238 protein-coding genes, 3 pseudogenes, 1 riboswitch and 2 other annotated features (1 of these 244 cut by a window edge) are annotated in these 230,686 nt (G+C 36.9%); of the genes and pseudogenes, 83 read left to right on the top strand and 158 right to left on the bottom strand.

What is annotated here, in order from left to right:
• Both FG382_RS13485 and FG382_RS13480 read left to right on the top strand, forming a co-directional pair.
• Window positions 1-695, top strand: the 3' portion of a protein-coding gene (locus FG382_RS13485; RefSeq protein ID WP_142539410.1) for a Zn-dependent hydrolase. Its footprint begins 538 nt before the window's first position; the window shows 695 of its 1,233 coding nt (coding positions 539-1,233); its start codon lies off the left edge, out of view; it ends in the stop codon at window positions 693-695.
• Window positions 695-1,870: a M20 metallopeptidase family protein gene (locus tag FG382_RS13480; protein ID WP_142539409.1), complete on the top strand. Its 1,176-nt coding sequence runs from the start codon at window positions 695-697 to the stop codon at window positions 1,868-1,870. The genes FG382_RS13485 and FG382_RS13480 overlap by 1 nt, the downstream gene beginning before the upstream one ends.
• A 1-nt stretch (window position 1,871) precedes the next feature.
• Here the strand turns inward: FG382_RS13480 and FG382_RS22985 are convergent, their stop codons facing one another.
• Window positions 1,872-2,024 carry a hypothetical protein gene (locus FG382_RS22985; RefSeq protein WP_211356398.1) on the bottom strand — a complete coding sequence of 51 codons (153 nt, stop codon included), beginning with the start codon at window positions 2,022-2,024 and terminating at the stop codon, window positions 1,872-1,874.
• A gap of 84 nt (window positions 2,025-2,108) precedes the next feature.
• Here FG382_RS22985 and FG382_RS13475 point away from each other — a divergent pair, with 84 nt between their 5' ends.
• On the top strand, window positions 2,109-2,405 hold the full coding sequence (locus FG382_RS13475; RefSeq protein WP_142539408.1) for a hypothetical protein: 297 nt from the start codon (window positions 2,109-2,111) through the stop codon (window positions 2,403-2,405).
• 93 nt (window positions 2,406-2,498) lie between these two features.
• On the opposite strand, the gene FG382_RS13470 is transcribed toward FG382_RS13475, so the two are convergent.
• From FG382_RS13470 to FG382_RS13450, 5 genes are all read right to left on the bottom strand, one after another.
• Complete coding sequence (locus FG382_RS13470) at window positions 2,499-2,714, bottom strand: hypothetical protein (RefSeq protein WP_373287629.1); 216 nt, start codon at window positions 2,712-2,714, stop codon at window positions 2,499-2,501.
• 161 nt (window positions 2,715-2,875) lie between these two features.
• Window positions 2,876-4,684 (bottom strand): ABC transporter ATP-binding protein, encoded by a 1,809-nt coding sequence (locus tag FG382_RS13465; protein ID WP_142539407.1) that lies wholly within the window; start codon window positions 4,682-4,684, stop codon window positions 2,876-2,878.
• Window positions 4,677-6,419, bottom strand: coding sequence for an ABC transporter ATP-binding protein (locus tag FG382_RS13460; RefSeq protein ID WP_142539406.1), 1,743 nt, complete (start codon window positions 6,417-6,419; stop codon window positions 4,677-4,679). The genes FG382_RS13465 and FG382_RS13460 overlap by 8 nt, the downstream gene beginning before the upstream one ends.
• A 13-nt stretch (window positions 6,420-6,432) precedes the next feature.
• Window positions 6,433-6,894, bottom strand: a complete 462-nt coding sequence (locus FG382_RS13455; RefSeq protein WP_142539405.1) for a PadR family transcriptional regulator — start codon at window positions 6,892-6,894, stop codon at window positions 6,433-6,435.
• 142 nt (window positions 6,895-7,036) lie between these two features.
• Window positions 7,037-8,569 carry an FAD-dependent oxidoreductase gene (locus FG382_RS13450; protein ID WP_142539404.1) on the bottom strand — a complete coding sequence of 511 codons (1,533 nt, stop codon included), beginning with the start codon at window positions 8,567-8,569 and terminating at the stop codon, window positions 7,037-7,039.
• 103 nt (window positions 8,570-8,672) lie between these two features.
• Between FG382_RS13450 and FG382_RS13445 the strand changes: the two genes are divergently transcribed.
• The gene (locus FG382_RS13445) at window positions 8,673-9,026 is read left to right on the top strand and encodes a DUF2500 domain-containing protein (protein WP_142539403.1); all 354 of its coding nucleotides are present in this window, start codon (window positions 8,673-8,675) and stop codon (window positions 9,024-9,026) included.
• A gap of 42 nt (window positions 9,027-9,068) precedes the next feature.
• Here FG382_RS13445 and FG382_RS13440 read toward each other — a convergent pair whose 3' ends face one another.
• From FG382_RS13440 to FG382_RS13430, 3 genes are all read right to left on the bottom strand, one after another.
• A complete protein-coding gene (locus FG382_RS13440) occupies window positions 9,069-9,722 on the bottom strand; it encodes a DsbA family oxidoreductase (protein ID WP_142539402.1) in 654 nt (217 codons plus the stop codon).
• 635 nt (window positions 9,723-10,357) lie between these two features.
• On the bottom strand, window positions 10,358-11,287 hold the full coding sequence (locus tag FG382_RS13435; protein ID WP_142539401.1) for a manganese-dependent inorganic pyrophosphatase: 930 nt from the start codon (window positions 11,285-11,287) through the stop codon (window positions 10,358-10,360).
• Window positions 11,288-11,333: 46 nt separating this feature from the next.
• Window positions 11,334-11,783 carry an RrF2 family transcriptional regulator gene (locus FG382_RS13430; protein WP_142539400.1) on the bottom strand — a complete coding sequence of 150 codons (450 nt, stop codon included), beginning with the start codon at window positions 11,781-11,783 and terminating at the stop codon, window positions 11,334-11,336.
• A 173-nt stretch (window positions 11,784-11,956) separates the two neighbouring features.
• On the opposite strand from FG382_RS13430, the gene hmpA (FG382_RS13425) reads away from it, so the two are divergent.
• Both hmpA (FG382_RS13425) and FG382_RS13420 read left to right on the top strand, forming a co-directional pair.
• Window positions 11,957-13,144, top strand: coding sequence for an NO-inducible flavohemoprotein (hmpA, locus tag FG382_RS13425; RefSeq protein ID WP_142539399.1), 1,188 nt, complete (start codon window positions 11,957-11,959; stop codon window positions 13,142-13,144).
• A gap of 407 nt (window positions 13,145-13,551) precedes the next feature.
• Window positions 13,552-14,370, top strand: coding sequence for a GNAT family N-acetyltransferase (locus FG382_RS13420; RefSeq protein ID WP_244950535.1), 819 nt, complete (start codon window positions 13,552-13,554; stop codon window positions 14,368-14,370).
• Window positions 14,371-14,419: 49 nt separating this feature from the next.
• On the opposite strand, the gene FG382_RS13415 is transcribed toward FG382_RS13420, so the two are convergent.
• From FG382_RS13415 to FG382_RS13405, 3 genes are all read right to left on the bottom strand, one after another.
• The gene (locus FG382_RS13415) at window positions 14,420-15,004 is read right to left on the bottom strand and encodes a DNA-3-methyladenine glycosylase (RefSeq protein ID WP_142539397.1); all 585 of its coding nucleotides are present in this window, start codon (window positions 15,002-15,004) and stop codon (window positions 14,420-14,422) included.
• A 1-nt stretch (window position 15,005) separates the two neighbouring features.
• Window positions 15,006-16,277: an acetyl-CoA hydrolase/transferase family protein gene (locus tag FG382_RS13410; RefSeq protein ID WP_142539396.1), complete on the bottom strand. Its 1,272-nt coding sequence runs from the start codon at window positions 16,275-16,277 to the stop codon at window positions 15,006-15,008.
• Between the two features lie 111 nt (window positions 16,278-16,388).
• The gene (locus tag FG382_RS13405) at window positions 16,389-17,600 is read right to left on the bottom strand and encodes an MFS transporter (protein ID WP_142539395.1); all 1,212 of its coding nucleotides are present in this window, start codon (window positions 17,598-17,600) and stop codon (window positions 16,389-16,391) included.
• Window positions 17,601-17,928: 328 nt separating this feature from the next.
• Between FG382_RS13405 and thrC the strand changes: the two genes are divergently transcribed.
• Window positions 17,929-18,984: a threonine synthase gene (gene thrC / locus FG382_RS13400; RefSeq protein ID WP_142539394.1), complete on the top strand. Its 1,056-nt coding sequence runs from the start codon at window positions 17,929-17,931 to the stop codon at window positions 18,982-18,984.
• Entirely contained in the window at window positions 18,981-19,904 is a 924-nt protein-coding gene (thrB, locus tag FG382_RS13395; protein ID WP_142539393.1) for a homoserine kinase, read from the top strand. The genes thrC and thrB overlap by 4 nt, the downstream gene beginning before the upstream one ends.
• Window positions 19,905-19,933: 29 nt before the next feature.
• On the opposite strand, the gene zupT is transcribed toward thrB, so the two are convergent.
• From zupT to FG382_RS13350, 9 genes are all read right to left on the bottom strand, one after another.
• Window positions 19,934-20,743, bottom strand: coding sequence for a zinc transporter ZupT (gene zupT, locus FG382_RS13390; RefSeq protein ID WP_142539392.1), 810 nt, complete (start codon window positions 20,741-20,743; stop codon window positions 19,934-19,936).
• Window positions 20,744-20,829: 86 nt separating this feature from the next.
• Entirely contained in the window at window positions 20,830-21,477 is a 648-nt protein-coding gene (locus FG382_RS13385) for a uracil-DNA glycosylase (protein ID WP_142539391.1), read from the bottom strand.
• Window positions 21,478-21,527: 50 nt separating this feature from the next.
• Entirely contained in the window at window positions 21,528-22,139 is a 612-nt protein-coding gene (locus tag FG382_RS13380; protein ID WP_142539390.1) for a phosphatase PAP2 family protein, read from the bottom strand.
• A 626-nt stretch (window positions 22,140-22,765) separates the two neighbouring features.
• Window positions 22,766-23,809 (bottom strand): siderophore ABC transporter substrate-binding protein, encoded by a 1,044-nt coding sequence (locus FG382_RS13375; RefSeq protein ID WP_142539389.1) that lies wholly within the window; start codon window positions 23,807-23,809, stop codon window positions 22,766-22,768.
• 126 nt (window positions 23,810-23,935) lie between these two features.
• Window positions 23,936-24,703, bottom strand: a complete 768-nt coding sequence (locus FG382_RS13370) for an iron ABC transporter ATP-binding protein (protein ID WP_142539388.1) — start codon at window positions 24,701-24,703, stop codon at window positions 23,936-23,938.
• Window positions 24,700-25,656, bottom strand: a complete 957-nt coding sequence (locus FG382_RS13365; protein WP_142539387.1) for an iron chelate uptake ABC transporter family permease subunit — start codon at window positions 25,654-25,656, stop codon at window positions 24,700-24,702. The genes FG382_RS13370 and FG382_RS13365 overlap by 4 nt, the downstream gene beginning before the upstream one ends.
• Window positions 25,643-26,599: an ABC transporter permease gene (locus FG382_RS13360; RefSeq protein WP_142539386.1), complete on the bottom strand. Its 957-nt coding sequence runs from the start codon at window positions 26,597-26,599 to the stop codon at window positions 25,643-25,645. Before FG382_RS13360 ends, FG382_RS13365 begins: the two co-directional genes overlap by 14 nt.
• 1,239 nt (window positions 26,600-27,838) lie before the next feature.
• Window positions 27,839-28,690: a DUF6612 family protein gene (locus FG382_RS13355; protein WP_142539385.1), complete on the bottom strand. Its 852-nt coding sequence runs from the start codon at window positions 28,688-28,690 to the stop codon at window positions 27,839-27,841.
• Between the two features lie 191 nt (window positions 28,691-28,881).
• Window positions 28,882-30,369, bottom strand: coding sequence for a peptide MFS transporter (locus tag FG382_RS13350; RefSeq protein ID WP_142539384.1), 1,488 nt, complete (start codon window positions 30,367-30,369; stop codon window positions 28,882-28,884).
• 136 nt (window positions 30,370-30,505) lie between these two features.
• On the opposite strand from FG382_RS13350, the gene FG382_RS13345 reads away from it, so the two are divergent.
• The gene (locus tag FG382_RS13345) at window positions 30,506-32,224 is read left to right on the top strand and encodes an ABC transporter ATP-binding protein (protein WP_142539383.1); all 1,719 of its coding nucleotides are present in this window, start codon (window positions 30,506-30,508) and stop codon (window positions 32,222-32,224) included.
• 34 nt (window positions 32,225-32,258) lie between these two features.
• On the opposite strand, the gene hflX is transcribed toward FG382_RS13345, so the two are convergent.
• From hflX to FG382_RS13330, 3 genes are all read right to left on the bottom strand, one after another.
• Complete coding sequence (gene hflX / locus FG382_RS13340; RefSeq protein WP_142539382.1) at window positions 32,259-33,533, bottom strand: GTPase HflX; 1,275 nt, start codon at window positions 33,531-33,533, stop codon at window positions 32,259-32,261.
• A 15-nt stretch (window positions 33,534-33,548) separates the two neighbouring features.
• Window positions 33,549-34,292 carry a VOC family protein gene (locus tag FG382_RS13335; RefSeq protein WP_142539381.1) on the bottom strand — a complete coding sequence of 248 codons (744 nt, stop codon included), beginning with the start codon at window positions 34,290-34,292 and terminating at the stop codon, window positions 33,549-33,551.
• Window positions 34,293-34,384: 92 nt separating this feature from the next.
• A complete protein-coding gene (locus FG382_RS13330; protein WP_142539380.1) occupies window positions 34,385-36,016 on the bottom strand; it encodes an AMP-binding protein in 1,632 nt (543 codons plus the stop codon).
• Window positions 36,017-36,200: 184 nt separating this feature from the next.
• Between FG382_RS13330 and nhaC the strand changes: the two genes are divergently transcribed.
• The 3 genes from nhaC (at window position 36,201) to FG382_RS13315 (ending at window position 39,161) form a co-directional block, all read left to right on the top strand.
• A complete protein-coding gene (gene nhaC, locus FG382_RS13325) occupies window positions 36,201-37,580 on the top strand; it encodes a Na+/H+ antiporter NhaC (protein WP_142539379.1) in 1,380 nt (459 codons plus the stop codon).
• Window positions 37,581-37,713: 133 nt separating this feature from the next.
• Entirely contained in the window at window positions 37,714-38,901 is a 1,188-nt protein-coding gene (locus FG382_RS13320; protein ID WP_142539378.1) for a class I SAM-dependent methyltransferase, read from the top strand.
• A complete protein-coding gene (locus FG382_RS13315) occupies window positions 38,898-39,161 on the top strand; it encodes a hypothetical protein (protein ID WP_142539377.1) in 264 nt (87 codons plus the stop codon). Before FG382_RS13320 ends, FG382_RS13315 begins: the two co-directional genes overlap by 4 nt.
• A gap of 119 nt (window positions 39,162-39,280) precedes the next feature.
• Here FG382_RS13315 and FG382_RS13310 read toward each other — a convergent pair whose 3' ends face one another.
• Complete coding sequence (locus FG382_RS13310; protein ID WP_142539376.1) at window positions 39,281-40,576, bottom strand: ABC transporter permease; 1,296 nt, start codon at window positions 40,574-40,576, stop codon at window positions 39,281-39,283.
• A complete protein-coding gene (locus tag FG382_RS13305; protein ID WP_142539375.1) occupies window positions 40,566-41,264 on the bottom strand; it encodes an ABC transporter ATP-binding protein in 699 nt (232 codons plus the stop codon). The genes FG382_RS13310 and FG382_RS13305 overlap by 11 nt, the downstream gene beginning before the upstream one ends.
• Window positions 41,265-41,446: 182 nt before the next feature.
• Between FG382_RS13305 and FG382_RS13300 the strand changes: the two genes are divergently transcribed.
• Both FG382_RS13300 and rsiV read left to right on the top strand, forming a co-directional pair.
• A complete protein-coding gene (locus FG382_RS13300; RefSeq protein ID WP_142539374.1) occupies window positions 41,447-41,944 on the top strand; it encodes an RNA polymerase sigma factor SigV in 498 nt (165 codons plus the stop codon).
• The gene (gene rsiV, locus FG382_RS13295; RefSeq protein ID WP_142539373.1) at window positions 41,941-42,801 is read left to right on the top strand and encodes an anti-sigma-V factor RsiV; all 861 of its coding nucleotides are present in this window, start codon (window positions 41,941-41,943) and stop codon (window positions 42,799-42,801) included. Before FG382_RS13300 ends, rsiV begins: the two co-directional genes overlap by 4 nt.
• 73 nt (window positions 42,802-42,874) lie before the next feature.
• Here the strand turns inward: rsiV and FG382_RS13290 are convergent, their stop codons facing one another.
• The 5 genes from FG382_RS13290 to FG382_RS13270 all read right to left on the bottom strand — a co-directional run bounded on the left by FG382_RS13290 (window position 42,875) and on the right by FG382_RS13270 (window position 47,896).
• Entirely contained in the window at window positions 42,875-43,366 is a 492-nt protein-coding gene (locus FG382_RS13290) for a PCYCGC motif-containing (lipo)protein (RefSeq protein ID WP_142539372.1), read from the bottom strand.
• Window positions 43,367-43,387: 21 nt separating this feature from the next.
• Entirely contained in the window at window positions 43,388-44,764 is a 1,377-nt protein-coding gene (gene fumC / locus FG382_RS13285) for a class II fumarate hydratase (RefSeq protein WP_142539371.1), read from the bottom strand.
• A gap of 15 nt (window positions 44,765-44,779) precedes the next feature.
• A complete protein-coding gene (locus FG382_RS13280) occupies window positions 44,780-45,712 on the bottom strand; it encodes an HD-GYP domain-containing protein (protein WP_142539370.1) in 933 nt (310 codons plus the stop codon).
• Window positions 45,713-45,835: 123 nt separating this feature from the next.
• Window positions 45,836-47,368 (bottom strand): flotillin lipid rafts scaffold protein FloT, encoded by a 1,533-nt coding sequence (locus FG382_RS13275; RefSeq protein ID WP_142539369.1) that lies wholly within the window; start codon window positions 47,366-47,368, stop codon window positions 45,836-45,838.
• Between the two features lie 18 nt (window positions 47,369-47,386).
• Complete coding sequence (locus FG382_RS13270; RefSeq protein WP_142539368.1) at window positions 47,387-47,896, bottom strand: NfeD family membrane protein; 510 nt, start codon at window positions 47,894-47,896, stop codon at window positions 47,387-47,389.
• 262 nt (window positions 47,897-48,158) lie between these two features.
• On the opposite strand from FG382_RS13270, the gene FG382_RS13265 reads away from it, so the two are divergent.
• Window positions 48,159-48,779 carry a DUF47 domain-containing protein gene (locus tag FG382_RS13265; protein ID WP_142539367.1) on the top strand — a complete coding sequence of 207 codons (621 nt, stop codon included), beginning with the start codon at window positions 48,159-48,161 and terminating at the stop codon, window positions 48,777-48,779.
• Window positions 48,780-48,790: 11 nt separating this feature from the next.
• A complete protein-coding gene (locus FG382_RS13260; RefSeq protein ID WP_142539366.1) occupies window positions 48,791-49,789 on the top strand; it encodes an inorganic phosphate transporter in 999 nt (332 codons plus the stop codon).
• 42 nt (window positions 49,790-49,831) lie between these two features.
• Here FG382_RS13260 and FG382_RS13255 read toward each other — a convergent pair whose 3' ends face one another.
• Window positions 49,832-50,464: a pentapeptide repeat-containing protein gene (locus FG382_RS13255; RefSeq protein WP_142539365.1), complete on the bottom strand. Its 633-nt coding sequence runs from the start codon at window positions 50,462-50,464 to the stop codon at window positions 49,832-49,834.
• A 107-nt stretch (window positions 50,465-50,571) separates the two neighbouring features.
• On the opposite strand from FG382_RS13255, the gene FG382_RS13250 reads away from it, so the two are divergent.
• The gene (locus FG382_RS13250) at window positions 50,572-52,704 is read left to right on the top strand and encodes an MMPL family transporter (RefSeq protein ID WP_142539364.1); all 2,133 of its coding nucleotides are present in this window, start codon (window positions 50,572-50,574) and stop codon (window positions 52,702-52,704) included.
• 86 nt (window positions 52,705-52,790) lie between these two features.
• Here FG382_RS13250 and FG382_RS13245 read toward each other — a convergent pair whose 3' ends face one another.
• The 8 genes from FG382_RS13245 to FG382_RS13210 form a co-directional block, all read right to left on the bottom strand.
• Window positions 52,791-53,396, bottom strand: coding sequence for an alpha/beta hydrolase (locus FG382_RS13245; RefSeq protein ID WP_142539363.1), 606 nt, complete (start codon window positions 53,394-53,396; stop codon window positions 52,791-52,793).
• Window positions 53,397-53,487: 91 nt separating this feature from the next.
• A complete protein-coding gene (locus tag FG382_RS13240; protein ID WP_142539362.1) occupies window positions 53,488-54,501 on the bottom strand; it encodes a beta-carotene 15,15'-monooxygenase in 1,014 nt (337 codons plus the stop codon).
• An 841-nt stretch (window positions 54,502-55,342) separates the two neighbouring features.
• A complete protein-coding gene (locus FG382_RS13235; protein WP_142539361.1) occupies window positions 55,343-56,515 on the bottom strand; it encodes an MFS transporter in 1,173 nt (390 codons plus the stop codon).
• Between the two features lie 140 nt (window positions 56,516-56,655).
• Window positions 56,656-57,030, bottom strand: a complete 375-nt coding sequence (locus FG382_RS13230; RefSeq protein ID WP_142539360.1) for a DUF3221 domain-containing protein — start codon at window positions 57,028-57,030, stop codon at window positions 56,656-56,658.
• A gap of 12 nt (window positions 57,031-57,042) precedes the next feature.
• Entirely contained in the window at window positions 57,043-57,516 is a 474-nt protein-coding gene (locus tag FG382_RS13225) for a hypothetical protein (RefSeq protein WP_142539359.1), read from the bottom strand.
• Window positions 57,517-57,662: 146 nt separating this feature from the next.
• A complete protein-coding gene (locus FG382_RS13220) occupies window positions 57,663-58,607 on the bottom strand; it encodes a dipeptidase (RefSeq protein ID WP_142539358.1) in 945 nt (314 codons plus the stop codon).
• Between the two features lie 52 nt (window positions 58,608-58,659).
• Complete coding sequence (locus FG382_RS13215; RefSeq protein ID WP_142539357.1) at window positions 58,660-59,643, bottom strand: diaminopimelate dehydrogenase; 984 nt, start codon at window positions 59,641-59,643, stop codon at window positions 58,660-58,662.
• A 72-nt stretch (window positions 59,644-59,715) separates the two neighbouring features.
• A complete protein-coding gene (locus FG382_RS13210; protein ID WP_142539356.1) occupies window positions 59,716-60,216 on the bottom strand; it encodes a DinB family protein in 501 nt (166 codons plus the stop codon).
• A gap of 131 nt (window positions 60,217-60,347) precedes the next feature.
• On the opposite strand from FG382_RS13210, the gene FG382_RS13205 reads away from it, so the two are divergent.
• A complete protein-coding gene (locus FG382_RS13205; protein WP_142539355.1) occupies window positions 60,348-60,722 on the top strand; it encodes a nucleotide excision repair endonuclease in 375 nt (124 codons plus the stop codon).
• 100 nt (window positions 60,723-60,822) lie between these two features.
• Here FG382_RS13205 and FG382_RS13200 read toward each other — a convergent pair whose 3' ends face one another.
• From FG382_RS13200 to FG382_RS13180, 5 genes are all read right to left on the bottom strand, one after another.
• A complete protein-coding gene (locus FG382_RS13200) occupies window positions 60,823-61,815 on the bottom strand; it encodes an NAD(P)/FAD-dependent oxidoreductase (RefSeq protein ID WP_142539354.1) in 993 nt (330 codons plus the stop codon).
• Window positions 61,816-61,890: 75 nt separating this feature from the next.
• Window positions 61,891-62,280, bottom strand: a complete 390-nt coding sequence (locus tag FG382_RS13195) for a thiol-disulfide oxidoreductase DCC family protein (RefSeq protein ID WP_142539353.1) — start codon at window positions 62,278-62,280, stop codon at window positions 61,891-61,893.
• 76 nt (window positions 62,281-62,356) lie between these two features.
• The gene (locus FG382_RS13190) at window positions 62,357-62,842 is read right to left on the bottom strand and encodes a TraR/DksA C4-type zinc finger protein (protein WP_142539352.1); all 486 of its coding nucleotides are present in this window, start codon (window positions 62,840-62,842) and stop codon (window positions 62,357-62,359) included.
• Window positions 62,843-62,882: 40 nt separating this feature from the next.
• Window positions 62,883-63,329: a DinB family protein gene (locus FG382_RS13185; protein ID WP_211356397.1), complete on the bottom strand. Its 447-nt coding sequence runs from the start codon at window positions 63,327-63,329 to the stop codon at window positions 62,883-62,885.
• A gap of 1 nt (window position 63,330) precedes the next feature.
• Window positions 63,331-63,792 (bottom strand): DUF3052 domain-containing protein, encoded by a 462-nt coding sequence (locus tag FG382_RS13180; RefSeq protein ID WP_142539350.1) that lies wholly within the window; start codon window positions 63,790-63,792, stop codon window positions 63,331-63,333.
• Between the two features lie 91 nt (window positions 63,793-63,883).
• Between FG382_RS13180 and FG382_RS13175 the strand changes: the two genes are divergently transcribed.
• Both FG382_RS13175 and FG382_RS13170 read left to right on the top strand, forming a co-directional pair.
• Window positions 63,884-64,510 (top strand): YfbR-like 5'-deoxynucleotidase, encoded by a 627-nt coding sequence (locus tag FG382_RS13175; protein ID WP_142539349.1) that lies wholly within the window; start codon window positions 63,884-63,886, stop codon window positions 64,508-64,510.
• 88 nt (window positions 64,511-64,598) lie between these two features.
• Window positions 64,599-65,243, top strand: coding sequence for a GntR family transcriptional regulator (locus tag FG382_RS13170; protein ID WP_142539348.1), 645 nt, complete (start codon window positions 64,599-64,601; stop codon window positions 65,241-65,243).
• Between the two features lie 258 nt (window positions 65,244-65,501).
• On the opposite strand, the gene brnQ is transcribed toward FG382_RS13170, so the two are convergent.
• From brnQ to FG382_RS13130, 8 genes are all read right to left on the bottom strand, one after another.
• Window positions 65,502-66,851, bottom strand: a complete 1,350-nt coding sequence (brnQ, locus tag FG382_RS13165) for a branched-chain amino acid transport system II carrier protein (protein ID WP_142539347.1) — start codon at window positions 66,849-66,851, stop codon at window positions 65,502-65,504.
• Window positions 66,852-67,779: 928 nt separating this feature from the next.
• Entirely contained in the window at window positions 67,780-68,139 is a 360-nt protein-coding gene (locus tag FG382_RS13160; RefSeq protein ID WP_142539346.1) for a Na+/H+ antiporter subunit G, read from the bottom strand.
• Window positions 68,117-68,401: a Na(+)/H(+) antiporter subunit F1 gene (locus FG382_RS13155; RefSeq protein WP_142539345.1), complete on the bottom strand. Its 285-nt coding sequence runs from the start codon at window positions 68,399-68,401 to the stop codon at window positions 68,117-68,119. Before FG382_RS13155 ends, FG382_RS13160 begins: the two co-directional genes overlap by 23 nt.
• Window positions 68,401-68,883, bottom strand: coding sequence for a Na+/H+ antiporter subunit E (locus tag FG382_RS13150; RefSeq protein WP_142539344.1), 483 nt, complete (start codon window positions 68,881-68,883; stop codon window positions 68,401-68,403). Before FG382_RS13150 ends, FG382_RS13155 begins: the two co-directional genes overlap by 1 nt.
• Window positions 68,884-68,904: 21 nt before the next feature.
• Entirely contained in the window at window positions 68,905-70,386 is a 1,482-nt protein-coding gene (locus FG382_RS13145) for a Na+/H+ antiporter subunit D (protein WP_142539343.1), read from the bottom strand.
• Window positions 70,379-70,717 (bottom strand): Na(+)/H(+) antiporter subunit C, encoded by a 339-nt coding sequence (locus FG382_RS13140; RefSeq protein WP_142539342.1) that lies wholly within the window; start codon window positions 70,715-70,717, stop codon window positions 70,379-70,381. Before FG382_RS13140 ends, FG382_RS13145 begins: the two co-directional genes overlap by 8 nt.
• A gap of 3 nt (window positions 70,718-70,720) precedes the next feature.
• Window positions 70,721-71,143, bottom strand: a complete 423-nt coding sequence (locus FG382_RS13135) for a Na(+)/H(+) antiporter subunit B (protein ID WP_142539341.1) — start codon at window positions 71,141-71,143, stop codon at window positions 70,721-70,723.
• A complete protein-coding gene (locus FG382_RS13130; RefSeq protein WP_142539340.1) occupies window positions 71,130-73,541 on the bottom strand; it encodes a Na+/H+ antiporter subunit A in 2,412 nt (803 codons plus the stop codon). The genes FG382_RS13135 and FG382_RS13130 overlap by 14 nt, the downstream gene beginning before the upstream one ends.
• A 357-nt stretch (window positions 73,542-73,898) precedes the next feature.
• Here FG382_RS13130 and FG382_RS13125 point away from each other — a divergent pair, with 357 nt between their 5' ends.
• Window positions 73,899-74,579 (top strand): universal stress protein, encoded by a 681-nt coding sequence (locus FG382_RS13125; RefSeq protein WP_142539339.1) that lies wholly within the window; start codon window positions 73,899-73,901, stop codon window positions 74,577-74,579.
• A 394-nt stretch (window positions 74,580-74,973) separates the two neighbouring features.
• On the opposite strand, the gene FG382_RS13115 is transcribed toward FG382_RS13125, so the two are convergent.
• Complete coding sequence (locus FG382_RS13115; RefSeq protein ID WP_142539474.1) at window positions 74,974-76,191, bottom strand: MFS transporter; 1,218 nt, start codon at window positions 76,189-76,191, stop codon at window positions 74,974-74,976.
• A 157-nt stretch (window positions 76,192-76,348) separates the two neighbouring features.
• On the opposite strand from FG382_RS13115, the gene FG382_RS13110 reads away from it, so the two are divergent.
• Complete coding sequence (locus FG382_RS13110; protein ID WP_142539338.1) at window positions 76,349-77,056, top strand: YetF domain-containing protein; 708 nt, start codon at window positions 76,349-76,351, stop codon at window positions 77,054-77,056.
• 48 nt (window positions 77,057-77,104) lie between these two features.
• Here the strand turns inward: FG382_RS13110 and FG382_RS13105 are convergent, their stop codons facing one another.
• Together FG382_RS13105 and nagZ are read right to left on the bottom strand one after the other, a co-directional pair.
• Window positions 77,105-77,878, bottom strand: coding sequence for an alpha/beta fold hydrolase (locus FG382_RS13105; protein WP_308421266.1), 774 nt, complete (start codon window positions 77,876-77,878; stop codon window positions 77,105-77,107).
• A gap of 13 nt (window positions 77,879-77,891) precedes the next feature.
• Window positions 77,892-79,538: a beta-N-acetylhexosaminidase gene (nagZ, locus tag FG382_RS13100; RefSeq protein WP_142539336.1), complete on the bottom strand. Its 1,647-nt coding sequence runs from the start codon at window positions 79,536-79,538 to the stop codon at window positions 77,892-77,894.
• 145 nt (window positions 79,539-79,683) lie between these two features.
• Between nagZ and FG382_RS13095 the strand changes: the two genes are divergently transcribed.
• Both FG382_RS13095 and FG382_RS13090 read left to right on the top strand, forming a co-directional pair.
• The gene (locus tag FG382_RS13095) at window positions 79,684-80,010 is read left to right on the top strand and encodes a winged helix-turn-helix transcriptional regulator (protein ID WP_142539335.1); all 327 of its coding nucleotides are present in this window, start codon (window positions 79,684-79,686) and stop codon (window positions 80,008-80,010) included.
• A 1-nt stretch (window position 80,011) separates the two neighbouring features.
• Window positions 80,012-80,941 carry a DsbA family protein gene (locus FG382_RS13090; RefSeq protein WP_229677411.1) on the top strand — a complete coding sequence of 310 codons (930 nt, stop codon included), beginning with the start codon at window positions 80,012-80,014 and terminating at the stop codon, window positions 80,939-80,941.
• A gap of 96 nt (window positions 80,942-81,037) precedes the next feature.
• Here FG382_RS13090 and FG382_RS13085 read toward each other — a convergent pair whose 3' ends face one another.
• Both FG382_RS13085 and FG382_RS13080 read right to left on the bottom strand, forming a co-directional pair.
• Window positions 81,038-81,532, bottom strand: coding sequence for a cupin domain-containing protein (locus FG382_RS13085; protein WP_211356396.1), 495 nt, complete (start codon window positions 81,530-81,532; stop codon window positions 81,038-81,040).
• A complete protein-coding gene (locus FG382_RS13080) occupies window positions 81,532-82,119 on the bottom strand; it encodes a histidine phosphatase family protein (RefSeq protein ID WP_142539333.1) in 588 nt (195 codons plus the stop codon). Before FG382_RS13080 ends, FG382_RS13085 begins: the two co-directional genes overlap by 1 nt.
• Before the next feature lie 166 nt (window positions 82,120-82,285).
• On the opposite strand from FG382_RS13080, the gene FG382_RS13075 reads away from it, so the two are divergent.
• Window positions 82,286-83,044, top strand: a complete 759-nt coding sequence (locus FG382_RS13075; RefSeq protein WP_142539332.1) for a MerR family transcriptional regulator — start codon at window positions 82,286-82,288, stop codon at window positions 83,042-83,044.
• Between the two features lie 17 nt (window positions 83,045-83,061).
• Here the strand turns inward: FG382_RS13075 and FG382_RS13070 are convergent, their stop codons facing one another.
• The 3 genes from FG382_RS13070 to FG382_RS13060 all read right to left on the bottom strand — a co-directional run bounded on the left by FG382_RS13070 (window position 83,062) and on the right by FG382_RS13060 (window position 85,730).
• Window positions 83,062-84,792 carry a MutS-related protein gene (locus tag FG382_RS13070; RefSeq protein WP_142539331.1) on the bottom strand — a complete coding sequence of 577 codons (1,731 nt, stop codon included), beginning with the start codon at window positions 84,790-84,792 and terminating at the stop codon, window positions 83,062-83,064.
• A gap of 39 nt (window positions 84,793-84,831) precedes the next feature.
• Complete coding sequence (locus FG382_RS13065) at window positions 84,832-85,245, bottom strand: NUDIX hydrolase (RefSeq protein ID WP_142539330.1); 414 nt, start codon at window positions 85,243-85,245, stop codon at window positions 84,832-84,834.
• A gap of 155 nt (window positions 85,246-85,400) precedes the next feature.
• Window positions 85,401-85,730, bottom strand: coding sequence for an MGMT family protein (locus FG382_RS13060; protein ID WP_142539329.1), 330 nt, complete (start codon window positions 85,728-85,730; stop codon window positions 85,401-85,403).
• A 768-nt stretch (window positions 85,731-86,498) separates the two neighbouring features.
• Between FG382_RS13060 and FG382_RS13055 the strand changes: the two genes are divergently transcribed.
• Together FG382_RS13055 and FG382_RS13050 are read left to right on the top strand one after the other, a co-directional pair.
• Window positions 86,499-86,822: a PadR family transcriptional regulator gene (locus tag FG382_RS13055; protein ID WP_142539328.1), complete on the top strand. Its 324-nt coding sequence runs from the start codon at window positions 86,499-86,501 to the stop codon at window positions 86,820-86,822.
• Window positions 86,815-87,846, top strand: a complete 1,032-nt coding sequence (locus FG382_RS13050) for a DUF4097 family beta strand repeat-containing protein (protein ID WP_142539327.1) — start codon at window positions 86,815-86,817, stop codon at window positions 87,844-87,846. Before FG382_RS13055 ends, FG382_RS13050 begins: the two co-directional genes overlap by 8 nt.
• 84 nt (window positions 87,847-87,930) lie before the next feature.
• On the opposite strand, the gene FG382_RS13045 is transcribed toward FG382_RS13050, so the two are convergent.
• The 4 genes from FG382_RS13045 to FG382_RS13030 form a co-directional block, all read right to left on the bottom strand.
• Window positions 87,931-89,241 (bottom strand): hypothetical protein, encoded by a 1,311-nt coding sequence (locus FG382_RS13045; RefSeq protein WP_211356395.1) that lies wholly within the window; start codon window positions 89,239-89,241, stop codon window positions 87,931-87,933.
• A 237-nt stretch (window positions 89,242-89,478) separates the two neighbouring features.
• The gene (gene dnaN / locus FG382_RS13040) at window positions 89,479-90,615 is read right to left on the bottom strand and encodes a DNA polymerase III subunit beta (protein WP_142539471.1); all 1,137 of its coding nucleotides are present in this window, start codon (window positions 90,613-90,615) and stop codon (window positions 89,479-89,481) included.
• 70 nt (window positions 90,616-90,685) lie between these two features.
• Window positions 90,686-91,162, bottom strand: coding sequence for a DinB family protein (locus tag FG382_RS13035; RefSeq protein WP_142539326.1), 477 nt, complete (start codon window positions 91,160-91,162; stop codon window positions 90,686-90,688).
• Between the two features lie 27 nt (window positions 91,163-91,189).
• On the bottom strand, window positions 91,190-92,038 hold the full coding sequence (locus tag FG382_RS13030; RefSeq protein WP_229677410.1) for a GNAT family N-acetyltransferase: 849 nt from the start codon (window positions 92,036-92,038) through the stop codon (window positions 91,190-91,192).
• 69 nt (window positions 92,039-92,107) lie between these two features.
• On the opposite strand from FG382_RS13030, the gene aroD reads away from it, so the two are divergent.
• On the top strand, window positions 92,108-92,860 hold the full coding sequence (gene aroD / locus FG382_RS13025; RefSeq protein ID WP_142539324.1) for a type I 3-dehydroquinate dehydratase: 753 nt from the start codon (window positions 92,108-92,110) through the stop codon (window positions 92,858-92,860).
• Between the two features lie 151 nt (window positions 92,861-93,011).
• Here aroD and FG382_RS13020 read toward each other — a convergent pair whose 3' ends face one another.
• Genes FG382_RS13020 through FG382_RS13010 form a run of 3 tightly spaced genes read right to left on the bottom strand, consistent with a single transcriptional unit; the run spans window position 93,012 to window position 94,546 of the window.
• Window positions 93,012-93,458, bottom strand: coding sequence for a GNAT family N-acetyltransferase (locus FG382_RS13020; protein ID WP_142539323.1), 447 nt, complete (start codon window positions 93,456-93,458; stop codon window positions 93,012-93,014).
• A 1-nt stretch (window position 93,459) separates the two neighbouring features.
• A complete protein-coding gene (locus tag FG382_RS13015) occupies window positions 93,460-93,966 on the bottom strand; it encodes a methylated-DNA--[protein]-cysteine S-methyltransferase (protein WP_142539322.1) in 507 nt (168 codons plus the stop codon).
• Window positions 93,959-94,546, bottom strand: a complete 588-nt coding sequence (locus tag FG382_RS13010; protein ID WP_142539321.1) for a bifunctional transcriptional activator/DNA repair enzyme AdaA — start codon at window positions 94,544-94,546, stop codon at window positions 93,959-93,961. The genes FG382_RS13015 and FG382_RS13010 overlap by 8 nt, the downstream gene beginning before the upstream one ends.
• An 88-nt stretch (window positions 94,547-94,634) precedes the next feature.
• Between FG382_RS13010 and FG382_RS13005 the strand changes: the two genes are divergently transcribed.
• Window positions 94,635-95,549: a DNA-3-methyladenine glycosylase 2 gene (locus FG382_RS13005; protein WP_142539320.1), complete on the top strand. Its 915-nt coding sequence runs from the start codon at window positions 94,635-94,637 to the stop codon at window positions 95,547-95,549.
• Between the two features lie 61 nt (window positions 95,550-95,610).
• On the opposite strand, the gene FG382_RS13000 is transcribed toward FG382_RS13005, so the two are convergent.
• On the bottom strand, window positions 95,611-96,519 hold the full coding sequence (locus FG382_RS13000; protein WP_170206514.1) for a stalk domain-containing protein: 909 nt from the start codon (window positions 96,517-96,519) through the stop codon (window positions 95,611-95,613).
• A gap of 131 nt (window positions 96,520-96,650) precedes the next feature.
• Here FG382_RS13000 and FG382_RS12995 point away from each other — a divergent pair, with 131 nt between their 5' ends.
• From FG382_RS12995 to asnB, 3 genes are all read left to right on the top strand, one after another.
• Entirely contained in the window at window positions 96,651-97,550 is a 900-nt protein-coding gene (locus FG382_RS12995; RefSeq protein ID WP_142539318.1) for an ABC transporter ATP-binding protein, read from the top strand.
• The gene (locus tag FG382_RS12990; RefSeq protein ID WP_142539317.1) at window positions 97,543-98,781 is read left to right on the top strand and encodes an ABC transporter permease; all 1,239 of its coding nucleotides are present in this window, start codon (window positions 97,543-97,545) and stop codon (window positions 98,779-98,781) included. Before FG382_RS12995 ends, FG382_RS12990 begins: the two co-directional genes overlap by 8 nt.
• Window positions 98,782-99,081: 300 nt before the next feature.
• On the top strand, window positions 99,082-100,926 hold the full coding sequence (gene asnB / locus FG382_RS12985) for an asparagine synthase (glutamine-hydrolyzing) (RefSeq protein WP_142539316.1): 1,845 nt from the start codon (window positions 99,082-99,084) through the stop codon (window positions 100,924-100,926).
• An 86-nt stretch (window positions 100,927-101,012) separates the two neighbouring features.
• On the opposite strand, the gene FG382_RS12980 is transcribed toward asnB, so the two are convergent.
• Both FG382_RS12980 and dapD read right to left on the bottom strand, forming a co-directional pair.
• Window positions 101,013-102,140 carry an N-acetyldiaminopimelate deacetylase gene (locus FG382_RS12980; RefSeq protein WP_142539315.1) on the bottom strand — a complete coding sequence of 376 codons (1,128 nt, stop codon included), beginning with the start codon at window positions 102,138-102,140 and terminating at the stop codon, window positions 101,013-101,015.
• Window positions 102,141-102,150: 10 nt separating this feature from the next.
• A complete protein-coding gene (gene dapD, locus FG382_RS12975; protein ID WP_142539314.1) occupies window positions 102,151-102,864 on the bottom strand; it encodes a 2,3,4,5-tetrahydropyridine-2,6-dicarboxylate N-acetyltransferase in 714 nt (237 codons plus the stop codon).
• A gap of 164 nt (window positions 102,865-103,028) precedes the next feature.
• Between dapD and FG382_RS12970 the strand changes: the two genes are divergently transcribed.
• The 3 genes from FG382_RS12970 (at window position 103,029) to abc-f (ending at window position 106,499) form a co-directional block, all read left to right on the top strand.
• On the top strand, window positions 103,029-103,874 hold the full coding sequence (locus FG382_RS12970; RefSeq protein ID WP_142539313.1) for an ATP-binding cassette domain-containing protein: 846 nt from the start codon (window positions 103,029-103,031) through the stop codon (window positions 103,872-103,874).
• Between the two features lie 113 nt (window positions 103,875-103,987).
• On the top strand, window positions 103,988-104,578 hold the full coding sequence (locus FG382_RS12965) for a hypothetical protein (protein ID WP_211356394.1): 591 nt from the start codon (window positions 103,988-103,990) through the stop codon (window positions 104,576-104,578).
• A 265-nt stretch (window positions 104,579-104,843) separates the two neighbouring features.
• Window positions 104,844-106,499 carry a ribosomal protection-like ABC-F family protein gene (abc-f, locus tag FG382_RS12960; RefSeq protein WP_142539311.1) on the top strand — a complete coding sequence of 552 codons (1,656 nt, stop codon included), beginning with the start codon at window positions 104,844-104,846 and terminating at the stop codon, window positions 106,497-106,499.
• A 272-nt stretch (window positions 106,500-106,771) separates the two neighbouring features.
• Here the strand turns inward: abc-f and FG382_RS12955 are convergent, their stop codons facing one another.
• Window positions 106,772-107,401, bottom strand: a complete 630-nt coding sequence (locus tag FG382_RS12955) for a nitroreductase family protein (protein ID WP_142539310.1) — start codon at window positions 107,399-107,401, stop codon at window positions 106,772-106,774.
• A 135-nt stretch (window positions 107,402-107,536) separates the two neighbouring features.
• Here FG382_RS12955 and FG382_RS12950 point away from each other — a divergent pair, with 135 nt between their 5' ends.
• Together FG382_RS12950 and FG382_RS12945 are read left to right on the top strand one after the other, a co-directional pair.
• Window positions 107,537-107,881, top strand: coding sequence for a winged helix-turn-helix transcriptional regulator (locus FG382_RS12950; RefSeq protein WP_229677409.1), 345 nt, complete (start codon window positions 107,537-107,539; stop codon window positions 107,879-107,881).
• A gap of 288 nt (window positions 107,882-108,169) precedes the next feature.
• Entirely contained in the window at window positions 108,170-108,592 is a 423-nt protein-coding gene (locus FG382_RS12945) for a DUF4395 domain-containing protein (RefSeq protein ID WP_142539308.1), read from the top strand.
• 42 nt (window positions 108,593-108,634) lie between these two features.
• Here FG382_RS12945 and rpmG read toward each other — a convergent pair whose 3' ends face one another.
• From rpmG to FG382_RS12900, 9 genes are all read right to left on the bottom strand, one after another.
• A complete protein-coding gene (gene rpmG / locus FG382_RS12940; RefSeq protein ID WP_142539307.1) occupies window positions 108,635-108,784 on the bottom strand; it encodes a 50S ribosomal protein L33 in 150 nt (49 codons plus the stop codon).
• Between the two features lie 197 nt (window positions 108,785-108,981).
• The gene (locus tag FG382_RS12935) at window positions 108,982-109,701 is read right to left on the bottom strand and encodes a YebC/PmpR family DNA-binding transcriptional regulator (protein ID WP_142539306.1); all 720 of its coding nucleotides are present in this window, start codon (window positions 109,699-109,701) and stop codon (window positions 108,982-108,984) included.
• An 80-nt stretch (window positions 109,702-109,781) separates the two neighbouring features.
• Window positions 109,782-110,207 (bottom strand): DUF1801 domain-containing protein, encoded by a 426-nt coding sequence (locus tag FG382_RS12930; protein ID WP_142539305.1) that lies wholly within the window; start codon window positions 110,205-110,207, stop codon window positions 109,782-109,784.
• A 118-nt stretch (window positions 110,208-110,325) separates the two neighbouring features.
• The gene (locus tag FG382_RS12925) at window positions 110,326-110,835 is read right to left on the bottom strand and encodes a DUF2179 domain-containing protein (RefSeq protein ID WP_142539304.1); all 510 of its coding nucleotides are present in this window, start codon (window positions 110,833-110,835) and stop codon (window positions 110,326-110,328) included.
• Window positions 110,836-110,987: 152 nt separating this feature from the next.
• The gene (locus FG382_RS12920) at window positions 110,988-111,425 is read right to left on the bottom strand and encodes a GNAT family N-acetyltransferase (protein WP_142539303.1); all 438 of its coding nucleotides are present in this window, start codon (window positions 111,423-111,425) and stop codon (window positions 110,988-110,990) included.
• A 14-nt stretch (window positions 111,426-111,439) separates the two neighbouring features.
• Entirely contained in the window at window positions 111,440-111,907 is a 468-nt protein-coding gene (locus FG382_RS12915; RefSeq protein WP_142539302.1) for an SRPBCC family protein, read from the bottom strand.
• A gap of 14 nt (window positions 111,908-111,921) precedes the next feature.
• Window positions 111,922-112,578 (bottom strand): metallophosphoesterase family protein, encoded by a 657-nt coding sequence (locus FG382_RS12910; protein WP_142539301.1) that lies wholly within the window; start codon window positions 112,576-112,578, stop codon window positions 111,922-111,924.
• A gap of 83 nt (window positions 112,579-112,661) precedes the next feature.
• Complete coding sequence (locus FG382_RS12905; RefSeq protein WP_142539300.1) at window positions 112,662-113,135, bottom strand: low molecular weight protein-tyrosine-phosphatase; 474 nt, start codon at window positions 113,133-113,135, stop codon at window positions 112,662-112,664.
• A gap of 15 nt (window positions 113,136-113,150) precedes the next feature.
• Window positions 113,151-113,606 (bottom strand): GNAT family N-acetyltransferase, encoded by a 456-nt coding sequence (locus tag FG382_RS12900; protein ID WP_142539299.1) that lies wholly within the window; start codon window positions 113,604-113,606, stop codon window positions 113,151-113,153.
• Window positions 113,607-113,697: 91 nt separating this feature from the next.
• Here FG382_RS12900 and FG382_RS12895 point away from each other — a divergent pair, with 91 nt between their 5' ends.
• Both FG382_RS12895 and FG382_RS12890 read left to right on the top strand, forming a co-directional pair.
• The gene (locus tag FG382_RS12895; protein ID WP_142539470.1) at window positions 113,698-114,087 is read left to right on the top strand and encodes an NUDIX hydrolase; all 390 of its coding nucleotides are present in this window, start codon (window positions 113,698-113,700) and stop codon (window positions 114,085-114,087) included.
• A 75-nt stretch (window positions 114,088-114,162) separates the two neighbouring features.
• Window positions 114,163-115,026, top strand: coding sequence for an AraC family transcriptional regulator (locus tag FG382_RS12890; protein WP_142539469.1), 864 nt, complete (start codon window positions 114,163-114,165; stop codon window positions 115,024-115,026).
• 50 nt (window positions 115,027-115,076) lie between these two features.
• On the opposite strand, the gene FG382_RS12885 is transcribed toward FG382_RS12890, so the two are convergent.
• Complete coding sequence (locus FG382_RS12885) at window positions 115,077-115,472, bottom strand: VOC family protein (protein WP_142539298.1); 396 nt, start codon at window positions 115,470-115,472, stop codon at window positions 115,077-115,079.
• Window positions 115,473-115,566: 94 nt separating this feature from the next.
• On the opposite strand from FG382_RS12885, the gene FG382_RS12880 reads away from it, so the two are divergent.
• Window positions 115,567-116,037 (top strand): VanZ family protein, encoded by a 471-nt coding sequence (locus FG382_RS12880; RefSeq protein WP_142539297.1) that lies wholly within the window; start codon window positions 115,567-115,569, stop codon window positions 116,035-116,037.
• A 28-nt stretch (window positions 116,038-116,065) separates the two neighbouring features.
• Here the strand turns inward: FG382_RS12880 and FG382_RS12875 are convergent, their stop codons facing one another.
• The 8 genes from FG382_RS12875 to FG382_RS12840 form a co-directional block, all read right to left on the bottom strand.
• Window positions 116,066-116,446, bottom strand: a complete 381-nt coding sequence (locus FG382_RS12875) for a GerW family sporulation protein (RefSeq protein ID WP_170206513.1) — start codon at window positions 116,444-116,446, stop codon at window positions 116,066-116,068.
• An 81-nt stretch (window positions 116,447-116,527) separates the two neighbouring features.
• Entirely contained in the window at window positions 116,528-117,031 is a 504-nt protein-coding gene (locus FG382_RS12870; protein WP_142539295.1) for a GNAT family N-acetyltransferase, read from the bottom strand.
• Window positions 117,021-117,833, bottom strand: coding sequence for a nucleotidyltransferase domain-containing protein (locus FG382_RS12865; protein ID WP_170206512.1), 813 nt, complete (start codon window positions 117,831-117,833; stop codon window positions 117,021-117,023). The genes FG382_RS12870 and FG382_RS12865 overlap by 11 nt, the downstream gene beginning before the upstream one ends.
• Window positions 117,834-117,835: 2 nt before the next feature.
• On the bottom strand, window positions 117,836-118,399 hold the full coding sequence (locus FG382_RS12860; protein ID WP_142539293.1) for a GNAT family N-acetyltransferase: 564 nt from the start codon (window positions 118,397-118,399) through the stop codon (window positions 117,836-117,838).
• Window positions 118,400-118,474: 75 nt separating this feature from the next.
• On the bottom strand, window positions 118,475-119,668 hold the full coding sequence (gene thrS, locus FG382_RS12855) for a threonine--tRNA ligase (protein WP_142539292.1): 1,194 nt from the start codon (window positions 119,666-119,668) through the stop codon (window positions 118,475-118,477).
• 444 nt (window positions 119,669-120,112) lie between these two features.
• Window positions 120,113-120,339, bottom strand: a binding site (T-box leader).
• A gap of 162 nt (window positions 120,340-120,501) precedes the next feature.
• Complete coding sequence (locus FG382_RS12850) at window positions 120,502-121,158, bottom strand: carboxymuconolactone decarboxylase family protein (RefSeq protein WP_142539291.1); 657 nt, start codon at window positions 121,156-121,158, stop codon at window positions 120,502-120,504.
• A gap of 41 nt (window positions 121,159-121,199) precedes the next feature.
• Window positions 121,200-122,639 carry an APC family permease gene (locus FG382_RS12845; RefSeq protein ID WP_142539290.1) on the bottom strand — a complete coding sequence of 480 codons (1,440 nt, stop codon included), beginning with the start codon at window positions 122,637-122,639 and terminating at the stop codon, window positions 121,200-121,202.
• A 50-nt stretch (window positions 122,640-122,689) separates the two neighbouring features.
• Window positions 122,690-123,910, bottom strand: coding sequence for a MalY/PatB family protein (locus FG382_RS12840; protein ID WP_142539289.1), 1,221 nt, complete (start codon window positions 123,908-123,910; stop codon window positions 122,690-122,692).
• Window positions 123,911-124,115: 205 nt separating this feature from the next.
• Between FG382_RS12840 and FG382_RS12835 the strand changes: the two genes are divergently transcribed.
• Together FG382_RS12835 and FG382_RS12830 are read left to right on the top strand one after the other, a co-directional pair.
• Window positions 124,116-124,562 (top strand): MarR family winged helix-turn-helix transcriptional regulator, encoded by a 447-nt coding sequence (locus tag FG382_RS12835; protein WP_142539288.1) that lies wholly within the window; start codon window positions 124,116-124,118, stop codon window positions 124,560-124,562.
• A gap of 54 nt (window positions 124,563-124,616) precedes the next feature.
• Window positions 124,617-125,156, top strand: a complete 540-nt coding sequence (locus tag FG382_RS12830; protein WP_142539287.1) for a hypothetical protein — start codon at window positions 124,617-124,619, stop codon at window positions 125,154-125,156.
• 53 nt (window positions 125,157-125,209) lie between these two features.
• Here the strand turns inward: FG382_RS12830 and FG382_RS12825 are convergent, their stop codons facing one another.
• Window positions 125,210-127,246 (bottom strand): catalase, encoded by a 2,037-nt coding sequence (locus tag FG382_RS12825; RefSeq protein ID WP_142539286.1) that lies wholly within the window; start codon window positions 127,244-127,246, stop codon window positions 125,210-125,212.
• A gap of 281 nt (window positions 127,247-127,527) precedes the next feature.
• On the opposite strand from FG382_RS12825, the gene FG382_RS12820 reads away from it, so the two are divergent.
• The 9 genes from FG382_RS12820 (at window position 127,528) to FG382_RS12780 (ending at window position 135,937) form a co-directional block, all read left to right on the top strand.
• Entirely contained in the window at window positions 127,528-128,691 is a 1,164-nt protein-coding gene (locus FG382_RS12820; RefSeq protein ID WP_142539285.1) for an acyl-CoA dehydrogenase family protein, read from the top strand.
• Between the two features lie 373 nt (window positions 128,692-129,064).
• Window positions 129,065-130,075: a LacI family DNA-binding transcriptional regulator gene (locus FG382_RS12815; protein ID WP_142539284.1), complete on the top strand. Its 1,011-nt coding sequence runs from the start codon at window positions 129,065-129,067 to the stop codon at window positions 130,073-130,075.
• 4 nt (window positions 130,076-130,079) lie between these two features.
• The gene (locus FG382_RS12810) at window positions 130,080-131,036 is read left to right on the top strand and encodes a nucleoside hydrolase (protein ID WP_142539283.1); all 957 of its coding nucleotides are present in this window, start codon (window positions 130,080-130,082) and stop codon (window positions 131,034-131,036) included.
• 22 nt (window positions 131,037-131,058) lie between these two features.
• Window positions 131,059-131,661 (top strand): ECF transporter S component, encoded by a 603-nt coding sequence (locus FG382_RS12805; RefSeq protein ID WP_142539282.1) that lies wholly within the window; start codon window positions 131,059-131,061, stop codon window positions 131,659-131,661.
• 72 nt (window positions 131,662-131,733) lie between these two features.
• Complete coding sequence (locus FG382_RS12800) at window positions 131,734-132,477, top strand: energy-coupling factor transporter transmembrane component T family protein (protein WP_142539281.1); 744 nt, start codon at window positions 131,734-131,736, stop codon at window positions 132,475-132,477.
• On the top strand, window positions 132,474-133,334 hold the full coding sequence (locus FG382_RS12795; RefSeq protein ID WP_142539280.1) for an energy-coupling factor ABC transporter ATP-binding protein: 861 nt from the start codon (window positions 132,474-132,476) through the stop codon (window positions 133,332-133,334). The genes FG382_RS12800 and FG382_RS12795 overlap by 4 nt, the downstream gene beginning before the upstream one ends.
• The gene (locus FG382_RS12790) at window positions 133,327-134,139 is read left to right on the top strand and encodes an energy-coupling factor ABC transporter ATP-binding protein (RefSeq protein ID WP_142539279.1); all 813 of its coding nucleotides are present in this window, start codon (window positions 133,327-133,329) and stop codon (window positions 134,137-134,139) included. Before FG382_RS12795 ends, FG382_RS12790 begins: the two co-directional genes overlap by 8 nt.
• Window positions 134,140-134,156: 17 nt before the next feature.
• Window positions 134,157-135,050 carry a ribokinase gene (gene rbsK / locus FG382_RS12785; protein ID WP_142539278.1) on the top strand — a complete coding sequence of 298 codons (894 nt, stop codon included), beginning with the start codon at window positions 134,157-134,159 and terminating at the stop codon, window positions 135,048-135,050.
• Window positions 135,050-135,937, top strand: a complete 888-nt coding sequence (locus FG382_RS12780; protein WP_142539277.1) for a DMT family transporter — start codon at window positions 135,050-135,052, stop codon at window positions 135,935-135,937. Before rbsK (FG382_RS12785) ends, FG382_RS12780 begins: the two co-directional genes overlap by 1 nt.
• Window positions 135,938-136,095: 158 nt before the next feature.
• Here the strand turns inward: FG382_RS12780 and fabI are convergent, their stop codons facing one another.
• The 6 genes from fabI to FG382_RS12750 all read right to left on the bottom strand — a co-directional run bounded on the left by fabI (window position 136,096) and on the right by FG382_RS12750 (window position 143,173).
• The gene (gene fabI / locus FG382_RS12775; RefSeq protein WP_142539276.1) at window positions 136,096-136,875 is read right to left on the bottom strand and encodes an enoyl-ACP reductase FabI; all 780 of its coding nucleotides are present in this window, start codon (window positions 136,873-136,875) and stop codon (window positions 136,096-136,098) included.
• Between the two features lie 187 nt (window positions 136,876-137,062).
• On the bottom strand, window positions 137,063-138,454 hold the full coding sequence (locus FG382_RS12770) for a HAMP domain-containing sensor histidine kinase (protein ID WP_308421267.1): 1,392 nt from the start codon (window positions 138,452-138,454) through the stop codon (window positions 137,063-137,065).
• A 4-nt stretch (window positions 138,455-138,458) separates the two neighbouring features.
• Entirely contained in the window at window positions 138,459-139,139 is a 681-nt protein-coding gene (locus FG382_RS12765; RefSeq protein ID WP_142539274.1) for a response regulator transcription factor, read from the bottom strand.
• Between the two features lie 233 nt (window positions 139,140-139,372).
• On the bottom strand, window positions 139,373-141,667 hold the full coding sequence (locus tag FG382_RS12760; protein WP_142539273.1) for a carbohydrate-binding domain-containing protein: 2,295 nt from the start codon (window positions 141,665-141,667) through the stop codon (window positions 139,373-139,375).
• 54 nt (window positions 141,668-141,721) lie between these two features.
• Window positions 141,722-142,408: a DUF4956 domain-containing protein gene (locus tag FG382_RS12755; protein WP_142539272.1), complete on the bottom strand. Its 687-nt coding sequence runs from the start codon at window positions 142,406-142,408 to the stop codon at window positions 141,722-141,724.
• 63 nt (window positions 142,409-142,471) lie between these two features.
• Window positions 142,472-143,173 (bottom strand): polyphosphate polymerase domain-containing protein, encoded by a 702-nt coding sequence (locus FG382_RS12750; protein WP_142539271.1) that lies wholly within the window; start codon window positions 143,171-143,173, stop codon window positions 142,472-142,474.
• Window positions 143,174-143,629: 456 nt separating this feature from the next.
• On the opposite strand from FG382_RS12750, the gene FG382_RS12745 reads away from it, so the two are divergent.
• Both FG382_RS12745 and rbsK (FG382_RS12740) read left to right on the top strand, forming a co-directional pair.
• Entirely contained in the window at window positions 143,630-144,580 is a 951-nt protein-coding gene (locus FG382_RS12745; protein WP_142539270.1) for a nucleoside hydrolase, read from the top strand.
• A gap of 34 nt (window positions 144,581-144,614) precedes the next feature.
• A complete protein-coding gene (gene rbsK / locus FG382_RS12740; RefSeq protein WP_142539269.1) occupies window positions 144,615-145,508 on the top strand; it encodes a ribokinase in 894 nt (297 codons plus the stop codon).
• Between the two features lie 101 nt (window positions 145,509-145,609).
• Here rbsK (FG382_RS12740) and tatA read toward each other — a convergent pair whose 3' ends face one another.
• Window positions 145,610-145,813 (bottom strand): twin-arginine translocase TatA/TatE family subunit, encoded by a 204-nt coding sequence (gene tatA / locus FG382_RS12735; RefSeq protein ID WP_142539268.1) that lies wholly within the window; start codon window positions 145,811-145,813, stop codon window positions 145,610-145,612.
• A gap of 504 nt (window positions 145,814-146,317) precedes the next feature.
• Between tatA and FG382_RS12730 the strand changes: the two genes are divergently transcribed.
• From FG382_RS12730 to FG382_RS12710, 4 genes are all read left to right on the top strand, one after another.
• The gene (locus FG382_RS12730) at window positions 146,318-146,575 is read left to right on the top strand and encodes a hypothetical protein (RefSeq protein ID WP_142539267.1); all 258 of its coding nucleotides are present in this window, start codon (window positions 146,318-146,320) and stop codon (window positions 146,573-146,575) included.
• A gap of 80 nt (window positions 146,576-146,655) precedes the next feature.
• Window positions 146,656-147,432 (top strand): gluconate 2-dehydrogenase subunit 3 family protein, encoded by a 777-nt coding sequence (locus tag FG382_RS12725; RefSeq protein ID WP_142539266.1) that lies wholly within the window; start codon window positions 146,656-146,658, stop codon window positions 147,430-147,432.
• Between the two features lie 21 nt (window positions 147,433-147,453).
• Complete coding sequence (locus tag FG382_RS12720; RefSeq protein WP_142539265.1) at window positions 147,454-149,169, top strand: GMC family oxidoreductase; 1,716 nt, start codon at window positions 147,454-147,456, stop codon at window positions 149,167-149,169.
• A gap of 609 nt (window positions 149,170-149,778) precedes the next feature.
• Window positions 149,779-150,969 carry an aminotransferase class I/II-fold pyridoxal phosphate-dependent enzyme gene (locus FG382_RS12710; RefSeq protein ID WP_142539263.1) on the top strand — a complete coding sequence of 397 codons (1,191 nt, stop codon included), beginning with the start codon at window positions 149,779-149,781 and terminating at the stop codon, window positions 150,967-150,969.
• A 26-nt stretch (window positions 150,970-150,995) separates the two neighbouring features.
• On the opposite strand, the gene FG382_RS12705 is transcribed toward FG382_RS12710, so the two are convergent.
• The 10 genes from FG382_RS12705 to FG382_RS12660 form a co-directional block, all read right to left on the bottom strand.
• Complete coding sequence (locus tag FG382_RS12705; protein ID WP_142539262.1) at window positions 150,996-152,381, bottom strand: MATE family efflux transporter; 1,386 nt, start codon at window positions 152,379-152,381, stop codon at window positions 150,996-150,998.
• A gap of 891 nt (window positions 152,382-153,272) precedes the next feature.
• The gene (locus FG382_RS12700; protein WP_142539261.1) at window positions 153,273-153,647 is read right to left on the bottom strand and encodes a hypothetical protein; all 375 of its coding nucleotides are present in this window, start codon (window positions 153,645-153,647) and stop codon (window positions 153,273-153,275) included.
• Between the two features lie 54 nt (window positions 153,648-153,701).
• The gene (locus FG382_RS12695) at window positions 153,702-154,580 is read right to left on the bottom strand and encodes a DMT family transporter (RefSeq protein ID WP_142539260.1); all 879 of its coding nucleotides are present in this window, start codon (window positions 154,578-154,580) and stop codon (window positions 153,702-153,704) included.
• Window positions 154,581-154,617: 37 nt separating this feature from the next.
• Entirely contained in the window at window positions 154,618-155,268 is a 651-nt protein-coding gene (locus tag FG382_RS12690) for a response regulator transcription factor (protein WP_142539259.1), read from the bottom strand.
• Between the two features lies 1 nt (window position 155,269).
• On the bottom strand, window positions 155,270-157,582 hold the full coding sequence (locus tag FG382_RS12685; protein ID WP_142539258.1) for a sensor histidine kinase: 2,313 nt from the start codon (window positions 157,580-157,582) through the stop codon (window positions 155,270-155,272).
• A gap of 29 nt (window positions 157,583-157,611) precedes the next feature.
• Window positions 157,612-158,133, bottom strand: a complete 522-nt coding sequence (locus tag FG382_RS12680; protein WP_142539257.1) for a tubby C-terminal domain-like protein — start codon at window positions 158,131-158,133, stop codon at window positions 157,612-157,614.
• A gap of 103 nt (window positions 158,134-158,236) precedes the next feature.
• The gene (locus tag FG382_RS12675) at window positions 158,237-158,956 is read right to left on the bottom strand and encodes an IucA/IucC family C-terminal-domain containing protein (RefSeq protein WP_142539256.1); all 720 of its coding nucleotides are present in this window, start codon (window positions 158,954-158,956) and stop codon (window positions 158,237-158,239) included.
• A complete protein-coding gene (locus FG382_RS12670) occupies window positions 158,957-159,769 on the bottom strand; it encodes an ABC transporter ATP-binding protein (protein WP_142539255.1) in 813 nt (270 codons plus the stop codon). It abuts the gene before it with no gap.
• 40 nt (window positions 159,770-159,809) lie between these two features.
• Window positions 159,810-160,865, bottom strand: a complete 1,056-nt coding sequence (locus FG382_RS12665) for a FecCD family ABC transporter permease (protein WP_142539254.1) — start codon at window positions 160,863-160,865, stop codon at window positions 159,810-159,812.
• The gene (locus FG382_RS12660; RefSeq protein WP_142539253.1) at window positions 160,862-161,866 is read right to left on the bottom strand and encodes a FecCD family ABC transporter permease; all 1,005 of its coding nucleotides are present in this window, start codon (window positions 161,864-161,866) and stop codon (window positions 160,862-160,864) included. Before FG382_RS12660 ends, FG382_RS12665 begins: the two co-directional genes overlap by 4 nt.
• 190 nt (window positions 161,867-162,056) lie before the next feature.
• Here FG382_RS12660 and FG382_RS12655 point away from each other — a divergent pair, with 190 nt between their 5' ends.
• The gene (locus FG382_RS12655; RefSeq protein ID WP_142539252.1) at window positions 162,057-163,049 is read left to right on the top strand and encodes an ABC transporter substrate-binding protein; all 993 of its coding nucleotides are present in this window, start codon (window positions 162,057-162,059) and stop codon (window positions 163,047-163,049) included.
• A gap of 284 nt (window positions 163,050-163,333) precedes the next feature.
• Here FG382_RS12655 and FG382_RS12650 read toward each other — a convergent pair whose 3' ends face one another.
• Both FG382_RS12650 and FG382_RS12645 read right to left on the bottom strand, forming a co-directional pair.
• Window positions 163,334-163,738 carry a M67 family metallopeptidase gene (locus tag FG382_RS12650; protein ID WP_211356393.1) on the bottom strand — a complete coding sequence of 135 codons (405 nt, stop codon included), beginning with the start codon at window positions 163,736-163,738 and terminating at the stop codon, window positions 163,334-163,336.
• A gap of 7 nt (window positions 163,739-163,745) precedes the next feature.
• Window positions 163,746-164,837, bottom strand: coding sequence for a hypothetical protein (locus FG382_RS12645; protein WP_142539250.1), 1,092 nt, complete (start codon window positions 164,835-164,837; stop codon window positions 163,746-163,748).
• 306 nt (window positions 164,838-165,143) lie between these two features.
• Here FG382_RS12645 and FG382_RS12640 point away from each other — a divergent pair, with 306 nt between their 5' ends.
• The 4 genes from FG382_RS12640 (at window position 165,144) to FG382_RS12625 (ending at window position 167,740) form a co-directional block, all read left to right on the top strand.
• The gene (locus FG382_RS12640; RefSeq protein ID WP_142539249.1) at window positions 165,144-165,845 is read left to right on the top strand and encodes a BMQ_0737 family morphogenetic spore coat protein; all 702 of its coding nucleotides are present in this window, start codon (window positions 165,144-165,146) and stop codon (window positions 165,843-165,845) included.
• A 92-nt stretch (window positions 165,846-165,937) separates the two neighbouring features.
• The gene (locus FG382_RS12635; RefSeq protein WP_229677407.1) at window positions 165,938-166,513 is read left to right on the top strand and encodes a hypothetical protein; all 576 of its coding nucleotides are present in this window, start codon (window positions 165,938-165,940) and stop codon (window positions 166,511-166,513) included.
• Window positions 166,506-166,820 (top strand): hypothetical protein, encoded by a 315-nt coding sequence (locus FG382_RS12630; protein WP_142539248.1) that lies wholly within the window; start codon window positions 166,506-166,508, stop codon window positions 166,818-166,820. The genes FG382_RS12635 and FG382_RS12630 overlap by 8 nt, the downstream gene beginning before the upstream one ends.
• Window positions 166,821-166,861: 41 nt before the next feature.
• Window positions 166,862-167,740, top strand: coding sequence for a hypothetical protein (locus FG382_RS12625; protein WP_142539247.1), 879 nt, complete (start codon window positions 166,862-166,864; stop codon window positions 167,738-167,740).
• An 89-nt stretch (window positions 167,741-167,829) separates the two neighbouring features.
• On the opposite strand, the gene FG382_RS12620 is transcribed toward FG382_RS12625, so the two are convergent.
• The 16 genes from FG382_RS12620 to FG382_RS12550 all read right to left on the bottom strand — a co-directional run bounded on the left by FG382_RS12620 (window position 167,830) and on the right by FG382_RS12550 (window position 180,552).
• A complete protein-coding gene (locus FG382_RS12620; protein ID WP_142539246.1) occupies window positions 167,830-168,720 on the bottom strand; it encodes a DMT family transporter in 891 nt (296 codons plus the stop codon).
• Between the two features lie 90 nt (window positions 168,721-168,810).
• Entirely contained in the window at window positions 168,811-170,253 is a 1,443-nt protein-coding gene (locus FG382_RS12615) for a magnesium transporter CorA family protein (protein ID WP_142539245.1), read from the bottom strand.
• Between the two features lie 114 nt (window positions 170,254-170,367).
• The gene (locus FG382_RS12610; RefSeq protein ID WP_142539244.1) at window positions 170,368-170,559 is read right to left on the bottom strand and encodes a hypothetical protein; all 192 of its coding nucleotides are present in this window, start codon (window positions 170,557-170,559) and stop codon (window positions 170,368-170,370) included.
• 64 nt (window positions 170,560-170,623) lie between these two features.
• Entirely contained in the window at window positions 170,624-171,130 is a 507-nt protein-coding gene (locus FG382_RS12605) for a YndM family protein (RefSeq protein ID WP_142539243.1), read from the bottom strand.
• 16 nt (window positions 171,131-171,146) lie between these two features.
• On the bottom strand, window positions 171,147-171,320 hold the full coding sequence (locus FG382_RS22665; RefSeq protein ID WP_170206511.1) for a hypothetical protein: 174 nt from the start codon (window positions 171,318-171,320) through the stop codon (window positions 171,147-171,149).
• Between the two features lie 16 nt (window positions 171,321-171,336).
• Complete coding sequence (locus FG382_RS12600; protein ID WP_142539242.1) at window positions 171,337-172,137, bottom strand: cytochrome c oxidase assembly protein; 801 nt, start codon at window positions 172,135-172,137, stop codon at window positions 171,337-171,339.
• An 18-nt stretch (window positions 172,138-172,155) separates the two neighbouring features.
• Entirely contained in the window at window positions 172,156-172,608 is a 453-nt protein-coding gene (locus tag FG382_RS12595) for a DUF2243 domain-containing protein (RefSeq protein ID WP_142539241.1), read from the bottom strand.
• Between the two features lie 111 nt (window positions 172,609-172,719).
• Window positions 172,720-173,757 carry an ATP synthase beta subunit C-terminal domain-containing protein gene (locus FG382_RS12590; RefSeq protein WP_142539240.1) on the bottom strand — a complete coding sequence of 346 codons (1,038 nt, stop codon included), beginning with the start codon at window positions 173,755-173,757 and terminating at the stop codon, window positions 172,720-172,722.
• Between the two features lie 198 nt (window positions 173,758-173,955).
• A complete protein-coding gene (locus FG382_RS12585) occupies window positions 173,956-174,417 on the bottom strand; it encodes a GNAT family N-acetyltransferase (RefSeq protein WP_373287631.1) in 462 nt (153 codons plus the stop codon).
• 160 nt (window positions 174,418-174,577) lie between these two features.
• Window positions 174,578-175,153 (bottom strand): ATP-dependent Clp endopeptidase proteolytic subunit ClpP, encoded by a 576-nt coding sequence (gene clpP, locus FG382_RS12580; RefSeq protein WP_142539238.1) that lies wholly within the window; start codon window positions 175,151-175,153, stop codon window positions 174,578-174,580.
• Window positions 175,154-175,167: 14 nt separating this feature from the next.
• Window positions 175,168-175,986 (bottom strand): RNA polymerase sigma factor, encoded by an 819-nt coding sequence (locus FG382_RS12575; RefSeq protein ID WP_142539237.1) that lies wholly within the window; start codon window positions 175,984-175,986, stop codon window positions 175,168-175,170.
• Between the two features lie 317 nt (window positions 175,987-176,303).
• Window positions 176,304-177,908, bottom strand: coding sequence for a hypothetical protein (locus FG382_RS12570; RefSeq protein WP_142539236.1), 1,605 nt, complete (start codon window positions 177,906-177,908; stop codon window positions 176,304-176,306).
• Window positions 177,898-178,599 carry an ABC transporter ATP-binding protein gene (locus tag FG382_RS12565; protein ID WP_170206510.1) on the bottom strand — a complete coding sequence of 234 codons (702 nt, stop codon included), beginning with the start codon at window positions 178,597-178,599 and terminating at the stop codon, window positions 177,898-177,900. Before FG382_RS12565 ends, FG382_RS12570 begins: the two co-directional genes overlap by 11 nt.
• Before the next feature lie 23 nt (window positions 178,600-178,622).
• Window positions 178,623-179,411 carry an ABC transporter permease gene (locus tag FG382_RS12560; protein ID WP_142539234.1) on the bottom strand — a complete coding sequence of 263 codons (789 nt, stop codon included), beginning with the start codon at window positions 179,409-179,411 and terminating at the stop codon, window positions 178,623-178,625.
• Window positions 179,408-180,316 (bottom strand): ABC transporter ATP-binding protein, encoded by a 909-nt coding sequence (locus FG382_RS12555; RefSeq protein WP_142539233.1) that lies wholly within the window; start codon window positions 180,314-180,316, stop codon window positions 179,408-179,410. The genes FG382_RS12560 and FG382_RS12555 overlap by 4 nt, the downstream gene beginning before the upstream one ends.
• Window positions 180,313-180,552 carry a PLD nuclease N-terminal domain-containing protein gene (locus FG382_RS12550; protein WP_142539232.1) on the bottom strand — a complete coding sequence of 80 codons (240 nt, stop codon included), beginning with the start codon at window positions 180,550-180,552 and terminating at the stop codon, window positions 180,313-180,315. The genes FG382_RS12555 and FG382_RS12550 overlap by 4 nt, the downstream gene beginning before the upstream one ends.
• Before the next feature lie 152 nt (window positions 180,553-180,704).
• Between FG382_RS12550 and FG382_RS12545 the strand changes: the two genes are divergently transcribed.
• A complete protein-coding gene (locus tag FG382_RS12545) occupies window positions 180,705-181,256 on the top strand; it encodes a helix-turn-helix domain-containing protein (RefSeq protein ID WP_142539231.1) in 552 nt (183 codons plus the stop codon).
• A 188-nt stretch (window positions 181,257-181,444) separates the two neighbouring features.
• Here the strand turns inward: FG382_RS12545 and FG382_RS12540 are convergent, their stop codons facing one another.
• The 4 genes from FG382_RS12540 to FG382_RS12525 form a co-directional block, all read right to left on the bottom strand.
• A complete protein-coding gene (locus tag FG382_RS12540; RefSeq protein ID WP_211356392.1) occupies window positions 181,445-182,041 on the bottom strand; it encodes a kinase in 597 nt (198 codons plus the stop codon).
• Between the two features lie 296 nt (window positions 182,042-182,337).
• The gene (locus FG382_RS12535; protein WP_142539229.1) at window positions 182,338-183,126 is read right to left on the bottom strand and encodes a GNAT family N-acetyltransferase; all 789 of its coding nucleotides are present in this window, start codon (window positions 183,124-183,126) and stop codon (window positions 182,338-182,340) included.
• The gene (locus FG382_RS22660; RefSeq protein WP_170206508.1) at window positions 183,127-183,462 is read right to left on the bottom strand and encodes a tetratricopeptide repeat protein; all 336 of its coding nucleotides are present in this window, start codon (window positions 183,460-183,462) and stop codon (window positions 183,127-183,129) included. It lies immediately after the preceding gene.
• 378 nt (window positions 183,463-183,840) lie between these two features.
• The gene (locus FG382_RS12525) at window positions 183,841-185,034 is read right to left on the bottom strand and encodes a NupC/NupG family nucleoside CNT transporter (RefSeq protein WP_142539227.1); all 1,194 of its coding nucleotides are present in this window, start codon (window positions 185,032-185,034) and stop codon (window positions 183,841-183,843) included.
• Between the two features lie 126 nt (window positions 185,035-185,160).
• A riboswitch (purine riboswitch) is annotated at window positions 185,161-185,262 on the bottom strand.
• A 214-nt stretch (window positions 185,263-185,476) separates the two neighbouring features.
• On the opposite strand from FG382_RS12525, the gene FG382_RS12520 reads away from it, so the two are divergent.
• From FG382_RS12520 to hmpA (FG382_RS12500), 6 genes are all read left to right on the top strand, one after another.
• Window positions 185,477-185,959 (top strand): nucleoside 2-deoxyribosyltransferase, encoded by a 483-nt coding sequence (locus FG382_RS12520; protein ID WP_142539226.1) that lies wholly within the window; start codon window positions 185,477-185,479, stop codon window positions 185,957-185,959.
• Between the two features lie 210 nt (window positions 185,960-186,169).
• Window positions 186,170-186,739, top strand: a complete 570-nt coding sequence (locus tag FG382_RS12515) for a GNAT family N-acetyltransferase (protein ID WP_142539225.1) — start codon at window positions 186,170-186,172, stop codon at window positions 186,737-186,739.
• 140 nt (window positions 186,740-186,879) lie between these two features.
• Window positions 186,880-187,248, top strand: coding sequence for a potassium channel family protein (locus FG382_RS12510; RefSeq protein ID WP_142539224.1), 369 nt, complete (start codon window positions 186,880-186,882; stop codon window positions 187,246-187,248).
• A 248-nt stretch (window positions 187,249-187,496) separates the two neighbouring features.
• Window positions 187,497-188,525: a PTS sugar transporter subunit IIC gene (locus tag FG382_RS12505; RefSeq protein WP_142539223.1), complete on the top strand. Its 1,029-nt coding sequence runs from the start codon at window positions 187,497-187,499 to the stop codon at window positions 188,523-188,525.
• Window positions 188,526-188,684: 159 nt separating this feature from the next.
• The gene (locus FG382_RS22655) at window positions 188,685-188,834 is read left to right on the top strand and encodes a hypothetical protein (protein ID WP_170206507.1); all 150 of its coding nucleotides are present in this window, start codon (window positions 188,685-188,687) and stop codon (window positions 188,832-188,834) included.
• A 218-nt stretch (window positions 188,835-189,052) separates the two neighbouring features.
• On the top strand, window positions 189,053-190,276 hold the full coding sequence (hmpA, locus tag FG382_RS12500) for an NO-inducible flavohemoprotein (RefSeq protein WP_142539222.1): 1,224 nt from the start codon (window positions 189,053-189,055) through the stop codon (window positions 190,274-190,276).
• Between the two features lie 197 nt (window positions 190,277-190,473).
• Here the strand turns inward: hmpA (FG382_RS12500) and FG382_RS12495 are convergent, their stop codons facing one another.
• A complete protein-coding gene (locus tag FG382_RS12495; protein ID WP_142539221.1) occupies window positions 190,474-191,118 on the bottom strand; it encodes an FMN-dependent NADH-azoreductase in 645 nt (214 codons plus the stop codon).
• Between the two features lie 139 nt (window positions 191,119-191,257).
• Window positions 191,258-192,055, bottom strand: a complete 798-nt coding sequence (locus FG382_RS12490) for an alpha/beta hydrolase family protein (RefSeq protein ID WP_142539220.1) — start codon at window positions 192,053-192,055, stop codon at window positions 191,258-191,260.
• Between the two features lie 305 nt (window positions 192,056-192,360).
• Here FG382_RS12490 and FG382_RS12485 point away from each other — a divergent pair, with 305 nt between their 5' ends.
• The gene (locus FG382_RS12485; protein WP_142539219.1) at window positions 192,361-193,143 is read left to right on the top strand and encodes an ABC transporter substrate-binding protein; all 783 of its coding nucleotides are present in this window, start codon (window positions 192,361-192,363) and stop codon (window positions 193,141-193,143) included.
• 25 nt (window positions 193,144-193,168) lie between these two features.
• On the opposite strand, the gene FG382_RS12480 is transcribed toward FG382_RS12485, so the two are convergent.
• The 4 genes from FG382_RS12480 to FG382_RS12465 form a co-directional block, all read right to left on the bottom strand.
• Window positions 193,169-193,444, bottom strand: a complete 276-nt coding sequence (locus FG382_RS12480) for a YqhV family protein (protein WP_142539218.1) — start codon at window positions 193,442-193,444, stop codon at window positions 193,169-193,171.
• Between the two features lie 215 nt (window positions 193,445-193,659).
• Entirely contained in the window at window positions 193,660-194,838 is a 1,179-nt protein-coding gene (locus tag FG382_RS12475) for an MFS transporter (RefSeq protein WP_142539217.1), read from the bottom strand.
• 19 nt (window positions 194,839-194,857) lie between these two features.
• On the bottom strand, window positions 194,858-195,271 hold the full coding sequence (locus FG382_RS12470; RefSeq protein ID WP_142539216.1) for a MarR family winged helix-turn-helix transcriptional regulator: 414 nt from the start codon (window positions 195,269-195,271) through the stop codon (window positions 194,858-194,860).
• A gap of 262 nt (window positions 195,272-195,533) precedes the next feature.
• Window positions 195,534-198,623, bottom strand: coding sequence for an efflux RND transporter permease subunit (locus tag FG382_RS12465; protein ID WP_142539215.1), 3,090 nt, complete (start codon window positions 198,621-198,623; stop codon window positions 195,534-195,536).
• 100 nt (window positions 198,624-198,723) lie between these two features.
• Here FG382_RS12465 and FG382_RS12460 point away from each other — a divergent pair, with 100 nt between their 5' ends.
• The gene (locus tag FG382_RS12460) at window positions 198,724-199,557 is read left to right on the top strand and encodes a TetR/AcrR family transcriptional regulator (protein WP_142539214.1); all 834 of its coding nucleotides are present in this window, start codon (window positions 198,724-198,726) and stop codon (window positions 199,555-199,557) included.
• A 47-nt stretch (window positions 199,558-199,604) separates the two neighbouring features.
• Here the strand turns inward: FG382_RS12460 and FG382_RS12455 are convergent, their stop codons facing one another.
• Window positions 199,605-201,215: a thiamine pyrophosphate-binding protein gene (locus FG382_RS12455; protein WP_229677406.1), complete on the bottom strand. Its 1,611-nt coding sequence runs from the start codon at window positions 201,213-201,215 to the stop codon at window positions 199,605-199,607.
• A 649-nt stretch (window positions 201,216-201,864) separates the two neighbouring features.
• On the opposite strand from FG382_RS12455, the pseudogene FG382_RS23235 reads away from it, so the two are divergent.
• Window positions 201,865-201,963, top strand: a pseudogene (locus FG382_RS23235) (DUF4351 domain-containing protein); the annotation flags it as partial.
• A gap of 139 nt (window positions 201,964-202,102) precedes the next feature.
• Here FG382_RS23235 and FG382_RS12440 read toward each other — a convergent pair.
• The 3 genes from FG382_RS12440 to FG382_RS12430 all read right to left on the bottom strand — a co-directional run bounded on the left by FG382_RS12440 (window position 202,103) and on the right by FG382_RS12430 (window position 204,272).
• Entirely contained in the window at window positions 202,103-203,041 is a 939-nt protein-coding gene (locus tag FG382_RS12440; protein ID WP_142539467.1) for a hypothetical protein, read from the bottom strand.
• Window positions 203,042-203,151: 110 nt separating this feature from the next.
• Window positions 203,152-203,529 carry a PH domain-containing protein gene (locus tag FG382_RS12435; RefSeq protein WP_142539212.1) on the bottom strand — a complete coding sequence of 126 codons (378 nt, stop codon included), beginning with the start codon at window positions 203,527-203,529 and terminating at the stop codon, window positions 203,152-203,154.
• Between the two features lie 131 nt (window positions 203,530-203,660).
• Entirely contained in the window at window positions 203,661-204,272 is a 612-nt protein-coding gene (locus FG382_RS12430) for an FMN-binding negative transcriptional regulator (protein WP_142539211.1), read from the bottom strand.
• Window positions 204,273-204,386: 114 nt separating this feature from the next.
• On the opposite strand from FG382_RS12430, the gene pdxR reads away from it, so the two are divergent.
• Window positions 204,387-205,766, top strand: coding sequence for a MocR-like pyridoxine biosynthesis transcription factor PdxR (gene pdxR, locus FG382_RS12425; protein ID WP_142539210.1), 1,380 nt, complete (start codon window positions 204,387-204,389; stop codon window positions 205,764-205,766).
• Between the two features lie 50 nt (window positions 205,767-205,816).
• Here the strand turns inward: pdxR and FG382_RS12420 are convergent, their stop codons facing one another.
• The gene (locus FG382_RS12420; protein ID WP_142539209.1) at window positions 205,817-206,149 is read right to left on the bottom strand and encodes a winged helix-turn-helix transcriptional regulator; all 333 of its coding nucleotides are present in this window, start codon (window positions 206,147-206,149) and stop codon (window positions 205,817-205,819) included.
• A 112-nt stretch (window positions 206,150-206,261) separates the two neighbouring features.
• On the opposite strand from FG382_RS12420, the gene FG382_RS12415 reads away from it, so the two are divergent.
• Window positions 206,262-207,320 carry an LLM class flavin-dependent oxidoreductase gene (locus FG382_RS12415; RefSeq protein ID WP_142539208.1) on the top strand — a complete coding sequence of 353 codons (1,059 nt, stop codon included), beginning with the start codon at window positions 206,262-206,264 and terminating at the stop codon, window positions 207,318-207,320.
• A 59-nt stretch (window positions 207,321-207,379) separates the two neighbouring features.
• Here the strand turns inward: FG382_RS12415 and FG382_RS12410 are convergent, their stop codons facing one another.
• Together FG382_RS12410 and FG382_RS12405 are read right to left on the bottom strand one after the other, a co-directional pair.
• Entirely contained in the window at window positions 207,380-208,618 is a 1,239-nt protein-coding gene (locus FG382_RS12410; protein ID WP_142539207.1) for an MFS transporter, read from the bottom strand.
• A 350-nt stretch (window positions 208,619-208,968) separates the two neighbouring features.
• Window positions 208,969-209,439 carry a DinB family protein gene (locus FG382_RS12405; protein ID WP_142539206.1) on the bottom strand — a complete coding sequence of 157 codons (471 nt, stop codon included), beginning with the start codon at window positions 209,437-209,439 and terminating at the stop codon, window positions 208,969-208,971.
• A gap of 159 nt (window positions 209,440-209,598) precedes the next feature.
• Between FG382_RS12405 and FG382_RS12400 the strand changes: the two genes are divergently transcribed.
• Window positions 209,599-210,840: an aminopeptidase gene (locus FG382_RS12400; RefSeq protein ID WP_142539205.1), complete on the top strand. Its 1,242-nt coding sequence runs from the start codon at window positions 209,599-209,601 to the stop codon at window positions 210,838-210,840.
• A 169-nt stretch (window positions 210,841-211,009) separates the two neighbouring features.
• Window positions 211,010-212,143 carry a cation:proton antiporter gene (locus FG382_RS12395; RefSeq protein ID WP_142539204.1) on the top strand — a complete coding sequence of 378 codons (1,134 nt, stop codon included), beginning with the start codon at window positions 211,010-211,012 and terminating at the stop codon, window positions 212,141-212,143.
• Window positions 212,144-212,184: 41 nt separating this feature from the next.
• Here the strand turns inward: FG382_RS12395 and FG382_RS12390 are convergent, their stop codons facing one another.
• The 4 genes and pseudogenes from FG382_RS12390 to rraA form a co-directional block, all read right to left on the bottom strand.
• The gene (locus FG382_RS12390) at window positions 212,185-212,763 is read right to left on the bottom strand and encodes a DNA-3-methyladenine glycosylase I (protein ID WP_142539203.1); all 579 of its coding nucleotides are present in this window, start codon (window positions 212,761-212,763) and stop codon (window positions 212,185-212,187) included.
• Between the two features lie 221 nt (window positions 212,764-212,984).
• Window positions 212,985-213,178, bottom strand: a pseudogene (locus FG382_RS23230) (zinc ribbon domain-containing protein); the annotation flags it as partial.
• Window positions 213,165-213,266, bottom strand: a pseudogene (locus tag FG382_RS12380) (transposase); the annotation flags it as partial. The pseudogenes FG382_RS23230 and FG382_RS12380, both read right to left, overlap by 14 nt.
• Window positions 213,267-213,364: 98 nt before the next feature.
• A complete protein-coding gene (gene rraA / locus FG382_RS12375) occupies window positions 213,365-213,844 on the bottom strand; it encodes a ribonuclease E activity regulator RraA (RefSeq protein ID WP_142539466.1) in 480 nt (159 codons plus the stop codon).
• Between the two features lie 232 nt (window positions 213,845-214,076).
• Here rraA and FG382_RS12370 point away from each other — a divergent pair, with 232 nt between their 5' ends.
• Window positions 214,077-215,018: a 3-hydroxyacyl-CoA dehydrogenase family protein gene (locus FG382_RS12370; RefSeq protein WP_142539202.1), complete on the top strand. Its 942-nt coding sequence runs from the start codon at window positions 214,077-214,079 to the stop codon at window positions 215,016-215,018.
• Window positions 215,019-215,107: 89 nt separating this feature from the next.
• Here FG382_RS12370 and metG read toward each other — a convergent pair whose 3' ends face one another.
• On the bottom strand, window positions 215,108-216,748 hold the full coding sequence (gene metG, locus FG382_RS12365; protein ID WP_142539201.1) for a methionine--tRNA ligase: 1,641 nt from the start codon (window positions 216,746-216,748) through the stop codon (window positions 215,108-215,110).
• 45 nt (window positions 216,749-216,793) lie between these two features.
• Window positions 216,794-217,033, bottom strand: a binding site (T-box leader).
• 185 nt (window positions 217,034-217,218) lie between these two features.
• Here metG and FG382_RS12360 point away from each other — a divergent pair.
• Window positions 217,219-217,731 carry a GNAT family N-acetyltransferase gene (locus tag FG382_RS12360; protein ID WP_142539200.1) on the top strand — a complete coding sequence of 171 codons (513 nt, stop codon included), beginning with the start codon at window positions 217,219-217,221 and terminating at the stop codon, window positions 217,729-217,731.
• A 178-nt stretch (window positions 217,732-217,909) separates the two neighbouring features.
• Here FG382_RS12360 and FG382_RS12355 read toward each other — a convergent pair whose 3' ends face one another.
• Together FG382_RS12355 and FG382_RS12350 are read right to left on the bottom strand one after the other, a co-directional pair.
• Window positions 217,910-218,122, bottom strand: coding sequence for a helix-turn-helix domain-containing protein (locus FG382_RS12355; RefSeq protein ID WP_142539199.1), 213 nt, complete (start codon window positions 218,120-218,122; stop codon window positions 217,910-217,912).
• 9 nt (window positions 218,123-218,131) lie between these two features.
• Complete coding sequence (locus tag FG382_RS12350; RefSeq protein ID WP_142539198.1) at window positions 218,132-218,614, bottom strand: DUF2975 domain-containing protein; 483 nt, start codon at window positions 218,612-218,614, stop codon at window positions 218,132-218,134.
• Window positions 218,615-218,826: 212 nt separating this feature from the next.
• Here FG382_RS12350 and FG382_RS12345 point away from each other — a divergent pair, with 212 nt between their 5' ends.
• Window positions 218,827-219,855, top strand: coding sequence for an alpha/beta fold hydrolase (locus tag FG382_RS12345; protein WP_142539197.1), 1,029 nt, complete (start codon window positions 218,827-218,829; stop codon window positions 219,853-219,855).
• A gap of 96 nt (window positions 219,856-219,951) precedes the next feature.
• Here FG382_RS12345 and FG382_RS12340 read toward each other — a convergent pair whose 3' ends face one another.
• The 3 genes from FG382_RS12340 to FG382_RS12330 are packed head-to-tail and all read right to left on the bottom strand — an operon-like array spanning window position 219,952 to window position 223,202.
• Entirely contained in the window at window positions 219,952-220,860 is a 909-nt protein-coding gene (locus tag FG382_RS12340; protein WP_142539196.1) for an ABC transporter ATP-binding protein, read from the bottom strand.
• Window positions 220,861-220,882: 22 nt separating this feature from the next.
• Complete coding sequence (locus FG382_RS12335) at window positions 220,883-222,070, bottom strand: ABC transporter permease (protein WP_142539195.1); 1,188 nt, start codon at window positions 222,068-222,070, stop codon at window positions 220,883-220,885.
• Between the two features lie 13 nt (window positions 222,071-222,083).
• Entirely contained in the window at window positions 222,084-223,202 is a 1,119-nt protein-coding gene (locus FG382_RS12330; protein ID WP_142539194.1) for an ABC transporter, read from the bottom strand.
• Between the two features lie 438 nt (window positions 223,203-223,640).
• On the opposite strand from FG382_RS12330, the gene FG382_RS12325 reads away from it, so the two are divergent.
• Genes FG382_RS12325 through FG382_RS12315 form a run of 3 tightly spaced genes read left to right on the top strand, consistent with a single transcriptional unit; the run spans window position 223,641 to window position 224,925 of the window.
• Entirely contained in the window at window positions 223,641-224,132 is a 492-nt protein-coding gene (locus FG382_RS12325; RefSeq protein ID WP_142539193.1) for a DUF2975 domain-containing protein, read from the top strand.
• Between the two features lie 15 nt (window positions 224,133-224,147).
• A complete protein-coding gene (locus tag FG382_RS12320) occupies window positions 224,148-224,366 on the top strand; it encodes a helix-turn-helix domain-containing protein (RefSeq protein ID WP_142539192.1) in 219 nt (72 codons plus the stop codon).
• Window positions 224,356-224,925 (top strand): hypothetical protein, encoded by a 570-nt coding sequence (locus FG382_RS12315; protein WP_142539191.1) that lies wholly within the window; start codon window positions 224,356-224,358, stop codon window positions 224,923-224,925. Before FG382_RS12320 ends, FG382_RS12315 begins: the two co-directional genes overlap by 11 nt.
• A 76-nt stretch (window positions 224,926-225,001) precedes the next feature.
• On the opposite strand, the gene FG382_RS12310 is transcribed toward FG382_RS12315, so the two are convergent.
• The 5 genes from FG382_RS12310 to FG382_RS12290 form a co-directional block, all read right to left on the bottom strand.
• A complete protein-coding gene (locus FG382_RS12310) occupies window positions 225,002-226,237 on the bottom strand; it encodes a transglycosylase SLT domain-containing protein (protein ID WP_142539190.1) in 1,236 nt (411 codons plus the stop codon).
• A 146-nt stretch (window positions 226,238-226,383) separates the two neighbouring features.
• Window positions 226,384-227,292, bottom strand: a complete 909-nt coding sequence (locus tag FG382_RS12305) for a DMT family transporter (protein ID WP_142539189.1) — start codon at window positions 227,290-227,292, stop codon at window positions 226,384-226,386.
• Window positions 227,293-227,444: 152 nt separating this feature from the next.
• Entirely contained in the window at window positions 227,445-227,903 is a 459-nt protein-coding gene (locus FG382_RS12300) for a DUF2262 domain-containing protein (protein ID WP_142539188.1), read from the bottom strand.
• A gap of 55 nt (window positions 227,904-227,958) precedes the next feature.
• Window positions 227,959-228,858, bottom strand: coding sequence for a hypothetical protein (locus FG382_RS12295; RefSeq protein ID WP_142539187.1), 900 nt, complete (start codon window positions 228,856-228,858; stop codon window positions 227,959-227,961).
• 112 nt (window positions 228,859-228,970) lie between these two features.
• Window positions 228,971-229,687 carry an FAD-dependent oxidoreductase gene (locus FG382_RS12290; RefSeq protein ID WP_142539186.1) on the bottom strand — a complete coding sequence of 239 codons (717 nt, stop codon included), beginning with the start codon at window positions 229,685-229,687 and terminating at the stop codon, window positions 228,971-228,973.
• Between the two features lie 285 nt (window positions 229,688-229,972).
• On the opposite strand from FG382_RS12290, the gene FG382_RS12285 reads away from it, so the two are divergent.
• Window positions 229,973-230,338: a DUF2188 domain-containing protein gene (locus FG382_RS12285; RefSeq protein ID WP_142539185.1), complete on the top strand. Its 366-nt coding sequence runs from the start codon at window positions 229,973-229,975 to the stop codon at window positions 230,336-230,338.
• Window positions 230,339-230,686 lie beyond the last annotated feature (348 nt).

The following is a 230,686-nucleotide window of genomic DNA, read 5'->3' as shown; positions in this document are numbered from 1 at the left end:
AAACAATAAAAGCATTTCTCGAGCTCCATATCGAACAAGGACCTATATTAGAAGAAAAAGATATTCCAATTGGCATTGTGGAAGCAATTGTTGGATTAACGCAATTAGAAGTAACAATTCAAGGGAAAGCAGGACATGCTGGTACCACACCGATGAATCGTCGGTCTGATGCTTTGGTTGCAGCCGCTGAGATAATTGCCGCTTTTCCGAAGCTAGCGATAGAGGAAGGAAATGGGACAGTAATCACTACTGGACAGCTCCAGGTATTCCCAAATGGTTCCAATGTAATACCTGATAAAGTGGTATTCTCCGTAGATATACGTTCTGGTAAAGAGCAGCACGTTCAAAATGCAGTGGAAAAAGTGGAAGAACTGATTGCTTCTAAACAGACTACCGACATTCTTACTTCAACGGAACAATTATTATATATTTCGCCGAAAGAGATGGATCAACATATTCAATCTATCTTTAAGGAAACGAGTAATGATTTAGTTATCCCTTACTGCTCGATCAACAGTGGAGCTGGTCACGATGCAATGGTATTTTCCGATTTTACTGCTTGTGGGATGATTTTCATTCCTAGTAAAGATGGGCTTAGTCATTGTCCCGAAGAATGGTCGGATGGAAGTCATCTGGCGAGCGGTGCAAATATTGTATTTCAGACAGCCTTAAAGTTAACGGAGGGAAATAAATAATGATTAACCAAAAAATAAAAGAATCCATTACAAATAATAGTGAAGAATTGACTGTGCTGCGTCGTAAACTACATAGTGAGCCTGAGTTATCATTTGAAGAATTCAAAACAACTGCTTTCGTTTGCGAGTATTTAGACGAGCTTGGCATTCCTTACCGAAAAACGGAGCCAACTGGTGTAATCGCAGAAATCCAGGCAGTTCCTGGTGGGAAAACAGTGGCGCTTAGAGCGGATATGGATGCTCTTCCAGTTCAACAACTGAACACACATGTACCCTATGCTTCTAAAGTGGAAGGAAAAATGCATGCTTGTGGACATGACGCACATACTTCGATGCTTTTAATAGCAGCCAAAGCTTTGAATGATGTAAAAGAACAACTTCCAGGAAATGTTCGTTTCTTATTCCAACCAGCAGAAGAAGCAGCGGCTGGAGCAAAAGCAATCGTTGCTCAAGGTGCAATGGACGGCGTAGACAATGTATTTGGTATTCACATTTGGTCTCAAATGCCAACAAATAAAGTAGCCTGCTCACCAGGCCCTTCATTTGCTGCAGCGGATATCGTTAAAGTGAGATTCAAAGGAAAGGGTGGACATGCTGCGATGCCAGAAGCTTGTATCGATGCAGCAATTGTCGCTTCTTCATTTGTGATGAATGTCCAAACAGTTGTCTCTAGAACGATTGACCCGCAAAGTCCTGCTGTTCTTACTATCGGGAAAATGGTCGTCGGAACACGATTTAATGTAATCGCTGAAAATGCCGAAATCGAAGGAACAGTTCGCACATTCCATCCAGAAACCCGCAATCATATAGAGAAAAGTATTACGCAATATGCGGAAAGTATTGCCTCTACTTACGGTGCTACTGCAGAAGTGGAATATATTCGCGGCACAGATACGGTAGTAAATGAGGAAGAAAGCGCACAACTTGTTCAAAAAGTGGCTACTGAAGCATTTGGATCTGATTCGGTGTATGATGAAAAACCAACAATGGGTGCGGAAGACTTCTCCGCTTATTTAACGAAAGCTTCAGGAAGTTTTGCACTTGTTGGTAGTGGAAATCCTCAAAAAGATACAGAGTGGGCACATCACCACGGAAACTTCGATATCGACGAAGATGCACTTGTAACTGGTGCGGAATTGTATGCTCAGTATGCTTGGGCTTATTTGAATAAATGATTTATTGACTCCCCCGAAGTTGTTCGGGGGAGCTTTTTTCGTTTTCGGATGGTTTTCCAACTAAAATGACGATTTTTCCAACTAAACTCAGATTTTTTCCAACTAAAACTTCATTTTTTCCAACTAAATGAGCTAAAATTCCAACTAAACTCATCAATACTCAGAATAATCCATATTTGTGAAACTATTTCTTTCTTTTTTCGTATATACTTAAGAAAATAGCTACGGAGGGATATAAATGGAGGATTTGTTCGCACTAGGGATTGGCTTAGTGGCTATAGTAATGATTTTTTCTATACCACTTACCGCAATTTGGACAACTCATTTACGAAAAACACAAAAGTTTAAGGCTCAAATTGTCAAAGATGAAATTGAACTTGAAAAACTGAAATATAATAACTTTTTAATCGAAACTGAAAAAATGCGATTAGACCTACAACAAAAACAAACAGATTTACTAGAGTCCTCTGCTGATCCAATTATTTTAGATTTACAAAAACGTGTACCAGCAGAAACGAAAACTTCTTCTTTCTAAAACAATCGTGCAGAGATTACTCCGCACGATTGTTTTTTATTGCCTAATTCACTATCTAAACTTAATCATTTCAATGAACATATATAGAGGTCATTATAATTTCCCTTCTTTTATCCATCCATAAATTCGATAAGTACCAAACATAGAGAGCATTAAAAGGAGAAGCATTGCTATTACCCATATTGACAATCTATTTATTAATAGCAAATCCTCTTTGTTTATAACCACAAATATTGAAAAACCGATAAACATTAAGTAACAAAAGATATTGTTTAATATCCATACCATTCTTAACTTTGTATTTTTCAATAGGATCACTCTCCTTTGTTTCCAATAGACATACGTATCAAAAAGTAAAAGGTTACGTAACAAGAAAGATTACTTCTATTTGAGGATCCCCCTTAAAATAGTCCTTACATAATACAAGCAGGCAGTACTCCACTTTCCTTGGGTACCGCCTACTTTTTCATTCAAATATTAAACTGACTCTCATACAATTCAGCGTAAAAACCTTGTTGCTTTAACAGTTCTTCATGAGTACCAGACTCGATCAGTTCCCCTTGGTTAATAACTAATATCCGATCCGCATTTTCGATTGTTTTTAATCGGTGTGCAATGACGAAGCTTGTTCTACCTTCCGACAATCGATTCAGCCCTTGCTGGATCTCTATTTCGGTTCTCGTATCAATGCTTGATGTCGCTTCATCTAGTATCAGTATATCGGAATCGGCTAATATCGCTCGAGCAATCGCTAGTAGTTGGCGCTGCCCTTGACTCAGGCTTGACCCGCCTGAGGTTATAAGCGTTTCATAGCGTTCTGGCAAATGCTTAATGAACCTATGTGCGGAAGCCATTTTGGCAGCGGCAATGACTTCTTCGTCTGTTGCTTCTAGGCGACCGTAGCGGATATTTTCCATTATGGTTCCGGAAAATAAGAATGTATCTTGAAGTACGATTCCAATTTTTTCACGGAGTTTACTGATCTGGTAGTCTTTAATTGATCGCTCATCGATTTTAATTTCTCCAGAATCGATGTCATAAAAACGCATTAATAAATTAATAATGGTTGTTTTTCCAGAACCAGTCGGACCTACTAATGCAATTTTCTCCCCTGCTTTTGCCTCAAAGCTAATGTCTTTTAAGATTGGTTTACCCTTTTCATATGCAAAATTTACATTGGTGAACGTGACATCTCCTCTGAAAGAGTCGACTTCAATGGCATTTTCTTTATCCGTTAAATCCGGTGTTTCGTCCATAATCTCAAATACTCGTTCTGCACCAGCTATAGCCGACTGGAATGTGTTGAATAGACTGGATAGTTGGTTAATCGGTCGGAAAAATTGGCGGGAATACGTAACGAATGCGGCAATAATTCCGACTGTTGCCATATCTTGCACCGTCATAACAGCACCAACCGCTATGATTAGCACAAGCCCTAAGTTATTGATGAAGTTATTAATCGGTCCTAAAAAGCCAGATACCGTATCAGCTGCCATTGCAGAATGTCTTAGTCTTTCATTCACTATAGAAAACTTTGTGAACGTTTTTTCTTCCTGTCCGAAAATCGTAATGACTTCATTTCCGGAAATAGCTTCCTCGATAAAGCCGTTCAGTTCCCCTAAATCACGCTGTCTTTTGATAAAATTACTACTGCTATATTTAATCACTTTCTTCGTTGTAAACATAATTAATGGAATGACCAATAAAGATACAATAGCAAGCATCCAATTCAGTAAAAACATCGCTATCGTCACACCTGACACCATTAGTATAGAGGAAATAATTTGAATCACACTTTGACTCAGTGCATTATTCAAACTCTCAATATCATTGGTCACACGACTCATTAAATCGCCATGCGTTCGTTTATCAAAAAAGCGTAAAGACAATGTCTGAAACTTATTAAATAAATCCTGGCGTAAAATTCGAATTGTTTTCAGCGATACTCGCACCATCAAAAACGTTTGCAACCAAGTAAAAATAGAAGCAGCTACATACACAATGGCCAGTATCACTAAAAATCGAAGGGTGCCATTCATATCTTTTGGAATGATATATTGATCGATAATGACACCAATCATATAAGGTACGAGTAAGTTCAAAAGCGTAGAAATGATGACAAAAATAACCGATGCAACCATTGCTACTTTTTGCTTCTCCATGTACTGCCATATTCGTTTGAGCGTACCTTTTCTATCCTTTGCCTTTTCCACTGGTCCGCTGAATCCTCGTGGTCCACGTGCTCGGCCAATCGCGCTAGATGTGGAAGATTTATTCATATGAATAGACCTCCTTCCCTGTTTGCGTTTCGTAAATACCACGATAAACACTGCTGTTTTCTAGCAGCTCAGTATGTGTACCACTCGCTTCCAGCATGCCATCTTCAATCACGAGAATCTGATCTGCGTTAATGATGGAAGAAATCTTGGCTGAAATAATAAACACAGTGGTATCCGCATGGTTTTGATGTAAAGCTTGTTGTACGGAAGCTTCCGACAAAGCATCGATGGCGGAAGTGGAATCATCTAATATTAAAACTTTCGGCTGACGGATAAAGGCACGAGCCATTGATAGACGCTGTTTTTGACCACCAGATAGATTCGTTGCTCCTTGCATAAGCTCATATTCATATTTATCTTCAAGCTTATCGATAAACTCTATTGCTGCTGCTGATTTAGCTGCTTCTTCCATTTCCGAAAGACTTGCTTCCTCTTTTCCATAGTGTAAATTCTCTTCAATTGTTCCGGAAAATAAGGTCGCCTTTTGGGGCACAAAACCAATCATTCCTCTTAAACGTTCAAGTGGATATTCCTTTACATTCACTCCGTCGATCAAAATCGAACCCGAATCCGGATCATACAACCTTGGAATCAGTTTAATAAGCGTTGATTTTCCACTACCGGTAGAACCAATAATTCCAATCGTCTCACCCGCTTTCGCTCGGAATGAGATGTTTTTCAGGACATATTCCCCGTTCTTACTATAGCTAAAATAAACCTCTTTAAACTCCACTTCCCCTTTTGCTTGTGGAAGCAAAGTAGGAATTTCAGGTTCCTGAATATCGATTTCCGTATCAAGCACTTGCCCGATTCTATTAGCAGAAGTAAAGGAACGAGCAATTTGCATTAATACATGGCTACTTGTCATAAGTCCGTTCATAATAATATTCAAGTAGTTAATAAAGGCTAAAATAACACCAACTTGAAGTGTCCCTTCATTTACCTTGATTGCACCCATCCACATACCTGCAACGACACCTAAATTCACCACAAATAGCATAATCGGCATTAGTGTTAAAATGACTTGTTCAGCAGACATATTTCGTTTCGTTAACAGATCATTTACCTTTCGGAACGTTTTAATCTCATAATCTTGACGATTGAATGCTTTAATAACCCGTATACCTGCAAACGTCTCTTGTAGTTTTGTATTCACCTGATCCATCGCTTTTTGGACTTTTGCAAATAACTGTCCCGATTTAGCCGAAAAATAATAAATACAAACCATTAAAATCGGGATCGCTACTAATAGTACTGGAAACAACTCACGCGCAGTAAACCAAACAATTGCTACCGAGCCAATAAACAATAGTGGACCGCGTACAAAAATCCGCAATGTCATCATTAAAGCTTGCTGAACCGCTGTTACATCATTCGTTACTATTGTAATTAGTTTTCCCGCTCCAAATGTGTCCGTATTTTTACTAGAAAACTGCTCCGTCTTTTTAAAAATATCACGACGTATATCTGCTGCAAAATTAACTGCAGTCTTCGTACTATAAATTGTACAACCAGCCCCACCGATCAAGCCAATAACAGCAGTTAACAGCATTAGTAATCCAAGCTTAATCACATATGCATTATCATTATTGGCAATTCCCACATCGATAATATGCTGCATAATGGTCGGTTGTAGTAAGTCCATTGCCACTTCCACACACATTAATAACGGAGCTAAAATTGCAAATAGTGTATATGGCTTAATATACGGAAATAATTTTCCTAGGGATCTCATGGCATTTCCCTCTCTATCTATTTTCTTTTTGTAAACGTTCGGTTATTTCTTTCACAAACTCTATTAACTTAGTCGTTTTTTCAGTGCTTTTACGTGACTGTTTAACCGCTTTATGGATTTCCACTTCCCATAAATCGAGTGCTGACTTTAGCATTGTTGCTTCATCGGAATTTTGCCAAACCCAGCGTGCTTTCCACTCTTCCCAAAACTCTCCTTCTCTACGAGTGGCGAATTCCTCTAATTTTTCATTCCCTTTTTCTTTTATCTCATATGTCTTTTTGTCCGAATCAGGATCTAAACCGATCATTTCTTTCTCCGTCAATTCCTGAAGCGCCGGGTATACTGTCCCTGCACTTGCTGAATAAAGTCCACCAGAGCGACTTTCTAATTCTTTCATTATTTGATAGCCATGCATTGAGCCTTCCTTTAGCAAATGCAAAATGGCTATTTGCATAAAACCTCTTCGCTTTTTCAAGTAGATCCTCTCCTTTAATCTATATCGATAATTTTAATCGATATATCGAATAAAAACAATAGTAAAGGAGTTACCCAATAAATGATTTGGGTAACTCCTTAGTGATGCAACTATTTTACAAGGAGCTGTATTACAACTCCTATCAATCCGTATACTCAACCTTTTCTAATGGTTCAAATGCTGGTCCCTCTATAACATCCCCATTATAACTAAAACGTGAACCATGACATGGACAATCCCATGAGCTTTCCGCACTATTAAAGGAGACATTACAGCCCATATGGGTACAAGCGGGTTTTACTAGATAGACTTTTCCTTGATCATCCTTATAAGCCCCTACCTTTTTGCCATCCAGCATGATTATGTCTCCACTACCAGATTGAATATCCTCAAGTTTCAAATCAGGTATCTCTGTCTTTCCTTTCACAAGCTCCTTTGCAACACCTGCATTATTTTTTGCGAAGCTTTTTATATCTTCTTTTTTCATTTTGGATCTCGCTGGATTATAGAGATCTATATAGCGGTTCTCTTTTTCCAATACAAGATCAGCCATAATCTTTGCGGCAACCGTACTGTTAGTCATTCCCCATTTTGCATATCCTGTCGCTACCAATACATCTGTCTTTCCTGCTGTCATTGTACCGACATAGGGTAGTTGATCTAAAGTGACCAGATCCTGAGCAGACCAGCGATAATCGTAGTGACTTACCTTAAATTGTTCTCGTCCAAAAGCTGCAAGGGTTTCGTAATTGGCATTCGTATCGCCTTCAAAGCGACCAGTTACATGTCCTTCTCCGCCAATAAGTAAATACCTTTTCCCATCATTCCCCATTGCAGTTCGTACAGAGCGTGTGGGCTTCTCTACATTTATATACATACCTTTTGGATAGTTAGTCGGTGCAACAGAAGCCAGGGCATACGAACGTTCTGAATGCATCCGTGCAAAATATAAGCCATCTCCGTCATTAAAGGGGAAATGACTACACACCAGTATTTTGTTTGCCCGGATTTCCTGACCTTCCATCAGTTCTACTGTGTTTGATTTAACTGTTTTCGCACGAGTCTCTTCATAAAACTGCACACCATTTTCTATTGCTTTTTCCATTAATGCTTTTGCATATTTTACTGGATGGAACTGGCCTTGGTTTTCTAACTTAAGAGCTTGCTTCACTGTATAAGGAAGTCCTGTGTCCTTCGTCAACGTTGCTCCCTCTATACCTAGGGTGTTATATGCATCCATCTCTTTTTCAACTTCTTCAATTCCTTCTTCTGTATCCGCATATAGATAAGCTGGCAATGTTTCGAAATCGCAATGGATATTCAATTGTTCAATCGTTTGTTTTATAAAATTTTTCGCTTCCGTATTTGCATCATAGTATAAGCGAGCTTTTTGCTCATCAAAAGTATTGATTAGCTGTTGGTAAATCGGTCCATGCTGGACAGTCACCTTAGCTGTAGTGAAGCCTGTAGTCCCTTTTAAAATATTACTTCCTTCTATAACGACTACTTTTCGACCACTTTGACTAAGCAAATAGGCTGCCGTAATTCCAGTTAGTCCTGCCCCAACAATGGCTACATCTACTTCTATATCTTCAATTAGTTTAGGAAAAAGCGGAAGTTCCTTATTTGCAAGCCAGTATGATTCCGATTCACTAGGTAAAATTTTCTGCGTCATGTTTAATTCCCTCCTGTTTCTTCTATTCTCTATCCATTTGTGAAACTTTATTCAATCTGAAGCGTATAAAAGAAAACTGTTTTTCAAGAGGAGTGTTTTTTAGATGGATAGTTACGGCTTCTTTGGTGGAATACCTCCATTTTTTGCATTATTTTTTCTTGTAGTAGCTGGTTTTATTATTTTTTCCATTGTGAAAAAAGGTGCCCAGTGGAATAAAAATAATAATTCTCCTAAGCTTTCAGTACCCGCTCAAGTAGTAACCAAACGTTCTCATACACAGGGAGGTTCAGGAGATAGTTCCGCCTTTACTTCCTATTACACAACTTTTCAAGTGGAAAGTGGAGATCGAATGGAGCTTCAACTAAGCGGACAGGAATATGGTATGTTAGCAGAAGATGATCTTGGTATTTTGACATTCCAGGGAACTAGATTTCTAAGTTTCGAAAGAACAAAATAAAAAAGTTCTCTTCCATATTGGTTAGGAAGAGAACTTTTTACTTTAATGTGCAGGAGAAATGCCTTCTTCTTCCGCTACTTTGTTCAGTGCACCTATGAACGATTCTAGTGGCTGTGCTCCAGAAATTGCATACTTATCATTTAATACAAAAAATGGTACGCCGCGAACGCCAATTTGGCCAGCACGAGCGATATCTAATCGAACCTCTGTCAAATAAGCATCCGAATTCAATACTTTTTCCGCTTCTTCTCTAGATAGCCCTAATGACTCGATTAAGTCTAGCAGCACTTCATGCTTGCCAATTTCTTTTGCTTCGATGAAATAAGCATGTAACAATAGTTCATTTGCTTCTTTTGCTTTGCCTTGCTCAGACGCCCATTTTACTAAGCGGTGTGCATCTAGTGTATTGGCTGGTTTCATGGCATCGAAATTATAATTCAATCCAACTGTTTTTGCTTGCTCGGCAACGCCCGCTGTCATTTGTTTTGCAGCTTCTACGCTTTGTCCGTATTTTTCCGCAAGTACTTCTACCATCGATTTATCAGATGTTTTTGGCGAAGTAGGATCTAATTCAAAACTTTTGAATTCAACTTCTGCTTGGCTTTCAAAACCTGCTTGTTGTAACGCTTCTTCTAGTCTTCTTTTTCCTATATAACAAAACGGACACACGAAATCGGACCATACTTCAATTTTCATCTCCATCACCTCTCGTTCATTGTAATGGGAGTTTGCTTTGATTTCAAAATAATTGCCTGCAAACATACAGTGCTTTGCTTGTAATCGGGATTTGGCACAATAAAGGGATAATGCGTCTTAAGACAGAGCTATTATGTGTCCGCTGGGATTTTCGCTACAGGGTAGACGCTTTCCGCGGGCACGGCTTCAATCTCCTCGTCGCTCACGCTCCTGCGGGGCTTTCAGCTCGTGCTTTTCCCGCTGGAGTCGCCACCCTTTCGCTACAATCCAGTAGAGTTTGCTAATTACTAAGAAATGATGTACTAGATTTCGTACTATATTGTTTTCTATAGGGAAAACCTATGAATAATTGAATGAGACAAACTTTAGCAATTATTAGCAAGTTCGATTGATTGAAGCGCAAGGCGGCGACTCCTGTGGGATTAGCGAGGCAGGTGAGACCCCGCACGTAGCGTTAGCGGAGGAGGAGGCTCACCGATCGCCCCACGGAAAGCGTCCGCCTGGAGCGGAAATCATGGCAGACATCTTAGTATCTCTTTATGACGCATTATCCCTAAACAGTAACATATCCTCAATATTATAGTTTCCTAAAATAAAAAGACTTCCGACTAGTAAAAGTCAGGAAGTCTTTTTAATTAGTTTGCTAATGCTTCAGTTAACGCTGGTACTACTTGTTTTTTACGAGAAACAACACCTTTAAGTAAAGCTGTATTGTTGGCGAATTTCACTCCAAAAGCAGCTTCTGCTTTTAATGCTAATTTCCCAAGCGCTAAAACTACTGAGTCATTGTTTAAGATATCTGTAACGACGAAGAAGAATAGATCTAATTCTTGTTCTTCGATTGCACGATGGATTAGTTCCTCTAGTTGTTCTTGTCGACCCATTACGTCATTTACATCTACTGCATTCACTTGAGCAATGACTACTTTGTTATCACCCATGCTGAATTCTTTAGCGTCTAGTGAAAGTAAGTCTTCTAAGCTCTTATCGCTTAAATCTGCTCCAGCTTTAAGCATAGCCATCCCATACTCTTCCGCATTTACACCAGCAATTTTTTCTAGCTCACGTGCTGCCATGATGTCTTCCTCTGTGCATGTTGGCGATTTAAATAATAATGAATCGGAAACGATTGCAGAAAGCATAAGTCCTGCAATACTTGCTGGGATTTCTACGCCTTTTTCTTTGTAAATTTTGTTTAAAATGGTTGCTGTACATCCTACTGGCTCGGCGCGATAGTATAAAGGCTCAGCCGTTTCGAAGTTTGCAATACGATGATGGTCGATTACTTCTGTTACTTGTACTTCCTCGATTCCATCTGCGCTTTGTTGTTTTTCATTGTGGTCTACTAAAATTACTTTTTTCGCTTCTGTTGCAACGTTCTCGATCAATCTTGGCGCTTCATATCCGAACTTTTCTAAAGCGAATTTTGTTTCATTGTTTACTTCGCCTAAACGGACTGCCTCAGCTTCTACTCCTATTTCATTCTTTAAATGTGCGTATACAATCGCTGAAGTAATTGTGTCTGTATCCGGGTTTTTATGTCCAAAAACTAATACTTTTTCCATTATAAAATCCTCCTAATCAAGTTAAACAATATCCGAACTTATTTTATCATATATCCATTTGTTCATTGAAAAGTAAATTCGCTATTTTATACTTTTGTTGCAAAAAGTCTGCCAGTGTGTATCCATCTAATACTTTTAAATACGCAAATAATGCACGATTCAAAGCACCTTTTAGTCCACAAACAGGCGAAATAACGCATGTATTTGTTTTACAGTCAAAGCATTCTACTAGGTGGAAGTCGTCTTCCGTATGGCGAACTACTTGTCCTATATTAATGTCTTTTGGATCCATTGCCAAACGAATTCCACCGCCTCGTCCACGGATTGTTTCAATATAGCCAAGTTTCCCCAATTCATGTGTCACTTTCATCAAATGGTTTTTAGAAATACCATATGCATCTGAAATAGCTTGAATTGTGGATAGTTCGTTCTTTTCTTTTGCTCCCAAGTATATTAACACTCGAAGTGAGAAATCTGTATACATAGTCAATCTCATATTGCCACCGCCATTCTACCTTCTTATTATAACGATATTGACAAACTCGTGAAAGAAATGTGTCCGATTTATTAAAGCTATCTTAAAGATGTATTTTAAATATTGCTTTAAAGAAAAGGCAGGAGTATTGTAATAAGTGTAAATAACAAAACAAAAAAAGGACGTGTCATGATATGTTATCTCAACAAACAATCGATATCGTTAAATCTACAGCTCCAGTATTAGAAGTACACGGAGTAGCTATTACTACCGCTTTTTATAAAAATATGTTCGAAGCACACCCAGAACTATTAAATATATTTAATCATGCAAACCAAGCAAAAGGTCGTCAGCAAACTGCTCTAGCAAATACTGTTTATGCAGCGGCTGTACACATCGACAATCTAGCTGCAATTATCCCTGCTGTAAAACAAATCGGACAAAAACACGTAAGCCTTGGCATTAAACCAGAACACTACCCAATCGTTGGAGAACATTTACTTGGGGCTATTAAAGAAGTACTTGGAGACGCTGCAACTGACGATATTATCAATGCGTGGGGTGAAGCATATGGCGTAATCGCGGATGCATTCATAGGCATTGAAGAAGAAATGTATGTGGCTGCCGAGTCAAAACAAGGTGGATGGAGATTCTTTAAAGACTTCACAGTAGTTCATAAAGAAAAAGAAAGTGAAAATATTACTTCATTCTACTTAAAACCAGCTGATGGAAAAGAAGTACCAGCTTATACACCAGGCCAATTTATTACTATTCGAGTAAGTATTCCAGGTGAGAAGTACTTATTAAACAGACAATATAGTCTATCAAAAGCTTCTGATCCAGAAACATTCCGTATTTCGGTGAAAAAAGAAGATGAGCATGATCCTGAAGGTAAAGTTTCCGTTCACCTGCACAATAATGTGAACGTCGGAGATACAGTAGAGCTTACTGCACCAGCTGGGGAGTTCATTTTAGATCCAGAGAAGTCAACACCTGTTACATTTATAAGTGGCGGAGTTGGAATCACTCCTATGATGAGTATGTTCGAAACAATTGCGAAAAACCAACCTTCTCGAAAAGTTTCTTTCATCTACAGCGCTCGCAATGAAAGTTTACATCCTTTTGATAAAGACATTAAGTTTTTATTGGAATCGATGGAAGATGCGAAATACGTTTCACTTTACTCTGATACAGAAGATGGATTTATCACAAAAGATGTTCTTGCAGCGAACGCAATCCAAAATGGAGATGTCTATGTTTGTGGACCAGTTGGATTTATGGAAGCCATGATTAATTACTTACTGGAACTAGGATATTCAAATGAACAAATTCACTATGAATTCTTCGGTCCAGCTATGCAACTAGAGCTAGCAAATGCATAATTGATAAAGTGAAACTTCAATCAGGGGGGGTCTTCATCCCCCACTGATTGTTAGTTGTGACCCACACGATGTGGGTCACACAGACGTTGCAAAAGCTCTTTTATTTTGCGACGAGCTTTGCGCAGGAGCAACACGACGTTGCGTACTTAGTCTAGGATCATTTCATCGGGCGCATGCCAGCAGTCGATCTCCCACTTATCTTTTCGCTATTCTTAAAACTTGAAGTGGGAGTCTTACTGCCCGTTAATGCGGGATAAATATTGAAAAGTGGTACTTCTAGCTGAAGTATCACTTTTTTCGCGTCCACTAATCCACAGGTATTTTTTGACGTTTGAATATGCTTTAAGTAGTGTGCATAATTGGAGGGTAGTGCTATAATTAGCCTATAATTCTTTATCAAAGTAGAAATGAGTGAAGTTGTTACTATGACCAAACACTTTGAAAATAAATATATTCCGCTTGCCACCTTTTTCAAACAATTGACAAGTAAAGAAATTACTTTGACATTTAACGAAATAGAAGCGATTATCGGACAAGCTTTACCCAATGCTGCTTATTTAAGTAGTAGCTGGTGGAAAAAAACGAAGCCACCTGCTTTACATTATTTTGCATGGATGGATTCTGGTTACTCCATCCGAGATGTTGAGTTAGGAAAGTCCGTTCATTTCCATAGTGTTGTGCATGAAACAGATGAACGTATTGCCGATGAAAACAAACAAAAAGATATTCTAATTATTCGAGAGGCGGAGCTAGAAGACGCTCGTCCTTTTATCAAATTACAAGAAACCATTTTTTCAGAGACTGACTTTATGTTGTATGGGAAATCGGATATTCAAATGACCGTACAACGTATTCGAAAAAATTTCACTTCTTGGAAAAACGAATCCAATTCTATTCTTTTACTAGCCATTATGAATGGGCAATATGCAGGTTATGTTCAATTCACGGGAGGTCCCGCTCCACGTGCCCTACATAGAGCATCTGTTGTAATTGGTGTAACCCAAGAGTTCTCCAAAAAAGGAATCGCCTCTTCCCTCATGCTTCACGGGGAAAAATGGGCAAAAGAAGCTGGAATTTCTAAGCTTGAGCTTAGCGTTATAAAAGAAAACTTGAATGCTCAAAAGCTATATAGAAAGCTCGGCTTTGAAAATGAAGGTGACCGTAAAAATGCTCTTATTATTAATGGACATTTTGTTGATGAATACTATATGGGTAAACTAATTTAAAAAGATCGACCCAGGTAATTTAATGGGTCGATCTTTTATTATGAAGAACTTATCTTGTTTTTGATACAAATGGATTGCCAGTTTCCCAAAATCTATAAGGATAATGCACCGCTTCCCCGCTATTTTCAATCCCTATTCTTGGGCCTGCAGAAATGGCGGTTACTTTTTCCCCTTCTGTCAGATACAATGGTTTTTCCGTCCAATGCTTGCCATAGGATTCCATGGTAATTCCTAAGGCTTTTGTTAATTTACCTGGTCCATTCGTCCATTGCTTCATTGGTTGGTTTTTACGAAATTCCTTCATTAGTTCCATTCCTTCGATTGGTTCCACCGCACGTATTAAAATGGCATTAGGAGTATCAACAGGTGCTGCAACAACATTGATCAGCGTATGTGTGTGCATTTGATACGTATAGATCAGCCCTGGCTCACCGAACATTACTTCTGTTCGTTTTGTTCTTCTATTACCGAAACTATGAGCAGCTCTATCTTCCGGTCCCATATACGCTTCTGTTTCCACGATTTTACCGATGAGAAGTCCACTACTATGTTCGTGTACAATGTATTTACCTAATAAGTCTTTCGCTAAGTCTAAAGTCGGCTGATAAAAGAATTCTCTTTCCACTATGTTCAATTTAGATAAACCCCATTTTCTTTGCCTCAAAAGTTAATTCTTCTCTAAATTTCGGATGTGCAATCGAAATAAGCTGTTTTGCTCGTTCCGAAATAGGCTTACCGTACATTTTAGCAATACCATACTCCGTTACGATTGCGTCCACATCATTTTTAGAAGTTGTTACAACAGAACCCGGTGCTAAGCTCAGTTTGATACGTGAAATTTCATCGTTTTTAGCAGTAGATGTCATACACACAAATCCTTTTCCTTCTTTAGCAAATCGAACGCCACGTGCAAAATCTGCTTGTCCTCCAGTAGAGGAATAATATTTACCTGCAACGGTTTCAGATGCACATTGACCGAATAGATCGACCTCTGTGGTCGCATTAATAGATACGATACGCTCTTCTTTGGCAATTTCACGCGGATCATTGACGATACTTACCGGTAAAAATTGCACAGCTGGATTATTGTGTAAAAAGTTATAAATTTTATTGGAACCGTGTGCAAACGTTGCAATGATTTTTCCTTTATTCGTAAATTTTTGTGTACCGTCCACTGCACCTGCTTCCACTAAGTCAACAATTCCATCTACGAACATTTCCGTATGGATACCTAAATGTCGATGGTCTTTCAATAAACTCACTACTGCATTTGGAATCGAGCCTATCCCGATTTGTAATGTGTCCCCATTGTGAATTCTCTCCGCTACATATGTGGCAATTTGCATATCTTTTTCTCCAATAGGAGGCGCAGTTACTTCGAACAAAGGACGATCATTTTCTACAAAACCAGCAATTTGACTAATGTGAATTTGGTTTTCTCCAAATGTACGAGGCATATGCTCATTCACCTCTAGTATAAACGGAACAGTACCAATAAATTCACTTACGATGTCAGCTTGTGTACCTAAAGAGAAATAGCCGAACTCGTCCATTGGAGAGGCAACTGCCATAATCATTGATAGGTTTGTTGACTGTCTTAATATTCTGGGCATCTCATGAAAATGATTCGGAACAAGATCTACCAGCCCTTGGTAGAACATTTTTCGTGTAGCACCACTCAAAAAATAAGATACATGCTTAAGTTTACCTGGATATGCTCCTTCCATATAGGCTCTTTGTTGCAGTGCTAATAGCTGATGTATTTTCACGTTCTTTAAGCTATCCACATTTGCTTCTAGTATGTCGAGTAATTTATATGGTTCTCCATTTGTTAATGGAAGTATAATATCTGCTTCTTGTTCTATTAAATCGATTACTTGGCTATCTGATAGTTGTTTATATTTCATGTTAATTAGCACCTACAGCTTTCCATTTTACTTCTATCTTTCATTTTACTATGTTTTACTAACGTAAACAAAATAAAACCCGTCCCCTACTTTAGGAAACAGGTTTTACCGCTATTCAAGTTCTGTTTGTTTCGTCTCTGTACCAAGAAATAAAACGGATAATACGCCAATCACGATGGCACCACAGAAAATACCGAAAATATACCCTATCTCATACCCAGCTGCCACAAGAGAGCCAACCAATAGTGGTCCGAGAATACCACCGATACGTCCTACAGAAGCCGCCATACCTGAACCAGTTGCCCGAATAACGGTTGGGTATTGCTCTGGAGAATAGGCATATAAAGCTCCCCAAGCACCTAGGTTAAAGAAAGAGAGGAACATACCAGATATGATTAATAGCGCAGTCGTTTCTGCAGCCCCAAAAACAAAAGCACTGGCAGCTGTCCCAAGCAAGTAGGTAACTAATACAAACTTTCGTCCAGCTTTCTCAATTAACCATGCCGCTGAAAAGTATCCTGGCAATTGTGCTAAAGTCATGATTAACACATATTCAAAGCTTTTAATAAGTGTAAATCCTTTCATCACCATTACACTCGGAAGCCATAAGAACATCCCGTAGTATGAAAATACAACCATAAACCAAACAATCCAAAGCATAAGCGTTCGCTTTGCATACTTCCTCGACCAAACTTCTTGCATATTTTGCATGATGGATCTGGATTCTGTTTTCTTCGCTGTATATTGCGGTGAATCTGGTAATTTGATACGCAAATAAATAGCATAAAATGCAGGTAATGCTGTTATTAATAAAGCAATTCTCCAGCCGTAATCAGGAATGATAAAGTAAGCAATGAGTGCAGACACAATCCAACCAGCAGCCCAGAAGCTTTCCAATAGTACGACAACACGTCCTCTTTCTTTTGCTTCCACACTTTCAGATACAAGTGTAGAGGCAACTGGTAGCTCACCGCCAAGACCCATACCAACAAAGAAACGAAAGATTAAAAATACAACTAGACCAGTAGCTAGCGCAGATAACCCACTTGCAATCGAAAACATTAACAGCGTTAGCATGAATATCTTTTTCCGTCCTACTTTATCTGCAAAAACTCCAAACACAAGAGCTCCTACTGCCATTCCAATCGAGTTAATACTTCCTATCCAACCCATTTCTCCCGGTGTCAGATTCCATTCAACCGCGAGTGCTGCTATAACAAAAGATAATATACCCACATCCATCGCGTCGAACATCCAAGCAAGACCTGCAATGCCTAGTAATTTATTTTTAGATAGTGGTTTTTGAACATTTTTAGTAGTCATAGTTTACCCCTGTCTTTACACATGTAATGTTTAATGTTTACATGATTAGTATACCCATAGATTAAGGAACTTACAATAGTAAAATCAATTACACCTCGAGCGTAATTGATTCTAAACTTTAAATTGAGCTCGAGGCTTGCAGGACGTCGCGAACTCGGACTGGATTCCTCGACTTCTTACAAAATTTGTACATCCGCGGAGGCATTTTTTCCGTAGAGTTATTAACTCTTCAGAAAAATCTACTTGTTTTTTTCGCTTTATTACGGTAAAATGTCCATTATAGAAATACATATGTTTATTCAAGAAGAACAGAGAGGCGGATTACATCATGGCATGGCAAGGACTAATCGAACAATATAAAGAATTTTTACCTGTAACAGACAAAACACCTAAACTATCATTACACGAGGGAAATACGCCTCTTATTAAATTAGAAAACTTATCGAAAGAACTTGGAATCGAGCTTTATGGAAAAGTAGAAGGCGCGAACCCTACCGGTTCATTTAAGGATAGAGGGATGGTATTTGCTGTAGCAAAAGCTATAGAAGAAGGAAGCCAATGTGTTATTTGTGCATCTACTGGAAACACTTCTGCTGCCGCTGCTGCCTACGCTGCTCGCGCAGGCATAAAATCGATTGTTGTCATTCCAAAAGGAAAAGTGGCACTTGGCAAGTTGGCACAGGCATGTATGTATGGTTCCAAGATTATTGAAATCGACGGCAACTTCGATGATGCGTTACAAATCGTTCGTAAAGTTAGTGAAACATCACCGGTTGCGCTTGTTAACTCTGTAAATCCATATCGTTTGGAAGGACAAAAAACAGCTGCTTTTGAAATTGTAGATGCTCTCGGTTCTTCTCCTGATTATTTATGTATACCAGTTGGAAACGCTGGAAACATCAGTGCCTATTGGAAAGGTTTCAAAGAGTATGATGAAGTAAAACAGTCTGGCTTACCAAAAATGTTTGGTTTTGAAGCAGAAGGCTCTGCAGCAATTGTACAAGGTAAACCAATCGCTAATCCCGAAACAGTCGCTACTGCTATTCGTATTGGAAATCCAGCAAGCTGGGCACTAGCTGAAGCTGCTCGTGATGAGTCTGGTGGGTTAATCGATGCTGTTACGGATGATGAAATTCTACAAGCTTATCAAATGATTGCTAGTCGTGAAGGGATATTTGTTGAGCCAGGTTCCGCCGCTTCCTTAGCAGGAGTTATTAAATCAGTGAAAAGCGGTAAAATCTCTGCAGGAAGCAAAGTTGTAACTGTTTTTACAGGAAACGGTTTGAAGGATCCAGATACTGCGATGGAAGTTTCAACAGTTGACTTAGTATCATTAAAAAATGACGAAGACGAAATTCGCGCATATATTGAGGGTGTGCTATGAGTAAAAGATGGTCTATTTCCATTCCCGCAAGTACAGCGAACTTAGGACCTGGTTTTGATTCGATTGGGATTGCTTTGGATAAATACTTGGAGTTAGAGGTTGAACTAGCTTCTGCGTGGAAGATTGATAACTTATCCGAGAACTTACCGGACGTTCCCAACCCAAAAGACCATTTAATAATTCAAGCTGCCGAGAAAACAGCGGAATTATATGGTCAAAGCCTTCTCCCTTGCCATCTATCAGTGAAAAGTGAAATCCCACTCGCTCGTGGGATGGGGAGCAGTGCATCTGCCATTGTTGCGGGAGTTGAACTTGCCAATCAAGTACTTGAACTTGAGCTAACTGCACAAGACAAGTTAAAAGTGGCAACCTTAATGGAAGGTCATCCCGATAACGCAGCAGCTTCTATATTTGGTGGCTTTACTATTTCATCAAGTGCAGATAACGGAGAAATCCATGTGTTTCATGCATATCATATTGATGCTTCTTTTGTTTTATTTATTCCTAACTTCGAGCTAAAAACAGAAGCGGCTAGAAATGTACTACCAGATAGTTACACACGTCAGGTCTCCGCACAAGCAAGCGCAACTGCTAGTTTACTTACTGCTGCTTTTCTCTCTCAATCATTTGAGCAGGCTGGCGTATACATGGAGCAGGATTTGTTTCACGAACCATATCGTCTTGATCTGATCCCAGAGAGTAGAGAGATTAAGGTAGCAGCCAAAAATGCAGGAGCATTTGGTACTTGTATAAGCGGAGCAGGTCCTACCCTTCTTTCACTTGTTCAAAAAGGTTCAGAGCAGGAGTTCATTTCTAAGCTAGATGGGATTTTCCCTAACTTTCAGCTTGTACCAGTGGAGATGAACCGAACAGGGATTGTTGTAAAAAATAAAAATGGCAGTGCAGTCTTCTCTAATTGAGAACTGCACTGCTTTTTTAGCTTTTGCGTTTATGCCATTAATACTAAACTTAGTGCCATCACTAGCATTCCAGCTACTACACCATATATAGAAGAATGTGTTTCATCGTACTTTTTAGCTGCCGGTAGTAATTCATCTAAAGAAATGAACACCATAATACCTGCGACTGCAGCAAAAACTACTCCAAAAACAACCCCGTTTAAAAATGGCATTAATACTAAATATGCAACAAATGCTCCGACCGGTTCAGCAAGCCCTGAAAGAAAGGATAATTTAAATGCTTTTTTTCTATTACCAGTTGCATAGTATATCGGTACAGCTACAGCGATACCTTCCGGAATATTATGAATGGCAACTGCTATCGCAATTGCAATTCCTAAGCTAGGATCTTGCAATGCGGATGCAAATGTAGCAATACCTTCGGGGAAATTATGAATTCCTATTGCTAACGCAGTAAAGACCCCCATTTTCATCAGCTTCGTATACTCCGCATTAGAAGGTCCATTGTCCATGTCCTCTACACTTTTTACTTCATGTGGGTTTCCTATTTTCGGCAGTAAACGATCTACTATTGCAATAAAAATCATCCCGGCAAAAAAACCAACAATTGTCATCCAATACCCGTTTGTTGTACCGAGTTCTTCTGTTAACGAATCCTTAGCTTTCACAAATATTTCCACTAATGAGACATAAATCATTACTCCTGCAGAAAAACCTAATGCCATAGATAAAAACTTCGTATTTGTACGTTTCGTTAACAATGATAGTAAGCTACCTATCCCTGTTGCTAGACCTGCAAATAACGTAAGTAATAATGCAAAGACAACATTCCCGTCCACCTGTACCAACTTCTTTCTAAATAACGATTTTCATTTATTATACGCATTAAGTTTCCCATGTGCAATTCTTTTAGACTTAAGAAATTTTAATTTACTAAATCAATATATTGCCCTATTTTCGCCCAATCCTCTTCTAATATATCCCGATTGGAAGGACGATAAAATACAGCAGCGGGATGGTACGTTGGAATGATTAAATACTTTTCCTCAGACCATATAAATTTATTTTCTTCTAGCGACGCTAAATGCTGTACCTCATGCTCGATTAACTGCCCATGTAAAGCAGATACTTTTGCATCTTTGCCAAGTAACCGTTGCAGTCCCACATTGCCTAACGTAACAATGACGACTGGCGCTATATGGGTTAGTTCATAATCGAGTACAGGTGCATGGGCAAATATTTCTTGTTTAGTAGGAGGACGATTGTATTTTTTCTTTGTTATTTCACCATTTCTTGTTTTCTTGTCTTTCCATATATACGGACGACTTCTCACCGCACTTGTCATATAGACGTTATCTCTTGTTAAACCGATGCTTGCAAGAGATTTCACTAATTCATCCCCTGCTCTGCCTACGAATGGCATACCTTGGACTGCTTCATTCTCACCTGGTGCTTCTCCTATTAGCAGGATAGTAGGATTTTTAGGTCCTTTCCCTCTCACAAAGCCTTCCACTGGAAATCCTTCTATTCTTTTTTTGCCAAGTGTGACTAGTTCATCCGGTAGTTCAAACATACTTCTTACACTCCTTTTGAAAAAATCCTTTCCAAGAGGAGGAAAGGATTCTAGGGACTATTCTTTTTAAAAATATTACTTCGAAACTCGTACCATAATACTACGAGGATAAACCATGTATACCCTGCCATCCAGCCTGCAAACACATCTGTAGCATAATGGCGACTTTCTGCAACTCTCGATAATCCGATGAGAACGGTAAGTATAAGTGCACCAATCCATATGGACACACGAACTTTTTTATTCGTTTGATGTTCGGCTAAGAGATAAGCAATCGTAAATATATACAATAATCCAACCATCGCATGCCCAGACGGAAAACTAAAGCTTTCTAGCTGATTCGGAATATCTGGACGCTCTCTTTCCACCCACTTTTTCATAAGCTGGTTGAGTACGTTCCCTACACCAACCGAAAACAATCCAAATAACATACCACGATAATTTTTCGAGCGTATCCATAAGTAGGCGAACAAGATTAACATCATAATGACTATAAATTTCTGTTCTCCTATATAATGAAATAACGTGATGAATTGGTTGCCATAAATAAGTTCGCTCATTTTACGATCCAGTTGCACCATTTCTTCTGATGTAAAAGTTATATATAATGCAGCAAATCCAAGTAGTGTTACAAGTCCAAGTGGATAAAACCATTTTTTCATTGTACCCCACTCCTCTCAAAATTATTCATGACAAAAGTATAGACTACATAAATACAATACACAATTGCAGGAAGCACTTGCTTGGTTCCAACTGTTCTTGATAAAAACCTGTTATTAGCGAATAGCTAAATCTGGTTGAATGAGATATAATGCTTCGAACGCGACAAAACCAATCTAGCGGATGCTCTTTTAGCAATAGAGCATAGATTGGCGGCTATTTACTACGCAATATCCCATAATACGAAGTATATCACTACATTCTTATCCATTTAATGACTAAGAGCAATCAATCAGTCATGGAAAGCAACCAAATTACTAGTGAAAGCCACCAAACGATCTTGTTTTAAACTTATAATATGAGAAGAAATAAAAAAAATCCACGAGGCTTAATTCCTTGTAGATTATTATACTTACAGCATTATTTAATTATTTATTCTACAATGGTATAGTTTGCATGCTCCATGTAAATACACATTCTGAAGTTGGTGGCCTTTTCCATGCCTCCAAATTACCGGCGAATGAACATTTGACCATAACAGTTCGCGACCTATAAAACCCTTAATATAAAAAAGTAAGGAGCTACCCTATTCGTATAAACGAATAGAATAGCTCCTTTTGAGGATAAATTATTTTAATTCATCTAAGATTTCTTGTAATTTAGCTGCTTCAGTTGTTACACCGTTGCTTGAGAAATACCAGTTCGTGCCATCTAAGTATACGATTTTGCCTTCTTTGTAAGCACGAGTTTGTTTAATAATATCGTTTTCGATATCTGCTTTAATCGTTGCTTCATCTGAAACTGTACGGTCAACGATTAATAATACTTCCGGGTCTACAGAAAGTACGGATTCATAAGAAAAGTCAGATCCGTGTGACGATGCTTTAATATCAGTTGTTGATGGTTTAAAACCGAAGTCATTATATACATAAGCGAAACGAGAATCTGCACCATTATCAAAGCCAGAGATTTTTTTGTCGTTATACATCGCAACTAATGCATTTTCATAGCCAGCGGCTTTTTCTTTTACAGCATCCACTTTTTCTTGTAATGCAGCTTTTAGCTCTTCCGCTTTATCAGCTTTATCAAAGATTTCAGCTGCTAGGTCAACTGTTTCATAAACTGCATCAATATAGTTCGTGTTATCCGAACCAATAAATACTACATTTGGCGTAATTTCTTTTAATTCTTCATAGTATGGAGCTTGTCGACCAGAGATAAAAATGATATCCGGGTCAGCAGCTGCTACTGCTTCGAAGTTGATTTCTTTTAATGTACCAACGTCTGTAATCTCATCGCTTGGTGCATATTTTTCTTTTAAGTGTTCTGGAATGTTTCCTTTACCGCCGTTAGCTGCTACACCTACGATACCTTCAACACCTAAAGCATCCAGTGTATCTAAGAACCCGTAGTCAAAAGAGATGATGCGCTCTGGCTCTTCCTCTAAAGTAATATCTTCAAATGTAATAGAAGCTCCTTCTTCTGTTTCACGATTCGTACTTAACGAAGATACTGTCATTGGGAATGCTGACTCTTCCGCTACCTCTTCTTTTTCTGTTTCTGTTGCTTGGTTTGTATCATCTGTTTTTGGTGTTTCTGCTTCCTCTGATCCACATGCAGCTAGCATTAATACTAACGCAGATGCAGCGGTTAAAAACTTCCAATTCTTCATGCTAAATTTCTCCTCCTAATATATCTTCCTTATTTGATAGTGATAATCATTATCAATTAACTAAGTCATATTCTAAATGAGTCTACTACAATTGTCAATCACTTTTAAATTTATAAAAAATTAATATCAATTATGTGAATTAAAATATACACAAATTCGACAACCATCCTGTACTTGAACAGGAATGTCCATATCATAAACTTCACGTAAAGCCGTTGAATTAATAATTTCATGCGTTGGACCATCTTTTACTAGACGTCCATTTTTCAACGCAACAATACGATCAGAATAGACAGAGGCAAAATTAATATCGTGCAATACGATAACAACCGTTTTACCTAATTCATCTACAAGTTTACGCAAGATTTTCATGATTTGAACAGAATGCTTCATATCTAGGTTGTTTAAAGGTTCATCGAGTAAAATATAATCAGTATCTTGCGCTATAACCATAGAAATAAATGCTCGCTGCTTTTGACCACCTGAAAGCTCATCTAAAAACTTATCTTGCATGTCAGTTAAATTCATATACTCTAACGCTTGGTCCACAAACTTATGATCTGCTTCGTTTAAACGACCTTTTGAATATGGATAACGTCCAAAAGAAACAAGCTCTCTAACCGTTAAACGAATGTTCAAATGGTTAGTTTGCTTTAAAATTGCTACACGTTTCGCAAATGAATCTGATTTCATTTTTTTTACATCTGATTGATCTAACAATACCTCACCAGTGTCCGCATCTAATAAACGACTTACCATCGATAATAACGTTGATTTCCCCGCACCATTAGGTCCAATAAAGGACGTAATGGCTTTTGCTTGGATTTTCAATGTAACATCTTCGACAACTGTTTTTTTCCCAAAGCTTTTAGAAAGCCCTTTAATCTCAATCATCCTGCTTTCCTACTTTCCTTTAGTAATAAGTAAATAAAGTAAAGACCACCGATAAAGTTGATAATTACACTAATCGTTGTAGATAAATGGAATACATGAAGCACTAAAAATTGTCCGCCGACTAATGCAATAATACTTATTAAACTTGCACCTACAATCAAGACCCAATGTTTATATGTAGCAAAATACTGATACGCTAAGTTGGAAACAATTAATCCTAAAAACGTAATCGGCCCTACTAAAGCTGTAGATACTGCAATTAAAATGGACGACAAAATTAATATACGTAAAACCATTTTGTCATAGTTGATACCTAAGTTAATGGCATTGTCACGTCCTAAAGACATAACATCTAACTTATGTAATATTCGTGTACCATAAAGAAACGCTAAAATTACAATACCTGCTGATATAAATAGCAGCTCTGTTTTGACGTTCATAAAGCTAGCAAACAATCGGGCCTGTAAGCTTTCATACTCTACTGGATCAATAATTACTTGCATAAAGGTAACTAAACTTCCAAGTAGTGTACCGATAATCATACCTGCTAAAAGTAATAAGAAGATCGGATGCTTATCTGCACGGAACAAGAAGCGATATAAAACTAAAGCAAATAAAACCATTGCAATAATAGACACGCCAAAGTTTAAGTATCGGCTGACAACAAAGATCGAAGACGATCCTAAAGAAAAGTAAATAATCGTTTGAACGATCTCATACATGGAGTCAATTCCCATAACCGATGGTGTTAATAATCGATTGTGGGTTACGGTTTGAAATGCCACTGTCGCATAGGCAATTGCAGTACCGGTAATAACCATTGCAAATAATCGCTCTAAACGTTTCGGAAAAGCATAACTAAAACCACCTTGAATATTGTAAAACGCAAATAACAACATACATATGATAGCAATAACTGCCAATATAATTAGCTTCGTACTATTTTTTCGCATATGCTTTCCCCCTAAATAACATAATTAAGAAGATCGCACTACCGATTACTGCAACAGTTGTATTTACTGGAATTTCAAATGGATGTACGATTAAGCGGCTAATAATATCGCAGATTAACAAGAATGCTGCACCCATAAAAATAGTATGTGGAATAGTTTTACGTAAATTATCCCCCAAATATAGGGAAACAAGATTTGGTACAATTAACCCTAAAAATGGAATGACACCAACAGTTAAAATGACTGTCGTTGAAATAACAGCGACAATAATTAGTCCAATATTTAATACCGTTCGATAGCTTAAGCCTACATTTTTAGCAAAATCCTCACCCATACCTGCTACAGTAAATTTATTTGCATAGATATAAGCAATAATAATCGCCGGTACAGCTACGTAAAGAAGCTCATAACGTCCAGAGACAACTAGTGTGAAACTACCCTGGAAAAATGTATCTACGTTTTGTAAAATATCGGCTTCATATGCTAAGAAGGTAGATATTGCACCAACAATATTTCCATACATAATCCCGATAAGTGGAACAAATACTGCATCTTTAAACTTAATTCGTTCAAGTAATTGCATAAAAATAAATGTACCGATTAAAGCAAAAGCAAAACTGAAAACAATTTGCCCGATATAAGACATTCCGGTAAAGAATATCATGGATATAATAATTCCTAGTTTTGCTGCATCGAGCGTACCAGCCGTTGTTGGCGATACAAATTTGTTTCTACTTAAACTTTGCATAATTAAACCTGCAATGCCCATCCCTGCGCCAGCTAAAATAATAGCTAATAATCTTGGTAAACGACTAATTAAGAAAATTTGTGTTTCTAACGATTCCCAATTAAGCAAATCACTTGGCTTTATGTTAATCGCACCAATAAATAGCGAAATAAACGATAGGATGATTACTGCAATAATCAACATCCACAGTCTCATTTTAAACCCCATATTTCTTTTATTCTCAGTGAAAATTATTGCCAACACTGAGTATTCAATTTGTTTTACATAGAAGTTCTGATATTCTTATCCAGCAAGTACGCTGGAAAAACTTATCTTCCTCCGACAAAGGAAGATAAGGACAAAGTGCTACTGGATAGCTTTATTTATTTCTATCTATTAAGTCCTATTTAGGAGTTTACGATAGTGAAAATCATTATCATTTACTCACCCATTTTATTATAGCATCTTGCATATACAAGTCAACCAAAGAATGAAAACGGTTTTCAATTAACAATATACTATATATAAGATATGTTACTCTAATACAATCTTACTATAGATTAGATTAAAATTTATAAAATCCGCTCACTAAAATAAGAGTTTGCACATTGTAGAGAAACTGCGACTAAGTGTGTTAAATGAATGAAGCGTCCACCCCACCGCCTGCAGTGAAAAACAAAGAAAAGTACCTTTTTATTCAGTCTCAACTTGCTTAAACAGTTTTTGACTGTGTAATTTTATTAAATTGATAGAGCCACAGATTTTTTATTCAAAGCAGTTTTATTTAAAATGAGGCTCCAAGAACAAAAGCGCTAAGCGCCTGTCACATGCCCAATTAAGCTTATGGGAACGATAAAATAAAATAACGCACTTAATAGGGAAACTGCGCGGTAGTGAGTTGAATGAAGTGTCCGCTGGGATTTTCGCTACAGGGTGGACGCTTTCCGCGAGGGTGAGCGATAAGAGAAATGTGAAATATTATGGAACAAGAGGAGATGTGATACCAATAACTAGTTGAAAAAGATGAACCGAGCTTTATCCTAATAAACGAGCTACTTATTTGGTGATAGCCTTTACTAGTTTGGTTTAATTATTTGCAGTGGTAAACTTGATAAATTTATAACTTTGATAACTGCAGACACCAAATTAGCAGCCCATCCATAATGATTGAAGCGGAAGGCGGCGACTCCTGCCGGAATAGCATGAGCTGAAAGCCCCGCAGAGCGTTAGCGACGAGGAGATTGAAGCCATGCAGGCGGAAAGCGTCCGCCTGAAGCGAAAATCATAGTGAACTCCTAATAGGACAATTTACCGCGCATTTTTTCTATACTGTTACTTAAAAAAGTTTCCACATCTCTAAATCTTCTATAGTTTCCTAACCAATAAAAAAACTGCTCCCAGCTGTTGTTTTTATAACAACAACAGCTGGGAGCAGTCTTATTAGCTTATTTCATCTTATAATTCTACAGCGTTATCGATTACTTCTTGTGGAATGACGATTTCTTCTACTTCATTGAAACCAGAGAAAGTAGATTTTACATCTTGTACGATGTTCATTTTTTCACCGTCTATATCCATATCCATATCAAAGACAACATCTAATTTATTCGTTTGGAACGTTTCTTTATCAATGTGAATCAAATAGTTTACTGAGTGAATATCGAAATCCATTTGAACCTCTTCTCCCATACCCATTGATTGCATTACTTCATCAACTTGCGTTTTTACTAATTCTGTGAATTTTTCACCTGAAGCTTCAAGCGTTAAAATATAGTTATCATTATCTTGTTCGAATTTAAATTCATCTAAATATCCTTCAATCTGCTTCAACTGGTCAGACGCATTCGCTTGTTCCGAAGCGTTCATAATCCCCGCCATCATTTCTTGTGGAAGCTTCATCCACTGTCCAGTACCAGTAGACTCATCGTATACATAAAAATTATCTGCAGTCATGTAACTCTCAGTTTTAGATGTTTGATCAGACATACCTTCCACCAATCCACTTACAGTCGAAGTCCCTTTTTGATGCATCTGCATAGGGTCTACTATATATTCCATATCCATCTTCGAGCTAATTTCTAATTCATTTTCTTCATTCGGTATATTCATTTTTTGATTTAGATCCATTACTGCTCGTACACTCTTCAGTTCTTCTGATGCAGCAATAGATTTATCATATACTTCTTGAAGTGTTAAATTACTCTTTTCTGTTACCTCTGTCTTTTCTGCTGGTTTAGCAGTCTCGTTACATGCAGCTAAACCTAATGATAATGTGGCTACCGCGATAAGCGTTGTCCATTTCTTCATATTAGTTATCATCCCTTCATGCTTTAATAATTATTATACGAGTAAAGTTTCAGAAAGGTTTCATTTATTTTTATGAATATCCATTTCCAATACAATCATTAATCCATGCTATATAAAAAATACGAAAGGGATGCAATCTGTCGCATCCCTTTCGCATCAAAAATCTCTATTAGATTACTTTTGGTTATAACTTATTTCACTCCACGCATGTACTTTTGGATTAAAGGCGTCATTAAATACAATAACAACCCAATTACAAGTGCGATAACACCGATTACACCGAAGTATAAAACTTCATTTTCTGGTGAATACAGTTTAACCACTTGTGCATTGATTGCTTGTGCAGATGCGTTCGTCATAAACCATAAACTCATTGTTTGAGCGGCAAACGCACCTGGTGCCAGCTTCGTTGTTGCAGATAAACCAACTGGAGATAGTAGTAACTCACCCAGCACTACTAAGAAGAAGCTAAGTACAAGCCAAAATGGATTAACAAGTGTCTCTGTTCCATTTATATACGCTGGAATGATCATTACAATAAACGACATCCCTGCAAAGAATAATCCGAAAGCAAACTTTTTAGGTGTAGATGGTTGTCTATCGCCAAGTTTTAGCCACATCCAAGCAAAAAGAGGTGCAAGCACAATAATAAATAACGGATTTAACGATTGGAACCATGCTGGTGAAATCTCAAAAGATCCTATCATTAGATTAACACGCTCATCTGCATACTGGGCCAGTATATTCGATCCTTGTTCTTGTATTGCCCAGAACATCATTGCCGCTAAAAACAACGGGATATAAGCAAGCAATCTTGACTTCTCATCATCCGTTGTTCGATCGCTTCTATACATTACGATGAAATACAAAGTAGGAATAACAATACCTAAAATAGATACCGTCATTGTAAATACATCGATTGTCATAATCCCTTGTTGCACTAAAATATAGCCAAGAACTAATACGATTACAATGACAATACCAATTCTACTAAATACCTTTTTACGTTCTTCTTTAGACATTGGATTCGGCACATACGAACCAGCTAATCCAAGATTTTTTTTCTTAGTTAGTAAAAAGACGATTAATCCCAATGCCATTCCAACTGCTGCTAGTCCAAAACCTAAATGGAAATTATACTCCAGACCAATAGTACCAACGATTAAAGGTGCAAGGAATCCACCCATGTTAATACCCATATAAAAAATACTGAATCCAGAGTCACGACGAGCGTCTTTCTCCGAATATAAATCACCAACAATTGTGGAGATATTAGACTTCAATAACCCTGTTCCTATGATGATCAGCGCCATCGAAATAAATAGTGGCGTAATTCCACCTGGAAACGACAATACGACATGCCCGAGCATTATTAAAACTCCACCATAGAATACAGTTCTTGTCGTACCAAATAGGCGGTCGGCTATCCAGCCTCCAATAATTCCTGACATATAAACAAGGGAACCATATACTGCCATTATCGAGTTAGCAGTGGTTCGGTCTAGTCCTAATCCTCCCTGTGTTACTTCGTAGTACATATAATAGATTAGAATTGCGCGCATACCGTAGTATGAAAAACGCTCCCAAAATTCCGTAAAAAACAAGGACATTAACCCTTTGGGATGCCCAAAGAATCCTTTTTGAGGGACTGACTTTACTATCTCTTCTTTTGAAAACATGCTTTTACCTCTTTTCTAAATTGAGACATTCATTATAACGCCCTCTCTTTTCCCTGTCAAAAATTATCCAATTATTTCGTTTTATGAAATTGTTCGCTATAATAGTCACTATGTATAAAAGGAAGAGGGAGATTTGGTGCTAAAGAAGTTTTTTTCATTCTATAAACCACATAAACGGTTATTCGTCATCGATTTTAGTAGTGCGGTATTTGTAGCCATCTTAGAGCTAGCATTTCCTATGGCTGTGTCATGGTTTATTGATGATCTATTACCAACTAACGATTGGGATATGATTGTAAAAGTTAGTGTTTTACTGTTGCTTGTCTATATTTTGAGCACTTTTCTAAATTATATCGTGAGTTATTTAGGGCATAAGCTCGGTATTAATATCGAGACGGATATGCGACAGCAATTGTTCAATCACGTGCAAAGACAGTCATTCCGTTTTTTTGATAATACAAAAACCGGACATGTTATGAGCCGTATTACGAATGATTTATTTGATATCGGTGAGCTTGCCCATCACGGACCTGAGGATTTATTCATCGCTATTATGACCCTTATCGGTGCTTTTATAATTATGTTCAATCTCAATCCCGAGCTTGCCGTTATTGCGATTGTGATGGTTCCTTTCTTAGCGATTGTGGCTACATATGGAAACATCATGATGAACAAGGCATGGAAAAACATGTATGGCAAAATCGCCGATGTAAATGCACGTGTTGAAGATAGTGTGTCCGGTGTACGTGTGGTCCAATCATTTACAAATGAAAGTTTTGAGATAGCTCGTTTTAAACAAGACAATGGTCAATTTCGACTTGCAAAACTCAAAGCCTATAAAGTAATGGCAGGCACACATTCGAGTATTTATATGATGACTCGTCTTGTAACATTAGTAGTACTTGTTGTGGGAGCTTGGTTTACTTATAAGGGAGCACTTAAACCAGGAGAACTGGTCGGTTTTATCCTATACGTCAATGTATTGATCAAACCAGTGGATAAAATCACTGCTTTGCTTGAGCTATATCCAAAAGGGATGGCTGGATTTAAACGCTTTTTGGATCTTATGGAACAAGAACCCGAGATTAAAGATCGACCAAATGCTTTAAGTGTCACTCATTTAAATGGAAATATTGAATTTGATAATGTCAGTTTCCGATATGATGAGCATAAATCTGTATTAGATGATATCAATTTATCTATCAAAGCCGGGGAAACAGTGGCATTTGTCGGGCCGTCTGGAGCCGGAAAAACAACTATTTGTTCACTTATTCCACGTTTTTATGAAGTGAATGAAGGAGCCATTTCAATTGATGGTCTTAATATTCAAGACGTTACAATGAAATCATTACGTTCTCAAATTGGAATTGTACAACAGGATGTCTTTTTATTTACTGGAACAATTGAAGAAAATATTGCGTACGGGAAAAAAGATGCTACTACCGAAGAAATTCGAGAGGCAGCAAAAAAAGCGCATTTAGAAGACTTTATCGCCGGCCTACCACAAGGTTATGATACGCAAATCGGTGAAAGAGGACTTAAATTATCCGGTGGGCAAAAACAACGTCTTGCCATTGCTCGTATGTTTTTAAAAAATCCTCCCATTTTAATATTGGACGAGGCTACCTCTGCCCTTGACACGGAAACAGAGAAAATAATTCAAAAATCATTAATGGAGCTTGCAGAAAATCGCACTACGCTTATTATTGCACATCGACTTGCGACTATTCGGGATGCTGACCGCGTGTTAGTTGTAACCGAAGACGGAATCGCAGAAGATGGATCGTATAATGAATTAGTTGCGCAAGATGGCATTTTTGCTAGGTTGCATAATATCCAGTTCCAGGAAGTATAAAAAGAAGCTTATCGCACACGCGATAAGCTTCTTTTTATTCTTTTACGAAGACAAATTGTTGTAGTCGATCATAATCGGATTTCTTTAATTCAACTTTCACAAGTGTACCTTCTTCTTCATAAGTAGTTGACTCTACAGACGCATGTTCATTTAAATACGAGACAATATCTCCCCTGTCAAAAGGGATTAACATGCTGCACACAACGTAGTCAGAAAAAATCTGCTTTTTAATCATCCCTAGTAGTTCGTCTAGACCTGCTCCTTCTTTAGCAGAAATCCAAATGTTTTCCCCTGATACATAAGGGTATTTCATATCTGCCAAATCTGATTTATTGTATACATAAATAGTCGGAATATCCTCTACGCCAACAGCGAGCAACGTTTCGTTCGTAACGTCCATCATATAACGATGCTCGGCATTCGAAACGTCAACTACATGTAGCAGTAAGCTTGCATCTCTTGCCTCTTCTAAAGTAGAACGGAATGCTTTCACTAAATGGTGAGGTAGCTTGCTAACAAATCCAACTGTGTCTGTTAATAAAAACTCTTTTTGGTCTGGTAACTTAATCTGACGAACAGAAGTTTCAAGTGTAGCAAATAGCATGTCCTTCTCAAACACCTGCTTGGAATCTGTCTGCCCTACTTTATGAAGTAATTGATTCATAATAGTGGACTTACCTGCATTTGTGTATCCTACTAGTGATACAACTGGAATTGCATTTTTCTTACGCTGTTTTCTTTGCGTCTCTCGCTGATATTTAACTTGCTCTAGCTCTCGTTTTAGTTTGGCAATTTGGTCTTCAATTTTACGTCTATCTAGCTCTAGCTTTGTTTCCCCTGCACCACGGTTTTTAAAACCGCCACCTGTGCCTCCACCTTGTCTGCTTAGAGAAGCACGGAGTCCAACTAGTCGTGGAAGCATATACTGAAGCTGCGCTAATTCTACTTGCATTTGTGCCTCATTCGATTTTGCTCGTCTGGCAAAAATGTCTAAAATAAGCATCGTTCGATCGATTACTTTACATTCTAAGTCACTCTCTAGATTTCGAATTTGTGAAGGGCTTAGTTCGTCATTAAAAATAACAAGATTGGCACCAGCTTCTTCATAAAAGTTTTTAATCTCTTCCACTTTACCTGTTCCAACATAATGCGAATTCGTCACACGCTCTAGATTTTGTGTAACCTCTCCCACTACTTCGACATTTAGCGCTTCTGCTAAATTGTGTAATTCTTCTAATCCATATTCAAAATGCTCATCATGCTGCAAATTAACCGCAACAATGATCGCCTTTTCTAAAAATTCCTCCAAAAATAATTCCTCCTCCTAATGGAAGTGATACGTTGCCTGTTCATACACAAGAGTTTCTTTATCCTTGAGTCCTTCTATATGAACTGCTTTTAGTCTTTCTTTCGTTCCGTTATCTAACTGTTTGAAGACTAGCTTTGTATTGTTTAATAGAAGTATGTGTTCATCTTCTTCTACCAAATCAAAATACCTTTTCCATTTATTTATTATATCCCTTGGATTACGCACATGAAACTCACATGCTGAGATGCTTAATTGTAAATTACTTTCGTTAATTGTGCCATCTTCTCGTAGTGATTGATAGCGTTCCTCATCACTTTCCTCCCATTCAATGAAAAATGGCGTAGGGAGGGCATCACTTATTTCTTCTTTAACAAACAGCATCTTCCACTTACGTATTAGACCACTGGTTGTTTTTCTTTCAGCATGTAATACTCCTGAGGTTTCTATACCTTTTGCTTCCAGTTGCTTATGTAATTCGTCAATGGATGTCGTACGAATACAAATCGTTCCAAACCCAGGAGCTGATCTCAAATCATGTAATAATAGATTAATTAATGGATGTTTGGCATTTTCAGCAACTTCTTTATGTTCAATTGCTAACCACTCTATATAGCTATTTTTCGTGTATAAAAGTGCATTATATGTACCCCAAAATGTATGCTGACCTCCAATAACTGCATGAATACCAGCCTTATTCCACTCTAGTGTTACTTGACTTGGCGTCTTTGTAACGTGATGAACGATATGATCTAAATACATATTGCCAGTCCTTCTTTCTATCTGTTATAAAAGAACAAAAGAGATGAACAAGAAATATGTCATCTCTTTTTGTCGATTTCCCGGGAAATATCTTATACTAAGACTTTTTCTTTCGACATTTCCCGAAGTAGGAACTTTTGAATTTTACCGGATGCTGTCATTGGATACGCATCGATAAATTCAATGTATTTCGGGATTTTATGATGTGATATTTTCCCTTTGCAAAAATCCTTTAGTTGTTCAATGGTTAGGCTTTCTCCTGCTTTTAATATAACCCATGCCATGAGCTCCTCTCCGTATTTTGGATCAGGAACTCCTACTACTTGGACATCTTGAATGGATGGATGCTGATACAAAAATTCCTCTACTTCTTTTGGATAAATATTTTCCCCGCCACGGATGACCATGTCTTTCATACGACCAGTTATATCGATATACCCTTCCTCATCCATAACCGCGATATCCCCGGTATGAAGCCATCCTTCTGCATCAATCGCAGATTTTGTCGCTTCTTCATTTTTATAATAACCTTTCATCACTAAGTAACCTCTCGTACATAACTCACCCGGAACCCCTGCAGGTGTATCTTCACCAGTTACCGGATCAATGATTTTCACTTCTACTCCCGGATGTGCTTTTCCAACAGTAGAAACTCGTTTTTCAATCGCATCATCTGTCTTCGTTTGTGTAATCACGGGTGATGATTCTGTTTGTCCATATGCAATAGTTATTTCAGACAATCCCATATCTTCTATTACCTTTTTCATCACTTCGATTGGACAAATGGATCCTGCCATTATTCCAGTACGCAATGATTTTAAATTAAACTGAGCAAAATCCGGGTGATTTAACTCCGCTATAAACATTGTTGGTACACCATGTAATGCAGTACATTTTTCGTCCTGCACCATTTGTAATACTTTTTCTGGGTTAAACTGTTCAATAATGACCATGGTTGTCCCATGCGTTACAGAAGCAATGGTTCCCATGACACATCCGAAGCAATGAAAAAACGGAACGGGAATACATAGACGATCATTTTCCGTGAGATGAATATAATCACCAACAAGTTGTCCGTTATTCACCACATTCTTATGCGTTAGCATTACCCCTTTTGGAAACCCAGTTGTACCCGATGTATACTGCATGTTAATAACATCGTCATTATGAAGGGAATTCGATTGTTGTGCTAATGTTTCATCCGATACCTTTTCCGCGTGAGCTAGCAAATCAGACCAAGTATAAATTCCTGTATATTCATTTTCACTCATAACGATGACACGTTTAAAATGTGGTAATTTCTCAGATTGTATTTTACCTTTTTCTGAGTTCTCGATTTCTGGGCAAACAGCACTTATAATATCCAGATAAGATGTTCCTTTATAAGATTCACATAAAATAAGCGTTGTTGCATCAGACTGTTGTAGTAAATACTCCAATTCACTTTCCTGATAATTCGTATTGACAGTTACAAGAACAGCACCCATTTTTCCTGTTGCAAACTGACTTAGTAACCATTCCCTTTTGTTATCAGACCAAATTGCAACATGTTCCCCTTTTTGAATACCCATTCCAATGAACGCTTTTGCAAGCTCGTCCGTTTCTTCGTCAAATTCTTTATATGTTTTACGAATCCCTTGCTCGGGATATACGTATGCTTCTGTTTCTGGAAACTTTCTCGCTGCTTCTTTTACAATCTGCCCAATTGTTTTTTCGTTTAACAAACAAATCTCCCCTTTTGATTGTTATTTCTTTTTCTATCATTCTATCACAAAATTCTGACGAAATAGACTATTTATTAACTAATTGACTTAATAATAAAACATGATAAAATCCTAATTACTTCGTCACTTCAAAGCGTTGAAGTGCGAAAGTGTTTGAAAAGATTTTCATTGAGGAGGATTTACAATGTTTCGAATTCGTTCGACAATTACGCCTTCTTTTATAGAGGCTGTTCTTATTACGTTTACGATTATTGCATTAATGGCAGTTTGTATTGTTCAATTTGATGCAGTTCCACATATGCCTATTTTGCTGGCTATTTTAATATTGATCACTTATGGATTATTTAAAAAAGTTCCTTTCAAAAAGTTAGAGGAAGGACTTGTAGAAGGCTCAAAAGCTGGACTTGGGGCCATCTTTATCTTTTTCTTTATAGGTATATTGATAAGTAGCTGGATGATGGGCGGTACTATTCCTACACTTATCTACTTAGGCTTTCAATTTATCACACCACATTTCTTCTTTGCGATTGTATTTTTAGTTACTTGTATTGTTGGGTTATCTATTGGGAGTTCCTTAACAACAGTTGCAACAGTTGGTGTAGCGTTTATCGGGATGGCGAGCGCAATGGATATTTCATTAGCCATTACTGCCGGTGCGATTGTGTCTGGTGCGTTTTTTGGAGATAAAATGTCCCCTTTGTCTGATACGACGAATCTTGCATCTGCGATTGTTCAAGTAGATTTATTTGAACATATTCGCAATATGGGATGGACGACCATTCCGGCATTTTTCATCTCGCTCATTGGATACGGTATTTTATCGCCCAATAAAGAATTCAAGGGATTGGATCAGATTAAGGTCTTTCAAGAAGGACTCCTTCAAACAGGTATGGTTCACTGGTATACGCTACTTCCAATTGTTCTACTCTTTATACTTTCTATTAAAAAAGTACCTGCAATTATCGCCTTAGCATTAACTTCTATTGCAGCTATTTGTATTTCTTATTTCTTTCAATATACACCTTTTGAGGATGTACTGAATATATTGTTTAACGGCTATACATCTAGTATAGGAGTCGAAGCAATCGACTCGCTGCTTACTCGTGGCGGTATAAATAGCATGATGTTCACGGTAGGACTTGTCATACTTGCATTAAGTATGGGAGGACTATTATTTACCCTAGGTATAGTGCAATGTCTACTCTCAAAAATGGAAAGTATATTGAAAAGCGTAGGCTCTGTTATTACAGCGGCTGCCTTCGCTGGAATAGGCGTTAACACGCTTATAGGTGAGCAATATTTATCGATATTACTAACAGGGGAATCCTTTCAGGCACAGTTTAAAAAAGTAGGACTGGCCAATAAAAACTTGGCACGTGTCATGGAAGACGCTGGTACAGTCGTGAATCCACTCGTCCCTTGGAGTGTATGCGGCATATTCATCACGAATGTGTTAGCTGTCTCAACGATTGATTACTTGCCATTTGCCTTTTTCTGCTTGTTGAGTCCAATTCTGACTATTTTATTTGGGTGGACTGGGAAGACGCTTACTTACGTGAAATAATTTCCAGTTCATTTCCTATACAACTAAATTTTTGATTTTTACAACTAAAGCTTTCATTTTTCCAACTAACCTAAAATAACGCCGATATGTTACACTATTTCCAAGTATATTACGGAAAAAGAAGGCGAAACTTATGGAATTTCAAGAAATGAAAGCATATCTAATAGATCAAATCACAAACAAGCAGTTGGTTGCTGCAACTATCAGTCAACCACGTGCAAAGTCGAATGAAATAAAGCGTGTAAAACTTAAACCAATCGAAATAAAAAATATGTATCATATCCAACTGGAATACCAATATGAACGCATTTTAAAGCATGAAAATGTGCAATTAGACGAATTCGCAAATACACTGGATGAGCTGTTAGAACAGTTCCGCCAAATTCATGCGGACTTCGTAACAGAAAAAGTACAAGTCCAGCTTTCTAAGAAAAACAAAGTGATGTTGAAATCGGAGAAAGCAGCGGGTACAAAAACAGTGAACCTTTCTCATAATCGGAAAAAGAATTATTTGTTAGATGAAAACACTCCCTATCCCTTCCTTATTCGTTTAGGAGTACAAACAGAGGAAGGAAAAGTAAAAAAACAAAAGTATGATAAATTTAAGCAAATCAATCGTTTTGTGGAATTTATCGACGACACGCTTGCCCATTTACCAAAGGATAAACCCGTGCGTATACTAGATTTTGGATCTGGGAAATCGTATCTGACATTTGCCCTTTATCACTATTTAAAAATCGAAAAAGGTCTCGATATTCGTGTAACAGGGCTCGATTTGAAAAAAGAAGTTATTGAGGAATGCGCAAAGATTGCGGATGATTTAGGATATGATGAGCTCGAGTTTTTAGTTGGTGATATTAATGATTACAACGATGAATCGGCTGTCGATATGGTTGTCACTCTACATGCCTGTGACGTTGCAACAGACATGGCGCTTTCCCGTGCAGTAAAATGGGGAGCGAGTGTTATTTTAAGTGTCCCCTGCTGTCAGCATGAGCTAAATCGACAGCTAGACGCACCCGGGCTAGACATTTTGCTAAAGCATGGACTTATAAAAGAACGTTTTGCGGCACTTGCTACGGATTCGATTCGAGCGGAAATACTTAATATGGTCGGTTATGAGGCACAATTAGTTGAGTTTATCGATATGGAAAATACACCAAAGAACATTTTGATACGGGCTTATAAGAGCGGGAAAATAGCGACTGCTGAACAAATGGAAAGCTATAAGCAATTTAAGCAAATGCTAAATGCAGAGCCGTTTTTGGAGAATGAATTGAAAGAAATGATACCTTATTCCCCAGATAGGAGTAGACAATGAAAGAACCAACACTAAAAAAAGTGGCATATGGTATGGCAATGGCCATCGCTATCATCCTTGTCCATTTTATCGATGCACGCGTATATAATATGCAACCGATTCTGGCCTTAATCTTAGCTATCCTCATCACCTTTGTTGGGATCACATTCATCAACAAATCGGAGAAAATGGATAGAAAAATTTCGAGGATGAATTACAACTTATTAAACGTAGCAGTTGTACTAGTTCTATTCTTCGCTTATTTCACCATTTCACAATAAAAGGTCGTCTCCATAACGGGGACGACCTCTTTTTTATAAGAATAGAAACTTTTTACTCAGTATGAACCTAGCTCCAGCGCCTTGCCCCTCAGGGTCAGACATAGGCGCTTGCGCTTTTCTTATAACTCTTGTCTTAATGCGTGAATGACATCAATTTTTGTTGCTTTTCGTGCTGGTCTCCATCCAGAAATCATCGCCACACTAATGCTAATCACAGATGCAATGACCACAAGCTGCCATGGGATTAGCGAGAATGTCATCGATAAATCTTGGAACTCATCCTCCCCTAATGCTGCTCCTACTACCATCGGCAATATCCAGTTTGCTAGGAAACTCACTGCATATGAAATAATGACTGCGAGCACAGTCCCGATAATCCCGATCCATGCACTTTCCATTAAAAATAGGCGCTGAATTAGTTTAGGACTAGCTCCTATTGCTTTCATCACTCCGATTTCACGAGTTCTTTCAGTTACTGCCATTGTCATCGTGTTAAAAATACCAATCGATGCGATTAATACTGCGATTGTCCCAACAAAGATAAGTCCTATTTTAAATGCCATGAAAAAGACATCTAACTGCTCCAATTGTTCTGAAACGGAATACACACTGTAGCCCATTTCTTTTAGCTCTTCTGTTACCGATTTAACATGCTCTAGGCTAGAAGTGTAGATTTTCGTGCTAGAGTAGAATAAGTCCGGATTCTCGTTCCCCGCATTCGCCTCGTACACTTCTTGAAACTTGTCTTTCCACGATTCATCTACTAACATATTAGTGTCGACAAACCAGTCCCTTGCCGGTTTCTCTGTTACCCCTACAATCGTAAAGTCCCACTTTTCAGGGAATGCTTCATCCATTTCGTAAGATTGCATAGACATGGAAATAGTTTTTCCGATTAGAGATTCTTTATAACCTCCTATTGGCTCAGCATCCTCTTCTGTAATTTTTTCCATTTCTTTACGTTCCGCATCTGTTAATAAGTTTTCTGCAAACTGGTACCCTACAACAATTTCATTTTCCTTTGTAGGCATACGCCCTTCGGATAATTGGAGGTTAGATTTTTCTTCTTCTACAAAATTAGTTAGTAGCATATTTCCTTCAAGCGAACGCTCGTCTAATTGAGAAACTGCCATTATGTCCATACTAGTTCTATGCACAATGGCATTTACATGCTCAACTTCGCTAATTTGAGAAATATCGAGTGCTTCTCCATTATTGGTATACACTTCTACCTCGGTAATAGCTTGATCTTCTAATATTTCCTTGCGCATCGTATCCTGTATGCCAAATCCTATGGAAGCAAGAACGATTAAAAATGCACATCCCATCGTGGCGGCTAGTACGGTCATAAATACACGTAATTTATTCTTCTTAATATGTTGGCTTACAAAGTCAACTTGATCTTTAAATAACATTGCTTGTATCTCCTTTCACTAATTCCCCATCATGCATTCTGAATTTACGATGGGCAATGTTTGCGACTTCCTCGTCATGCGTAATAATAACGAACGTTACGCCCATTGTTTGATTGAGATCTTGTATTAACAACAAAATATCTTGTTCGGTTTCTGAATCTAAGCTACCCGTTGGCTCATCTGCAAACAAAATCGGAGGATTAGTGATTAATGCTCGTGCAATACTAACGCGCTGCTGTTGTCCTCCTGACAATTCATTTGGATAATGATCTGCTACTTCCTCAAGTCCTACTTTTTTCAATAGTAGTTGCACGCTCGTTTTTCTTTTTTTAGCCGCAATTCCCTTTAGCTTTAATGGTAGCTCTATATTTTCAAAAGCAGTTAACCGAGGCATGAGTTGAAAGTTTTGAAAGATAAAACCAAAGTTATTTAAACGGAATTTTGCTCTTTCTGTTTCATTCAAATGAACAGTTTCTTGACCATTCACGATAATGGATCCTTGTTCTGGACTCATAAAGCCTGCTATTGTGTGGAGTAATGTGGATTTACCCGATCCACTTTTTCCTACAATTGCAACGACTTCTCCTTTCTCTACTTCAAAGGTTAATCCTTTAAGGACAGGTACCTTCTTTTCTTTTCCCTTTTTCCCAATTAGAAATGTATGATTAACGTTCTGTACTTGTATCATTTATTTTCTCCTTCCCTTTTGCTACTTACATAGTGTACCTACTGTTTCTTAATATTTTGGAAGGATAAACATGAAGAATTTCTTAAGAAATATTTTATTGATAGTCAAACTTTCCAAAACACTTGCCCGTCTAATCTTTGAAACGTAATCGCGGGTACGGGAAAAAGGAGTTCATATACGTCATGACGAATAAGGAAAAGTTTCAACTAGTTGAAAACTATATAGTAGAACATCAAAACGATTATTATCGATTAGCTTTTAGTTATGTAAAAAATAAAGAGAACGCACTAGACATTATTCAAGACAGCATTTATAAAGCGTTAAATTCAATAGATCGATTAGAGGAAGAACGATATATCAAAACATGGTTTTATCGGATTGTTGTAAATACTGCAATAGATTTCATCAGAAAGCACGGTCGTATGCAAGCAATGGACGATGATATCCTCCATTCGTTATTGCCTGAGCAGCATAATCTTGAAAAAGATTATGATTTATATGAAGCCATCGACCATCTAAATGAACCATATAAAACGATTATTGTACTTCGTTTTTTCGAGGATTTAAAAATAGATGAAATTGCAGAGATACAGAGCGAAAATTCAAATACCATCAAAACGAGATTGTATGCAGCACTTCGAAAGCTGCGAATAAACATGGAAGAGAAGGTGGAATTATGAAGAATTTACAAGATGCCAAACAGAAATATGAAGAAATTGAAATACCTGAGGAATTAAATCTTATTGTGAAAAGATCGATTAAAAAAGCCAAAAGAAAACAGAACAAACCTTTTAAACAATGGGGAATCGGCTTTGTTGCAGCGGCAACCTTATTTATAACAAGCGTAAATGTAAGTCCAGCGCTCGCACATTCCCTTGCCTCTGTACCGGTAGTGGGGTCCATCGTTCAAGTGGTTACCGTACAAGAGATTAAAATAGCGGAAGATAATTTCAGTGCAGATATAACAACACCGAATGTAACAGGACTTGAAAATAAAGAATTATTGCAAATGCTAAACGACAAGTATATTTCAGAAAACAAAGCACTTTATGAGAGCTTCCAGAAGAAAATGGAGGAAATGAAAGTAGCTGGTGGAGGAAATTATGCCGTAAATGCAGATTATGAAGTGGTTACGGATACAGATTCACTACTAGTTGTAGCAAATAGAAACCTAGAGATAATGGCTTCGGGAAGTGAATCTGCTACGTATGATAATATCGATAAAGAACAAGAATTATACATTACATTACCAAGCTTATTTAAAGATGACTCTTATATCCAGATAATCTCAGCCTATATTAAAGAAGAAATGCAACGACAAATGGCAAATGAAGAAGTTGTTTACTTTTTGGAAGAAGATGAAGATGGCTTTTCATCCATTTTATCTGATCAACAATTTTACATTACCGCAGATAATAAACTCACTATATCCTTTGACGAATACGAGGTAGCTCCTGGTTATATGGGGATGGTAACGTTTGAAATTCCAACTGAAGTGATACGTGATATTTTAATAAGTGACTACTATATTAAATAGGGACCGGTTCTCACTTTTCCATCAAAAAACTGCTCCTACTCACAAACTCGTGAGTAGGAGCAGTTTTTGCTAGTTAAGACGGCATTGGTGTTTTAGTTGGTGTTGCATAGCCCTCTTTATAAGCTTCGTCAATTGCGTTACGAATTTCTACTAATGACTTACCTTCTTGGACCATTTTGATAGAAGTAACCGCGGTTTCTAAACAAGCCGCACAGCGTGTTCCGTGGTCATCCCACACAACTTCTCCATTTTCTTTTATCTCGTGAACGAAACAGTTAAAGTTGTTCTTATGCCCCGCACTATCACCGCAACCGCAGTAACAAGGCATCCATTTTAAAATATCGTGTGCTTTGGCAGCTGCTTGATACACAAGTTGCATATCCTCTGACTGTTTGTCTAAAAATACTGGTAACACGTCTGTTGAGGCAGTTGTTTCTTGGATATCTCCATTTGCTAAATGTGCACTATGGTCTTCATGTCCTTCGTGATTCTCTTTCGTCTCTTTCTGGCCACATGCAGAAAGAACTAAAATAGAAATGAGGCATATAAATAGTATTTTTTTCATGTGAATAAATCTCTTTTCTTCTTATATCATTTTTTCTGGGCGAACAATTTCATCGAACTTTTCAGCAGTTAATAAATCAAGGGCTACAGCAGCTTCTTTCAATGTAGTACCATTTTTATGTGCATGCTTCGCAATTTTTGCAGCATTTTCATAGCCGATATATGGATTTAATGCTGTAACTAACATTAGTGAATTATTTACATGGTGTTCGATTGTTTCTAAGTTTGGTTCAATGCCAACTGCACAATTATTATTAAAGCTAATAATCGCATCGCTTAATAAGCGAACAGATTGTAGGAAGTTATGAATAATAACCGGTTTGAAAACATTCAACTGATAATGACCTTGGCTTGCAGCAAAACTAATCGTAGTATCATTCCCCATTACTTGGGCAACAACCATTGTCATCGCTTCACTTTGCGTTGGGTTTACTTTACCTGGCATGATAGAACTTCCTGGTTCGTTTTCTGGAATGGAAATTTCTCCAATTCCTGAACGTGGTCCACTTGCTAGTAAGCGGACATCATTGGCGATCTTCATCAAGTCCGCAGCAAGTGCTTTTACTGCACCATGCACGTATACAACATCGTCATAGCTTGTTAGAGAGTGGAACTTATTTTTTGCTGAAGTAAATTCAATACTTAATGCTTTAGAAATTTCAGCTGCTACTAAATCACCAAATCCTTTTGGTGCGTTTAGTCCCGTACCTACTGCTGTTCCACCGATCGCAAGTTCTTTCATGTCTTGCACACTTTGCGTAATCATTTTAGCTGATTTTTCGAGCATACGATGCCAACCGCTAAACTCTTGTCCTAGTGAAAGAGGCGTTGCATCTTGCAAGTGTGTACGTCCGATTTTCACAATATCCATAAATTGTTCTGACTTCTTACCTAGTGTTTCTTTTAATATATCAATTGCTGGTAGAAGCTGCTTTTCTACAGCTAGCACTCCTGCAATATGTAAAGCTGTTGGGAATGTATCGTTTGAACTTTGAGATTTGTTAACATCATCATTTGGATGAAGTCGTTCCTCGCTTCCCTTTTCTTCAAGGAGTTGATTTCCACGATGAGCAATTACTTCATTTACATTCATGTTCGATTGTGTACCGCTACCTGTCTGCCATACGACTAATGGAAAATGGTCATCTAGTTTTCCTGTTAGAATTTCGTCTGCTGCTGCTGCGATCGCATCTTTTTTTGCTTCTGATAAATTTCCTAGAGAGTGACTAACTATTGCGGCAGATTTTTTCAATAGGGCAAGTCCATGAACAACACCAATCGGCATTTTTTCATTACCAATTTTAAAGTTTTCTTTTGATCTTTGTGTTTGTGCTCCCCAAAGACTATCTTGTGGAACTTGGATCTCTCCCATAGAATCACGTTCAATACGATAAGACATTTTTCTCTCTCCCTTTCAGTACCATTTGTTGTTTTTTTCTTCTAACATCTTTAAAAACACATCCACTACAAGCGGGTTAAATTGAGTGCCTCTACCGTTTTTCATTTCTTGAAGAGCTTCTTCAATCGTCATAGCCCCCCTATACACACGGTTCGTTGTCATTGCATCGAACGCATCTACTACGGAAACAATAGAAGCTTCCAATGAAATCTCACTACCCATGAGCCCGTATGGATATCCTTTTCCATCATACCGCTCATGGTGCTGTTCTACAATAAAAGCGGCTTCCCGCAAGCGTTCTACTTCATGGTTTCTCATCATTTCGGCACCAAATGTAGTATGCCTCTTGATGATTTTCCACTCATCTTCCGTCAATTTACTTGGTTTCGTTAAAATCTCTAATGGAATAGCCAATTTTCCTATATCGTGAAAATAAGAACCTATACTGATAATGGCTAAGCTTTTTTGAGGATTAATTCTTTTCCATAGTTCAATAGAGTAATCTCTAATACGAGCACAGTGATGGTAAGTATACCCATCCACTTCTTGTATTTTCCTTGCATCCAGTTGAATAATTTCTCTCTCAAAAAAGTTCTGCTCAAAAACTAAGGAAGTCATTTCAAACAGAATTTCCACCGTTTCTTTTGCATAACAAGTGTAAACTGCATGATCCAGTCTTGCATCCAGGACATCACCAGGGTATAGCATAAATTTTTCTCCGTCTTTTTCTAACTCTAACGCGCCAAATAGAATAGTATACTTTTCTATAAACTCCACATGTTCATTTGGATTATAATTTATCCAAGAGGTACTCCCTGGAAGTAAAGTGTATAAGCAGTACGCAATTCCATTTGCACTACCTATATAAGTCGTTTCAGATTTATCCGTCACAACTTTCGGCAAATGCATTTTTTGCTTAAGATCTTGTACCTGTTCAGTTGTTAGCATGCTATTTGCCTCCATTCATTCGACAATATCCTACATTATGTATATATATTATATAGTTTATTTAGAATAAATGAAATACAATGAAAAAGCTCAGAAAAATTTTCTGAGCTTTTCATTTTGTTGCTATTCTGCTTTTTGGTGAGCGAGTTCATTGGACTTTTTTACTTCTTCAGTCAACTGTTCAATGCTTGGACGTATATTCCCTTTACCAGAGTAGTTTTCAAGCATTTCTTTTACATCAATTCCAGAAGAGGCTTTTAACGTTTCCTGTAAGGTAGACATTAAATTAGTTGCATAAGATGTCACCTTGTTTGCACCGCCTCCTTCTCCACTTCCTGTGTCGACTACCGTAATTTTGTCGATATTCGAAAGTGGACTTGCAATTTGTTTTGCATATTCCGGTAACATATGGACAATCATATCTAGAACCGCTGCCTGACCATACATGTCAAATGCTTCGGCAATTTTACGTTTTGCTTCGGCTTCTGCCAGACCTTTTAGGCGAATAATATCTGCCTCTGATTCCCCTTGAGCACGTTGAGAATCTGCTTTTGCAAGTCCGTCCAATCGTACTTTTTCTGCCTCCGCTTTTGCTTTTGCTTCAATTCGATATTTCTCCGCATCTGCCTCTGCAATTTCGCGTGATTTAGATGCCGCCGCGTTTTGCTCAATTGCATAGCGATCAGCGTCTGCTTTTTTCTTTACTTCCGAGTCATATTGTCTTTCACGACGTAAGATTTCTTTTTCTTCCAGTTCGATTTGTTTTTGACGTTCGATAATTTGAATTTGCATTTCCTGTTCAGTTACTTCTTGTTTAGAACGTGCGGTTTCCAATTCGTATGCTTGGTCAGCACGTGCTTTGGCGATATCTTGTTCACGGCGATATTCTGCCACTTTCAATTGATTATCTTTTTCTGCCTCTGCAATTTCCGTAGCTCGTTCTAGTTCTGCACGTTGCGCGTCTTTAGAGGCTTCTGCTCGTTTAATACGTGTTTCTTTTTCTGCTTCTGCTGTTGCGATGTCTGCATCTCTTTTGACTTGAGCAATTCTTGGTTTCCCTAGTGAATCTAGGTAACCATTTTTATCTCGAACATCTTTTATCGTAAAGGAAACAATGATTAATCCCATTTTCGCTAAGTCTTGAGAAGCAACTCTTTGTACCTCTTGGGAGAACTTATCCCGATTTTTATATATTTCTTCTACTGTCATAGATCCTAAAATGGAACGTAAATGACCTTCTAATACTTCTTTTGCTTCATTCTCACGGTCTTCTTTTGTTTTTCCTAAAAACTGTTCCGCTGCAGTGGCAATTTCGGATATCGATCCTCCGATTTTAATAATTGCCGTTCCATCTGCCATCACTGGCACTCCTTGCTCTGTGTACACTTCTGGCGTTGTAACTTCTAGCTTACTCGATAAAAGACTTAGGGGTACTCCTTGTTGAAATACCGGAAATACGAATGTTCCTCCACCGCGAATTATTTTAATACGGTTCCCGGAATCGTCCGTATGTACGTTTTTCGATCCTAAATAACTTCCTGTTACGATAAGCGCCTCATCTGGGCCAACTGTACGATATTTCGTGATATATACTGCAAGCACAACGATTAATACAAAGACAACAATTCCTATTACGATTAAAAGTCCAAAATCCATTTCACATTCCCCCTATCATTATTTTAAAGGCTCATATTCTTTTACTAAAAATGTACCATCTTCCACATCAATTATTAACACTTGCTTGTTATACTCAATTTCTTCTTGGTCATATCCTGTTGCCCTTTTCGAAATGATTCCATTCACTGTTTCAATAACGATTTCTCCAAAACCATCCATAGGAATCGGAACAATTACTCGTGCGACCTGACCTTGCAGTGACTCATTTGTATATGCTGTTGAAACTTCTGCAGAAGCTAATGGAACAAGAACAAAGAAGTATAATAGAAATGTTATAATGCTCGAAACTACAAGTGCTACGATGATAATTATTTCTTCGTTCCAGTTTGTTAACTTTAATAGTATAAACCCAGCAGCACAGATAAATAATAAGAAAGTAAGTACGGTCGTAGGATTTAAAATTCCACTGTCCATTCCATCTATCGCATCTGCAAACAACACATATAATATCGTGATCAATCCAATAGCGAATAATCCATACAAGAAGATTTGCTCTATTTCTCTCACCCCTTCCTCTTTATACTTTTATAACTTTTATACGAATGAACTAATGGAAAGTTTCATATTTTTACATTCTTATAAATATTTGAATTTGATTCGACAAAAAGCGCTTTCATTCGTCATTTTAACCCTTATTTTAGGTAGTAATGTTACAGCATTGTAAATTTTGATAAATTGAAGTAAAAAGTGTGTAGATTTTGTATTTTTTTTGGTATGCTATTTGAGGAAAAACGTTGAAAATAAACTTTAAAGTCCAGGAGGCTTTTTTATGATTGGTTCAAAAAAAACAGATCCCTTTTTCGCATCCTTGTTAAATATCGCTAAAAACGTGCAAGAAGCAACGCACTATGCAGATGATTTCCGTATTCAGACTGTTGCAGATTTAAAGGAAATTAGCGTAAAAGTAAAAAACTATGAGACAGCAGGAGACAAACTAATTCATGAGCTAATTGTTATGCTGAACAAGTCGTTTATGACTCCTATTGAACGAGAGGATATTTTGCAACTAGCTGTTAGAATGGATGATATTTTAGATGGCGTTGATGATTTCACAGCAAATTTAGAAATGTTCTCTCTTATTGAAATCGATGATTCAATGCGTACGTTTTTAGGGTATATTGTGAAGAGTACAGATGAAATTGTAAAAGCTATGGAGCTTCTTGCTCAGAAGAAGCTACTTAAAATGCATGAGAATTCTGTACTTATTAAAGATTATGAACGTAAATGTGATGAAGTACTTCGTTCATCTATTAAACAACTATTTTTAAATGAAAAAGACCCGATTCGGATTATTCAATTTAAAGATATATATGAAAAACTAGAAGAAGTTGCAGATTATTGTCAAAACGTAGCTACTACGATTGAAGCAATTATCATGCGAAATGCGTAGGAGCACGTCTTATGGATTCTATTTTAATTCTTACAATTCTTGTTGTCTTTTTTGCTTTAGCCTTCGATTTCATTAACGGGTTTCATGATACGGCTAATGCTATTGCAACTTCTGTTTCAACAAGAGCATTAAAACCTCGAGTTGCTGTATTAATGGCAGCTGTGATGAACTTTGTTGGAGCACTGACTTTTACCGGAGTTGCGAAAACAATTACAAAAGATATCGTTGACCCATTCCTATTACAGAATGGTTCCCTAATCATTTTAGCAGCTTTACTTTCTGCTATTATATGGAACTTAGTAACTTGGTATTACGGGATCCCTTCCAGTTCTTCGCATACTTTAATCGGTTCTATTGCAGGTGCTGCGGTTTCTGCTGCTGGGTTTGCTGTTTTAAACTGGGAAGGATTTATCAAAATCATTCAAGCATTAATCATTTCACCATTTCTAGCATTGGCAGTTGGATTTTTAATGATGTCTTTATTCAAAGTACTTTTTAGAAAGACAAGCCTATATGGAACGAATAAAGGATTCCGTACATTTCAAATCGGAACTGCCGCATTACAATCCTTTACTCATGGTACAAACGATGCGCAAAAAGCAATGGGGATTATTACAATGGCTTTGATCGCTGCAGAGTTACAAACAACAGATGATATTCAGTTATGGGTACGAATTGCTGCAGCAACTGCAATGGGACTAGGTACATCCATCGGTGGTTATAAAATTATTAAGACGGTTGGCGGTAAAATTATGAAAATCCGTCCTATAAATGGAGCTGCCGCTGACTTATCATCAGCCATGATTATTTTTGGAGCAACAACTATTCATTTACCAGTTTCCACAACGCATGTTATTTCTTCTGCTATAATGGGAGTTGGGACTGCCCAACGTGCGAAAGGTGTTAAATGGGGAGTTGCGAAGAAAATCGTCATGACTTGGATTATTACATTACCGATTTCTGCAGTATTAGCAGGAGCTATATTCCAAGTACTGAACTTGTTCTTTTAATAAGTAAACCTCGTCTGAAAAGGCGAGGTTTTTTAGTATCCTTTATTCTTTAATAACCAAACCGAGTGATTTTGCAAATCCTATTGCTTGTTCAGTCGATACAGTACAATCCTCAAGCTTCTCCATGGATACAGTGAGCTGTTCATATGTATTTGTACTTAAATCAACTCCTTTTAAATCCGTTTCGGTGAAGTTTGCACCATCTAGTTCACATCTTTCAAAGCTAACTTTATCAAAAGTTGACTCGATAAAATCTGCACGATTAATGGAAGTTTGTTTGAACATTACTTTCTTCAATTTCGAAAAACTCATGCTCAAATAATTGGCAACAGATTCTTCTATTTTCACATCTGTCAGTCTACTTTGAGAAATATTCGTCCCTAATAGCTTGGAATTTTTAATCTCTACCCGATGAAATACCGCATCTCCAAAGTCCACATTAGACAAATCACATTTTTCAAACAAACAATCTACGAATTCAACCTGTTGAAATCGTACACCTTCCATTGAAACTCCTTGAAAATGTATTTGATCAAATATGATTTTATCTTCTTGCTCCTCTTCTAACTCCAAAAATGTCACGATTCCTTCTGACACGTAAAAATCTTCTAAAAGTGCACTATTTACATCCAGTTCAGGTAAAACGCTACGTAGCTTTGGTGGAATAATTTTCAATTCGTTTCCTCCCTTATTTTGTTCCTCTTATCTTAACATTATATTAGTATATGCTCTCTTCTTTCTAGTACAATAGAGAAAGTTATTTAGCATGAGGAGGAAACTTTATGCAATGGTTGTCTAATATAGTGACACGCTATTATAAATCTGTATTGAGCTTATGGCTGGTACTTTTTATCGCTTTAGCAGTTCTTGCTATTCGTTTGCCAAGTTTATTGGAAGGAGACGGTTTTAGCACTGACGGTGAGCATCAACGCGTGATGGAAGAATTAACGGATACATTTGATCTTCCAGCTGAAACTTTATTCATCGTTTTTGATCAGGTGTCGAACGAAACGATTCAACAAACTATATCTGAAATGGAAGATTTACAAATTGCTGAATCGATTCAGTCACCTTTAAATGATCCTACTCTGTTTAAAGATCATGTAGCTTATGCTATGTTTCATTTCAGTGGAGACACTGCGGATATAACCGAGGTGGTAGATAAAATTCGCAACGCCATCGACGGTGAAAAAGGAGTTACACTAACCGGAGGCGCCGCTATAAATAAAGATATTAATGTTGCAAGTCAAAAAGATTTAGCGAGTGCAGAAGCAATTGGAATACCGATCGCCATAATTGTGCTTCTCCTTGCTTTCGGTAGTGTATTTGCAGCATTTGTCCCACTCGTAGTCGGTATCGTAACAGTAGTATCTACTTTCGGCATAATGACTTTATTTAGCGAGACAATGAATTTATCTATCTTTGTGTTGAATATTATTCCTATGCTTGGACTCGCTTTAAGTATCGATTTTGCGTTATTACTTATCAATCGCTATAAAGAAGAACGCTTAAAAAACTCTATTGTAGATGCTGTTCAAACATCAATTCAAACGGCTGGACGTTCCATTATTTTCTCTGCAGTATGTGTATTTATCGGGTTAGGTGCAATGCTTGTTATGAAAGTAGAGATTTTCCAAAACCTTGCACTTGGAGGAATGCTCGTTGTATTGATGGCTGTGTTAGCCTCTATTACGCTGCTCCCTTCCCTATTAATGTTAATGAAAGATCGTATTAATAAATGGACAATTATTCGAGTAAAGCCTGGTGCTTCGACTAGATGGCGTAACTTTGCTGCATTTGTTATGAAACGTCCAGTGTCCTTAGTAGTTGTAGCGCTCCTAATTTTAGGAATCGGAATTATTCCTGTAAAAGATATGAAGCTTACGATTCCACAAGTTGATTCGTTACCCTTATCTTACGATTCTCGTCAAGCTTACGAATTAATGGATAAAGAGTTCGGTTTCGGAGAGAAATCGACTGTTTATATGATTGCTGAGCGAAACGATGGCTGGGAAAACACGGATGGACTTGAAGTGATGAAAAAAATAGAAGAACAATTGTTAGAAGATAAACATGTGGATTCAGTTAACACTATCTTTAGTGCAAGTAATATTTCCACTATTGACCAGTGGGAGCAAAGCCTGCAGATTCCTGAAGTAAAAGCTCAGGTAACTCCTTTGCTAGAGTCATTTGTTCAAGGCAATAAGTTATTAATCCCAGTAACACTGGATTTGAATGGATCCTCCGATGAAGCACAAGATTGGGCAAGGGAATGGTCTAAAAAAGATTTAGGTGTCGATATGATGCTAGGTGGACAGCCTAAATTCAATCAAGAAATTTTCGATGAAATTTTCAATAAAGTCGGTTTACTCCTTGCGATTATTTTGGGATCTACCTTTATCATATTAATGATCGCTTTCCGTTCTATTTTAATCCCATTGAAGGCAATTATCATGAATATAATTGGTCTATCCTCGACGTTTGGAATACTTGTTTACATATTCCAATACGGTCATTTTGGCATAGAAGAAACGACGATTGCGTTAATCATTCCCGTAATTGTATTTAGTTTAGTATTTGGTCTAAGTATGGATTACGAGGTATTCCTAATTTCCCGTATTCAAGAAGAGTATTCGAAAAGTCTTAATAATACAGCTGCTACAATTGAGGGTTTAACTTCTACTAGTAAAGTCATTACGTCTGCAGCACTTATTATGATTGTCATTACAGGTGCTTTTGCCTTTACCGATGTGATGCCAGTAAAACAAATCGGACTCGGCATTGCCATTGCAGTTGCAATTGATGCCTCAATAATACGACTATTACTAGTACCCAGCTTAATGAAACTATTTGGAAAATGGAATTGGTGGATGCCTTTTAGAAAAGGGCCATACAAAGCAGGTAAATGGCATTGAGATTAAAAAACTGCTAAGCAAGATAAACTTTGCTTAGCAGTTTTTTGTCTTTTCCAATATATATTTAGATTTTTTATAGCTTCTTATTAAAAATTGTTATTGTACCAAATTTTCGCAGCTTGTACTTCGTCTTGCGTTAATTGGTGACCATAGGAATGCCAATACAACTCCACTTCCGCCCCGGCGTTTTGTAATAAATCACGTAATTCCTCTGATTCTGTCGCAGGACACATTTGGTCATTTTTCCCTGCACCGATAAATACAGGTGCTCCTGTAAGTGCTGGAATTTCTACTCCACGCCTAGGAACCATTGGATGATGCAAAATAGCACCCTTCAATACGTTTTTGTATTCGAATAATAGGTTCGCAGCAATATTAGCACCGTTTGAATAGCCGATTGCGACTACATTAGTACGATCGAATTCATAATTTTCGGCTGCTTCATCGATGAAGTTTTTCAATTCCTCCGAACGGAATTTTAAATCCTCTAGATCGAAAACACCTTCAGCTAAGCGTTTGAAAAATCGTGGCATTCCATTCTCTAATACATTTCCACGAACACTTAGTATATTAGCAGATCCATCGATTTCTTTTCCTAGCCCAACTAAATCATGCTCATTTCCTCCTGTACCGTGCAATAATAATAATGTTGGTTTTGACTGGTCGTCACCTTTATAAAAAACATGTTTCATGTTCATACTCCTCTCTATATATCTTGAATTCAAGATAATTATAACTTCATTCATTTGGTAGGTCAAATAAAAGAGTTTACATTAAAACTACTTATAGTAACAGTTGCTTCAACTTTTCTGGCTCATCCACTCGAATCGCAAATTCAGTTACTTTCTTTTTTACTCCCATGAACATTACTGCTTCTACAGGTTCATGTAAGCGAACGATAGCCTGAGGGTCTATTTTTTCAAAGTCCTTATAGATAAATTGCAATGTCTGCCTATTCGGTAAAGCAGCATTCCACTCTACTTCCTTAATATTAGATAGAGTAACTACAATTCGCGAGGCCATCCCTTGTGTAATATATAGTTTTCCGTTCTTTATTTCCATTGGATGAAGCCTTGTAATCTGGATGTCGGCTATTATAAAAAAGACAGAGTATACATTCAAGATCAGTAAAATAATCGACAGAACTAGTGATTTTTCATGCAGCCACCAATGTAGTCCAATTGTTTCAATCAGAATTGCATGGATGAGCATAATATTCATCGCGACTGCACTCGTTTTTTTGTGCATGGTTACTACACCTTCGTGACTAGGTGCTTTCTTTTTCCATGTAAACAACGCATAATAAAACATTAAAAATTCAGTCATTAATAGGCGGATAAACACATTTTTAGTCGCCACTTTTTCAACAGCTGGAAGTAAGCTATAAATCGCACCCTCGCTCATCTCTTTCATCTTACGTCGAATTGCAGAGCCTTTACGGATTACGGTAAAAATAAGCGCTAGTTCGGCAAACACTAGCAGTGCCTCTAATACAAGACCAGTATATAATATCCCCTTATACGGCGCATATAACTCCGCAGGTATTAGAAATCTGGCTATCACTAAACCAAACACCATTAATCCAATTGTTTGTTTTATAGAAATTTTAAATGCTACATATACTAAAATAGGTGCAACAATCGCTAAATCAATAAGTGATCCAATAGCTACACCACTGGTTAATGGAAGGGATAAAAAATCTGGTACCCCAGATTGATAAAGAAGAAAATTCGTTGTCAGTAATAGAAGAAGAAATGCCAGTGCTAAATTAGCTTTTCGGGTTTTACGATAAACCATATAAATTCCTCCTTTTCTTTTATTATATCTTTTCTCTGAATAAAACCTTCCCCCAAAAAGACACATTTTTGTGACATTACAAAAGATTGGATGATCCTATCCCTATCCAATTTAGTATGTGGAAACAATCAATGGAATCTTACACATAATAGGGAAACTGGGCGGTAGTGAGTTGAATGAAGTGTCCGCTGGGATATTCACTACAGGGTGGACGCTTTCCGCGGGCACGGCTTCAATCTCCTCGTCGCTCACGCTCCTGCGGGGCTTTCAGCTCATGCTTTTCCCGCTGGAGTCGCCACCCTTTCGCTACAAATCCAGTAGAATTTGCTAATTGCTTAGAAATGATGCACTAGTTCCAGTACTATGTTGCATTTTATAGCTAAAACCCTTTGATTAGAGGAATAAGATATACTATCTAGCGATTGGTATCAAATCATTGCTTGAATGGCTAAAACCAACCTTCCCTGTAATTTATACAGCACATAAAATAATTCTAAATAAGAAACTGCAAGGCAGATATTAGTTAGCAAGTTCTACTAATTGAAGTGCAAGGTGGCGACTCCTGTGGGATTAGCGAGACAGGTGAGACCCCGCACGTAGCGTTCGCGGAGGAGGAGGCTCACCGCTCGCCCCACGGAAAGCGTCCGCCTGGAGCGGAAGTCATGGCGGAAATCATGGCGGACATCTTAGTATCTTTGCGACGCATTATCCCTATATAGCGCTCTACATAAAATGACATACCACATATCACAACGAAAAAAGTCACCCATAGGTCTAGCTTTTTATATTCCCTAAAGCACAAAAAAGCTGCTCCATAATTCAACTTATGGAACAGCTATTCTTATGCTATTTTCTTCGTACCTTTCCACAAAATCGACCCGATCATTGTAATAAGTAATACGATCAACCCTAAAACAAATGGATAGATGATGTGCACATCATACAATAAACCTGCTAAAAGTGGTCCTAGCACATTACCTATACTCATATATGCATTGTTCATCCCCATCGCAAAGCCTTGTTCCTGACCTGCTAATTTCGAGATTAATGTCGTGAGCACTGGACGCAAAATAGAGGAAGAAAGGAAGATAATCATTGTAATGACAAAGAAAAATGCATAGCTTGAAACGACAATTGAAAGGAGAAAGCCGAAAGCAGCCACACCTAAAAATATTTTCAACACATTTTCTTCACCAAAGCGGCGCACAACCCAGTCAACAGCTATCAATTGGACAATGACACTGACAATTCCTGTAGCTGTTACCATCCAGGCAATATCTTGGGGTGACGCACCAAATTCATTGTCTACGAAAAGCCCAAGAACCGATTCATACGCCATTAATCCAAAACTCATTACAAGCGTAATAACAAGTGGGATAAAATATGGTTTCTTAAACGACTGAACAATTTCTTTTACCATAGGCTCTGGTTTATTTTCAGGAGAGATGCTAGTTTCCGGTTTGCTTTCTTTTAGGACAAACAATGAAAAGATAACTGCAAAAACACCTACAACCGCAGAAACTAGTAACGGCATCTTCAGGCCAAAATCTGCTAGGAAACCACCAATACCGGGACCAACAACGATTCCAAGGGACATCGCTGCCGATATAAAACTATTCCCTTTTGCTCGTTGCTCCATTGTTGTAATATCAGCCACATAAGCAAAAATTGCTGGTACTAATAACGCAGCGCCAATTCCACCTATCACACGCGAAACATATAAAATACTTACAGTATCTGAAAAATAGAAGACGAACATAGATAACGCTAAGCCACTTAACCCCGCTATGATCATAATTCTTCTTCCATATTTATCTGCCCACTTTCCAGCAATAGGAGACATGACTAGCTGCGCTCCGGCAAATATCGCAATCATCAATCCTGCCGCTGTTCCCCCTTGCCCGATCGACTTTAAATAGGCTGGTAAAATAGGAATAATTATTCCAAAACTCCCTATCGCAATAAACATATTTATCATTAACACAAATAATTTCTTTCGCTGATCTTTCGTCATTTGTTCCCTACTTTCATTCTAAAATAATTGCATACTTGCAAAAGAATACCATGCCACCGAGTACTATACAAGAACCTAATTTTAGTTCACAAGACGATAAAAAGAGTCACTCGTTTAACTAAACGAGCAACTCTCTCTTACTATTCATTCAACTTTTCAAGCGTTTTGGCTGTTCCTTGCATCGGATAAGACTCCGCTAAAGCATCATAACCAACTTTCACTTCATCATATACTTCTAGCGTATCTCTTTGGCCCATCGTTATTGTAAACCATGTGGCATCTTTTCCATTATCTATTGCTTCTTGTACGGTAAGACTTTTTACTTCCTCAACCGAAAGGTCACCCACGACAAGTATACTTGTGTTATTCATGTCTACAATAACACCAGTCATATAACTAGATGGCTGTGATTGAGTTGGATTTTTATCATAAAACTGCATGATAAAATAAGCGATAGCTCCAATAGCTATAAGCGTGAGGACTAACATAAGAGCAACCGTAGATCTTCCTTTCACACAAAATCCTCCTTACTTAGAAGCAACTTTTCGAAAGCCTTCTTCTAATAAGTATGCTTTTGCCTCTGAATAGGAACCGAAGCTTTCTTCTAAATTATAGCCATGATAAATATTCCACATTTCATCTTCTTGCAATAAGGTTAATTTCGAGTTTTCTTTGTTTTTCCACTCTTCTTCTACTTCCTCCAAGGCAACCTCTTCTTCCTCCGTCGCTAAATAAGCGATAGAGTCTTTAATCGTTTGCCTTAATTCATCGGCAGTGGCCTCACGGATGTTCAACATTCCTTTATCATTGGCTTCCTCATATTGGGCAAGATCTCCTACATAGACAAATCCATTTCCATTTGGATGAAGGTGATAAACGACTGTTGTTTTTTCATATAAACTTTCTTCATAATGGTAATTTACCCGTTTTAAAGAAACTTCTTTTCTAGTGAGCTCCTTAAATTCTTGGATAATCGCTTCTTTTTCTTCAAATGTTAGCATGTGATTCCTCTTTCTATTCGTTGTCATTTCTCTAGTATAGCATACTCGTTAACTTCTCCGTGTCCACCATTCAGCAACGATTATAAAACAAATAACTACTGCGATAGCGACTGCAAAAAACCAATCTGGTAAACTACCCAATTGCCTTACTCCTCCTTGCTAATTTCTGCCGCAAATCGACCGAAATTTCGCGATGTAAAACCTTGAACCTGTTCTGTTGTATAATCCTTCAATAAATGCCTTACTAAGCTTTGTGTCTTCGATGCATCTTCCAACCCAGTCACAAATTCACTTATTCCGTCAAAGTCTGAGCCTAATCCTATCAAATGTTCCCCTCCAAGAGAAGCAATATGATCAACATGTCTTACTAAATCCGACATATCCACATATTTTTCAGAATTGTTAATAAACTGTGGATAGTAGACAATATGAATTGGTGAATCTCTTTCAATTAATCCTTTTAGTTGCTGATCCGTTAAATTTCTATTCGAGTCGCATATCGCTCTGGCATTAGAGTGACTTGCCATTAGCCATTTTGCTTTTGGAAGTACGTCCCAAAATGATTTTTCACTTAAATGGGATACGTCGATAATAATATTTTGCTCGTTTAATAACGTGACTACTTCTTCCCCAAATGAAGTTAACCCTGTTCCAGACTCCCCTGCTGCTCCGTCGGCTACGGCATTTGCTCCATTCCAAGTAAGACCAACTAATTTTACTCCATGAGATAGTAGCAATTTTAGCTTTTCAATATCTCTATCTATCATATCCAAGCCTTCCAATGATAATACTGCACCGATTTGCCCTTCTTGTAGCGTTTCGAGCTGCTCCCACTTATAAATGGCTACTATATCATCATGCTTCCCAACAATTTCGGTATGGAAAAATTCAATTTGTCGAACCGCCTCCATAAATTGTTGCTCTTTCGGAAATCCTTCGGATACAAACACAGCAAATAGTTGTAGAACAACTTTACCAGCCTCTAAACGCTCTTTATTTGCTTGTAACAAAGAGGAATCTGTAAAAGAAATCGGTGACTCTGCTTTGGCAAGCTTATAAAGCACATCACAATGTAAGTCGTATATTTTCATCTTTTATCTCCTAAAAAAACCGGTACCCTTATAAAGAGTCACCGGTTGAATTTTATAGTAATTCCGCACGAAGCTGTTCAGCAGACTTTGGTGAAAGTAAACCAAATGGAATATCAAATGCTGTTTTCGCACCACTTTGACCAGTTTGCCCTAAACGATATGCTGCTCTTGCATATGCCACCAACACACTAGAAGTAAAATTAGGATTGCTTTCCAGTTTCAAAGAAAACTCCATCAATTGTTTTTCTTTACTGCCACTTTCACCACTTCTAATAACAAATCCACCATGAGGCATTCCACTGTGGTTTTGTTGTAGCTCTTCTTCTGAAATAAAATGGACCGTCGTATCATAATCAGCGAAATAGTTTGGCATAGTAACGATTTGTTGCTCCACTACTTCCTGTTTTGCACCGTCTTCTAAAACAACGAAGCATTCTCTAGTATGCTTTTCACGTGTTGAAAGTGTCGGATTTTCTCCATTACGAACACGATCTACTGCTTCTTTTACTGGCAATGTATATTGAACTGCATTTTTTACACCTTCGATTCGACGTAGTGCATCGGAATGTCCTTGACTTAAGCCGTCCCCCCAAAATGTAAATGTATTACCTTGTGGAAGCACCACTTCTCCAAGCAATCGATTTAAAGAGAATAAACCTGGATCCCATCCAACCGAAATGACACTTATTTTATTAGAAGCTTTTGCAGCTTTATCTACTTTTTCGAAAAACTCTGGTATTAATGCATGTGTATCAAAGCTATCTACAGTATGGAAGTTTTGTGCTATTTGTGGCGTTTGTTCAGGTAAATCTTTCGCAGAACCACCGCATAAAATCATGACATCAATTTTATCTTGAAAATCTATTGCTTGTTCTACTAAATACACACCAACAGAAGCATCATTCACTTGAACAGTTGAAGGATCACGTCTAGTAAACACTCCTACTAACTCCATATCAGGATTTTGTTTTACTGCTAACTGGACTCCTCGACCTAGGTTTCCGTAGCCGATAATACCAATTCGAATTTTACTCATTTACTTTTCCTCCACATTTACGATTTCATAGTATTAAAAATACATGCATAATTCAAAAGAGTCAACGGATAATTATTCAGGTGCTTCTCCAGAAAAAGACAGCCACTCTTCTTTTGATGGGCCATACATTCCCGGAACAGCCAGTCCCGCTTGTCTCATTAGTACCGTGATTTGTCCTCTATGATGTATTTGATGAGATATTAATACTTGAAGAATAGTTGAAACTGTCCATGTTTCACCGTACATATCTTTTTCTTCGAGAAGCGTTTCATCTGACCAGTGTGCTTTTATCGCTTGAACCATTTCATCACTAGATTCTTTGTATGCCGCTGCCATTTCTTTAGCTGTTTTTGGTTTTTGTGCGTCATGTGGAGTCGCTTTAAGTTGCAATCCAGTTTTCCCAAGCATCTCATCTATTGTCACAACAATATGCCAAGCAAGCGTTCCGAGCGTTCTTCCTTCGTCATATACTTTTTGATTTAACGACTCATCGGTTAATGTATTTAATATTTTCAGCGTTGATTGAGACTCATGTTTCCAAGTCATCCAAAAATCTTCTAATGTTCTAATCAAGTGAATCCCTCCAAATTTTTCTATAAGCTCTATTTCGATATACAAAAGAAAGATTCCTTCTTTCTTGCGAATAGATATTACTGCTTTGTTATGGTAGACTAAAGGACAGACAATAAGAGGACGTGAGCAAATTGATTAAAATCGAATTACCAAAACCAACTGTTACTATTACCCAGCGTGAACAAGTATTAAAAGAAGGAGATATTGAAATTCCATCAATTTATGGATTTATCGACTTTCACCAAATCCCTCGTGATAAAGGTGGCATCTTTATGTTTTTTAACAAAAATGATGAGCTATTATTCGTCGGGAAAGCACGTAAAATCAGACAACGTATTAAAAAGCACTTTGAAGACAATGTATCGCCCATGATCAAACATCGTGATGAAGTGTATAAAATCAGTGTTTGTATAGTAGAAGAAGCGATGGATCGTGAAATTTATGAAACGTATGCGATTAATACACTTAAGTCAAAATACAATATTGACAAAGCTTTTTTTAGATAAGTACCTAATAAAAAACACAAAGAGAAAGATTTCAATTTCTCTTTGTGTTTTTTGTTTGCTTTCACTTCCGGAATCTACTTTATCCATTTGGCACAAGTTTTTATTTTGCAGTCTCAAAAATGCTCGTACTGTGTAGTGGCTGAACGCGTGATTTCGGATCGATGTAGGTTTTAATATGGCTAATAGCAATTGGTACTTCTCCAAAGCCAACTGCTATTAGCTTCACTTTTCCTTCATGCGTACACACATCACCTGCAGCGTATATTCCTTCTATGTTTGTCTCCATTTTTTCATTTACAACAACTGAATTTTTTTGCATATCCAGTCCCCAATTTTTTAATGGTCCAAGCGATGCCACATTTCCGTAATTTACAATGACATGGTCAACTGGAATTCGCTGTTCGGATTTATCTTTTGCAACAATCACTACTTCTTGAACCGCTTGCCCATCACCCACTAATTCTTTAATACTAAAAGGTGTTTTAATTTGAACCTTAGAATTTAATAATTGCTGGACAGACATTTCATGAGCTGTAAATTGTTCTTTCCGATGACAAATCGTAACGTTTGAAGCAACATCCTCCAACATTAAGGACCAATCGAGGGCAGAGTCTCCCCCACCTAATACGAGCACATCAGCATCTTTGAAATGATTAATATCTTTCACTTTATAATGAAGGTTCTTCCCTTCATACTCTGCAGCTCCCTGAACATTTAACTTCCGAGGTTGAAAAGATCCAATACCAGAAGTAAGCAATATTGTTTTTGAATAATGTACTTCTTTATCGGTTGTTAATGCAAAGTAATCTGGAAATTTTTCAAGCGACATTGCCGTCTCTTCCAAGCAAATCGTCGGATTGCTATAAGCAGCCTGTTCCTCCAGATTCGCTACTAAATCTTTCGCTAAAATCTTGGGAAGTCCACCAACATCGTATATATATTTATCGGGATAAAGCTCCATTAGCTGACCACCTAATTGTGGCAAGCTATCAATTATCTTCACTTTCAAATCACGTAATCCAGCATAAAAAGAAGCAAATAGCCCTGTTGGACCTCCGCCAATAATAATTACATCATATAATTCCTCTTCCATACTTACACCCACCTTACTACTTTTTCAAGAATGAAAATGATTCTCAATATTAGCCTATCATATATCGAGTCCATCTTACAGAAATCGGTTTCGTATATCCGGGGATGGAATAATACAGCTATCCTTTTTCCCGAACCATTTGTATCTATTTTTAGCGATTATTTTATACAACTGATCTCTAAACGACTTAGGAGTGACCTTTAACAAATAAAATCCCTTCCACATCCCACTTAAATGTTTACAAATCGCAAGTGCCGCATCGGAGGACTCATATACTGTATTATTATCAATTACTATCACACTATCCAACATTTCAGGTATTAAATACTTTTTCTTTAATTTCTCACCCATATCGCTTTGTAAAGCAGCAAAGCGAAAATACCCTTTAGGATCTCTTTTAATGATAAATTGAACGCTTGCATCGCAGAAATTACATTCTCCGTCAAACAAAACAATAGCAGACATACGCAATCACTCCTTTTTTACAGTATATCAGTTATAACAGAAAAAACCTCAGTACATAAATACTGAGGCATTACGTTTACTGCTTATCAGAAGGAGTATCTGACGAACCAACTTCCTCTAAAGTTTCAAAGCTATTTGAATAATCCCTAAGTCTAGGATCTTCATCTTCAACTGGTTGGTCAGTTGTAGAATTTAATACAGATTCTTCTAAGGAGCGTATTTCCTCGTTTACTCCTTGCTGAGCATGATCCACGCATGTCGTTGTAGAAGGTACCGCCTCCAGCCTTTCCATCGGAATTTCTTTACCACACTCTGTACATACTCCATAAATACCTTCTTCTATTGCAGTTAAGGCTTCTTTTATATCAGCTATTTCCTCTTCAGAATGCTTCCGTAATGCAAGTCGTGTGTGTTGATCCGTTAAATCTGTTGCATTATCTGCTGGATGATTATCGTAATTAGATAGCTCTGTTGTTTCAAATTCTTCGTCATTCTCTTTACTTTGTTCTAGCTCCTCTAAACGGTTTAATAATGTATGTTTTAATTTATCGTATTTCGACATATGAATTCCTCCTTGGGGTTATATTAGGATTACCCATATTTCATCGAAATAAAACAATTTCCACATCTCGATTTAGCATTAATAAGTACTGATACAATTGGGCACGATGGTGGGCTAGATGTGTTACTATTTGCATTAACCATTCTGCTGTACTATACTCACTTTTCCAATATGTTGTAAACTTTTTATCCAATTGTTCCTTCGTTAGCTTTTCGCATAAACAAATAAGTTCTTGAATCCCAGCTAAAAATAGTTTTTTTGCATTATCTATACTAACCGGTGTATTAACGTAATAGTAGTTGGCCATCTGCTCCTCTGAATAACCCTCCAAGATTAGTAGGTCAGCTTTTGGAATCTGGGCAAGGTGCACACAAACCTCCCATAAGCTCATTTTATTTGCAATTGGTTGTCTATGTTGTATTTCCACATCTACATATTGAAATAACTGCTCTATTGTTTTCGCTATATATTCCAATTGTTTTATCACATCATTGATCATTTGTTCGTTCTTTTCCCACTTCGGTATGTGCGAACTTTCTTACCATTTTTTTTATATGCTCTACCTTACGAAACCGAAGAGCTGACCAATCATCATCTATTGCGATGTTTCGTACTGGTTCGAATCCTTCTTCTGCCAAAACTGTTGCTACAGTATCCCTGTTACAATTGGACCCTTTATAAACTTTTGATGACTTTTTCGGATAACATAGCCAAAATAGAGCATCCTCTTCTAAAGCAGAGACTACAGATTTGGCAAGTGTAGATACTTCTTCCATGGTGGTTCCAAATATTTGAACAAATGGGTACGTTTCTTCTTTCCGTTCTCTATCTACCCTTCCTTCAAACGCCTTTACCACATCTTCATATTCCTTTGGAACATTTACGATTAATACTGCTTTTTGGTTTTCTTTCCATTGTAACTTTTTTAATAAAGGGTGTTTATCGCTCAATTTTTTTGCCTACTTTCTTTTTATTTAAATAGTACATTTACTTCACTAAATTCTCAAATAAGGTAAAATAAAAGATAAAGGAGTGGTTTTAATGGGAATCCATAAGTTTTTTATGAGTATGAATGATTTAGAAAGAATTATTCGAGCTCCTGGACGTTTTAAATTTGAAGATCATAATGTGGCAGCGCATTCTTGGAAGGTTTCCCAATATGCCATGTTCTTTGCTACAATAGAAGAAAATAATGGTGCTACGATCAACTGGAAATCACTTTACGAAAAAACGATTAACCATGATTTTGCAGAAATTTTCATCGGTGATATCAAAACTCCTGTAAAGCATGCCTCACCCGAATTGAAACAAATGCTTTCACATGTAGAAGAAAAAATGATGGAGAATTTTATAAAAAAAGAAATACCCAAAGAATTCCAAGCCGTGTTTTTCGACAGGATGAAAGAAGGAAAAGATGAAACAATAGAAGGCAGACTATTAGAGCTTGCAGATAAACTGGACCAAGTATACGAAGCTTTTGCAGAATTGCAACGCGGAAATACAGACATCGAGTTTCTTAAGATGTATGAAACTGCGCTTCGAAAGATTTTCAAAATACCCCTACCTAAAAGTATCGCCTATTTTAAAGAAGTGATGCTTCAAGATATAATAGCAGAGGAATCTGTTATCGATGTAAAAACAATCACATTAAAAATACTGATGGAATAAAAATAATTACTTCAAAAAATACGATATATCGTATAATATAGTGTATACTATTATTGAACTATTAAGATAATTGAGAGGAGGATGTAGAATGCCAATCCCTGTAAATCATGCAAAACCTGTCCGCACCACTGCTAAAATCCATGCGTTCAATCAATTACAACAATGGATTATTGATGGAACATTACAACCGCTAGAAAAATTAAATGATATTGAACTGGCAAAAGCATTGGGTGTAAGTAGAACACCAATTCGAGAATCATTGCAACTATTAGAGTCACAAGGTTTCGTATCCATGCAACCAGGGAGAGCTACTCAAGTCACTGCTGTGGAAACGGAGGATATAAATAATCTTCTACCTCCGCTCGCTGTATTGCAAGCGCTTGCAGCGGAGCTCGCTATTTCTAATATAGACGAAGATACACTTCAGCTACTAGAGGAAAAAAACAAGCAATTTGCAGAAGCACTCCACACAAAAGAATTCACTACTGCCTTAAAAGTAGATGAAGAGTTTCATAAGATTATTGTAGATAGTGCCAATAATCCATACATACTTTCTATGGTAGAAATGCTTCAAGCCCATGTGCGAAGATTATTCTATTATGAAAAAATCATTTTAAGAGAATATTCCATCGAACAACATGAAGAGATTATTAAGCTTCTACGAGAAAAAGATGCAACAAAGCTTGCAGAAACGATGCGTTCAAATTGGATATATACAATCGAAGAATTTTAAAAACGCCTGACGCTTTCTAAGCGCAAACCAAATTTAATTTTTAAAACAGTAATTATGCTTTAATTATAACCGACTAATTTTACTAGAGGCTGCCGTGATTAACATCACAACCAGCCTCTCTCTTTATTGTTTCCTATCTGTTGCCCTTCTTCTTGTAGAAGCTGATTTCAAAACCCTCTTAGCTTTCCCTGTCTTCACAAAAAAAGTTCACTCTATTTAACTAGAGTGAACTTTTTACTTATAAGCTTATAGTATAATTTATACTGTTGCTACTTTTTGAAACCTAGCAATAACACCCGTGATAATTGTAACGATCACAAACGGTATAAGCCAACCAAGACCAACATTGTAGAATGGTAAGCTACTCTCATAAAACGATACAATTGGTTTTAACCAGCTATAATGTTCGATTTCTAATGAATCACATAATGCTTTAAATCCATCAATAACACTTATTAAAAACGTAACGAACATAACACTCACATATACAATTCTCGCATGATTGAATAATGGAGATAAGAACGTTAATAAAATAAGTACAATTGCTAAAGGATACAGCAACATCAATACTGGAATAGAATACGTAATAATATTCGATAAACCGAAGTTAGCAATAATACAAGTAAACACACTGAAGAAAATGACAAAAGCTTTATAGCTAATTTTTGGCATTAGCGTATGAAAGTATTCACCACAAGCTGTTGTTAAACCAATACTAGTAGTTAAACATGCCAAGAAGATTACTAAAGATAAAAGAACTGCACCAAAAGAACCGAAATAATGCTCTGAAGCACTACTTAACACCGGACCTCCATTATCAAACAAGCCAAAAAGCTCGGTACTAGTTGCCCCTAAATAAGCAATACCTGCATAAATAACACCTAAAAAGAAAATCGCAACACCGCCAGCTTTCGCAGTAGCTGTGATAATTCCTTTTGTTGAAGTTACGCCCATTGATCGAATTGCAGTGATTACAATGATACCAAACACTAGAGATGCCAATGCATCCATTGTATTGTAGCCTTCTGTAAATCCAGTCATGAATGCTTTGTCCCCATAACTTCCCTGAGGTTCCCCAAATCCACCCATCGGCTTAATGACAACAAATAATAATAAAATAAATAAACCAATGATTATTCCAGGTGATAAATATTTCCCGACATTATCCACGATTTTTGATGGATTTAGCGAAAATAGCATGGTAATCCCAAAGAAAAGTATAGTAAAGATAAGTAATCCAATCTGTGCATATTCTGCGCCTATAAAAGGCTGAATCCCTATTTCGTATGAGACTGCTCCTGTTCTTGGAAGTGCAAAGAACGGTCCTATTGTTAAGTACAACATTGAAGTAAAAATTACTGCAAATATAGGATGTACTCTGTTTGATAAATCTTGTAGGTTTTTACTTCCTGAAAAGCCCATTGCAAGTGTCCCTAGGAAAGGTAATCCTATACCAGTTGCTAAAAATCCTAATACTGCTGGCCATAGATTTGTACCAGCATTTTGTCCTAAACTTGCTGGAAATATTAAATTGCCTGCTCCAAAAAACAGTGCAAATAACATTACCCCGATAACAAGGTAATTGGAAAATGATATTTTCTTGTCCATTCTTTCTTCCTCCTGTGATATAAGAAATAATCATCTCTTAACGTGTGCCAAATTTCTCTTAGATGAATGCTATACAAATGATTGTTCTTTATCACCGTTGTATGCAATATATCAGACTTGATAATACTATGAATTCAGTCTCAATGCAATATATTAATCGAAATTAATTGAACATTTATTTTATTGGAATAATATTCTTCTATGATTCTGTCGAGAAAATAGTATGCGCAGTATAGGGAAACTGCGCGGTAGTGAGTTGAATGAAGTGTCCGCTGGGATTTTCGCTACAGGGTGGACGCTTTCCGCGGGCACGACTTCAATCTCCTCGGAGCTCCCGCTCCTGCGGGGCTTTCAGCTCGTACTGTTCCCGCCGGAGTCGCCACCCCTTCGCTACAATCCAATAGAGTTTGGTATTTACTCCATAATGAGACACTAAATTTAGTACTATGTTGCATTTTCTATGGGTGAAAACCTTTGATAAGTTGTATAAGATATACTATCTAGCGATTGTGATCAATTATTAGGAGCTGCCATTGCTTGAATGGCTAATAGCAACCTTTCCTATAATTAATACTGTACGTAAAATGATTCTAAATAAGAGACTGCTTGACAGTTGTAAATAAATTAAAGAGCTTTTTTGCATTGAATTATAGATTAGTCAGCAAGTTCTATTGATTGAAGCACAAGGCGGCGACACCTGCGGGATCAGCGGGACAGGTGAGACCCCGCAGGAGCGTGCGACGAGGAGGCTCACCGCCCGCCCCGCGGTAAGCGTCCGCCTGGAACGGAAATCAATTGCCTTTGCCGTATCTCTTTTACGACGCAGTATCCCTATTAAGTGACAAAACTAATACATTATTCTTTCCTAAAATAGAAAAAGCTAATTCTTTAAGATACGCTCTTAAAGAATTAGCTTCTATTTTCTACACTATTTATCTTCCGGAAAAAGAACATCCTTTAGCTCATCGTCTGACGAGTCATCTGTGAGTTTTACCCTTGCTCGATAGGCTGCTCGGGTTATTAAATGACCAGCTACTGGAGCTGTCAAAAATACAAATACAATACCAAGCAACAATCTAACACTTATAAGACCTTCGTGCACCCAAAAATAGACAAATGCACCAGTAAGGGATAATAAAACTGCTAGTGTAGAACTTTTCGTTGCCGCATGTGATCGCGTATACACGTCCGGCAAACGAATGATTCCTAATGCACTGATTACACTCATAATACTACCAAGCAAAATGAGCAAAGCTGCTCCTAACTCAATCGTCTGATTTGCGTTCAACGATAACCCCCCTTTCCACGTACTTCGAAATGGCGATTGTACTGATGAAAGCAAGTATCCCTAAAATTAGAATCGCTTCTAAAAAAGCTTTTGTTTTTAAAACGATGGAAATAACTGCAATCATGGAGATTAAATTTACACCAATCATATCTAAGGCAACAGCACGGTCTGGTATCGAAGGACCTTTTATAATTCTAACTAAAGCGATTACAATCGTAATAGCAAATAAGGCAAGGGCTGTAAAGAGTATCTTTTCTACCATTAGCGCGTCACCTCCATAATTGCTTTTTCAAACTTGGTAATGGACCGCAGAACATCTGCTTTTGACTGTTCTATATCCATTGCATGAATATAAAACATATCCCCTTCAGGATTCACTTCCATCACTACAGAGCCTGGTGTTAAAGTAAGTAACATTGCAAGTGTTGTGATTTCCCAATCTCCTTGCAGTTCTGTTCTATATGTGAAAATACCTGGTTTTATTTTTAACTTCGGACTTAATATTTGCCTACTTATCAATACACTTGAAGCTGCTAACTCTGAAATGAATATAAAAATCAGTTTAATGATCGAATATAGCCTTCTTAAGTAAAACTGCGTACCGAAGAAACGATGCATTAAGAAGATAATCACAATTCCAACGATGAATCCACCGAAAAAGGTTGTAATTTTAAGTTCGTCTTCATCTTGTAGCAGCATCCAAAGAAACGCTATAAATAAATTAAGTAAAAACTGTGCTGGCACTTTTCATCACCTCTCCTATTACTAATTTCCACCTAATACTGCTTCAATGTAAACAGAAGGGTTGGATAGCGTACGTGCTGCATCACTTACATATCCCGATATAAATTCTGCGCCGAGTCCAAGAAAAACCGTACCAATGGCAAGCAAGATGATAGGGACAATCATTCCTTTTTTCAATGGCACCTCATCTTCTGGACTAATAATTGTTTCACCAAAGATAGAGTTTAGAAAAATGCGAAGAAGTGAGTATAGCACCACAATGCTTGAGATAAACGCAAGTGCAAGTAAAACGTATGAACCCGACTCTATTGCAGCTTCTCCAACTAGCAGTTTGCCAACAAATCCACTGAGTGGCGGAATACCTGCAAGGGAACAAGTTACAACGAATACCATCCAGCCAAATAAAGGATAGTTGCGTATTAGCCCACTCATTTCATCAATTTTCGTTTTTCCAGTTAGGGCAATCATCGTACCAGCTATTAAAAATAACATTGCTTTTGCTATCATGTCGTGCATTACATAGTAGATTGAGCCTTCGAATGACGTTTGCGTAGCAACTGCTAACCCGACTAATATAAATCCAACTGCAATCACAACATTGTATGACGAGATTAAACGAACATCTTGGTAAGCAATCGCCCCTATACTTCCTACTACTAACGTCACTCCTGCCATAATTCCGATTAATGTATGTGTAATCGAAGGTTCATGGTAGAAAATGAGTGTGAATGTACGAAATAGAGCATAAATTCCTACCTTTGTTAATAGTGCACCGAACAATGCAGCAATTGCCGTTGGAGGTACGCTATAAGAACCAGGTAGCCAAAAGAACAATAACAAACCTGCTTTTAAACTGAAAACGATTAAAAATAGAATACTAATAGTTGTTAGCAAAGGACCCTGTCCTGCCTCTGCTACTCTTTCTGATAAATGGGCCATATTTAACGTACCTAGCGTGCCGTATAAATAAGCAAGTGCCACTAAGAAAAACCAGGAAGAAAGAATATTAATAACAACATACTTAATCGATTCTCTAAGCTGCGCTTTCTTACCTCCTAATGTTATTAACACATAAGAGGCAAGAAGCATCACCTCAAAACAAACAAATAAGTTAAATAAATCGCCCGTTAGAAATGAGCCATTTACACCAGCGATTAAAAATAAAACAAAAGGATAAAAGAACATTTTCTCATGACTTTCTCCAATGGAAGAAAAAGCATAAATTAGACAAATTGCAGTTACAATATTTGCTATTAAAACAAATAACATTGCAAACGAATCTGCCACAAACAGAATACCAAACGGAGGCTCCCATCCGCCAAAATCTAATCGTAGGATTCCATCTGTTTGTATTTTGTTTAAAATATATAGACTAATTCCAACCATACCAAGCATTGTAACCAAGCTAATCACACGCTGTGTTTTTACATATGGTCGAAGAAATACGAGGATAACCCCAACCATGATTGGGATTATTAAAGGCAGTACAATTATATTATTCATCATTTGTCCCTCTCAGTGCATCTAAATCATCCGTTCCGTTATCCTGATAAGCGCGGTACGCTAACACAAGTATGAAAGCCGTGACTGCAAAACTAATTACGATTGCCGTTAGTATTAATGCTTGTGGCAATGCATCGGTATAGGGCGCATCTGCTTCTGTCAACAATGGTACGTTTCCTGTTTTCAAACCGCCCAACGTTAAAATGAGCAAATGAACCGCATGAGAAAGCACCGCAGTCCCTAAAATTACGCGAATAATATTTCGTGAGAGGATTAGATAAGTAGCAACGGCAACTAATATTCCGATTAGTAGTATTATTAACGTTTCCATAGTCTATTCATCCTCACTTATACTTAAAATTATTGTTACAACAACACCAACTACAGCAAGTGCCACTCCAGCTTCAAAGATCGTTACGGTCGTAAGCTCTGTTTTGCCAAAGACAGGAAGATCAAAATAAGCAAATGTTTGCGACATGAATGGTACCCCAAACAATAAGGAACCTAAACCAGTTCCAGTCGCTAACAGCACACCTGATGCTGCAACTAGCTTAAAATCGAGCGGAAGGCTTTTTTGAACTTTTTCAATATCATTTGAAAGATATAAAAGAACAATCGCAGATGCTAATACTAATCCACCGATAAATCCTCCACCTGGAGTATTGTGACCCGAAAGGAACAAATACACACCGAATGTTAAGATGATAAAAACAACAATCCTTGTGACTGTACGTAGGATAACATCATTTATTTTCAATGTTTTCATCCCCCTTTTTCGCTCTAAGCTTAATCATTGTATAAACCCCTAAGCCCGCTATAAAAAGAACTACTACCTCAAGCATCGTATCAAACCCACGAAAATCTCCTAGTATAGCATTAACGATATTTGCACCGCCCGCTAATTCGTAAGCATTCTCAAAAAATGCCGAAATCGTTTCAAATCGATCATAATTTAATACTGCTAACGCTACCAATACAACAACTGCCCCAGTCCCCACAGAAATAACTGCATTTGTTATTTTCGTTTTGGAAGGAACTCTTTCCTTTTTCCAATCAGGTAAGTGGGAGAAGGCTAACAGGAATAGTGCAGTTGTAATAGATTCCACGACCAACTGAGTTAACGCTAAATCAGGTGCTCGAAAAATGACAAAAAAGATGGCAATAGAATATCCTAAAACTCCGTTTAACAAAGTTGCCGTCATACGCGACTTGGAAAACAACATCGCTACAGCAGCCACTGCCATCACTCCAACCAAAATAACTTCATAAGCTCTAATTCTTACATCCATCGAAAAGCTAATTGAAAATGCTCCGGAATAAAAGAAGAACCCACCTACCGTTAATATAAAGAAGAGATAAATATAGACTAAGTAGTCTCTTAATAGACCTGTCATATATTTGTTCGTTACATTAGTAGATTTACTTTCTGCAAACGATAAAAAATTATTATAGTATGCATTTAATGTATATCTAGAAGACAATAATCCATAAACCGGTTTCCATTTTTTAAGGAGTCGATATAATAATGCCCCAACTAAAACTACACCAATCGTCATTAGTAATTCAGGCTTAATCCCATGCCAAGCATGTATGGAAGGCGTAAGATTTGCCGGATCTCCAAATGTCGGATAAATACTCTCCATTGATGGCTTCAGTATATAGCCACCCAAAAGATTTGGGAAAAAGAAAATGCCAACAACGAACACACTTAAAATTATTGGAGAAATAAGCATCCCTACTGGTGCTTCATGAAGGGGTTTATCCAATTTCTCTGGTTGGACCGGTCCAAGAAATGTTTTGAAAATGATAATCATACAGTAAACGAATGTAAATACACTCGCTATCCATGCAATAATAGGAAAAATGATTCCTAAAGATTGTAAAGAAAATACATCAGCATTCATTATTTGAACAGTCGCTGCAAAAAACATTTCCTTACTTAAAAATCCATTAAACAGTGGCAGCCCGGCCATAGACAAACTACCAATTACCCCTACAGTAAAAGTAAATGGCATAAAGGTCATTAATCCACCTAAACGACGAATGTCCCGTGTTCCAAGCTCATGATCGAGAATCCCAACGACCATAAATAGTGCTCCTTTAAACGTGGAGTGATTAATGAGATGAAATAAAGCTGCAAATGTGGCTTGTGTATAAATAATAGATTCCTCTGAATAACCGTACTGCAAAGCAATGGAACCTAATCCAAGTAAACTCATAATCAGACCAAGCTGACTAATAGTAGAATATGCTAATAGCGCCTTTAAATCGGTTTGACGAACGGCATTAAACGAACCCCAGAATAATGTAATCATTCCAACACCACTTACAACCCAAAACCATAGTTGATCTCCGCCAAAAACTGGTGTAAAGCGAGCGACTAGATAAATTCCGGCTTTCACCATCGTCGCAGAGTGTAAGTATGCACTAACAGGCGTCGGTGCTTCCATTGCATCTGGTAACCAAATATGAAAAGGAAACTGAGCGGATTTGGTGAATGCTCCAAGTAATACTAAAATCATCGTAGGGATGAATAATGCATGTTCTGTTAAGTCCCCTACGTTTGCTATAATTTCACGTATACTAAAAGTATCGGACATTGTGTGAAGCATGATGAAACCGACTAGCATGGCAATCCCACCGCTTACTGTGATCAGCATTGCTTTTTGAGCACCAAGTCTTGATGCTTTACGATGATTCCAAAATGCAATTAATAGGAAAGAAGAAACACTTGTTAATTCCCAAAACACATATAACACCATTAAGTTATCGGAAAATACGACACCAAGCATGGCACCCATGAATAATAGAAGATAGCAATAGAAATGTTGAAGTGATTCTTTTGTAGAAAGATAATAAATAGAATAGAGAATTACTAAACTTCCTACACCGGTAATAAGTAATCCTAATATCATACTTAAACCGTCCAAATAAGTAGTGAAATTAATATTTAATGAGGGTATCCAATTGTATGTATGGATATATGTTTTACCGCTCGCTACCGAGGGAATCAGCCTAGCGAGCATTAAAAACAACGTTATAGGCACTAACATGACAAACCATCCTATATGCAATAATTTAAATCGCCTATAGATGAATGGCACGAGAGCAGCTATTATAAATGGGATAATAATAGCGAAAGTAACTGAAAACAAATTGTAGCCTCCTATTTCCAAAACGTATTATGTGAATTTTTAGTTTTGAAAGAATTATTTCATTTGAAAGGGATACTTGACTATCCCAGTAACTAGTAGCATAATAGGAATCCATATGAGGTCCTTATAAGTACTTCAGAAGAATTTGGGGTGTTTAACATTGCCTGTTTAAGCGAAAAGCACTAAGTATGCTTTTCATATAAAAGATGGATTACATGGATATATTAAAGAATATATCATGTTAAATTATACATGAAAGAACTAGACACTGCACTTGATGTGAATAAGGCAGAAGATTTTGAATAGCACATGCATGTAGATAGATGAAAAACAATTAAAAAACGAGGTGTAGAAACCGTGAAACACACAAAAGGTCGGATGGATGAAAGTATACTTGTCTGCGTATACTACGGCCCAAATGGAGAACGATTGATCAGAAGAGGACATAAAATAGCAAGTATGCTGGATTGTCCACTTTATATTCTAACCGTAGACCCACTTCCATATGATGCGTTCGACGCTGAGAAATCTAGTTATATTGAGGAATGGAAAAACTTAGCGGAAGAATTAGAAGTAGAAGAATTTATCATTCGCGATAATGAAAAGCGTTCATCTTCGAAAGTGATTAAAGAAGTTGCTCATCAGCTTAATATTACACAAATTATTATTGGACAAACTGCTCAAAGTAGATGGGAAGAAATCACAAAGGGTTCTTTTATGAATGTTCTGTTAAGAGAAATTCCTTTCGTCGACTTCCACGTAGTTTCAGTTGAACGTTCGGTAAAGGATGAAGAAGAGGGCATTTTTGAAAAAGGAGTCCGTGCCTATTTAGTTACTGACGGAGACTCCTATAAAGTTTCGTTCACTTGTGCTAAAAATATGTGCCAAGAAGGTATTTTCTTTAAAGAAATAGGCACAGATTTCGACAATGGCATTTTCAAGTTTATGCATAATAACAAAATGCATCAGGTTCATATTCAAGATAATTTAGTTACAGATACATCTCAAGTACCCGATGGCTGTAGTGTAAAGTTATAGAAAGCAAAGATATCTTTGCGAGATATTCAACTACTTATTAGTTGAATATCTCGCTTTTTATTTACGCCATTCTTCTGTAATGGTTGTTTAAACGAAGCTTATAGTTCATTGATCTACTACTTTTTTATCCCGCATTAACGGGCAGTAAGACACCCACTTCAAGATTTAAAAGCGAAAAGATAAGTGGGAGATCAACTGCTGGCATGCGCCCGATGAAATGATCCCAGACTAAGTACGCAACATCTTGTTGCTCCTGCGCAAAGCTCGTCGCAATATAAAAGAGCGTTTGCAACGTCTATGTGACCCACATCGTGTGGGACACAACTAACAATCAGTGGGGGGATGACGGGGACTTCCTGTGCGTCGAAAAACCCCCACTGATTGAAGTTTCACTTTATTTACTTTCCAATGTAATTTTTCGATCCCTTGGTAATGCGAATGCTACGAGTCCTATGATCGGCAAGGTTGAAACAATAATCATTGTCGTATAAACACCAACGTGGTCCATTAATATACCAATCACTACCGCTCCTACCGCTCCCATTCCAAACGCAAGTCCAACTGTTAGCCCAGCCATTGTCCCTATCTTACTCGGTACAAGTTCTTGTGCATACACAACAGTTACCGAAAAACTTAACATAATGAAAAAACCAATCAAAACAAGTAAAACGACAACCGTCCAAATCGGAACATACGGCAATAATAGTGCTAGTGGAATCGGAACAAGCACCGAAAGCAAAATAACATTTTTTCTACCTAATCTATCCGCCCATGGTCCTCCAAAAAACGTGCCAACCGCTCCAAGCGCAAGGAAAATAAAAATAAACAATTGCCCTTTTTGAATTGTAAATCCGTATTTGTCCATTAGGTGGAATATGTAGAAATTTGTCATATTCGTCACATAAAATGATCTTGCAAAAATAATAATCATTAAAAGTGTCAATGCAATTCCTACTTGTTTTTTAGTAAGAGGCGGTAGCGACGAAAGTAAGGCTCTTTTCGTTTTCGCCGTTTTCTCTTCCTCTAGTTGTTTTTTATACCAAGTCGAAATTTTGGATAAGATGAAAATTCCAGCTGCTGCAACAACTAAAAACAGTGCAGCTCCTTTTTGACCAAGTGGCACAAGGATAAATGCACTTATTAAAGGTGCAAGCGCTTGTCCAGAATTGCCTCCTACTTGATAAATCGATTGAGATAACCCTCTTTTAGTTCCTGCTGCCATAAAAGAGACCCGAGAACCTTCCGGATGAAAAACTGCTGAACCAAGCCCTAAAAAAATGACAGAAACTAAAATCATCCAATATTCAGGGGCGAACGCAAGTCCTGCCACGCCTATAAAAGAACTCGTCATTCCAAGCGGAAGTGCATAAGGCATCGGTTTCTTATCGCTTATAAAGCCTACAACAGGCTGTAATACAGACGCTACAATATTTAACACAAAAGAAATTAAACCCAACTGGGTAAAAGTTAACCCAATCTCCTTGGCTAGTACTGGGAACATAGCAGGAATAACTGCTTGAAGTGAATCATTAAATAAATGGCAAAGACCAATTGCAAACATAATAGGATAAATCGGATTACCTAATCTCCTCGAAACAGTTCCGGTCGTCATTTTACATATCACACTCTTTCTACTCTCGAAATAACTTTATTAGAGTCATTATATCGCAAATTCTGACAATATGATTAAGTTTTTGTTTCAGGGATAGTTACATGCATGAAGGTCATACTAAAAAAAAGTTATTTTATAGAGGAGTTTGAATAGAATTATGGATACATTTTTCGAATTGAACTTTTGGGAAATGATTATTAGGACTACTATTTCCTTTGCAGCATTATTAGTGTTAGCACGTATTCTAGGCAAGAAACAGCTTAGCCAGCTTACATTTTTCCACTACATCACAGGTATTTCAATAGGATCTATCGCTGCAGAAATCGCTTCGCAAAAAGAAACTCCTTTTCTGGATGGTCTTGTTTCAATAGTATGGTGGACTCTTCTCACATTATTTATGAGCTACATTTCATTAAAATCTACTAAGTTACGTGTGCTAATCGACGACGAGCCGACGATTATTATTAAGGATGGTGAGATTTCCGTCAAATCCTTAAAGTCTTCTCGCCTACATATGGACGATGTTTTAATGATGTTAAGAGAACAGTCTATCTTTTCCATTCAAGAGGTCCATTATGCCGTTCTCGAGACTAATGGAGAATTGAGTGTTTTTAAGAAAGTAGCGCAACAAGAAGCCACAAAATTAGATGTCAAAGCAGATGTATCGCTTCCTGCCTTTATGCCTGCTGAAATTATTTCAGACGGGAAAATTGTCCAAAAAAACTTAAAGGAGCTTGACTTAACAGAAGATTGGGTAATGAAAAAACTCCGTAAACACGGAGTTGAATCTGTCAGTGAAGTATTTTATGCTCAACTTCAAACGAATGGCTCTTTATATATTAGCTTAAAGAAAAACGGGATTTGAAACAGTATAAGCTTTAAACTGGGCAAGCGACGTGCTCGCCCAGTTACTTCACTTAAATCCCATAATTTCTTGTATTAATTCTTCGGGTGCTTCGTACATACTCATATGACCAACATTCTTTAGTAGTATTTGTTTTATATGCTGCCCCTTTGCTGTAAAGACTTTGTCTGGAGGTATCAATTGATCCTCTTCTCCAGCTATTAATAGCACTGGTAGATTGGTGGTTTGTATAACTTTTCGGCGATCAATTCGATTTTTCATAGCAATAAGTGCACTTTTTGCTCCAGCAGGAGATGTAGAATAGCCGATATTTTTCACTTCTGTTATTTCTTTATGATGTCTATCCAAATGTTTAGGTGAAAATAATTTCGGAACTAATCCTTCTATAAATCCTTCCATTCCCTCTGTCTCTATTTTGTCTGCAGAAGCGTCTCTTCCTTTTTTTGCTTCTTCTGAATCGGGGAAGGCTGTAGAATGGATTAACGAGAAACCTTTTAGTCGATCACTATACATTTCTGCAAATGCAAGCGTAATATAACCTCCTAATGAATGGCCAAACATTGTTACTTGGTCAATTTTTAGTTCATCTAGAAAATCTCTTATAAAAGTAGCATACTGATCTATTTCGTTTATATTTTCCTGCACGGAAGAATCCCCATGGCCCGGTAAATCTAATGCAATAACTCGGTACGTTTGAGCAAGTTCATGGATAAGATTGCGCCAATAATCAGAACTACCACAAAATCCATGCACAAGTAAAATCGGTTCTCCTTTTCCCTCTTCTCTATATGCTACATCCACTTGATTTATTTGAATAATCATTCGACTCATCTCCTTATTTTATCGATAATTGTTCTACAGCTTCATTAAGCTGCTGTAAGTTGACTGCTGTTACTTCCTTATTAACTAATTTATAGTTTTCTTTTAGTGCAAGAATGCGGTGTACACTTTCATTTATTCTTTCCTCTGAAATCTCTCCGTCTTTTACTGATTCTTCAATTGCATTTATCGCTTTTAGAACATTTTTATAATCATGTGCGATTAACACAATATCGTTTCCAGCTGTTACTGCTCGGACAGCCGCTTCACCAATTTCATAGTTGTGGGTGATTGCGTTCATCGTCATATCATCCGTCATAATAACGCCTTCAAAGTGTAGCTGTTCTCTAAGTAGTGTAGTAATAATTTCATACGACAAAGATGAAGGAAACCCTGGATCAAGTTTAGGCATTAAAATATGAGCAACCATTATGACATCCGCCCCTTCTTCCATTGCTCGTTTAAACGGGATCAATTCAAGTTTCTGTAAATCCTCCAAACTTTTTTCAATAATCGGTAGTTCTAGATGAGAGTCCACATCCGTATCTCCATGCCCTGGAAAATGCTTTACAACAGAGATAATATTTTGACTTTGAATGCCTTTCATCGTCTGAACACCCAGTTCGCTGACAATATCCACATTATTCCCAAATGAACGATCACCAATCACTGGATTTTCAGGATTACTATTCACATCCAATACAGGCGCAAAATCAAGATTAAAACCAAATGCGTTCAATTCTTCACCTAAGTGGGTACCTATTTTATAGGAATAGGAAGGATTATTTAGTTTCCCAATATCCTTATTGGTCGGTAACTTGCTCAGTCCTGGTAATCGTGAAATTCTACCCCCTTCTTGATCGACACCTAAAAATAATGGGAACTTTTCATCTTCACTTTCTTTTTTGATTGCGTTTAATAATGCAACTGCTCCCTGTACATCTTTTAAATTATTTTTGAAAAAAATGAGACCACCTACTTTGTCTGTAGAAACTAATTGCTTTGTCTCTTCAGAAAGGCCCGTTCCTTTTACTCCCGCAAAAATCATTTGCCCTATTTTTTCTCGTAAAGTCATCTCATCTATCAAGGGATTAACTTGTTCCGTAACTTCTACAGGATCTGTAACAACAGATATATGATCGACCTTTGGATTAGCTTCATTTTCTGTTGGTTTTTGAATGATCCACTTAAGTTGGTAATTAGATTTCACTTCATACACGAGTATTAGTTGGCCCAACTCATCATATTTTATTGCATCCTCTTCCCCTTTTACCTTTTCAATATCCTTTAAGCTTATTTGCTGGATAGCTTCGGAGTTAGTTCTTATATCAAATACGATATCGGACTGGTGACCAATCGTTGCTTTTTTAGATGGATATTCTTCATATATAGCTGTAGAAAGCTCACTTTTACTCGCAGATTCACCCCATAACTCATACACTTCCTGTATACCCGTTTCTCCTGCGATAAACGGTACATCTAATACTTGACCTTTTGAAGCAAGCTCAAAGACAAGTTCAACAAGTGATTCTGCCTCTGGTAGAGTTCCTTCTTCCTTAGGCTGTACATCTTTATCTATCGTTTCGTTTTTATCTTCCATCACCATCACAATAACCGAGATAATAATAAATAATAAGAAAATGATTGCAACTTTTTTAGTCATTCAAGAACCCTCCTTCCTATTGGTTTTCCCTTCTTTCCCATTCTATAGTCTTTCCCTTTATACCTTTTTTATTTTAAATATATTTTTTATACTTGATATATTTTTTATACCAATTATAATGAAATAGAAAAGAGGAATGAATACAATGAAAATTTGTCCATATTTAGAATCATCTTTTGAAATACTTGGCCGCCGCTGGAACGGTTTAATTATTCATTACTTATTTAACTGTCCCAATTATTGTGCCCATTTCTCAGATATGAAAAAGGATTTAAATGACATCACACCTCGTGCATTGTCACTTAAGTTAACAGAACTCGCAGAACATGGGTTAGTGGAGAAAAAAACGATGGTGGAGCCATCTGTCCAAATTTCTTACCATTTATCAGTGGCCGGAAAGGAACTTGCAGAAGCACTCAAACCGGTACATGCTTGGGCAAAACAACATATTACACTAGAAAAGGAGAAATAACATGACGAACAATAATTCAATGATGTGTGATTTAGAAACAGGTATATGTGGACCAGCAGGAGAAGGAAATTCCGAGATGGAGCTAATCGATTTAACTGCACCAACTAAAAAAATCGATCTTTATTATGTAACCGACCCAATTTGCTCGCATTGCTGGGCACTAGAACCGACATTACGTAAATTTTTGGAAGAGTACGGACAGTATATCAATCTGCATACATTAATGGGTGGTTTGCTCGAAAAATGGGACGGATTCGCAGATGTATCTAATGGAATCTCCGGACCTGGTGACGTAGCGGGACACTGGCGAGAAGTGGGAGACCATACACGTATGCCAATCGACGGTAGCTTTTGGTTCGAGGATCCAGTCACTTCCTCTTATATCCCGTCCCGTGTATATAAAGTAGTACAACAAAAAGACGCTAGCTTAGCTCCTGTCTTTTTAAGAAAAGCAAGAGAAGCCGTTTTCCCGTTTAATAAAAATATTAGTAACGACCAATTACTAATCGACATTGTGAACAGTATCGGTCTAAACGGAGAAGAAATCGTAAAAGAATCACATCTGCCAGCTGCACAAGAAAGTCTGCAAGAAGATTTCATCATGGCAGGAAGACTGGGAGTTCGTGGCTTCCCAACAATCATTTTCTTAAACGAAGAACAAAAAGGAGTAAAAGTTGTAGGAGCTCGCCCATACGATAATTACGTGCAAGCATTGAAACAAATACTGCCAGAAGAAAATATTCAACCAAAAGCAATTAATACTTTACAACATGTTCTACAAAAAGAAGGGCTATTATTCTCTCGTGAAATTGAAGAGCTTTATAATTTAGCACAACAAGATGTAGCTGCTTTCGTGGAAAAAGAATTGGCTGCTGATAGCTATATAGTAGAAGAAGTACTTGGTGAAAAATATATTCAACTGAATCAGTAATAGAAAATGCCGTTGGGTACAGTCGCACTCCAACGGCATTTTTGAATTGACTATCTATGCTAGTAGGTAGTTGCTTTCACAAGCATTTCTGCCCTATTATAATTTCTCATAAGCCATCTTTCGAATAATTAGTTCATGTTGCGGATACTTTTCCAGTAATTCACTTTGCGTGAAGAGCTCAAAGTCTTCAAAATCAAAACCAGGAGACACCATACATCCAACGAGCGAAAACTTTCCTGTAGCCACAACTGATGAACCAAATATTGAATTACGAGGAACAAGTACTTGAGGAGATTCCCCATTTGCGATATCTAGCCCTAGTTTATGCTCGACATAATCCCCTTCTTCATTAATGACATGTACAATTAATGAACTGCCACCATGGAAGTACCATAATTCATCTGATTTCAATCGATGAAAATGTGATACATCGCCTTCCCCTAACAAAAAATATATGCTCGTGTACTGTTTTCGAGTCTTGCCAAAAGCATCATATGTCTTTTCAGACGCGAAAGTACTTTTATAATATCCACCTTCCGGATGGGCTTCTAAACCTAAGTGTTGAATGTAATAATCTGCGTCTTTATACATTATACTTCTCTCGTTTCTAAGTGTTTTGTACAGTTAAATAGATGACATAAATTTTTACTATCTTGAAGCTCTACTACGGTAACAGAAGTGTTGCCTATATCGTTTTCAAACTCTCCATGGGGAACTAATATTTTTAGAAGCCTTCCGATAAACCCACCATGACTCACGACTAAAACTCGTTTACCAGGATGTGCTTCTTTAATATCTTCGATAAAGGACATCCCTCTAGAAATAATCGTTTCCTCTGGTTCAAAACCCATATCCTGCTTTCTCCATTCTAGACCCCACTTCGCTACACGTTCTGCTTCCGTAGTACCTTCAATGATTCCTCCGCCAATCTCACCTAAACGCTTATCTATATAAAATGGTAGTGCTGACTGCTTTTCTGCAATAATTTCTGCAGTTCTTTTTGCTCGAATTAAAGGACTTGTATATATGATATCCCATTCTTCATATTCCATTCTATTAGCAACACGCTCAGCCATTTGGATGCCCTCTTCATCAAGCGGCACATCCGTACTTCCTTGAGCTCGTCCTTCTTTATTCCATGCTGTTACGCCATGCCTTATAAAACCGATTGTTGTCATTTTCCAATCCCCTTTGCTTTTTCTTTAACTCTCTACTGAAATTTACTATGAAAACACTCTGTCGGCAACATTTTAACTAGATTGATTGGACTGATCTTTTTTAAAGTTTCGACTTGACCTTCACGCTACGTCAAGGTTTACACTGTAGCTATTAGGAGGTGAGGAAGTGGAATATACTATACAAAAGCTTGGTCAACTGGCTGGAATAAGCACACGAACACTTCGCTACTATGATGAAATCGGTTTACTAAAACCTGCACGTATCAATTCATCAGGATATCGTATTTATGGTTCTGCAGAGGTAGATCGACTGCAGCAAATTTTGTTTTATCGGGAGCTTGGAGTAAATTTAGATAGCATTAAAGAAATAATGACTTCAGTAGACTTCGACGGGGCAACTGCTTTAAAGGAACATCGGGAAAAACTGCTTGAAAAAAGAGCTCAATTAGATTTATTAATCGAAAATGTGGATAAATCCATTCAATTAACAGAAAGGAAGATAATCATGACAGACCAAGAAAAATTTGAAGGTTTCAAACAAAAGCTTGTGGATGATAACGAGCAAAAATACGGCAAAGAAATACGCGAAAAATATGGTGCGGACGCTGTAAATAAATCAAATACGAAAGTAAAAGGAATGACGCAAGTACAATATGAGGAAGTGACAAAGTTAGAAGAACAACTAGCTTTGAATTTAAAAGCAGCAATGGTAACAGGTGATCCGGCAGGAGAGCTTGCACAAAAGACAGCAGATTTGCACCGACAATGGCTGAGCTTTTATTGGGATCAGTATACGAAAGATGCCCATGCTGGTGTCGCACAAATGTATGTGGATGATGAACGATTTACTGCTTACTACGATAAGATACAGCCTGGTGCAGCAGTGTTTTTGAGAGATGCTGTGCATATTTACACAAAAAGCTAAAAGGCGAGTTATGCCTTTTAGTTTTTTGTGTGTATAAAATTTTTCTCGATTAATCTTAGTTTCCCAGAATTTGCGATCTGTTCACTGATAACGTCCCATTCTCTTTTTTCAACAAAACTTTCAGCTAGTCCATTTGCCTTTTCTGTAATAGTTTGTGGATAACTAAGTACTTCTAGAAGTTTAATGGCATTCCTTGTGTTGGAGGGACCCGGATGAATGGTATAGTCAAATCGTACTTCTCCATTTTCGATGGATTCTCTAAAATGATAATTTGCATACACATGACTCGCAATTTCTGTTAGTTCTATATCATGGGATGCAATAATATTTATACCTTTATTCGAAGAAAGCCATTCCATCATAGCTGCAGAGGCTGCGATTCGTTCCACTGTATTCGTTCCTTTTAAAATTTCATCCACAAATGATATACATGGTTTACCTTCTTCTATTAAACGCACAATGCGTTTAAGTGATTTAACTTCTGCGATGAAATAACTATCTCCATCTAACACATTGTCTTGAATAGCCATGGATGTCGCAATATAACTTGGTTTCATGACCCACTTTTCTGCCAATACCGTGTTAATCGTTTGTGCCAGAATCGCATTAATGGCGATTGCTTTAATATAAGTGGATTTCCCAGAGGCATTTGATCCAGTCACAAGCGTGCTTTTACCAAGTGCAGACGTGTTTGTCACCGGGTTATTTATAAGTGGATGTGCCATGTTCTCGAATAATAATTCTTCTTTATCTACGAATTTAGGTGTGCAATATGTACCAAGCGATTTTCGGTAAAATGCAACCGCGATTGCAGCATCCAGTTTACCAATCAGTTGCCATACTTCATGATATTCCTCTTGATGGTCTGAAATCGTTTTGACAATTTTGTTATAGGAAATAAAATCGAGCAAAAATAATATTCGAATATACTCGAAAATAACATCGAATTCTCCTCCACCTTTGTTCCCAAGGGAAGAAATATTACTGAGAAACAAAACCTTTTTTAACGGTTTCATATTGTCCTTAAATCTATTTACGTAAGAATTAAATTCTGACTGATTAACAGAAGAAAAACGTTTTCCGGTATGAATGATGGAAGCAATATAGGTAACGGATACCAAATCGTACTCCAACATACTTTTATTTCGGTAATAAATGATGGTATTGATCAAAAAGGAGGCAAGTAAACAAAAAAGTCCCCATTTCAAATTGAAAAATAATAAAGCAATAGAAGCTATCGGCAAAAAAGCGAGGAGATAGTAGACAGATCCATTCCCTACTTTCTTACTATTAGTGTCATAAAAAAACGAGGTAGAGTTCGTGTAATCCCTTTTTCCAAGTCCAGTAAGGAGAAGAAGGATTTTTTCCCTTAATCCCTGGTTGCTAGCAACTAATGTATAAAGATGCTCATCTTCCTCTTTCTGTTCAAGCGTTGGCTCGATTTCACGCAGCTGATTAAATAAATATTCCGAGCCCACAGTGGTTTGTGTGTAATTGAGCTTTTGGAATACCTTATCCATAGATAAATCATTCCATGTTAGTTGGTCTACCCCATCATAGCTTTCTTTGCTGTTCTTTTTGTTTAACCAGTAGGATGAAATAGATTCTGTTGCTTCATTTTGTCTAATAAACTTCCCCGTTTCCCACTCTTCCCGAAACCTTTTCAGTTTTTTCTTATCTCTCGTTAAAAAATAGTTAACTAGGAAGAAGATTACTACCGCTACTAAAACGATTAAAAGATTTGGCATCTTTATCACCTCTTTTATCTATACGTTTTTAAGAAACTACTAGTTTCTATTTTTTAAAACTTGCTCAAGTATGTGGATATCTTCTGGATAAGCTAATGGGAGTTCTGCAATCTCCTCCAATGACTTCCAAGCGATTTCATGGATGAATTCATCTGGATCTTGAAGCGTTATTTCCCCACTTATTATATCTACTAAAAAATATTCTACATGATAAGAAATTCCATGTTCGCTGATGACGCCACTTTTCGTATGTATATTTTCAGTAGTACCCACTGTAAAACCAGTTTCTTCTGAGAACTCCCTTATACAGCATTCTTCAAATGTTTCTCCTTCTTCTACTGTCCCCGATGGAACGGTCCATTTCTTTTCTTCATCTGGAGCTGCTTGAAGAACCATTAATATTTCCTTCTTTTCATTTATACAAACACCTGCTGCGCCTTGCCATTTGAACATTTTCTTTTCCTCTTTTCTTTCAATCAAATTCGCCTTGGCGTATTTGCGTCCAGATTTTGAATCGTACTCGTACGATTAACTCCTTTCAAAATCTGTGACATCCGCCGGAGGCTTTAACTTTATTCATTCTGCACCCTTACGCAGAATGAATAAAGTTAAATTAAATCTACATCATTAATTTCAGGTACATGTCTTGATTTTTTAAGATCCACAAGTCCATTCGAGCGAAAGAAAACGCCTTCTGCTTCTAACATCGTACGCTGTGAATAAGCAGTTTCTTCATCCGGAATGGCGATTTCTCCTTTAATATTGATTACTCGATGCCATGGTAGGTTGTGTTTTGCACTCATCGTATGGAGTATTCTAACGACCTGTCTTGCCCCTCTTGGACTTCCAGCTTCTTTTGCAATTTGACCATATGTCATTACTTTTCCTTGTGGTATTGCTTGTATAATTTCCATAACTCTTTCTGTAAAAGGGTTCATTATTTCTCATCCTTTCATTACTTTGATTATAACTGATTCAGAGCTGCCGATGATTATAACTTTTCCAACTAATGTAATGCATTTATTTTAGTGTGCAATTAGTCAACTTCTGATTAGCTTTCCGTCACTCAAAAGGGATGATGCATCGTAAAGAGATACTAAGATGTCCGCCATGATTTCCGCTCCAGGCGGACGCTTTCCGTGGGGCGAGCGGTGAGCCTCCTCCTCCGCTAACGCTACGTGCGGGGTCTCACCTGTCTCGCTAATCCCACAGGAGTCGCCGCCATGCGCTTCAATCAATCGAACTTGCTAATAATTGCTAAAGTATGTCTCATTCAATTATTCATAGGTTTTCCCTATAGAAAACAATATAGTACGAAATCTAGTACATCATTTCTTAGTAATTAGCAAACTCTACTGGATTGTAGCAAAAGGGTGGCGACTCCAGCGGGAAAAGCACGAGCTGAAAGCCCCGCAGTAGCGTGGGCGACGAAGAGATTGAAGCTGTGCCCGCGGAAAGCGTCTACCCTGCAGCGAAAATCCCAGCGGACACATAATAGCTCTGTCTTAAGACGCATTATCCCTACATAGCGAATTGAAATATTAAACTGCAAACAATCGTCATTTTTACTTAAGGAAACAAGATGACTGATCAACGCACCTAGATTAAGAATATTTAATTCAGTACCTTGCATAAGGTAATACTGTGTGATATATTGTTCTCAAAGGTACTATTCATTGAACAGTAGTGAAAGGAGTGAATTAGAAGTGAATATTCAATTTAAAAAAGGTGTGCTTAATCTTTGCGTACTTGTATTACTGGATAAACAAGATCGATATGGGTATGAGCTTGTCCAAAAAATATCCGACCAGATTTCCATTTCGGAAGGCTCTGTTTATCCTTTATTAAGACGCCTAACGAAGGAAGGATATTTCACCACTTATTTGCAGGAATCAACAGAAGGCCCGCCGCGTAAATATTACAAGCTAACGGAACTTGGTAGAGCATACCTACATGAGCAATTGAACGAATGGAAAAGCTTCACAAACGGTGTCAATAATCTAATCGAAGAGGGTGCAAGAAATGACTGAACAACAGTTTTTAAATGAATTAGAACTTGCGTTGGCGGGACTTTCAGCTGAAGAACGAAACGATATCCTTTCAGATATAAGAGAGTATTTTATAAACGGGCGCGAGGATGGAAAAAAGGATAGCGACATTGCTGCATCACTCGGTTCTCCTAAAGAGATTGCACAAGAATTAGTAGAGTTTCCGATTCAAGAGAAAATGACGACTGAAAATAAAGTAACAAGAATTCCACAGTCGAACTTTTCTAATGTTACGATGAAGATTGACTACGGCTCTCTAAATGTATTTCCTTCTGATACAGATGAAACGATTATTGAGCTAGTAGGAGAAAATGAAAAGCTTATACTAACTGCAGAAGTCTTGAACGATACTTTATCGATTCAATTAAAACCGAAAAAATTCCAGTTTTTTAGTTTTATCTTTCTTATTAAAGAGATGAAAGTAAATGTGGCCCTACCTAAAAAACTGTACACAACAATCACCATGAAAACTGACAATGGTCGTATTCGAGCAGAAAAACTGCTTGGTAAAGCGATTAAAGCAACATCCGATAATGGCAGCATTGGTTTAAAAGAATTTGCCGCTACAGTTTTAGAAGCAGAAACAGATAATGGACGTATTGAAATTGATAAAGTACAGGTCGATAAGCTTTCCACTCAAACAGATAACGGACGAATTGAATTACGTAATGTCGATGCTGAAAAAGTTATTACAGAAACAGATAACGGGCGAATCATCATGGATAATGTAAACGGACATATTATTGGAAAAACAGACAATGGACGTATTACACTTCTAACATCAACCCTTGATCGCATGATTCAATTAGAAACAGATAATGGTAGCATCTTAGTGGAAACAGAGAACAAGCCAACGGATGTATCTATTTATACTAAAACGGATCACGGCAGGGTCAGTGTGTTTGGGGACAAAAATTCCCGCACAACATTTGGTAATGGTTCTAATACTGTTCGTCTTTCCTCTGATAACGGGAAAATTACAGTTATGAAAAAAGGTATTAGTTAAATTAAGCCCTTTGCATCGGCAAAGGGCTCTAAAGTATACTTAAAATACATCTCGAATACGAAGTTACGCCTGCATTAAAAAATATTAACTTATAGGTTGCTCCTGTATTTCAATACCATTTAGTGAGACATTCCCATTTTCAATTAGCACAGCCTTCGAACCGGAACCTTTCGAAATTATTCCGCCCTTTACGCTTATTTCCTTTATTTCTCCCTGTACATGAAGACTTCGAACGTTTGGTCCATTGGTAATGATTTTCCCACCAATTTCAACCATGTCAATTGTCCCCCCCTCTTTCACACTCAACCCGTCGGCGGACAACTTGGTAATAACACCCTTAACTAAGGATCCACCTTCCCCGCCGTAAGTTTCAATGTCTTCATGCACGATTAATGTTCCTACAGGTCTACTAACTTGAATACCAACCGAAGCATTTGCACGCGTAACAATCCGTTTAAACTCTGCATGCTTTACGCTACCAGCATATACATTAAATCCCCTTGCCCCAATCCCATCTGTCTCAATATCACTTAGTATGCGTATTATCCCTATTTCATTAAAGTTTACAAAACCAATTCCACTTGGTCCATGAGAAGTAATTCGATCTTCCGCTATCCATTCACCCACGGTTCCCCAATTATCTAAAACCATATCATTCACACCATATGTCGTTACGGGCCTGCGATTTATCACCTTTTTCACATTAGCTCCATAAACAACAAATACCCCGCCTGTAATAACATCTGGTGTACCTTGTTTAATACCCCCATTAGAGTGAATCTCACCTGTTTCTAAAAGTTCAACCTTTAGTACACCACCAACGTCTCCAGCACCGCTGATAAAGACGCCACCTCCTTGCACAGGTTTATCCTTACTTCCTACCTTCAAACCCGTAAGGTGAGCTGTAATAGTCACGTCTTTATCGGTTTGACGATTCCATAATGTGAATGCTCCTTGCAAGACATAAACGCCAAATCCTTTTGGTCGATCTTGTAGTTCCCTCGTATCCGCTTTTATGACTTCCACATTCTGAGCAACTACGTGTCCCGAGCGTATGGTGCCAGTAGCTACAATTTGAACTTGTCCTATTGTTTTTATATTCTTTAAACTTAAAGTTCCGAGAGACTCTTCATCGGGCTTGTTGTATATTGCACGACGCGTTGGTTCAACTATGAAAGTTAAACCATCGATCGTATTATCACGACTGATTTCAATACCGTCAGCTCTTTCCTTAAATTCAATAATGGAATTGCCATCACCAACTAATTGCTGTCCTGGAGATAAGTATAATGAAGGACTTCCTGTTATTTTTCCCTTTACATGAATTACTTCATTTTCCTTATCTTCCATTGCATCTATCAGTTCTTGTAATGTAGAAACTATGAGCTTTTTCAATTGCTTCATCCTTTTTTCTAGTTTTCTGTCATTGCATTTAAGATTCCTTTATATGATTCCCACTATTGTACAAAATAATTACTTCTAGTAATTTATAAAAAAAACACCACTTCTTTTAAGAAGTGATGCTTGGCATCTTCCTTGATAATATATCTACTTTCACTCAAATTAAGGATATTACCCTACTTTATGCAAGACATTATCCAAATGTTTTGTTAGTTGCATAGAAGTAGATTGTTAATAAGTTCGAACCGGTACGATCAATTGTAAAACTGCATCATTATGAACGGTATTTAAAATGAACGGACGCATCCCACCAGTGAATTGAACAATTACATCATGTCCATCCAAAGCTTTTAAAGCATCCAGCATGTATTTTGCACTAAACGAAATTTTTATCTCTTCCCCTTCGTTTGACGACGATTGAATTTCTTCTTCCACTTCTCCAATTTCAGGAGAGCTAGATGATACTTCAATGATATTATCATTTAATGAGGACAAACGAACAATATTATTGCGTTCTTCACGTGCTAATAAAGAGGCACGATCTATCGCTTGAAATAATGCTTTTCCGCTCATTGTAACAGTTGTTTTATATTCAGTTGGAATTAGGCGGGAAGTATCTGGATAGTTCCCTTCCAGTAAGCGAGAATAAAGCAATACATTTTCTGCTTTAAATAATATTTGTTGATTCGTTATTGCTATATTAACAGGTAGCGACGAGTCTCCTATGATTTTGCTTAATTCATTTAAGCTCTTCCCTGGAATAACCACACTGTATTCTCCTTCTGGTGGTTGCTCTAAATTTACTTTACGACGGGCAAGACGGTGACTATCTGTAGCTACACAAACAAGCTCGCCTTCTTTTACTTGCCAGAGAACACCTGTTAATACAGGACGACTCTCAGAAGTTGATACTGCAAATACTGTTTCACGAACAATTGATTTCACTAAATTCGCTGGAATAGTAAACTGGTGATCTTCTTGGATTTCTGGAAGCAACGGATAGTCAGATGCTTCTTGTCCAATTAAATGAAATTTGGACTTTCCAGAACGAATATGCGTATGATAATTGTCATTTACTTCAATTACTACTTCACTTGTTGGTAGCTTTCGTACAATTTCATTAAACATACGTGCTTGCACAACAATTGAACCTTCTTCTATTACACGTATGATTTGATCCCCATCTTCTTCTGCTTTAATAAATGTTTGAATTGTTATATCTAAATCGCTACCAGTTAATATTAACCCCTCTTCTGTGATTTCCAACTTTATCCCAGTCAAAATAGGAACGGTGGTTTTTAAACTAACCGCTTTCATTACATCATTTAAACCATCTAGTAAGCGATGGCGCATAATTTCAAATTTCATCATTTCTCCCACTTGTAAAAGTATTTTTTTCATTTTCCGCCTGAATATATCCAAATTGGAATTAGTCAAGTTATATCGAAGCAAGACCTCTTCCAATAAGATTAGCAGAGACCGGCTTTCTCCCAAGTTCTCTTGCCCATATCGATAATTGGCCAATATGATGAATTTCGTGTGCAATTACATGGCGCATAACCTCACCCCATGTATCGGTATCGACCCTTCCATCGGGCATTGTTTCTTGAAACAAGCGATTTTCCATGCTTTCATCCCATTCACAAACAAATTGCTCTACTTCTATTCGGAATTTAGCATCCAGCTCTCTAATCTTTTGCAAGCATTGATAATCTTTGAAATTCTCTTGGAAATCCGGCTTTCCTTGAAGAATTCTTATCCAACTCCACTCCACATCTATAATGTGGAAAAGTGTATGTAATATCCCTCCTACTCCGCCTATTCTCTTTGTGAGGAGTTCTTCTTCGTCTAAATCTTCACACCATCGATACCAATCTTCCCTTGTCATCCAGTTGTATCGAAACAACATTTGCAACATAATCACCCCTTTGTTATTCGCTTTTTATAGTTCAAACCCCAAATGCACAGAGTCTATTAATTTCTTATAACCAATCTCTTGATAGATTTTGTTCGACGTCGGATTCAGCATATCTGTGTAGAGCACGCAAAATTTAAATTCTTTTAGAAGTTCATTGCTTCCGGCTGCTACCATTGTACGAGCATATCCTTTTTTTCTCTCTTCTTTTGGTGTGAATACGAGAGAAACAGTGACACCATTTGCAGTCGGTCTTGCTTTTTTCATCATAGATACAATTCGTCCTTCATTTTCCCATAGGAAGACTTCCTTTGCATCTAGCATTGCTTTTACACGTTTTTTTATTTCCACTGGTGCAGTTTTTGGAAGTTTTGTATCCTCTTCGAATTGGCTATACCATTTTTCAATAAGCAATGCATCCTCATTTGTCGCGTAACGCCATGTACCTGGGCTCGTTTCAAGCGATTCATCTATTTGGTCTAATCTATACAGTCCTTGATCCATCAAAACGGAAAAGCTTTCTCCTGTTTTTTCTTGCCACTTTTTTGCAAAAGCATATGCCCACTCTTTTACACTAATAATGGAGTTGATAGAAATAGATTGCTCGATTAGTTCATTAATACTTAAGTCAATGCATTCTTCCATTCTATCTTCATTTACGAAAATGATATTGAGTGGATGTGGTGAAGTCATTTGAAAAAGGGCTAGTAATTCACCCTCTTCTTCAATGGTGGACATGTATGGATCTTCGTATTTTCCGTCTTTTATCGCTTGTAGCACCCCAAGAAATAAACTGAACTTATCTTCGTTTTTTTCTAAAAAAGGGGTGGCTACTGTAGCAAATTCTTCTGCATTTTCATATCTCTGAAATTTCAACTTACTCTCCTCCTCTTCACCTTTGTATGTTAATATAACGTAAAATACGATTGAAGGGGAGACTATTTTATGAAAATTGTTTCTATTCGAGATATTCATATCGGTGAAGGTGTTCCGAAAATTATTGTGCCACTTATGGGAAGAAACGAAGAACAGCTTCTTTTAGAAATAAAAACAATCAAGCAAGCAGCCCCAGATATTGTGGAATGGCGCGCGGACATGCTAGAGGAAATTGAAAATTTAGAGGTAGTCAAAAAGACAGCTTCCACTATTCGCGATGCATTATTCCCTATCCCCCTTTTGTTCACTTTTAGAAGTCATCGGGAAGGTGGAAATAAAATAATCGATGACGCTTATTATCAAAAGCTTCTAGAAAATGTAATGAGGACAAAAGCAATCGACTTAATAGATGTAGAACTCTTCTCATCTAATGTAAGTGGAATCGTGGAAGCAGCCCATGCTAATGGCATTTATGTCGTAATGTCCAATCATGACTTTGAAAAAACACCTCCTAAAGAAGAAATAGTATGGCGTCTTCGACGAATGCAAGATCTCGGTGCGCATATCCCGAAAATTGCAGTCATGCCAAAAATTCCAACGGATGTACTGACTTTACTCGATGCCACCTATACAATGAAAACACTCCATGCAGATCGACCAATTATTACGATGTCAATGGCTTCTACGGGAGTTGTCAGTCGAATAGCAGGGCAAGTCTTTGGCTCTGATGCAACATTTGGTTCTGGAATGGAAGCATCCGCTCCTGGTCAAATACCTGCTGGGGAGTTAAGAAAAATGATAGGGGTTTTACATACCACTTAATTGGTTAAAGAAGTTATAGTCCGGGCTTGGAGTGTGATTGTCCAACTTTCATAAGAGATTGTCCAGGTTTGCGAAGGGATTGTCCAACTCTATTAAGCGATTGTCCAGTTCAATTAAAATACCAAGGAAAGCTCGATTTCCTTGGTATTTTTTATAGTTGCTGTGCCAGTCGGATCATATCGACACAAACTATTCCGTTTTCTACAATTTCTTCATCGTAATGTATTTTGAAAAAGTCTTTATCCACACCGGTGATTCTAAATCCACATTTTTGGTATAATGCAAGCTGACCTATGCTGGAGTTGCCGGTCCCTACTTCGATTATTTTATAACCATATTGCTTTGCTTTTTGAATGGCATCTCGTACAAGTACCTTTCCGATTCCTTGCCCGTGATAATGTTGTGCAACCGCAATATTTACAAGCTCTACTGTATCAGGTCTTGTTGGTAGTAAGACATATACACCTACTGTTTCTTCATTGCTCTCTGCAATATAGCATTTTCCCCTTTCTACATACTGCTTTACAAGTTTTTCAGAAGGGTCTGCGAGGAGCAATAAATCCAGTGGATACGCTTCTTTGATTAGCTTTGTTATCAAGTTATCTTTCTCCCATTTCTAATGTTAATAGTTTTTCTTTCATTTCTAGACCGCCACGATAACCGGTTAGTGCACCACTTTTTGCTACTACTCGGTGACATGGAATGGTGATAAGTATAGGATTTGCACCGATTGCAGCTCCAACTGCTCGAACGGCTGTGGGATTATTTATGAGATTCGCAATTTGTGAATAAGACTTCTTTTCACCGTATGGAATTTTCGTAAGTGCATCCCATATAGCTAATTGGAATGCTGTCCCTTTTAAATCGACGGGCATTGCAAATTCTCGGCGACTACCATCTAGATACTCTTTCAATTCGTTCATATAAGGAGTTAAAACTTTTTCGTCCTCCACTAATTCATATTTCGGAAAACGCTTTGCCAGCCAAGCCTCCATTTCTTCATAAGGTTTGCCTTGCGAACCTATGTAGCTCAATCCATTTTCTGTTGCAGCTATATAAAGTCTCCATTCGTTATGAATGAAACGTGTCCAATATATTTTATTCATGGGGATGGCCCTCCTTTTTTCTGTATTGAAATGGCGTTAATCCAGTTACCTTTTTAAAAACTGTTATGAAGTAAGGTATATTCGCCATACCAATGGCCGCACCTATTTCCACAAGCGGCTTGTTTGTAGTAACCAGATATTCTTTTGCTTTATTTATCCGAATTTGTTGCATGTACTCCATAGGTGATATACCTAAAACTTTCTTAAACGTTCTTTGCAGATGATAGGGACTTCCATGACCTATATCTGCTAGTGTGTGCAGTGTGAGCGAGTCATTATAGTGATTATCGATATATGCTTTAATTTGTGTGATCCATTCTTCGTCAGGTAATCGTAATCCAGTTGGTTTACATCGTTTACATGGTCGAAAACCCTGTTCTAAAGCTTCCTTTGCTTCCGTATAAATCCGGACATTTTCTTTTTTGGGCGGTCGTGATTTACAAGAAGGTCTACAAAATATTCCAGTAGATTTTACGGCGTAATAAAACAAACCATCATAGTTTTTATCGTTTTGAATGATTGCTTGCCATTGTTCATTGTTCACTGTGCCACTCCTCCATTTATTTAAGTATACTTTTATTTACAAATTAATTGCAGTTTTTGAAACGTAATAGCAAGATAACGAAATTTTTTTTGTTTATAATAAAGAAACAAAGGAGTGTCTGCACATGTTATGGGAAGAAAAAGAGGAACTTATTTTATTAAAAACTCCCCCAGAGTTTAGTTTTACACAAAATCTCCACTACTTGTCTCGCTCCACAAATGAATGCCTATATCGTATTCATGATAATAAAATAAGAAAAGCGATTATTATCGGTACATGTACAACACTTGTAGAGATTGGGGAACAAGATAAACATACATTGCTCATTGAGTTTTTAGGTAGTACAAGACCTTCAAGCAAACGAGTTCGTGAACAAGTTGTCGCCTACATCATCGAATGGTTAGACCTGAAAACAGATATAAACACATTTTATGAGGTAGCTAAGAATGATCCAATACTGAACCAAGCAATTTTACAATTTAGAGGATTACGTATTATGGGTATTTCAGATTTGTTTGAAGCAATGGCTTGGGGTATATTAGGCCAACAAATTAATTTGACATATGCATATACGCTAAAAAGACGTCTTGTCGAAAAGTTTGGACATTGGATTGAATTTGAGGGCGAACAATACTGGCTGTTTCCGAATGCGAAGGATATTGCCAAGCTGACTGTAGATGATTTAGTAGAAATAAAGATGACCGTAAAAAAATGTGAATATTTAATAGAAGTAGCTACTCAAATAGACAGAGGATTACTTACGAAAGAAATGTTGTTAGAAACAAAGGATGTGAAAAAAGCAGAAAAAATACTAACAAAAATTCGAGGAATTGGACCATGGACAGCCAACTATGTGTTAATGCGCTGCTTAAGATTTCCAGATGCTTTTCCGATAGATGATGTGGGTCTCCATAATGCAATCAAGTATGTGATTGGTTCGGAACTAAAGCCTACAAAGGATGTAATACAACAATTAGCATTACCCTGGAAAGGCTGGGAAGCGTATGCGACTTTCTATTTATGGAGATTTTTATATTGAATTAGAAATACCCCTTTTGATGGAAAGGGGTATTTCTTTGTAGGCTACTTTTATAGTTTAATCAAGGAACCAGCACTTCTAAAATGTCCTCAGACACATAAGTTTTATTGTTTTTTATTACTGGAGGCTCTGTAAAGTTTCTTAAACTTCTATTGTAGCTATACGTTTTATCGCCCACTGTAATAATAAGGGAACTATTACCTAGCATCAAGAAATTTCCATTACCTCTTGTATAGCTTAGCACTACATAGCCAAGATGCTCCCCTACTGTTTTCAATGGAATCATTTTTGTTCCATTTTGTATAAAATGGTCCTGTTCAATAACCGTTTGAATATCTTTCATTTCTGGTGAAAGATTGTTTATCGCTATAATTTTGGTTGGTGGCGTTTGTGCTGGAATGCTTCTCGTTGTTATCGTATAAAATACAACTAGCTCTTTTCCATGTAAATCTTCTTTTTCAATTTTCTCGCCTTTTTCATTTTCTAAAATCGTTTCTTTTCCTATGTTCAGCTTTAGTTCGTTATCCAAGCTTAAAAATTCCTTATCGAACTTTGATACTTTAACAGAACCTATTTTTTCTTCATCATGAACAATTACCAACTCCGGAGTAATTTGTGCAGGATAAATTAAAATCATTGGTTTGTTTTTGTCATAGTATGCGTCAATGTGCTGTCCTTTTTGAAATGCTTCTTTTTGTACAGCTTTTGTAGAGCCGCTATTGAATAAAAGCGTATCATCGTTCAATTTTAAAATAGTAATTTGTGGATCTTTTTCTTCGGATTCCACTGTCAGTGTAACAATACCATCTTTTGTTTCAACGTCCTTAATAACTCCAGACGCATTCATAAAATTGGATGTGTCTTTTTGTTCTGCTATGGTTTCTTTCTCACTTTGCGCATTTGCTACAGGCTGGTAAAAACCAAATCCAGCCACGAGCAATGCTACTGCAATTATGCTTCGCTTTTTCATCGTATCGCTCCTTTTTCTTCTATTCATTAGATTTGACGACCAACCAAGGAAAACGTTACATAAAAAAATGAAACATTCTTTCATCCTTTACGTATATGGTAAAAGAAAGAATACTAGATAGGAGCATGCATATGACATTATCTATTAACCAAGTAACAAAGAGATACCAAAACTTTGTAGCCGTCGATAATCTAACCTTTACGATTGAAAAAGGGGAGATTTTTGGATTGATTGGACAAAACGGTGCTGGAAAAACAACGACGTTTCGTATGATTCTTGACCTTCAGGAAACAACAGAAGGAACAATTATGTGGAACGGAACACCAATTAATTCGATTAACCGAGACCTTTTAGGTTATTTACCCGAGGAACGAGGGATTTTTCCTTCTATGACGGTGGAAGACCAGCTTTATTTCTTTGGAGAGCTTAGAGGAAAGAACCGTAAAGAATTGCGTAAAGAGGTCGAGTATTGGATTGAACGTTTCGAATTAGAGGACAAACGAAAATCGAAAGCGGAAACGTTATCAAAAGGAAACCAACAAAAAGTACAGCTAATAGCAAGCTTTATACATCAACCAGAGTTCCTAATTTTAGATGAACCATTTAGCGGATTAGATCCGGTAAATAAAGATCTTTTAAAAAGCGCTATTTTACATTTAAAGAATAATGGTACGACTATCCTGTTCTCCAGTCATCAAATGGATAACGTGGAAGAGCTTTGTGATCATCTATGCCTGTTGAAGCGAGGAGTTTCTTTATTTTCTGGTAGTTTATTAGACTTGAAGAAGCAATATGGAAAAACAAAATTGACGATTCGTACCGATGTGCCAAAAGAAGTACTTGGAAAGTTAGATGGCGTGAAAGATATTCAGGTTGGAAAAGACCAATTCATCTTAACATTAGAAGATGAATCATATGCACAATCTATTTTTGACTTTGTATCAAACGGCAAATATATTGAGAAGTTTAGTTTAGATTATTTAACGTTAGACGAAATCTTCAAAGATAAGGTTGGTGGACCAAATGTCTAAGTTTTGGTTGCTTGTAAAGCAATTATATAAGCAAAAAGTAAAAGCCAAATCATTTATTTTTTCAATCGTTCTTTATGTTGCCGTCATAAGTGGTGTCATGTTCTGGTCAGATATTAAAGAAGCTTTTTTCCAGAGCGAACCTTTGCAAGTCGCTATTTTGAATGAAACAGATGCGGAAATGGAAAGCTTTTTTGAATCAACAAATGATATCGAGTTTTCGTTTCTCAAAGATGAAATTGCAAAAGTGGAGCAGCAAGTGATCGATGGTGAATACGATGCAGCTGTCTTTGTGAAAGATCAAGACAACTCTTTAGCAGCGGAAATTGCAACGTTCGAACCACTTACCTTTAATGATCAACAAAGCATTTCCTCTATCTTGCAATACGTCGGAAAAATTTATGAAGTACAACAATTGAATTTAACAGCAGAGCAAGCAGAAAAAATTCTTGAATCCGAAACGAGTATTTCTGCCAAAAATTTAAATGTGGATTCAGCATCAGGTAAAAGTGAGGACGAAAAAGCTGCTGGTATCGGAGCTTCTTTCCTAGTGGGCTTCCTTATCTATTCGTTCGTCATGTCATTTTTATCAATGATCACTACAGATGTTGCATCTGAAAAAGGTTCTCGTGTTTTAGAGGTATTACTTGCAAGCATTAAGCCATCTACTCACTTCATGGCAAAACTTACAGGAACGTTTCTACTAGCTTTAACTCAAATTGGCGCACTTTTAGTTGTGCAAGGCTTGTTATTCATGTTTATCGACGGCGGCTCGAAGTGGGATATGGTTGTGGACATTGCAAACGAATTATCTTTAAGTTACATCGGCTATGCTGTTTCGTTTCTCCTATTAACAATTATTTTATACTTAATATTAGGAGCACTCCTTGGTTCCCTTGTTTCTAAAGTGGAAGAGTCCAGTCAAGCAATGATGCCAGCGATGATGATTGGGATTATCGGTTTTTATGTGTTAATTTCTGGAATGGCTAGTCCAGATACAATGCTTATCAAAGTATTTTCCTACATTCCGTTCACATCAGGAATGGTTATGCCACTTCGAATTGGAGCAACTGATATTGGCTCGATTGAACCAATTATAGCAATGCTAGTGTTAATAGGAACCGTTATCCTCATGTTCCTAGTGAGCCTATCATTCTATAAACGAAGTGTATTAACTTATAGCTCGGGTGGTATTATCCAAAAAATTAAAACCGTCCTCAAAGTGACAACTTAAGAATACTTACATGTCTTAATAAAACCATCGTGAAAGCTTAAACTTTTACGATGGTTTTTTCGTTTGTTGTAAAGTGAAACTTCAATCAGTGGGGGGTAACTTCATCCCCCACTGTTTGTTAGTTGAACCAATCAGGCTTTTACGGGCAGTTGATCTCCCTCTTATCTTTTCGCATTTCTTAAATATTGAAGTCGGAGTTTTACTGCTCGTTAATGCGGGATAAAATGCTTTAATCATTCACAGGCACAAATTTGGTAGTTTCTTGCATAAAATAGGTCATGAAAGAAAGGATGCGGATATATGTGCGGAATTACAGGTTGTATTCATTTTAAGAAGGATTTGCGAAACAAGGAATTAATCGTTGAAAAAATGACAGGGACGCTTAGTAAAAGAGGACCTGATGATCATAATATTTGGGGTACGACTCATGCTTTACTAGGCCATCGCCGATTAACAGTGGTCGATCCTATCGGCGGAAAACAGCCAATGGTTAAAACCCATGAGTCTAATCGATATACGCTTTGTTATAACGGTGAATTGTACAATACAGAAGACCTTCGGAAGGAACTATTGAAGCGAGGACATTCTTTTTCCGGGCATTCTGATACGGAGGTGTTATTAACTTCTTATATCGAATGGAAAGAAAATTGTATAGATCATTTTAATGGTATTTTCGCTTTTGCCATTTGGGATGAACAGGAGCAAAAGGTTTTTATCGCAAGAGATCGTCTGGGGGTTAAACCACTTTTTTATACGGAAAGAGCTGAAGGCTTTCTTTTCGGTTCCGAACTAAAAGCACTTCTTGCACATCCAGATGTATCTCCAACCATTAATCGAGAAGGGTTAGCAGAAATAATCGGGTTAGGACCCTCTCGTACTCCTGGTTCTGGAGTTTATAAAGGAATCCATGAATTACGCCCTGCACATGCACTCACCTTTTCTAAAAACGGGCTTCACATTTGGCGCTATTGGAATGTCCAAAGCGCAGAGCATACCGATTCTTTAGATGAAACTGCAGAAAAAGTTCGCTATTTAGTTACCGACGCTGTAGAACGACAGCTCGTATCGGATGTTCCCCTTTGCACATTTCTTTCCGGTGGCTTAGATTCCAGCGTTATTACGGCGATTGCCTCGAGTGCTTTTACTCGTGATGCAAAAGGAAAGCTCCACACATACTCCATCGACTATGAAAACAATAGTAAACACTTCAAGGGAAATACCTTTCAACCATCAGACGATCAGCCTTGGATTCGAAAAGTATCCAGTACTTTGAATACAAATCACCATCACTCCGTTATTAGTCAAAAGGAATTGGCGGAATACTTAACGGAGGCTGTCCATGTACGCGATCTTCCTGGAATGGCCGATATCGACTCTTCCCTACTTTGGTTTTGTCGGGACATAAAACGAGACTTTACGGTAGGATTGTCGGGCGAATGTGCCGATGAAATTTTCGGAGGTTATCCTTGGTTTCATCAAGTCGCAAATGCAGAAAAAGGATTTCCGTGGATTCGCTCTACCAATGAGCGATATACTTTACTAAACGATAGCTGGAAGAAAAAACTTACGATTAATGAATATGTTCAACATGCATACGATACAACAATTGCAGAAACGCCTCGTTTAGATGGAGAAGCTTCTATTGAATCAAAAAGACGCGAGCTATTCTATTTGAATATGACTTGGTTTATGACGACCTTGTTGGAGCGAAAAGACCGTATGAGTATGGGTGCCAGCCTAGAAGTAAGGGTGCCGTTTGCGGATCATCGATTAGTCGAGTATGCATGGAATATTCCGTGGGATTTCAAAATGGTGGGCAATCAAGAAAAAGGAATCTTAAGAAAAGCATTTCAAGGTAATCTCCCGTATGACGTGCTTTACAGGAAAAAAAGTCCATATCCAAAAACGCATAATCCTGTTTACAGCGAGCTTGTCGGGAACATGCTTAAAGATCAATTACAGGATAAAAACTCCATTCTTCATGAGCTCTTCCATGCAAATCGCCTGTCCGATTTAATCGAATCTAATGGAGATGCCTTCAAGGTTCCTTGGTTCGGTCAATTAATGTCTGGACCACAGTTATTAGCTTATTTGGTACAATTGCATATTTGGTTTAAAGATTACAACGTGCAGCTTGTGGATTAACTTTATCGCTTTCACAAAGGATTGGCACGTTTAGGATTATTCTTCCAAAAAGAAGGAGCTACCTTTATATAAGGTGGCTCCACTTTTCATTTATTTGAAAGTGCTCGAAAATAGGAATCTATAAAAGGAACAAGATAATCAATGACCGCTTCATTTGGATTCAGTTTTGCATGATGCAATCCAAATGGTGATTCTACTCCTGCCCAAAATAAAACACCTGGGATTTCTTGTAGAAAGTAACCGAAATCTTCTCCTGTCATAGCAGCATCACAAACGATTGCCGTAGTCGATGGATCACGCTTAGCAAATGATATAAAATCATTCGCCAAGGTCTCATCGTTTTTCACTTGATAATAAGATGAACCATAATCGATTCGAATGTCGCAATCAAACGCTATTTCTGCAGCATGGCAGAAGGATTCTATTTTCTGTTTAATAGTCGTCATTGTTGCTGCATCCATCGTTCGGATCGTACCTTCTAATCGGGCTTGACCAGAGATGATATTCTGAACAGTACCAGAAGACATTTTCCCGATAGTTAGAACTGCAGGATCCATCGGATTAACGGATCTACTCACAATCGTTTGAAGCTGTAATAACAATGTAGCTGCTGCAATGGACATATCCTTTGCTTGATGCGGAAAAGCTGCATGCCCCTCCTTCCCTACTAAATCGATAAATAGTTCGGAAGTGTTAGCAAATAGCAGACCAGGACGAGTAGCTACTGTACCTACTGGATATTCTGGTGCTATATGAAAGGCATAAATTTGCTCTGGTACAAGCTCTGGATATTCCTGTTTCAACCATTCTCTCATCGGTAAGGCCCCACCTGGACCTTCTTCAGCTGGTTGAAAAATAAGAACTACATGATCATTTACCGGGTTATCCACAAGCTTTCTTAGCAAGCCTAAAGCGACCGTCATATGCACATCATGTCCACATGCATGCATCTTTTCCTCATGCTCCGATTGAAATGGTAGACCTGTAGCCTCTGTTATGGGCAATCCATCGATGTCTGTACGCCAGCCGATGGTCTTTTTTCCCTGCATACCTTTAATCTTCACAACAATGCCAGTTTTCCACTGAATAATTGTTAATCTTTCCTGTGGAAGTGCCGAAATTTGTTCCAATAAATAGTTTTGCGTTTTTACTTCTTGGAAACCAAGCTCCGGTATACGGTGTAAATCACGTCGAATTTCAATTAAGGTTTTCATCTGATCCCTCTTATAGTTGACGTAGTTCTTGCATAATTTCTGTTTTAGAGCGTGTTTGATCATCGATTTCTTTTATAACTCTTGCTGGTGTTCCTGCAACTACTGAATATGGCGGAACATCCTTCGTTACGACTGCTCCCGCCGCTACAACAGCACCTTTTCCTACTCTGCAGCCTTCTAATACAACTGCATTGGCGCCTATTAATACATCATCCTCTACTATAACTGGAGTTGCAGAAGGTGGTTCAATTACACCTGCAAGCACCGCTCCCGCTCCAATATGACAGTTCTTCCCGACCGTTGCACGTCCACCAAGAATCGCTCCCATATCAATCATCGAGCCTTCCCCAATTACAGCCCCTATGTTAATAACGGCTCCTAGCATAATAATAGCATTATCGCCAATACTTACTTGATCGCGAATAATAGCACCTGGTTCAATACGCGCATTGATACCTTTTAAATCTAATAGAGGGATGGCAGAATTTCTACTATCATTTTCTACAACGATATCTTCTATTAAGTTTGCATAATCATTAAGTGCTACTTCAATCTCAGCCCATTCTCCAAACAGTACGAGTGAGTTACCTTCTCCAAATACCTTTGTGTTTTCTCCAAAAGAAAGCTTGTCGATATCTTTCCCTTTTACATATACCTTCACCTGTGTCGACTTTTTAGCATTTTGTATGTATGAAATAATTTCATACGCATCTAATTGCTGCATTTCTCATACCTCCTTAAAAACATGTTGTAATTGTACAGGAATTTTCATAAAATTTCACGAAATTAAATACATTTTTTGATATTTAATTGAAGAAAAATACATTATAAAATAAAAAAGTCGATATGATCATCATGGTTTATTGAATTATCAAAGTAGGCTGAAACATGTTAAACTATTTACGAAGCGGAGGTGGATCAGTGGGAAACGTCATTTTAGAAGCATCGGATTTGAAGAAAGAAATCGATGGGAAAGAGATTTTACAGCATGTCTCCTTTCAAATTGAGGAACATGCATCGATTGCGATTCGCGGATCAAATGGCTCCGGTAAAAGCACCTTGTTGAAGTTACTTGCAGGGATTTATGACCCTACGAGCGGAAAGTTAGTACGAAATGCGAAAAGAATCGGGTATGTCCCTGAACATTTTCCGGAAAACCTTCGATTCAAACTAAAGGAATATTTAACATTAGTAGCGACCTTCCAAGGTATGTCTGAGACGGATATAGAAGCAGAGCTATCTGAATACATCCGTTTGTTTGGAATAGAGCCTTTTACAAACACCCCTTTAAAAAAATGTTCAAAAGGCACAAAACAGAAAGTAGGCATCCTTCAAGCACTTCTAATCAAACCAGACATTCTTTTGCTGGATGAACCTTTAACTGGTTTAGATACAAGCTCGCAGCTAAATCTTATGGCTATGTTAGAAAAACTAAAAACAAAAATGACCATTATTTTTACAACCCATGAAGACCTGTTAGTAGACAATATTGCAGATCAAATATTTTATGTAAAAGATGGACGTGTGTTAGTTCATACAGAAACTAAAAGCCCCCATCTTGTAATAAAAGTGAGATTTTCAAACAAAAGTGTATTGTTAAGACTTCAATTAAACGAAATGCATATCGAAGAGGACATAGCTATTATCACCGTATCTAAAGATAAGAGTGATGATCTGCTGAGAAAGCTTTTGAATAACAATTGTTCTGTGCTTGATGTCAGGGAAAGGATTTAACAATGCAGGGATTTATAAAGTACCAATTCAAAAGTTATATCCGCTCCTTCAAAATAATTCCCCCAGCTGCAACCTTTTTAATATGGATAGTTGTTTTATACCATTATAGTGGAGTGGAAATATTAAGTAGTTACGCCGTTTCAAGTATTGTCTTGTATATAGTGACAACATGGATAGCGATGAGCTTATTTTCCATTGAAGAGGAAGCTGAAAAAAATATGCTATTTGTTCAGGTCGGGAAAGTAAATTATTTACTCGGTAAATGGATGATTAGCTTTCTTATTGCGCTAGCGTTGACATTATTTTCGATTTTCTACCCTTTACTATTGGGCAGCTTCAAAGAAACAGTTCAACCCGTCCATTTTGGGCTCTCGATTTACATACATCTTTTATTTGCTATATTCGGTATTTTAGTTGGTTCTTTCTCATCCATCACTTCCTTTATCCCAAAGAGATACACTTGGCTTTCTGCAGTTCTTATTATTGCAATTACCCTTTCTTACGAGGGCATAGTGGAAAAGCTGTCATTCTTAAAGTGGCTATTATTAATCTTTCCTCCAGTAGTAAATGTTATTAATTTTTTTGAACCGGACGACTTAAATTATTTTGGAAAGGAATTTTGGATTTTTTCATCATTTGCGATCATATACTCAATTATCGCTTTTTCTGCATTAGTGAAATTGTTTATTAAAAAAGAAAGTTAGAATATGCTATAATGAAGACAACTATTTTTGAGAGGATGATGGGTGGACGATGGATATTTAATCTTATTTCTTAAGTAGAGGTTTAACAAAATAAACACTACAAAATCGGAAATAGGATTAGTCTGCCCATTTTTCAATCAAATACGAAAGATTCTCTACAACACTCTTTTTTGTAGTGGTTTTTTGCGTATTTTTTAAAAGGCAACGAGTCCTTCCGATTCATATTCGGAGGGATTTTTTTATTCCTCCAAAAGGAGCGGATTATATGACATTACACGGTAAATTAATGAATATTAGTATCACATTTGGGGAAAAGATTATTTTGGAAAATATAACAGCAGACCTTCCAACAGGTGCTGTTATTGGCATAACAGGAAGGAATGGAGAAGGGAAATCTTCCCTACTTTCTGTGGTGGCAAAAGAAACGATTCCATCCAGTGGATCTATAGAATGGTTTGGAACTACACCTACTATAGGCTATTTTAAACAAGAGGATGATCAATTTAAGAACGATGATTTTGCAGATGAGGAGCGAGCTTATTTCAGTAAATGGTCTGTTCCCGGGCATAGAGAGTATAACGATTTAAGTGGCGGGGAAAAAATGAAGAGTCGTCTTTCCCGAGTATTTGCGGAAAAATCGCAGCTTCTTTTATTGGATGAGCCGACGAATCATTTAGACCAAGAAAGCTTGTCATTCTTAAAGCAACAGATACAGGCCTACCCTGGAACAATTATTTTAGTATCTCATGATCGTTATTTTTTAGATGAAGTAGCCAATTGGATTTGGGAAGTGGAAAATAAAAAGTTAACAGTGTACGCTGGCAACTATACATCTTTTCGACAAAAGAAAGAAGAATCAAGACTTTCACAACAAAGACTATATGATGCACAACAAACTAAGATCAAACAAGTGGAAAAACAAATGGCTGCGCTACGAAATTGGTCAGCTAAAGCACATGCAGATTCAACTAAACATGAATTCAATAAAGAATATTACCGAGTGAAAGCAAAGAAAATGGATGTGCAAATTCGCTCTAAAAAGAAACGATTGGAACTCGAGCTTTCCAAAAACACTATCGATCAACCAGAAGCAGAAAAAGAAGTGGCCTTCTCTATTGAAGGTAACAAGAAAAAAGGAAAGCGAGTAATAGAAGCCAAACGCTTGAGTAAAACATTTGAAGATCGATTGCTGTTCCAAAATGCCACTTTCACCGTCCAATCTCAAGAACGAATTGGCATTATAGGCTCTAATGGGAGTGGAAAGTCGACATTTTTCCGCATGTTGTTAGGGGAAGAAAACGGCCAAGGGGAACTTTGGAAGTCAGAAGCGATGAACATCGGCTACCTGCGTCAAACAGTATTTGACTTACCAGAAGAAAAAACACCATTTGAGTTTTTTGGACCCACTGATTTTGAAACAAGAGGACAAATTCAAACCCTTATGATGAATTTAGGATTTTCAAAAGATCACTGGTCCCGTCCGATCCGTACCATGAGTATGGGAGAACGAGTAAAATTAAAGCTAATGGAATTCATATTAGACCAAAAAGACGTTTTGCTATTAGATGAACCAACAAATCATTTGGATCTTCCATCCCGAGAACAACTGGAGAAGACTTTGTCGTCTTATCCTGGAACAATTTTATTAGTCACACATGACCGTTATTTTTTAGAAAAGCTAACGAATAAACTACTCATCTTTGAAAATAAAACGATTCGTAAAGTAGAAATGGGCTATAGTGAATGGATGCATAAAAAGAATGAATCCTTACGTGAAAAAGAGCTATTAACATTAGAAACTGAGCGACAAGCAGTGCTAGGACAATTAAGTTATTTGCAGAAAAAAGATGCCAAATATAACGAGTTGGATCAACAGTTTATTGCATTAACTAAACAAATCAATAAACTAAAGAAAAAATGATTACAGATATGTTACTGGTACCTGGCACCAGTAACATACTTGTAGTAAAGCATCGAATTTTGTCAATTTCCCAGGAAATATATCAATGAGATCTTTCGTATGCCTTTTAAACTATTACTCTATATTTTTATTATAGATAACACATTTCTATGTTCCATTCTGCTTCTCATACAAAAAAAACTGTATACCAACCCGTTTAATCGTTTGGTATACAGCCTATAAATCCTACAAAAAGTAGTCTACAAAATAGATTTAAAGGTTATTTGGATACATTAAGTAAATTGAACAATTTCACTTAGTGGTAGACGGGATGAACCGTATGCAGGTGCAGCTGCTTTACCAATGGCAATTAGTGCGATTGGAAAAATATGCTCAGGTAATTCGAATCTTTCTGCAAACTTCACTTTATCGAATCCCCCCATCGTTACCGTATCTAATCCTTTTTCTTTTGCAACCAACATCAATTGCATTGCAATGAGACCAGCATCAAAGGTGGCAATATTTTTTCTCGTTTCCAATGTAGCAAAAGGATAAGTACGATTTGTATTGTTAATCATTAAATCCTTTGTAGCCTCATCCATATAGCCTTCAGCTACATTTTGAGTATAGATTTGTTCGACATTTTTATACATTTCAGCATTTCCTAATACTGCAATAACTGCCGAAGAAGTTTCTACTTGTTCTTGGTTATTCGCTATCGCTCGAAGTTCTACTTTTATATTGTCATCTTGAATGACAAGGAATTTCCATGCTTGAAGATTACTTGAAGACGGTGCAGATGTTGCTTCTTTAATAATTTCTTCTAACTCTTGTTGTGAAATTTTAAAATTAGGATCGTAAACTCTAACTGATTTTCTAGCATGCATAATCGTATATAGATTTGACTCTTTTTCTGTCGACATATTATTTCCTCCCGAAACTTACTATTAGTAAGTTTTTGTACTAAAAGAGCTTACCATTAGTAAGTTTATTCGTCAATAAAAAAGTTCTATATGCTACAATAAAAGAAAACGAATGATTTAATGGAGGTTTTTTTATTGGATAAACCAAATGATACCAATATATATAATAACTATTGTAGTAACTATCATCAGGCCATTGAATTTATCGGTAAACGTTGGATGGGGATGATTATTTACACATTGCTATCCGGCTCAAAACGCTATAACGAAATTCTTACAAGTATCCCTGGTATTTCTGACCGATTACTTACTGAAAGGCTTAATGATTTAGTTGATGCCAAATTAGTCAATAAAAAACTACTTGAATCCTCTACCAAAAAAGTAGAATATGAGCTTACTGCCAACGGGTTTGCCTTCAAGGAAGTGATTGTTTCTTTACAGAAATGGATTGATATTTGTGAATTTGAAAAAAAATCTTGAGAGTGCACCAATTGCATTCAAGAAGTGCAGATTGAAATATATGGATAGGCACATTTGTAAATAATTTGTCTACAGTAATAAGCCTTACTCTTAAATGAGTAAGGCTTATTACTGTTTGTGAATACTTCCTCCTGTTGTTGCCACTCCTTGACTACCTAGCATTTTCAAGCTAATCCGGTGCAGACCCTTCGATTTTTTCTACTACCTGTAATTTGTTTCTTTTGTATTTACATTTAACTAAACCAAACATATAATATAATAAATCAAATATGAAAAGTAGGTTTTAAAATGAAAACAATTCCAAAACCTCTTGTGATGGCAAATCAGTGGACAATTGTTTTGTCTGTAATCATTGCGGTCATTACACAATCAGTATGGATTCTATTCATCCCTCTAATTGCAAATCTTTCTAGCTTATTAACTGGGTTTCACCCTATTTTAGTTATAGTTAAACGATTTTTATCTAAACTTGCAAATGAATATATTCAAGAAGATTACGCCCAGCTAAGATTTAATCAGTGGCTTGCAGTCGGCTTTTTATTTATTGCGAGTATCAGTTATTTTTTAAATTTGATTATATTATTTAATGTTGCGACAGTCATGGTTGGTTTAGCTGCACTCATTGCAATTCTTGGGTTTTGTGTCGGTTGCTTTGTACGCTTCCAATATCAGCAATGGAATTATCGTCGAAAGAATTCAGTGACTCGCTAATTAAAACAGCCTTTCCCCAAAATTGGTGAGGCTGTTTTTCGATTACTTCGCTTCTCGGTGGAGTGTTACTCTTTTTAAACGTGGACAGTATTTTTTTAGTACAATACGCTCTGGATTATTGCGCTTATTCTTCTTAGTAATATAAATTCTGTCTCCTGCTTCTGTACATGCTAACGTGATATTAACTCTCACAACTAGCTCTCCCGTAAATAGTAATTGTTACGTTCATAGTTGAAGTTACTTTTTAATATACTTGTTTCTAACAATAGCTTTGATTCTTCCAAACTTTCCTGATTTTCTTCCAAATAGACAGTAAAACAACCTTAACCCAAAAGAAAAAGGTTGCCTCAAAAGTAGTAAAACTACTGATGAGACAACCTTTTTCTCTATTATTCTCCTAAGTCTACGTTATGGTAAACTTGTTGTACGTCTTCTAAATCTTCTATTGCATCGATCATTTTTTCGAATTGTGCTTGTGCATCTGCTTCCAAGGAAATATCGTTTTGTGCAAGCATTGATAGCTCTGCAACTGTAAACTCTTCGATTCCAGCAGCTCTTAAAACCTCTTGTACTGCATGAAATTGATCCGGTTCAGCATAAACGATGACAGAATCCTCTTCTTCGATAATATCACGAGCGTCTACATCTGCTTCCATCAAAAGCTCTAATACTTCATCAGCTGTCTTGCCCTCGACTCCAATAACAGCAGTTGCATCGAACATATACGCAACCGAACCACTGACACCCATGTTTCCACCATTTTTACCGAATGCTGCGCGCACATCGGATGCTGTTCGATTTACGTTGTTAGTTAACGCATCGACGATTACCATCGAACCGTTTGGACCGAAACCTTCGTAACGAAGCTCGTCATAGCTTTCTTCCGATCCGCCTTTTGCTTTTTCAATTGCTTTATCAATAATATGCTTTGGCACACTGTATGTTTTCGCACGTTCTAATACTACTTTTAATGCTTGGTTAGAAGTAGGATCAGGTTCACCTTGTCTTGCAGCTACGTATATTTCACGTCCAAATTTTGCATAGATACGGCTAGTATTCGCGTCTTTGGAAGCTTTTTTTTCTTTAATATTATTCCATTTACGACCCATAAAGTCCCACTCTCTTTCGATTCATTTTCCTACTTTAAGTATTATACATTAATTGTTTATCCCATAGCAAAATAAATACATTAACTTCCATATGTTTCTTGCAAAAACTTAATCGATCTATTAATCAATTCTTTTAACACTTCTACATCAATATCCGCTACTTTGTTAATATACACACACGCTTTCGCAGACGTATGCTTGCCGAATCTCTCTAGGATGACTTCACGTTCTGTATCCCCAGTCGCGAAATACAAACTGATTTTTGCTTTACGAGGAGAGAACCCTACAAGCGGAGCATCTCCTTCATGTCCAGACGCGTACTTATAATGATACGACCCGAAACCAATAATGCTTGGTCCCCACATTTTCGCTTCATAGCCAGTTGCTTCACTGAAAATTTCCAGCAGCTTATAGGCATCTTCTCTCTTTTTAGGATTCTCCACAGTTTCAATAAATTCAATGACACTACTTTCTGTTTCTTTCATCTTTGCTTCGTATTTCGCCATGTTAACATCCCCTTTAGCAGATTACTCTTATTTTACAGGCAATTAACATTATTGACGAATTATTTTATTACTAAAAACGAGCCTTTCTCGATTCCTCGAAAAATAGCTCGTCCTTTTTCTATCTAGATGGTCTGATCAAGAAACCACCGTTAAATCTAGTTGGCTCATAGGAAATGATAAAAGCTTTAGGCGATAAGGACAGAATGTAGTCTCTTAGCTTTAATTCGTTTTTTCGTTTAGCTAGCACTTTCATACAAAGACGTTTTCCGTCTTTTCCATCCGCCACCCAAGATGTTACACCGTAGCCTTTTGCTCGAACTTGAATTGGAATTTCTATTTCTAATGAGTCGACGATTACATCAAATACGACATAGCCTAGTGCTAATCGATTTTCAATAATACTTCCACAATATACGCCAAGACCCCAACCAGCACAATAAGCAACAATATTTAAAGGCTCGTCCAGATTATCAAGAACCATCGTTAATCCCATTAAATAAACAAACACTTCTGCCATAGACAAGAACGATGCTACTACTCTGTAACCTTTAATAACTAATATCAAACGCAATGTAGTTAATGTCATATACACAACATTAATAACAATAATAAGCAATATGATATCCATCTTTACTTCCACCTCTTTCTAACGTAATACCGTGGCTTTCGTCGAGCGTTCAAATCATTATACAGTATTTCTTTCAAAATGGTATTAAAACTCTTTTCATCTTTTGTAAAATATAAACAGAGGCTCTCTGACTCATACAGAACGCCCCTTCCTTATGAAAGTTCTTTCTCTAGTACAATTTTATGTGTCCCTTTTTCACTGATAAACGTTTCTATTATATCAAAGCCAAATTTAATGTTTAGTAATAACATTGCTCGCCTTTTGTTTCGAGATATAGTACGGACCTTTTGATATCCAAGAGCCTTTACTTTCTCATGTTGCCGGTGCATCAGTTCAGATGCAATGCCTTTTCCTCGATAGTCTGAATGTACCCCGCCTAGCCAGCTATAAAACGTTTGGTCATTATACTCATATCCGATTTTAAAACCTACGATCCGATTACTGTCTACTGCTACAAATATTAATAGGTTCTTTTTCTCAGTTAGTTCTACTAATTTTAGCTCTGCTCCTTCAAAAACATGTTTATGGAGTTCCATAATACCATTTAGTACATCTGTCTTTGGTATCTCTTGAGAATGTATATATTCCATCTATTTGTTCTCCTTTAAAATGTATCTTCGATATTCTTTTCTGCTATTTTCTTTAATTCGCTGGCTCTTGAAATAATAAAATTCTTCATGTATTTTTCTAAAAATAAATGATCTGCTATCTTTCCTAACACTCCGAATGGGGCTCTATACGTAAATACGTCCTTCATAATTGTGCCTCCATAACTTTCAGTAAATATATGGATATGCGTAAAAGAATGAAAGGCCCCTCGAATCATTACATCCGTAAAATTTTGCGGTGCCTCCATAGCTACGATTTTTGCCGTTAGTTTTTGTTTTACACCAAAATGAATTGCTTCCCACGTAACACTATCTCCTAGTTGCAATAGCCCCGTTGTTACTCCTGCAACTGCTTTTTCGTTTGTATTTGATGTTGTTTCTATATGTTTTTCCACGCTACGGGCAAGGTCAAAGCATTTTACTAAGGGAGCTTCTATATATGTTTCGTGAATAATTTTAGGCATTTCCCTTGTCCCCTTTATCTCTTTTTCCTCATATCCCTCTTGTCTGTTCTGATGTGTATCCAATCAATTAATTCCCCGGATTGCTTTAATTTCATTCCAGTTAACTGATTACCAAATACAGCGGCTGTGTCAATATTCCAGGAATTACTTTGCCTATCAAATATAGGCCAATCTCCTGGTGTATGGCCGATAATTTGCAGTTTCTGTATATTTTTCAATGGACCTCTATTCCACAAAATACCGTATTCACTAGTTTCATTGAATGGATTTTTTGCTATTTCGGAAATACCCGCATGGCTTATAAAGACGTGATCATTCCCCCAATACAAGGGCATAGTTCGCAACCAGTCTACGTCGTCTTTTATGTTTTGCCCAACCGCTAAGTATTGATGCAATGTTTCCGAACCACCTTGCTTTAACCAATTATTATTTGGTGGGTTTGTTATATGTTCTATCATCTCATATTCATGGTTACCTTTTATAAAAAATGCTTGGTCCCTGTGTACTTTCTTTAAGTGCCTTGCTAATTTTACAACTTCTGGCGATCCGTTTCCTCGGTCTATTAAATCTCCCAACTGAATCAGTATTTCCCTTTCTTTATCCCATCGATCTATCATCTTCAAAAATGTTACATAACAGCCATGCACATCTCCAATGACAAATAAGTCCAATTCAAAGTCTCCTCATCCTCGCATTTTTAACACTTTCTAACTTGTATGAGACCTGCTTATCACCTATTAATGAAAAAGAGCTATCATCTTGACAGCTCTTTGTGTTCCATTTTCATTTTATCTAATAACGCTCGGCAGCCCTCTAACACAAGATCATATGTTTCTTGAAAATCCCCTGTATAGTAGGGATCCGGCACATCTTTTGGTTGTTTTGTTAAATCTAAGAAACGCATAACCTTTGGATGATCTGGCTGTCCTAATATTTCTCGAATATTCGTCACATTACTTTGATCCATACCAATTATATAATCAAATTTCTCAAAGTCCTCTTTTTGTAATTGCCTTCCAGCCATTCCTTTTGTAGAAATATTATATTCCTCGAGCTTCATAATGGTTCCTCTGTGAGGAGGGTCACCTATGTGCCAAGCACTAGTTGCAGCAGAGTCTACCCTAATTTGATCACTTAATTTCTCTTTCTCTACTAGATTTCTAAAAACTGCTTCCGCCATTGGGGAACGACAAATATTCCCCAGACAGACAAATAATACGTTGATCATTTTCATCCTCCTATCCTAGTTCACCGCTTTTTCATACACTTTAATCGAATCTCCAAAAGGCCCATAAGTAATAGTAGAATTAATCCAACCATATTGCTCATAGTACCCTACTAAGTCACTGGATAAGTATAGTTTTTCATGCCCCAGCTTTGCAGTCACATGTAGTCCATGTTCTAAAAGTTGTTTACCTATAGAATTCCCTCTAAAAGCTGGGTCGACATATAGACATGCCAACCATGGAAACAAATCCTGACGACTATTAATATCATTTCGAAGTAATGCATAGGTACCAATAATGACATTATTTTCTAACGCAACATAAAATATCGGCAGAGAACTGGAGTCTTTGCCTGCATGAATCATACAATCTTCGTAAAATTTATAGTTACTTTCATTGCCCCATTGCTCCCAAAATAGTTTCACGGCTTCTTGAAAGAATTTAGGCCTTTGGTGAATTTCGATTATCTCCATATTAATTCTCACCCTTTAGTTTGATATATAATAATACTAGTATGAGTTCGAATGTTCTGTCTACTATCATTAGATTGGAAGGTGTATTTATATAAGAAACAGAGGAGCAACTATCATTATTGAAAATGGTCGAATTGCCTTAATCAAAAGAACGAAACCACATAAGACCTACTATGTATTTCCAGGTGGAGGTATTGAGGATGGAGAAACACCAGAGGAAGCGGCAATCCGAGAAACGTATGAAGAGCTAGGGGTACATGTACGTATTCAACGTCCCTTTAAAATTCTGGAGTATAACGGAAGGCAACACTTTTTCCTTGCTGATATTATTGGCGGAAAATTTGGAACGGGTACAGGCGAAGAATATTTCCACACTTCCGTTCAACGAGGACTCTATGAACCAATCTGGATTGATATGGCTGACCTTCCTTCATTAGATGTTCGGCCGAAAGTGATTGTGGAACTTCTTTTAGCAAAATGAAAATGGTCCAATGTGAGCACAAAATGACAGGATTCAATAATAGTTACAATTTATGATTTACATGAGGTGAGGGTCATAGGATGGGTTGAGTCGATACAAAGAACAATCAATTATATAGAAGCAAACTTACTGGATGAATTGACGATGGAACAAATCGCTAAAGTGGCAAATTCATCTGTATTTCATTTCCAACGAACGTTTTCCATTTTAACAGATATGTCAGTCGCCGATTATATTCGTCGCAGAAGATTGACATTAGCAGCGCAGGAATTAATAAATAGCGATAGTAAAATCATCGACCTATCCTACAAATATGGCTACGACACTCCCGAAGCTTTTACGAAGGCCTTTCGAAAGCAGCATGGCGTGACGCCAAGTGATGCACGAAAGAAACGAGGTAATTTACAATCATACAATCGTCTGGTCATCCAGGTGAGCTTGAAAGGGGCAGAACCAATGAAGTATAAGATTGCGGAAAAAGAAAGTTTCCAAGCTGTTGGAGTGAAAAGAACGTATAACTGTAAAACAGGTGAAAATTTGAAAAATATCCCGTTATTTTGGGATGAGGTAAACACAAACGGCACAGATGGCCAGCTTTTCCAATTAAACAATGGGGAAATTGAAGGAGTACTCGGTGTATGTGTTGTAGATGAGAGTCAGAAAGATAGTGGCTTGATGGACTACTGGATTGCTTCGGCTCATATTGGAGATGTCCCGGAACATTTATCTTCATTAGAAATTCCTGCTTCGAAATGGGTTATTTTTGAAGTACACGGCGCCATGCCACATGCGATGCAGGATACTTGGAAACAAATCTATTCCGAATGGTTCCCTTCTAATCCGTATGTCCCTGCTGGAACTCCTGAGTTAGAAGTGTATTCAAGTGGGGATGCTTCGAGCGAGGATTATTATTCAGAAATCTGGATACCAATTAAGTAAATGGAACCCGAAGAGCATTTCGTTGCTCCTCGGGTTTACTTTTAGATCCTTTAATTCGCTAAATTTAACTGCCATGAAACTCCAAACTTATCTTGCACCCAGCCGAACTTTTTGCTGAAGCCATAATTGTTAATCGGCATTAAGGCTTGTCCGCCTTCCAAAAGCTGTGCATATGCTTGGTCGAGTTCCTCTTCAGAATCACATTCCACGAATAGCGAAATGGAAGGTGTAAACGTGAATTGGTGTTGAATCGAACTATCATGACATAAAAATTCTTGTCCATTAATCGTAAATACCGCTTGCAATACTTCCCCTTCTTTTCCGGGACCTTCTGCTCCGTAACGAGCTAAACGAATGATTTCTGATTCTTGAAAAATGGATATGTAAAAATTAATCGCTTCTTCTGCTCGCCCTTCGAACATTAAAAATGGTGTAAGCTTAGACATATTGATCCATACCTCCAAATTTATTTTTCTATAAATACTATAGCTTATTTATACAGACATATGAAACTTCCTGTTTTTATGTTACTGTTTTCTTATGAAAAAAATTATTCCTTTATTCTTTTTACTCGTCGTTGTTTTTATTTCGTCTGGACAAACAGCCGAACAGCAATCACTTATACCAGTGCTTGAGAAGTGGTTACCAGGTAAACCTTTGGAGTCATTTCTATCCTTCTTTCAGATTCCTTACTGGGGCATTTTAGTTTCCATTGAAGAACGAGGATACTATGCATTCGTCGAGTTTTTGATTCGAAAAGGGACGCATTTCTTTTATTTCGGTGTGATTGCCCTTGCAATCTTTGCTGCTTTACCTAAATTTAAATATCGAACAATTATAGCTGTTGTTCTCACAATGCTCTTTGCAGTAGCGGATGAGCTACATCAATCATTCACCAGTGGACGCACAGCTTCTGCTCAAGATGTAATACTTGATACCACTGGTGCCATTACCGCACTTCTATTATTAACTTTCTTCAGGAGAAGGCAAAGAAAATCCGCTAAGTCATAATTCTTCAGCGGATTTTCTTTCTATCATTTTATTTTCGAGATCTCTTCCATAAGAACCCAAGTCCAAGCGTAACAACACTAATGATTGTTAAAATGAAATAACTATTCATAACAGGTCTAAACTTCACTTTTTCAGGTGTAATCTCAAAGACTCCTACTGGCTTAATAGCAAAATAGCCCCCTCCACCTTCACCTTGAGCAGCAGAGGTATTTTCACTCGCATCGGAATAACCACCGCCACCCCCAACATAATAATTAACTTTCGCAACGGGGAGTACACATTTATCTTCGAATTCAATCGGCTCTCCATAAACCAATGAAGCATCTTTAGTGCTTGAAAATTTATCGAATATAGACCGAATAGGAGAACGGTAGATCACTTGCTTGTCATTTGCACTCGAGCTATCCACTAACTTTTCTGCTTCTATAACCTTCTACCTCCTTTGTATAATTCAATAACTACTTCGACACTTTTCATGTAAACCCTTCTACTACAAACTAAGTACCATATGATCTTCATCGTAATATGTATCGGCAACTTTCAATGCTTTTTCCTCTACCCCAAAAACTTTAAATTCTAATTGGCTATATAGCTTCTTTGCTTTCTCATTTGTTGATACGACAGACAAATTTATCTTTTCGATTTCTTTTATGGATTTAGCTTTATCAATTGCTTCTATAAGCAACGCTTTTCCTGCTCCTAATCCACGAGCTTGTGGGCTCACATACATCGCGAAAATATTTGCTCGGTGTTTCATTTTAAGATAGCCTTCTTGAGACAGTGTAACCATCCCAACTAGCTTGTCTTGCTGGAATGCCCCGAAAGTATAGTTGCCTTCTGTTTGTAGATTTTTTTCTACTTGTTCAATTGGATTCGCTCTTTGTATCGCTTCCTCGTAACTTGTTGCAAATGCTTCCGGGTTTTGCTGTAATGCTTCTAATCTCAATTTCCAGTATGCACTTGCATCGGTTGGTGTTAATAGTTTAATTTCCATTACTTACTCCTCTTATAAAAAAATTTTCATTGCATAATTGATGTGTATATAAAATGAAATCTCTACAATCTCTAGCTCTTTTTAGTTTGCTTTTGTACAATGATTTTGTATTAGCCTTTTTTCGAATACGAAAACCTTCTTTTAAAAGGAGATGCCATCTTTTTGGTAGCATGTCTACACATAACCTAACTGCCTCGTCCTTCGATAAAATAGCTCTTAGTTCAAGCGAACAAACTATTCTACTAATCGTACAAGTTGCAAATTCCACCATACTGTCAGATAAAAATAAATAGGTCTTTTTTGATTTACTGAACCAATATTGGTTTATATTGTATTCCATTGTTTCTAATACATCGTCCCATTTTGTAGGAATGTTCAATTCTCCAATTGGTATGCCTTGCAATGTAATACCATGTTTTTTTAAAATCCACCAAGTAATATGATTAACGTCCCAATAACCTACTTCTACAATTCCATCCGTACAATAAGGATACGCAGGTAATTCTTCATTTGTTTTGCCTATCATACTAGCCTGAATGTATAACCCATCCATTCTTTTTCCAAATGCGTGTTTGTTCATCTGTACATGGATATCTTGTAGGATCGAGAGTTCTTGTTCATTTACTGCACTACTTAATAAAACAATAAAATCTATATCGCTCTTCACTTCATCGAATGCCCCGAGAGCAATCGATCCGTATATGTATACGCCTTCTATTAAATCCGAAGGTAAGTGCTTATTTAGCAGCTCTACATAGTTCTGCGTAAAGCTTTGAACATACATCGGCATTTGATTACTCACAATCATAGCTCCTTATCCATATACTCGTTCTTTAATATAGAACAAATAGCTGCGTCACAAAACTGTCCTTTTTCAAAGGATGATTTTCGCAGTATACCTTCGTATGTGAATCCAGCTTTTTCTAACGTCTTTTTAGAAGCTGTATTTTCAGGGTCATAAAGGGCTTCAATTCGGAAGAGTCCCATTCTCTCAAAGCCGTATTTCAATACATGCTTTAATACTTCCGTCATGACTCCTTTCTGCCAGTACTCTGGTGTCACTTCAAATCCCACTTCCGCTTTGAAATGCTCTTTCTCCCAATTATGATAACCACAGCTGCCGATTATTTTATTGGTATCCTTCGTCGCAATTCCCCATCGAATACCCTCGTTATTTGCAAATCGTTTTTGCCAGTTTTCAATTAATTGAATGGCTTCATTCCTACTTGTAAACGTGTCCAAATCATAATACTTTGTCACTTCATCTAGCGAAAAATAATGGAATACTTCCTCGGCGTCCTTCACTTCTATTGCTCGCAATAGAAAACGTTCTGTTTCTAAATACGGAAAATCATTTAAAGTTTTCATAGAATTCCCTCCTACAAGATTTATTCGTGAAGATTAGTCGAAAATCCTTTATAGGAGGGGTTTGTCATGCAGTGATCATTCGCTTTTTAATTGCTCCAGCAATTCATCCATGCTCATTTCACCAATAACTCCAACTTTGTGCTTTCTCACAGAGAGCTTGTCACGCTCTATTTCTTGATCACCCACAATAAGCATATACGGATGCTTTTGTAAGGCTGCTTCTCGTATTTTTAGTCCTATTTTTTCCACACGATCATCGACTTCCACGCGGTAACCTTCTTTTTCAAGTTGCTTCTTCACATCTTCTGCATATGAAACATGAGCGTCTGCTATTGGTAAAATCTTCACTTGAACAGGTGCTAACCAAAGTGGAAAGCTTCCTTGAAAATGCTCTAAGAGAATTGCCATGAAACGTTCGATAGAGCCATAAATTGCACGGTGAATCATTATTGGTTGTCTTAGCTGATTGTCTTCATCGATATACTTGCAATCAAATTTTTCTGGCATTTGAAAATCAAGTTGTACTGTTCCACATTGCCAGCTACGGCCAAGGGAATCTAAAATATGAAAATCGATTTTCGGTCCGTAGAATGCCCCGTCTCCTTCATTTACTTGATATGCTACTTGTTTTTGCTTTAGCACAGCTTCAAGCGCATGTTCTGCTTGATCCCAAGCTTCCACAGAACCCATAAAATCTTCTGGGCGTGTAGATAATTCGATTTTATAGCTAAAACCAAACTCAGAATAGAACTCATCCACTAAATCAAGCACTTTATCGATTTCCTTTTCTATTTGATCCTCACGAACGAACAAATGTGCATCATCTTGTGTAAATGCTCGAACTCGTAAGAGTCCATTTAACGAACCGGATAATTCATGACGATGTACTAATCCGAGCTCTGCATAACGGATTGGAAGCTCTCTGTAACTTCTTTTTTTGCTGTTGAAGATAAGAACTGCCCCCGGACAACTCATCGGTTTAATCGCATACTTTTGTTCATCCACATTAGCAAAATACATATTTTCATGATAATGATCCCAGTGGCCTGACTGCTCCCAAAGCTCTTGCTTCATCATGATTGGTGTTTTAATCTCCTGGTAACCCGATCTTTGATGCTTAACTTTCCAAAGATTCTCCAGTTCGTTTCGTAATACCATCCCCTTTGGTAAATAAAACGGCATACCAGGTGCTTCTTCAATGGACATAAATAGCTCCAATTGTTGTCCTAGCTTTTGATGACTTACTCTTTCTTCAGCTTTAATTGACATGTAAATTCCTCCTAATTTTAAAAATGAAATAAAAAAAGACCACACCCATCCCTGGAAAGGGACGAGTGTGGTCGTGGTTCCACCCTAATTTTGTAGCACAAAAAATTGCATTACGCTCATAAAAAGATAACGGTTCTCCCGATTGTGGATAATTGCAAAGTTGCTTTCCCCACAATAGCTCCAAGGTGGTAAATCATTCGTTTTTCTTTAAGGGCTTCCAGCCTATGACCCTGTTCTCTAATAAGAAAAATCAAATTAGCCTTGGCGTATTTACGTCCAGGTTTTGCATCGAGCTTACTCGATGTATTCCTTACAAAATCTGTGACAACCGCCGGAGGCTATCATCTTATTCAATGTATTGCTGAATGAGATGATAATGATTCATGTCCTTTTCTCAGCTAAATTATTTAATTTTAAATACAAAAAAACCACACCCATCCCCGGTAAAGGGACGAGTGTGGTCGTGGTTCCACCCTAATTTTGCAACACAAAGAATTGTATTGCGCTCATACAAGATAACGGTTCTCCCGATTGTGGATAATCGCACAGTTTGCTTTCCCCACAATAGCTCCAAGGTGGTAAATCACTTGTTTTTCTTAAGGGCTCTCAGCCGTAGACCCTATTCTCTAATAAGAAATGAAAATGATTCATGTCCTTTTCTTCGCTTATTAACACTTCATAATTTATTTTGTTGTTTAGTATATGCAAAAAGTTTTAAATAGTCAACTTCTAAATAACAAAGAAAATTTTGATTTCCCATAATAATGAATTATTCCAATTAACACAGAAGGACTGAGCTTTTTCCAGACGAATAGCAATATTCTTCTTCATTTTTACCCTTCATATGCATTTAGAGCATTTACACTATGAGCCAAGGCCGAGCCTGCCTTTAAAGCTGTAGCTACAAAAATAGATTCAGTGATTTCTTCTAGAGAAATACCTAATTGTTTTGCCTTTTGCGTATGCGCTTCAATGCAGTACGCACAACCCGTTACATGCGCAACGGCAATCGCCATTAGTTCTTTATCTTTTTGACTTATTAATCCTGGTTTCATCGCTTCCATATCAAATTTATTGAATGCCTTGAAGGCGTCAGGATTGGCTCCCCCCAATTCTTTAAATCTTGCCATATTCGATCTTTTGTATAGTTCATCATCGTCTGTACCGTCAAACGCATTTAGCCCATTTAATCCATGAGCAAGGGCGGAACCAGCTTTTAAAGCAGTAGCAACCATCACCGCTTCTAGTATCTCTTCTTTGGATGCTTCTAATTTTTTTGCTGCAGTTACGTGGGCTTCAATACAATAAGGGCAGCCGGTCACATGTGCAACTGCTATAGCAATTAATTCCTTCGTTCTTTTTGGAATAAGTCCATCTGCTAAAGCTAATTGGTCGAATGCTACAAATGCTTTAAATGTTTCTGGAGCGAGCTTTCCTAATTCCGTTAATCGTTTAGCATTAGATTTTACATATAAACTATCCATTGGCATTTTATAGCCTCCATTTTTTTAGATTTTCAAATCATACATTATTAATCCAGTTGTGTACTAGGCTTTGCTACTGGAATAGCTTCTCCTAAAGTTGCAGCTGTCTCTAGCTTAATACTCGGATCATTACCAAAATTACTGTCCGGTTCGTTTTCAAAATGAAGTGGTTTATTAAGTCCATACTTCGAATTATTTCCAACAATAATTACATAAGTCGCTGCAACAGCCATATAAACGACCGCCCCAATAATAATTTTGTAAAATAGGGAAGACATTAATAAATATCCTTGGAATAATAACAAAGCTACTCCGATATATACAATTGTATTTAAAACCAGAGGCGATAATTTAAATGGTGCTCTTTTATAAAGTTCTGGATATTTCTTCGGCAATTTGGTTGCCGCAAATACAGGAATGATATTGGAGAGTAGAAAAACCCCTGTACCTAATGCGGATATTAATCCAAGGGATAACCCAGTAACTATTGGTATAACACCAATAATATAAAATAGAGTTAACAACCAGTGTGGTGTCCCAAATCTTTTATTCACTTTTCCTAGTGATTTTGGTAACCATCCATCCTCACATGCGATCATTATCCCTTTTGTAACCCATGAAAGCGTCGCATTTAAAGTCGTTGCTAGTGCAAACATAGCCCCACCAACCATAAAGAAAATGAATAGTGGCCCTGGGAGTATTGTTCTTGCAACATCTGTTAAAGGCATATTAGCGACATCAACAATTGGTAATACACCTACTGCAATAGTAGCCATAAATGCGTATAACAACCCTATAGCCAATGTAGTTACTATAATGGTTAATGGTATATCTCTTCCTGGGTTCTTCATTTCACCACCAAGCTCCGCTACAACTTGTGCACCGCCTGTAGCAAATGAAAGCAACCCTACTGCCATAAAGAATCCTACGAATCCACTCGGAAACATTTCTCCCGTATTGAAAACAGCATAATTTACCTCTGGCATACCCCATACAACAAAAACTATTAATGCTACAAGCAAAATAATTACCATAAACTTCTCGACAAGTGCTGCAAATTTTACCCCAACCAGATTCGCTATAAAAAACACAGTTAGAAGTGTAAACGCTACCAACTTAAGTGGGGCAGACGGAACCAAGCCTTGCACGTATTCTGCAAATGATATGGAATACATCGCTAGTGTAAGTTGCGCAAGTATAAATAACGTTAGCCAAAAGAATCCTATTTTAGGAGATAAAAGTCTACTAGTATATCTATATAATCCCCCTGTTGTTGGAATAGCTGACCCCATAACAGCTATTGGTAGTACCATAAATAATGTAAACACGGAAGAAATAACAAATGCTAAAGTTACTCCGCTACCTGTCATTCCTATTGCAATACCCGTTAACGCCATAACTCCAGCACCGATAATTTGTCCTGCACCGATACTCATTACATCTCCTAGACCTAGTACCTTCTTTAAATTTGCCTCTTGATTCGCCATTTATTACACCCCTTTGTGAAAGCTGCATTTTATAGTTTTAACTTTGTATTTTAAGAGATTACACTTTTCACTCTTATATCTACATGAACATCCTCAAATTCCTTTGCAATTCTTTCAAATGCTTCTTTTATAACAGACCTTGGCGACGGAAGACAAATTCTTTGATAGGATAAACCTTCTTCTCCGAACATACTTCCATCCTCTAGAATTACATTAGCCCTATTGTAAATTCGGTCATGTACTTCTTTCGGTGAAAGTCCATAAGCACTAAAGTCCAGCCACATAACATACGTACCTTCTGGAATTCTCACTTTTACTTGCGGCATTTTTTCAGCTAAGAAATTGACTACCCACTCGATTGTCTCATCGATATACTCTTTCAGTTGCTCTAACCAATCTTCTCCCTCGTTATATACCGCTATAAGTGCAGCTATCGTAAATGGCGATGCAAGTTGAAAGCCCATTACTTCACTAAATGTGTTTCGAAGCTCTGGATTTGAAATAATCACATTAGTACAATGAAGCCCTGCTACGTTAAATGTTTTGTTAATAGCGGTACAGGTAATAATATGACCTACATCCTCAGCTACTTTTGCTATTGGTATAAATGTTTGATCACGTCTCATTAAATCTCCATGAATTTCGTCTGCGATTATCAACACATTATTTTCTGCACATATAACAGCAAGTTTGTGAAGCTCTTCTCTATTAAAAACTCTTCCTACTGGATTGTGAGGGTTACATAAGATGAATAGTTTCGTATTTTCTTCCTTTGCTTTCGCTTCAAAATCCTCAAAATCAATGGAATAATAGCCTTCTTCGTCGTTTTTAAGCGAATTATTCACAACTTTTCTTCCATTGCCTTCTATCGCTGAAGTAAAAGGTGGATACACTGGACGTTGAATGATAACACCATCCCCTGGGTTCGTAAAAGCTTTTACAGCCACATTTAAAGCATGAACTGTGCCTGGACTATAAACGATTTCTTCCTTTTTTATCTCCCAGTCATGTCTCTTTTTGAACCAATGCTGAATCGATTCATAATACTTATTTGGAAGTACAGAGTAACCAAATATTTTATGATCAACCGTTTTGTGCAAAGCATCTATTAAGGGCTGTGGTACCGGTAGATCCATGTCTGCTGTAAATAAAGGAATTGTGTTATCATCGTATCTTTCAGTCAATCCCATTTCCTTAATCATTTCTCCTCCATCCCATTTAAGAGAGTAGGTTCCTCTTCTGTTTACAATTTCATCAAAGTTATATCTCACTTAAACTGCCCCCTTCTCTTCATATATTGCTAACAGTCAATGACTTAAAAGTAGTTTAGCACCTAAACAATGTAACGTCAATTATATTTTTTAACTAATCAGATAATTTAGTTTATAGTATCTAACCTACTTGTCAAATTGCTCTCATGTTACAATAGTCATAATATGTTACAAAGAAATCACGAAAATCTTTGGGAGGAGAATTATGACTAGAGAAGAAGTTTTCAGCGAACTAATGGAATCACTATACGAGATTTCTAGGAAAATCGCTTCGTATGAAAGCGTACCTAGAAAGTATGGTACGGAAGATGAACTTTACATGGTTGAGGCACATACAATTAATTTAATCGGGAACAAAATACAAACCACTTCTACAGAACTTACAGAACTCACGAAAAAAACAAAAGGTGCTATCTCTCAAATGGTAGATAAACTTTCTAAAAAGGGGATGATTATTAAAAATAAAAATCCAAAAGATAATCGAGAAGTCATCCTTGAACTATCGGAAAAGGGAAAAATAGTGTATGAATATCATAAAAAATTGGACTCGGTGGAGTATGAGAAGCTTTTAACTAAGCTAGATGACTTTTCAGATGAGGACTTTTTAATGTTTAAAAAATTGACCTCTTTACTAGAGCCCGAAGTTGGATGACTGATTCGATTAACTTTATAAAATGGTGATTATTTTCTTGAAAGAGGTGTTGTTTTGAATTTTATTGCATGGACGATAATCGCTTGTGAAGTTGGCTTTTGGGTGGTTATTTTACTAGGCCTCATAACTAGATATATAGTAAAAAAAGAACGTCTTGGTTTATTTTTTCTTGCATTAACACCCGTAATCGATTTGATCTTACTTGCAATCACATCTATAGATTTATATAACGGGGCAACTGCAACTTTAGCACATGCTATCGCAGCTGTTTATCTCGGTTCTTCCATTGCGTTTGGAAAAAGCATGATTCGCTGGGCAGATATACGGTTTCGATACTATGTTCAAAAAGAAGGAACTAAACCTGTACGGAAAACAGGAATGGAGTTTGCAAGAGAGTCATTAAAAGGATCTTTTCAGCATTTACTTGCTTACATCATTGGTGGAATCATACTACTCATTTTAATTTACATCATGGATGACAACTCAAAGTCTGAGGTTTTATGGGGTACATTAAAACTTTGGGGACTGATTCTTGGAATTGACTTTGTCATCTCCATTTCATATTTTATATGGCCACGACTCGCCAAAAAGTAAATAAATCAGAAAAAGGCATGCCACTTGTGTTGAAGGCATGCCTTTTACTATTTTTATACAGCTCGATTCCAAAAACGGTGTTCAGCAATTGCATAGATGAAACTTTCTACAAAACTATTTTCCGTTTCTTCCGTTATTACACCAGCCTGTCCTTTTAAACCAAGCTCATCAAGCAATTGGCCTCCATAAAACGATGCAGCAATCGGCTTGAAATGTGCGTATGCTTCTTTCACAAAGTAGGCCGCTTCTTTTTGGTATGTCGGTGTTGTACCTTGTGGACTTGCGACATACACTGCATCAAATAATACAGAATCTGCAGTAGAGAAAGTATGATTTGCTTCTAATAGAGAGCCATCAGCCCCTTTAATCGCTCCTAGATGATCACTTACTGTCTCAATCATTGTCCCTTTCGCTTTCAGAGCGTCTAACGTAGCAATCAGTTCTCCAGCAAACCCTTCTGAAACGAGTACTGCAATTTTGCGAGTATCTGGTTTTTTGGCAGAATTGGATTGACTTAACGCAGGAGAGACCTTGCTATTAGTAGGTATATTAGTCGCCTGAATAGTAATTCCCAAGTTTTTAGCCACCTGACATGCTAAATCTACATCTACATTCATAATCATTTCTACGACTTGCTCACGAACAGTCTTTTCTTTACACTTGCCAAGCTCAAAACTGAATGCATTGATAATATGCTGTTTCTCAGGATCACTCATACTGTTCCAAAACATAGTTGCTTGAGAGAAATGATCCTTAAAGCTTTCGCTTCGAGCACGAACTTTGTGACCATCGACTTTTTCCTGATAATGTGTGTAACCACCTTCTTCCTCGCTAACTGGGGAAGGTGTATTACCCGCAAGTGAGTTATTATGGTAGCTTACTTGTCCAACGTTTATCGTTTGTCTGCCATATCCATCTCGTTGATTATTATGAAATGGGCAAACTGGTCGGTTAATCGGAAGCTCATGAAAGTTAGGGCCACCGAGTCGGATTAATTGTGTATCTGTATACGAGAACAATCTTCCTTGTAAGAGCGGATCATTAGTAAAATCAATACCCGGCACTACATTTCCAGGATGAAATGCCACCTGCTCCGTTTCTGCAAAAACATTGTCTACATTTCTATTCAAGGTCATTTTACCAATAATTTTTACCGGTACCTCTTCCTCCGGCCATAGTTTTGTAGCGTCTAAAATATCAAAATCAAATTTAAACTCATCTTTTTCCTCGATCATTTGGACGCCTAATTCAAACTCCGGATAGTTTCCGCTTGCTATTGCTTCGTATAAATCCTGTCTATGGAAATCAGGATTTTTACCATTTAATTTTTGTGCTTCATCCCAAACAACAGAGTGTACTCCTAAAACAGGCTTCCAATGAAATTTTACAAAATGAGACTTACCTTCTGCATTAACGAATCGGAAGGTATTAACTCCGAATCCTTCCATCATTCGAAAGCTTCTTGGAATTGCCCGATCAGACATTGCCCACATGATCATATGGGCAGATTCTTGATTGTTAGCTATGAAGTCCCAAAAAGTATCATGTGCAGTTGCTGCTTGTGGAATTTCATTGTGTGGCTCTGGTTTCATGGCATGGACTAAATCAGGGAACTTGATGCCATCTTGTATGAAAAAAACAGGAATATTATTTCCTACTAAATCATAGTTACCCTCTTCCGTATAAAACTTTGTCGCAAATCCACGTGCATCACGTGCGAGTTCCCCAGATCCACGTGAACCAATTACTGTTGAAAACCTTACAAAAACTGGTGTTTTCGTTCCAGGGGTTTGTAAGAATTTCGCTTTTGTATAAGTGTGCATCGATTCATATAATTCAAATTCTCCATGAGCAGCATATCCTCTTGCATGTACTACTCGTTCCGGAATACGTTCATGGTCAAAATGGGTCATTTTTTCACGAAAATGAAAATCCTCTAAAAGAGTAGGACCTCGTTCACCGTTTTTTAAAGAAAATTCATCCTCTGAAACTTTTAGGCCTTGATTCGTAGTCATTGCTTTGTCTTTATCATTCGCACGAAACTGTTCTAACTGTTCATTTTTGCTGTTTGCATTCACTTTTTTATCCAACCTGGTTCCTCCTCTTTATTTGCTACTAATCCTCTGTATTACTACTACCCTATAGCTCTTTTAAAAAACATTATTTTGAGTAAGAAGTAAGAGATTTATAGAAAATTAGGTAAAAATGCGAGGTAATAGCTGTAAATGGATTCCCATATCATATAATTCCTACTAAAATAATCAGTATTATAATTGACTTCTTTTTCTGATAAAGGTAGACTCATTCCAATGCAATCGATAAGTTTAATACATATATAAATAGGATTAAATTTAAAAGGAGATTAGCAATTATGAAAAGGTTATTTGTACAAAATAAGAAACAACAAGATTGGCTCAATAATTTGGCAAGATTAGAAGAAAAATTTACAAGTAAAGCAGCTGAAATTGACGAACTTTCCATTTTCCCAAAAGAAAATATAGAAGACTTAGTGAAGCTGGGTTATACGAGCATAACATTGTCTAAAGAATATGGCGGTGAGGGACTTTCTGTTTATGATATGGTGCTTCTACAAGAGACATTGGCATGCTATGATGCAAACACTGCATTATCGGTAGGCTGGAGCTTGGGTGTAATCGGTGACCTTTTTGAGAAAAAGCTTTGGACTAAAGAGAAATTGGAGTTCTTTTCTAAAGAAGTTTTGAATGGCGCGCTCATAAATCGATCTGTTAGTGAATCACAAACGGGAAGTCCAACACGTGGTGGTCGTCCAGGAACAACAGCTATTAAAAATGGAGACAACTGGATACTGAATGGCCGAAAAATATTCACCACAGCTTCTCCAGTACTCACTTACTTTTTAACTTCTGCATGGATTGAAGAAAAAGAAAAGGTTGGATTTTTTCTTATTCACCGTGATATAGAAGGAGTTTCCATAGAAGAAACATGGGATGTTATTTCTATGCGCGGTACAAGTAGTAATGATTTAGTACTTACAAATGTAGTGGTCGACCAAACTGACTTAGTGGAACTTCCTGAATTAGTAAGCGGTGGTAAAGTGAACGGATGGTTACTCCATATTCCTGCTACTTATTTAGGGGTCGCTCAAGCTGCTCGTGACTATGCTGTTCATTTTGCTAACACGCATTCTCCCAATAGTTTAAATGGAACAATTGCACAGCTACCAAATGTGCAACAGTTAGTAGGGGAAATTGACCTGGAGCTGACGAAAGCACGTTTTGTCATTTACGGAGCTGCTGCTGCTTATGACAACGAAGCCTCCAGAGATTTACTAGCAAATGAAGTATCAGTTGCGAAGCATGTCGTAACGAATTCAGCTATCACGATTGTTGATAAAGCAATGCGCTTAGTCGGTGCAAAAAGTTTGCAACGAACAAATCCATTGCAGCGCTATTACCGAGATGTTCGAGCTGGCTTACATAATCCACCAATGGATGATATGACGATAAAAAAGTTAGCACAGTCAGCACTGGAAGAAGAAAAAGTAGAAATCTAGTAAAATAATTAGAGGAAAGAATATAATAAAAAAGAAAAGAATTTGCATTTTCTAAAGCTATTTCCGTGAAAAAATTTCCGGAGATAGCTTGTTTTATTTGCATTCCCCTACATTATTGCATTCCCTAAGTAAGTCATCGTTACAACGGAACTCCCCTTTCATAATGTACTCTTCATTTTGATCTATTTTTTATTATGCTAAGATACTATTTCTATCATTAGAAACTGCCTTTAACTAATACAATAGATTGTTTTATTTTAATATTTTTGAAAATTCAATTGACAAATGAAACCGTTTGCAATATTCTGAATAACAATTAGAGAAAACGTTTTCGTAAAACGTTTTCCTAACAAGTAGGAACAGGTGATTATAGATGGAAAAGTTAACAATCAAGGATATAGCTAGGGAGGCAGGTGTTTCAATCACAACAGTTTCACGAGTATTAAACAATAAGGAAGACGGAATGACCCAAAAAACTCGGGAGAAAGTCTTGAAAGTAATGGAAGAGCTAAATTACCAACCAAATAAGTTAGCTCGTGGTTTAGTAACAAAACGCTCCAATATGCTCGGATTAATAGTCCCAAATATTACCAACCCCTACTTTCCTGAACTTTGTAGGGGTGCAGAAGATGAAGCAAACAATAGGCAATATAGTCTCATTATTTGTAATTCAGACGATCAATCCGGGAAAGAAGAAAATTATATACGCTTGTTAAAAGAGCAACAAGTAGATGGCATATTACTTTCTAGTAAGGATCGTTTATCAAAGACTAGTAAAAATCAGTTACAAAATGGCAAAATTCCTTATGTACTATTTGACCGTGGAGAAGATGGAACCGATTATTCAGGTGTGTTTTTAGACAATGAAAAAGGTGGTTACCTAGCAGGGAAACACCTGACAGATTTAGGTCACTTTCAAATTGCCTGTATGACGGGACCAAGAGAAATTCAAAATTCCAAACAAAGACTTTCTGGGTTTCAACGAGCTCTAAAGGAAGCTACTGTAGATCTTCCTGCATCCTCCATTTTAGTTGGCGACTTTCAAATGGATACTGCTTATCGTGTAGCAAAAAAGTTTCTACGGGATAATACGGTGACCGCTATTTTTGCTAGTAATGACTTAATGGCCTGTGGTATTTACCAAGCTGCACATGAAATGGGAATTCAAATACCCGATCAACTATCCATAGTTGGTTTTGATGATATTCCATTAGTAACCGCATTAATCCCAAAGTTAACTACAGTTAGGCAAAATACGTATGAAATGGGGAGAAAAGCAATAGACCTACTTATTAACAAAATAGAAGGTGAGATTTCGGAAGGTGTAATATTTGAACCTACTTTAATAATCAGAGAAAGCACAAAAAATTACAATGAGGTGTAAACACATGACAATACCAGTAATTATCGATTGTGATCCTGGAATAGATGACGTAATGGCGCTAACACTCGCCTTTGCTCATCCCGAACTAGACATCAAACTCATCACAACAGAACCAGGAAACCAAACACAAGCAAAAACAATTCACAACGCACTTGCTTTTACTAGTTATATGAAAAAAGATATCGAGATTGCTAGAGGTTTAGATAATCCTTTTTTCCGTCAGCTTGAAATCGCCGATGAAGTACATGGAGACAATGGACTTGGGGATGTCCATTTTCCAGAACCAACTATCCAATTAAGTAATAGAACCGCAATAGAAGCAATGAAAGAAACACTCTTATCTAGTGATGAACAAATCGTTCTCATTGCGACAGGACCCTTGACAAATGTCGGTGCCCTACTCCTAGCGCATCCAGAAATAAAATCAAAAATTAAATACATTTCTTATATGGGTGGAGCCGCAGTAGGTGGAAATATGACTCCAACTACAGAATTTAATGTGTACGTCGATCCACACGCTGCAGACATTGTCTTCCGTTCAGGCATTCCAATTATTATGAGCGGATTAGACGTAACCCATAAAGCATACGTCACAAAAGAAGAACTCAATCGAATCGAAGCAATTGGCTCTGATTTTGCACAAAAAGTTGTTCAGATGCTTCGTTTTTATGTCCACGCAGCTAAACAGACGGCATTTCATGAGGATGGCTTTGAAAATCATATACGTTTACATGATCTATGTGCAGTATCTTACGTCTTGACACCTGAATTATTTGAAGGGGATGACTGTTATGTAGCAGTCGAGCTGGAGGGCAAGTTGACAACTGGAACAACTGTCGTAGACTATGCACAACGAACTGGGCTTCCGCATAATGTGAAAGTATTACATACGGTTCACAGAGAGAAGTTTGTTGAACAATTTCTGAGTGCCGTTCAAACAATGAGCCGACAAATTGGTTAAAAAAAGCAAAGGGGGAAAATTCATGAAACGCAGCTTTAAAGATGATTTTAATATGATGGCAATGCTGTTAATTCCGATTGCAGTAGCAGTGAACCTAGTAGGATTTCAGTTAGCTAATGTACTTCGCTTACCAATATTCTTAGATACGATTGGCACAATTATAGTTGGGGTTATTGCAGGCCCTTGGGTTGCTCTACTTACAGGACTTATTACAAATTTAATTAACGGTATTTTTAATCCTGTTTATTTTCCTTACGCATTAACTTCTATAGCAATTGGGGTTGGTGCAGGTTACCTTTCTAAATACGGTTTTTTCAAAAGTGTACCAAAAACAATTATTTCTGGAATCATTATTACTTTTATAGCAGTTATTGTTTCAGCACCTATCACGGTGTTTGTCTTTGGTGGAGTAACAGGAAATACTTCATCCCTTATTACTGCAGCTTTCTTAGCGTCAGGACAGGAATTATGGTCCGCAGTCTTCTCTTCTAGCTTTATCACAGAGGTTGCAGACAAAGTTGTTTCTGTTTTAATCGTTTACTTTATCGTAAAAGCCATGTCAGATCGTTATTTATCCAAGATGAATTATGGGGACTTGTACATGAAACGAAATAACAGAAAATAATTCTTATTCTTCCCGTTTAACTATTCATTTCTTGAACGGGAAGAAATTATTTTTATAAGGGGCGTATGTAACTTGAAACAAAATATATTACTTCAACTTCATCCTATGACAAAGTTCTATTTCACTCTCTTTATCTTTGCGGTAGTGCTCATATCGCCTGGATATATATTTTCTTTTGCCATCTTCCCTATTTTAATACTAATAGCAATGCTTGCCGGTGTTGCAAAAGAGTTCCTCAATATCGTTATTAAAGCTTTGGTTACTGTTTTAATCTTCATCTTCATTATGCAAATGTTTTTCTATCCTGGGGAAAATGTGCTTTGGGAATGGGGCATCTTTGAAATAAAACAAGAAGGAATAAAATATGGTCTATTACTCACATCCCGGATTCTTGCAATTGGATCTGCTTTTATTCTATTTTTCCGAATGACAGAAGTACGTGATTTCGTGAAATCATTAGAAGATATAGGATTGCCACCAATGGGAGCATATGTCGTATTATCAACCCTTCAAATCATTCCAGAAATGCGTCGCCAAGCAAATACCATTATGGAAGCGCAAAAAACACGTGGTGTCGAAACGGAAGGTTCCATATTTGTACGTGCTAAAGCTTTTATACCAACGCTAACTCCGCTTATCTTATCTTCTATCGCAGGAACAGAAGAGAGAGCAATTACATTGGAATCTAGGGCATTTTCTGCTCCCGTCAAAAAAACAAGCTTACACCAACTATCGAAAAGTAACATGGACCGAGCTCTTCCAATTGTCTTTGCATTGGTTGTTATTGGTCTAATTGTATGGAGGTTTTTCTTATGACAGCTATGATTGATTTAAAAAATGTATCTTACCGCTATCCAGTCAGCGATGACTCCGTGTTAAAAAATATTTCATTTTCAATTGAAAAAGGAAAATTCACTGCAATTATAGGCAATAATGGCTCTGGAAAAACAACATTATGTAATACAATACGAGGCTTTGTCCCCCACTTTTATAAGGGAGATTTAGATGGAGAAGTAATAATCGATCAAACAAAAATAACAGATTACCAATTAGGGCAACTTGGAGAAAAAGTAGGATATGTATTTCAAAATCCATTTATTCAAGTGTCGGGAGTAAAAGACAATGTATTTGAAGAAGTAGCGTACGGTTTAGAAAACCTAGGCATACCGGTCGAAGAAATTAAAATTCGAGTAGAGGAAGTACTAAAACTTGTCAAAATCGAATATTTAAGAGACAAAAATCCATTTGAACTTTCAGGTGGACAAAGGCAAAGAGTAGCCCTTGCGTCTATTATTGTAATGGATCCAGAAATTTTAGTAATAGATGAACCAACTTCTCAACTCGATCCTATTGGTACACAACAAATATTTGAAATTATACGGCTGATGAAAGAGCGTGGAAAGACAATTGTTTTAGTAGAACATAAGATGGATCTGATCGCAGAATATGCGGATGATTTGCTTGTCATGCATAAAGGAGAACTTGTTATGCAAGGCCCTGTTCGTGAAGTATTTGCGGATCCTGAGTTTGAAAAATATCAAATTCAATATCCACATGTTACAGAAATTGCTCTTCAATTACAGCAATCAGGTATCCCCCTTTCCTTCCTACCAATTCGTGATGAAGAACTAGCCGATGCTTTAAATAGAACGGAGGTAGCTGCACATGACTGAACTTCATCTAACTAATGTGAGCTTTTCATATCCAGATGGAACAAAGGCGCTAGAAAACCTTACACTCTCTGTCACATCTGGAGAACGTGTGGCCATTGTAGGACAAAATGGGGCAGGAAAAACGACAGCAGTCAAGTTAATGAATGGATTATTAAAACCTACAGAAGGCTCTGTTCTAGTAGGTGATTGGGATACAAAAAATCACACAACAGCACAAGTTTCAAGAAAAGTAGGCTATGTTTTCCAAAATCCGGATGATCAAATATTCCATAATGATGTAGAATCTGAAGTTCGTTTTGGTCCTAAAAACATGGGATTTGAACCTGAACGAGTAAATGAACTTACTGATTGGGCGCTGAAATTATGTGGAATCTCTGAGTTCGCAGAAGAAAATCCTTATAACTTACCTTACTCTGTTAGAAAGTTTGTAACAATAGCATCGGTATTAGCTATGGATTCAGATATTATCATTTTGGATGAACCTACTGCTGGACAAGATAAAATTGGTTTACAAGTTTTAGGGAATCTACTTCAAGTGTTAGAAGAAAAGCAGAAATCTGTTATTACAATTACGCACGATATGGAGTTTGTAACAGACTATTTTACACGCATTATTGTAATGGCAAACCGACAATTAGTAGCCGATGAAAATGCACAAAAAGTCTTTTATAATACGGAAGTTTTAGAAAAAAGTATGTTAAAACCTCCCGCTGTTGCCCAAATGGCAAAATTACTTGATTTCTCTCCAGGCATTTTATCAAAGCAGCAATTAATCGAAGCAATTTTAGCACAGCGCAGTTTATGAAAGGAGTGAAATAATACGTGAACATCACTGTTGTAGGCAGTACAAATATAGACCTTGTATACACGGTACCACATATCGTGAAAGCCGGAGAAACATTACACAGTACTGAACATAAACTGTTTTTTGGAGGAAAAGGTGCCAATCAAGCGGTAACCGCTAGTCAATTAGGTGCCAATGTCGAATTTATAGGCAACGTCGGAGCAGATGATTTCGGAGAACAAATAAAACAAAACTTACAAGATAAAGGAGTAAAGACCACCGCTGTTCAAGAAATCGGCTTGACTGGTCAAGCAATTATTCAAGTCGCCGATTCGGGAGAAAATTCTATCGTGCTATTTCCTGGAGCAAACTTTCTTGTTACAAGGGAACAAATCTATGAAGCAAAAGACAGAATAGAAGCAAGTGACGTTCTTCTCTTACAATTGGAAATCCCAATACCCGTGGTCGAAGTCGCTGCAGAGATTGCTTCACAAAAAGGAGTACATATCATCTTAAATCCGGCACCTGCTCAACAAATAAACGAAAAATTACTAAGTAAAATTTCCATATTAACACCAAATGAAACAGAGCTCGCAATTCTAACTGGTTTAAAAACAAACACTGAAGAGGATCTATTCCAAGCTTGTTCTCTATTGATCCAAAAAGGAGTAGGATCGATAGTCGTAACATTAGGAGAAAAAGGTTCCTATTATATGAATAGCACTGATCATGGTTATGTACATGCAAACCAAGTAGAGGTAAAAGATACAACAGGCGCTGGTGATGCATTTAACGGTGCTTTAGCAGTAGGTTTGCGTCAAGGAAACTCATTACGAGAAAGTATTCTATATGCATCAAAGATTGCGGGATTTGTTGTTACACAAATGGGTGCACAACCTGCCATTCCCCATTCTTTTCGAGTAAATAAATAATGAAATCGATTATTTATTTATTCATTCTCAGTTTTTTATGGGGGTCGGCATTTATGTGGACAAAAGAACTTTTAGATGTTTTTAAGCCGCCTACTATTGTTTTTTTTCGCTGTTTATTTGGTTTAGTTGCTCTTTTACCGTTTGTCTTACTAAAAAAAAATCGAATGCATCTAAAAGTTCGTCCTTTTTTTGTATTTGTTCTAGCATTAGGTGCGGCCATCCCTTGGAATATTATGGCCTTCTCTCTTCAAGGAATTGACACAAGCTTAAGCGGAATATTAAACGCTACCACACCTTTATTTGCTTTATTATTTTCTATAATTATTCTAAAAACAAAACCTTCTTGGAACCAAACGACCAGCCTGCTAATAGGATTTGTAGCAGTTTCCGTGTTAATACTTTTTTCTAGTCAATCTACTGGCGTTCAATTTTCCATTTTCCATGCTTTTCTTATGTTCGCTGTTACAATGGCATACGCATTAAATTCCATATGGATAAAAAAGTATTATACAAGTATCCCTACCATTCTCTTAGGTTTCTGGACACTCCTTATCTCGGCCATAATAAATGGTATTATTAGTGTCTTTATGGAACCGTATGCTTTTAAACACCTAGTAGCTTGGGAAATAATCATACCACTTCTCATATTAGGTTGCCTGTGCGCCGGGCTTGGCTATGTTATTTTTTATCAAATCATTTCAATTGGAGGACCTATTCTTGCATCTATGGTGACTTTTATCAGTCCTTTTGTCACAATCGTTCTAGGGATTTTCTTTTTGCAGGAACCATTCCATTTAGGAATAGTTATCGGGATGCCATTGATGATTTTAAGCTTACTGCTCATGAATATACATATATTTAAAAGAGATGTTCCATTGATAAAATAGGATATTCCTTATATTAAAAAGGGGCCGACTATTTCTTTATAAATTCAATACTTATTTCTTGTTACTATAAATATAACCATAAAAAACCCGTAAATATTAGATTTTTATCTAACATTTACGGGGAAGTTTTACTAAAAATTTTTCTTATGATTAACTGATTAGCCCATAATATTGTAACCAGAATCCACGTAAACGACTTCTCCTGTTACACCTCTAGATAAGTTTCCTAGAAGCCCCACTGTCATATCTCCCACTTCTTCTGCCGTTACATTTCGTTTTAGTGGAGAAGTTTCTTCGATTTTATGCAAAATCGTGTTAAAAGAAGACACCCCTTTTGCAGCTAGTGTACGTACTGCTCCTGCTGAAACAGCATTCACACGAATGTTCTGTTTACCTAAATCTAGCGCCAAATATCTAACAGACGCTTCCAGTGATGCTTTCGCGATTCCCATTACATTATAGCCTTCTAATACACGCTCTGCTCCAAGGTAAGTCATCGTTACAATGGAACCACCTTCTGTCATAAACGGTGCTGCTTCACGAGCTGCCGCGATCAGTGAATACGCACTTGTATCTTGTGCGAATGCATACCCATCTCTAGTTGTTTGAAGGAAATCGTTTTTCAAGTCTTCAGCATGGGCGAATGCTACAGAGTGAACAACTCCGTGAATTACTCCTACTTCGCTTCCAATTTTCTCGAAAGCCGCTTTAATACTGTCATCACTATTAACGTCACATTCTACGACCAATCTTGCTTCTAGATTATTGTCTGTTAATGCTTTTTCAATTTTTCCTAACGAACGTTCTTTCCGATACGTAAAAATAACGTTTGCCCCAACATCAAATAGGGATTTTGCTACTCCCCATGCAATACTACGCTCGTTGGCAACTCCCATAACTACAATATTCTTATCTTTTAATTGGATTAAGTCTTTCATATGAACCTCCATTTTATTATGCTAATATACTATACCTATTATTAGTACCAGTTACTAATTTTATCATACCATATTTCTCCCCTTTTGCACTATTCTCTCCTGATTTCTCTTTTGATTTTTTAACTGGTTGATGTATTATTATGCAAATTAAAAATTAAATATAAAGAAAGAAGGCTACGGAATATCGTTAGCCTTCTTTTAGTAATAGCAATTCAAAGCATGTGCCTTTTTCTGTACTCTCAACTAAATATAAATCACCTTTAATCGATTGTGCCATCATTTTACTCAGAGGTAATCCTAGACCAAGTCCGCGAATGCCGTACTTTTTATTTTCTCCTCTAAAGAACCGCTCGAAGATAAAAGCTTGCTCTCCAATTCGTATTCCAGAGCCTGAATCTTTAACGAGTACAGATACATACTGTCCTTTTTCAGAAAGCGAGATTGTTATTTCACCTATCCCCGATATTGCTTGTTCTGCATTTGTTAATAAATTGGTCATGATTTGTTGTAAACGAACTAAATCAGCAGAAATCATTACTTTTTTATGAAGTAATTGTAGTTTCACCACTACATCTGATTGCTCCTGTATCACTTTCCACTGAGTAGTAAAATCTTTCATAAAATTATCAACATCTAGCCGAGAGATTTCCACAGGCACCGCACCTACTGCAAAAGAGTTGAATGCTAGTAAATCACCGACCATCGTTTTCATCTTGGTCGTTTCAACAAGCGCCATTCGAATAAACTCTTCCGCTTCTTGTTCAGTAACGACATCATCATTTACCGCTTGCAGTAATCCACTAATCGACGTTACTGGTGTTTTCAGTTCATGTGTTACGCCTGCTAATAATTCAGTTCTTGTTTTTTCTAATTGCTCTAACCGACCTGCCATTTGTTTAAATGAAGAAACAAGCTCGTATACTTCTTTTTCCTTAATGTGGTCAGATAAATTGATTTCATAGTTACCACTTTGTACTTGTTTAGCTGCTTCTGCCACTTGTTTTATCGGATGCGCTAATCTTCTCGACAGAAAATATATAGCCCACCAGCCAAGCAATGCAAGTCCAACTATTAATATAGCGAGTTGACCATACTCTTGTTTGACCATCGTTAATTTATCTTTCGACTCAACCATCAATATCCAGCCAATAAGCTCATCATCTATCACAATTTTCTTTTTTACCGAATAATATTTTTGGTTATTTTCGGAAGAAGTAAATGTTTCAATCTCATCTTTTCCACTTATTAACTGACTAAATATCCTTTGCTCCCCTTGTTTTAAGGGTAAATTACTTGATATTACTTTTCCATCCGTGTTGACTATGTACATGGATGGGTTAATATTTTGTATCCTGAATCGATCTTCAGCAAAATCTGGCACTCTTTCATTTGGAGGAATTCCAGGCATACTTACATCAGTAATCCGATTTACCATCTCTTCTGCCATAAACTCCATCATTTCCAAACGATTTTCAAGTGTAGTATGTCTTATCCATAATGCTGAAATAAAAGAGATTATTAACAATCCTATTATTAATGTTAATAAATATCTACTTGTCCAATACGACAACAGAGTCACTCTCTTATTTTTGCCTAACATTGAATTGATACCCCAATCCTCGTAATGTCCTAATCTCACCTTCATCTGCCGACCAATCAGCTAGTGCTTTTCTAAGACGCTTTATAGATAAGTCAACTGCTCGATCACTTCCGTCGTAATCCCATCCCCAAATATGTTCAATTAATTGATCTCTAGTGAATGTTTGGTTCGGTTGCTTAGCCAAAAAAAGCAATACTGACAAATCCCTTGGTGTGAGAAATATTTCTTTCCCATCTAACCTTACAGAATGACCAATAAAATCTATATGAAGCTTACCAAAGTTCATAGTTAATGGTTCTTCACTAGATACCCTTCGCAATACTGCCTTCACTCTTGCCACTACTTCATCAGCAATAAATGGCTTTGAAATATAATCATCTGCACCTTCGCCAAAGCCTTCTAGACGAAAGTTAACATCTCCCAATGCAGTTAACATAATAACCGGACAACTCCCTAGAGAACGAATTTCTTTTAAAATAACCCAGCCGTTTTTTCCAGGAAGCATTATATCTAACAGTACTAGATCAGGACACTCCTTTTCAAATACCTCGATTGCTTCACTGCCAGTGTAGCACTGTACTACTTCATAATTTTGCTTCGTTAAATACGCTTTCAGTACTTGGCTAATGGCAAACTCATCTTCGACTATTAATATTTTTTTCATCCGCCTAGCACACCCTTAACTAAGAGTTTCTTCATTTTTTACATTATACCACCTATTTAAGTCAGATAAATGTCGGCCGGAATCTCACCAAATTAAATTATTTACATACATTGAATTCCGCAAGTTGGCAGCTTATATACCAAAAAGAAAAGCCTTCCCAGTCGAAACTTTCGACTGGGAAGGCTGTTTTCTCGTGAAAACATTAGTATAGATGAAACTGAAATTACATTGAACTACTCATTTGTAGCATCCTCTGTTTTGTCAGGTTGTTGTCGCTCTTGGCCTCTACCAAAACCACCTCCACCCTGCATATTACCTCTCATTCCACCTCCTATCGTAGATGAGCCTTCTTCTGTCACTCCACTACTATTTAAATAAGTCATGACTGTTGTGGGTGAATAGGTCACACTACTTGTTGGATCTGTGGTATTTGCATTCGTATAGACCCCATTAACAACTTCACCTGTTACAGTACCTCCATGATTTAAAGTTGTTTCTTCATTTAACTCGAAGTCTGGAGAACTAATTACGATCATTTGATAATTTTTTTCAGGTGCAACCGTGATAATTTGTTTACCATCACTATTTGTTACAGTAACAGGTGTGTTTGCTTCAAGTGTCTCATCAAATGTCATCATAATCGTATTTTGTGTTGAGCCATCAGATACACCTAACGGCATTCCAGCACTACCAGAAGCTATTAATGTTCCTCCTTGCATTAAAAATGTTCCATCATAATCTAATGTCCCATTCATATTCTCAGTTGGACCATAAACGATAGCGGTACCACCCGTCATCGTAATATTCGTATTAGAATCTAATCCATCACCATCTGCATCGACGTATAGATATCCGCCAGAAATAGTAAGCAGGCCATCCTCTATTGTAGAGACATCTTCAGCCATTTCCTCAGTCTCTGTTGAAGTTGGGGTTCGATTAAAAGTCCCAAACATCTCATTCATACTACTACCACCATTTACATTGACTCCATCATCTGCTGCTTTAAGATGAATGGAACCATCTGAAATTTCAATATTAGTTCCTTCTATACCCTCAAGGCTTTTTAATATCTTAATATCACCACCAGCAATGAACACATTACCATCCGCATGTATACCATCATCACCCGTTGAAAGAGTTTCTTCTCCACCTTGAATGGTTAAATCTCCATTACTATGCAGTGCATCCTCCACTGTATCAACTGTGATTGTGCCACCTACGATATTTAAATTTGTTCCTGCTTTTATTCCCTTTTGACTGGTAGTATCAACACTTGAAGTACTGGTGCTATTATCTTCTGTATTTCTTTCTTCTGGAGCTTTAAAATCTGAATTTCTTTCTGGTGGAGTATTTTGTTCAGCACTTTCATCAGGAAGTTGTCCATCTTCAGGTAATTCACTACCTTCTGAATTTTGCCGATCCATTCCACCACCGCCTGGTGGCCTCATAGATTCTAAAGTCGTTGTTAAATACGCTCGAATCTCCTCTGTTGTCATGCCTTCAATTTCAGTTGAAATATCAATCGGGAAATTCATACTTTCCATATTCTCAACAAATGCCTCTACTTCGTCATCTGTCATTGAACTGAATTCCATCCCCATTTCTGGCAGCGCTCCTACACCTGGGCCACCATCCATTCCCATGCCTGATTCTGATGAAGACACAACCTCTGGACTTCCATCACCTGTTTTAATGGAATACTCCCCATCGATTACTATAATTTCCTTTTCGGCTTGTATGCCGTCACCCTGTGCTACCACTGTTAAATAGCCACTTTCGAGAACAATATTTCCTCGGCCATCATCCTCATCATTGGATGATTTCACACCATCGCCATCTGCAGTTATATTAACCGTAGCATTAGACATTGCAAATACATCGCGACCAATAACACCATCATCGACTGCAGTTACATTAATAGTACCACCTGTAATAATCAAATCATCACGGCTCGTTATTCCATCTTTGTATTTACCATTAACCGTCAATGTACCGATTCCATTGATGACTAAATCATCCTTACTAAAAATAGCCGCCCCGACTTCTGTATTTGCTTCATCTTCATAAACATAGGATGTTGCATCAGTTAAATTATTTTCTGTACCTTTTTCAAGTGAGATAATCGTTTTATCTGATTGCTCGATATCAATTGTTGCATTAGTAGATGAAGTAATCTCTACACCATTTAATATTAAGCGTACATTTCCAGTATCCTCTGTATTAACCTTAATTTGACCATCAGAGAGGGTTCCTTCTAATACATAAGTACCTGATGTATGAATCTCTACATTTTGCCCATTTATAATAACGCCACCAGAGCCGTCAAATGTTGTTGCCTCATTATTTAAAGTTATTTTGGTAAATATATCTTCTTCCCAGGGAGTATAGTAATCTTCTGAATCATAATCTACATATTGAGAAATTAGTGCTTCCGTATCCACTGATTTCTCTGTACTCCTCTTTTCATTACATCCACTTGCAATCAAAACTACCGATAATATTAATGGTAGTACTATTTTTTTCTTCATCCTATTACCTCCTATAAAACAAAGGCCTGTAATTTTACAGACCTTTGTTTTCAACTATGCTGTAAAATTACCATCGTAGCTTAGCATTACTGCTGAAGAAACACCTTTTACTTGTGAAATATCGGAAACTACTTTTGTATCATTTTCTTTCACACGTATTTCATACGTTACTTCCGTTTCATATTCTAAAATATGAGATTTTGATTTTAATGCATATTTCTTCGTTGAATTTTTTAATAGTTGATCAATAGAATCTGCTGCTTCACCATTCGCAAATTTCACAACTAATAAATATGGATTTTCAACTACAATTTTATTTGCAAATAGGATAATGACCAAACTTATTAAGATTGTGCCAAGGATTCCTAGTAGGATAAAACCTGCACCACATAAAATTCCGACAATTATTGACCAAAATAAGTAAACTAAATCCATTGGATCCTTAATCGGCGTACGGAAACGAACGATCGATAACGCTCCAACCATACCAAGTGATAATAGAACATTTTGACTGATACCCATGATGACTAGTGATGTTGCCATTGTCATAATCATCAGTGAGATATTGAATGTATGGGAGTAAATTACTCCATTAAATGTTTTCTTATAAACTATATAAATAACTATCCCCAATAGAAATGCTGATATCAGACCTATTAGTGAATCAGTTAATGAAAAGGTAGTTGTTTTTTCTATAAAGCTTGATTTGAAAATATCTGTAAAAGTTGTTGAAGTTGCCATTTTATTTCCTCCTAATTTTATCTCGCTAGGGATGAAGAACCCCCAACTGATTGAATATTCACCTTATATATACATACGACTTAACTGATATTTGGAATAAGCCTCATGTTTCGTATGAATACCTTGAAGCATCATTTTCACAACATCCGGTAAGTACTCGTCAAACTTTACTTCTAAAATGACCTCTGTCGGATCAAGTACGTCTACCATCGGTAAATGCTTATTGAACATATCCGTATTCCGTATGCTTGTTTGCACTTTACTATCAAACGTCACTCTTACATTTCCGTATAAATAAACGTAAGCCTCTCTTTCGTAATCTACTACTGCCATAGGTTTAATTAAGTTTCTAGTCATTTCTGAGTACAAATCACAAATTAACGGGCGATTATCTTTTTCCATCCACTGAATATCACCGATACGAATTTTTTCAAATTCTGACCTCGTCATATTGCACTTAGATTTAAAAGTTAGATTATTACGCTTACTTTTCCGTTCAAGATTAATAATCCCATCACTTTTTCCATAAATACGAACGCGATATTTATCTCTAGTTAAATAGCCTTCCTTTTTCTCGTTCATTACTTTGTTTTCAAAGTTATCAAAATAACACGAACGAATTAAATATTTTCCTGTTGGACCAGAATGAGTATCTAAACTCATCACATATTTCAGTCTATTTTTTAATAACATATAATCTATATATGTGATGCCATATTTCAGTTCTTGTCTACCATTCGGATTAAATGATGTATGAATAGGCATGAATACACTCCTTTTTTAGATTTGAAACGCTTTGGAATAGATCAACTAACTTGCTGATAAACATACTTTAACTAATGAATATGTCAGCAATACGTCAAGTAAATATTTTATAAATTTTTATTAGTAGTATAGAATTCAACTTTTGGCGTACTAGTTCTAGTTGTACTGAACTTCAGACGGATTTTTCACTCGTACTTTCCATATGAACAAACTATCTATTCCAATGTTCAACTATAAAAAGAAGACCAATTCTTAATGAATTGGTCTGTTTTTCTTTATGGTCGTGAAATACCAGAAAATAAATTGACAAACGTAATCGCCTGCAATACTCTAAATATTTAGGTTAGCAATTGACTCTGTAGTTGTACCTAAATTGCACATTTTCTGAAGAAGTAGTCTTTGCACATACTATAATCAGTGAAAGCATGGAACATTTTAAATAAGAGGTGTAGATAAATGACAATACCAGTAATTATCGATTGTGATCCAGGAATAGATGACGTAATGGCATTAACGCTTGCTTTTGCACATCCGGAACTAGATATTAAACTAATCACAACAGAGCCAGGCAACCAAACACAAGAAAAAACGATTCACAATGCACTTACCTTTACGAGCTATATGAAAAAAAATATAGAAATTGCAAGAGGTCTCGATAAACCGTTTTTCCGCAAGCTTGAAATTGCCGATAAAGTGCATGGCGAGAATGGACTTGGCAATGTCGAATTTCCAGAACCAACTATTCAAGTAAGTAATCGTCCAGCAATTGAAGCCATGAAAGAAACTCTATTATCTAGCAATGAACAAATAATACTTATCGCAACCGGTCCTTTAACAAATGTCGGTGCATTACTATTAGCACATCCAGAGGTAAAATCGAAAATTAAATATATCTCCTACATGGGTGGGGCTGCTGTTGGAGGAAATATGTCTCCCACTGCAGAATTTAACGTATACGTCGATCCACATGCAGCAGATATTGTCTTCCGTTCAGGCATTCCAATTGTCATGAGCGGTTTGGATGTGACGCATAAAGCATACGTTACAATAGAAGAGATAAATGAAATGGAAGCAATAGGCTCTGACTTTGCTTCAAAAGTTAGTCAAATGCTTCGCTTTTACATACATTCAGCTAAGCAAACTGCATTTCATGCACCTAATTTTGAAAACCAAATACACTTACATGATTTGTGTGCAGTGTCTTATGTACTAACACCCGAGCTTTTTGAAGGGGATAACTGTCACGTTGCAGTTGAATTAGAAGGAAAATATACTGCTGGAACTACAATTGTAGATTATGCGCAACAAACTGGACTTCCACATAATATGAAAGTATTGCATACAATCAATAGAGAAAAGTTTGTGGAGCAATTTTTCCATGCTGTAAAACAAATGAGTGCGGATTAAAGTACCTTGTAGTCCATGAAAGGAATAGAAAAACATGAACATCACAGTCGTAGGAAGCACCAATATCGACCTTGTTTATCTAGTGCCACATATTGTAGCAGCTGGTGAAACATTACATAGCACAAAACATGAATTGTTCTTCGGCGGAAAAGGAGCAAATCAAGCTGTAACTGCGGGTCAACTAGGAGCAATGGTTCACTTCATCGGCAATGTTGGTGCAGATGATTTTGGTGAGCAGATAAAGCAAAATTTGCAAGACAAAGGTGTAAATATTGCCGCAGTGCAAAACGTAGGTATTACAGGACAAGCAATTATCCAATTGGCAGATTCGGGCGAAAACTCGATTATTCTTTTTCCAGGTGCAAACTTTCTCGTCACACCAGAACAAATAGAGCAACATGCAGAAAGAATAGTCTCAAGCGAAGTCCTTCTGCTACAATTGGAGATTCCTATGTCAGCAGTCGAAACTGCTGCTAACATTGCTTCCAAAAATGGCGTACCAATTATTTTAAATCCTGCTCCCGCTCAACAAATTAGCGATTCATTATTGAGTAAAATCTCTATACTAACACCAAATGAAACTGAATTAGCAATACTAACAGGGATGAAAACAGAAACGGAAGAAGAACTGTTTCAAGCTTGCTCTTCACTACTACAAAAAGGTGTAGGAGCAGTAGTAGTAACCCTAGGTGCTAAAGGCGCTTATTACATGAACCACTTTGAGCATGGATATGTGCAAGCAAACAAAGTGGTTGCAAAAGATACGACTGGTGCTGGGGATGCTTTTAATGGTGCTTTAGCTGTAGGACTATGCCAAAGAAGCTCCATAAAGGACAGTATTTTATATGCATCGAAATTATCCGCATACGTTGTTACCCAAATGGGAGCACAACCTGCTATACCCTCTTCTTTCCGTGTAAAAAGTTAAGTTTTTTAGAAGTGAGAAAATCAGCAATCCATAGTCTGATTTGGCGTTTACTAAATATGCGAAAAGCCAACTATTTAACAAATAATAGTTGGCTTTTCATATTATATTTTCTTTTTTGTATCTATTTCATTATCATCTAATTTAAATTCTTCCGCTACATCATCCACAATGTCTTTCGTCGAATTTTTAAATTCTTTTAAAGTTTGTCCCACTGCTCTACCTAATTGAGGTAATTTTTTTGGTCCAAAAACGATTAAAGCAATTATTAAAATAATTATTAAACCTGGTACGCCGATATTTGGCATAGTATTTCCTCCTCATAACTAAATATATATTAATCACTTGGCTTTTTGTGCAATGTTGTTTTTTTGATAAATTATGGTTGTTTTGTATCACCTACATATTATACTCCTTTGTCGAAGTTTGTAAATACTTCCTAACCCATTTCATGATTGCTCTTCCTTCCCATAAAAACCTAGATATACCCTCACTAGTACAGTAGGTACCTTATCTTTTCATGGGCTTAAGGAATTATTCCGCATCCAAAAAAGGCGGATCACTATTAAGTAAAAATAATAATTACTATTCTCGTAGCATTAAACCCCTTCTTTTAAAGTGTGAAATATAAGCATTAATAAGGTATTTTCAGAAAAGTAGAATAGTAAAAAGGTTCTAGTAAATTCCAAAAAAGTATGGACATTTTATGAACAGGAGGAGTAGAATAGGTTCTGTTGTTTTGTATCGTTATCTTAAAATATCTTTTTCGTAAAATAAAATCAATTATTTATCAGGAAGAAAGGAGATTTGATGTGACTCAATATAATAGAGAAGAATTGAAAATGCTGACTCAAGTATTTTTTGCACTATTTATAGTAGCCGATTTTGCACTATGTCTTTTTTTCTATAACAATCCCTTTCCTTGGTTTGCACTATTAGGATCTGGTATTGGTCTGGCTATTATAGTTTTTTGCTGGACTGGAAAAAAACATACATACTTTATTGCCTCTTTATTAGTTTTTACCGTTGTATTTTCAATCGTTTACAACTGGCATTCAATTGTTCATTAATTAGAACTTTAGAAAGTTTATATTTAACTAGATAAACAAATTGTTAGATTTTTTACTCATTTTATTTAGGAGGTTTTATTATGTCAGAACAAGATAAAAAGACTCCAATTTTAGATAAACGCTCTTCTAGACGTACGTTTATCAAAAATTCGGGCTTGACAGTAGGCGGGGTTGTTCTAGGTGGTGCCCTTGGAAGTCTATTAGGAAAGGATTCTACAAAAACTAAAACGGTCGAATCACATGTCCACTCAGAAGCAACTGCAGTGAACTTTAATCAGGCATTAATGTATTTTGACAAAGTACAATTCGATACTATCGAAGCGGCAGCAGAACAAATATTTCCGAAAACAGATGTAGGTCCTGGTGCCAAAGAATTACTCGTTGCTTATTTCATCGATCACCAACTAGCTGGTAACTGGGGATTAAATGCAAAAGAATATATGACTGGACCTTTCTTCCCGACAGAAACAACTGCTTTGTTTGGCCATCAAACGCATTTAAATAGACAGCAAATCTTCAATTTAGGAATCGAGGCATTGAATGCGGAAGCACAAAAGAATTATGACAATAACTTTGCTGCACTAAATGAAGACGATCAGATTGCTATTTTAACTGCATTTGAAGCAGACGAAGTACCCTTAAACGGTGCGGTAACATCTGGCTTCTTTTTTAGATTATTAAAAAGTGCAACTATTGAAGGCGTATATGCTGATCCTCTTTACGGAGGCAATAAAAACATGGAAGGCTGGAAAATGAAAAACTTCCCTGGCCATCAAATGAGTTATGCGAACATCATCGAAAAAGATGAATTTGTAAAAATGGACCCAATGAGCTTAAATTCACAACACAATCATTAATTGAGAGGAAGCAAATAAATCATGGCAAAAAAATTACCGAAAACAGACATAGTTTTGGCAGGTGTGGGCTGGACAGGTGGCATTATCGCTGCAGAACTTACTAGAAAAGGATATAAAGTAGTAGGTTTAGAACGCGGAAAAGAAAGAAAAACAGAAGACTATTTAATGGTTCACGATGAGCTTAGATATCAGCAAAGAAACGAAATGATGCAAGATCTTTCAAAAGAAACATTAACACTTCGTCATGATCGCTCTAAAAGAGCATTGCCTTATCGTCAGCACGGTTCTTTCTTAATCGGCGATGGTGTTGGTGGTTCCGGAGAACACTGGAACGGTTTAACTTATCGCTTTTTCCCTTATGATTTTGAGATTTACACAAAAACGGTAGAACGTTATGGAAAAGACAAAATACCAGCAGACATGCCCCTTCAAGATTGGGGAATCACATATGACGAATTAGTACCGTACTTCGAAAAATTCGAAACAATGGCTGGTATTTCGGGGGAAGCTAATCCACATCCCGAAGTTCCAGAAGTTAAGTATCCTACAGCACCTCTTAAAGAAACACCTTCTATGAAGATGTTTAGAGAAGCCTCTAAAAACTTAGGGTACCATCCTTATATTGCGCCAGCGGCTACACTTTCTGAAAGCTATACAAATCCAGATGGGATTTCGCGTGGAGCATGTCAATATTGTGGGTTCTGTGAGCGCTTTGGCTGTGAGTATGGGGCAAAAGCATCGCCGGTAGTAACAGTTCTACCAGTAGCAAAAGAAACAGGTAATTTTGAAGTAAGAACTCACTGCGTCGTTCGTAAAGTCCTACACACTAATGGTAAAGCTACTGGAGTTTTATATGTGGATACACGTACTGGTGAGGAATATATCCAAGAAGCGGACGTTGTGGTTGTATCTGCTTATGTTCTTAACAACATAAGAATCTTGCTAAACTCTAAACTTGGCCGCCCATATGATCCGGAAACGGGAACAGGAGTAATCGGAAAGAACTATGCTTACCAAATGACTTCAGCAGCATCTACTGGTTTCTTTAAAGATAAAGAATTCAATTTATATGCCGGCACAGGTGCACTTGCAGGAGTTCTCGACGATTTTAACGGCGATAACTTTGATCACACTGATCTAAACTTTATTCATGGTGGTAATATTGCACTTGGTCATTACGGAAAACGTCCTATTTCGAACAATTCTGTGCCTAAAGGAACACCAGGCTGGGGTAAAGAATTTAAAGATGAGTCTATCTTTTGGGCTAATCGAAGCTTATCAGTAGGATCTCAAGGCTCCGTTATGCCAAATAAAGAAAACTATATTGATCTAGACCCTACATACAAAGATCAATTTGGAGATCCTTTAATTCGTATGACATTTAACTATAAAGATAATGAACGAAATCAACAAAAATATATAAGAGAAATAACTACGAAGATTCTTGAAGAAATGGGAGCAGATATGATTACCACACCTGGAGATCAAGGTGATTGGGATACGACAAAATATCAAACTACTCATAATACTGGTGGAGTTATTATGGGCGCGGACCCTGAAACAAGTGCTTTAAATAACTATCTTCAAATGTGGGATTGCGAAAATGTATTTGTACCTGGTGCCAATGCTTTTCCTCATAATTCAGGAATGAACCCTACAGGAACGGTTGGAGCACTTGCATACCGTGCTGCAGAAGGTATTGAAAAATATTTAAAAAATGGTGGATCTTTAGTCTAATAAAGTGAAACTTCAATCAGTGGGGTTTTTCGACGCACAGGACGTGCTAGTGGGGACGTTGCGACATGGACGTCGCGCTTTTAGTCCCCGTCATCCCCCACTGATTGTTAGTTGTGTCTCACACGATGTGGTCACACAGACGTTGCAAACGCTCTTTTATTTTGCGACGAGCTTTGCGCAGGAGCAACACGATGTTGCGTACTTAGTCTGGGATCATTTCATCGGGCTTTTACGGGCAGTTGATCTCCCACTTATCTTTTCGCTTTTCTTACATCTTGAAGTGTGAGTCTTACTGCCCGTTAATGCGGGATAAACGATAAACATCTTTTCATAGAATTAGCCAACAACTAAAAAGCTACTAGTTCTCTCTTTTGAGAGTGCTAGTAGCTCTTTTAATATTGGAAGATAAACTGATTTCTTCCTATATACTTCGTTCAGCCATTTCAAATTTTCTTCCCTTACGTCTATAAATTTTGTCTATTGATTTCAAATTATATTAACATAATAGTCGCAATAGGTAGTATTTACATTCAACTTTTTCACAATACTGCTGAAACTTGTGATAAAATGAATGATAAAATTATTTTCTTACGCGAGGAGTGCTTTTAATTGAATATCGAACCATCTAGAAAAATGTCCATATTTGAACCTGCTATTTTCGGTGATTTAAAAGCAGCCGCCGCGGCAAAACAAGCAGCTGGTTATGAAGTGTACGATTTAAGTTTAGGTAGTCCGGACTTACCTCCGGATGAAAAAATAAGAAAAGTTCTATCTGAACAAAGTTTCTCTGAACATTCATATGGCTACATGCTTACTGGTACAAAACGTTTTAATGAAGCAGTAGCGAATTATTATAAACGACGAGTAAACGTTACTTTAAATCCACAAACTGAGATTTTACAAACGATGGGGTCCCAAGAAGGACTTGTTCATCTTCCGATTGCATTTTGCAACGAAGGAGACATTGTGCTCACAACAAACCCTGGATATGTTGCATATGATGCTGGTATTAAGCTTGCAGGTGCAGTTCCCTACTATATGAATCTAACGGAAGAGAACGGCTATTTACCAGATTTAGCTGCAATCCCTGAGGAAGTCGCATACAAGGCGAAGTTGATGATATTAAATCTTCCAGGGAATCCTGTTCCAGCAATGCCTAATCATGCTTTCTTTGAAAAAGTAGTCGCTTTTGCAAATAAGTACAATGTAATTATCTTGCATGATGCCGCTTATTCTGAATTTTATTTTTCGGGTGATACACCAAGCAGTTTTTTGACTACCCCTGGTGCAATGGAAGTCGGAATGGAGATTAATTCATTATCTAAAAGCTTTAGCTTAGCTGGTACTCGTATTGCTTATCTCGTAGGGAATGCGGAAATGATCAGTATTATGAAGCAATTGAAATCTAATCTGGACTTTGGTATTTTCAGCCCCATCCAAGAAGCAGGAATTACGGCATTAAATAACGCAGAGGAAATCACAGATCGTCTACGTCAATTATTTGCAGAACGCCACAAAGTGTTAATGCAAGGCATAATGGATTTAGGTTGGACCGTAGCACCTTCTAATGGTGGTATGTTCGTTTGGGCTAAATATCCTTATGATATGGATGATAAAGAATTTGCCTTTGAAGTCATTCGTCAAACTGGTGTCGTCACTGTCCCGGGTACAGTATTTGGATCCGAAGGTGCTGGCTTCGTACGACTTGCACTTGTACAAGATGTTGAAACACTAAAAAAAGCAGTGGAGCAGTTGAAAACATTAAACTTGGAAACCTGTGCTACTTTAGTGAATAATTGAACAAAAAGACCAAGGAAAGCTTATGCTTAGCTTTCACTTGGTCTTTCTTTTTCTTCCATCGGTTTTACGAGAGCAAACTTCTCCCATCTTCTACCCTTCCATCTAAAATACATAATGATGGCTCTTGTCCATTCATCCGCTGTTATTGCTAGCCAAATTCCTGGCAAGCCCAAATCCAATACAAACACTAAAAAGTATCCTAATGGCAAACTCATCATGACCATAGATAGTGCACCCATCGCTACTGGAAATTTAGCGTCTCCAGCTGCTCGTAATGAGTTAATAATTACAATGTTCATTGTACGACCAGTCTCTAGCAAAATACTTAGGATTAATACAGATGCACCGATTTGTATAACTTGTTCGTTATTCGTAAACAAGCTTAGTAGTGGAATTCGGAATATCATAACAATCGCGACCATTACAAGCGTGAATAATAAAGCCCATTTCACACTTTTCCATACCGACTTATACGCCTCATCTTTCTCACTTGCGCCAACTAGTCTTCCGACAATAATTGCCGTCCCCATTCCGATTGCTATTGCAAATAAATAAGTGAACATCGATATATTCACCGCATATTGTCTTGCAGCTAACGATTCTGCTCCTAAATACGTTACATAATAAAGGAATACAATTTGGCATCCTTGATACAATATCTGTTCAAAAGCAGAAGGTAAGCCAATTTGTAAGATTTTACGAATATACTCTTTGGATATTGTGAAATAATAACGTACTTTCACACGGTATTCCATTACTTGATACAACAACCAGAAGAAAACAAGTAATGCAACCACTCTACTTAGTACAGAAGAAATAGCTGCCCCTTGTACTCCTAACTCTGGAAAACCGAATTTCCCAAAGATCAACAAATAGTTCCCTACCACATGAATAATATTCATCCCTAAAGACACTAGCATCGTCTGTTTCGTATAACCATGTACTCGAATAACTGCCGCTAATGCATTAATCACTGCCTGAAGGAAAATGGCACCTCCGACAATGGACAAATATTGATGCGCGTGAACGAGAACGTCTCCTTGCAAGTTCATTGCCGTCATCATACTTTTAGAAAACAGTATAAATCCTATACTTAATACAATTCCAACTCCTAAATTCAACGTAACCGCCAAACCAGAAATTTTAGAAGCTTCAAGAAATCGCTTGGAGCCTAAATATTGAGAAACAACGATTGCTGCACCGTTTCCTACTACTTCTAATATTAAAATGGCAATATGAATATACTGATTCGCCGCCCCTACCCCAGACACCGCATCATCTGATAGGCTACTTAGCATAAACGTATCGGCAATTCCCATTAACATAAATAAAAATACTTCTAAAAAAATGGGCCAAGTTAAATGAAATAGACTCAACTTTTCCCCTAAATCCTTCTTCTTTTGAACTGCCATTTACATTCCTTCTTTAACTATTGATTTTTTCATAAGAAGTATCTTATCATACCCGAACTTATGAAGCTAGTTAAGAATTTGAAAGCGTTTCCCGTTAAAAAATGAAAAGTTAGAGGTGACATTTCTTTTACTGGATACCTAAACATCGCAAACTACAGCTTTAGGGAAACTGCGTCGTAAAGAGATACGGCAAAGGCACTTGATTTCCGCTCCAGGCGGACGCTTACCGCGGGGCGGGAGGTGAGCCTCCTCGTCGCACGCTCCTGCGGGGTCTCACCTGTCCCGCTGATCCCGCAGGTGTCGCCGCCTTACGCTTCAATCAATAGATCTTTGCTAACTAATCCATAATTAAATGCAAAAAGCTATTTAATTTATTTACAACCGGCAAGCAGTTTCTTTTTAGAATCATTTTATGTACAGTATAAATTATAGGAAAGGTTGCTATTAGCCATTCAAGCAATGGCAGCTCCCTATAATTGATAACAATCGCTAGATAGTATATCTTTTTCCACTAATCAAAGGTTTTCACCCATAGAAAATGCAACATAGGACTAACTTTAGTTTCTCATTATGGAGTAAATAGCAAACTCTATTGGATTGTAGCGAAGGGGTGACGACTCCGGCGGGAACAGTACGAGCTGAAAGCCCCACAGGAGCGAGAGCTCCGAGGAGATTGAAGCCGTGCCCGCGGAAAGCGTCCACCCTGTAGCGGAAATCCCAGCGGATACTTTAATCAACTCACTCACTCCCGCGCAGTTTCCCTATACTGCGCTTAATAAATTGACATACCCTACGTCGTTTAGGCGAAAATATTTAAATGTAATAGATTACTATTTTCTATAACAAAAAACGTTTGACTAGGCCTTCTAATCAAACGTTAAGAGGTCCTATTTAGTTATTTTCATCCGTTATTCCCACGTTCTTATAGATATATTCTTTCAGCGTTTCCTCAGTAAAAGCTATTTCATATGTCAGAAGGCTATCTTTCACATGCGCCAGTTTGTTTCCATCGGTCGATTCGGATTGAATGTGTAGGATATTATTTATATATAACACACCTTCATTCGTAATACGCTCTTTGCCATCCTCTTTTGAACTATCTACCAAGCCTTCCCTTTGCAGCTCTTCTACCGATTTAACGTGATTTTCTTGTAGGCTATCCTGTAAGATATTCTCCAATTCCCTCATCGCTTGTTCCGTGTCTTCTAAAAAATTATAAATATAATAGGCAAGTAATACTTGTTCCTTGAGCGTTAGTTTTGCCATGGGTTTTCCTCCTATTTATCGTTGTATAACCATTATTCCTTTTCAGCCCTGTTTTCAAACTTCCATTTTTGGATTTGTCCCTGGTTTGATCAAAGTGTAAATAATGCCTCCAAAAATAAGTAGTATACCGATCGTCTGTAAAATCGAAGGACGGAAATTTAAAATAAGTGTATCAAGTAAAATAGCTACAACTGGATCAACAAAAACTAAAGCGGATATAACCACAGTTGATAGTTTGCGAAGACTATCAAAAAATAAGTAATAAACAAATCCCGTATGTATCAAGCCAGTTCCTAATATGTAAAGCCAATTGGATCCACTTAAATCACGAAACACATCAAAACTTACGATTGGAAGTAATATCAAAATCCCTATTATTGTTTGTACAAAGGTCATAGCATACGCACTTAAACCATTAATTCCCTTTCCAAGCAACATCGTCAACGCATAGCACAGCGCTGACAACAAAGCCCACACAAAGCCTGAGCCCATGAAATCTGTTAAGGAAGTGAAATTTTGAATACCAATAATAAATATACTTCCAAGGAAACAAACGATAATTGCTAATAAAGATGTGAATGTCAATTTTTCTTTCAGAAACAAACTCCCTAATATCAAAACAAATATGGGAGCCAAATTATAAATAGAGATAGCTACCGTAATGGACATCTCCTCAAATGCTTTAAATAAAAATACCCAGTTTAATACTAAAAAAACACCGCAAATAAGCGTTTGTATTACTTCACGTTTGTTCCAAACCTCCACTTTGTGTTGTCCTGTGATGAACCAACAGAAGCCCAGAAAAAGCGTAGCGCAAATACATCGCACAAAAACCAATTCTACTGCCGGTATACCAGTTTTACCTGTAAAAAAACCAATCGAACCAAATATTGCCATTGATAACGTCATCTTGAACATTGCTGCTCCGTTCATAACGTGTCCCCCTTCCTCCTTGATTGGCTTTTAAGATTTAATCCACCGATAATAGCTGGTGCTCCTGTGCTTTTTGCACAGCTTCCATTCTTGATTCCACACCTAGCTTGGAGAAAATTTTCGTTAATTGGTGCTCAACTGTCCGCTGACTCATAATTAAGTTTCTAGCTATAATTTTATTCGTATAACCTTTTTCTATTTCCCTTAAAATTGCTTGTTCTTTTTCTGTTAAACGAATATTCACTAAAGGTGCTTCTTTATCCTGTACACTCACAGGAACCTCGACTCTTTTAAGCTGACGAAGTAAGCATAATGGAACAACCACCTCTTCTCTTAATGCACATCTAATGGCTGTAATAATTTGATCCCCCGTTGCTGTTTTGCTTAAAAAACCGGAAACTTTCGCTTCCATCAACAAATTGTAGTGAGTCTCCATGTCGAATCCGGTATAAATGAGAATAATCGACTCTGGCTCTTTTTCTCTGATCATTTTCATCAGTTCTAATCCATTCAGTTCCGGCATATATAAATCGATTAAATACACATGGTAAGTCGTTTGCTCCAGATGTCCCATTACTTCTAGACTGTTGGTCAATACAGTAACATTCATATCCTTTTGTTGGTTTATAATAACCTTTGTTCCTTCGCTTACAGAAGGATGATCATCTACAATTAACACTTCAATCACTTCACTTCGCCTCCGTTTCAATCTCAATTCTGATTTTCATTCCTTGACCTTTAGATGATCTTATTTCAATATTTCCATCGATACTTCTAATTCGTTCTTTTATCCCTACGAGACCCATGGAGCTAAAAGAAAATCCTTCATTTGTCAGATCAATCCCTACCCCATCGTCTTCATACTGAAGTATGATCGACCGATCGACTTGATAAAAGTCAATTCTTACTTCTGTTGCGTTAGAGTGTTTCATTGCATTTGTAAGTAATTCTTGGAATATACGATAGAATATCAGCTCTTCCTCTTTACTAGGTTGAATGTTATCACCTATGGATACATAAAGAAGAAAGTTACAACGCAATTTGGTTTGGCGGATCAACCTATGTAAAGATACCTTTAACCCTTGTTCACTTAGTAATGGAGGACGGAGTTCCATACACGTTTCCCTAATGAGGTGCACATTATCTAACATCTGTTCTTTCATCTCGTTCAATTTATCTTTAATCGGTTGATCATCAACTATCTTCTGAATACTATCCATCTCTCTTAACAGCTGCAATTGTTCCTGTAATATAGAATCATGCAAATCATTGGATAGGTTTGCTCTCTCTTTTTCTGAAAGTGCAAATAATAATCTCGATAACCATTTTGGGTACTCATTTGTTTCTTGCAATTTTAGTTCGTCGATTTGTTCCACTAATCCTTCTATAAGCTTCATATTTTCCACAACTACATTTGCAAAGTAAGCCATCATTTCAATCCAAATCTTCTCATCATTTTTCAATTTCACGCCTGTTTTTTTCTCATCACATAAAATAAGTTTCTTAACATGAATGTCACTACCAACAACTACGGCAAAACCTCTTGAAAAGGTGAGGATATTGCCAATCGATTCATATTCCCAATCCACTGCTTCTAATTTTGATAAATCCATTAAAGTTTCTGATGATTTAGTATGAACTTTCCAAGCCTTGGAGGATTCTTCCTGGTGCATTTCTATAAAATTTGCGCTTTTTACATTCAACGTGTTTTCCATCTCTTTTAATATTCGATCGATAACGATTTGTACTTTGTTTTCATCTTTTGTTTTTTGAAAAAAAGTGTACATATTCGTTTGTAAGTTACCTCTAACCGAGAACATATACTTTCTATTTCTGTAATCCATTCTTTCTTTTATGTACAAGAAAAGAATGTTACTGACAAATAGCATCGCAAATACCAAGCAAACTTTTTCCAAGGATACATTTTCTATTAAAAACAAACTAATTATTCCACAAATAAGAGCCGAAAATGGAAATGCAAGTACAGTATAATATTTAAACCGACTTAAAATGTAGTCGATGTCAAACAGCCTCTCTGTTAATTGTAAATAGATGAAGCTGATAGGAATGAATAATAAAAACATAACTGCTATTTCAGCATTCATAATAGGTTCTGAAATAATTACTGCCGGAATTGCATATAAAAACGTAAATGGAACAAAAGCTAGAACAAATAGGAATACAAGTAGCTTCACAGCTTGACTCCCCGGCTTATCCCTATACTGAGAGTAATTTTTGATAAATAAAGCGATAATAAGAATGAGCAGTAAGCTAAATATCCCCAATTCCAACATCGTCCGAGTATCCTTCCATATCGGAACGAACAAAGTAACTAAGTTTGCTATAAAGATAAATAATGGAAGGCAAAATAGTTTTCGTAGACTAGATTCACTGATAAACGTAATTTGAAACCTTTCTAAGAAAATCTTAAGAAACTGGATATAAAAAACTAGACAGCCTACAAGCGTTACTCCGTTAACTACTCGTCCCACTATATCTCCTCGACTCGAAGCTCCCGCGCTTCCATATGCCAAGGCAATGCAGAGTAAAAATTGGATTAAAACAAGCGCAGATAGTTCTTTCTTTTGTTTACGGTATATATAGAGTGCAACGTATATAGTTAATAATAAATAGAGAAGTGGAAAGAGTAAATGCGAGAAAAGCTGCTTTGTTTCAGACACGTAAGAAACAGAGAAGGTTTTCTCTACCCCGTTTTTACCTATTAAAGTAAAATTTTCTGCTGCTCTAATTAACTGTTCTTTTATAACTTGGTCATTATGTTCCGGGCAATCACCATCTAGCTCTAATAATATATCCCCCGGCTCTATATTTTGGTTATATGCCCAACCGTCCTCATGTATATCGTCAACTATCCAATTGCCTTTCTCGTTTTTAACACCAAAACCAACAAGTGGTGATTGGATTGTAATATACGATGCATAAAACATGAAAATAAGGACTGCCACTATTGGTATTAGTATTTCTTTATCTAAATGTCTCATTGTTGGTTCTTCTTCCCCCTATTGTATTGTCATCCCCCAATAAACAATACGCATTGGCTAATACCGATAAAAAATGCCGGATGTTGAATGGGTGAATCTTCTGCTATTTCTAACTGGATTAAAAATTCTCCATCCATATCTGCTTTCCATTTTGCGATTTCTTTGCCATCACATATAAATCGTGACCAGCCTTCCATTTCCTTCTGGATATGGATTTGTAAATTGCCTTTTGTGATGATTAAATCTGGAATCAGTTCTTTCCATTTATCGTAAGCCACCATATATTTTTCTTTTGTTAAATAGTCGTAAGCTTCAAAGTAAATGCTGCCTTTTCTCGAGACCTTCTTGCATGTAAATACTAGTTGATTCTCTAGGTCATATACATCATATTGTAAAAAATATCGATAATCCATTAGCTTGTCTATATACTTTTTTATCCCACTCGAGTAATGCCTTTGAAATTTGTAGGCCAGGATACTTTCTTCATTATATACAGGTGTAATTGGTGTTGTTTCAAGGGAAATTGGTTGTGTATATGTATATTTGTACATGTTTAGTTCTCCTTTTTCTTTAACCATAACACAAATAGAACCCCCTTTAGATAGTAAATTCTAAAGGAGGTTTCCTCTTGGGTAATTTATTATTATAAACTTTTCATTTGCACTGATGAGGACAAGTTTTACAATACTTCTTGCTATTTGTTAGATGTGAATAGCAACAAGTACTTCTTCTGACTTCAATTCCTTGCCCTTCATGACAATATCTATTTAAGGGATTTATATCATAATCTCCAAATAAATGGCCCGGAGCTTTATTCATGATAAATTGAAAATCTTCCTTTGACCGATTGACTATCTCTATTGGTTCTTCTTCCGTTAAAACTGTTCCATACAGCCAGTATATGTAAACCGCTATATTTTCCCATAGAATTAGTTTTGACACTTTCGTTGTTTGTGAAAGGAGATTGAGTATAGGAGATATATGCTCCTTAAATAGAGCTTCTATACAATACGATCGCCACTCATTCCTATCAACATGTAATGTTTCCGATTCCAAATTATGAAAGTGGAAATTTGGCAACCAAAGTTTATCATGATCATCTGTTTCTAACGATATATTTTTATAAGAAACGTTTAGCTTTTCGTTCCATGCTGTCATTGCATACAAATATATAACCGTTAAGAATGAATAGCGTTTCACAAATAAAGATGCCGCAACTTTAGTATTAGAAGCTCCAATGTGAGTACTAAGAATGTCTAAGTAGTTACTTATAGATTGTTCCTCTAGAATTTCACTAATTTCTACAGAAAGAGAAGAATGTATTCTTTCAGTTGTAAGACGCAGCTTTCGGAGCTTATCTAATTTAGAATCCAATTACAACACTACTTCCTTTAGAATACATCTACCTTTTCCAAAAGGAATACATAAAGGAGTTCCAAATAGTGGGTCCATTGTAATCTGACAGTCCATACCAAATACATCCTTTACTAAAGGACAACTTACAATATGCTCTGGTTTTCCTTGTGCGTATATCTTACGATCTTTTATCGCAACAATATTATCCGCATAGCGGCATGCTAAGTTTAAATCATGCAACACCATTACAATAGTCCTTTGCTCTTTTTCATTTAATTCGTATAGCAAATCTAGTATTTCAATTTGGTGTGTCATATCTAAATAAGTTGTAGGCTCATCCAAAAGAATAACATCTGTATCTTGCGCTAAAGTCATCGCAATCCAAGCCCTCTGGCGTTGCCCTCCAGATAGCGAATCTACCGGACGATCCTTTAAATCTTCAATCGCAGTAGCTTTCAAAGCCTTTGTTACTTCTTCCTCGTCTTTCTCGGTCCATTGCTTTAACCACGTTTGATAAGGGTATCTCCCCTGCTTTACTAGTTGGAGAACGGTAAGTCCCTCTGGAGCAATAGGAGATTGCGGAAGAATAGACATTTGTTTTGCAACATCCTTTGTAGACATTTTGGAAATTGCATTTCCTTCTAACAAAACCGCTCCATTTTTTGGTTTTAATAATCGAGCAATAGAACGAAGAATTGTCGACTTTCCGCAACCATTGCCACCAATAAAAACAGTAATTTCACCTTTAGGAATTTGAAGATCTAATTCATTAATAATAATGCTATCCCCATACGAAAGGGTTAAGTTTTTTGTCTCAATCGCTGTCTTCATTTTCGTCACTCCTTTTCCCGAAATTTTCTATATGAATCATCTATGCGCTACGCGTTTTAAACAGTAAATAAATAAAATACGGTGCTCCTATTCCCGCAGTAAACACGCCCGCTGGAATTTCTAATGGAGAGAACATTGTTCTACCGATTAGATCCGCTAGCATAACTAATATAGCACCAATGAAAGCAGATACTGGTAATAATGCTCCAAACGAAGAACCAACTAATCTTCTTGCCATATGAGGGGCCATTAAACCGACAAATCCAATACCACCTGCAAATGCAACAGATCCTCCGACAAGTGCTGTACTAATCAGTAACAATAAAAAACGATGACGCTGAATATGCCCCCCTACACCAGTCGCAATATCATCTCCAAGTTCTAAAATGTTTATATTCTTTACCATAAAAAAGGCAATTACAATAAAAATTATAGTCCATGGCACTAATATTGCTACATTGCCCCAACTTGAACCGTATACGGTACCTGTAATCCAAATATTAGCCTGACTCGCTCTATATATAGGACCCATGATCATCATTAAAGTCGTTAAAGCTTGCATAAGAGCAGAAATACCGATACCTATTAAAACAATCCTTATAGGTGATACTCCATTTTTCCATGCTAGGAAATAAACGAGCATGGCAATAATGGTTGCCCCAGCAAATGCAGCTAAAGGCATCCATTTTATGCTCACTGTCAAAGCATTGTTCTGGTCACTAAAAAATGCTAAAAAGCTTACTACTGCAACGGAAGCTCCACCTGTAAGCCCTAGAACATCGGGTGACGCTAAGGGGTTACGAATGATCCCTTGAAGTATCCCTCCCGCAACCGCTAGAGCCATCCCTACTATTAACGCAACGATAATCCTTGGTAAACGAAACGACTGAACAACAAGTGTCTCCATTTCTGTTCCTCCACCGAAAAACACCTTTAGAACAGCTAACGGGCTTAATTTCATATCACCCATTCCTGTACTTAAAACGAAAATAGCCCCTGCTATTATTATCAAAACTATTAAGACAATCGTTGCTTTTTTATCTAAGAGAAAGGATACTTTTCCTTTCATCGGTCTAAAATTTTTATATTGACTCATCGTGCATTAAACCCCTTTCTTGCAATGTAGATAAAGAATGGAGTTCCGATAATAGCAGTCATTACACCAACAGGAACTTCTTGTGGCATGATGATATATCTCGCCATTATATCTGCTACAAGCAAAAGAATGGCTCCTAAAATACCAGCAAAAGGTATGAGCCAACGGTGATCTATTCCAACGATAGATCTTGTTACGTGTGGAATAACAATGCCAATAAAACCGATCGGACCTGCAATTGCTACAGATCCTCCTGCTAGCAGGACGACAATGATAGCAACCATTATCTTTAAAAATCCTGTATTCAAACCTAAACCTTTTGCCACATCTTCCCCCATAGAAAAAACGTTCATCTTGGAAGAGATGATAAGCGATCCTAACCAACCAATTATCAAATAAGGTAAGACATTAGTTAAAATCTCCATTTTCCTTCCTTCTACAGACCCCGCTAGCCAAAACAAAACTTGCTCGAAGGCAGCCTCATTAATAACTAGAAAGCCTTGGGTAAAAGAAGCAAACATAGCCGAAATTGCTGCACCAGCCAATGTTAATTTCATTGGTGTTAACCCTTCTCTACCCGTAGAACTAATTGTATATACAGCGATCACAGCGACAGTTGCCCCTAAAAAGGATATCCACGTAAATGCCTGAAGATTCCCTACAGAGAATAATGTGACAGCTAAGACTACCGCGAACCCCGCTCCTGCATTTACACCAAAAATTCCAGGTGATGCAAGTGGGTTTTTAGTTAAAGTTTGCATAAGAACTCCAGAAATAGCTAAACTTCCTCCAACGGCTGCCGCAATTAATGACCTTGGCAATCTTACAGTTTCTATTATTATATGTTCGTTTGAACCGTTATTATTTTGAAAAGCGTCCAAGACCATTCTCCACGTTGTGTCCGTATATCCGTAAACAATACTTGCACACATCAATAGTAGTAATATAAAAATGGCAATAAAAAGTCCAATTAACCTTTGTCCATTATTTTTTAACAACATTACAAAAACCCTTCCAACAACTTATTAGTAAAGAATTTTACACACTTTAGTCTATTCGATGTTAAATACACTGTCAATGATTCTGAAAATCATTTTCAATTACATATTGACATGTTCATAGGATGGTTTTATTATAAAAATTGTAATGAAAATGATTATCATTGGCAATATACATAGGGGGAACCATAAGATGAAATCTTTTAAATTCATATTCACCCTTATTTCCATCATGAGCATCTTGTTATTAGCTGCATGTGGAAATAAGGACGAAAAGGCAGACAAAGAACAAGATACAGGAAATAAAACGGAAGACTCGAGCTATACAATTGAACACGCAATGGGGTCAACTACAATCGATAAAACACCTGAACGGGTAGTAATCCTTTCAAACGAGGGAACGGAAGCACTACTTGCATTAGGAGTAACACCTGTAGGTGCTGTTCAATCGTGGTTGGGTGATCCTTGGTATGACCATATTTCAGATAAAATGAAAGATGTAGAAGTGGTAGGCACGGAATCAGAAGTAAATTTAGAAAAAATTGCAGCACTAAAACCAGATTTAATCATTGGTACAAAGATACGCCAAGAAGCTATCTATGATCAATTAAACGCTATTGCTCCAACCGTTTTTTCAGAGACATTAAGAGGCGACTGGGAAGATAACTTCACATTATACGCAAAAGCTTTGAACCTTGAAGAACAAGGAAATGAAGTATTAAGTCAATTTGATGCACACGTAGAAAAAGTAAAACAAAGCCTGGGCGATAATGTCAATCAAGAAATATCGGTTGTTCGTTTCATGGCAGGAAAATCACGTATTTACTATACGGATTCCTTCTCGGGAGTTATTTTCGATAAATTAGGATTTCAACGTACTGCACCACAAGCTGAGCTATTCGAAACAGATACCAAACTAGGCAACCTTGCAATCGAAGTAGGAAAAGAAGTAATTCCTAAAATGGACGGAGATGTTCTATTCTACTTCACATATGCACCACAAGGTGACCAAGCTGCTCTGGACACAGCAAAAGAATGGACAAATGATCCTCTTTGGAAAAATCTAAGTGCAGTAAAGAGCGGAAATGTTCACGAAGTTAGTGATGCTGTATGGAATACAGCAGGTGGAGTTTTAGCTGCTAATTTAATGTTAGATGAAATTGAAGCTATTTTTGAAAGTAAATAATTTCTCATAAAAGGCATCCTTTCCTCAATTTTTTGAGGAAAGGATGCCTTTTGCAATTTAATGTATAGAGGATGCAAAAACTATCTTCCGCAACACCCTCCACGCTTAGTGTTTTTAATTACTTTTTTTCCATCTGTTGTAGTGTTTACTATAGTAGGGCTTTGGGTTGCGTTCGTAGAGGATTTCTTTATATATTGAATACTCGCCTTGTTTTTTTTCAATTTATTCACCTCCATCGCTATGGTGTAGTATATTAAAACTAGCAAATAAAGGTAGGGCAAATATTATGTCTCTATTAAAAAAAGGCATTCATAATATGTTGGGGATAAAATGTGGTAGCACTTTGCTTCCGGAGGTTCTGACTTAAATGAAACAATTAGCATTTTTACTTCAGGATCAGGATGGTTTATAATATCATGACTAGAAGGTATGGGTGAAGTAATTGGATGTGAATGATAAATAGCTATTACATTTTCTTTCCGTTCTGCAATTTGCGCAAGCGTTTTTGACACTGCCGTCTCTGAGACAAAAAAACGTCTATCCGATTTTAGTTCATTTTCTAATATCCAAAATGAATTTACTTTTCCATTAGTACCAGCAAGTAGTCCACATGATTCATATGGAAGATGAGCACGTGCATGGTCTATCACTTCTTTTAAAAGAAATTCTGTAATGCGCACTTGGTTCATTTCCACTTTAACCTTTCTTCTGAAAAAAGTTTAAAAATGCAAAAATATCTCTATTTTTTGTTTTGCTTTCTGGCTGTTCTTTTACTGTGGATTCTTCTACTGCTTCATTTATCGGCTCAATTGTATTCTCCAATATCGTCTCTGTTTCATCCTTTACTATTAGTTCAGTCTTATCTTCTGTCACCATATCAACTTTGTCCTCTACTACTATGACAACTGCATCTTCTTCCACTAGCTCAGTTTCATCCTCTACTATCATATCAACTTTATCTTCCGCTTCCGTTTCAGCTGTAACTTCTATTACCTGCTCGATTTTCTCTTCAACTATTAGTTCAGATTTATTTTCTAGCTCTTCAATCACTGCTTCTTTTTGTACTATATCAAATGATTTCATATCAGTTGTATTTTCTTCCGGCTGAGTATCGTACGTTGTGAAGGAAATAGAAGGACTTATATTTCCTTTTAGTGGTATCGCTTGTTTCAATACGACTCTATTTAATGTGTTCGTAGGTTTCGTATGAAAACTTCTAGACTGACCGTGACTTTTCTTGGAAGAATTACCCCCTACGGACGGGAAACCTCTTCTTCCGATGGATTTGTTTACCATACTTGTGTTTACTATAGGTTCGGGATTGGCCGAAATTTCTTGAACATCGTTTGCATTATGGAAAAAATTTCTTAGTTGTTTGTAAGAAAGCGGCAGAGTCGGTGTTGGAATCGGAGAAGCTATTGTTTCTGTATGATTGATTGTCATTTCAGACTCTTTCTCATCGTTTTCATTGGCTATATTTATTGAATCATGTAAATCAACTAGGGTATTAATACTTTCAATAAGGTCGTTCACTTCCTCTGATTTTAATAAATCCATAATTACGGAAATATCCTGACTCAACACATCTACAGTTTGATTTATAGATTCTATCTGAACTGAAATGTTTTTCACTCGTTCCCCATATTCTTCTTTTTTAATGTTTTCTCTTTCATCTTTAACCTCCACTGGATTACCAGCTTTCAAGGAATTTAAAGTGTCTCTATAAATAGCAATTTTCTGTTTCAGGTTTTCGATGTCTTGAGTGGAATATAGCTTAGAATCTTCCATTACTTTCACCCCTTTGTGATATATGACTATACTATTAATGACGTTTACTTAGGGTGACAAATTTTAACGGCTAGGCTTAAGCAATTCGCTCTGGCAAATCTGCCCTAATACTTCCTGAAACTTTGCTTCCATAGTAAGAAGTGTATAGAAGTAAATCACCAAGATTCAGATGTAAATACATTTACCAAATAATCATTTAAACAGTCAATTTAATTAATGCTCTAATAAGCACTTTACCTATACGCTTGAGCACTAACTCCATATGATACTTGTGTAAGCAAAAAAATAATGGAGGTTTTCGCAAATATGCAAGCAAAAAATTTAAGTGGTGGTCAAGAACTTATATGTATAAATGTTGATAAGGTCTATGACTGGATTGTAAAAGAAAGATCGTTTGATTTTGTATTGCCAACAGGAAATATCGTATTTACACCAACAGCTGGAGTACCTACAGGAACTGCTCCAACTACCCTTACTGGTGCGGTAGTTACATGTGAAGTGACTCCCGATCCGGTTAACCCTGTAATTATCGTAGATCGTGAGGATCGTCCATTTGTTATTGATGGAACACCAGTTACGCTACAACAACTCAATATCCGTAAGAACTTTGTGATCAGACTTTGTATCACTTTAGCAGATGGAACGGTGTTGACTAGTGCACCTTCAGTTGTAGGCGGTACAAATGCAAGTCTTCTAATTTCTCGTTGTGAAGTAGTAACTATGTGTGCTCCTGAAGGTACGGATGTTGAAATTACGTACACAGATCTAGACTGCTTCATTTGTACACCTGGAGTACTAACAGTAGGAACTACAGCTACACCAGGTATTCCTGCTGGTTCAATCAATATCGCGGGGTTAACTCTCTCCATCGTAACTTGCCAAAGCATCCAATCTACTTTCCCTGTAACTGTTGAATTCTTAGCTGAGTTCTGTGAACCAAGAGAAGAATTAGCAACTGAATGCCCTGCCCCTATTCGTCCTCTACAATGCCCTGTTATTTTTCCTTAATGTGGGCGATGGTGATAATGGATAAGAATCAAACATATTATGAAGAGAGGATATTTCTCTCTTCATTTTTTTTGATAAGGGGGTGCGAAGTATTGAATTACGATACGAATGATGTAGAAGTAAAAATGAAAAAGCTACAACATCAAACGAGAACATACTTAGATGAAATAAAAAAATTAGTAGGTGAGCTTGATAGCCCTAGCAAACCGAATATCATAAGCTATTTTACTTATTCATTGGATATTTCACATAGTCCTTCAGAGGAAAGCCTCTGCCTTGGGTCTTACCATGTTATGAATATAGGGAATAAACCGATAACAAATCCTTATTTATGTATCAAAATTTCAAAAGAATCCCCTTTTTCATTCTCAGGGAAGTACGTTTATGAAGATTTTAAACAGTCATTAAAGGGTCCAGGAGGATGGCAACGCATAAATGAAAAAACAAATAAAGAGGAGTTTTGGCTGAAACCTTTAGGTAAATCATCCATCGAGCCTAATGAAGTCCTTTCGTTCTCCAATTTCCAGATTACATGGTCAGCCGAAAAATCTTATGGAGGCAGTGTGATGGGGTTTACATATAGTGACCAAATAGCAGAAGGGATAGCTGCAGTTAATCCCATTAGCTTGAATGGAACTATTTTTAAACAGGGGGATGAAAATGAGTGACCTAACTGGAAATGAACAGGAAATACTTCTAAAAAATCTAATGCGTCGATTGATGAAGGAGCAACTGGACGAGCTAAAAGAAGAAAAAAAGAGAAGCAACAATAGTTTTCTCTTTTTAGAAAACAATACATTGAATATGCTCATTACTTATCTGGTGATGAACCAAACTAATCGTAAGGATGTAGCAATGGTGGACGATAGCAATAAGCCTTCTCAAGAAAAAATTTTGCAGGAACTTGACCATATTATTGCAGATAACCAACAGCAATTTGAAGAAATCATCACTATATTAAAAGAAAAGCTATAATTTTTCTTTCTTATCGAACATTTGTGATGGGAGGAAATGATGTGAACAGTGAAGACATCCCAAGTAACGATACGAAACAACTTCAACAAACGATTATTTACTTAAGAGCAGAACTGGCTAAATCGACCGAACGACTAAAAAAATATGACGAGGCCCCTGATTATGTGTTAATAGAAAAGCTAGAGCAAGAAGTCTTCCAATTATCTAACGAAAAAAATGACCTATCCAATGAATTGTATAAATTACAGGAAGAAATGGAAAAGCAAAGTCTAAATCATAAAGATCGAATAAATTTATATGAGATGCAAAGAAAAACAGCGATGACCACTATTAATCACCTAGAGAAAACAGCCACTGATTTAAGACAAATGAACAAACAGTTAACCGAGGTTATTAAAGTGCTAAAAGATGGTTTCACCACCGATAAATATAGGACACAAAAATATGACAAGCAAGTCACTTCTCTTCATCAAAAAATAGCTGAATATAAAGCGACCATAGAACAGCTAGAATATAAGCTTGTTCAACTCCTTGAAGAAGCAAATAAACAAATATCTTCCAAAATTGAAAAATTAGATATCACCTTCCATGACTATACACAGTCCCAAAATGAAAAGCAGCAATTAATAAATGAAATAGAACAGAAAAATGTAACTATCGAAAACCTCCAACAGGAACTATTGAATGTAAAAGAGCTGAACCAAAAGCAAGGTTTTCAAGCTGTTACAGAGGAACACTTTCTGTCTGTTAAAGCTCCGGAATCATTTGTACAATTAGAGCATCAAATCAATGAAGTAATAGGAAAATCACTAGACTCCGAAGAAAAATTGGATGCCAAGTTGAACATTATTAATGATTTAGAACATAAATTAAACCAGCTTGCTACAGAAATTGACAACAGAACAAACCCTCAGCTCTAATATTTAAAAACATTGGACTAAAAGAGGACTGATCTTAAAAGCCATTATTAATGGCCATTGAGATCAGTCCTTTTTCCCTTTTTAACAAATTATTTTACTTTCTTGTAACGATTCATTTGTTGTGATAAAAACAGGAACACCCCTAGTAAGACAAGCAATCCGCCTACAATTTGCCAGCCTACAAGTCGTTCGCCTAAAAAAATTGCTGCAAGTATTGTTGCACCTACTGGCTCTCCTAAAATACTCATCGAAATAGTGGTGGCATTTACATAGTTTAACAACCAGTTATTAATGACATGGGAAATCGTTGGCACGATTGCAAGTAAGACAAAAATTCCCCATTCTTTTGCATCATATCCACCCATCGCTACACTTGTTGCGATGTTATAGACAACCAATGCAATTGCCGCGAACCCAAAAACACAAAAACTATAAATCCAGTGAGACACTTTTTTTACTGCATTTTGTCCTATTAACAAGTATCCGACAACTGCAATAACACTTAAAAAGGAAAGAATATCTCCTATAATTGCACTTTTACTTAAACCAAAATCACCCCAACCGACCATTACTGCTCCTACAACAGCAATACCCATTGTCGTTAAAGCAGCGGTTGTCGTTCTTTCTTTATATAAAAATGCACCACCTATTAATGCGACGATTGGTTGCAATGCCAGAATAATTGTCGAACTGGCAACCGTTGTTAACTTAAGTGAGCCAAACCAAAGCGCAAAATGAAGCGCTAAAAATAAACCAGCAAAAAATAATAATAACCATTCTTTTCTTGCTATCTTTTGAAACTCTTGTCTTTTAAACCAAACAACTGGAACTAATAACAAGCATGCCAAGATCATCCGATACATACTTAAAATAGTTGCAGGTGCAGAAGACCATTTCACAAAGATTGCTGCAAATGATATCGCAACAATTGAAATGATTAATGGTAACACAATGGACTTTGATGTATTTCCTTCTTTCAAATCTCTACCCCGTTCTTTCAAATTTCGTATTTATATTCGTTTTACACACATATAAATATACTGTAAACGGGTTGGAATAGGAAATAGAAATTACTTAAAATGTTCCCGCTTCCATTTTCTATATTTATCCCTAATACCTTTTCCACTTGTCGAGATAAGCAAAGTTGTTGATAATGCTATCCCTGACAGCGCAGTAACGAGGGTAATCCACTCAAAGAAGGTATAGTTGAACACGCTAGACCAATTAAAGTCTTCTTTCCAATCCTCTATTACTAAATTCATCCCATAAATCCCGGAAACAACCGTGTATACCGTTAAGATAAACAATAGCATATTTTGACGTTTACCCGCTTGCTTTTCTTGCGCACGATATAAATCATCTACAGTTCTCTTAACTTCTACAAAAAGAGGCTTTAAATAAAAAGCTTCACGCAGCATGTTTGTAAGTTCTTTTCCTTCTGAACGGACTGATATTTCTTCAAAGTAATAATGCGAATCAAATTTAGAAATTAGCTCGATTAACTCTTCTACATATTGCTTGTCTTTTTCCCAGCTTATCTCACTATGTTCAAAAGACAATCTCAATAACATAATTTTATAATAAAAATGAAGCAATAAATTATAATAATGAATGCTCATAAATTGCGCTATCTCTTTCTTTAATGATTCTTTAATTTTTACTGAAATAGTCGTTTGAGTATGTAAAGAAGTAATCGTATATGTATTCGGTGCCCATCTATCATGTATCCGCTCCTCTACATAACGGTTAATATATTCCGGATTAGTGCTAGATATAAATTCATTTCCTTCAGGATCCCTGCCATCTAATTGACCCATTCGGAATAATTGATCGTTCGTAATAAGTTGGCCTCCATCAGCTATTAAAAAGGCTTGGGAAAGCATACGCTCATCCTCAAAAAACGGTAAACTTCCATAATACCCTGCCATTTTTTTGTTTTTCACTATAAACGATTTTAAAAAAGGACATAGATAATCCAAAATAAGTTCACTCGTTGTTGTGAATGTTTTATTATGCAGATATATCTTTGTTCCTCTTTCTTCTTCCAGTTTAGGCTCTAATACACGAAAATGGCTCATAAAGTCCAACACGTTTGTTAAGCTTTCAAGCCCTTTTATCATTTCTGTTCGAATCGTAATAATTCCAATGCCAAAAGGACATAGTATTATATCCAAACTATTTACAGTAAACTTGAATTCGTTATTATTTCCTTTTAAAGCAAATGATTCTTTTATTTCTCTCGAGTAACGCAGAAAACCTCTTGCGTTCACAGAATGTGGAAATAGCTTATCTTCAATAAAAGGTAAAAAGAATTGATCTAATTCTTGATGGTTTATTTGAATACCTTTCCCGTAGTAAAGGTCTTGAAGCTCATAGTTGTCTAAGTCGAACAGTTTAAAATTGTGTTTCTTCAACTGTTCCATTAATTTTTCTCTTTCCTTTTCACGAAACGAAAAAGGAAATAAATAATTCATGAAAGCATCTGTTATGTCCAAATGTTGAATACTTTCCATTTTATAGATGACCTCCACAAAATAAATGTTAGTTCTTTATACCACTAAGGCTCAAGCTTCAAACAAAAATACAGTCCTTCCTGTTATATTTTTTAGGAAGGACCGAACTTTAAATTATTTGATGTTGTTTTGATTGTTTTGGTTATTACGATTGCTATTGCGATTATTTTGGTTGTTTTTATTTTTTTCGTTACGTTTTTGGTTGTCTAAATTGTCGAAGTTGAAATCCTCACCGAACTCAAGACCATTGTTTTGATTGTTGTTTTGTTTGTTATTATTGTTATTGCGGTTGTTGTTGTTTGCCACTACTGCTCACCTCCTTGACCATATTAGAATGGTCTGTTTAAAGTGAAATATACTTTTTGATTTATTATTTTCTTTTACCATTTTTATCTTTATTGCCCGTGGGTGTTACTTGTTTTGTTTCTCTGGATATTTCATCTACATCCACTTCTTCAGCAAACTCAGTTTGTAGGTTTGTTCGTTGGTAATAACCTGTTTTTTCCTCGGGATTCGTAATTTGGGGTTCAAAAATATGGCTTTCCATATATCGATGTAAAAATAATTCTCCCATCATCAGAACAAGGGCAGATATAAACGAAGCCGTTCCCAACGCAATTCTTTCGTCAAATATGCTGGATCCTAGGACCCATACTACGACCATTGCAAGAACGAAATCAGTTATCGCGGCAAGCACATTACCAATTCGCGGCAAAACAAACAAATCACCTAGAAAGCCTATAACGGTTAACACTATGCTTGTAATTAATATATCCGTAAAGTTAACTTTAAAGAATAATCCTAAAATAACCCATAAAACCGCAGTAGTTACTACAAGTTTCATTAAAAATGCTTTAATATGCAACTTGCTCGCCACACCTTTCCTCCATTGTTTACTTGTTGTTACTAATCGAAGTACCGTTCACATTCTTCCCATTTTCACCATTCATTTTTCTGGCAAACCATTCATTTAACTCGTTATAACTCATACCCGAATTTGCATTCAGTCTTTTTACTTCTTCAATGTCCGTCCCAACGACCGTATACTTTGCCTGCTTCTTTTCCATTTAAAACATGTCCTTTCTAATTTTTCTGTAGTTGTAGATTAGCTGCCTTCACCTTAGATCGAGTATTTCTATACCACTGATAGCAGAGGATACAGACTAATCCTACCTCTATAGCATCCCCACCATAATACATAATCATCCCACCCAATTTAGCCTGTGCCGTGGATATACCATCAGGTGGATGTGCATAAAGATACTTGGACAATATGGAATGCGCCGCTAAAGCCATTAATAGTACGACCGAACGATAAATAAAGGATTTTCGTTGAGGAGTGGGATCAATATAAATGATGGATATAGTGAAAAGATAACCTGCTAAGAAAATGTGGATATGAATGAATGCATAAAGTAAGACATTTTCATGCATCATGGGAAATAGCTCAGTTGTGTAAAGTAACCATAAAGCTCCCACGTTTATAAGTGAAGTAAAGATAGGATTATGAAGGATACTAATTGGTCCACTACGTAAAATATAAGAAAGCCGTCTCGCCGAGTGGACAGGAAGGGTACGTAAGATAAGTGTCATAGGAGCACCTAATGCCATGAGAAGTGGAGCAAGCATGCCAAGCAACAAATGACCAACCATATGTGCAGAAAAATCTTCATGAGAACGATCTGCTATTGGTCCAATTACCGATAAAGATGCACACACAACACCAATTATCCATAAAACTACACGATAAAACGGCCACTGTTTTTTCTTTTTATTAGAAATACTTACCGACAGTAAATAGCCTATTAAACCTAATACAAAAGGTGTTACTAATATGATTTGGACAAGGTCACTGATTTCATTAGAATGATCATGGGTATGCATATGTCCAACTCCCTCCAATCAACGTCGTGTTCGATTCAGAAGAACAAGACCTATAATAATCATAATTACAGCTGAAATATTCCATATTAAATCATATGGAACAATGTTGACATTATAGCGGATTTGATGAAGCCCCATTAGTTTATGCTGGATAATACCATCATAAAGTTGAAATACTCCGGCCCCCAATAATATGCCACCAATCCATCTCTTAAGCCAGAATGCATGCCGCCGGTGAAGGTCCGCCAACAAAAACGACGATCCGATTGTCGCAAAAAAACTAAAAGCATGGAATAGACCATCCGAAACCAGTCCAATATCCTTTGTAGATTTATCATAAAAATGATGCCAATGCAGTAACTGATGAAATACAACCTCATCGATAAAAGCTACTAATCCAAAACCAAATAAAATACCTGTCCACATATTTCGTTTTGCATACATCAATTGATTATTACGCTTATTTGTCATAGAAACCTCTTTACTAACGAATTTTCTTGTAGTTTCCCCTAGTGGTTTAAACTTAAACTCCGTTTTAAAAGAAAAAAGTGAGAGAAAGTTTATTTCCCCCACTTTTACTAATTATAGACTTCCTTTGTATGTTAGTTCTTTAACAGACATACGATCCATTTTTCCTTCTAAAATAGATTCTACATCAGCAAGTGTTTGGGACATGGACACTGCTTTTCCTTCTTGACCAGTGAATGCTTCTGCCACAAAGAATGGTTGTGAGAAATAGGCTTCTAAACGCTCTCCTTTTTCGTATGTCTCCATTTCTGTATCTGGAATTTTATTAATCCCATGTACAACTACAATAGAGCGCAATTCGCGATAACGTCGTAGAAGCTTCTGTGCACGTTGTCTTAAATGGAAATGACGTTCATCTAAATCGACACCTTCAATAATAGAAGATGTGGAATAGATTGGGTGGATAGCTGGATAAAGATGACGCGTTGCAAGATCCGCATCCAATTGCCAAACAGTTTCCAAAGGCCCATAAGGCATATCTTCATCTACCACTTCGCCAGAAAGGTCCAATAAAATAGTTGTGATGTTATAAATTCTTTCTGCCACCAATTTTTCCTGTAGATCTAAAAGCTCTCCAGATACTATATAACTCTTATCCGTAATAAAAATAATATTCCCCGATAGCTCTGCTAATTTTGCAAATGCTTCATCAACGGAGATCACAACAAAGTCCGCTAACTCTGTTGTACCTTCTAACTCACTATGCTCAGTAGTTGGCAATAAAAAAACAGTGGTGTAATCACTTCCTTTAAAGCGATGCATCAACTCAGCAAGAATGACAAGTTGCCCCATTCCAGGTCTAGCCACTAATCCTGTTGTACCTCCTTTTACTAGTGGTGCAAAAAAGTCCAATGCTTTAATTTGCGTTTCAATCATCTTTAATTTCTCCCCCCGTATGATTAATTCATCCACTGTACAGTTAGCAAGCGTCGCCAGACCTACAAGAGTCTTTACCTCGGCTTTACCTAAATCAATTTTTCCGGTACACAGATTGGATACTGTTGCAGGTCGAATCCCAATCGATTTTGCAGCAGTCGTTAAATTAGGTACTTTTCTTCTTAATAAAGCTACGTTTAACCGAATTTCATCCATTTTCTCCCCTCCTCGTTACTTCTAATAGTAAATTATTTTACTTTATGAAGCAACCTTTTTCCTTTTAGAGTAATTTTTTTTACTCTTAAATGCCAAACAACAAGATGGCGTTTTTAATAAAAAAAACAGGTTCATCTCCCTCAAACGGTAGATAAACCTGTTGCATTATGTTATCAGCTGGATACAATACTATTATTTTTATGCAATTATTTTATAATAATAAATAGTGGCTTGAAATTCACCAGATACCGATTTCACATAGTTAGGAATCCTTCCAACCTGAATAAAACCTAATGAAGCATAAAGGTAATTGGAAGGATCCCCGTCTCTTGTATCTAGTATTAATAACGATTTGTTCTCTCTCCTTGCTCTCTCTTCTACACTTTTCATCAACAAGCGAGCTATACCGTTTCTTCGATAATTAGGATGAGTCATTAATTTAGCAATTTCTGCCCTATGTACTCCATTTTGTTTTGCACAGAGATGCAGCTGAACACTTCCAACAATTCGATTATTTCTTTTTGCTACAAATAGTATTACTTCTGGATTCAATACTTCCTCCCAATAGTTCATCGCATCCGCTAAATCTACCGGCGGTAAAAAGCCAATTGACGCTCCATCTTCAACTACTTGAATAAGAAGTTCCGATAGTTCTTCCATATGTTCTTCTGTAGATATTAATTGTTCTATTATCACTTCATTCCCCACCGCAATCACCTCAAATTAATACATTTCCTTCTATAAAAATTATTCGACACAACGTTCGTTTCTTCCTTTTATAATGAACAAACTCCCCATCCATTAAGATGAGGAGTGCTCTTTAAATAATCTGATCAATGATCCCATATTTCATCGCTTCTTCTGCTGTCATGAAATAGTCACGGTCGGAATCTTTTGCAATTTTATCGATTGACTGGCCAGTTCTTTCAGAGAAAATCCTATTTATACGTTCTTTCATCAAAAGAATACGTCTAGCACTAATTTCAATATCACTCGCTTGCCCTTGTGCCCCTCCAAGTGGCTGATGAATCATAATTTCACTGTTTGGCAAGGCAAAACGTTTTCCCTTTGTACCTGCTACAAGTATAGTGGCCCCAAAAGAAGCTGCTAATCCAGTACAAATCGTGCGCACATCAGGCTTAATGATCTGCATTGTATCGTAAATTGCAAACCCCGCACTTACTGACCCACCAGGACTGTTAATATATAAAGAAATATCCTTTTCCGGATTCTCTGCTTCTAGAAACAACATTTGCGCTACGATATTGTTTGCAACGACATCATTAATTTCTGAGCCGAGAAAAATAATCCGGTCTTTTAATAATCGCGAATAAATATCATAAGAACGCTCCCCGCGACTTGTTTGCTCCACAACATACGGAATAAGATTAGACATTCAAAATCCCCTTTCTACGCTACAGTCGAAAATTCCTTTTGCTTCAACAAAGCTATTTGCGATAATAATGCAGATAACTCTAATTGATAAAATGGAACGAAAAGGCTTCCCCCATTTTTCTTCGGAATTGAGATAAGCACGTAAGGAATACTGCCACTCACAAAAGTATGAGCAATTGGGGAAGAGTGGATAATGTATTGATTGCTTCTAGCATACATAGATGGTTCTTGCATTTCTTTTTGATATAGCCGTAGGACAGCGTTTGAATTTTGATTACTTAAAGCAGTTACATATAGCAATAAGTTATCTTCATCCAAGTCGTAGGAATAGTCATGAATGTTCATTTGTTTTAACTTTTTTCGCGCCCGATGAAGGGCTGCTTTTATAGAGCCTTCACTTTCAGAAAGCAAGCTTGCAGTTTCTTTTATTGTGTAATCAAATCCTAGTACAAATAAAACTACAGCTCTTTGTTTAGCCGACAGTTCGTTTAACACTGCCATAATCGCCGGAAAAACTGACTCCATTTTAGATGCATTTTCTTGTGCAAATTGAGATAAATCTTGCCCCATGTCTTCCTCTATTTTTCGTTTACGGTGTTTATCAATCCATGTATTAGAAGCAATGCGGAACAAATACGCCTTAGCTATTTGCTTTGGGGTTTTCATCCAGCTATCATAGGTCTTCGCTAAGGTTTCCTGCATTAAATCTTCCCCGTCCCACTTAGTTCTCGTTAGGGAAAAGCAATACTTTTTTAAATCGTGCATATAAGGCATAATTGCCGTCTCAAATTCTTCTGTTACTTCAATGGGAGTTTTTTCAACAAGCGGCCGCATGTTTTCCCCTCCTCCAAATTTGTCTTTCACTTATATAAACGAAAAAACTTATTGAAAAGGTACGGGTAAGGAAAAGAATTATACTTTCTTTATTATTCCCGGTTCATATCATGTGTTGGTCCTCCTTCGCAGCTCTTATCATTGAAAAATGGAAAAATGATCAGCATTATAATGACCATCCAATACTTTGTTGATGATTGATAATTTGTTCAGCAACTAAAACGGGGCTATCTGTTAAGTGTCCATCATCCACTAATATGACGTAGATACATTGCAGTTCTTACGGCAGTATCAATGCAATGTTCTGTTTCACATCATTAGCTAGCAATCCTAGATCGAAAAAATGTCTTTGAGAGCCAGTGAATCAAAGCAAAAGTAAAAAATACCGAGAGCATCAATATCAATACTGTTGACCAAAAAGATGAAATACCTAACAGAAGGAATACAAAATGAATTAGTACTATCAAAATGATGACTGGAACCCCATAGCAAAGACTAACCAGCACATTTGGATTGGATTTGACAGCCTCGGATGGATTTCCCCATTCTGTACTAGGGTTTTTCATATCATAAATAGGAGCGAGCAAGTTGTAACAAGTAACAAGGAATAGCACAATCAACATCATCATGAAGGAATCCATATTCATGTATCCCAACAAAGAATACACAAGAAAGCTTGTAATGATTGCAATCATACTAGTAGCAGAAGCAACGATCACCTTTGAAAAAAAAATTGTCCTTGGATTGAACGGAAGATAGTTACTCAAGTAAAAATATTTTCCTTCTCTAGAATAAGGGGTACCACTATTATTATTCATACAACTCAATAACAAAAGCGCATAGGCAAAGTACTTCCCAAAATACACTGATTCTGTATCTAATAAAAGCCAACCTGTTTGAATCGTTATTAATAAAATGAATGAAATCACAGGTGGAAATAAGAGTCCGAGAACAATTTGCATCTTAAAATATGCTTTCGACTGAATAACCCATAACTCTCGTTGCAAATAGTATCCCCATTCGCTTTTTATATTGTACATTCTAGACTTTTTTCTACTTGTTTGACTTATATCTGTATGACCATTTATAAAGTAATTAATAGCAATATTTTTTGTTATCAAGAAAAAGAGGAGCGAACTTATAATAATTAATAAACCAATGAGGAAGAAAAACATCCAAGAAAAACTACTAGATGTAAACTCGCGTATTATAGTTCCGATGAATGGTAGATGTAAATTCGTTTCATACATTAAGTTCAACAAAATAGAGATTGACCCTTTCAATTCGGAAATACTTGAAAGTTCAATTTCTGAAAATAGGAGGCCCATACCCTCTCTTAAATTTTGCTTGACAAATACTGCAAAAGCTATCATTACCAAAGACACTGCCAAAATATTGCTAAATAAGTACATCACTTTACTGACAAAACGATGGCGGAAACGATTAATCACCGACAGAATAAACAATAGGAGCAGTGTGGTAAACAAATTGGAGATCGGTAGAAATAATAGTAGCTTTACTGCCTCAACAAATTCCATTGAAATAACGATGAATAGCAGAGTTGGAATTTGTGTAACAATCGATATGCAGATAGGAACGATCAAACTGCTACAAACTTTAGACGCAACAATTCGCTCAGGCTTAATCGGAAGCGATGCCATCATATCAAATTCGTGATAGTGAAAAACAGTTGAAATTGACAAATATGAAATAAGCGAGAAAACTAGAATGTTCGAAATGACCAAATTGTATAACATGTATTCTTGTATATCTCCTAAAAAGTAAATTGCCACATTCGCAGCTGTCAATTGTATGTAGAGATAGATAAAGGCGATAATTAGAACAACCTGAAGCATCGTTTGTTTTGGTCGGGAATAGAAAGAGGATATAAAGAACGTTGTAAGTGGGAATTTATGCTTCATTGGCTTGTTTCTCCATAAAGAAGGATTCCAGTGTGCACTCACCAATTACATTATTAATATCTTCATGTAAAACAATCTTACCATCTTTTAGAATCGCCACAGTACTACAAATTTTTTCAGCTATATCAAGTAAATGCGTAGAGAAAAAGACAGTGCCCCCTTCTTCTACATACGCCTTTAAAAGTAGTTTAAACATTAATACTGCAGTAGGGTCCAAACCATTTAACGGCTCATCCATAATAATAATGGGTGGATTAATTGTGAAAGCGGCAATCAGCGACATCTTATGCATCATTCCATAAGAATACGATCCCATCGGATTATGAATTGCTTCATCCATGTCAAAATTTCTAACAAATTCATTCAGCTTTCCCGTTTGCTTATTATCGTATAGTTTCAGGACGAAGTGAATCCAGTCATATCCGGAAATGTTTTTAAATACATTAATCGTATCGGGAATATAGAAGAACTGCTTTTTATAGATAAGTCGATTTAATTTAGAAATACCATTAATAGTGACCATTCCCTCATCAGGTTCTAAAATCCCTGTAATGCTGTTTAAGGTTGTAGTCTTACCTGCACCGTTTGATCCAACGAAACCTAGTATTTCACCCTTTTCAATTTGTAGTTCAACACCTTGTAAAACCTCTTTACTACCATATCGTTTTTTCAAGTTATTTATGGTTAACAACGATTCCTCTCCTCCTATTTTGGTTAATCTTGCTGGAATTTTTTCTGGCTAATCCACAAATGCGAAACTAGCAATGTAAACAAAACCCAGAGAAATGTAATGAATAAACTTACATATATACTAGAATCCACAGAACCAGTAAATAAGAGGGACATAGCATGCTGACTCATTCCTGCCGGATTTATTAAATCAATTATTGGATGAATTCCCGTTATCATTCTACAAATTATTAGAAATACAATTCCTATTAAAGCTATAACACCTTGTCCATTAAATATCGTGCTAATCATTAGAGTGAAAGAAATCATAAAAAGGACCCAGATCAAGTAAATTAGAAGCGCTGAAAGCATATGTGAAATCGGCACATCTGTAAATAGATAGTTGACATATAAGTAAGAAACAAAATAGCCAGACGTTACACTCACTATCACTAACAAAAAATTCGATATGACTTTTCCGGCAATGTAGGACCAGACTGTTACAGGCCTAGTCAAAATAAACGCAAGCATTCCACTAGCTTTATCTGCCTGAATCATCCCCATCATAGAGATAACGATAATCAAAATACCTAGCTGATCAAATTGGGAGCCAAGCGTCGTTGCCAACACTTGACCACCTTCTTGCTGAACCATTGTTGGATCAATCGTAATACCTTGCCCCCCACCGAGTGCGCCTAAAATAGTTGGCAAATAATAAGTAAGCACTGGCTGAGTCATGCCCAAAAATATAAAAACGATTGGTAGCCAAATAATTTTAAAGTCACGTATCATTTGAAAGTATTCTTTATTCATCAAGATATAAAAAGAATTCATGCGCTCACCACCAAATTTAAAAATATTTCTTCTAGCGTGTCGTTTCCACTCACTTCAAAATGAACAATATCTACGTCATTATTCAGTGCATGTTGAATTAACAGATTTTTATGTACTTCGATGTTATCCATTGTAATTTTCACTTTACTCCCTATCACCTCTGTTTTCTTTACATAAGGTAGCTGACTAACCAATTGAGTCCAAAAATGATCTTTTGGTGTTATTTTGACATATACAACGGGTTCATGGTTGCGACTTATCAATTCAGTCATCGTTGTGTCTTCAATTTTTGTGCCATTTTTAATAATTACGAAACGTTCGCAAATTTCCTCTGCATCACTCAAGATATGAGTAGATAACAAAATCGTTGTTTCCTTTTTAATTTCCTGAATTAAATTTAAAACCTCTCTTCTTCCGATAGGATCAAGTGCGGAAACTGGTTCATCCATCACGATTAAAGCTGGTTTATGAAGCAACGCCTGCGCGATACCAAGTCTTTGCTTCATCCCCCCAGAGAACGTACGAACTTTTCTATTTTGCTCACCAGTGAGTCCTACTTTCGTCAAAATAGTGGGAATATCTTCAATTAGTCTTTTTTTCGAAATGCCCGATAGTTGTCCCATAAATAACAGATTTTCACGTGCTGTCATCCACTGAAAAAAGTTTGGAAATTGAGGTAGATACCCGATCTCTCGCTTCATTTTTGAAATCCTCTTTCCATCCAGAACAACCTCCCCTTCATCCGCGTTTAGAATATCCGCAATGATTTTAATTAATGTGGACTTGCCTGCTCCATTTGGACCAATTAGCCCAACACATTGCCCAGTTTCAAGTTCCATCGAAAACTGGTTAACTGCCATTTTATCTTTAAATCGCTTCGTTACATTTCTTATTTCAAGTTTCATCGTTCTGCTTCATCCTTTCTTCCAAGTGCAAAATATAATATCGGTCCAATTGTGTTAAGAAAGAAAATAATGAGTGCCCACATAAGAACATTTTTTCTTGTCTTTCGATTCCGAAACAAATCGATCCATGCAATTAGAATAAGAATGAAGCCGATCGCCAAAAACGGTAGAATAATTGGCATTATACCCATCCAGTCTAAATCCTCTAATTCTTCTAAACCATAATGCAATTGCATACTAACCTCTCCTTCACTTGCATTCGTTATCATTATCGATAATGATAATATAATAATGAATCGTTTGCAATTGTTTTTTTACACATGCTATGATTATTATTATTAAAAATGATAATATTCTCACTAAGAAATTCAAGGAGGTGCAAAAAAAATTGGTTAATAAAGCAGAAGTGTTAATGCACCCTGTAAGAATGAAGATTTCTCAGGCACTCATGCGCAACAAGGAAAACGGCTTGACCCCTCTTGAAATGGTAGAAATCATCCAAGACGTTCCACAAGCCACATTATACCGGCATATTCAAGTATTAATGGATGCTGGTGTTATACGAATATTAAAAGAAAAAAAAATAAGATCTGTGACCGAAAAATATTACACGCTTAACGAAGATGCCGCACGACTTAATACGGAAGAGTGGAGAAACTTAAATAAGGATAAGAAGCTGAGTTATATTTCTTACTACCAGTTATCCTTAATGACCCAGTATCAAAATTACCTTTCGAACTTAGAGCAAAAAAACAGTTCTGAGGATCATGCAACTTTCTCGATATTAGAGTTAAAAATGGATGATCAACAATTTGAAAATTTCCAACGCGAATTAAACGATTTAATGCTCAAGTATTACGAGCAAAAAAATGAAGAATCTAATGTTTCAACCCGTACTATAGCAGTGACCATTATTCCAGAATCTAATTCACATTGTTGATGATGAAGGGAATAACAATCAGCATTCACTATATTTGTTTCCAATAAGAACACCTTTTTAGAGTATTATCTAAAAAGGTGTTCTTATTGGCCTGTTGGTAATGTTGTAAGCAGAATATGCTGATTCAAAATTTGCTGATAGTCTTTTTTAGTCTTTTTCAACTTTATCCCTCTTTCAAGCAAAGGAAGTCAAAAACTAGTTATAACAATATCCGAACTTTCGATAGGATTTACTTCTTGTAAATAATATTCCTCGCCTCTCCAATACCTTCGCTCATATTTTTTCAATCGATTATTCATATTCCCTAAGTACTCATCCCTTTGTAAAACTCTCTCACTTCGAATTTTCTTTGGGCAATCCAGGTAAACTATATAATCAAAAAAGCCGCTCCATTCTTTTCGCTGAAGGAAGATTCCTTCTAGTAAAATGACAGTACATTGTTCTATATTTATACTTTTCATATAGCATAAATCGTTCTCTTTATCGTAAAACTTTAAATGGAGATGATTTAACCTTTCATGTACTGCTTCAAAAAGTTTTTCTTTTATCCCATGCACATCCCATTGAAGCGAGTAATATTCATACCATTCAGGATGACCCGTATTATACCTGTTCCCTCGCTCTTCAATTAAATCGTCGATATGAATGACTACTACCTTTTGACCTTTAGTAGTAAGCTCTTCAGCAATGATTTCTGTTATCGTCGTTTTACCTGCTCCACTTAATCCGTCAATCCCAATAATGTATGTTCGATTCAGTTCCTTTAAGTGTTTCATTCTTTCCATTATCTTATTTGTAATGTGCATAGCTAATATTCATCTCTTTCTATTACCAATTTTTTATGCATACTATCTAGATTTCCGGATTCTCTATGTGGATGGGATGCCCTGCATTTGTTTGTATATGTTCTGTCTTGCCAGATATAATTGGCGTGTACTTCAGAATGCTTCGTTTGTATGATTTCACCCGGAGCAGTTACTTTATTTAATTATTAGTTCCAAGCGGTTAATGGAAATGCTATAACCCCTAATATATTTCTTAAAAACAGTTTTGTAGTTTCCATCTGTTTTTCCTTCTTCAGTTAGAATTTACTCCAAAGTGCTTTTGTATAAGCTAATTTGAGTCCAGCTCCTTCCATATTTCGATGACTAGCACTTCCAAAAGCAGCCTCACTCGTAATATATTTTGCTCCTTTTTCAAACGCAACCTGAATTCTTTTTTGGATTAACGTCGATTGGACACCCCTCCCCTGGTATTCTGGCAATGTTGCCGCCGCGGCCAGTGTTGCCATTTTATCTTGTACAAATAACACAGCTACCCCTGCCGGCATCCCCTTCACATACGCTACATAAAATTGCCATCCCGGCACGTCAAATAGAACTTCATTATTTTGCTTTATACCATTTTGAATACAGGAAGGAAGACCAAAGCCATTCACGTAGATAGAAGCAAATAAATCGAAATCATCCTGATTTAAATGGCAGACCTCTATATCCGGTTGATAGATCTGACCTCTATTCTCTACACATTCTCCAATAAAGGATGCGTGGAAACCAGAATGATAATATCCTTTATCGGTTAGTGCTCTGAATAATAACTCTGAACTATTCATCGGTGTTATTTCAAAACGGAAGTTAATGGCATTCTTTTTATAAAAAGTAATTATATCCTCTAGGTATGGTATATCATTTTCACTTAAACCTCTAACTGTATTAAATGTTAGACCTGGAATATTTTTAGCAGCAAACGCGCTTGTTTGTCCTTTAACTAATTGATGCACCCCCATCGGATTGCCGTCTATTGCTTGTATTGCAGAGAGCCTTGACTTTAAAGTTTGAATTTCTGCTTGCTCTAGGACAGATAAATCCATTCAAATTCCCCCCTGTAAATACGTAAAATCAATTGCCTTTTGAGTAGAGTCAATTAGTGATTGATCGCCCTTTATTAATCTTATTTGCATGGCTTTCCGAAAATAATCTACCGCTAAACTTGTTTGTCCTAATTCTAATAAACATTTTCCTTTATGCTGGAAGGCAAAATCTAAAAAGGTGGTATTATTAACACATAATTCAATCGCTTCATCAAACTTGTTGAGCGCTTGTTCGTGTTGCCCATCATATTTCAGTGCTTCTCCTAAACGAATGACATTATTTATTTGTTTGCTTTCCCCTAAAGTTATCGCTATTTGCAGACTTTCAATCGCCAATTTTGTTTTTCCAACGATTCTATACAGATTTCCTATATTGCTATATAAAAAGATTTTCTCTGAATTTAACTCTACCGCTCTTTCTGTCAGTAAATCTATTCTGTCCTCAAACTTCTTTATAACTTCTCTTAATAAATCCTCATTCGAACATTTATCACGTAGATAATGAGTATTATCAAAATAGATGAATTCATTGAGTTTGATTAAAGCTGATTTTAGCTCTTCTAAATTTATATTTTTTCACCTCATACCGATAAGTTTTTTATAAAGTCGTTTCACCTACTCTATGTATACAAATTCGCTACTAATTGTTTATTTCCTTTAATAGCAAAAAGACGACTCGTATGTAATGTTTCGAGTCGCCTTTACTTCTTTCTATTACCAAACAAACAAACCAACAATCATCGCACTTAACAAGGAGACAGCCATACCACTTACGATAAGTTTCCATACGTTTTTACCGATAATCGCTGACTTCTCTTCTGATAATACAGAGTTATAGGTTCCATATATCATACCAATTGTACTAAAATTCGCAAATGACGTTAAGAAAGTTGTTGCCACAGCAATCGTGTGCGGTGGAAGTGTATCTAAGTTATTTTTTAAATCCATCATCGCTACGAATTCGTTCGTAGCTAATTTAATGCCCATCAATTGCGCTACGTACATAGCATCCTGGAGAGGCAAGCCAAGTAAAAATGCAAATGGACTAAAGATGAAAGAGAAGATTTTTTGTATTGTAAGTCCATTTACAAAAACACCCAATATCCCGTTAAGACCAGCTGTAAGTGCTACATAACCTATAACCATAGCTAAAATAACGATAACCATGTTCATCCCGACTAACATACTGTTCGAAATCGTAGAGAAGAAATCCTTTTTCTCCGATTTTGGTGGCACATAAATAATGTCTTCTTCTTTTGTCACATGTACTGGATTTAAAATACTAACTAAAATAAGCGCATTTAAACAATTTAACGGTATGGCACTGAATACATATTCTGCTGGAACCATTGATAAGTACGCTCCAAGTATGGATCCACTAATGCTACTCATACTCATAATCCCAAAAGTAAGCAATCGGTTGTCCTTTAAAACAGATAACTGATCACGAATAACAGCCAATGCTTCTGTATTGCCCAAGAACATCATTTGAATGGAGAAAAAACTTTCTAGCTTGGGTAAACGTGACACCTTTGATATAGCCCAGCCGCCTTTATCAATAATCCATGTTAATATTCCAAAATAAGATAAAATATCGAAAAAAGTAACGATAAAAATAATTGGTAGCAATGCACCGAAGAAAAAGTCTACAGTTTCATTTGCCATAGCTGATGGAAAAACAAATGCAATACCTTCACTCGCGCATTCAATTAACCACGTAAAGAAAGATGCAATCTTATTGATCACCCAACTCCCTATTGTCGTACCTAACATAAACCATGTAATGAGTAATTCAAGAATAATAAGGGAAATAATTGGTCTCCATTTTACCGCTCTCTTATTCGGAGAACATAAAAAAACGATGCCCATTACGACAAAAACGCCCAAAATATTAAGCAAAAAGTACATACAAGCAACTCCTTGGTGTGTCTTAACGAACAAAAAACCCTTACTTTTCATCGTTTCTAAAAAAGAGAAAGAATGAACAATAAGGGATATAAAAAGAGGATAGTATACACTAGCCCTTCTACATACTAACTTTAATCATACTCCTGTAGTTTAGATTTTTACGATAACTCGGTAGAAACAATCAGCCCATATAGCTCATTCTATACAGAAGTCTTTTCTAAATTAGTATGAATAAATCCTAAGCTTCACCGCTCCTATAATCAATTCGTTAGCCCTTATTCGAAATAGCAACATTACCGTAAATAATGTTTCTTACATATATACGGAATAGTATGAGCAGAATCTTATTTTTCATACAAAGTAGAATTTTTTACAACAAATGAACATTGTATTCCCCTCTATTCTTCCATAAAATTATAGAGATGATATAGGAGGTAATAGGATGAAAAAAGGTTATTTAGCAAATGGGTTATTTGGTTTAGGAGACAGATTGATTAATGAATTAGTCGCAAAAGAGGTGCGAACAGCAATTCTAGGAGTCGATTTATATGTGCCCCAAGAAAACATGGCCATTAATGACAAGGCTGCTTATGCAGATAGTCTCGCAATTGCAGGAGCGGATATGCAAGCATTAAAAGAAAGCGACTTTTTAGTGGCTGTTATAGACGGCGTTGAAATTGATGCTGGCGTCGCTGCTGAAATCGGTGCATTCTCTATGTTAAATCGTCCTATTTTCGGACTTTATACAGATACACGTCAACAAGGTCGGGACAACACGAAAAAAATTGACGCATTATTAGCAGATGGTACAGAAAACCAATTTATGTATCGCAACTTGTTTGTAGTAGGTTTGATTAAACAAAATGGTGTGATTGTAAATTCCATTGAGCAATTAGGGGAAGCACTAAAGAGTGCAAAGTTTTAATTTCTACAAATATACACCGAGCTAAGTACTGTTACAAAGCTCTATTTGTTATATCATTATTCGAATATTTGAATTACAATAAACTATATAAATCGAGAGGAGTGTTAAAGATGAAAAACGTACAAATGGTGATTGGAAAGTAAATGGCTGCGCCAGCTCTTTTCAATCCAATTCATATACTTAAAATTAAGGGATGAAAAGAGGAATTTTATGTTTTATCAAGATGATGAGCTAATCATTCGTCCATTTCAATCGGATGATTTGCCTAGACTTTGGGAATTAGCTTTTAAGGATGAGGCTCCCGAATGGAAAAAGTGGGATGCACCTTATTATGAACATAAAGCAATTCCATTTGACATATTTATGGAAAATGCAGCTTCATATATTGCACGAGATAATTTTTGGGCCATTGAAGTTGCAGGAATCGTTTGCGGGTGTGTTTCCTATTATTGGGAGCATGAACCTTCCAAATGGCTTGAGATGGGAATAGTCTTTCATGAAGCACCTAGCTGGGGGAAAGGCTTAGGGACACGTACCTTAAAACTTTGGATGGCCCATTTGTTTCATACGATGCCTCTGGTTCGTATTGGATACACAACATGGTCAGGTAATAAGCGTATGATACGTGTCGGAGAAAAACTAGGTATGACAATGGAAGCACGCATTAGAAAAGTTCGTTATTATGACAGTCAATATTATGATTCCATTCGAATGGGGATTTTACGGGAGGAATGGGAATCATTAAGAACTGAAATCTCCACAAACATTCGTTTAAAATAGTAGAAGACTAGGTTAGAGATATCTAACCTGGTCTTTAATTTTATGTAAGTGTAACCTAGCGATAGGCTTTCTGTTAGTATGAGTACTTATATTTTTGCTATAATACTGAGACAAAAATTTACTTTTGCAGGTGAACTAATATGTTGTCTTTTATATTAACCGTCAAACGATTTATTGAAGCATTCTTTAAAGCTTTCAAGGAACCAATCTTTCTATCTCTGTTTACTACTTTATTTTTTATCCTTCTTTCTGGTACTCTTTTCTATACGAAAAAAGAAGGATGGGAAATATTGGACGCTATTTACTTCTGCGTTGTAAGCTTGATACCGACTGGTGTGGAAACAAATCTTTATCCATCTACGGACCTTGGAAAAGTGTTTACAATGATTTATCTAATAGTTGGAACTGGTGTCATGTTTATCACCCTGCTCACCTTAGGTAAAACGATGATAAATACGGAAGCATTAGAGGAAAAAAGAAATAAATTACGAGACAAAGTGAAAAAATAGTTATACACGCCAGAGCCGAAGATTTCATAAAAACTTCGGCTCTTTTTTACTCACTATTTCTTATTTTAGAATAGTATTGACTACTCTAAATAATTATATTAATATTATAACAATTTAGTAGAAGAAAATTATACAAAGAGTGTAATGATTATTAGGCATTAAAAGTATCTGCTCGTCCTATTGGAGGGCTTTTTATTTTTTTAATTTTTGCAATATATTTAATGCAGTATATTTGGAGGTATTTAGAAATGAAACAAACGACGAAACAATATATCATTGAACGAATGTATAAAGCGTCGCAAGGACTTGCAAATGCGGTACTTGTCACACTAGGTATCGGGCTACTTATAGAAACTTTTGGTACGTTCACAGGATGGGAAGGCTTTACTACAATCGGAAAGGCTACGCAGCTAATGCTAGCACCAGCAATAGGTGCTGGTATCGCCTATCAACTTGGTGGGAATACATTAGTTATTTTCAGTGCGATGGCCTCCAGTACTATCGGTGCAAATGCACTTCATATGAATGCAGATGGTGCTTGGATTCTTACTACAGGACAACCGATCAGTGCTGTGTTAGCTACCGTTTTTGCAGTGTGGGTTGGAAAACGCATTGCCGGTAAGACAAAATTAGATATGCTAGCAATTCCATTTGCCGCTATATTAGTAGGAGGAGTCGCAGGGGTTGGTTTAGCAGCGATTACTACTCCACTTTTAGAGCAGTTAAGTAGTTTCATCGCTAACTCTGTTTCAGGATCGCCGCTTATGGGATCAATAGTTATCGGACTTGTTTGGAGTATTTTTCTTATGTCTCCAGCCTCTTCTGCAGCTATTGCAATTGCTCTGCAACTTGATCCAGTTTCCAGTGCGGCCGCTTTAATTGGATGTACAGCTCAATTTGCCGGATGGACGGCGATGTCATTCAAACAAAATGATTTAGGTGCAAATATTGCCCAATCATTTTTAACACCGAAAGTACAAGTTCCAAATATCGTTAAAAATCCGCTTCTTGTCATAGGACCATTTCTATCTTCTGTTATTTGTGCACCCATTGCGATATTAATGTTCCATTTTGAAGTTCCTTATACATTAGCAGGCCTTGGCCTTAATTCTTTTATCGCACCTTTAAATATTCTTGCGAACCAGGGTGTAATTGTTCTATTAATGTATATTATATTAGGTGTCATTTTACCAGCAATCATTTCTCTCACTGTTTATCATTTGCTTAAAGCTAGAGGTTTGGCTAAAACAGGTGATCTTCGTATGGAAATTCAATAGTCGAACAAGTACATAGATAAAAGCCAGGGATTTTTTATGAATTTCTGGCTTTTTAATGTTCTATCTCACTCCTAAACATACTGGTTACTTCTTCAAGTTTACTTTCTAAGACACCGGGTAAATAGATTGCAAGAGTAAATAGACTAGGAGTGATTAATAATGGACGAAGAGAAACGCGTTGAAGTACGTAGAGAAGAAAAGTCAGATTCGGGTTTGGTAGGCGCAACATTTATTAAATACGCTGCCTATCTAATTATCTTTTTCGGTATTCTCTGGTTTTTAATCTCATATGTTTTTCCAAAGTTTTAACAAATTTAAAAATCTCACATTTAACCTCTCGGGCGAAATGTGGGATTTTATATATTTATACTTATTTTATTTAGCGTTAACTGTTTCTGCAGATAATAATTTGGCGATTGTATCATAAATGTAATCTACAAAAGTTTGTCATTTTACTGGAATTGTTCAGCTCATAATGGGAAGGCTATTTTTGTGATGTTGTATATAGTTTGAGGAGGTAATCTTACTTGTTAGATGCTAAAACGATAGAAATTGTTCAATCAACTGCCCCTGTTCTAAAAGAACATAGTAATGCAATTGGAAAGAAGTTTTATGAATTATTATTTTCCAAAGCTCCAGATTTGTACAATCTATTCAACCAAACCAATCAAAAAAGAGGAATTCAACAAGAAGCGCTAGGCTTTGCGGTTTATGCAGCAGGTGAACATATTACTAATTTAGAAGCCATAAAACCTGTTATTCAAAGAGTGACGGAGAAGCACCGGGCTATTGGAGTTGTACCGGAGCAATATCCAGTTGTAGGAGAAACATTACTGGAAGCCGTAAAAGCTGTACTCGGTGATGCTGCGACTGATGAAATTATAGGTGCTTGGGGGAAAGCATATGGTTATATTGCGGATGCCTTCATCGATATCGAAAAGAATTTATATGAGGAAGTAGAACATCAGCCTGGAGGATGGGAAGGATTCCGTAACTTTGTGATAGATCGGAAGGAAAAAGAAAGCGACACCGTGTATTCTTACTATTTAAAACCACAAGATGGAAAATCGATTCCTACTTACAAAGCGGGACAATATTTAACTTTGAATGCGGAAATACCGGGCGAGAAATATAACCATATTCGACATTATAGTCTCTCAGATTCCCCAGGGAAGGATTACTACCGCATTAGTGTTAAACGGGAGGATGCCCATCATAATGCGCCAGCTGGAATCGTCTCTAACTTCTTGGCCAATCAAAAAAACGTCGGGGATAAGCTTGAATTTTCCGCCCCTGCAGGAGACTTTTTTCTCGATGAGGAAGAGACTCCGGTTGTCCTAATTAGTGGGGGAATTGGTATTACACCTTTAGTAAGTATGCTAAATTCTATCATTGAAAAGCACCCGCAAAGAGAAGTCACTTTCATACATGCTACAGAAAATAATTCGACACATGCCTTTAGAGAACATGTGAAACAATTAGCAAAGCAGCATTCCCAAGTGAAATCACTCGTTCTTTACAATACGCCAACGAAAGAGGAACTTGACGCCGCTGACTTCGACAAACAAGGATTTGTTGATCTAGACTTCTTGCAAACGAATGTTTCATCGAAAGATGCGCATTTCTATTTTTGTGGACCTATCCCCTTCTTAGAAGCAATTAATAGGGCATTGCATGAATGGGGTGTAGCAGAGAATCATATTCAATTTGAAGTATTTAATCCTATTGCCATTCTGGGCGGTCAAAAATAAAGTTAGTTGAGATTTCCCTTTTTGTTTTTTCAAAACGAAAAGCGATTTTCTATTTATATATCTTTAACGTACCCCACAAAATCTCTTTTACAACTAAATGAAAGAAAGTTACAACTAACACTCTCTGTTTTCCAACTAAAATAGAATGCCAATAAAAAATCCCACATTCTGCTCAAATGTGGGATTTTTTCACTATATTAAGCGTTAACAGTTTCTGAAGATAATGATTTTGCAACAGACGTTACTCTTTCAAGACCTTCTGCAATAATTTGTTCTGCTTTATCTGGCATTGCATTATGACCTTCGATAATTACTTCTTCTACTGACATACCGAATACGCCGCCAAATACATTACGCATATAAGTAGCTGCCATTTCCATTGGTGCTGATTCAGGTGTAGAGTATATTCCTCCACGTGCACTTAATAGAATTGCTTTTTTCTCTGGCATTAAGCTGATTAATTGGCCTTCTGGACTATATTTAAACGCATATCCTGCTTGATATGTGTAATCTACAAATGTTTGTAATTTTGCTGGAATTGTTAAGTTCCATAATGGGAATGCAAAAACAACTACGTCTGCTGCAGATAATGCATCCATTGCCTTTTGTTTAGCAGCCAATAAACGTTGCTCTAAATCTGTTAACTCTTCCCCATTTTGTGTTTTTCCGAATGCATTGAAAAGATCTTGACCAAAGTATGGCATGTCTTCTGCAAACACATCAAAAGTTGTTACATTCAAATCTTTTGAATCTTTTACTGTTTCCATAAAAGTTTCATACATTTTGCTTGATATAGCTTCCGTTGCTGGACGGTTATTTGCTTTTACTACTAAAATATTCATTGATTTCTTTCCTCCAAAGCTGTTTCTATTTACGGTTACCTTTAGTAACTAACATAACATTTTTTATTCTAGCACATGAATCAATAAGAAATCTATATTAATGCTCAACAAAGGAATCGCTAATAAAGGCGAAAGCCATTTATAATGCTATTTTATTCGATTGTTCCTTGTTCTTTTCTAGCCATACAAGCGTTTCTTCAAACAATTTCTCTTCAAAAGAATAGCTAGCAAATGTATGATTTGCTTCTTTAATATAATGAACATCCGCTGAAACGCCTTGTTTCAATGAAGCCGAATAGCGCATTGCATTCTCCTTTGGAACATCCTCATCTTGCTCTGCATGTATGATTAATAGTTGCTCATCGTATGAACGTATTGCTTCTAGCGGATGATGGTTTTTTAAGTCCTCCAAAAAACGATGACTCACATAAAAACCACCATAATCAAAAACACCTAAACCTTTAGCTGTCTGTAACGCTGCCTCTCCCACAATAGCTGCAATATCATCATATGGTTTTGCAACTGGTGACCACAGGATCAGCTTTCCGATACGCTTATCAACAGCTGCTGTTAAAGAAGCAACTGCACCTCCTAGACTATGACCGATCAAAATAATATTCCTCTTATCGACCTCCACTCGTTGTGAAACATAGTCAAGAATGGCTTGTACCTCTTTTAACTGTTTAGTAACCGTAACATCCGCATAATCTCCATCACTTTCTCCACAACCACTAAAGTCAAAACGAAAAACAGCATAGCCCTTTTCGGAAAAGTTACGCGCAGCTTTCACAAATAGACGATGTTCCCCTACCTTGCTCCCCACAAAACCGTGTAATAGAACAATAAGTGGAACTTTTTTGTGTTGAATTCCCTCAGGAAGATGAAGTACTCCTGAAAGGTGTAAGTTATCGTAAAGAATAGAAATCGACTCGGTCATATTATCCTGCTCCCTTTCCTAAAACAATACTATTCTTACCTATTTAGTAGGTATTATAAATAAATATTCTCATTAGGTCAATTAAAAATGTAATCTCATTATTTTGCCTGAAATGTATAGAGTTCCTTGATGTTTCCCTATACAATTGAAATTAGTAAACTGAATTTTCCCTTAACGATGATTTATCCCGCATTAACGGGCAGTAAGACTTCCACTTCAAGATTTAAGAATAGCTAAAAGATAAGTGGGAGATCAACTGCCCATAAAAGCCCGATTGTTAGTTTCTCTTTATAAGGAGGTATTCGATGACACGAATTTTTAATGATCATACTGGACGACAAGTAAATATTCCTGCAACACCAAAACGTATCATCTCTATTTGTCCAGCAATAACTGAAACACTTTTCACACTTGGTCTACAGGATGAAATTGTAGGACGCACAAAATATTGCATATTCCCCGAGGATATTGTTGAAAGTGTAGAAAAGATTGGGGGTACTAAAGAAGTCAAAGAGGATAAGATTCGGGCACTACAGCCAGATCTCATCCTAGCTGAAAAAGAAGAAAATACCGCAGAAATAGTACAAGTGCTTGAAAAAATTGCTCCTGTATATGTCTTAGAAGTGCAGTCAATTCAAGATTCTTATCGATTTATTAAGACACTCGGCACACTAACAAATAAAGAGTCCGAAGCAAATTTGCTCGTTGACTCTTGTAAAACTGTATTCCCTTCTTCTCGCATGCAAGTGAAAAACGCTGCTTACGTAATATGGCGAAAACCATATATGGTTGTTGGAGGAACTACTTATATTAATGATGTTCTACATACGCTTGGTTTTCATAATCCATTTGCAAATGAGGGTTCAAGGTATCCCGCTGTAACACCAGAGGATTTATCGGCTGCAAATCTTGATGTCCTTCTACTCGCTTCTGAGCCATTTCCATACCAAGAAAAACATATAGCAGAATTTCGAGCTTTTCTGCCAAACACTAAAATCATTTTAATAGAAGGTGAGATGTTTTGGTATGGAGCTAGAATGGAAGTTGCCGGCGCCTATTTAGAAAAGTTAGCATCAAGAATAGATTGAGTAGCATTTCAGTTATATTTAATCCTTATTCTGACCTTAAACTAAATAGAATAAGGATGATTCCACCAAACAAGCAAATCATTCTCACCAATGAAATTTTTTCAGCTAGTCCAAATAGTGCGATTCCTGTAGTAATGATCAATATGCATGGACCTACTAAAGCTAGTAAAGTATTAATATAAAAGGCTTTTTCCAAATCATTAAATTTTAGCATCAACATGGCAGCTGCTATATCGATACTTCCCGAAAAAATTCTCAATATAATGATTAAAAGAAGTGCTTTTTCAATCAGTACCAACAACCCTCTTCCCTATAAATTCCCTTAATATCTCCTCTAGATTGTATGCATGCTTATCCACTTTTATAAGTAGTGGATTTCAACAAGTAGATAATTAAGAGCTTACTGAAAAGGGTTATTATGTTTGATGCAGAGGATATTGAAGGAATACCAAAGAATTTTAACAAATATAAAAAATCCTGTGTATTATTTTCACACAGGATTTTTTTATCATAATTTTAAGATTGAAGAATTTCCTTATCTCTTTTACCATGCAACGCATAATAAACGAAGATTCCTATCACGATGAGCGCTACCAAGGATAGATATAACCCTCTATAACCGATTACAGGAACTAAATAACCTAATAAGAAAGGTCCTAATCCGAGACCCAAGTCAAGGAAGATAAAATAGGTGGAATTTGCCAAGCCCATACGATGAGGCGGTGTCACTTTAATAGCTAGTGCTTGTGTAGTAGATTGGAAATTACCGTAACCTAATCCGATAAATGCAGCTGCTAATAAGAAAATGAAACTGCTATGCGCTTGGCTAAGTAATAGCATTCCGATTGCAAATAACACTAATGCTGGATAAGCGACACTATTCCCGCCTCTACTGTCCAACATTTTCCCCGTAAACGGACGAGAAATTAATATAATAACTGCATAAACGAGGAAGTAAAAGCTCCCTGCCTTCACTAGATCAATGTCTGCCGCATAGGTTGTAATAAAAGATAGTATACCTGAATAAGCCAAAGCCATTACCAACATAGCAATGGATACTGGCATTGCTTTGGATTCGAAAAAGCTTGAAAACTTAAAACCTGTGCTTTCAGAATTTGCTACATACTTAATTTGTGGAGCCCTAACAGGAAGTGCAAGGAGTAAACTAAAAATCCCCATCACTAACGAAAATATAAAAATACTCGTATAACCAAAAGAAGCTATTAACGCAAGTCCAATCAGTGGCCCAATAGCTGTAGATAAAACTGCACTTAAACTAAAATAGCTGATTCCCTCCCCACTTCTACTGGGCGGGATAACTTGTGACACAATTGTACCAGTTGCGGTAGTAGCAAGGCCCACGCCAATACCATGCAACAGGCGAATAAGTATTAATACATAAAGATTAGTCGGGACAAAGTAAAATACCGTTACAATACTGAATATAATAATCCCGGTTATAAGCATTTTCTTACTACCAACTTTTGCAATCTGTTTACCACCAAATAATCGGCCTATTAATGAACCAATGATAAAAATACTGGCAACTAAACCTGCTGTACTTGCCGACGCATTATATGTTTCCGTTGTATATGTCGCCATCGTTACTAATAGCAAGTACATCGATAGCATTAAGACAAAATTGACTACCGTTATAGAAATGAAATCCTTCGTCCATAATCTTTCCTTTTGCATTTATCTTTCCCCTTCTTATTTATAATTTGCTAGAAATCTTTTTTAAAACTTTGGCTACGACCAGTCTCTCTTCTTCAGATATACCTTCTGATAAGTCCTTTTGAAAATGGTCAATTTTTTCGCGCATTTGACCATATACTTTCGTTCCTTCTTCCGACAACTGAACAATTTTGACTCTTTTATCATTTCCAGCATGAATTTCTACGTATCCGAGATCTATTAGTTTTTGAACCAGTTTTGTCGTCGTTGGCTTCTCTACGTTTTGATAAAGCGATATGTCGCCAATTGTTTTTGCCCCTTCTCGAAAAATCAATAACATAATAGACCATTGGGCAGTCGTTAGATTATATGACGCCAGTAATGCATTCAACTTGTTTATATATGGTCGATACATTGCTATATACTCATTAAAAAGCTGTTTGTATGATTCCATAAGATCACCTTCTTTATTAGTTAGTTAGGGAAACTAATTATTATTATACAATATATAAGTTAAATTTGTCTACCCCATACAGAAGGTGAACAAGCTTTTACTCCTTTCGATAAAATTATTTCCCACGGAATAATTTACTCCTTAATATGACAAAAAGTTAATTAATTCGCGAGTGTATAAGCACCATAAAGTGACCCATTCTTGTTTTTAAAGAATACAAAAAGCCCGACAAGATAATCGTTCATCTTGTCAGGCCAATATATTAGTTTTCTTCTATTTCTTTACGGTTTTTCTTAAATAATTTGGATAGCATCTCATACACAATCGGTACAACGATTAATGTTAATAAAGTAGAACTTACTAATCCACCAATTACAGTAATACCTAACCCTTTCGAGATGAGACCGCCGCCTCCGCCACCAGATCCAAGTGCTAACGGGATTAATGCACCGATTGTTGCAATTGCCGTCATTAAGATTGGACGTAGACGAGTGCCACCTGCTTCTAAAATCGCTTCACGCATTGTCATTCCATCACGTTCCATATGCACAATACGGTCCACTAGAACAATCGCATTCGTTACAACGATACCGATCAACATTAATAGACCCATCATAACAGATACAGAAATAGTTTCGCCTGCGATTAATAAACCTACAAATGAACCAATTACCGCAAATGGTAACGAGAATAGAATCGCAAACGGTGCGACACCTTCACGGAATGTCACAACAAGGATAAAGTAAACAATAGCAATTGCCGCAAGCATTGCAACAATTAATTGTGTAAATGTCTCCTCCATATCAGCAGCTGCTCCTGCAGTGCCAATTGTAACCCCTTTAGGTAAATCTAATTTATCAATTGCCTTATCAACCTCTGATGTAGCTTTAGAGATGTCCGCTCCTAGAATCGTACCTGAAACTGTTGCGTAATACTCCCCTTTACTACGTGCAAGTGTATTTAAGGTTGTGCCTTCCTGGACAGTTACAAGCTCGGAAAGTTTCATCGTTGTACCAACTGCAGTCGGTACTTCCGTTGCTAAAATATCATCGACAGATTTAGGTTGTGCAGCTTGTTCTTGCTGAACAATTACTTGTAATGTATCTCCGTCTTTTTCAACAGTCGTTAAAACATCCTGTGTTTTGTTTGGGTTTAACATCATGACAATTTGCCCCGTCGTTAAGCCATATTGCAAAAGTTCATCTTGCTCTACATTGAATGTATACTCTACATATGCATCCTCTGCACTTGATGAAACATCTTCTAAGCCGTCGTTTTCTTTCATAACTCCTTCAACCATTTCTACCGCTTCATTTAGTTTATCTAAATCTTCACTGTAGAATGTATAGCTAAGTTCGTTTGTAGACATCGACATAGACGTGAAGTTTTGGCTCTTCCATTCGCCAGTTTGACCAATGTTAAACACATAATCTTCAATTTCTGAACGAACTTCTGGGAAGTCTTTCATATCAGGGTCAAAGATTAAGTACATTAATGCACCGCCTGCTCCTCCACCCATCATCGCTGTCATCTCATCTGCACTTTCTGTTACAGATACTTGAACGATATCAATATCTTCGCGTTTCAGCAGTTCTTCCTCTACTACACTAACATTTTCTAATGTATCTTCTTTCAACTCGCCTGCTTCTGGTGTATATGTTAAATACATTACTTTTTCTTCTTCACTGCCCATGAAACTAAATCCGATTAATGGTGTTAGTGCAACACTTCCAGCTAATAGAACAATGGCAATGAGTGAAGTAATAACTTTGTGATTTAAGCTCCAGTTAAGAATACCTTTGTAGCCATTCGCCATTTTACCTGCTTCTTTATGGCTGCTTTCTGTTTTTTCTCCATATAACTTTTTCTTAAATAAGAAATGAGATAACGCAGGAACGATCGTAATCGCAACAACTAATGATGCCGCAAGCGCGAACGTCATCGTTAACGCGAAAGGCATGAACAACTCACCTACCATACCACCAACAAAAATAAGTGGTGCGAAAACCGCCACTGTTACTAATGTAGAGGACATGATTGGTTTGAACATTTCAATCGTTGCTTCTCGTACAAGCGCACGACCCGTTAACTTCTCTGACTTCAAATGCAGACGACGATAAATATTCTCTACTACTACGATAGAGTCATCGATTACACGTCCAATTGCAACTGTAATTGCACCTAATGTCATCATATTTAATGTAATATCCATCCAGTTTAATAGCAGTAATGCCATGAAAATAGAAACTGGAATCGAAACAATCGAAATGATAGTAGATTTGAAATCACGTAGGAATAAAAGAATGATCAATACTGCGATTAATCCACCAAATAATGCTTTTTCAATCATCGTTTTAATCGAAGCTTCAATTGGCGCACCCTGGTCTAGTGATATATCAATGATGATTCCATCGATAGCCGCCTTTTCTTCTTTAACTAAATCCTTCACAGCGTTTACAACATCTACTGTATTAGCTTGTTGTCCTTTGACTATTTGAATAGCAATCGCATTTTCACCATTTGTACGTGAAACAGATTGTACTTTACCTACTACTTCAATCGTCGCAATGTCACTAAGTTTTACGAATGGAGATGGATTTTCAGCTGTTGGCGTAACAGGGATAAGCATTTCTTTCAGCTCATCAGCTGTCATAAACTTACCATCTACAGCGACTGCTTGTTCACCTTCTTCAAACTCATATAAACCTAGTGAAACAGCTAGATCGCTCGCTTGAATCATTTGTTTTACATCATCTTCTGTTATTGCGAGGTCAGCCGTTTTTTCTTTATCATAAGTAAGTTGGACTTCCTCGATATGCTGACCTGTAATCGTAGCAGATGCTACCCCGTCAATTTTTTCGATTTTCGGAAGTAATAGTTCTTCTACTGTGGATGTCAATTCTACGATATCCTCTGTCGAACTACTTACACTTAATGCAACAACCGGCATCATGTTCATGCTGATAGCAGTAATTGTTGGTGCTTGTGCCCCTTCTGGTAAATCCAATGTATCTAATGCAGATTGCAAAGCACGCTTCGCTTCATCCATATCTATCCCATACTCGTACTCTACTTGAACATTTGCCATATTCGAGTATGAATTAGAATAAACAGATTTTACATCTTCTAAATTCTCCACCGCTTTTTCGAGCGGCATCGATATATCTTCCATTACTTGCTCAGGAGTTGCTCCTGGATATACTCCCATAACCATTAAGTATGGAATCGAAATATCTGGAATCGTCTCCGTTTTCATTTGTGTACCCGAATAAATACCGGATACTGTAATAATAATCGTAAGTAACCAAACTGCTAACTTATTTTTTAATACAAAGTTAACTAAACCTTTCACCTTTACACCTACCCTAAATTGACTTATCTTGCTCCGTTAATTATAATAATGACTAATCGGTCAATTGTCAACGAAATCACCTAGGAGCGATACATAAAATATGAGTAAAAAACAATTAATAATGGAAAAAGCATTAGAGCTTTTTGCGAAACAGGGTTTTGAAGCAACTTCCGTTCAACAAATAACTGATCATTGCGGTATTTCAAAAGGGGCATTTTACTTGTCCTTCAAGTCAAAAGATGAACTGATCTTTTCATTAATCGACTATTTTATGACACAACTTATTTCAGATATTGACTACAAGGTCAAAAATACTCAAAATAATGAACTTTTGTTCACATATTTCTATACTACTTTTCAAACCTTTTCTCAACATTCGGACTTCGCTAAAGTTCTTATGAAAGAACAAGCCCAAACATTTCATAATCAAGAACTAATTGAAAAGATGTATATGTACGATAGATTAGTGGATAAAGCTACTTTATCTATGGTTGAGCGTTTATATGGAGAAGAAATAATCAACACAAAATATGATTTAGTTTATTGTATTAAAGGACTAATGAGCAATTATTCAAAGCTTATGTTATTTTCTAATGTTCCTCTTGATTTGAAATTGCTATCTGAATCACTTGTCGAAAAAATAAACTTACTTGCCGAGCATGCTACTATTGCATTCATATCAGAAGATTTTATTCGATCGATGGAACAACCCGCTCTGAAAGAAGTAACAAACGAACAGTTATTAGAGATGCTTACACTAAAAATTGAGGAGATGGAGGAGTCCATCGAAAAAGAATCATTGATCCTACTAAAACAACATTTACTTGATCCCTCATTAAATCTTGCAATCGTAAAAGGATTAATCGAAAATATTCGCAATCATCCTCATTGCAAATGGATTTCTTATTTACTTCTTAGTTACTTTAATTTTTAAATAGTGAAAGGCAGAATGCATTTGCATTCTGCCTTTTTGTAAGTATATTACGCTTCAGTTTCTGGAAAAAACGCCTGCTCTGTATAAATATCAACTAAGACCGGACCAGTAGTATGGATAGCTTTTTCTAGAATAGATTCCAATTCACTATCCGTTTCAGCACGGAACCCTGTCCATCCACAAGCTTTAGCCACCTGAACAAAATCTGGGTTAGTCAATTGCGTTCCTAGTTCCCTATCTCCCGCCGCTTGGATTTTATCACTTTCCATCTGTAGTGCCCCATTATTAAAAACTAGGACTGTAATATCTAGATTATAGCGAGTTGCAGTTAATAAATCGGCTAGCGTCATCTGAAGTCCTCCATCTCCTACTATGGCTATGACTTGTTTTTCAGGGTGCACAAGCTTTGCCGTAATAGCCGCAGGAAGACCAAACCCCATCGAACGCCAATAACCAGAAAAGAGGACGGACTGCTGACTTTGGCGAAAGTTACGATTCATCCATACAGTAATATCTCCTGTATCCAATGTAATTACCGCATCTTCTGCGACCGTTCGTTCAATTGCTCGCACAATACGAGATGGATGAATAGGAGATCCAGTAATCTGACCTTCCTCTTCATTTTGGTCAGCCCATTTTGCTTTTGCTTCTTCCACTTGAGTCTTCCATGCAGAATTTTTTTGATAGCCTGCTAAGTCTTGAAGTAATAGTGGAACCACTTGCTCTGCTTTGCCATTGACCCCAAGCTCCGTGGGAACCCCTTTATGGGCGGTTGCGAAGTTGGTATCAATCTGAATAATACGAGCTTTTTCAGGCACGTATCCCTCCGGCCACCAAGTTACCCCTACAAGAAGGACAACATCGGCTTCTTTAAAAACCTCGGCTGCATGAGGATTTCCCCCTTCTCCAATTCCTTGAAGAAGACATGGGGTAGATTCTTCAAACAATCCTTTACCACCTAAACTAGTGAGGATACCCGCTCCCCAAGTTTCGGCTAGTTCTTCAATAGCAGGAGCTGCTTTTTTCGCTCCTGCTCCCGCAAGTATAATCGGCTTATTCGCTGTTTTCATTAATGTCGTTACTTCTGTTAAATCTTCCACTTGAAAAGAAGCTGTACCTTCAATTACCGTTGGCAGTGCACGAGCTTCCACAGCTGTCTTTACTTGAAACAAATCCTTCGGTATAGACAAATGTGTGACTGCTCGCTGCTGAAGCGATGTTTGAGCAGCTTTTTGAAGCAGGTCTACAATAGCATCTTCACTTGCGAGATTCGCTGAGTAAGTCACAAATGGTTTGAACAGTTCCTGTTGATCCACATATTGCTGAAAATCTGTACCGATTTTGTTGCGGGGTGCTTGACCAGTTATCACAAGGACAGGAGCCTTATCCGAATAGGCATCACCAAGACCGTTTAGCAAGTTGGTTGCTCCTGGTCCCATCGTAGCTGTACATACTGCAAGCTTTCCCGTCAACTTAGCTTCAGCGGAGGCCATGAACGCAGCGACAGATTCATGCTTTACCGGAATAAATTCAATCTTATCCTGCGTTGCCATCGCATCTAACAATCCAATAATGGCATCTCCAACGACACCATAAATACGCTTGACTCCTAATAATGACAGTTGATCTAGCGTTACTTCAGCAACCGTTTTATTCATAAACATTAACCTCTCCTTTTGTGCATTTACTTATCAAGTAATTTCCCTTAAATGATTGAGCTAAACATTACGCTACAGTTATAACTAAATTGGGGATATGTTGTGTATAAGTTAGATGAAACTTTGGACAACTGAGTGGATAACTAGTCAACAATCATGAATTGTGAATAAGTTGGGGAAGAGTTTGAAGAAAGGAAGAGAATAATGGAAACTCCTATGCCAATAAAATCATCTGTACAAAACTATTACATGAAAAGCGTAAGAAATATTTAATTTTCAAACCTATTTCTGTCGTTTTCGAAGGATATTGGACAAGCTTGATACTGTATCATTGCCGAGTAAATACGAAGAGAGGCTGGTCTTGACTAACGTCATGACCAACCTCTCTTTTTTCGGTAATCTTACGGTATCCGTCTGTCATTCATCCTCCTTCAACTATAAGAATAATGTTAAAATCTTTTTGGATAATGAAAGAAAAGAAGCTTCCTGATATATATAGAAAGCTCCCGAGATGCAATTTCGGGAGCTCTAGCGCTTTTCTATATGATAAAATCTATCTATTTACCTCTTGCTTACTCTCATAGTTTCGATGAAGTCGCCCAACATATTGTTGTAAAGTGCCTTTCCACGATATTGGCATGAATATACCCGATCTCACAATCCCGTAACAGCATTATTAGGAAAAATGGGTTACAACGAGAAAGAAAAAGTTCAAGTTAAAAAAAATTTTTTATCGATGCTAGTACGATAAAATTAAACCCTGCACAATCGGAAATTAAAAGTACTTTATAAAAGAAACTACAAAAGGCGATGATAAATGTTCGTTCACTTCTAGTCGCCTTTTAATTTATTCACACTCTCCTTATATTCATCATCCTACCAATATTTTAGCTCTCTTTGTTTTCTACACATTTGGTCGGATCTATCTTTGTCTCTTCCCATGTTGACCCTTGCTTCCTTTTTATTAACTGAGAGACCAGTACATCTGTATCATTTGTTATTTGAACGAAGACGAACCGATAATTGTTTCCATTCATGCCGATTATATCAATGAATTTCACATAGTCATCTCTTTTCGTTGGCAATCTTTTTTTAATGAGTTTGCACCATCCTCCGTATTCAATATCGACAACGTTCTCTCCTTGCTGACGCCAACCATGATAAGCAGCGCAAAGAAAGTCTTCTCCTATCAAGTTGATGTTATCTATTTTGTATAGCCCATCTTCTTTTTGAATGGAAATAGTACCGTAATAATATTCGAAAGCGGAAACGCCCGTTGCTGTCCCATTGATCGTTTCGAATTCGATAAAAAAACGAGTCGGTTGGTCTGCTTTTTGGTTGGGAAGTTTATATAATTTAATCAAGTTTGTATGACCAACGCCTTCGAAAGAAGCAACATATGTTGTATAGGGAATTTTTTGTTTATAGTCTTTCGTGAAGAAATTGTACGCAATTGAAAATGGTGTCTTTGCCCATCCTACTGTACCGCAACCTCCAATTAGCTGTTCAGTTAAGTTTTCAGCTTCTTGTAAAATGCTAAAATAATAGAGAATTGCATTTTCTGGCGTATCTAAAAAGAAAGCAGGCAGACTAATTTCGCTATAAGTTTTTCCAAAATAGGGATTGAAAAAGTGATAATCAAATAGTCTATTATTTAGAATGGAACGACGAGATGGGCGAAAATATTTTTCAACATCTACCTGTTGGTATTTTTCTTTTTCCTCGTCATTTTGACTTTGGTGCCATTTTTGTTTCTGTCTTAACGCTCCCATCACATAAGCGGATGTATCATTACTAGCTTGCTTTCGGGACCTGCGACGCCTCATAAACTTCACTATACGACTCCCCTTAGCTTCTGTTGCTATAGCATATTCTATAAACCAAAAAACTGCTAAACCCATCTAGGTTTAACAGCTTTCATTTACGCTGGAAGTGCTTATTTCAAAACGTATGCAGCTAGTACACTTTGTACTTTATATATATTCAGAGATTTATTGAATTTTTTTTGAATTGGCACAGCACTTCCCGATATCCAAATTTTCAATTCAGCATCTAAATCTAGGGTTCCTGCTGTTTCAACAGAAAAATGAACGACACTTTTATACGGAATGGAATGGTATTCTACCTTTTTGCCAGTCATTCCTTGCTTGTCGATCAGCAACAGTCGTTTATCCGTGAAAACAAATAGATCTCGAATCAGCTTGTATGCATGCTCTACTTTTTCAGAAGGTACCAGTAAATCCTTTAGCTCTTTTTCGACTTTATCCAGTTCTAATTCGGAGGCATTTCCCATCAAACCATCTAATAAGCCCATTTTTATCCATCCTTTTCATTAATTTTCTTAAAGACTATTTTGGCTTGGCATAATAATTACTTTTTCATCAATATTCAATTTTCCTTGTTAAATATATCATACAGAAAATTCAATACAATCACAATTAAGCATTATAGCTTCTTTTGCATCACTTTAGCCATTTCTTGAGAGTTTGTATCTTCTTCCTCCTGGAGTTTTTGAACGATATTAATATAGTCCTTCTCATTACGATTCTGACTCATTTTATAAGCGGCTTGAACTTCGTGTATCTTTATTTTAAATCCTACAATTCCCTTTAGCTCTCTTTCTAATATTGATGGAGAAAGTTTTTCCCACATAACTGGATTCTCCCGATGTTTTTCATATTTTAGCAGCATTTCAGATAGCTCTTGCCTTAACTCTTCTTCATCCAAAATGCTAGCTGAGCCATATGCGTGTACTGCTTGATAATTCCATGTTGGAACATTTTCATGCTCGTACCAGGAAGACGAAATGTAGGCATGTGGCCCTTGGAACATAACGAGAACATTCTCATTCACCTCGAATGTTCTCCATTGTGGATTACCATAAGCCATATGCCCCGTTACATAGTAATCACCATCTTTTTCACTGAATCCTAAAGGTAAATGAGTGGCAATCGGCTTACCCTTTTTAGTTGTAACAATCGTTCCAAATGAGTTTTGTTGAATAAATTCTTTAATCTCCTCAAAGTCTGTTATCTTATAGTATTTAGGTATATACATAAATGACTCCCCTCGCCCTTTAATTATTTATATATTCCGAGTTAATAATATTATACAAACTGACATTTAAAAAGGTACAATTACAAAAAATCAAACATGTCAAAGGAGATCTTTATGAGGAATATCATTTTCGCTTTGAACGATGACTCTCCTAAATACAAACAAATCTACGAACAGCTTAAACTGCTTATTGAGCGAGGTGACATACAACCTGACGAGCAACTCCCCTCTATCAGACAGCTTGCCGAATCCCTTCATGTAAGTCGTAATACGACATTAACAGGTTATGATCTTCTTGCAGCGGAAGGCTATGTTCGCGGAGAAGGAAGAAGAGGTTATTTCGTCAATGAAATAGAGCTGATTCCATTAACAAAAACATTCATCTCTCCTAATAAAAAGCAGATAGAGCTTGCGACATCAGTCCATATTGACTTTCGAGCAGGTGCTGTAGACCAAGCGCACTTCCCCTTAAAAGTTTGGAGAAGAATCTCCAATCAAGTACTAACCTTTCAAGAAAGCTTTCTATACGGTGACCCCTTTGGCGAAGTATGCTTACGTGAGCAAATGGCTCTATACTTGCTCCAATCTCGTGGGGTTAAAACAGATGCTAACGCCATCATTATCGGTAGCAGTACTCAACAAATGCTTGTCCAACTTGGGCATATACTAAAGGATGATTTCTCAAGCATTATCGTAGAGGACCCTGGCTATGATGGTGCCAGAGAAGCTCTTCATTTTCATCGTCTAACGCTTGAAGCTTTACCCGTGTATGAAACTGGAGCTGATTTTTCACGATTGGAACAGATGAAATCCCAAGTTATTTATGTAACTCCCTCCCATCACAGTCCTATAGGTGTGAGCATGTCCATTCAACAACGGCAAATGCTTATCCAATGGGCTAACAAGAGGGATGGGTATATTATCGAAGATGATTATGACAGTGAGTTTCGCTATACACAGCAACCATTTCCTGCTCTCGCTTCTATTGATTCCTCAAGAGTCATTTATTTAGGGAACTTCTCCAAGTCCTTTCTTCCAGGAATCCGCTTAAGCTATATGGTGTTACCACAGTCACTTTTAAGCCGTTATAAAGAGCAGTTTCTTCATTTTGAGAGTACCTCTTCCTTACTGAGCCAGCTCACGATGGCAAAATTTATGGAAGAAGGAGAATGGAACCGCCATATTAAGCGCATGCGTCTTGTGTATAAACGAAAAATACAACATATAGTATCAGCATTAAATGAACATTTCGAGCAGCATTTATCTATTATTGGTGAGCAATCTGGTTTATACGTGTTAGTAAAAGTACATTTGAAATACTCAGAAGAAGAGCTAATCAAGCGCGCTGCCATATCCGGAGTAAAAGTGTATCCCACTTCACTCTACTTCATTAATAAATATGCAGATGAACCAATGATCAAACTAGGCTTTAGTAATCTTTCTTGTGAAGAAATTTCGCGTGGTGTAGAACTTTTAAAGAAGGCCTGGTTATAAAATAGTGCCAGTCACCCACACTATTTTTGAATAGCTTGGACGACTGGCAACTACATTTTTTTCATTTTGTGAAGGGCATGCGCAGCTCCCCATTCATGCATGGCTACTAAAATGGGTTCTAAGCCTCTTCCGTAATCTGTAATAGAATATTCAACTTTTGGAGGTACTTGTGGATATACATTACGCTCAATAATGTCCTCTTCTTCTAATTCGCGCAATTGTTTTGTTAACATTTTCTGTGTTATTCCCGGTACTCTTCGTTTCAGTTCGCTAAATCTTTGCGTACCAGCTTGTAATAAAATTAATAATATAATTGGTTTCCATTTCCCTACTATTATTCCTAGCGCGTCTTCCACGCGACATAATTCCGGTTGCATTTCCATCTACTTTCACTCCTATAGTATCTTTTTGTATACTATACCACTTATAAGTGCGTACTTAAGTTTTAAATACTTTAGAATTATACTAACCTTAATGAAAGGTAGGGATAGAAGTATGGAGAAATATCGTATAGATGAGAGTAAAGGTCTAGAATTCGGGCTTTATACACTAGGAGATCACATCCCTAGCCCACTTACCGGGAAGCGTATTTCTGCTGATCAACGGATTCATGAAATTATTGAGTTGGCCAAGCTTGCAGAACAAGCAGGTCTCGACTTTTTTAGTGTAGGAGAAAGTCATCAGGAATATTTTACAACGCAAGCACACTCTGTCGTATTAGCTGCAATAGCGCAAGCGACTAGCAAGATAAAAATTGCGAGCTCTTCTACAATTGTTAGTACATCCGATCCTGTTCGTGTCTATGAAGATTTTGCGACAATAGATTTGATATCTAAAGGACGTGCAGAAATTATCGCTGGTCGTGCATCACGCATTGGGCTTTTTGAGTTACTAGGCTATGACGTGCGAAATTATGAAGAATTGTTTGAAGAAAAGTTTGCGTTATTATGTAAGATTAACGAAGAAGAAATGGTCAATTGGAGCGGAGAGTTCCGTGCTCCTTTAAATAATGCACAAGTTATCCCCCGCCCACTAAACGGCTCACTTCCTATATGGCGTGCGGTTGGTGGTCCACCAGCAAGTGCAATTAAAGCCGGTAATGCTGGAGTTCCAATGATGCTTGCCACATTAGGTGGACCTGCTACTAGTTTTAAAATATCAATTGATGCTTACCGAGAAGCCGCAAAGCGTAGTGGTTTTGATCCAGCGACACTTCCAGTAGCAACAGCCGGATTTTTCTATGCCGCTGAAACAACACAACAAGCGCAAAGTGAGACATATCCCTATGTGAATCAAGGAATGCAACTAATTAATGGTCGGGGTTACCCGGAGCAGCACTTTGTACAAGGGGCAAATCCACATGACGTCATGAATATAGGAAGTCCACAGCAGATCATTGAAAAAATACTCTATCAGCATGAGCTATTTGGTCATCAACGTTATATCGCCCAAATGGATTTTGGTGGTATTCCTTTTGATAAATTATTAAAAAATATAGAACTGATCGGGTCAGAAATTTTACCTGCCATAAAAAAATACACAGCAAAAAAATAAATACACTTATAAAGACCGCTTAATGCTATTGCATCAAGCGGTCTTTATAATGTATAATTCTACTCGGAAATTTCCTTCACTGCCGGCTTACCCGCTTCTAGCAACACTTTACTTCGTCCCAAGAAAACACCGACTATTAAGATTAGTATCCCAGTTCCTACGAGTAACCATTCGATCTTTACGACATCCGAGATCGGACCAAAAATGAGCATTCCGATTGGCATCATGGAAGTAGAAATCATCCCAAACACGCCGAATACCCGGCCAAGATAATTACTTTCCACTTTCTCTTGGACTAAAACCATCGTTGGTGTATTGAATATTGGCATGGCAACTCCGAATATACCCATGAAGGCTAAGTAAATCCAAAACATAGGAATAATTCCAAGTGCGAATGTACAAATACCCATTAATATACTCGCAAATGTCATCGTGTGTACTCTGTTATTAAAGCCTCCCCAGGAAGCAATAATACCTCCTCCGACCATCATTCCAATCGAAAAAGCTAATTCAATTGCTGTTAAGCGCCATACATCATCCCCAAAGCTACGCGCTACTTGGAGCGGAGTTAAAAACGCTGCTGGTGCCATCAAAACAAAGAAAAAAGCGAAAAATAGAAAGAACTTCTTCAAAAAAGCATGCTGATTAATATAGACTAGCCCTTCCTTAAAGTCGCTGAAATAACTCGTTGTTTGTTTTTCAGATGCCTTTTCATGCACCGCAATTTTTAAGAATGCCAATAACGTAATAATCGCCATTGCTGCTGTAATGACATCGATGAAGAAAATCATTTCAAGTGAAGCCATCGTAAGTAATGCCGCACTGACCATCGGGGAGACAAACATAATGATTGCTTGGATACTTCCATTTACTCCATTTACTTTTGTCAGTTTGTCTTCCGGAACAATTTGGGGCAAAATAGCTCCAACCGCAGGGGTTTGAATACCCGTTCCAACTGCCCGAATTGCAGCCATAGCAAATAGTAACCAAATGGCATCGTACCCCATCAAAAAAACAATTGCGAGTACAAGGGTTGCTGTCGCGATCAAACCATCCGAAACTATGATGAGGAGCTTACGATTGTAGCGGTCAGCCCATACGCCTGCTACTGGCGATAATATAAAAGTGGGGATAAAACCACAAAGGATGAACAACGTCATCATCATACCAGACTGTGTAGTAAGCGTAATATGCCACATAATCGCATATTGCACTAAAGAAGAGCCAAAGAGTGAGATAGTTTGGCTACTTAAAAAGATGATAATATTCCTTTTCCAGTTTTCATATGTCGAATTCATCTTATTCACGACCTTTTCTATTTAAATAGTTTTACTTAAAAGTAAATGGTATAGGTCTCTTTTTTAATGGAAAGTAGCTACTACATATTTATGTTTAAAGACAGCAAAAAAGAGGGCAGACTCGTCCCCCTCTTTTTTAATCATAAAATAAAGGTTTCCTAAAATAGACAGACCAATCCCATTTACTCTGCATTTAAGCAGAGCATCTGAACGTATTCAATTAACGATTCAAAAATTGGATTCTTAGTCTCATTGATGCTGTCAAAAGGAAAACCTCCATTTCCATATAGTGAACTCGATTTTAACATACAGTTTTCGACTATTTCAACTATCAAAGGAAATAATCATTATTATTGCATTTCTTTTGTTGGCCCCATAACACCCGGAACTGTTAAACCAGCTTGACGTAGTAATACAGTCATTTGACCACGGTGATGAGTTTGATGGTCTATTAAGCCGCGTAAAAGTTTTCCGCGCGCTGTCGGTCCAACGAAACCATTCACTTCCTCTGATAACATTTCATCCGTTAGTTTAGCTGCCTCCGTTTTAAATGCTTCAGCTGCTTTCTCATAAGCTTGCACGATTTCTGAAACATCTGTTGGTACTGGCTCATTTTGTCCCGGTCCCGGGACTTGTAGACCTGCAAAATGACCAAATGCTCCTGCTGCACCTACCAAGTGCCAAGCAAGCCAACCAAGTGTGCTATGTCCTTCCACTATTGCTTGATCTAGTTTGTCGTTTGTAATTGCTTGAAATACCTTTGACGTTCCTGCTGCTGAAGCTGTCCAATCTTCTACAAAATCCTCTACTTTACGATACATATATAGCCCTCCAATTTCATAATAGCTTTCTCTTTCCATCATAGCCTATCGATGAATTTCTTTGCAACAAAGAGGAAAATAAAGGAGCATTTATATTGGGTGGTTTGCGTTTAAGCATGCTAAAATTATGAATGAAGACAAATTATTGGAGGAAAAAAGATGTTAGCTAATTTCGAAGAGAATTTACAAAAGTATGCAAAACTATTAGTGGCAAAAGGTATCAATGTTCAATCCGGTGATTGGGTAAAAATGACCATTACAGTTGACCAGGCACCATTAGCACGATTAATCACAAAAGAGGCTTATGATTTAGGTGCGGAAAAGGTCATTATTAAATGGTCTGATGATGAAATTAGCAAACTACATTATTTACATCAACCTACAGAAGTATTGACCGACATCCCAGATTATGAAATCCAAGAATCTGAGGATCATGTGTTAAATCGTCGTGTAAGTCGTCTTTCTATTGTATCCAGTGATCCAGGACTGCTAAACGAAGTGGATCCTGCTAAAATTGCTGCCTACCAAAATATAGCGGGAAAAGCATTCCAAGCACAACGCATAGCAACTCAAAATGATGATTTGAAATGGACTGTTGCCGCAGCTGCCGGAGCGGGTTGGGCTGCACAAGTATTCCCTGACTTAGCAACCTCGGAAGAACAAGTTGATGCTTTGTGGAACCAAATTTTCAAAACATGCCGGGTTTATGCAGAGGATCCAATCGTAGCATGGGATGAACATAAGAAAATATTAAATGAAAAAGCGGCTATATTAAATGAAAGTCAATTCGATGCATTACACTATACAGCACCAGGTACAGACTTAACATTAGGTTTACCAAAAAACCATATTTGGGCATGTGCAGAAAGTTATAATCCTAAAGGAGAAGAATTTATTGCCAATATGCCTACAGAGGAAATCTTTACCGCTCCCGATACACACCGTATGGAAGGTGTCGTACGCAGCACTAAACCACTAAGCTATGCTGGTACGCTAATTGAAGGTATCGAAGTGCATTTCAAAGATGGCAAAATTGTAGATATATCTGCTGAAAAAGGAAATCAAACAATTAAAAAACTAGTTTTTGACAATGAAGGCGGCACAGGACTAGGTGAAGTAGCGCTTGTTCCAGACCCTTCTCCAATTTCTCAATCAGGCGTGACTTTCTTTAATACGCTATTCGATGAAAATGCATCTAATCACTTAGCAATCGGGTCTGCTTATCCGACGACGATTCAAGGTGGGACAAAGATGAGCCAGGAAGAATTATTAAAAAACGGCATGAATACTTCTATTGTTCACGTTGATTTTATGATTGGCTCTGACAAGATGGACATCGATGGTATAAAGCAAGATGGCACGGTAGTTCCTATTTTCCGTAGTGGTGATTGGGCATTTTAACTATCGCCTTGTAAAAGAAATTCCCTAATAATTGGGTTGGTTCTTACATGCAAGAACCGTTATAATAGTTTCATAACTGAATGATAAATATGATACATGGAGGAGCCTGTCACAAAGGCCCCTTCATGTATTTTTTTTGTTCAGAAAACTGTTTAATGGGAGGAAACTTGTGTTTATTTTGCAAATAGTTATTATTTTACTTGCAACAAAATTAGCTGGTCAGTTAAGTATTCGACTAGGACAACCATCTGTTTTAGGTAAGATTATAGTAGGGATTATATTAGGTCCTGCATTATTAGGATGGGTACAGGATACAGAGATAGTTTCTATCTTCAGTCAAATAGGAGTACTTCTTTTAATGTTTTTAGCAGGACTAGAAACGAATTTAAAGGATTTAAACCGTAATTTAAAAGCATCCGTATTCGTTGCTATCGGAGGAATAATATTTCCAATCATTGGTGGATATGCAGCTTCCCAATATTACGGACTATCGATAGAAGAATCTATTTTTATCGGTCTACTGCTATCGGCAACTTCTGTCAGCATTTCTGTTCAAACACTAAGAGAATTGGGTTGGCTTAATAGTAAAGAAGGTTCTACTCTATTAGGTGCAGCAGTTTTAGATGATATCATTGTTGTTATTTTAATCGCGATTGCTATGAGCTTCTTTGTAGGTTCTGATGTTAGCATTGCATTATTAATAGGCAAAAAAATCTTATTCTTTATCCTCATTATATTAGCTTCTAAATGGTTCATTCCTAAATTTATTCAAGTATTCTCTAAACTAAAAGTTACGGAAGCAACATTAAGTGCAGGATTAATTATTTGCTTTAGCTTTGCTTACTTTGCAGAGTATCTTGGAATTGCAGGGATTATTGGAACATTTTTTGCAGGGATTGCCATTGCACAAACGAAGTTTAAAGAAGAAATTGAGCATAAGGTCGAACCCATTGCGTATGGGATTTTCGTACCATTCTTCTTTGTCAGCATTGGTTTAGCTGTATCATTTGAAGGAATTGGTAACCAAGTTGGATTAATAATTGTTTTCTCTGTGATTGCAATTCTTTCCAAGTTTATTGGTTCAGGAGCTGGAGCTCGTTTATCTGGTTTCAACTCAAGATCATCTATGGGTATCGGGGCAGGAATGATTTCAAGAGGAGAAGTCGCTTTAATATTAGCTGCCATGGGGCTGGAGAGCGGTCTATTACCTACGGAATACTATACAGCGATGATTATTGTAGTTATTGTTACAACACTTGTTACCCCTCCATTATTAAAAATATTTTTTGGAAATCGAGATTAAATATGTGTGCCAGGAACTTGAGATAGTTTCTGGCACTTTTTTTACTTTTGGACGCTAATATTAGAGGGGTGGCAAAAACATTCCAACGTATGGTCATTTACCATTCCTACCGCCTGCATATACGAATAACAAATCGTTCCCCCCACAAATTTAAAACCATCTTTCTTCAATCGTATGCTCATATAATCACTTATTTCACTTGAAACCGGCACTTCTTTTGCTGTCCTCCAATGGTTCACAATTGGTTTGTTATCGACAAAGCTCCATATATAATTTGAAAATGAACCATATTCCTTCTGGATTCTCAAAAATGCTTTAGCATTAGTTACGACACTTTGAATTTTTAGCTTATTCCGCACAATCCCAGTATCCTCTCTTAATGATTGCAACTTTTCTTCTGTGTAACACGCAATTTTTTCTGCATCAAAATGATCAAACGCTTGTCGATAATTTTCTCGCTTTTGTATAATCGTCCACCAACTAAGTCCCGCCTGTGCCCCTTCTAGACAGAGCATTTCAAATAACTGCCTATCGTTAAATACAGGCACTCCCCATTCATAATCGTGATACTCCACATATAAAGGCTCTTTTGTTGCTGCCCACGTACATCGATCAGTCATTTGTAAATCCCCCTTGCGCCATCTATTATAGTGAGAGTATACCACACATATGTTCTATAAAAATACATAGATATTATTTCTTTCTTGATACATAATTTTATAAGAATAATAGCTAAACAGAAAAGTGGCGAATCTATTGAGCAAACTTCTTGATCATGACAAACCAATATATATATGCAAATTCGAGAGAAAATTGAAGACCAAATTGTAAACGATTAGCTACAAGAACATTTCTTAGTGGAAGAGAACCACTTATCAATTTTCACCAGTTGTTTCCCTTGTTCTTTTGCTTGTATGCCAAGAAAGTAGTGAAAATAACCCAACCATTGTCGTGAACGCTTTTTCCAAAGTGAAGGGTTTGAGACATTCCTTTCATGTTCAAGCCCTCGATAATCACAGCATCATCGGTTGATGCTCTTGATGGGATCTATTGGAGCACCGCCTGTTGTAAGCAGACAGAAACTCCTTGACCAGAACATCTCTTTCCAAAGTTTCTTTCTGATATGCGGAAAGCCTCTCAAATGTGACTAATAAAAAGCGTGCCCTTTATGAAAAATGGGAACGCTTTTTATTAGTCATTGTACCTGTTACTTTCTATAAACTATAATAGAGCCTGTTTAGAAACAATAACTCCGTCCTCATCTGCATACACATACTCTCCTGGCTTCCATTCAATACCACCAAAGTAAAGTGTACCATTACGTTCGCCATTGCCAGTTTTTTTACTCTTTAGAGGATATGTTCCTAACGCCAGAATGCCCACATTGATATTAGCAAGCTCCGCTGAGTCTCTCACATAACCATTAATAATTATGCCTGCTAACTTTCTTGACTCTGCGATGCCCGCTAGACGATCGCCTAGGAGTGCACATCGCTTAGAACCATGACCGTCTACAACAATGACAGAGCCTTCTTCTACATTTTCAAGTGCTTCTACGACCAGCACATTATCCCCAAAAACGTTTACAGTTTCTATTTTCCCAGAAAAACGTGTTACTTTCCCGAAAGAACGGAAATCAATATCACAAATTTTTAATGAATCTGAGTGGTCGTCACATAAATCAGTAGTCTTAAAATCTATCAAAGCTGATTCCTCCTAATCTTTTATCATTCATAGCTAGTATACACCACTAACTATTTTGGATTGAACGTGACGTACATTAAATTAAGAATTATTTCTTGTGCTTCGATAGATCGTCAAATCTAACTCATATGCCTACTAATTTCATACCCAATGACGGGTATATAACTGAATATTTCTTCATACCGAACTCAGGAGATAAGCTATAATATTAGATAAGGGGGAGTTTAAAATGGTAGAGAAAGTTACAGTTTTAGGCGCAGGTACTATGGGACATGGAATTGTGCAGCTTTATGCACAAGCAGGCTATGATGTATTTATGTATGATATAAAAGACGAGTTCCTAGAAAAAGCATTAACACGAATTTCACATAACTTGGACATGCTAATCCAAGAGAATGCCATAACAGCATCCGAGAAAGAAAGTATATTAGAACGAATTTCTATTTCTACTGATTTAAAAGAAGCGGTTAGTGGAGCACGATTTATAACAGAAGCCGTATCTGAAAATTTAACGATTAAATTTGACTTATTTAAGCAGTTAGAGGAAATCATCGAAGAAGATACGATTATTGCATCCAATACATCTACGTTTTCCATTCAGCAACTATCCGAAGGTGTCCAAAAGACAGACCGTTTAATCATTACTCACTTCTTCAATCCGGCACATTTAGTTCCACTTGTAGAAGTCGTGAAAAGCCCTGGAACATCACAAGATATTATCGATCGTACAGTAGAGGTTTTGAAAAACATTGGTAAGAAACCAGTTGTCTTGAAAAAAGATATTCCTGGTTTGATTGCCAACCGTCTACAAGCGGCATTAGTTCGTGAAGCTTTCTATCTATTAGACAATGGCATTGCTGACGCAGAGGATATCGATTTAGCTGTTACTGCAGGTCCTGGATTCAGATGGGCATTCATTGGACCATTAGAAACTGCAGATTTTGGTGGTCTTGATATTTGGAAGAGCGTAGTAGAAAACCTTGCACCTGTATTATCCAAAGAAGAAAAAATCCCACCATTTGTTGAGCAGAAAGTCCAAAGTGGAAATCTTGGGACAAAAACCGGGAATGGCCTATTCACATATGCAGGGAATGAGGAAATACAAAGAAAAATAACAGAACGTGATGAAAATTTCATCAGATTGTCTAATATAAAGAATAACAGCAAATAACTATTCACAGGTAGAAAGATTAAAATCTCAAAGGAACTTGTCTTTATGACACGTTCCTTTTAAAATTGTATCCCTATTTATCACAGGAGTTATATACTAGTTGCATTTGCTTTTAGTTTTTCTAGTTCTAGTTCAATTTGTTTTACATCAATGCGTTCATATAATGGCTTGATTGATGTGATTTGCAAGGGTAAGACTTCAATAACGTTCCATTTGTTTAGAGTAATATTTAACATTTGTCCGATCTCTTGACATCCAAAAGGTAGAAAAGGCTGTAATAGTTGAGCTAAATTTTGAATGATGTAAGCACAAGTGGCTAGTGTCTCTTCGCAATGTAATTTGTTATCGTTCACTGTATTCCATGGTTGTCTTTCATCAAAATAACGATTTGCAGCACGAACTGCTTCAAAAATAGTTTCTATTGCTTTTTTGAAATGTCCCTCTTCAATTAACCGGCCCACGGATGGATATAAAGAAGATATGTCATGTTGTATAGTCACATCCACCTCTACTTGAGGCACTTTTGAATCAAATGATTTTTCGATAAACTTTAAGTTGCGGTTCACAAAATTAGCGAAAGCACCAAGCAACTCACTATTATGGCTATATATAAATTCGCGCCAAGAGAAGTCTGTATCACGATTTTCTGGAGCGTTGGTCGTTAAAAAATAGCGAAGTGAATCGGGATGGTATTCCTGCAAAATGTCCGGCACCCAAACTGCCCAGTTTTGACTCGTAGATAGTTTTCGTTTTTCAAGCGTTAGATACTCATTGGATATAATATTCGTTGGAGTTCCTAGATTTCCAAGTCCCAATAAAATGGCTGGCCAAATTACCGTATGGAATGGAATATTATCTTTTCCGTGAATATAATAGGAGGTCGTATCAGCATTCCACCATTTGGACACGCCTATATTATGCTGTTTTCCCCATTCAAGGCTTGCTGTATAATATCCTGCTACTGCTTCAATCCAAACGTAAATCTTTTTCCCTTCAAATCCTGGTACTGGCACATCAATCCCATTTGGCAGGTCTCTTGTCACTGCACGATCCGGAAGCCCTTCCGCTAAATAGCGTTTCGTAAGAGCAATAGCATTATCTCTCCAACGTTTCTCAGTCTCAGCATTTGCGACATAGCGCTCTAATTCCTTTTGAAACTTACTAAATGAAAAATAGAAATGCTCTGTTTCCCGGATTTCTGGTTCATTCCCGCAAATTTTACATCTTTTTTCGAGCAAGTCGAGTGGATCTAAAATGGTTGAGCAGTTGTCACATTGATCCCCCCTTGCTTTAGCACCACAATTTGGACATATTCCTTCAACAAATCGATCGGGTAAAAATTGCCCGTCTACTGCGCAGTATGCTTGTTCAATTTTCTTTTTGTATAAAAATCCGTTTTTAAGCAAGGTTAAAAAGATTCTTTGTACGGACTTGTGGTGATGCTCATCATCTGTTCTTGTATATAAATCATAGCTAAAGCCAAGCTTTTGGAATGAATCCACAAATTCATGATGATAATGATCTGCAATTGCTTTTACGGTTGTACGTTCTTGATTGGCACGAATCGAAATTGGTGTACCGTTACAATCACTACCTGATACGTATAATACCTCCTCTCCTTTTTGGCGAAAGTATCTCGCTAAAATGTCCCCTGGTAAAAGTGCTGCAATATGTCCTAAATGCAGCGATCCATTTGCATATGGCCAAGCCCCACCGATAAAAATTGACAATTATAAAACCTCCTTTAAAATAAAAAAAGCCCTAATCGTAAAAACGATTAGGACGAGTATACTCGTGTTACCACCTAAATTTGCAAATAGCTCACACTATCTGCCTTACTCAGTACGTGTTCATACTGCTGCTGTTATAACGAGTGCCGTTCTCGTCGTAGCCTACTGTTCATTCGGTACGAAGCTCAAAGGTCATATTCGGTAAGGTTCATTTGCCTCTTTCCCACCATCAGAGGCTCTCTTTGAAACATCCACTTACTTACTCTTCCTTTTCAACGCAAAGGTATTCATTTGAAATATATTCTATCAATTCTGAAATAAAATTGCAATATTCAAATTTCTAATTGTTTGTAGCTGCATGTTCTGAGTGAATTATGCTTGGTAGCAAGCGGTTAAAAAGTTCAATTTTACGTTTTGGATAAAGAGCACTAAAATAAATAGAGAAAACATTTCGTAGGAGGAAGAAAAATATGATAAGGGAAGCAACTCCAAAAGATTTAATGGACATTTTAGAAATCTATAATGACGCTATTGTCCATACTACAGCAGTTTACTCATATGAACCCCAAACACTTGAAAATAGACAAGCATGGTATGAACAAAAGAGGAATGAAGGCTACCCAATTTTAGTATTCGAGGTAGATAATAAAGTCGCTGGGTTTGCAACATTCGGTCCCTTTAGACCATGGCCAGCTTATAAATACTCAATTGAACATTCCGTTTATGTAAATAAAGAATACAGAAAAATGGGTATCGGATCTTCTTTATTAAAAGAGATAATCTTAATTGCCAAAGAAAGAGAGTACAAGACTTTAATTGCTGGAATTGATGCAGCGAATGAAAAAAGTATTGCCCTTCATAAAAACTTAGGCTTTGTTCACTCAGGTACCATTGAAAAGGCAGGTTTTAAATTCGAGAGATGGCTTGACTTAGCTTTTTATCAATTAGAGCTTAACGGACCAAAAAATCCTTTAGAAGCATAAAAATACCGAGTACAAACCATTGAACAGAAAATAAACAGATGCAGTAAAATCAGTCAAACAATAAATAGACCCAGACCAATTTCTATTGGTTTGGGTCTATTAAGCTTATAACCAGTTAGGATTGACAATTTCATTTAAAGAAAAGAAAAAGGACCTAATGTATAGTCCTTTTTGTGTTTTATTCTTCGTCACTTTTGTACTCTAAAATATCACCTGGCTGACAATCTAAGGCTTTACATATCGCTTCTAAAGTGGAAAGACGTACTGCTTTTGCTTTTCCGTTTTTTAAAATGGAAAGGTTAGCCATCGTAATTCCCACCCGCTCAGAAAGCTCCGTAACACTCATTTTTCGTTTTGCTAACATTACATCAATATTTATAATAATCGCCATATCCTCACCTCAGACCGTTAAATCATTTTCAGATTTTATATCTATGGCATTTTTTAATAGCTTTTGCAGAACTGCCGCAAAGACTGCAATCACGAGAGTAGCAAAAATAAGGACCAGTCCAATTAGAATAATACCAGGAGCATCGTCCATCTCTGCAATCATATAGAAAATAGGCATTCCTAATACAAACAAAATACTAATTGTATTTGCACTGTATTTTATCTTCTTTAAAGCTGTTACAGATAATTCCGAGAAGGCTTCATTCTGGTCAATATAACTTAAAAGTTTATAAGCTTGATACAGAGCAAAGTAAAAAGGTATTGCTGCTACATACAAATCTAGATAAACGAGATATTCCAAATACGCGTAATCTGGATACAATTCAGTTACAAAATCAGCTATCTCCGGCACTACAAAGATACACAAAGCAAGCACGGGAATTCCCATCACAATTAGCGCTAACTTCAAAAATAATGTTGATCCTCGTTTCAAAAAAGACACCTCACTTATTTATTGTCCATTTGAATTTAACACATCATTTATTGAATTACAATAAATTTTTGTTGTTTATTGTTAATAAAAATATAAATAAGTTCATGCTTAAGATGTAGCCAATCTCGTCCCGGAGGCTTACAAAACTTCTTTGTTCAAATGCTATATTTATTTATGAAGGAATAATTCTAGTGAAAGGAGGGAGAAACCATATGAAAATGACCAAAAAAATTTGGAAATATTTCGGGTTAATCATGATAATATCGCTAGTAATAGCACTTTTTTCTCCCACATGGACGCAGCAGATTAAAGGAGAGAACAGCATTAGTGAATTAGAACAAGTAAAGATAAATGGAAGTAAACACGAAATTATGATACGTGGTAATGACAAGGATAATCCCGTCATTCTTGTTGTGCACGGAGGGCCCGGAACCCCTGAAATACCATATGTCGATACATATCAAGACTTATTAGAAACAAATTTTACGGTCGTTCATTACGACCAAAGAGCAAGTGGTAAATCCTATCATTTCGGTGAGGACTATTCGAATCTATCAACCGATTTATTAGTGGAAGACTTGTTGGCTATGACCGACTACATATCAAAGCGCCTTGGAAAAGAAAAGGTTATCTTGATGGCCCATTCTGCTGGTACATATATTGGAATGCAGGCTGCCGATTTAGCCCCCGAAAAATATGAAGCATATATTGGGATTGGGCAGATGAGCGATACCATTGAAAGTGAGATGGATGGGTTGAACTATGTGATTGATCAGGCTAAACAGAATGGTAATACGGAGGATGTTTTATATTTGCAAGGATTAACCGAGCAAATCAGAAACGGTGAAATGGTTACCCCAAGAAATTATGTGATGAAATATGGTGGAGCTACAAGACTGATTGAGAATCCTGGAGATAATATAAGTGTTTTACTGAGCAGTGAGTATAATTTATTAGATGTCATTCGTTATAATTATGGAATGTCCTATACTCAACAAAAGTTGCTCAAGGATATATTGGAAAATCCACTGCCAACTATCGTAACAAAGCTTGAAATGCCTTTCTATTTCGTCATGGGGAAGTATGATTATATGACTTCATCTCGTGCAGCGAAAAACTATTTTGATAAGATTGAAGCGGATCAAAAGGAATTTATTTCTTTTGACCAATCAGCTCATTATCCACAATTTGAAGAGAAAGAAAAGTTTTACGAATGGATGGTTGACACATTTCTCAAATAAATATAAACAAGGAGTATTTAGAAGTATAAATAGATCCCAAGCACCGAAGTTATCTAAAATCGTGTAGTTGTTGATAACTTCGTGCCCCATCTGTTCTTATACTTCTTGATAATACATAGAATACAAATCATTCAGTGTGACTTTCCCAACACTAAACTCTATCAGTTGGTTTTCTTTCAGAAATTCTACAATATGTCCTAATTCCCTGGAATCATAGCCACGTACATCTATTAAAGTAATGTCGTTTGGTAATACTTTAACATTTGTTTCTGGAAACACTTTTGTAAAATTTTCTTTTATGTTATTTAGCATTCCGATTACTCGAACGGTAGTGATTTCTCTCTGTTCAAACCCTGGGGATAGTTCGTTGATAAGTATTAACTCTCCATTTTTCATAAAGAAAATACGATCTGCATACTTTTCTAGGTTTTCTAATAAATGAGAAGCCACAATAATCGTCTTTCCTTCAGACTTCTTTTTAACTAATATTTGTGAAATAAGTTCGACATGGGTGGGGTCCAGTCCGTTCATGACCTCGTCCATTAACATGACTTGGGTATCTGATACAATTTGCATCGCAAAACACAGTCTTTGGCGCATCCCTAAAGAATATGTTCCTGTCGGCTTATTAATATAAGATGTCATTCCTAACTCTTTTATTGTATAGTCTATCAATTTTGTATTACTACTCCACATGGAGGAATAGATTTTTAAATGCTCTTTTCCAGAAATCTGATTGTATAAATCACTTTGATCAGGCATCATGGATACTAGTTGATGGATTTTTACTTCATTCTTTTTATTCGTATACTCCAATGTATTGTTAAGAATTACTTTTCCGTTATTTGGGTTAATATAATTCATGATGACATTCATAAGTGTTGACTTCCCTGTCCCGTTAGGAGCTACCAACCCAATTATTTCTCCAGGATGAAACATTACAGAAACATCTTTTAAAATATCTCTTCCCGAAAACTGAACCCCAATATTTTTTAACTCAATCATGTCTTCCCTCCACTCTTATAAACTAAAATAACCTAAACTTTCTACGACGACTGATCAAGAACATGATGAACAAAAAAACGCATACACATAGCCCAATCACGAACAGTCCAGTTCCAAATGTAAGTGCATCGGTACTATAAAGAAAGTTCCGGTATCCAGCAATAATTTGTCCAGTTTGTATATAACTTGTAGGATACCAATGAACATCTCGAATAGCACCTATTCCGCGAGCATAGTACATAAACTCAGCAATAACAAACACACTTCCCACCAATAGATTAGCAAACTCATTTTTGATCACTATACTTACTAGGAGAATCAAGGAAATAAAAAATAAAAACCAGAAAACAATGAATAGCAAATTTTGCATAACGTATTGGCCTATCGTTATATTTGAAAATAGTTTTTCGCTAGCCAAATAAATCGGAACAGGTAATTCAAAATCACCGAGACCATTTCGAGCTCCTATTATGAATAATCCTACAGAAAGCGGAATGATTGCTAGGAGGCTTCCTAGCAAAGAAACTCCTCCTTTAACTAATAACTTTCGCCAATCAGAAAGTGGTAACCCTTGTAATAATGTTGTATTGCGCCGATCCTTTAGCACCACATCCACAGTGAAGAACATACAACTAACAATAAGAATTAAAGGGAGGTAAGAATGTAATAGACGTTGCAATGTTTGCAACGCAGTCCTTTCCTCGAAAACATTTATAGATAAATCTGACTCCCCTTCTGTGTAACCTTCGTAACGACTGGCAGAATATAAATACGCATAGTGACCGTCCCACGTTGCGTAGGTGTTCTCATACGTGTAATACCTTGGATTGTAGTACAGATATCCATTTTTTAAAGTCATTTCATCGGCATACGAATACCATTTGGATGTGGACTCCGCATACTCTTTCATATTATGCTGTCGAATTGCATCCAATCTTTTTTTATCATATTCATTCCATTGGGGATATATAGTAGCTGCAAATACCGTTAAAGGGTGTGTCCAATTATTGATCACTACATTATTCAAGAACTCTTCCCTAGTTAAATATCGTGCTTCTATCTCATACTCATCTACTTTTTCAATAGGATCGTATTCTGGAGCTGTTTTCAGCGCATAATAGCAGGAGAAGAAAAGTAAAATAACATAAATGGCGATGTTCTTTTTATTGCTCATAAATTGTAAGAATTCTATCTTGAAATATGCTCGCACTCTCTCACTCCTCCTACACCTTTTGAAGTTTTCCAGTAGTTAAAAATGACTTTACAGCAACTATCATTACGACAATACTAATCCAGATATACATAAGTCCGTATGTGCTATTTAAAGCGATCGGGTTGGCCAAATCGAGTGTCTGTCCATTCAATACACTAGAAAAGTTCAAATAGTTAAACGGATTAAAAGGTATAAAATTCATCATGCTAGGAAATAACAAAGGGAAAATAAATAATAACAATTCCATAAACAACGTCAAATACATATTCTTCAATAAAACATTCAAAATAATAGAAAGTAATATAGTAAAAATGGAAATGCTAATCATATAGAGTATAGCTACACCTATGTATTTGTATATTGGATAAACGTCAAACGTTCCATTAAAGATAGCTATAGGATATAACGGGTTGCCTAATTCCTTAAAATAAATTAATGGTAGGCTACAAACAATTAACTCCAAAATAAACACTCCTACTAGAAGCATGGATGAGATACATTTAGCGATAACATACTTATCAAACGTTATTGGATACCCCTTAATCAAAGACGTATGCCGAAAATCTTCTATCATGATTCCACATGAATAAATACTCATAAAAACAAACCAAATAGATCCAAGCATACCGAATAGATATGCGAGAAACGGAAAGAAGGATAAGGAATCCACTGATAGTGGCATTCCTGCTTTCTTTATGTATTGAAAGAATGCACTCTCCAATTGAATCTCTGTTTTCGAAGGTAGATTGTTCGCTACCTTATCATATCCTTCCATATCAAATGCTTTCAATCTTAGATCCACAACATCAATCGCTGTCTCCACATACACTTCCGAAAGCCCCATTCTAACCGCCATTTTTTGCTTAGAAATATATTGTTGCTGGAGCACTATATTCTTATATAGGTCGCTACCATTTCCTTTATCACTAGCATCTACGTTTTGAAATTTATTCAATGCTACAGAAATTGATTGATATTCCCCAGATTTTTCTTTTAGGGAGTTTCCTAAATCCTCCGTTTTCACAAAAAAAATCAAGCCAAAAACAAATGTTGCCACAACAATACAAGCAAATATATTTTTTTTATTCGATTTCTCTAGAATAAAAAAGGTCTTTAAAATCTTCCACACGGACATCCCTCCTCCAAGTAAAGAATTTCTTCAAAAAGCTAACACTTTTATTCCTCGCCCTCCCCAGAAAACGGAACATTCAGTCATTTCGGCGCGTTTTTTCGCCTTTTCTATTAGTAACTTATGCAAATGTCCAACTAGTTTTTCTTAAAAAAATTAAATACATCTTTATACAATATTATCCAAACAGTTACAGATAAGCAACCTAAATTCGATTCATACTAACACTACAAATAAAGAGCTTCTACAATCGATGATATAGTTTCTTCCCTCACATATTCAGCTTCAAATGAATTGGAAGTATTACACCCTACATATATACCAACAATTACACACCTGTAATTCAATAATAAAATAATGATAATTAATAATTATATATTGTAATACGATAAATAATTTGCTAAAATCAATTCATAATAATGATATGAGGTGTTTTTAATGAAACGAGGAACAACACTCTTTTTAAAGTTGGCGGTTATTTTGATGGGAATACCCGTACTTGCTTTGTGTTTATTTGTGTTACCTCAGATTGCAAATGAAGCATATGAGGCGATGGAAAGAGGTTCCGATTTAGCTTTTGTGGTTTATAGTATTTTAATGGTTATGTACATTTCGGCAGTTCCATTTTACTTCGCTTTGTATCAAACCTTTAGCCTTTTAACCTATATAGACAAGAATCTAGCTTTCTCGGAATTATCTGTGACAGCTCTAAAGAAAATAAAAAACTGTGCTATCATTATAAGTTTTTTGTATCTGATAGCCCTACCATTTGTCTTCATTATGGCAGAGATAGACGATGCCCCCGGTCTTGTAATAACAGGGATGATTCCTATTTTTGCTTCCATAGTAATTGCAGTCTTTGCTGCTGTTCTCCACAAGCTTTTAAAGGACGCTATCTATTTGAAAGAGGAAAACGATTTAATAGTCTGAGCTGAGGTGAATAATATGGCCATTATAATAAATATTGACGTAATGCTTGCTAAACGAAAAATGAGTGTGACCGAACTTTCGGAGAGGGTTGGAATCACAATGGCAAACCTTTCTAATTTTAAAAATGGAAAGGCAAAAGCGATTCGGTTAACCACTTTAGAGGCGATTTGCAAAGCTTTAGAATGTCAGCCGAGAGATCTTTTAGAATATAAAGGTGAGGATTATGTTCAGTGAAAAAACGATTTATATCCTTTTAACTGACACTGGAACAATTTTAACAAGAATGATCAAGTCTTATACGAAAAAACCCTATAATCACGCCTCAATCGCATTTGATGCTGAATTATTCGAGATATATAGTTTCGGGAGAAAAACAGCAAAAAATCCTTTTATGGGAGGGTTCGTTAGAGAAGATATCCATTCTATCTTATTTAAGCAAGCAAATTGTGCCATCTATTCTTTAACCATTCCGAATAATGAATTTCAAAAGATGCATCAATATATCCAAGAAATTGCTGCGCAAAAGGAACATTATCGCTATAATTTTATAGGATTATTTGGTGTGCCGTTTAAAACGCCGATAAAAAGAAAGAATGCTTTCTTCTGTTCTCAGTTTGTGGCATCTGTCTTAACGGAAAGTAAGATCATTGGCTTTGAAAAAGATCTTTCGCTTGTTGAACCAAGCGATTTACCACATTCTGCGAATTTTCAATTGATTTTTGAAGGAAGATTAAGGGATTATCATCAGAGAGATAAAAACAAAAGGGATTCTATTTTGGTAATCCCATTATAAAACTCTACTAACTGAGCAGAAATAAAGGGCGATACATAACTAAATATGTATCACCCTTTATTTTTTATGACAACTTTTATTGAGCAAGTAACGCTAACTTCCTTTTAGATGGTGTTTCGTATTTTACTTTAGTGGACTTTTGAACGTAGCTTCCGCCACCTACACCATATAAACCGCCATTATTACTCTTATAGCTATAAACTCGATATTCTTCGCCTTTTTTCAATGGACGAACCGTTGTCAAAGAACCGTTGCTTTCTATTTTAACTAAGTTGGTATTAGTGAGAATTGTTACTTTCCCTATTTGCCCTATTTTTAGTTCTGTTTTCCCCCACATAACCTTTACGGGAGTTGTAGGTATAACTAGCTTTTTCGTAATGTAAGCTGATGAAATATAACCTGCTACCTTTTGATCGGCCGTTTTAACCGGGTACCAAACAAATTGATTTTTACTAGTCGGAGATTGGTCATACAGGAAATTTCCATCAATCGTCAAAGCAGTATTTTTAGTTACAGCTTTTGCAGCAGATGAAGTACTCGGTTGTGACCTTAAATTTACTGCGTCCACTGTTATCTGTACCTTGTCTCCTTTTTGAAAACGATAGGCAGAGGTATGCGTCTGCTCTTTTACTGTGTATTCCTTCATTTTAAACACTATATTTTCAATACTGTTAGGATCATATTGAAAGTCAGCACTAAGGAAAGGAATTTGACCTAATTTTGTACCATTTAAGTAACTATCTTTTTCAATAAATGAAAAAACCTTTTCTTGATAAGCATCTATATTCTTTATACCACTGGACTGATACAGAGGACTATTAACAGGCTTTATACCGTTATAAGCCATGACTGGAAAGTACCAATTTTCGATTACTTCTGGTCCTGCTCCCTTTATTTTGGGCAGATCTTTACGCTCATACATACTGCGAAGGATTTCGACACCTGCTTGAATATTATAGTGGATGTCGTCTTTTAATCTTTCTTGATCATAGTTTGATTGATTGGTAACTTGCATAAGACCGATCCCATTATCTGTAGAAATTACTGGCTGACCATTCTCGTCAAATTGTTTCCACGCTCCGTTTTCTCGTGAAGCCACCGCTTTTACCACTTCGGGAGGAATATTCGCTTCCAAAGCAGCATTCGTCAGTAAGCAGTTCATATGCTGAAAAGTAGGATTTTGGTTTGGCTTTATTGTCCCAAATGATGAACACTTAGAAGTCCAGGTAGACTCGGCGAAAGCTTCTTCATATGAAAAACCTAGGAGCATTAAACAAGTTAAAAATCCTGCGATCATTTTGATTGATTTCATTCCTTCATTCTCCGTTCATAGAATTATTTAGCTTAATATAGTATATTTTACCATAATAGATTAATAGTTTGTCCAGTCGGAGGGATTATCATTGGAATAATTTAAGAAATAGTACCCTCTTTCTATATTAAAAGCTAATTTACCTCCTATACTTTCGATACTTGTGCAACGACGGTATTAGAAGATTTCACGCGAAAATTTCCCGATAAATATAGACCAAACAAAACAAAAATGGTCCCGACTACTGCATGTATCGTGATACGTTCTCCTAAGAGTACTGCTGCCAATAGATAGCCAGCTACAGGATTCAAAAGCAACCAATTGTTTGCCACAATGGCATCTTTTTTTAGCAAGTAAAACCAAAGACTTAAATTGAAAATAGATAGAGCAAAGATAGACCAAAGTAGATAACCGATAAATTTATAATCCATCGTGATTGGTTCACCAGCCTCTAACAGAAGGGATGGGATAATTAAAATAAGACCTCCAAAAACTACCTGCCATGTGTTAACTACAATGGATGGTAATTGTAAATTCGTTTTTTTGTAAACAAGGCTACCGACCGCCATCGATATAATCGCACAAGCTAATAATAAAATACCCCCAATAGTAGCATGACTACCTATTAATGATGGGTAAGAAGCGATGAATAATCCGATAAATGATATTACCATCCCACCCCATTCCTTTCGCCCAATGGATTGCCCTAAAAATAAGAAGGCCAATAGAGCATACAACAAAGAATTTGCCGGTACGAAAAGATTAAAAATACCAGAGGAAACCGTTTGAAGAGCGATTAATCCTAATCCTAAAAACAAGGAAGTATTTAACAAACCTAACCAAAATAAAATAACAAATTCCTTCTTATTCGGCACTGCATATTTTCCTTTTTGTAGTACATAGATATAGATTAATAGCAACAAACCAGCAATAATAAAACGCAGTGTAGCGAGTGTTAATGGAGGAGCAGAATGAAGTCCAAATTTCATTGCGATTGCTCCAGAAGCATATAAAACAGTAAATAATAGACCCAGCATTAGACTTTTAAGCCCCATAGACTTCTACTCCCCTCGACTTAATATACTCCTATTATTGCAGTACTTGTCCTATTAATCCATAATTTAGCGCAATATTGCGAATTATCATAAGTTGCTCGTTAGTTTTAGCTCATTTCTCCATAATCTTTAGGATAATACTTAAACTTAGATTACACTTCCGTATTTAATAACTTGTAATCATTGTCGAAATGGGCATGAATTCTGTGTCCACCAAATAAATTTCCATCATTATATTCACAGTATATATCCTTTTCTCTAATTTCAATGTCATAGAGAGAAATTGCTTCAGCAAATTCTTCTTTAGTTACATCATATTCCCCTGCATCTACAGCATCCCAATTGAGATTTTCATCATCTTCGTCATACTCAGGCCAAAAATCATTTTTGTGATTAATTAGCTTTTCTGCTATGGCTGTTTTCGCCTTTCGATTAAATTCTTCTAAGACTAAAAAAAGTGCTTCTGCTCTTTTAAGCATCTCATTCTGATTAACCAATTCATCTATTATATTTAATTGCCAATGTATTTTCCCTTTACTTGCTTCAAATGTTTTAGTGTCCTCATTATATGTAAATACTCCGATTAATTCACTTCGTATTATTTTTTCCATTGCACAAACCCTCTTCTAAGCATAAACTTCTATTCAATTAAAGTTGTGTCCTCCACTAAATGGAAACATCAAGATTTGTTGTAGCTTTCTTCATCTGTTCTATAAGACATTGGCGCAATACCTCCTCAATAGGAGCGTTGCGACTTTTCAAGAAACGGACCATAAAGAACCCGTCTGGGGCAAGCATGCTCAAAATCAGTTCATGCTGCACTCCAGAGCTGCCCTTGAATTTGGATTCAATGATGGAATAATTCTCTCCCTGCAACAAGATATCACTATATTCCAGATTGTTTCCCTCCATATACGCATTTGTATGCTCTTCTATCGAGTCAGCCTCCAACTTTTGAAAATAATCAAATGTAAGCTTTTCCGATGTCCGATATGTATATCGCTCCTCCTCCGGATAATAGCCAATGAACTCACTATCGGTGTATGTAAGATAGGTCGCTGGTTTGAAATGCTGCAGTTGAATAATATCAATAAAGCGCTTCATATTGTCGAAGTACACAGCCCCCGGTGGCACAACCGCATTCTCACCTGAGAGAATTTTTCCTTGAAGATCCAAAAACAGTTCACTGTATCTTGCATACTTCCTAATCCAAATTTTTTTATCTTCTACCTTAAGCTGTACATAATAGCTTGATATATTGTTCGGGTTTGTCCCTTTTTCATCCTCTTCATTTATACATGTATACATATGTTTCCGCGTATATGTAAAACTTGCTTCCTCCTCATTCATATCCAATAACTCTAGTTTGAGAATTTCAGAAGTAATATTATAAATTTGAAAGTTCATCATAAGGGAAAAGTGATTTAAAAAGGAGATATCGCGTTGGTCTGGATGAAACATTTTCGACAATTGTTCCATTTCTTTATCCGTATACATTGTTTCCAGTTTCCAAATGAGTTCCTTGATTGTTTTATCATTTATTTTCGGTTTTCTTTTGAAAAACATTTTAAGCTACCTCCAGTAAACAAATTATCTTATATGTTGTTTTCATTTTTAAACAAAAAGACCCTGTTTTGAAAAAGATTAATCAAAACGGGGTCATTCTATTTTTTCTCGTTTAAATAGACATTTCTACTGATAAAAACTCAGACATTTTTTGTTCATGCTTATCGAGTATCATCTGTTCTGGGTTGATGCCCTGCTCACGAAGTACTTCAATGTTCTGCACAAGGAATTCGTCGCTACCGACAATATAGAAAAGACCATTCTTGTCTTCAGCAAGTCTTTTCACTTCCTCGTAATACTCTTTACGGTTATCGACGAACTGTGATGTAAACTTCTTTTCAGGTGCAGATTCAAAAACATTAGTGAATAAGAAATCCTTCGATGAATCGATGTTCAAAGAATGAATCTGATTAACGTTGTCCGCACGTTGTAAATAATCAAGTACAAGCGGTCTGAAAGTTGCCAGGCCAACACCTGATGATAGCAGGTAAACATTTTTATCTTCTCTTCTAAGCGGCACATTGGAATGAGTTTTAAATATTGCAACTTCATCCCCGACTTGATGATTTCTTAAAAAAGCTTTGAACTCGGAGCACTGCTCTTTGATACGTGTTGTGATGCCGATTGAATTTTCGTGCGGTAAAGTAGAAATCGACATGTGACGAATCAGGCTGCGGTTTGGTTTCTCTCCGGCATTAAAACCTTTCAGTGCGAAGTGGGTATGCGAGCCTTCTTCCCATGTAAAGTCTTCCGGACGATCAAGCAAATACGTTTTAACCTCTGGCGTTTCTTCAATAATCTTGTTTATTTTAGTCCAGTATATTTGCATTATTTATTCTCCTCATCCATTTATATATGTCGTTACTATCTAGCATACAATAGGTGATAACTATTCTCAATTAAAAAGATTAGAAATATAGTATTTATATTTCATTACGTTTTATGAACTCAATTTTAGCCTTAATTTATAGAGGTATTGCGATTATACAGGACAATATTTATATTGGATGTTTCAAACAATTTTTCAATTCGACTGCAGAATACTTTGTTGCAATTCAAAACGTTTTAGCTCATTGAAAATGGGAAAACATAGGGTAAAAAAGGAGGCTACCTTATGCCATGGAATCACAACGATTATCCAGATTCAATGAAAAATTTAAATCCAGATGTACGAGAGAAAGCCATCGAAATCGCTAATGCCTTATTACGGGACAATTATGATGAAGGACGAGCTATTGCCATTGCAACCTCTCAGGCAAGAAAGGCTGTAAATGATGAAGAAGAAAATCGCATCACATATGAAGTGATTTCTCGTGATACAGACTGGATCCTAACTAAAGAGGATGGGAAAAGGGCTATCTTTGCTGAGGAAACAAAAGCGGATTTGCTTAGCAAGGCCAAACCTTATGTAAATGAACATAATGGAATTCTTAGAATTTACGAGGAAGATGGTTCTGTTGAAGATACTTTGTATGAGTAAAATCGGTGCCGGTACCTAAACTATTCAAATATTTTAGGTACCTGGCACCCAACACTATCTCATACGACGTACTATCTCGCAAAAATACAGTTCCACCCTTAAACCTTTTGTTACTTAGTGCTAATGAAATCTATCCTATAGTAAATGTTTCAAAATATTTTAATTTACATTATAGTTAGTAACCCAATGTTATGGTTATAACTTTAAAATACCCAGTAATAATATTAATTATTTTGGAAAGCGAATCTTTAACTAAACCAGCTAATAGGATGTCAATATTTTTCTTTAAAATTTCTATTAATCTTATGATATACTATTTTGTGCATGACAAATAGCCCTCCAAAAACC

The organism is Psychrobacillus lasiicapitis (assembly GCF_006861795.1).
Taxonomy (GTDB): domain Bacteria; phylum Bacillota; class Bacilli; order Bacillales_A; family Planococcaceae; genus Psychrobacillus; species Psychrobacillus lasiicapitis.
The sequence above is the reverse complement of the archived record's forward strand: the minus strand, read 5'-3'. Positions and strand labels throughout refer to the sequence as shown.

Coding starts and splice junctions, on each gene's coding strand:
- FG382_RS13480 (WP_142539409.1), top strand. CDS start 695: ATGATTAACCAAAAAATAAAAGAATCCATTACAAATAATAGTGAAGAA.
- FG382_RS22985 (WP_211356398.1), bottom strand. CDS start 2,024: ATGAGTTTAGTTGGAATTTTAGCTCATTTAGTTGGAAAAAATGAAGTT.
- FG382_RS13475 (WP_142539408.1), top strand. CDS start 2,109: ATGGAGGATTTGTTCGCACTAGGGATTGGCTTAGTGGCTATAGTAATG.
- FG382_RS13465 (WP_142539407.1), bottom strand. CDS start 4,684: ATGAATAAATCTTCCACATCTAGCGCGATTGGCCGAGCACGTGGACCA.
- FG382_RS13460 (WP_142539406.1), bottom strand. CDS start 6,419: ATGAGATCCCTAGGAAAATTATTTCCGTATATTAAGCCATATACACTA.
- FG382_RS13450 (WP_142539404.1), bottom strand. CDS start 8,569: ATGACGCAGAAAATTTTACCTAGTGAATCGGAATCATACTGGCTTGCA.
- FG382_RS13445 (WP_142539403.1), top strand. CDS start 8,673: ATGGATAGTTACGGCTTCTTTGGTGGAATACCTCCATTTTTTGCATTA.
- FG382_RS13440 (WP_142539402.1), bottom strand. CDS start 9,722: ATGAAAATTGAAGTATGGTCCGATTTCGTGTGTCCGTTTTGTTATATA.
- FG382_RS13435 (WP_142539401.1), bottom strand. CDS start 11,287: ATGGAAAAAGTATTAGTTTTTGGACATAAAAACCCGGATACAGACACA.
- FG382_RS13430 (WP_142539400.1), bottom strand. CDS start 11,783: ATGAGATTGACTATGTATACAGATTTCTCACTTCGAGTGTTAATATAC.
- hmpA (WP_142539399.1), top strand. CDS start 11,957: ATGTTATCTCAACAAACAATCGATATCGTTAAATCTACAGCTCCAGTA.
- FG382_RS13420 (WP_244950535.1), top strand. CDS start 13,552: ATGAGTGAAGTTGTTACTATGACCAAACACTTTGAAAATAAATATATT.
- FG382_RS13410 (WP_142539396.1), bottom strand. CDS start 16,277: ATGAAATATAAACAACTATCAGATAGCCAAGTAATCGATTTAATAGAA.
- FG382_RS13405 (WP_142539395.1), bottom strand. CDS start 17,600: ATGACTACTAAAAATGTTCAAAAACCACTATCTAAAAATAAATTACTA.
- thrC (WP_142539394.1), top strand. CDS start 17,929: ATGGCATGGCAAGGACTAATCGAACAATATAAAGAATTTTTACCTGTA.
- thrB (WP_142539393.1), top strand. CDS start 18,981: ATGAGTAAAAGATGGTCTATTTCCATTCCCGCAAGTACAGCGAACTTA.
- FG382_RS13385 (WP_142539391.1), bottom strand. CDS start 21,477: ATGTTTGAACTACCGGATGAACTAGTCACACTTGGCAAAAAAAGAATA.
- FG382_RS13380 (WP_142539390.1), bottom strand. CDS start 22,139: ATGAAAAAATGGTTTTATCCACTTGGACTTGTAACACTACTTGGATTT.
- FG382_RS13375 (WP_142539389.1), bottom strand. CDS start 23,809: ATGAAGAATTGGAAGTTTTTAACCGCTGCATCTGCGTTAGTATTAATG.
- FG382_RS13370 (WP_142539388.1), bottom strand. CDS start 24,703: ATGATTGAGATTAAAGGGCTTTCTAAAAGCTTTGGGAAAAAAACAGTT.
- FG382_RS13365 (WP_142539387.1), bottom strand. CDS start 25,656: ATGCGAAAAAATAGTACGAAGCTAATTATATTGGCAGTTATTGCTATC.
- FG382_RS13360 (WP_142539386.1), bottom strand. CDS start 26,599: ATGAGACTGTGGATGTTGATTATTGCAGTAATCATCCTATCGTTTATT.
- FG382_RS13355 (WP_142539385.1), bottom strand. CDS start 28,690: ATGAAGAAATGGACAACGCTTATCGCGGTAGCCACATTATCATTAGGT.
- FG382_RS13350 (WP_142539384.1), bottom strand. CDS start 30,369: ATGTTTTCAAAAGAAGAGATAGTAAAGTCAGTCCCTCAAAAAGGATTC.
- FG382_RS13335 (WP_142539381.1), bottom strand. CDS start 34,292: ATGTATTTAGATCATATCGTTCATCACGTTACAAAGACGCCAAGTCAA.
- nhaC (WP_142539379.1), top strand. CDS start 36,201: ATGTTTCGAATTCGTTCGACAATTACGCCTTCTTTTATAGAGGCTGTT.
- FG382_RS13320 (WP_142539378.1), top strand. CDS start 37,714: ATGGAATTTCAAGAAATGAAAGCATATCTAATAGATCAAATCACAAAC.
- FG382_RS13315 (WP_142539377.1), top strand. CDS start 38,898: ATGAAAGAACCAACACTAAAAAAAGTGGCATATGGTATGGCAATGGCC.
- FG382_RS13310 (WP_142539376.1), bottom strand. CDS start 40,576: ATGTTATTTAAAGATCAAGTTGACTTTGTAAGCCAACATATTAAGAAG.
- FG382_RS13305 (WP_142539375.1), bottom strand. CDS start 41,264: ATGATACAAGTACAGAACGTTAATCATACATTTCTAATTGGGAAAAAG.
- FG382_RS13300 (WP_142539374.1), top strand. CDS start 41,447: ATGACGAATAAGGAAAAGTTTCAACTAGTTGAAAACTATATAGTAGAA.
- rsiV (WP_142539373.1), top strand. CDS start 41,941: ATGAAGAATTTACAAGATGCCAAACAGAAATATGAAGAAATTGAAATA.
- FG382_RS13290 (WP_142539372.1), bottom strand. CDS start 43,366: ATGAAAAAAATACTATTTATATGCCTCATTTCTATTTTAGTTCTTTCT.
- fumC (WP_142539371.1), bottom strand. CDS start 44,764: ATGTCTTATCGTATTGAACGTGATTCTATGGGAGAGATCCAAGTTCCA.
- FG382_RS13280 (WP_142539370.1), bottom strand. CDS start 45,712: ATGCTAACAACTGAACAGGTACAAGATCTTAAGCAAAAAATGCATTTG.
- FG382_RS13275 (WP_142539369.1), bottom strand. CDS start 47,368: ATGGATTTTGGACTTTTAATCGTAATAGGAATTGTTGTCTTTGTATTA.
- FG382_RS13265 (WP_142539367.1), top strand. CDS start 48,159: ATGATTGGTTCAAAAAAAACAGATCCCTTTTTCGCATCCTTGTTAAAT.
- FG382_RS13260 (WP_142539366.1), top strand. CDS start 48,791: ATGGATTCTATTTTAATTCTTACAATTCTTGTTGTCTTTTTTGCTTTA.
- FG382_RS13250 (WP_142539364.1), top strand. CDS start 50,572: ATGCAATGGTTGTCTAATATAGTGACACGCTATTATAAATCTGTATTG.
- FG382_RS13245 (WP_142539363.1), bottom strand. CDS start 53,396: ATGAAACATGTTTTTTATAAAGGTGACGACCAGTCAAAACCAACATTA.
- FG382_RS13240 (WP_142539362.1), bottom strand. CDS start 54,501: ATGGTTTATCGTAAAACCCGAAAAGCTAATTTAGCACTGGCATTTCTT.
- FG382_RS13235 (WP_142539361.1), bottom strand. CDS start 56,515: ATGACGAAAGATCAGCGAAAGAAATTATTTGTGTTAATGATAAATATG.
- FG382_RS13225 (WP_142539359.1), bottom strand. CDS start 57,516: ATGCTAACATTTGAAGAAAAAGAAGCGATTATCCAAGAATTTAAGGAG.
- FG382_RS13220 (WP_142539358.1), bottom strand. CDS start 58,607: ATGAAAATATACGACTTACATTGTGATGTGCTTTATAAGCTTGCCAAA.
- FG382_RS13215 (WP_142539357.1), bottom strand. CDS start 59,643: ATGAGTAAAATTCGAATTGGTATTATCGGCTACGGAAACCTAGGTCGA.
- FG382_RS13200 (WP_142539354.1), bottom strand. CDS start 61,815: ATGGAAGAGGAATTATATGATGTAATTATTATTGGCGGAGGTCCAACA.
- FG382_RS13195 (WP_142539353.1), bottom strand. CDS start 62,280: ATGTCTGCTATTGTTTTGTTTGACGGAGAATGTAATTTCTGCGATGCA.
- FG382_RS13190 (WP_142539352.1), bottom strand. CDS start 62,842: ATGTCGAAATACGATAAATTAAAACATACATTATTAAACCGTTTAGAG.
- FG382_RS13175 (WP_142539349.1), top strand. CDS start 63,884: ATGGGAATCCATAAGTTTTTTATGAGTATGAATGATTTAGAAAGAATT.
- FG382_RS13170 (WP_142539348.1), top strand. CDS start 64,599: ATGCCAATCCCTGTAAATCATGCAAAACCTGTCCGCACCACTGCTAAA.
- brnQ (WP_142539347.1), bottom strand. CDS start 66,851: ATGGACAAGAAAATATCATTTTCCAATTACCTTGTTATCGGGGTAATG.
- FG382_RS13155 (WP_142539345.1), bottom strand. CDS start 68,401: ATGGTAGAAAAGATACTCTTTACAGCCCTTGCCTTATTTGCTATTACG.
- FG382_RS13145 (WP_142539343.1), bottom strand. CDS start 70,386: ATGAATAATATAATTGTACTGCCTTTAATAATCCCAATCATGGTTGGG.
- FG382_RS13140 (WP_142539342.1), bottom strand. CDS start 70,717: ATGGAAACGTTAATAATACTACTAATCGGAATATTAGTTGCCGTTGCT.
- FG382_RS13115 (WP_142539474.1), bottom strand. CDS start 76,191: ATGACGACCGGAACTGTTTCGAGGAGATTAGGTAATCCGATTTATCCT.
- FG382_RS13110 (WP_142539338.1), top strand. CDS start 76,349: ATGGATACATTTTTCGAATTGAACTTTTGGGAAATGATTATTAGGACT.
- FG382_RS13105 (WP_308421266.1), bottom strand. CDS start 77,878: ATGATTATTCAAATAAATCAAGTGGATGTAGCATATAGAGAAGAGGGA.
- nagZ (WP_142539336.1), bottom strand. CDS start 79,538: ATGACTAAAAAAGTTGCAATCATTTTCTTATTATTTATTATTATCTCG.
- FG382_RS13095 (WP_142539335.1), top strand. CDS start 79,684: ATGAAAATTTGTCCATATTTAGAATCATCTTTTGAAATACTTGGCCGC.
- FG382_RS13090 (WP_229677411.1), top strand. CDS start 80,012: ATGACGAACAATAATTCAATGATGTGTGATTTAGAAACAGGTATATGT.
- FG382_RS13085 (WP_211356396.1), bottom strand. CDS start 81,532: ATGTATAAAGACGCAGATTATTACATTCAACACTTAGGTTTAGAAGCC.
- FG382_RS13080 (WP_142539333.1), bottom strand. CDS start 82,119: ATGACAACAATCGGTTTTATAAGGCATGGCGTAACAGCATGGAATAAA.
- FG382_RS13070 (WP_142539331.1), bottom strand. CDS start 84,792: ATGCCAAATCTTTTAATCGTTTTAGTAGCGGTAGTAATCTTCTTCCTA.
- FG382_RS13065 (WP_142539330.1), bottom strand. CDS start 85,245: ATGTTCAAATGGCAAGGCGCAGCAGGTGTTTGTATAAATGAAAAGAAG.
- FG382_RS13060 (WP_142539329.1), bottom strand. CDS start 85,730: ATGAACCCTTTTACAGAAAGAGTTATGGAAATTATACAAGCAATACCA.
- FG382_RS13050 (WP_142539327.1), top strand. CDS start 86,815: ATGACTGAACAACAGTTTTTAAATGAATTAGAACTTGCGTTGGCGGGA.
- dnaN (WP_142539471.1), bottom strand. CDS start 90,615: ATGAAATTTGAAATTATGCGCCATCGCTTACTAGATGGTTTAAATGAT.
- aroD (WP_142539324.1), top strand. CDS start 92,108: ATGAAAATTGTTTCTATTCGAGATATTCATATCGGTGAAGGTGTTCCG.
- FG382_RS13015 (WP_142539322.1), bottom strand. CDS start 93,966: ATGAATAAAATATATTGGACACGTTTCATTCATAACGAATGGAGACTT.
- FG382_RS13005 (WP_142539320.1), top strand. CDS start 94,635: ATGTTATGGGAAGAAAAAGAGGAACTTATTTTATTAAAAACTCCCCCA.
- FG382_RS13000 (WP_170206514.1), bottom strand. CDS start 96,519: ATGAAAAAGCGAAGCATAATTGCAGTAGCATTGCTCGTGGCTGGATTT.
- FG382_RS12995 (WP_142539318.1), top strand. CDS start 96,651: ATGACATTATCTATTAACCAAGTAACAAAGAGATACCAAAACTTTGTA.
- FG382_RS12990 (WP_142539317.1), top strand. CDS start 97,543: ATGTCTAAGTTTTGGTTGCTTGTAAAGCAATTATATAAGCAAAAAGTA.
- asnB (WP_142539316.1), top strand. CDS start 99,082: ATGTGCGGAATTACAGGTTGTATTCATTTTAAGAAGGATTTGCGAAAC.
- FG382_RS12980 (WP_142539315.1), bottom strand. CDS start 102,140: ATGAAAACCTTAATTGAAATTCGACGTGATTTACACCGTATACCGGAG.
- dapD (WP_142539314.1), bottom strand. CDS start 102,864: ATGCAGCAATTAGATGCGTATGAAATTATTTCATACATACAAAATGCT.
- FG382_RS12970 (WP_142539313.1), top strand. CDS start 103,029: ATGTTAAACTATTTACGAAGCGGAGGTGGATCAGTGGGAAACGTCATT.
- abc-f (WP_142539311.1), top strand. CDS start 104,844: ATGACATTACACGGTAAATTAATGAATATTAGTATCACATTTGGGGAA.
- FG382_RS12955 (WP_142539310.1), bottom strand. CDS start 107,401: ATGTCGACAGAAAAAGAGTCAAATCTATATACGATTATGCATGCTAGA.
- FG382_RS12945 (WP_142539308.1), top strand. CDS start 108,170: ATGAAAACAATTCCAAAACCTCTTGTGATGGCAAATCAGTGGACAATT.
- FG382_RS12935 (WP_142539306.1), bottom strand. CDS start 109,701: ATGGGTCGTAAATGGAATAATATTAAAGAAAAAAAAGCTTCCAAAGAC.
- FG382_RS12930 (WP_142539305.1), bottom strand. CDS start 110,207: ATGGCGAAATACGAAGCAAAGATGAAAGAAACAGAAAGTAGTGTCATT.
- FG382_RS12925 (WP_142539304.1), bottom strand. CDS start 110,835: ATGGATATCATATTGCTTATTATTGTTATTAATGTTGTGTATATGACA.
- FG382_RS12920 (WP_142539303.1), bottom strand. CDS start 111,425: ATGGAATATATACATTCTCAAGAGATACCAAAGACAGATGTACTAAAT.
- FG382_RS12915 (WP_142539302.1), bottom strand. CDS start 111,907: ATGCCTAAAATTATTCACGAAACATATATAGAAGCTCCCTTAGTAAAA.
- FG382_RS12905 (WP_142539300.1), bottom strand. CDS start 113,135: ATGATCAACGTATTATTTGTCTGTCTGGGGAATATTTGTCGTTCCCCA.
- FG382_RS12900 (WP_142539299.1), bottom strand. CDS start 113,606: ATGGAGATAATCGAAATTCACCAAAGGCCTAAATTCTTTCAAGAAGCC.
- FG382_RS12885 (WP_142539298.1), bottom strand. CDS start 115,472: ATGTCTAAGCTTACACCATTTTTAATGTTCGAAGGGCGAGCAGAAGAA.
- FG382_RS12880 (WP_142539297.1), top strand. CDS start 115,567: ATGAAAAAAATTATTCCTTTATTCTTTTTACTCGTCGTTGTTTTTATT.
- FG382_RS12870 (WP_142539295.1), bottom strand. CDS start 117,031: ATGGAAATTAAACTATTAACACCAACCGATGCAAGTGCATACTGGAAA.
- FG382_RS12860 (WP_142539293.1), bottom strand. CDS start 118,399: ATGAAAACTTTAAATGATTTTCCGTATTTAGAAACAGAACGTTTTCTA.
- thrS (WP_142539292.1), bottom strand. CDS start 119,668: ATGTCAATTAAAGCTGAAGAAAGAGTAAGTCATCAAAAGCTAGGACAA.
- FG382_RS12850 (WP_142539291.1), bottom strand. CDS start 121,158: ATGCCAATGGATAGTTTATATGTAAAATCTAATGCTAAACGATTAACG.
- FG382_RS12845 (WP_142539290.1), bottom strand. CDS start 122,639: ATGGCGAATCAAGAGGCAAATTTAAAGAAGGTACTAGGTCTAGGAGAT.
- FG382_RS12835 (WP_142539288.1), top strand. CDS start 124,116: ATGACTAGAGAAGAAGTTTTCAGCGAACTAATGGAATCACTATACGAG.
- FG382_RS12820 (WP_142539285.1), top strand. CDS start 127,528: ATGAAAAGGTTATTTGTACAAAATAAGAAACAACAAGATTGGCTCAAT.
- FG382_RS12815 (WP_142539284.1), top strand. CDS start 129,065: ATGGAAAAGTTAACAATCAAGGATATAGCTAGGGAGGCAGGTGTTTCA.
- FG382_RS12810 (WP_142539283.1), top strand. CDS start 130,080: ATGACAATACCAGTAATTATCGATTGTGATCCTGGAATAGATGACGTA.
- FG382_RS12805 (WP_142539282.1), top strand. CDS start 131,059: ATGAAACGCAGCTTTAAAGATGATTTTAATATGATGGCAATGCTGTTA.
- FG382_RS12795 (WP_142539280.1), top strand. CDS start 132,474: ATGACAGCTATGATTGATTTAAAAAATGTATCTTACCGCTATCCAGTC.
- FG382_RS12790 (WP_142539279.1), top strand. CDS start 133,327: ATGACTGAACTTCATCTAACTAATGTGAGCTTTTCATATCCAGATGGA.
- FG382_RS12780 (WP_142539277.1), top strand. CDS start 135,050: ATGAAATCGATTATTTATTTATTCATTCTCAGTTTTTTATGGGGGTCG.
- fabI (WP_142539276.1), bottom strand. CDS start 136,875: ATGAAAGACTTAATCCAATTAAAAGATAAGAATATTGTAGTTATGGGA.
- FG382_RS12765 (WP_142539274.1), bottom strand. CDS start 139,139: ATGAAAAAAATATTAATAGTCGAAGATGAGTTTGCCATTAGCCAAGTA.
- FG382_RS12760 (WP_142539273.1), bottom strand. CDS start 141,667: ATGAAGAAAAAAATAGTACTACCATTAATATTATCGGTAGTTTTGATT.
- FG382_RS12755 (WP_142539272.1), bottom strand. CDS start 142,408: ATGGCAACTTCAACAACTTTTACAGATATTTTCAAATCAAGCTTTATA.
- FG382_RS12750 (WP_142539271.1), bottom strand. CDS start 143,173: ATGCCTATTCATACATCATTTAATCCGAATGGTAGACAAGAACTGAAA.
- FG382_RS12745 (WP_142539270.1), top strand. CDS start 143,630: ATGACAATACCAGTAATTATCGATTGTGATCCAGGAATAGATGACGTA.
- rbsK (WP_142539269.1), top strand. CDS start 144,615: ATGAACATCACAGTCGTAGGAAGCACCAATATCGACCTTGTTTATCTA.
- tatA (WP_142539268.1), bottom strand. CDS start 145,813: ATGCCAAATATCGGCGTACCAGGTTTAATAATTATTTTAATAATTGCT.
- FG382_RS12725 (WP_142539266.1), top strand. CDS start 146,656: ATGTCAGAACAAGATAAAAAGACTCCAATTTTAGATAAACGCTCTTCT.
- FG382_RS12720 (WP_142539265.1), top strand. CDS start 147,454: ATGGCAAAAAAATTACCGAAAACAGACATAGTTTTGGCAGGTGTGGGC.
- FG382_RS12705 (WP_142539262.1), bottom strand. CDS start 152,381: ATGGCAGTTCAAAAGAAGAAGGATTTAGGGGAAAAGTTGAGTCTATTT.
- FG382_RS12700 (WP_142539261.1), bottom strand. CDS start 153,647: ATGGCAAAACTAACGCTCAAGGAACAAGTATTACTTGCCTATTATATT.
- FG382_RS12695 (WP_142539260.1), bottom strand. CDS start 154,580: ATGAACGGAGCAGCAATGTTCAAGATGACGTTATCAATGGCAATATTT.
- FG382_RS12685 (WP_142539258.1), bottom strand. CDS start 157,582: ATGAGACATTTAGATAAAGAAATACTAATACCAATAGTGGCAGTCCTT.
- FG382_RS12680 (WP_142539257.1), bottom strand. CDS start 158,133: ATGTACAAATATACATATACACAACCAATTTCCCTTGAAACAACACCA.
- FG382_RS12670 (WP_142539255.1), bottom strand. CDS start 159,769: ATGAAGACAGCGATTGAGACAAAAAACTTAACCCTTTCGTATGGGGAT.
- FG382_RS12665 (WP_142539254.1), bottom strand. CDS start 160,865: ATGAGTCAATATAAAAATTTTAGACCGATGAAAGGAAAAGTATCCTTT.
- FG382_RS12660 (WP_142539253.1), bottom strand. CDS start 161,866: ATGTTGTTAAAAAATAATGGACAAAGGTTAATTGGACTTTTTATTGCC.
- FG382_RS12655 (WP_142539252.1), top strand. CDS start 162,057: ATGAAATCTTTTAAATTCATATTCACCCTTATTTCCATCATGAGCATC.
- FG382_RS12650 (WP_211356393.1), bottom strand. CDS start 163,738: ATGAACCAAGTGCGCATTACAGAATTTCTTTTAAAAGAAGTGATAGAC.
- FG382_RS12645 (WP_142539250.1), bottom strand. CDS start 164,837: ATGGAAGATTCTAAGCTATATTCCACTCAAGACATCGAAAACCTGAAA.
- FG382_RS12640 (WP_142539249.1), top strand. CDS start 165,144: ATGCAAGCAAAAAATTTAAGTGGTGGTCAAGAACTTATATGTATAAAT.
- FG382_RS12630 (WP_142539248.1), top strand. CDS start 166,506: ATGAGTGACCTAACTGGAAATGAACAGGAAATACTTCTAAAAAATCTA.
- FG382_RS12615 (WP_142539245.1), bottom strand. CDS start 170,253: ATGGAAAGTATTCAACATTTGGACATAACAGATGCTTTCATGAATTAT.
- FG382_RS22665 (WP_170206511.1), bottom strand. CDS start 171,320: ATGGAAAAGAAGCAGGCAAAGTATACGGTCGTTGGGACGGACATTGAA.
- FG382_RS12600 (WP_142539242.1), bottom strand. CDS start 172,137: ATGCATACCCATGATCATTCTAATGAAATCAGTGACCTTGTCCAAATC.
- FG382_RS12595 (WP_142539241.1), bottom strand. CDS start 172,608: ATGACAAATAAGCGTAATAATCAATTGATGTATGCAAAACGAAATATG.
- FG382_RS12590 (WP_142539240.1), bottom strand. CDS start 173,757: ATGGATGAAATTCGGTTAAACGTAGCTTTATTAAGAAGAAAAGTACCT.
- FG382_RS12585 (WP_373287631.1), bottom strand. CDS start 174,417: ATGGAAGAACTATCGGAACTTCTTATTCAAGTAGTTGAAGATGGAGCG.
- clpP (WP_142539238.1), bottom strand. CDS start 175,153: ATGTCTAATCTTATTCCGTATGTTGTGGAGCAAACAAGTCGCGGGGAG.
- FG382_RS12575 (WP_142539237.1), bottom strand. CDS start 175,986: ATGCGGCCGCTTGTTGAAAAAACTCCCATTGAAGTAACAGAAGAATTT.
- FG382_RS12570 (WP_142539236.1), bottom strand. CDS start 177,908: ATGAAGCATAAATTCCCACTTACAACGTTCTTTATATCCTCTTTCTAT.
- FG382_RS12560 (WP_142539234.1), bottom strand. CDS start 179,411: ATGAATTCTTTTTATATCTTGATGAATAAAGAATACTTTCAAATGATA.
- FG382_RS12555 (WP_142539233.1), bottom strand. CDS start 180,316: ATGAAACTTGAAATAAGAAATGTAACGAAGCGATTTAAAGATAAAATG.
- FG382_RS12550 (WP_142539232.1), bottom strand. CDS start 180,552: ATGCAATTGCATTATGGTTTAGAAGAATTAGAGGATTTAGACTGGATG.
- FG382_RS12540 (WP_211356392.1), bottom strand. CDS start 182,041: ATGGAAAGAATGAAACACTTAAAGGAACTGAATCGAACATACATTATT.
- FG382_RS12535 (WP_142539229.1), bottom strand. CDS start 183,126: ATGGATTTATCTGTCCTAGAGCAAGCAGAAATTCAAACTTTAAAGTCA.
- FG382_RS12525 (WP_142539227.1), bottom strand. CDS start 185,034: ATGTACTTTTTGCTTAATATTTTGGGCGTTTTTGTCGTAATGGGCATC.
- FG382_RS12520 (WP_142539226.1), top strand. CDS start 185,477: ATGAAAAAAGGTTATTTAGCAAATGGGTTATTTGGTTTAGGAGACAGA.
- FG382_RS12515 (WP_142539225.1), top strand. CDS start 186,170: ATGTTTTATCAAGATGATGAGCTAATCATTCGTCCATTTCAATCGGAT.
- FG382_RS12510 (WP_142539224.1), top strand. CDS start 186,880: ATGTTGTCTTTTATATTAACCGTCAAACGATTTATTGAAGCATTCTTT.
- FG382_RS12505 (WP_142539223.1), top strand. CDS start 187,497: ATGAAACAAACGACGAAACAATATATCATTGAACGAATGTATAAAGCG.
- FG382_RS22655 (WP_170206507.1), top strand. CDS start 188,685: ATGGACGAAGAGAAACGCGTTGAAGTACGTAGAGAAGAAAAGTCAGAT.
- FG382_RS12495 (WP_142539221.1), bottom strand. CDS start 191,118: ATGAATATTTTAGTAGTAAAAGCAAATAACCGTCCAGCAACGGAAGCT.
- FG382_RS12490 (WP_142539220.1), bottom strand. CDS start 192,055: ATGACCGAGTCGATTTCTATTCTTTACGATAACTTACACCTTTCAGGA.
- FG382_RS12485 (WP_142539219.1), top strand. CDS start 192,361: ATGACACGAATTTTTAATGATCATACTGGACGACAAGTAAATATTCCT.
- FG382_RS12475 (WP_142539217.1), bottom strand. CDS start 194,838: ATGCAAAAGGAAAGATTATGGACGAAGGATTTCATTTCTATAACGGTA.
- FG382_RS12470 (WP_142539216.1), bottom strand. CDS start 195,271: ATGGAATCATACAAACAGCTTTTTAATGAGTATATAGCAATGTATCGA.
- FG382_RS12460 (WP_142539214.1), top strand. CDS start 198,724: ATGAGTAAAAAACAATTAATAATGGAAAAAGCATTAGAGCTTTTTGCG.
- FG382_RS12455 (WP_229677406.1), bottom strand. CDS start 201,215: ATGAATAAAACGGTTGCTGAAGTAACGCTAGATCAACTGTCATTATTA.
- FG382_RS12440 (WP_142539467.1), bottom strand. CDS start 203,041: ATGAGGCGTCGCAGGTCCCGAAAGCAAGCTAGTAATGATACATCCGCT.
- FG382_RS12435 (WP_142539212.1), bottom strand. CDS start 203,529: ATGGGCTTATTAGATGGTTTGATGGGAAATGCCTCCGAATTAGAACTG.
- FG382_RS12430 (WP_142539211.1), bottom strand. CDS start 204,272: ATGTATATACCTAAATACTATAAGATAACAGACTTTGAGGAGATTAAA.
- pdxR (WP_142539210.1), top strand. CDS start 204,387: ATGAGGAATATCATTTTCGCTTTGAACGATGACTCTCCTAAATACAAA.
- FG382_RS12420 (WP_142539209.1), bottom strand. CDS start 206,149: ATGGAAATGCAACCGGAATTATGTCGCGTGGAAGACGCGCTAGGAATA.
- FG382_RS12415 (WP_142539208.1), top strand. CDS start 206,262: ATGGAGAAATATCGTATAGATGAGAGTAAAGGTCTAGAATTCGGGCTT.
- FG382_RS12410 (WP_142539207.1), bottom strand. CDS start 208,618: ATGAATTCGACATATGAAAACTGGAAAAGGAATATTATCATCTTTTTA.
- FG382_RS12405 (WP_142539206.1), bottom strand. CDS start 209,439: ATGTATCGTAAAGTAGAGGATTTTGTAGAAGATTGGACAGCTTCAGCA.
- FG382_RS12400 (WP_142539205.1), top strand. CDS start 209,599: ATGTTAGCTAATTTCGAAGAGAATTTACAAAAGTATGCAAAACTATTA.
- FG382_RS12390 (WP_142539203.1), bottom strand. CDS start 212,763: ATGACTGATCGATGTACGTGGGCAGCAACAAAAGAGCCTTTATATGTG.
- FG382_RS12370 (WP_142539202.1), top strand. CDS start 214,077: ATGGTAGAGAAAGTTACAGTTTTAGGCGCAGGTACTATGGGACATGGA.
- FG382_RS12360 (WP_142539200.1), top strand. CDS start 217,219: ATGATAAGGGAAGCAACTCCAAAAGATTTAATGGACATTTTAGAAATC.
- FG382_RS12355 (WP_142539199.1), bottom strand. CDS start 218,122: ATGGCGATTATTATAAATATTGATGTAATGTTAGCAAAACGAAAAATG.
- FG382_RS12345 (WP_142539197.1), top strand. CDS start 218,827: ATGAAAATGACCAAAAAAATTTGGAAATATTTCGGGTTAATCATGATA.
- FG382_RS12340 (WP_142539196.1), bottom strand. CDS start 220,860: ATGATTGAGTTAAAAAATATTGGGGTTCAGTTTTCGGGAAGAGATATT.
- FG382_RS12325 (WP_142539193.1), top strand. CDS start 223,641: ATGAAACGAGGAACAACACTCTTTTTAAAGTTGGCGGTTATTTTGATG.
- FG382_RS12320 (WP_142539192.1), top strand. CDS start 224,148: ATGGCCATTATAATAAATATTGACGTAATGCTTGCTAAACGAAAAATG.
- FG382_RS12315 (WP_142539191.1), top strand. CDS start 224,356: ATGTTCAGTGAAAAAACGATTTATATCCTTTTAACTGACACTGGAACA.
- FG382_RS12310 (WP_142539190.1), bottom strand. CDS start 226,237: ATGAAATCAATCAAAATGATCGCAGGATTTTTAACTTGTTTAATGCTC.
- FG382_RS12305 (WP_142539189.1), bottom strand. CDS start 227,292: ATGGGGCTTAAAAGTCTAATGCTGGGTCTATTATTTACTGTTTTATAT.
- FG382_RS12300 (WP_142539188.1), bottom strand. CDS start 227,903: ATGGAAAAAATAATACGAAGTGAATTAATCGGAGTATTTACATATAAT.
- FG382_RS12295 (WP_142539187.1), bottom strand. CDS start 228,858: ATGTTTTTCAAAAGAAAACCGAAAATAAATGATAAAACAATCAAGGAA.
- FG382_RS12290 (WP_142539186.1), bottom strand. CDS start 229,687: ATGCAAATATACTGGACTAAAATAAACAAGATTATTGAAGAAACGCCA.
- FG382_RS12285 (WP_142539185.1), top strand. CDS start 229,973: ATGCCATGGAATCACAACGATTATCCAGATTCAATGAAAAATTTAAAT.